At 69.0% G+C, this 227,016-nt stretch carries 195 protein-coding genes, 1 tRNA gene, 1 other RNA gene and 2 pseudogenes (2 of these 199 cut by a window edge); 118 read left to right on the top strand and 81 right to left on the bottom strand.

Going from position 1 to position 227,016, the window contains the following annotated elements; translation table 11 throughout:
* Together tal and pgi are read left to right on the top strand one after the other, a co-directional pair.
* Positions 1-121, top strand: the 3' portion of a protein-coding gene (tal, locus tag ACSQ2F_RS15615) for a transaldolase (RefSeq protein WP_436024402.1). The gene continues 830 nt to the left of window position 1, outside the view; only the last 121 of its 951 coding nucleotides appear in the window; its start codon lies beyond the left edge, outside the window; its stop codon occupies positions 119-121.
* Positions 121-1,713: a glucose-6-phosphate isomerase gene (gene pgi / locus ACSQ2F_RS15610; RefSeq protein WP_436024400.1), complete on the top strand. Its 1,593-nt coding sequence runs from the start codon at positions 121-123 to the stop codon at positions 1,711-1,713. Before tal ends, pgi begins: the two co-directional genes overlap by 1 nt.
* A gap of 45 nt (positions 1,714-1,758) precedes the next feature.
* On the opposite strand, the gene ACSQ2F_RS15605 is transcribed toward pgi, so the two are convergent.
* Complete coding sequence (locus ACSQ2F_RS15605; protein ID WP_436024398.1) at positions 1,759-2,316, bottom strand: HNH endonuclease; 558 nt, start codon at positions 2,314-2,316, stop codon at positions 1,759-1,761.
* Positions 2,317-2,611: 295 nt separating this feature from the next.
* On the opposite strand from ACSQ2F_RS15605, the gene ACSQ2F_RS15600 reads away from it, so the two are divergent.
* The 7 genes from ACSQ2F_RS15600 (at position 2,612) to ACSQ2F_RS15570 (ending at position 11,355) form a co-directional block, all read left to right on the top strand.
* Complete coding sequence (locus tag ACSQ2F_RS15600; protein ID WP_436024396.1) at positions 2,612-3,322, top strand: TetR/AcrR family transcriptional regulator; 711 nt, start codon at positions 2,612-2,614, stop codon at positions 3,320-3,322.
* 39 nt (positions 3,323-3,361) lie between these two features.
* Positions 3,362-5,152, top strand: a complete 1,791-nt coding sequence (locus tag ACSQ2F_RS15595) for an acyl-CoA dehydrogenase C-terminal domain-containing protein (RefSeq protein ID WP_436024394.1) — start codon at positions 3,362-3,364, stop codon at positions 5,150-5,152.
* 44 nt (positions 5,153-5,196) lie between these two features.
* Positions 5,197-5,643 (top strand): DUF2147 domain-containing protein, encoded by a 447-nt coding sequence (locus tag ACSQ2F_RS15590; RefSeq protein ID WP_436024392.1) that lies wholly within the window; start codon positions 5,197-5,199, stop codon positions 5,641-5,643.
* A gap of 37 nt (positions 5,644-5,680) precedes the next feature.
* Positions 5,681-8,065, top strand: a complete 2,385-nt coding sequence (locus ACSQ2F_RS15585) for a 3-hydroxyacyl-CoA dehydrogenase/enoyl-CoA hydratase family protein (RefSeq protein ID WP_436024390.1) — start codon at positions 5,681-5,683, stop codon at positions 8,063-8,065.
* Between the two features lie 13 nt (positions 8,066-8,078).
* On the top strand, positions 8,079-9,278 hold the full coding sequence (locus ACSQ2F_RS15580) for an acetyl-CoA C-acyltransferase (RefSeq protein WP_436024388.1): 1,200 nt from the start codon (positions 8,079-8,081) through the stop codon (positions 9,276-9,278).
* A 480-nt stretch (positions 9,279-9,758) separates the two neighbouring features.
* A complete protein-coding gene (locus ACSQ2F_RS15575) occupies positions 9,759-10,523 on the top strand; it encodes an enoyl-CoA hydratase (protein ID WP_436024386.1) in 765 nt (254 codons plus the stop codon).
* A gap of 31 nt (positions 10,524-10,554) precedes the next feature.
* Positions 10,555-11,355, top strand: a complete 801-nt coding sequence (locus tag ACSQ2F_RS15570; protein ID WP_436024384.1) for an SGNH/GDSL hydrolase family protein — start codon at positions 10,555-10,557, stop codon at positions 11,353-11,355.
* A 9-nt stretch (positions 11,356-11,364) separates the two neighbouring features.
* On the opposite strand, the gene ACSQ2F_RS15565 is transcribed toward ACSQ2F_RS15570, so the two are convergent.
* Together ACSQ2F_RS15565 and ACSQ2F_RS15560 are read right to left on the bottom strand one after the other, a co-directional pair.
* Positions 11,365-11,793: an acyl-CoA thioesterase gene (locus ACSQ2F_RS15565; RefSeq protein ID WP_436024382.1), complete on the bottom strand. Its 429-nt coding sequence runs from the start codon at positions 11,791-11,793 to the stop codon at positions 11,365-11,367.
* 87 nt (positions 11,794-11,880) lie between these two features.
* Positions 11,881-12,063 carry a hypothetical protein gene (locus tag ACSQ2F_RS15560; protein ID WP_436024380.1) on the bottom strand — a complete coding sequence of 61 codons (183 nt, stop codon included), beginning with the start codon at positions 12,061-12,063 and terminating at the stop codon, positions 11,881-11,883.
* Between the two features lie 211 nt (positions 12,064-12,274).
* On the opposite strand from ACSQ2F_RS15560, the gene ACSQ2F_RS15555 reads away from it, so the two are divergent.
* The 6 genes from ACSQ2F_RS15555 to ACSQ2F_RS15530 all read left to right on the top strand — a co-directional run bounded on the left by ACSQ2F_RS15555 (position 12,275) and on the right by ACSQ2F_RS15530 (position 18,384).
* Positions 12,275-14,146, top strand: a complete 1,872-nt coding sequence (locus ACSQ2F_RS15555; RefSeq protein WP_436024378.1) for an ABCB family ABC transporter ATP-binding protein/permease — start codon at positions 12,275-12,277, stop codon at positions 14,144-14,146.
* Positions 14,127-15,062 (top strand): LysR substrate-binding domain-containing protein, encoded by a 936-nt coding sequence (locus tag ACSQ2F_RS15550; RefSeq protein WP_436024376.1) that lies wholly within the window; start codon positions 14,127-14,129, stop codon positions 15,060-15,062. The genes ACSQ2F_RS15555 and ACSQ2F_RS15550 overlap by 20 nt, the downstream gene beginning before the upstream one ends.
* Positions 15,063-15,113: 51 nt before the next feature.
* Positions 15,114-16,013: an amino acid ABC transporter substrate-binding protein gene (locus ACSQ2F_RS15545; RefSeq protein WP_436024374.1), complete on the top strand. Its 900-nt coding sequence runs from the start codon at positions 15,114-15,116 to the stop codon at positions 16,011-16,013.
* Positions 16,014-16,232: 219 nt separating this feature from the next.
* On the top strand, positions 16,233-16,979 hold the full coding sequence (locus ACSQ2F_RS15540) for an amino acid ABC transporter permease (protein ID WP_436024371.1): 747 nt from the start codon (positions 16,233-16,235) through the stop codon (positions 16,977-16,979).
* The gene (locus tag ACSQ2F_RS15535) at positions 16,976-17,641 is read left to right on the top strand and encodes an amino acid ABC transporter permease (RefSeq protein ID WP_436024369.1); all 666 of its coding nucleotides are present in this window, start codon (positions 16,976-16,978) and stop codon (positions 17,639-17,641) included. Before ACSQ2F_RS15540 ends, ACSQ2F_RS15535 begins: the two co-directional genes overlap by 4 nt.
* Positions 17,642-17,649: 8 nt before the next feature.
* On the top strand, positions 17,650-18,384 hold the full coding sequence (locus tag ACSQ2F_RS15530; protein ID WP_436024367.1) for an amino acid ABC transporter ATP-binding protein: 735 nt from the start codon (positions 17,650-17,652) through the stop codon (positions 18,382-18,384).
* 193 nt (positions 18,385-18,577) lie between these two features.
* Here the strand turns inward: ACSQ2F_RS15530 and ACSQ2F_RS15525 are convergent, their stop codons facing one another.
* Together ACSQ2F_RS15525 and ACSQ2F_RS15520 are read right to left on the bottom strand one after the other, a co-directional pair.
* Positions 18,578-18,787 (bottom strand): cold-shock protein, encoded by a 210-nt coding sequence (locus tag ACSQ2F_RS15525; protein ID WP_436024365.1) that lies wholly within the window; start codon positions 18,785-18,787, stop codon positions 18,578-18,580.
* 194 nt (positions 18,788-18,981) lie between these two features.
* Positions 18,982-19,758, bottom strand: coding sequence for a DUF4394 domain-containing protein (locus tag ACSQ2F_RS15520; RefSeq protein WP_436024363.1), 777 nt, complete (start codon positions 19,756-19,758; stop codon positions 18,982-18,984).
* Between the two features lie 249 nt (positions 19,759-20,007).
* Between ACSQ2F_RS15520 and pyrC the strand changes: the two genes are divergently transcribed.
* The 5 genes from pyrC to ACSQ2F_RS15495 all read left to right on the top strand — a co-directional run bounded on the left by pyrC (position 20,008) and on the right by ACSQ2F_RS15495 (position 23,821).
* Positions 20,008-21,105, top strand: coding sequence for a dihydroorotase (gene pyrC, locus ACSQ2F_RS15515; protein ID WP_436024361.1), 1,098 nt, complete (start codon positions 20,008-20,010; stop codon positions 21,103-21,105).
* The gene (locus ACSQ2F_RS15510) at positions 21,102-22,025 is read left to right on the top strand and encodes an NYN domain-containing protein (RefSeq protein ID WP_436024359.1); all 924 of its coding nucleotides are present in this window, start codon (positions 21,102-21,104) and stop codon (positions 22,023-22,025) included. Before pyrC ends, ACSQ2F_RS15510 begins: the two co-directional genes overlap by 4 nt.
* Before the next feature lie 2 nt (positions 22,026-22,027).
* Positions 22,028-22,792, top strand: coding sequence for a DUF3025 domain-containing protein (locus tag ACSQ2F_RS15505; RefSeq protein WP_436024357.1), 765 nt, complete (start codon positions 22,028-22,030; stop codon positions 22,790-22,792).
* Between the two features lie 9 nt (positions 22,793-22,801).
* An RNA gene (gene rnpB, locus ACSQ2F_RS15500) (RNase P RNA component class A) lies at positions 22,802-23,142 on the top strand.
* Between the two features lie 85 nt (positions 23,143-23,227).
* Positions 23,228-23,821, top strand: coding sequence for a TetR/AcrR family transcriptional regulator (locus ACSQ2F_RS15495; RefSeq protein WP_436024355.1), 594 nt, complete (start codon positions 23,228-23,230; stop codon positions 23,819-23,821).
* Positions 23,822-23,833: 12 nt separating this feature from the next.
* Here ACSQ2F_RS15495 and ACSQ2F_RS15490 read toward each other — a convergent pair whose 3' ends face one another.
* Positions 23,834-24,970 (bottom strand): thiolase family protein, encoded by a 1,137-nt coding sequence (locus tag ACSQ2F_RS15490; RefSeq protein ID WP_436024353.1) that lies wholly within the window; start codon positions 24,968-24,970, stop codon positions 23,834-23,836.
* Between the two features lie 138 nt (positions 24,971-25,108).
* Here ACSQ2F_RS15490 and ACSQ2F_RS15485 point away from each other — a divergent pair, with 138 nt between their 5' ends.
* From ACSQ2F_RS15485 to ACSQ2F_RS15475, 3 genes are all read left to right on the top strand, one after another.
* Positions 25,109-26,314 (top strand): multidrug effflux MFS transporter, encoded by a 1,206-nt coding sequence (locus ACSQ2F_RS15485; RefSeq protein ID WP_436024351.1) that lies wholly within the window; start codon positions 25,109-25,111, stop codon positions 26,312-26,314.
* Between the two features lie 119 nt (positions 26,315-26,433).
* Entirely contained in the window at positions 26,434-27,480 is a 1,047-nt protein-coding gene (locus tag ACSQ2F_RS15480; protein ID WP_436024349.1) for a carbonic anhydrase, read from the top strand.
* Positions 27,481-27,689: 209 nt separating this feature from the next.
* On the top strand, positions 27,690-28,892 hold the full coding sequence (locus ACSQ2F_RS15475) for an ammonium transporter (protein WP_436024347.1): 1,203 nt from the start codon (positions 27,690-27,692) through the stop codon (positions 28,890-28,892).
* A gap of 24 nt (positions 28,893-28,916) precedes the next feature.
* On the opposite strand, the gene ACSQ2F_RS15470 is transcribed toward ACSQ2F_RS15475, so the two are convergent.
* Positions 28,917-30,038, bottom strand: a complete 1,122-nt coding sequence (locus ACSQ2F_RS15470) for a hypothetical protein (protein WP_436024345.1) — start codon at positions 30,036-30,038, stop codon at positions 28,917-28,919.
* Between the two features lie 69 nt (positions 30,039-30,107).
* Positions 30,108-30,554 carry a cache domain-containing protein gene (locus ACSQ2F_RS15465; RefSeq protein ID WP_436024343.1) on the bottom strand — a complete coding sequence of 149 codons (447 nt, stop codon included), beginning with the start codon at positions 30,552-30,554 and terminating at the stop codon, positions 30,108-30,110.
* A 325-nt stretch (positions 30,555-30,879) separates the two neighbouring features.
* On the opposite strand from ACSQ2F_RS15465, the gene ACSQ2F_RS15460 reads away from it, so the two are divergent.
* Complete coding sequence (locus tag ACSQ2F_RS15460) at positions 30,880-31,416, top strand: MgtC/SapB family protein (protein WP_436024341.1); 537 nt, start codon at positions 30,880-30,882, stop codon at positions 31,414-31,416.
* A 21-nt stretch (positions 31,417-31,437) separates the two neighbouring features.
* On the opposite strand, the gene ACSQ2F_RS15455 is transcribed toward ACSQ2F_RS15460, so the two are convergent.
* The 3 genes from ACSQ2F_RS15455 to ACSQ2F_RS15445 are packed head-to-tail and all read right to left on the bottom strand — an operon-like array spanning position 31,438 to position 34,684.
* Complete coding sequence (locus ACSQ2F_RS15455) at positions 31,438-32,868, bottom strand: serine/threonine-protein kinase (protein WP_436024339.1); 1,431 nt, start codon at positions 32,866-32,868, stop codon at positions 31,438-31,440.
* Positions 32,869-32,894: 26 nt separating this feature from the next.
* Positions 32,895-33,767: a c-type heme family protein gene (locus tag ACSQ2F_RS15450; protein ID WP_436024337.1), complete on the bottom strand. Its 873-nt coding sequence runs from the start codon at positions 33,765-33,767 to the stop codon at positions 32,895-32,897.
* Between the two features lie 29 nt (positions 33,768-33,796).
* Positions 33,797-34,684: a hypothetical protein gene (locus tag ACSQ2F_RS15445; protein ID WP_436024335.1), complete on the bottom strand. Its 888-nt coding sequence runs from the start codon at positions 34,682-34,684 to the stop codon at positions 33,797-33,799.
* Between the two features lie 303 nt (positions 34,685-34,987).
* Between ACSQ2F_RS15445 and ACSQ2F_RS15440 the strand changes: the two genes are divergently transcribed.
* Both ACSQ2F_RS15440 and ACSQ2F_RS15435 read left to right on the top strand, forming a co-directional pair.
* Positions 34,988-35,482 (top strand): hypothetical protein, encoded by a 495-nt coding sequence (locus ACSQ2F_RS15440; RefSeq protein ID WP_436024333.1) that lies wholly within the window; start codon positions 34,988-34,990, stop codon positions 35,480-35,482.
* Positions 35,483-35,553: 71 nt separating this feature from the next.
* Positions 35,554-35,889, top strand: coding sequence for a hypothetical protein (locus tag ACSQ2F_RS15435; RefSeq protein ID WP_436024331.1), 336 nt, complete (start codon positions 35,554-35,556; stop codon positions 35,887-35,889).
* On the opposite strand, the gene ACSQ2F_RS15430 is transcribed toward ACSQ2F_RS15435, so the two are convergent.
* Positions 35,814-36,761 carry a hypothetical protein gene (locus ACSQ2F_RS15430; RefSeq protein WP_436024329.1) on the bottom strand — a complete coding sequence of 316 codons (948 nt, stop codon included), beginning with the start codon at positions 36,759-36,761 and terminating at the stop codon, positions 35,814-35,816. The genes ACSQ2F_RS15435 and ACSQ2F_RS15430 overlap by 76 nt on opposite strands.
* 417 nt (positions 36,762-37,178) lie before the next feature.
* Here ACSQ2F_RS15430 and mraZ point away from each other — a divergent pair, with 417 nt between their 5' ends.
* From mraZ to ACSQ2F_RS15325, 21 genes are all read left to right on the top strand, one after another.
* Positions 37,179-37,619 (top strand): division/cell wall cluster transcriptional repressor MraZ, encoded by a 441-nt coding sequence (mraZ, locus tag ACSQ2F_RS15425; RefSeq protein WP_436024327.1) that lies wholly within the window; start codon positions 37,179-37,181, stop codon positions 37,617-37,619.
* A gap of 6 nt (positions 37,620-37,625) precedes the next feature.
* On the top strand, positions 37,626-38,588 hold the full coding sequence (rsmH, locus tag ACSQ2F_RS15420; RefSeq protein WP_436024325.1) for a 16S rRNA (cytosine(1402)-N(4))-methyltransferase RsmH: 963 nt from the start codon (positions 37,626-37,628) through the stop codon (positions 38,586-38,588).
* Positions 38,585-38,878, top strand: coding sequence for a cell division protein FtsL (gene ftsL, locus ACSQ2F_RS15415; RefSeq protein ID WP_436024323.1), 294 nt, complete (start codon positions 38,585-38,587; stop codon positions 38,876-38,878). The genes rsmH and ftsL overlap by 4 nt, the downstream gene beginning before the upstream one ends.
* A 50-nt stretch (positions 38,879-38,928) precedes the next feature.
* Complete coding sequence (locus tag ACSQ2F_RS15410) at positions 38,929-40,668, top strand: peptidoglycan D,D-transpeptidase FtsI family protein (protein ID WP_436026839.1); 1,740 nt, start codon at positions 38,929-38,931, stop codon at positions 40,666-40,668.
* A complete protein-coding gene (locus tag ACSQ2F_RS15405; RefSeq protein ID WP_436024321.1) occupies positions 40,668-42,182 on the top strand; it encodes a UDP-N-acetylmuramoyl-L-alanyl-D-glutamate--2,6-diaminopimelate ligase in 1,515 nt (504 codons plus the stop codon). The genes ACSQ2F_RS15410 and ACSQ2F_RS15405 overlap by 1 nt, the downstream gene beginning before the upstream one ends.
* Before the next feature lie 2 nt (positions 42,183-42,184).
* Entirely contained in the window at positions 42,185-43,588 is a 1,404-nt protein-coding gene (locus ACSQ2F_RS15400) for a UDP-N-acetylmuramoyl-tripeptide--D-alanyl-D-alanine ligase (protein ID WP_436026837.1), read from the top strand.
* Positions 43,578-44,759 carry a phospho-N-acetylmuramoyl-pentapeptide-transferase gene (gene mraY / locus ACSQ2F_RS15395; RefSeq protein ID WP_436024319.1) on the top strand — a complete coding sequence of 394 codons (1,182 nt, stop codon included), beginning with the start codon at positions 43,578-43,580 and terminating at the stop codon, positions 44,757-44,759. Before ACSQ2F_RS15400 ends, mraY begins: the two co-directional genes overlap by 11 nt.
* On the top strand, positions 44,759-46,738 hold the full coding sequence (murD, locus tag ACSQ2F_RS15390) for a UDP-N-acetylmuramoyl-L-alanine--D-glutamate ligase (RefSeq protein WP_436024317.1): 1,980 nt from the start codon (positions 44,759-44,761) through the stop codon (positions 46,736-46,738). Before mraY ends, murD begins: the two co-directional genes overlap by 1 nt.
* Entirely contained in the window at positions 46,735-47,991 is a 1,257-nt protein-coding gene (gene ftsW / locus ACSQ2F_RS15385) for a putative lipid II flippase FtsW (RefSeq protein ID WP_436024315.1), read from the top strand. The genes murD and ftsW overlap by 4 nt, the downstream gene beginning before the upstream one ends.
* On the top strand, positions 47,988-49,064 hold the full coding sequence (gene murG, locus ACSQ2F_RS15380; protein WP_436024313.1) for an undecaprenyldiphospho-muramoylpentapeptide beta-N-acetylglucosaminyltransferase: 1,077 nt from the start codon (positions 47,988-47,990) through the stop codon (positions 49,062-49,064). Before ftsW ends, murG begins: the two co-directional genes overlap by 4 nt.
* The gene (murC, locus tag ACSQ2F_RS15375; protein WP_436024311.1) at positions 49,061-50,470 is read left to right on the top strand and encodes a UDP-N-acetylmuramate--L-alanine ligase; all 1,410 of its coding nucleotides are present in this window, start codon (positions 49,061-49,063) and stop codon (positions 50,468-50,470) included. The genes murG and murC overlap by 4 nt, the downstream gene beginning before the upstream one ends.
* A complete protein-coding gene (locus tag ACSQ2F_RS15370; RefSeq protein ID WP_436024309.1) occupies positions 50,467-51,432 on the top strand; it encodes a D-alanine--D-alanine ligase in 966 nt (321 codons plus the stop codon). The genes murC and ACSQ2F_RS15370 overlap by 4 nt, the downstream gene beginning before the upstream one ends.
* 4 nt (positions 51,433-51,436) lie before the next feature.
* Positions 51,437-52,270: a cell division protein FtsQ/DivIB gene (locus ACSQ2F_RS15365; RefSeq protein ID WP_436024307.1), complete on the top strand. Its 834-nt coding sequence runs from the start codon at positions 51,437-51,439 to the stop codon at positions 52,268-52,270.
* A gap of 8 nt (positions 52,271-52,278) precedes the next feature.
* Positions 52,279-53,508, top strand: a complete 1,230-nt coding sequence (gene ftsA / locus ACSQ2F_RS15360; RefSeq protein WP_436024305.1) for a cell division protein FtsA — start codon at positions 52,279-52,281, stop codon at positions 53,506-53,508.
* Positions 53,509-53,716: 208 nt separating this feature from the next.
* Complete coding sequence (gene ftsZ / locus ACSQ2F_RS15355) at positions 53,717-54,919, top strand: cell division protein FtsZ (protein WP_436024303.1); 1,203 nt, start codon at positions 53,717-53,719, stop codon at positions 54,917-54,919.
* Between the two features lie 104 nt (positions 54,920-55,023).
* Positions 55,024-55,959, top strand: a complete 936-nt coding sequence (gene lpxC / locus ACSQ2F_RS15350; RefSeq protein WP_436024301.1) for a UDP-3-O-acyl-N-acetylglucosamine deacetylase — start codon at positions 55,024-55,026, stop codon at positions 55,957-55,959.
* 9 nt (positions 55,960-55,968) lie between these two features.
* Positions 55,969-56,154, top strand: coding sequence for a hypothetical protein (locus ACSQ2F_RS15345; protein WP_436024299.1), 186 nt, complete (start codon positions 55,969-55,971; stop codon positions 56,152-56,154).
* A 49-nt stretch (positions 56,155-56,203) separates the two neighbouring features.
* The gene (locus ACSQ2F_RS15340) at positions 56,204-56,407 is read left to right on the top strand and encodes a hypothetical protein (RefSeq protein ID WP_436024297.1); all 204 of its coding nucleotides are present in this window, start codon (positions 56,204-56,206) and stop codon (positions 56,405-56,407) included.
* Between the two features lie 72 nt (positions 56,408-56,479).
* Positions 56,480-57,367, top strand: coding sequence for a polysaccharide export protein EpsE (gene epsE, locus ACSQ2F_RS15335; protein WP_436024295.1), 888 nt, complete (start codon positions 56,480-56,482; stop codon positions 57,365-57,367).
* A gap of 129 nt (positions 57,368-57,496) precedes the next feature.
* Positions 57,497-58,942 (top strand): mannose-1-phosphate guanylyltransferase/mannose-6-phosphate isomerase, encoded by a 1,446-nt coding sequence (locus tag ACSQ2F_RS15330; protein WP_436024293.1) that lies wholly within the window; start codon positions 57,497-57,499, stop codon positions 58,940-58,942.
* Positions 58,943-59,033: 91 nt separating this feature from the next.
* The gene (locus ACSQ2F_RS15325; protein ID WP_436024291.1) at positions 59,034-60,137 is read left to right on the top strand and encodes a sugar phosphate nucleotidyltransferase; all 1,104 of its coding nucleotides are present in this window, start codon (positions 59,034-59,036) and stop codon (positions 60,135-60,137) included.
* Between the two features lie 208 nt (positions 60,138-60,345).
* Here the strand turns inward: ACSQ2F_RS15325 and ACSQ2F_RS15320 are convergent, their stop codons facing one another.
* From ACSQ2F_RS15320 to guaD, 8 genes are all read right to left on the bottom strand, one after another.
* A complete protein-coding gene (locus ACSQ2F_RS15320) occupies positions 60,346-61,608 on the bottom strand; it encodes a hypothetical protein (RefSeq protein WP_436024289.1) in 1,263 nt (420 codons plus the stop codon).
* A gap of 67 nt (positions 61,609-61,675) precedes the next feature.
* Positions 61,676-62,776, bottom strand: coding sequence for a BMP family ABC transporter substrate-binding protein (locus tag ACSQ2F_RS15315; protein WP_436024287.1), 1,101 nt, complete (start codon positions 62,774-62,776; stop codon positions 61,676-61,678).
* A gap of 120 nt (positions 62,777-62,896) precedes the next feature.
* The gene (locus ACSQ2F_RS15310; RefSeq protein WP_436024285.1) at positions 62,897-63,949 is read right to left on the bottom strand and encodes an adenosine deaminase; all 1,053 of its coding nucleotides are present in this window, start codon (positions 63,947-63,949) and stop codon (positions 62,897-62,899) included.
* A gap of 111 nt (positions 63,950-64,060) precedes the next feature.
* The gene (locus ACSQ2F_RS15305; protein WP_436024283.1) at positions 64,061-65,227 is read right to left on the bottom strand and encodes a BMP family ABC transporter substrate-binding protein; all 1,167 of its coding nucleotides are present in this window, start codon (positions 65,225-65,227) and stop codon (positions 64,061-64,063) included.
* Between the two features lie 75 nt (positions 65,228-65,302).
* Positions 65,303-66,223: an ABC transporter permease gene (locus ACSQ2F_RS15300; protein ID WP_436024281.1), complete on the bottom strand. Its 921-nt coding sequence runs from the start codon at positions 66,221-66,223 to the stop codon at positions 65,303-65,305.
* Complete coding sequence (locus ACSQ2F_RS15295) at positions 66,223-67,320, bottom strand: ABC transporter permease (protein ID WP_436024279.1); 1,098 nt, start codon at positions 67,318-67,320, stop codon at positions 66,223-66,225. Before ACSQ2F_RS15295 ends, ACSQ2F_RS15300 begins: the two co-directional genes overlap by 1 nt.
* Positions 67,307-68,845: an ABC transporter ATP-binding protein gene (locus ACSQ2F_RS15290; protein WP_436024277.1), complete on the bottom strand. Its 1,539-nt coding sequence runs from the start codon at positions 68,843-68,845 to the stop codon at positions 67,307-67,309. Before ACSQ2F_RS15290 ends, ACSQ2F_RS15295 begins: the two co-directional genes overlap by 14 nt.
* Positions 68,839-70,182 carry a guanine deaminase gene (gene guaD, locus ACSQ2F_RS15285; protein WP_436026835.1) on the bottom strand — a complete coding sequence of 448 codons (1,344 nt, stop codon included), beginning with the start codon at positions 70,180-70,182 and terminating at the stop codon, positions 68,839-68,841. Before guaD ends, ACSQ2F_RS15290 begins: the two co-directional genes overlap by 7 nt.
* A 223-nt stretch (positions 70,183-70,405) precedes the next feature.
* Between guaD and xdhA the strand changes: the two genes are divergently transcribed.
* The 3 genes from xdhA to xdhC are packed head-to-tail and all read left to right on the top strand — an operon-like array spanning position 70,406 to position 75,088.
* Positions 70,406-71,920 (top strand): xanthine dehydrogenase small subunit, encoded by a 1,515-nt coding sequence (gene xdhA, locus ACSQ2F_RS15280; protein WP_436024275.1) that lies wholly within the window; start codon positions 70,406-70,408, stop codon positions 71,918-71,920.
* Position 71,921: 1 nt separating this feature from the next.
* Positions 71,922-74,291: a xanthine dehydrogenase molybdopterin binding subunit gene (gene xdhB, locus ACSQ2F_RS15275; protein WP_436024273.1), complete on the top strand. Its 2,370-nt coding sequence runs from the start codon at positions 71,922-71,924 to the stop codon at positions 74,289-74,291.
* Complete coding sequence (gene xdhC / locus ACSQ2F_RS15270) at positions 74,285-75,088, top strand: xanthine dehydrogenase accessory protein XdhC (protein ID WP_436024271.1); 804 nt, start codon at positions 74,285-74,287, stop codon at positions 75,086-75,088. Before xdhB ends, xdhC begins: the two co-directional genes overlap by 7 nt.
* Positions 75,089-75,171: 83 nt before the next feature.
* On the opposite strand, the gene ppc is transcribed toward xdhC, so the two are convergent.
* Entirely contained in the window at positions 75,172-77,952 is a 2,781-nt protein-coding gene (ppc, locus tag ACSQ2F_RS15265; RefSeq protein ID WP_436024269.1) for a phosphoenolpyruvate carboxylase, read from the bottom strand.
* A gap of 96 nt (positions 77,953-78,048) precedes the next feature.
* Here ppc and hemC point away from each other — a divergent pair, with 96 nt between their 5' ends.
* The 8 genes from hemC to ACSQ2F_RS15225 all read left to right on the top strand — a co-directional run bounded on the left by hemC (position 78,049) and on the right by ACSQ2F_RS15225 (position 86,425).
* Positions 78,049-78,987, top strand: coding sequence for a hydroxymethylbilane synthase (gene hemC / locus ACSQ2F_RS15260; protein ID WP_436024267.1), 939 nt, complete (start codon positions 78,049-78,051; stop codon positions 78,985-78,987).
* A gap of 8 nt (positions 78,988-78,995) precedes the next feature.
* Positions 78,996-79,751: a uroporphyrinogen-III synthase gene (locus ACSQ2F_RS15255; protein WP_436024265.1), complete on the top strand. Its 756-nt coding sequence runs from the start codon at positions 78,996-78,998 to the stop codon at positions 79,749-79,751.
* The gene (locus ACSQ2F_RS15250) at positions 79,748-80,854 is read left to right on the top strand and encodes a uroporphyrinogen-III C-methyltransferase (RefSeq protein WP_436024263.1); all 1,107 of its coding nucleotides are present in this window, start codon (positions 79,748-79,750) and stop codon (positions 80,852-80,854) included. The genes ACSQ2F_RS15255 and ACSQ2F_RS15250 overlap by 4 nt, the downstream gene beginning before the upstream one ends.
* Before the next feature lie 19 nt (positions 80,855-80,873).
* Entirely contained in the window at positions 80,874-82,121 is a 1,248-nt protein-coding gene (locus ACSQ2F_RS15245; RefSeq protein ID WP_436024261.1) for a heme biosynthesis HemY N-terminal domain-containing protein, read from the top strand.
* A gap of 32 nt (positions 82,122-82,153) precedes the next feature.
* A tRNA-Arg gene (locus tag ACSQ2F_RS15240) sits at positions 82,154-82,230 on the top strand.
* Positions 82,231-82,479: 249 nt separating this feature from the next.
* The gene (locus tag ACSQ2F_RS15235) at positions 82,480-83,676 is read left to right on the top strand and encodes a galactose-1-epimerase (RefSeq protein WP_436026833.1); all 1,197 of its coding nucleotides are present in this window, start codon (positions 82,480-82,482) and stop codon (positions 83,674-83,676) included.
* Positions 83,677-83,977: 301 nt separating this feature from the next.
* Positions 83,978-85,057, top strand: a complete 1,080-nt coding sequence (locus ACSQ2F_RS15230; RefSeq protein ID WP_436024259.1) for a glycoside hydrolase family 26 protein — start codon at positions 83,978-83,980, stop codon at positions 85,055-85,057.
* A 216-nt stretch (positions 85,058-85,273) separates the two neighbouring features.
* On the top strand, positions 85,274-86,425 hold the full coding sequence (locus ACSQ2F_RS15225) for a GntR family transcriptional regulator (protein ID WP_436024257.1): 1,152 nt from the start codon (positions 85,274-85,276) through the stop codon (positions 86,423-86,425).
* A gap of 159 nt (positions 86,426-86,584) precedes the next feature.
* Here ACSQ2F_RS15225 and ACSQ2F_RS15220 read toward each other — a convergent pair whose 3' ends face one another.
* Positions 86,585-87,940 (bottom strand): class-II fumarase/aspartase family protein, encoded by a 1,356-nt coding sequence (locus tag ACSQ2F_RS15220; protein ID WP_436024255.1) that lies wholly within the window; start codon positions 87,938-87,940, stop codon positions 86,585-86,587.
* Positions 87,941-88,144: 204 nt separating this feature from the next.
* Between ACSQ2F_RS15220 and ACSQ2F_RS15215 the strand changes: the two genes are divergently transcribed.
* A complete protein-coding gene (locus tag ACSQ2F_RS15215) occupies positions 88,145-89,164 on the top strand; it encodes a porin (RefSeq protein ID WP_436024253.1) in 1,020 nt (339 codons plus the stop codon).
* 34 nt (positions 89,165-89,198) lie between these two features.
* Entirely contained in the window at positions 89,199-90,164 is a 966-nt protein-coding gene (locus ACSQ2F_RS15210; protein WP_436024251.1) for a Bug family tripartite tricarboxylate transporter substrate binding protein, read from the top strand.
* A 419-nt stretch (positions 90,165-90,583) separates the two neighbouring features.
* Here the strand turns inward: ACSQ2F_RS15210 and arsA are convergent, their stop codons facing one another.
* Positions 90,584-92,386, bottom strand: coding sequence for an arsenical pump-driving ATPase (gene arsA / locus ACSQ2F_RS15205; RefSeq protein WP_436024249.1), 1,803 nt, complete (start codon positions 92,384-92,386; stop codon positions 90,584-90,586).
* 587 nt (positions 92,387-92,973) lie between these two features.
* Positions 92,974-94,665 (bottom strand): carboxylesterase/lipase family protein, encoded by a 1,692-nt coding sequence (locus ACSQ2F_RS15200; protein WP_436024247.1) that lies wholly within the window; start codon positions 94,663-94,665, stop codon positions 92,974-92,976.
* A 369-nt stretch (positions 94,666-95,034) separates the two neighbouring features.
* Here ACSQ2F_RS15200 and ACSQ2F_RS15195 point away from each other — a divergent pair, with 369 nt between their 5' ends.
* Both ACSQ2F_RS15195 and ACSQ2F_RS15190 read left to right on the top strand, forming a co-directional pair.
* Entirely contained in the window at positions 95,035-95,427 is a 393-nt protein-coding gene (locus ACSQ2F_RS15195; protein ID WP_436024245.1) for a hypothetical protein, read from the top strand.
* Positions 95,428-95,452: 25 nt separating this feature from the next.
* Positions 95,453-96,229: a gamma-glutamyl-gamma-aminobutyrate hydrolase family protein gene (locus tag ACSQ2F_RS15190; protein WP_436024243.1), complete on the top strand. Its 777-nt coding sequence runs from the start codon at positions 95,453-95,455 to the stop codon at positions 96,227-96,229.
* A 24-nt stretch (positions 96,230-96,253) separates the two neighbouring features.
* Here ACSQ2F_RS15190 and ACSQ2F_RS15185 read toward each other — a convergent pair whose 3' ends face one another.
* Complete coding sequence (locus ACSQ2F_RS15185) at positions 96,254-97,225, bottom strand: TIGR03885 family FMN-dependent LLM class oxidoreductase (protein WP_436024241.1); 972 nt, start codon at positions 97,223-97,225, stop codon at positions 96,254-96,256.
* A gap of 176 nt (positions 97,226-97,401) precedes the next feature.
* On the opposite strand from ACSQ2F_RS15185, the gene ACSQ2F_RS15180 reads away from it, so the two are divergent.
* Positions 97,402-97,773, top strand: a complete 372-nt coding sequence (locus tag ACSQ2F_RS15180) for a cupin domain-containing protein (protein WP_436024239.1) — start codon at positions 97,402-97,404, stop codon at positions 97,771-97,773.
* A gap of 21 nt (positions 97,774-97,794) precedes the next feature.
* On the opposite strand, the gene ACSQ2F_RS15175 is transcribed toward ACSQ2F_RS15180, so the two are convergent.
* Positions 97,795-98,847, bottom strand: coding sequence for a patatin-like phospholipase family protein (locus ACSQ2F_RS15175; protein WP_436024237.1), 1,053 nt, complete (start codon positions 98,845-98,847; stop codon positions 97,795-97,797).
* Positions 98,848-98,955: 108 nt separating this feature from the next.
* On the opposite strand from ACSQ2F_RS15175, the gene ACSQ2F_RS15170 reads away from it, so the two are divergent.
* On the top strand, positions 98,956-99,690 hold the full coding sequence (locus ACSQ2F_RS15170) for an ATP-dependent DNA ligase (protein WP_436024234.1): 735 nt from the start codon (positions 98,956-98,958) through the stop codon (positions 99,688-99,690).
* 24 nt (positions 99,691-99,714) lie between these two features.
* Here ACSQ2F_RS15170 and glgA read toward each other — a convergent pair whose 3' ends face one another.
* The 14 genes and pseudogenes from glgA to ACSQ2F_RS15100 all read right to left on the bottom strand — a co-directional run bounded on the left by glgA (position 99,715) and on the right by ACSQ2F_RS15100 (position 124,303).
* A complete protein-coding gene (gene glgA, locus ACSQ2F_RS15165) occupies positions 99,715-101,175 on the bottom strand; it encodes a glycogen synthase GlgA (protein WP_436024232.1) in 1,461 nt (486 codons plus the stop codon).
* A gap of 32 nt (positions 101,176-101,207) precedes the next feature.
* A complete protein-coding gene (locus ACSQ2F_RS15160; RefSeq protein WP_436024230.1) occupies positions 101,208-106,292 on the bottom strand; it encodes a malto-oligosyltrehalose synthase in 5,085 nt (1,694 codons plus the stop codon).
* Between the two features lies 1 nt (position 106,293).
* On the bottom strand, positions 106,294-108,156 hold the full coding sequence (gene treZ / locus ACSQ2F_RS15155; RefSeq protein ID WP_436024229.1) for a malto-oligosyltrehalose trehalohydrolase: 1,863 nt from the start codon (positions 108,154-108,156) through the stop codon (positions 106,294-106,296).
* On the bottom strand, positions 108,153-110,279 hold the full coding sequence (gene glgX, locus ACSQ2F_RS15150; RefSeq protein ID WP_436024227.1) for a glycogen debranching protein GlgX: 2,127 nt from the start codon (positions 110,277-110,279) through the stop codon (positions 108,153-108,155). Before glgX ends, treZ begins: the two co-directional genes overlap by 4 nt.
* Positions 110,280-110,313: 34 nt before the next feature.
* A pseudogene (locus tag ACSQ2F_RS15145) lies at positions 110,314-111,519 on the bottom strand (glucose-1-phosphate adenylyltransferase); the annotation flags it as partial.
* A 79-nt stretch (positions 111,520-111,598) separates the two neighbouring features.
* Positions 111,599-112,840: an amylo-alpha-1,6-glucosidase gene (locus ACSQ2F_RS15140; RefSeq protein ID WP_436024226.1), complete on the bottom strand. Its 1,242-nt coding sequence runs from the start codon at positions 112,838-112,840 to the stop codon at positions 111,599-111,601.
* A gap of 1 nt (position 112,841) precedes the next feature.
* Positions 112,842-113,525, bottom strand: a complete 684-nt coding sequence (locus ACSQ2F_RS15135) for a mechanosensitive ion channel family protein (RefSeq protein ID WP_436024225.1) — start codon at positions 113,523-113,525, stop codon at positions 112,842-112,844.
* A gap of 20 nt (positions 113,526-113,545) precedes the next feature.
* Complete coding sequence (treS, locus tag ACSQ2F_RS15130) at positions 113,546-116,899, bottom strand: maltose alpha-D-glucosyltransferase (RefSeq protein ID WP_436024223.1); 3,354 nt, start codon at positions 116,897-116,899, stop codon at positions 113,546-113,548.
* Positions 116,900-116,912: 13 nt separating this feature from the next.
* Positions 116,913-118,946 (bottom strand): maltotransferase domain-containing protein, encoded by a 2,034-nt coding sequence (locus ACSQ2F_RS15125; RefSeq protein WP_436024221.1) that lies wholly within the window; start codon positions 118,944-118,946, stop codon positions 116,913-116,915.
* Positions 118,924-120,807 carry a 1,4-alpha-glucan branching protein GlgB gene (gene glgB / locus ACSQ2F_RS15120; protein WP_436024218.1) on the bottom strand — a complete coding sequence of 628 codons (1,884 nt, stop codon included), beginning with the start codon at positions 120,805-120,807 and terminating at the stop codon, positions 118,924-118,926. Before glgB ends, ACSQ2F_RS15125 begins: the two co-directional genes overlap by 23 nt.
* Before the next feature lie 136 nt (positions 120,808-120,943).
* A complete protein-coding gene (locus tag ACSQ2F_RS15115) occupies positions 120,944-121,561 on the bottom strand; it encodes a YitT family protein (RefSeq protein WP_436024216.1) in 618 nt (205 codons plus the stop codon).
* A gap of 209 nt (positions 121,562-121,770) precedes the next feature.
* A complete protein-coding gene (locus ACSQ2F_RS15110) occupies positions 121,771-123,246 on the bottom strand; it encodes a sensor histidine kinase (protein ID WP_436024214.1) in 1,476 nt (491 codons plus the stop codon).
* The gene (locus ACSQ2F_RS15105; RefSeq protein ID WP_436024212.1) at positions 123,243-123,905 is read right to left on the bottom strand and encodes a response regulator; all 663 of its coding nucleotides are present in this window, start codon (positions 123,903-123,905) and stop codon (positions 123,243-123,245) included. The genes ACSQ2F_RS15110 and ACSQ2F_RS15105 overlap by 4 nt, the downstream gene beginning before the upstream one ends.
* Complete coding sequence (locus ACSQ2F_RS15100; RefSeq protein WP_436024210.1) at positions 123,902-124,303, bottom strand: PepSY domain-containing protein; 402 nt, start codon at positions 124,301-124,303, stop codon at positions 123,902-123,904. Before ACSQ2F_RS15100 ends, ACSQ2F_RS15105 begins: the two co-directional genes overlap by 4 nt.
* A gap of 117 nt (positions 124,304-124,420) precedes the next feature.
* On the opposite strand from ACSQ2F_RS15100, the gene ACSQ2F_RS15095 reads away from it, so the two are divergent.
* From ACSQ2F_RS15095 to ACSQ2F_RS15070, 6 genes are all read left to right on the top strand, one after another.
* Positions 124,421-124,867, top strand: coding sequence for a DUF1924 domain-containing protein (locus ACSQ2F_RS15095; RefSeq protein ID WP_436024208.1), 447 nt, complete (start codon positions 124,421-124,423; stop codon positions 124,865-124,867).
* A 14-nt stretch (positions 124,868-124,881) separates the two neighbouring features.
* A complete protein-coding gene (locus ACSQ2F_RS15090; RefSeq protein ID WP_436024206.1) occupies positions 124,882-125,418 on the top strand; it encodes a diheme cytochrome c in 537 nt (178 codons plus the stop codon).
* 18 nt (positions 125,419-125,436) lie between these two features.
* A complete protein-coding gene (locus ACSQ2F_RS15085; protein ID WP_436024204.1) occupies positions 125,437-126,204 on the top strand; it encodes a cytochrome b/b6 domain-containing protein in 768 nt (255 codons plus the stop codon).
* Between the two features lie 55 nt (positions 126,205-126,259).
* The gene (locus ACSQ2F_RS15080) at positions 126,260-127,180 is read left to right on the top strand and encodes a 2-hydroxyacid dehydrogenase (protein ID WP_436024202.1); all 921 of its coding nucleotides are present in this window, start codon (positions 126,260-126,262) and stop codon (positions 127,178-127,180) included.
* 102 nt (positions 127,181-127,282) lie between these two features.
* Positions 127,283-127,510 (top strand): hypothetical protein, encoded by a 228-nt coding sequence (locus tag ACSQ2F_RS15075; protein ID WP_436024200.1) that lies wholly within the window; start codon positions 127,283-127,285, stop codon positions 127,508-127,510.
* Between the two features lie 101 nt (positions 127,511-127,611).
* Positions 127,612-128,724, top strand: coding sequence for a glycosyltransferase family 9 protein (locus tag ACSQ2F_RS15070; protein WP_436024198.1), 1,113 nt, complete (start codon positions 127,612-127,614; stop codon positions 128,722-128,724).
* On the opposite strand, the gene ACSQ2F_RS15065 is transcribed toward ACSQ2F_RS15070, so the two are convergent.
* On the bottom strand, positions 128,705-129,649 hold the full coding sequence (locus tag ACSQ2F_RS15065; RefSeq protein WP_436024196.1) for a DMT family transporter: 945 nt from the start codon (positions 129,647-129,649) through the stop codon (positions 128,705-128,707). The genes ACSQ2F_RS15070 and ACSQ2F_RS15065 overlap by 20 nt on opposite strands.
* 108 nt (positions 129,650-129,757) lie before the next feature.
* Between ACSQ2F_RS15065 and ACSQ2F_RS15060 the strand changes: the two genes are divergently transcribed.
* Positions 129,758-131,050 carry an alanine racemase gene (locus ACSQ2F_RS15060; RefSeq protein WP_436024194.1) on the top strand — a complete coding sequence of 431 codons (1,293 nt, stop codon included), beginning with the start codon at positions 129,758-129,760 and terminating at the stop codon, positions 131,048-131,050.
* 10 nt (positions 131,051-131,060) lie between these two features.
* Here the strand turns inward: ACSQ2F_RS15060 and ACSQ2F_RS15055 are convergent, their stop codons facing one another.
* A complete protein-coding gene (locus tag ACSQ2F_RS15055; RefSeq protein ID WP_436024192.1) occupies positions 131,061-131,927 on the bottom strand; it encodes a LysR family transcriptional regulator in 867 nt (288 codons plus the stop codon).
* A gap of 147 nt (positions 131,928-132,074) precedes the next feature.
* Here ACSQ2F_RS15055 and bla point away from each other — a divergent pair, with 147 nt between their 5' ends.
* The 3 genes from bla (at position 132,075) to ACSQ2F_RS15040 (ending at position 134,149) form a co-directional block, all read left to right on the top strand.
* The gene (gene bla, locus ACSQ2F_RS15050; RefSeq protein ID WP_436024190.1) at positions 132,075-132,932 is read left to right on the top strand and encodes a class A beta-lactamase; all 858 of its coding nucleotides are present in this window, start codon (positions 132,075-132,077) and stop codon (positions 132,930-132,932) included.
* 54 nt (positions 132,933-132,986) lie between these two features.
* On the top strand, positions 132,987-133,772 hold the full coding sequence (locus tag ACSQ2F_RS15045) for a hypothetical protein (RefSeq protein WP_436024188.1): 786 nt from the start codon (positions 132,987-132,989) through the stop codon (positions 133,770-133,772).
* Between the two features lie 122 nt (positions 133,773-133,894).
* Complete coding sequence (locus ACSQ2F_RS15040; protein ID WP_436024186.1) at positions 133,895-134,149, top strand: hypothetical protein; 255 nt, start codon at positions 133,895-133,897, stop codon at positions 134,147-134,149.
* Between the two features lie 33 nt (positions 134,150-134,182).
* Here ACSQ2F_RS15040 and ACSQ2F_RS15035 read toward each other — a convergent pair whose 3' ends face one another.
* From ACSQ2F_RS15035 to ACSQ2F_RS15025, 3 genes are all read right to left on the bottom strand, one after another.
* Positions 134,183-135,157 carry a universal stress protein gene (locus ACSQ2F_RS15035; protein WP_436024184.1) on the bottom strand — a complete coding sequence of 325 codons (975 nt, stop codon included), beginning with the start codon at positions 135,155-135,157 and terminating at the stop codon, positions 134,183-134,185.
* A 132-nt stretch (positions 135,158-135,289) separates the two neighbouring features.
* Complete coding sequence (locus ACSQ2F_RS15030) at positions 135,290-135,484, bottom strand: hypothetical protein (protein ID WP_436024182.1); 195 nt, start codon at positions 135,482-135,484, stop codon at positions 135,290-135,292.
* Between the two features lie 355 nt (positions 135,485-135,839).
* Entirely contained in the window at positions 135,840-137,792 is a 1,953-nt protein-coding gene (locus ACSQ2F_RS15025) for a hybrid sensor histidine kinase/response regulator (RefSeq protein WP_436024180.1), read from the bottom strand.
* 239 nt (positions 137,793-138,031) lie between these two features.
* Here ACSQ2F_RS15025 and ACSQ2F_RS15020 point away from each other — a divergent pair, with 239 nt between their 5' ends.
* On the top strand, positions 138,032-139,294 hold the full coding sequence (locus tag ACSQ2F_RS15020; RefSeq protein WP_436024178.1) for a response regulator: 1,263 nt from the start codon (positions 138,032-138,034) through the stop codon (positions 139,292-139,294).
* Positions 139,295-139,525: 231 nt separating this feature from the next.
* On the opposite strand, the gene ACSQ2F_RS15015 is transcribed toward ACSQ2F_RS15020, so the two are convergent.
* Positions 139,526-140,026, bottom strand: a complete 501-nt coding sequence (locus tag ACSQ2F_RS15015; protein WP_436024176.1) for a hypothetical protein — start codon at positions 140,024-140,026, stop codon at positions 139,526-139,528.
* Between the two features lie 320 nt (positions 140,027-140,346).
* Positions 140,347-140,454, bottom strand: a pseudogene (locus ACSQ2F_RS15010) (translation elongation factor Ts); the annotation flags it as partial.
* 348 nt (positions 140,455-140,802) lie between these two features.
* Here ACSQ2F_RS15010 and ACSQ2F_RS15005 point away from each other — a divergent pair.
* Complete coding sequence (locus ACSQ2F_RS15005; RefSeq protein ID WP_436024174.1) at positions 140,803-143,253, top strand: Lon protease family protein; 2,451 nt, start codon at positions 140,803-140,805, stop codon at positions 143,251-143,253.
* A gap of 28 nt (positions 143,254-143,281) precedes the next feature.
* Here ACSQ2F_RS15005 and ACSQ2F_RS15000 read toward each other — a convergent pair whose 3' ends face one another.
* Both ACSQ2F_RS15000 and ACSQ2F_RS14995 read right to left on the bottom strand, forming a co-directional pair.
* Positions 143,282-143,491: a dodecin gene (locus tag ACSQ2F_RS15000; RefSeq protein ID WP_436024172.1), complete on the bottom strand. Its 210-nt coding sequence runs from the start codon at positions 143,489-143,491 to the stop codon at positions 143,282-143,284.
* Positions 143,492-143,615: 124 nt separating this feature from the next.
* Complete coding sequence (locus ACSQ2F_RS14995; RefSeq protein ID WP_436024170.1) at positions 143,616-144,482, bottom strand: cupin domain-containing protein; 867 nt, start codon at positions 144,480-144,482, stop codon at positions 143,616-143,618.
* Between the two features lie 117 nt (positions 144,483-144,599).
* Between ACSQ2F_RS14995 and ACSQ2F_RS14990 the strand changes: the two genes are divergently transcribed.
* Entirely contained in the window at positions 144,600-145,430 is an 831-nt protein-coding gene (locus ACSQ2F_RS14990) for a hypothetical protein (protein WP_436024168.1), read from the top strand.
* A 73-nt stretch (positions 145,431-145,503) separates the two neighbouring features.
* Here ACSQ2F_RS14990 and ACSQ2F_RS14985 read toward each other — a convergent pair whose 3' ends face one another.
* The 8 genes from ACSQ2F_RS14985 to ssuE form a co-directional block, all read right to left on the bottom strand.
* Positions 145,504-146,094: an RBBP9/YdeN family alpha/beta hydrolase gene (locus tag ACSQ2F_RS14985; protein WP_436024166.1), complete on the bottom strand. Its 591-nt coding sequence runs from the start codon at positions 146,092-146,094 to the stop codon at positions 145,504-145,506.
* Positions 146,095-146,102: 8 nt separating this feature from the next.
* Positions 146,103-146,321 carry a TOBE domain-containing protein gene (locus ACSQ2F_RS14980; RefSeq protein ID WP_436024164.1) on the bottom strand — a complete coding sequence of 73 codons (219 nt, stop codon included), beginning with the start codon at positions 146,319-146,321 and terminating at the stop codon, positions 146,103-146,105.
* A 76-nt stretch (positions 146,322-146,397) separates the two neighbouring features.
* Positions 146,398-147,306, bottom strand: coding sequence for an ATP-binding cassette domain-containing protein (locus ACSQ2F_RS14975; RefSeq protein WP_436024162.1), 909 nt, complete (start codon positions 147,304-147,306; stop codon positions 146,398-146,400).
* A gap of 20 nt (positions 147,307-147,326) precedes the next feature.
* Positions 147,327-148,160, bottom strand: coding sequence for an aliphatic sulfonate ABC transporter permease SsuC (gene ssuC / locus ACSQ2F_RS14970; RefSeq protein ID WP_436024160.1), 834 nt, complete (start codon positions 148,158-148,160; stop codon positions 147,327-147,329).
* A gap of 10 nt (positions 148,161-148,170) precedes the next feature.
* The gene (ssuD, locus tag ACSQ2F_RS14965) at positions 148,171-149,340 is read right to left on the bottom strand and encodes an FMNH2-dependent alkanesulfonate monooxygenase (protein WP_436024158.1); all 1,170 of its coding nucleotides are present in this window, start codon (positions 149,338-149,340) and stop codon (positions 148,171-148,173) included.
* Between the two features lie 29 nt (positions 149,341-149,369).
* A complete protein-coding gene (locus ACSQ2F_RS14960) occupies positions 149,370-150,362 on the bottom strand; it encodes an aliphatic sulfonate ABC transporter substrate-binding protein (RefSeq protein WP_436024156.1) in 993 nt (330 codons plus the stop codon).
* Positions 150,359-151,369 (bottom strand): sulfonate ABC transporter substrate-binding protein, encoded by a 1,011-nt coding sequence (locus ACSQ2F_RS14955; protein WP_436024154.1) that lies wholly within the window; start codon positions 151,367-151,369, stop codon positions 150,359-150,361. Before ACSQ2F_RS14955 ends, ACSQ2F_RS14960 begins: the two co-directional genes overlap by 4 nt.
* Positions 151,370-151,502: 133 nt before the next feature.
* A complete protein-coding gene (gene ssuE, locus ACSQ2F_RS14950) occupies positions 151,503-152,126 on the bottom strand; it encodes an NADPH-dependent FMN reductase (RefSeq protein WP_436024152.1) in 624 nt (207 codons plus the stop codon).
* Positions 152,127-152,334: 208 nt separating this feature from the next.
* On the opposite strand from ssuE, the gene ACSQ2F_RS14945 reads away from it, so the two are divergent.
* From ACSQ2F_RS14945 to ACSQ2F_RS14920, 6 genes are all read left to right on the top strand, one after another.
* Positions 152,335-152,583: a DUF3297 family protein gene (locus ACSQ2F_RS14945; RefSeq protein WP_436024150.1), complete on the top strand. Its 249-nt coding sequence runs from the start codon at positions 152,335-152,337 to the stop codon at positions 152,581-152,583.
* Positions 152,584-152,650: 67 nt separating this feature from the next.
* The gene (locus tag ACSQ2F_RS14940) at positions 152,651-153,307 is read left to right on the top strand and encodes a hypothetical protein (RefSeq protein WP_436024148.1); all 657 of its coding nucleotides are present in this window, start codon (positions 152,651-152,653) and stop codon (positions 153,305-153,307) included.
* Positions 153,308-153,520: 213 nt separating this feature from the next.
* Positions 153,521-153,775 carry a hypothetical protein gene (locus ACSQ2F_RS14935; RefSeq protein ID WP_436024146.1) on the top strand — a complete coding sequence of 85 codons (255 nt, stop codon included), beginning with the start codon at positions 153,521-153,523 and terminating at the stop codon, positions 153,773-153,775.
* A 115-nt stretch (positions 153,776-153,890) separates the two neighbouring features.
* Complete coding sequence (locus ACSQ2F_RS14930; RefSeq protein WP_436024144.1) at positions 153,891-154,319, top strand: hypothetical protein; 429 nt, start codon at positions 153,891-153,893, stop codon at positions 154,317-154,319.
* 75 nt (positions 154,320-154,394) lie between these two features.
* Entirely contained in the window at positions 154,395-154,670 is a 276-nt protein-coding gene (locus tag ACSQ2F_RS14925; RefSeq protein WP_436024142.1) for a hypothetical protein, read from the top strand.
* A gap of 169 nt (positions 154,671-154,839) precedes the next feature.
* Positions 154,840-155,064: a hypothetical protein gene (locus tag ACSQ2F_RS14920; RefSeq protein ID WP_436024140.1), complete on the top strand. Its 225-nt coding sequence runs from the start codon at positions 154,840-154,842 to the stop codon at positions 155,062-155,064.
* Between the two features lie 27 nt (positions 155,065-155,091).
* On the opposite strand, the gene ACSQ2F_RS14915 is transcribed toward ACSQ2F_RS14920, so the two are convergent.
* Positions 155,092-156,368, bottom strand: a protein-coding gene (locus ACSQ2F_RS14915) for an IS3 family transposase (RefSeq protein ID WP_436024138.1) whose coding sequence is annotated in 2 segments (ribosomal slippage) — positions 155,092-156,038 and positions 156,038-156,368 — 1,278 coding nt in all. Because the reading frame shifts where the segments join, the coding sequence is not laid out codon by codon here.
* 239 nt (positions 156,369-156,607) lie between these two features.
* On the opposite strand from ACSQ2F_RS14915, the gene ACSQ2F_RS14910 reads away from it, so the two are divergent.
* Entirely contained in the window at positions 156,608-157,291 is a 684-nt protein-coding gene (locus tag ACSQ2F_RS14910) for an SDR family NAD(P)-dependent oxidoreductase (protein WP_436024136.1), read from the top strand.
* Positions 157,292-157,353: 62 nt separating this feature from the next.
* Here ACSQ2F_RS14910 and ACSQ2F_RS14905 read toward each other — a convergent pair whose 3' ends face one another.
* From ACSQ2F_RS14905 to ACSQ2F_RS14895, 3 genes are read right to left on the bottom strand one after another with little or no spacing between them, the layout of a single operon-like run.
* The gene (locus tag ACSQ2F_RS14905) at positions 157,354-158,391 is read right to left on the bottom strand and encodes a DctP family TRAP transporter solute-binding subunit (RefSeq protein WP_436024134.1); all 1,038 of its coding nucleotides are present in this window, start codon (positions 158,389-158,391) and stop codon (positions 157,354-157,356) included.
* A 53-nt stretch (positions 158,392-158,444) separates the two neighbouring features.
* Positions 158,445-159,743, bottom strand: coding sequence for a TRAP transporter large permease (locus tag ACSQ2F_RS14900; protein ID WP_436024132.1), 1,299 nt, complete (start codon positions 159,741-159,743; stop codon positions 158,445-158,447).
* Positions 159,740-160,261 carry a TRAP transporter small permease gene (locus tag ACSQ2F_RS14895; RefSeq protein WP_436024130.1) on the bottom strand — a complete coding sequence of 174 codons (522 nt, stop codon included), beginning with the start codon at positions 160,259-160,261 and terminating at the stop codon, positions 159,740-159,742. The genes ACSQ2F_RS14900 and ACSQ2F_RS14895 overlap by 4 nt, the downstream gene beginning before the upstream one ends.
* Before the next feature lie 242 nt (positions 160,262-160,503).
* On the opposite strand from ACSQ2F_RS14895, the gene ACSQ2F_RS14890 reads away from it, so the two are divergent.
* Positions 160,504-160,968, top strand: coding sequence for a RidA family protein (locus ACSQ2F_RS14890; protein WP_436024128.1), 465 nt, complete (start codon positions 160,504-160,506; stop codon positions 160,966-160,968).
* 129 nt (positions 160,969-161,097) lie between these two features.
* Positions 161,098-161,382: a hypothetical protein gene (locus tag ACSQ2F_RS14885; protein WP_436024126.1), complete on the top strand. Its 285-nt coding sequence runs from the start codon at positions 161,098-161,100 to the stop codon at positions 161,380-161,382.
* 154 nt (positions 161,383-161,536) lie between these two features.
* Here the strand turns inward: ACSQ2F_RS14885 and ACSQ2F_RS14880 are convergent, their stop codons facing one another.
* The 5 genes from ACSQ2F_RS14880 to prpB all read right to left on the bottom strand — a co-directional run bounded on the left by ACSQ2F_RS14880 (position 161,537) and on the right by prpB (position 167,954).
* Positions 161,537-161,908: a cupin domain-containing protein gene (locus tag ACSQ2F_RS14880; protein ID WP_436024124.1), complete on the bottom strand. Its 372-nt coding sequence runs from the start codon at positions 161,906-161,908 to the stop codon at positions 161,537-161,539.
* A 74-nt stretch (positions 161,909-161,982) separates the two neighbouring features.
* A complete protein-coding gene (gene prpF / locus ACSQ2F_RS14875; protein WP_436024122.1) occupies positions 161,983-163,179 on the bottom strand; it encodes a 2-methylaconitate cis-trans isomerase PrpF in 1,197 nt (398 codons plus the stop codon).
* A 12-nt stretch (positions 163,180-163,191) separates the two neighbouring features.
* On the bottom strand, positions 163,192-165,786 hold the full coding sequence (gene acnD, locus ACSQ2F_RS14870; protein WP_436024120.1) for a Fe/S-dependent 2-methylisocitrate dehydratase AcnD: 2,595 nt from the start codon (positions 165,784-165,786) through the stop codon (positions 163,192-163,194).
* Between the two features lie 82 nt (positions 165,787-165,868).
* The gene (gene prpC / locus ACSQ2F_RS14865) at positions 165,869-167,026 is read right to left on the bottom strand and encodes a bifunctional 2-methylcitrate synthase/citrate synthase (RefSeq protein ID WP_436024118.1); all 1,158 of its coding nucleotides are present in this window, start codon (positions 167,024-167,026) and stop codon (positions 165,869-165,871) included.
* Positions 167,027-167,051: 25 nt separating this feature from the next.
* Positions 167,052-167,954 (bottom strand): methylisocitrate lyase, encoded by a 903-nt coding sequence (gene prpB, locus ACSQ2F_RS14860; protein ID WP_436024116.1) that lies wholly within the window; start codon positions 167,952-167,954, stop codon positions 167,052-167,054.
* Positions 167,955-168,122: 168 nt separating this feature from the next.
* Here prpB and prpR point away from each other — a divergent pair, with 168 nt between their 5' ends.
* From prpR to ACSQ2F_RS14845, 3 genes are all read left to right on the top strand, one after another.
* Complete coding sequence (gene prpR / locus ACSQ2F_RS14855) at positions 168,123-170,006, top strand: propionate catabolism operon regulatory protein PrpR (protein WP_436024114.1); 1,884 nt, start codon at positions 168,123-168,125, stop codon at positions 170,004-170,006.
* A 40-nt stretch (positions 170,007-170,046) separates the two neighbouring features.
* Positions 170,047-170,865 (top strand): hypothetical protein, encoded by an 819-nt coding sequence (locus ACSQ2F_RS14850; RefSeq protein ID WP_436024112.1) that lies wholly within the window; start codon positions 170,047-170,049, stop codon positions 170,863-170,865.
* Between the two features lie 177 nt (positions 170,866-171,042).
* Positions 171,043-172,959, top strand: a complete 1,917-nt coding sequence (locus ACSQ2F_RS14845; RefSeq protein WP_436024110.1) for a carbohydrate-binding module family 20 domain-containing protein — start codon at positions 171,043-171,045, stop codon at positions 172,957-172,959.
* Positions 172,960-173,073: 114 nt separating this feature from the next.
* On the opposite strand, the gene ACSQ2F_RS14840 is transcribed toward ACSQ2F_RS14845, so the two are convergent.
* Complete coding sequence (locus ACSQ2F_RS14840) at positions 173,074-173,337, bottom strand: hypothetical protein (RefSeq protein WP_436024108.1); 264 nt, start codon at positions 173,335-173,337, stop codon at positions 173,074-173,076.
* Between the two features lie 7 nt (positions 173,338-173,344).
* Positions 173,345-174,832, bottom strand: coding sequence for a S8 family serine peptidase (locus ACSQ2F_RS14835; RefSeq protein ID WP_436024106.1), 1,488 nt, complete (start codon positions 174,830-174,832; stop codon positions 173,345-173,347).
* Between the two features lie 155 nt (positions 174,833-174,987).
* Between ACSQ2F_RS14835 and ACSQ2F_RS14830 the strand changes: the two genes are divergently transcribed.
* The 6 genes from ACSQ2F_RS14830 to ACSQ2F_RS14805 all read left to right on the top strand — a co-directional run bounded on the left by ACSQ2F_RS14830 (position 174,988) and on the right by ACSQ2F_RS14805 (position 183,320).
* On the top strand, positions 174,988-176,316 hold the full coding sequence (locus ACSQ2F_RS14830; protein ID WP_436024104.1) for an ABC transporter substrate-binding protein: 1,329 nt from the start codon (positions 174,988-174,990) through the stop codon (positions 176,314-176,316).
* Positions 176,317-176,416: 100 nt separating this feature from the next.
* On the top strand, positions 176,417-177,670 hold the full coding sequence (locus tag ACSQ2F_RS14825) for an ROK family protein (protein WP_436024102.1): 1,254 nt from the start codon (positions 176,417-176,419) through the stop codon (positions 177,668-177,670).
* 43 nt (positions 177,671-177,713) lie between these two features.
* Entirely contained in the window at positions 177,714-178,706 is a 993-nt protein-coding gene (locus ACSQ2F_RS14820; protein ID WP_436024100.1) for a Gfo/Idh/MocA family protein, read from the top strand.
* 125 nt (positions 178,707-178,831) lie between these two features.
* The gene (gene xylB, locus ACSQ2F_RS14815; RefSeq protein ID WP_436024098.1) at positions 178,832-180,304 is read left to right on the top strand and encodes a xylulokinase; all 1,473 of its coding nucleotides are present in this window, start codon (positions 178,832-178,834) and stop codon (positions 180,302-180,304) included.
* A 33-nt stretch (positions 180,305-180,337) separates the two neighbouring features.
* Positions 180,338-181,651 (top strand): xylose isomerase, encoded by a 1,314-nt coding sequence (gene xylA, locus ACSQ2F_RS14810; protein ID WP_436024096.1) that lies wholly within the window; start codon positions 180,338-180,340, stop codon positions 181,649-181,651.
* A gap of 16 nt (positions 181,652-181,667) precedes the next feature.
* The gene (locus tag ACSQ2F_RS14805) at positions 181,668-183,320 is read left to right on the top strand and encodes a glycoside hydrolase family 43 protein (RefSeq protein ID WP_436024094.1); all 1,653 of its coding nucleotides are present in this window, start codon (positions 181,668-181,670) and stop codon (positions 183,318-183,320) included.
* Here the strand turns inward: ACSQ2F_RS14805 and ACSQ2F_RS14800 are convergent.
* Together ACSQ2F_RS14800 and ACSQ2F_RS14795 are read right to left on the bottom strand one after the other, a co-directional pair.
* Positions 183,295-184,503 (bottom strand): MFS transporter, encoded by a 1,209-nt coding sequence (locus ACSQ2F_RS14800; protein WP_436024092.1) that lies wholly within the window; start codon positions 184,501-184,503, stop codon positions 183,295-183,297. The genes ACSQ2F_RS14805 and ACSQ2F_RS14800 overlap by 26 nt on opposite strands.
* A complete protein-coding gene (locus ACSQ2F_RS14795) occupies positions 184,503-186,542 on the bottom strand; it encodes a TonB-dependent receptor domain-containing protein (protein ID WP_436024090.1) in 2,040 nt (679 codons plus the stop codon). Before ACSQ2F_RS14795 ends, ACSQ2F_RS14800 begins: the two co-directional genes overlap by 1 nt.
* 124 nt (positions 186,543-186,666) lie before the next feature.
* Here ACSQ2F_RS14795 and ACSQ2F_RS14790 point away from each other — a divergent pair, with 124 nt between their 5' ends.
* Genes ACSQ2F_RS14790 through ACSQ2F_RS14745 form a run of 10 tightly spaced genes read left to right on the top strand, consistent with a single transcriptional unit; the run spans position 186,667 to position 199,668 of the window.
* The gene (locus ACSQ2F_RS14790) at positions 186,667-187,851 is read left to right on the top strand and encodes an isochorismate synthase (RefSeq protein ID WP_436024088.1); all 1,185 of its coding nucleotides are present in this window, start codon (positions 186,667-186,669) and stop codon (positions 187,849-187,851) included.
* Positions 187,848-189,458, top strand: a complete 1,611-nt coding sequence (locus ACSQ2F_RS14785) for a (2,3-dihydroxybenzoyl)adenylate synthase (RefSeq protein ID WP_436024086.1) — start codon at positions 187,848-187,850, stop codon at positions 189,456-189,458. Before ACSQ2F_RS14790 ends, ACSQ2F_RS14785 begins: the two co-directional genes overlap by 4 nt.
* Positions 189,455-190,342 carry an isochorismatase family protein gene (locus ACSQ2F_RS14780; protein ID WP_436024084.1) on the top strand — a complete coding sequence of 296 codons (888 nt, stop codon included), beginning with the start codon at positions 189,455-189,457 and terminating at the stop codon, positions 190,340-190,342. Before ACSQ2F_RS14785 ends, ACSQ2F_RS14780 begins: the two co-directional genes overlap by 4 nt.
* Position 190,343: 1 nt before the next feature.
* Positions 190,344-194,279, top strand: coding sequence for an amino acid adenylation domain-containing protein (locus ACSQ2F_RS14775; RefSeq protein ID WP_436024082.1), 3,936 nt, complete (start codon positions 190,344-190,346; stop codon positions 194,277-194,279).
* A complete protein-coding gene (locus tag ACSQ2F_RS14770; protein ID WP_436024080.1) occupies positions 194,276-195,139 on the top strand; it encodes a siderophore-interacting protein in 864 nt (287 codons plus the stop codon). Before ACSQ2F_RS14775 ends, ACSQ2F_RS14770 begins: the two co-directional genes overlap by 4 nt.
* On the top strand, positions 195,136-196,047 hold the full coding sequence (locus tag ACSQ2F_RS14765) for an ABC transporter substrate-binding protein (RefSeq protein WP_436024078.1): 912 nt from the start codon (positions 195,136-195,138) through the stop codon (positions 196,045-196,047). The genes ACSQ2F_RS14770 and ACSQ2F_RS14765 overlap by 4 nt, the downstream gene beginning before the upstream one ends.
* Before the next feature lie 29 nt (positions 196,048-196,076).
* The gene (locus tag ACSQ2F_RS14760) at positions 196,077-197,051 is read left to right on the top strand and encodes a FecCD family ABC transporter permease (protein WP_436024076.1); all 975 of its coding nucleotides are present in this window, start codon (positions 196,077-196,079) and stop codon (positions 197,049-197,051) included.
* The gene (locus tag ACSQ2F_RS14755; RefSeq protein WP_436024074.1) at positions 197,048-198,088 is read left to right on the top strand and encodes a FecCD family ABC transporter permease; all 1,041 of its coding nucleotides are present in this window, start codon (positions 197,048-197,050) and stop codon (positions 198,086-198,088) included. Before ACSQ2F_RS14760 ends, ACSQ2F_RS14755 begins: the two co-directional genes overlap by 4 nt.
* Positions 198,085-198,858 carry an ABC transporter ATP-binding protein gene (locus tag ACSQ2F_RS14750; RefSeq protein WP_436024072.1) on the top strand — a complete coding sequence of 258 codons (774 nt, stop codon included), beginning with the start codon at positions 198,085-198,087 and terminating at the stop codon, positions 198,856-198,858. The genes ACSQ2F_RS14755 and ACSQ2F_RS14750 overlap by 4 nt, the downstream gene beginning before the upstream one ends.
* Before the next feature lie 39 nt (positions 198,859-198,897).
* A complete protein-coding gene (locus tag ACSQ2F_RS14745; RefSeq protein ID WP_436024070.1) occupies positions 198,898-199,668 on the top strand; it encodes a 2,3-dihydro-2,3-dihydroxybenzoate dehydrogenase in 771 nt (256 codons plus the stop codon).
* 20 nt (positions 199,669-199,688) lie between these two features.
* Here ACSQ2F_RS14745 and ACSQ2F_RS14740 read toward each other — a convergent pair whose 3' ends face one another.
* On the bottom strand, positions 199,689-201,833 hold the full coding sequence (locus ACSQ2F_RS14740; RefSeq protein WP_436024068.1) for a putative bifunctional diguanylate cyclase/phosphodiesterase: 2,145 nt from the start codon (positions 201,831-201,833) through the stop codon (positions 199,689-199,691).
* 134 nt (positions 201,834-201,967) lie between these two features.
* Positions 201,968-203,107, bottom strand: coding sequence for a GGDEF domain-containing protein (locus ACSQ2F_RS14735; RefSeq protein ID WP_436024066.1), 1,140 nt, complete (start codon positions 203,105-203,107; stop codon positions 201,968-201,970).
* A gap of 99 nt (positions 203,108-203,206) precedes the next feature.
* Here ACSQ2F_RS14735 and greB point away from each other — a divergent pair, with 99 nt between their 5' ends.
* Positions 203,207-203,767: a transcription elongation factor GreB gene (gene greB, locus ACSQ2F_RS14730; RefSeq protein WP_436024064.1), complete on the top strand. Its 561-nt coding sequence runs from the start codon at positions 203,207-203,209 to the stop codon at positions 203,765-203,767.
* A gap of 233 nt (positions 203,768-204,000) precedes the next feature.
* On the opposite strand, the gene ACSQ2F_RS14725 is transcribed toward greB, so the two are convergent.
* Positions 204,001-204,753, bottom strand: a complete 753-nt coding sequence (locus ACSQ2F_RS14725; protein ID WP_436024062.1) for an SDR family oxidoreductase — start codon at positions 204,751-204,753, stop codon at positions 204,001-204,003.
* Positions 204,754-204,861: 108 nt separating this feature from the next.
* Between ACSQ2F_RS14725 and ACSQ2F_RS14720 the strand changes: the two genes are divergently transcribed.
* Positions 204,862-205,770, top strand: coding sequence for a LysR family transcriptional regulator (locus ACSQ2F_RS14720; RefSeq protein WP_436024060.1), 909 nt, complete (start codon positions 204,862-204,864; stop codon positions 205,768-205,770).
* Positions 205,767-206,021, top strand: coding sequence for a hypothetical protein (locus ACSQ2F_RS14715; protein WP_436024058.1), 255 nt, complete (start codon positions 205,767-205,769; stop codon positions 206,019-206,021). The genes ACSQ2F_RS14720 and ACSQ2F_RS14715 overlap by 4 nt, the downstream gene beginning before the upstream one ends.
* Here ACSQ2F_RS14715 and ACSQ2F_RS14710 read toward each other — a convergent pair.
* The 3 genes from ACSQ2F_RS14710 to gmk all read right to left on the bottom strand — a co-directional run bounded on the left by ACSQ2F_RS14710 (position 206,002) and on the right by gmk (position 209,232).
* A complete protein-coding gene (locus ACSQ2F_RS14710) occupies positions 206,002-208,284 on the bottom strand; it encodes a RelA/SpoT family protein (protein ID WP_436024056.1) in 2,283 nt (760 codons plus the stop codon). The two genes, ACSQ2F_RS14715 and ACSQ2F_RS14710, sit on opposite strands and share 20 nt — an antisense overlap.
* Before the next feature lie 102 nt (positions 208,285-208,386).
* Positions 208,387-208,590, bottom strand: a complete 204-nt coding sequence (rpoZ, locus tag ACSQ2F_RS14705; protein ID WP_056462407.1) for a DNA-directed RNA polymerase subunit omega — start codon at positions 208,588-208,590, stop codon at positions 208,387-208,389.
* Between the two features lie 21 nt (positions 208,591-208,611).
* Positions 208,612-209,232, bottom strand: a complete 621-nt coding sequence (gmk, locus tag ACSQ2F_RS14700; protein WP_436024054.1) for a guanylate kinase — start codon at positions 209,230-209,232, stop codon at positions 208,612-208,614.
* A 183-nt stretch (positions 209,233-209,415) separates the two neighbouring features.
* Between gmk and ACSQ2F_RS14695 the strand changes: the two genes are divergently transcribed.
* The 3 genes from ACSQ2F_RS14695 to ACSQ2F_RS14685 all read left to right on the top strand — a co-directional run bounded on the left by ACSQ2F_RS14695 (position 209,416) and on the right by ACSQ2F_RS14685 (position 213,324).
* Positions 209,416-209,769 (top strand): hypothetical protein, encoded by a 354-nt coding sequence (locus ACSQ2F_RS14695; protein ID WP_436024052.1) that lies wholly within the window; start codon positions 209,416-209,418, stop codon positions 209,767-209,769.
* Between the two features lie 111 nt (positions 209,770-209,880).
* Positions 209,881-210,891 (top strand): PfkB family carbohydrate kinase, encoded by a 1,011-nt coding sequence (locus tag ACSQ2F_RS14690; protein WP_436024050.1) that lies wholly within the window; start codon positions 209,881-209,883, stop codon positions 210,889-210,891.
* Between the two features lie 9 nt (positions 210,892-210,900).
* Positions 210,901-213,324 carry a hypothetical protein gene (locus ACSQ2F_RS14685; protein ID WP_436024048.1) on the top strand — a complete coding sequence of 808 codons (2,424 nt, stop codon included), beginning with the start codon at positions 210,901-210,903 and terminating at the stop codon, positions 213,322-213,324.
* 60 nt (positions 213,325-213,384) lie between these two features.
* Here the strand turns inward: ACSQ2F_RS14685 and ACSQ2F_RS14680 are convergent, their stop codons facing one another.
* The 3 genes from ACSQ2F_RS14680 to ACSQ2F_RS14670 form a co-directional block, all read right to left on the bottom strand.
* Positions 213,385-214,686 (bottom strand): PQQ-dependent sugar dehydrogenase, encoded by a 1,302-nt coding sequence (locus tag ACSQ2F_RS14680; protein WP_436026831.1) that lies wholly within the window; start codon positions 214,684-214,686, stop codon positions 213,385-213,387.
* A gap of 29 nt (positions 214,687-214,715) precedes the next feature.
* Positions 214,716-215,099 (bottom strand): DUF2231 domain-containing protein, encoded by a 384-nt coding sequence (locus ACSQ2F_RS14675; protein ID WP_436024046.1) that lies wholly within the window; start codon positions 215,097-215,099, stop codon positions 214,716-214,718.
* 130 nt (positions 215,100-215,229) lie between these two features.
* Positions 215,230-216,174 carry a YicC/YloC family endoribonuclease gene (locus tag ACSQ2F_RS14670; RefSeq protein ID WP_436024044.1) on the bottom strand — a complete coding sequence of 315 codons (945 nt, stop codon included), beginning with the start codon at positions 216,172-216,174 and terminating at the stop codon, positions 215,230-215,232.
* 28 nt (positions 216,175-216,202) lie between these two features.
* Between ACSQ2F_RS14670 and ACSQ2F_RS14665 the strand changes: the two genes are divergently transcribed.
* The 7 genes from ACSQ2F_RS14665 to ACSQ2F_RS14635 all read left to right on the top strand — a co-directional run bounded on the left by ACSQ2F_RS14665 (position 216,203) and on the right by ACSQ2F_RS14635 (position 225,499).
* Positions 216,203-217,165, top strand: a complete 963-nt coding sequence (locus ACSQ2F_RS14665) for a serine/threonine protein kinase (RefSeq protein WP_436024042.1) — start codon at positions 216,203-216,205, stop codon at positions 217,163-217,165.
* Positions 217,166-217,168: 3 nt separating this feature from the next.
* The gene (locus tag ACSQ2F_RS14660; protein WP_436024040.1) at positions 217,169-218,083 is read left to right on the top strand and encodes a PP2C family protein-serine/threonine phosphatase; all 915 of its coding nucleotides are present in this window, start codon (positions 217,169-217,171) and stop codon (positions 218,081-218,083) included.
* Between the two features lie 70 nt (positions 218,084-218,153).
* Complete coding sequence (gene rph, locus ACSQ2F_RS14655; protein WP_436024038.1) at positions 218,154-218,879, top strand: ribonuclease PH; 726 nt, start codon at positions 218,154-218,156, stop codon at positions 218,877-218,879.
* A gap of 16 nt (positions 218,880-218,895) precedes the next feature.
* Positions 218,896-219,501, top strand: a complete 606-nt coding sequence (gene rdgB, locus ACSQ2F_RS14650; RefSeq protein ID WP_436024036.1) for an RdgB/HAM1 family non-canonical purine NTP pyrophosphatase — start codon at positions 218,896-218,898, stop codon at positions 219,499-219,501.
* A gap of 49 nt (positions 219,502-219,550) precedes the next feature.
* Entirely contained in the window at positions 219,551-220,723 is a 1,173-nt protein-coding gene (gene hemW / locus ACSQ2F_RS14645; protein WP_436026829.1) for a radical SAM family heme chaperone HemW, read from the top strand.
* A 295-nt stretch (positions 220,724-221,018) separates the two neighbouring features.
* Positions 221,019-223,139, top strand: a complete 2,121-nt coding sequence (locus ACSQ2F_RS14640) for a DUF4832 domain-containing protein (protein ID WP_436024034.1) — start codon at positions 221,019-221,021, stop codon at positions 223,137-223,139.
* 287 nt (positions 223,140-223,426) lie between these two features.
* Positions 223,427-225,499, top strand: coding sequence for a hypothetical protein (locus ACSQ2F_RS14635; protein WP_436024032.1), 2,073 nt, complete (start codon positions 223,427-223,429; stop codon positions 225,497-225,499).
* 142 nt (positions 225,500-225,641) lie between these two features.
* On the opposite strand, the gene ACSQ2F_RS14630 is transcribed toward ACSQ2F_RS14635, so the two are convergent.
* Positions 225,642-226,730, bottom strand: a complete 1,089-nt coding sequence (locus tag ACSQ2F_RS14630; RefSeq protein WP_436024030.1) for a protein-glutamate methylesterase/protein-glutamine glutaminase — start codon at positions 226,728-226,730, stop codon at positions 225,642-225,644.
* Between the two features lie 50 nt (positions 226,731-226,780).
* Positions 226,781-227,016: the final stretch of a chemoreceptor glutamine deamidase CheD gene (gene cheD / locus ACSQ2F_RS14625; RefSeq protein WP_436024028.1), read on the bottom strand. It continues 406 nt past the right edge of the window; only the last 236 of its 642 coding nucleotides appear in the window; the start codon falls outside the window, past its right edge; it ends in the stop codon at positions 226,781-226,783.

The raw sequence follows: 227,016 nt of genomic DNA, 5'->3' as shown, positions 1-227,016 counted from the left end.
GCCGAGCTTTCGCTTCGCGCTCAACGAGGACGCCATGGCCACCGAAAAGCTCGCCGAGGGCATCCGCGCCTTCGCCGCCGACGCCGGCAAGCTCGACAAGATGATCGAGGGCCTCGCCTGATGAGCACCCGTTGCGACCGCACCGAAGCCTGGGCCGCCCTGGCCGGACACTACGAGGCCCACGGCCGCGAGTTCGACATCCGCGAAGCGTTCGCGCGCGACCCGGGGCGGTTCGAATCGCTGGCATTCGAGGCGCCGGGCATCTTCGCTGACCTTTCGAAGAACCGCATCGATACCGCGACGCTGCACTTCCTCGCCGACCTGGCGCGCGAGTGCGACGTGGAAGGGCGACGCGACGCCATGCTGCGCGGCGACCCGATCAACACCACCGAAGGCCGGGCGGTGCTGCACACCGCGTTGCGCGCGCCTCGCGACAAGGGGCCTCACAGCGACGAGGTGCACCGCGTGCTGGACGCGATGCTCGGCTTTGCCGAACAGGTCCGCGACACTGCGGCCAGCGGCATCCGGCATGTGGTGAACATCGGCATCGGCGGCAGTGATCTCGGCCCGCAGATGGTGATCCCGGCGCTCGATGCCTTCGCGCACCCCGGCATCACCTTCCATTTCGTCTCCAACGTCGACGGGCATGACATCACGCCCGTGCTCCGTCGGCTCAAGCCGGCGGAGACCTTGTTCGTCATCGCGAGCAAGACCTTCACCACCCAGGAGACCATGGCCAACGCCCAGGTGGCACGCGCCTGGTTCGAGGCGAATGGCGGCACCGATGTGGCCCGGCACTTCGTCGCGACCACGACCAATGTGCAAGCCGCCGCGGCGTTCGGCATCACCACCACCTTCGGCTTCTGGGACTGGGTGGGCGGGCGGTATTCGTTGTGGTCCTCGATCGGTCTGCCCATCGCCATCGCGATCGGTGGCGACAACTTCCGGCAACTGCTGGCTGGCGCCCACGCCATGGACCGGCATTTCGCCGAGACGCCGGTCGCGCGAAACCTGCCCATGGTGCTCGGCCTGCTCGACGTCTGGTATCGCAACTTCCACGGCTTCGGCAGCCGCAGCGTGGCGCCGTACCACCAGGGCCTGCGCCGCCTGCCGGCGTACCTCCAGCAGCTGGAAATGGAAAGCAACGGCAAGTCGGTCGATGCAAACGGCGAGGCCTTGCCATTCGGCACGAGCCCTGTGGTCTGGGGCGAGCCGGGAACGAACGGCCAGCACGCCTACTTCCAGATGCTGCACCAGGGGACGGACGTGATTCCGGTCGAGTTCATCCTCGTCAAGCATCCGACCCACGGGTTGAGCGACCTGCACGACAAGCTGCTGGCCAACGGGCTGGCGCAGAGCCAGGCGCTGATGCTGGGCAAGACGGCGGCGCAGGCTGCCGGCGAGAAGGCCCCTACGGCGTCGGCTGAGCTGGATGCCGGGACGCTCTCGCGCCACCGCAGCTTCCCGGGCAACCGCCCGAGTACCAGCCTGCTGCTGGATCACCTCAACCCGCACACGCTGGGTGCGCTCGTGGCGATGTACGAGCACCGCGTGTTCGTGAGCGGCGCGATCTGGGGCATCAACAGCTTCGACCAGTGGGGCGTGGAACTGGGCAAGGCCTTGTGCAACGACCTGCTGCCTCGCCTGACGTCGGGCCAGACGGAGGGTCTGGACGGTTCAACCGCCGGGTTGATGCGCCGCCTTCGGGGATGAAGACAGCCGGGGCGCCGAGCGCCCCGGTGGCCTGAGGCGAGCGCTTCAAGCCCGAAGCCGGCTGCTCCTGGGCACGCTCGCCAGCAGGAACTCCATCTGGTCGACGAGGATGCGCCGCCCGCGAAGGATCATGTCCTCGTGCAGGCTGGGCACATACGGCAGGTACAGCAAGGACATGCGCGCCTCCTCCGGCATGCGGTTGCCCTTGCGGCCATTGCAGTTGCGGCAGGCCGTGATGCAGTTCATCCAGCTGTCCTCGCCGCCGCGGGAGGTGGGGACGATGTGCTCCCGCGTGAGGTCGTCCGTGTGGAAGTGGCCGCCGCAGTAGGCGCACACATGACGGTCGCGTGCGAAGAGCTTGGGGTTCGACAGGGCAGGGGACTGCCGCCAGGCGCGGCTGGGCACCGCGCCGCGCACCGCGACGATCGGATGCACCTCGATGCGTGACTGCAGACCCGTCACGCGCTGCATGCCGCCGCGCAGCACGTAGAACGCGTCTCCCAACGTCCAGGCGATGCCATCGCTGGCGTACAACACCGCCGCTTCCTTGGCCGAGATCCAGGACTGCGGTCGGCCCGACACATCGAGTTGCAGCACTTCCACGGGATGATCTCCTTGTTGCGAGCGTAATCCAATCCGGCCGGTTGCAGCACCGCAGCACGGAGTTGTCGACTGTTTTGCCACGATCCCCGGCTTGTCATCACGGGCTCATCGAAGGAAGGCAAGCAGAAGCGATGGAAGGCGGCTGCTTGGCCTCCGGGTTAACCCTGGCGATATGGCGGCGTGTCCAAGCGAGGATGGGTTTTTGTGCGCATCCCGCAAAAAAAAACTGTCTCCCTGCAGACACGGCGGCGGATTTTCTGCAAAATAGAACGATCGTTCGTTTCTTTCCCGCCCTGTGACCGACCCCACCCCCATCACGCCCCGCGTTGCTCGAGAGCTCACCAAGCCCGTTCCGCGCGGCCAGCAGAAAGGCCAGCAGACCCGCGCCGTCATCCTCGACGCCGCGCTGAGCCTGGCTGCCCACATGGGACTCGAAGGTCTGTCCATCGGCGCCCTCGCCGACGTCACCGGCATGAGCAAGTCCGGCGTCTTCGCGCACTTCGGATCGCGCGAGGAGCTGCAGATCTCCGTGATCCGCGAGTACCACACCAAGTTCGAGGAAGAGGTCTTCCACCCGGCGATGCCGGTGCAGCGGGGCTTGCCCCGTCTGCGCGCGCTGTTCGAGCGCTGGGTGAAGCGCGTGTCCGTCGAACTGGATTCCGGCTGCATCTACATCAGCGGCGCGGTCGAGTTCGATGATCGCCCCGGGCCGGTGCGCGATGCCCTCGTCGAGATGGTCGCCTCGTGGCAGGCCGCACTCGGCAAGGCCATCGGCCTCGCCATCTCCGAAGGGCACCTGCGGGCCGACACCGACGGCCAGCAGATGATCTTCGAGGTCCACGGCCTCATCCTCGCCCTGCACCACGACGCCCGCTTCCTGCGCATTCCCGGTGCGCTGGACCGGGCACGCCGCTCGTTCGAGCGCGTCGTCAGCTACTACGCCACGCCCGAAGGCCTGGCGCTCACCACTTCCCCTCCCCAGCCTGCCCGCAAGGCGCGCGGCTGATCTCTCGTTTTCCTCTCACTTTCCTGCTAGGAGTTCATGATGGCCCAGTACACCCCGCCCCTGCGCGACATGCAGTTCGTGATGCACGAAGTGCTGAACGTGACCGATGAACTCAAGACGCTGCCGCCTTACGCTGACATCGACGCCGACACCATCAACGCGGTGATCGAGGAAGGCGGCAAGTTCGCCTCGCAAGTGATCTTCCCGATCAACCAGTCGGGCGACCAGGAAGGCTGCACGCTCAACAAGGACACGCACGAGGTCACGGCGCCCAAGGGCTTCAAGGAAGCCTACAAGACCTACGTCGAAGGTGGCTGGCCTGCGCTGAGCTGCGACCCGGCCTACGGCGGCCAGGGCCTGCCGCACCTGGTCAACCAGTGCATGTACGAGATGATGAACTCGGCCAACCAGGCCTGGACCATGTACCCCGGCCTGTCTCACGGCGCGTACGAGGCCCTGCACGCCCACGGCACCGACGAGCAGAAGAAGACCTACCTCCCGAAGCTCACGAGCGGCGAGTGGACGGGCACGATGTGCCTGACCGAGCCCCACTGCGGCACGGACCTCGGCCTGCTGCGCACCAAGGCCGAGCCGCAAGCTGACGGCACCTACAAGATCACCGGCGCCAAGATCTTCATCTCGGCCGGCGAGCACGACCTCGCCGAGAACATCATCCACCTGGTGCTGGCCCGCCTGCCTGACGCACCCGCCGGCTCCAAGGGCATCTCGCTCTTCGTCGTGCCCAAGTTCAACGTGAACGCCGACGGCAGCATCGGTTCGCGCAACGGCATCTTCTGCGCCGGCCTCGAGCACAAGATGGGCATCCATGGCAACGCCACGGCCCAGCTGGTGCTGGAGAACGCCAATGGCACGCTGGTGGGCCAGCCGCACAAGGGCCTGAACGCGATGTTCGTCATGATGAACGCCGCCCGCCTGGGCGTCGGCATGCAGTCGCTCGGCCTCACCGAAGTGGCGTACCAGAACGCCGTCGCCTACGCGAAGGATCGCCTGCAAATGCGCTCGCTGTCGGGCCCGAAGGCGCCCGAGAAGGCCGCTGACCCGATCATCGTGCACCCGGACGTGCGCAAGATGCTGCTCACCGCCCGCGCCTACGCCGAAGGCGGCCGCGCTCTCGGCATGTGGACCTCGCTGCAGCTCGACAAGGAACTTTCCTCCGACGACGCCGACGTGCGCAAGGAATCGGCCGAGATGGTCGCGCTGATCACGCCGATCATCAAGGCCTTCATCACCGACAACGCCTGGATCTCCACCTCGCACTGCATGCAGGTGTTCGGTGGCCACGGCTACATCGCCGAGTGGGGCATGGAGCAGTACGTGCGTGATGCCCGGATCAACATGATCTACGAAGGCACGAACACCATCCAGTCGCTCGACCTGCTGGGCCGCAAGGTGCTGGCCGACAACGGCGCCAAGCTGCGCAAGTTCGGCAAGATGGTGCAGGAGTTCGTCGAGGCCGAAGGCACGAACGAAGCCATGCAGGAGTTCATCAACCCGCTGGCCGACCTGGGCGAGAAGGTCGTCAAGCTGACGACCGAAGTCGGCATGAAGGCTTTCGGGAACCAGGACGAGGTGGGCGCGGCTGCTGTCGACTACCTGCGCGTCGTGGGCCACCTCGTGTTCGGCTACTTCTGGGCTCGCATGGCCAAGGTGGCGCTCGAGAAGGAGTCCAGCGGCGATCCGTTCTACAAGGCCAAGCTGGCCACGGCCCGCTTCTACTTCGCCAAGCTGCTGCCCGAGACGGCATCGCTGATCCGCACCGCGCGCGCCGGCCTGCCGACGCTCGTGGAAATGGAAGAGTCCTGGTTCTGAGTGGCAAGAACCTCCCGTTCCCCGGTGCTTGAAGGAGCCATCCGATGAAACGTGTGCTGTGCGGCCTCGCGGCCTCTCTCGTTGCCCTCGCGGCGTCGGCCCAGCCGACGCCCGTGGGCCTGTGGAAGACGATCGACGATTCCACCAAGAAGGAAAAGTCGTTCGTGCGAATCGCCGAGGCGGACGGTGTCATCACCGCCCGGCTCGAGAAGCTGATCGACACGCCTGACGCCGAGACCAGGGTGTGCGACAAGTGCACCGACGATCGCAAGGGCAAGCCGCTCGTCGGCCTGCAGTTGATCCGTGGCGTCAAGAAGAGCGAAGAGGCTGACAGCAACCGGTGGGAAGGGGGAACTATCCTCGACCCGGCCAATGGCAAGACGTACAAGGTGCGTCTGACCCCGATCGAAGGCGGCAAGAAGCTGGAGGTGCGCGGCTACGTCGGCTCCCCGATCTTCGGCCGCACGCAAACGTGGGTCCGCGCCGAGTGAGGCGCGGTCCGAACCCATCCATCCTCCAGGAGAAAACATGAGTCGATTCAATGTGCGCAAGGTAGCCGTGCTCGGCGCCGGCGTGATGGGGGCCCAGATCGCCGCCCATCTGGTCAACGTGAAAGTCCCGGTCGTGCTGTTCGACCTTCCGGCCAAGGAAGGCCCGAAGAACGGCATCGTGACCAAGGCCGTCGAAGGCCTGAAGAAGCTCAAGCCCGCGCCGCTCGGCGTGCCGGAAGACGCCGCGCTCATCGAGCAGGCCAACTACGAAGAGCACAGCGAACTGCTGCGCGGCTGCGACCTCATCATCGAGGCCATCGCCGAGCGCATGGACTGGAAGCTCGACCTGTACACCAAGATCGCCCCGTTCCTGTCGCCCGATGCCATCATCGCGAGCAACACCTCGGGCCTGTCGATCACGAAGCTGTCCGAAGTGCTGCCCGAGGCCATCAAGCCCCGCTTCTGCGGCATCCACTTCTTCAACCCGCCGCGCTACATGTCGCTGGTGGAGCTCATCGCCACGCCGACCACGCAGCCGGAGATCATCGACCAGCTCGAGACCTTGGTCACCACCGCGCTCGGCAAGAGCGTCGTGCGCGCCAAGGACACCCCGAACTTCATCGCCAACCGCGTCGGCATCGCCGGCATCCTGGCCACGTTCAAGGAAGCCGAGAACTACGGCCTGTCCTATGACGTCGTCGACGACCTGACCGGCAAGAAGCTCGGTCGCGCCAGCTCCGGCACGTTCCGCACCGCCGACGTGGTGGGGCTGGACACGATGTCGCACGTCATCAAGACGCTGCAGGACAACCTGAAGGACGACCCCTTCTACGAGAGCTACGCCACCCCGGCCGCGCTCGCCTCGCTGATCAGCAAGGGCGCGCTCGGCCAGAAGACGGGTGCGGGCTTCTACAAGAAGGTCGGCAAGGACATCCAGCGCTTCGATCCGGCGACGGGCGAGTACGTGGCCGGCGGCAAGAAGGCCGACGACATCGTGGCCCGCATCCTGAAGAAGGCCCCGGCCGAGCGCCTGAAGCTGCTGCGCGAATCGAGCAACCCGCAGGCGCAGTTCGTGTGGGCCATCCTGCGCAACAGCTTCCACTACGCTGCGGTGCACCTGGCCGACATCGCCGACACCGCGCGTGACGTCGACTTCGCCACCCGCTGGGGCTTCGGCGCCTCCAACGGACCGTTCGAGCTCTGGCAGCAAGCCGGCTGGAAGCAGGTAGCCGAGTGGGTCAAGGCCGACATCGACGCCGGCAAGGCATTGAGCCGTGCACCGCTGCCCGCCTGGGTGTTCGACGGCCGCGACGGCGTGCACACGGCCGAAGGCTCGTGGAGCCCGACCAAGAACGCATACGTCCCGCGCAGCAAGCTGCCGGTGTACGAGCGCCAGCACTTCCCCGAGGACGTGGCAGGCGCCGGCGCCACCGAGGCCCTGAAGGCCGGCACCGAAGTCTTCCGCAACGACGAAGTCCGCGTCTGGACCCTGGACGGTGACGTGCTGATCGCCAGCATCACCGCCAAGCTGCACCTGATCAGCCCGACGGTGACCGAAGGCCTCGTCAAGGCCGTCGAACTGGCCGAGTCGAAGTACAAGGGCCTCGTGATCTGGTCGCCAGACGACGTGTTCTCGGCCGGCGCCAACCTCGAAGCCCTGATGCCGGTCTTCATGAAGAGCGGTGCCAAGGGCATTGCTCCTGAAGAGAAGAAGCTGCAGGACGCCATGCTGCGCATCCGCTATGCGCAGGTGCCGGTGGTCTCGGCCGTGCGCGGCATCGCGCTCGGCGGTGGCTGCGAGCTGGCCGTTCACTCGGCACGCCGCGTCGCCGCGATGGAAAGCTACATGGGCCTGGTCGAAGTCGGCGTGGGCCTGATCCCGGGCGGCGGCGGCCTGACCTACATCGCCCGCCGTGCGGCCGAACTGGCGGCCACCAACGGGGCGAACGCCGACCTCTTCACCTTCCTGCGCGAGACCTTCACCTCGGCGGCCACCGCCAAGGTCGGCACGAGCGCGATCGAGAACCGCAAGCTCGGCTACCTGGTCGAGGGCGACGTGGTCGTGCCGAACAAGGACGAACTGCTGTACGTCGCCGTGCAACAGGCCAAGTCCATGTTCGAGAGCGGCTACCGTGCCCCGCTGCGCGCCAAGTTCCCGGTCGCCGGCCGTTCGGTCATCGCCACCATCAAGGCGTCGCTCGCGAACATGCGCGACGGCGGCTTCATCAGCGCGCACGACTTCCACATCGGCGCCCTGATCGCCGACGTGGTGTGCGGCGGCGAAGTGGAAGCCGGCTCGCTGGTCGATGAGGAATACCTGATGGGCCTCGAGCGAAAGCACTTCTGCGGCCTGCTGGAGCACCCGAAGACGCAAGAGCGGATCATGGGCATGTTGTCCACCGGCAAGCCGGTCCGCAACTGAACGGAGCAAGAACATGAGCAAACAAGTGCAAGACGCCTACATCGTTGCCGCCACGCGCACGCCCATCGGGCGCTCCGGCCGGGGGTACTTCAAGAACACGCGTCCCGACGCGCTGCTGGTCGCCGCCATTCATGGCGCGATGAAGCAGGTGCCGGGCCTCGACCCGAAGTCCATCGAGGACGCGATCGTCGGCTGCGCGATGCCTGAAGGCGAGCAGGGCATGAACATCGCCCGCATCGGCGCCATCCTCGCCGGCCTGCCGAACTCGGTGGGCGGCATCACCGTCAACCGCTTCTGCGCGTCCGGCATCTCGGCCGTGGCCCAGGCCGCCGACCGCATCCGCGTCGGTGAAGCCGAAGTCATGATCGCCGCCGGCGTCGAGAGCATGAGCATGGTGCCGATGGGCGGCAACAAGCCGTCGTTCAGCCCCGAGGTGTTCTCCCGCGACGAGAACATCGGCATCGCCTACGGCATGGGTCTGACCGCCGAGAACGTGGCCAAGCAGTGGAAGGTGTCCCGCGAAGCCCAGGACGCGTTTGCCCTGCAGTCGCACCAGCGCGCGCTGGCCGCCATCGCTGCCGGTGAGTTCAACGACGAGATCACGCCGGTCGAGATCACCGAGCGCTTCCCCGACCTCGCCACCGGTGGCATCACCACCAAGACGCGCACGGTCAACATCGACGAGGGCCCGCGTCCCGACACCTCGCTCGAGGGTCTGGCCAAGCTGCGGGCGGTGTTCGCCGCCAAGGGCAGCGTGACCGCCGGCAACAGCTCGCAGACCTCCGACGGCGCCGGCTGCCTGATCCTGGCCAGCGAGAAGGCGGTGAAGCAGTACGGCCTGACGCCGTTGGCGCGTTTCGTGAGCTTCGCCTCCAAGGGCGTGCCGGCCGAGATCATGGGCATCGGCCCCATCGAAGCCATCCCGGCCGCGCTGCGCTACGCCGGCCTGACCAAGGACCAGCTCGACTGGATCGAACTGAACGAGGCGTTCGCGGCCCAGTCCCTGGCCGTGCTCAACACGCTCGAGCTCGACCCGTCCAAGGTGAACCGCATGGGCGGCGCCATCGCGCTCGGCCACCCGCTGGGCGCCACGGGTGCCATTCGCGCGGCCACCGTCGTGCACGCGCTGCGCCGCCACAACCTGAAGTACGGCATGGTCACCATGTGCGTCGGCACGGGTCAAGGCGCTGCCGGCATCTTCGAGCGCGTCTGACGTGCCACTCAGCAGTCCGGTCGATTCGATCGGACTGCAGCGACGGCCGGCCTGCGGGCCGAATCGGAGGGCCGTGATGACAGGCTTCTTGTTCGTCCGCCACGGCCGGCGTTGTGCGTCGCGTCTTGGGAAGCGTGCGCCGCTGGTCGGGAGACCGGCAGCACGGCAACGCGGTCGCGCATTGCCGCATTCGAGGGCTGCTGCATCACTCGTCGGCCTGCGGTGCGGCGCGACACCGTGGCGCTTCGGCCTTCTCCGTTCCATGCCCGCGAGCCATCCACGTCGCTGCTCGATTCGTCATGTGCAACGCAATGGGCGCTCGGCCCATCGGCCACGCCCTCGCACCCCGGGGCCACGGCCTCGCGGCGCAGCGAACCGGCACATCACGACCTTGCTCACACCTCCGCGCTGCGGAACCCCGGCGGACGCGCACCCGCATGCGACCGCGTCCCGTAAGATCACCCCCTTCAGGAGTTCTCCATGACCATCAAGACTGCCGTTCTGCAAGGCGTTTGCACGATCGAGATCGCGCGCCCCGAGAAGAAGAATGCGATCACCGCCGAGATGTACGGTCAGATGGCCCAGGCGCTGGACGCAGCCCAGGCGGACGGCGCTGTCCGTGCCGTGCTGATCACCGGGCAACCTGGCATCTTCACCTCCGGCAACGACCTCGAGGACTTCATGAAGCGCGCCGGTTCGCTGACGGAGTCTCCGGTGTTCCAGTTCATGAAGGCGCTGGCCGGCTGCGACAAGCCGGTCGTGGCAGCCGTGACGGGCGGCGCCATCGGCATCGGCGTGACGATGCTGCTGCACTGCGACCTGGTGTATGTCTCCGATGAGGCGCGACTGGCCATGCCCTTCGTCAGCCTGGGCCTCGTGCCCGAGTTCGGTTCCAGCCTGCTGCTGCCGCGCTTGATGGGCCAGCGCCGCGCGGCCGAGAAGCTGCTGCTGGGCGATCCCTTCACCGGTCAGGACGCGGTGGACTGCGGCATCGCCAATGCGGTGCTGCCCGCCGGCGAGGTGGTGAACCATGCGCGCCGCATGGCCGAGCGCTTCAACGCGCTGCCGCCCTCGGCCATCCGCCAGAGCAAGCAGCTGATGCGCCGGGCCGACCCCGACGCGCTCTGGGAAGCGATCGCGGCGGAGAACGAGGTCTTCGCCTCCCGGCTGAGTTCGCCGGAAGCCCGCGAAGCCTTCAGCGCCTTCTTCCAGAAGCGCAAGCCCGACTTCAGCCAGTTCAGCTGACGGGCACGCGTTCGTTCCGCTCCTCGTTCACGTGCTCTTCAAGGTCGTTCGCGCCCTGCTGAGCCCGTGGGTTCGCCGGCAAGGCCAGGCGGTACAGCGGCGCGCCGCGAACCTGCCCGAGCCCGCCGGGAACCGAGAAGGCGTCTCGGGCACGGGCAGGGTGTGCCTTCGGGTGCTCATCGTCGGCGACTCGTCCGCGGCTGGCGTGGGCGCCGAGAGCCAGTCCCAGGCGCTCTCGGGTCGCTTGGGCGAGGCCCTCTCGCAGCGCCTGGGTGGCGCCGTGGTCTGGCAGGTCATCGCACGCCGAGGCGACAACACCGCCCAGTCCACCGAGGCGCTGCGGCGACTGCCGCTTCGACCGGCCGACGTGATGGTCACGACCTTGGGCCTGACCGAGATGATTGCGCAGGAGTCGACCCGTCGCTGGCTGGAGCAGCTCGACGAACTGGATCGCGCGGCGGCGCGGCTTGCCGGCGTGCAGCACATCGTCCACTGCGGCATGCCGCCGGTGCATTCGTTTGCGCTGCCCAACCCGCTGCGTTGGGTGCCGGTGCACGGGCAACGACGCTACAACCAGGCACTGGCCGAGTGGTGCGAGCGCTGGCCCGAGCGCTGGTGGCTTCCGCTGCCCTACGAGAACCTTCAGGCCACGGACAGCGTGTTGATGGCCGATGACGGCTTCCACCCGGGCCCTGCGGTGTACGCACTCTGGGCAGAACAGCTCGCCGCCATCATCAGCACGCAGATCGTGCCGCGGCTGACTGAAACGACGCCGACCCGACAGTTGCTCGCGCAGGCCGAGGCCCGCCGGCGAAGGCCCGCTGCGCCTTGAGTGGAGCGATCAGTCCTCGGACTTCGGAATCTCGCGCGGGCGCCCCTGCATGTCGATGGCGACATAGGTGAGATTGGCCTCGGTCACCTTGAACACCTGCACGTCTGCAGGATTGCGTTCGGCATAGACCTCCACGCGCACCGTGATGGAGGTGCGGCCGATGCGCTCCACATGCACGTAGAAGCTGAGCAGGTCACCCACGGAGACCGGCTGCTTGAACACGAACTGGTTGACCGCCACCGTGGCGATGCGGCCCTTGGCAATGCGGCCGGGGAGGGTGGAGCCGGCCAGGTCGACCTGGGCCATGATCCAGCCGCCGAAGATGTCGCCGTTGCCATTGGCGTCCGACGGCATCGGTGCCACACGCATGGCGAGGTAGCCGTCGGTGGGCAGGGAGATGCGTTCAGCAGTGGCGGGAGTGGGGGCAGGGACGCTCATCGGGGACATCGGTTCGGGCAATCCCCGATTGTCCCTGACCTCGCGGGTTCGTGCACTGATGCGTTCGACCGGCGAACGCGCAATGGGTCACACCCTGCCGCTCAGGACACTCGGCTTGCGCAGTCCACCGGACCGGCCCGGCGCCGCACCATTGCTGCGGAGCAGCCCGGGCACCAGCTGCCGCTTGAAGCGGCGCAACCGCAGGCCCTGGGGCGGCGTCTTGCGCAGCACGGCGCGGGCGGGGGCTTGGCGAATCTCGGTCGGGGACACGTCGATCTCCGGGCAGGGTGGGCGGGAACTCAGGCGGGCTTGCCGGAGTGGCGTGATGGTGCCGCAACGGGCCGCGCGCGGTGCGCTGGCCCGACAGTCGGCCGATCCGGCGGCATGAACGGCAGGCCATGAAAATGGCGGGGCTGGCGGCGCGCCGTCCCATGTTTGGGCACACTGTCGCCAGCTTCCTCAGACAGACTGACCTTTCACCATGCGTCCTGCTTCTCTTCCGGCGACACCCCATGAGGCCGGCGCGCCGGCCGCACCGGCGGGACCGCGTTCCGACTGGCGCACGCTGCGCAAGCTTTTCCCCTACCTGTGGCGCTATCGCTGGCGCGTCGGCATCGCCCTGGCCTTCATGATCGCGGCGAAGGTGGCGAACGTGAGCGTGCCCTTGCTGCTCAAGTCGCTGGTGGACAGCCTGTCCATTCCGGCAGGCGATGCCCGAGCCGCACTGGTCGTACCGGTGGGGCTGCTCGTGGCCTATGGCGCACTGCGCCTGTCCACCTCGCTCTTCGGCGAGCTGCGCGAACTGGTGTTTGCCAAGGCGACCGAAGGCACGGCGCGCAGCATCTCGCTCAGCACCTTCAGGCACCTGCACGACCTGAGCCTGCGCTTTCACCTCGAGCGCCAGACGGGCGGCATGACGCGGGACATCGAGCGGGGCACCCGGGCGGTGCACTCGCTGATCTCCTATTCGCTGTACAGCATCTTCCCGACCCTGATCGAAGTGAGCCTCGTGCTCGGCCTGCTGGCCGTGAAGTTCGATGCCGGCTTTGCATGGATCACCCTCACGGCGCTGGTCCTCTACATCGTCTTCACGGTCACGGTCACCAACTGGCGAACCCAGTTCCGCAAACAGATGAACGAGTTCGACTCCCACGCCCACACCCGGGCGGTGGACTCGCTGCTCAACTACGAGACGGTCAAGTACTTCAACAACGAGGACTTCGAGTCGCGTCGCTACGACGAGAGCCTGGAGCGCCTGCGCCGTGCCGCGCTCAAGTCGCAGACCACCTTGTCCATCCTCAACACCGGCCAGCAGCTCATCATCGCGACGGGCCTGGTGGCGATGCTGTGGCGCGCCACCACCGGCGTGGTCGAGGGCCGCATGACGCTCGGCGATCTGGTGATGATCAACGCCTTCATGATCCAGCTCTACATCCCGCTCAACTTCCTCGGCGTGATCTATCGGGAGATCAAGCAGAGCCTGACCGACCTGGACAAGATGTTCGCCCTGCTCGAGCGCGACCGGGAGATTGCCGACAAGCCCGATGCCCCTGAATTGCGAGTCACCGGTGCGGCCGTGCGCTTCGAGCACGTGTCCTTCGCCTATGAGCCCGACCGCACCATCCTCCACGACGTGAGCTTCGAGATTCCGGCGGGCCGGACGGTCGCTGTGGTCGGCCCGTCCGGGTCGGGCAAGAGCACGCTCGCGCGACTTCTCTATCGCTTCTACGACGTCAATGAGGGGCGCATCACCATCGATGGACAGGACCTGCGCGACGTCACCCAGGGGAGCCTGCGCCGGCAGATCGGCATCGTGCCGCAGGACACCGTGCTCTTCAACGACACCATCGCCTACAACATCGGCTACGGCCGGGCCGGGGCGACGCAAGCCGAGATCGAGCAGGCCGCCCGCGCGGCACGCATCCACGGTTTCATCGCCTCCACGCCCAAGGGATACGACACCATCGTCGGCGAGCGCGGCCTGAAGTTGAGTGGCGGGGAGAAGCAGCGCGTGGCCATCGCCCGCACGCTGCTCAAGAATCCACCCTTCCTCATCTTCGACGAGGCCACGTCGGCGCTCGACTCCGCAAACGAGCGGGCCATCCAGGCGGAGCTGCAGGGCGTTGCGCGCAACAAGACGGCCCTGGTGATCGCGCACCGTCTGTCGACGGTCGTCGATGCGCATGAGATCCTCGTCATGGAGCAGGGCCGCGTCATCGAGCGCGGCACGCACGCTCAGCTCCTCGTGGCCAATGGCCGCTATGCTGCGATGTGGCGGCTGCAGCAAAGCGGGTCGGACGACCAACCGCCAACCGGAGTTCGCGAGGGCGCTGATGGACACCAAATGGCTTGAGGACTTCGTCAGCCTGGCCGAGACGCGCAGCTTCTCGCGCTCGGCCCAGCTCCGCCACGTCACCCAGCCAGCCTTCTCCCGGCGCATCCAGTCGCTCGAGGCCTGGGCCGGTACCGACCTCGTCGACCGCTCCTCCTACCCGACGCGGCTGACCCCGGCAGGTGTCGCCTTCCGGGCGCAGGCGCTCGAGATCCTGGGCGCCTTGCAGGCCACGCGGAACATGATGCATGCCCACCAGGTGGCGGGGCAGGACATGATCGAGTTCGCCGTGCCGCATTCGCTGGCGGTGACCTTCTTTCCCCATTGGGTCATGGATGTGAGACAGCGCTTCGGTGCGCTCAAGAGCCGGCTCATCGCCCTCAACGTGCATGACGCCGTGCTGCACCTCACCGAGGGCAATTGCGACCTGCTCATCTCGTACCACCACCCGTCCCAGCCGCTCGCGCTGAACCCGGACCGCTACGAGATGCTGAGCCTCGGCCACGAAGTGCTGGCACCCTACGCGCGGGGGGATGAATCCGGGCGGCCGCTGTTCCGGCTACCTGCGCCCCACGACGAGCGCGTGCCGTTCCTGAGCTACGCCTCGGGGGCCTACCTGGGGCGGCTGGTCGAACTCATCATCAAGCAGTCGCCCGTGCCACTCAACCTGGATCCCATCTACGAGACCGACATGGCCGAAGGCCTGAAGGCCATGGCCCTCGAAGGCCACGGCGTGGCCTTCCTGCCTGGCAGTTCCGTGAAAAAGGAACTGCTCAACCAGCGTCTGGTGAGGGCAACCGGGCCCGGGGCTTGCGAGCTGTCCATGGAGGTGCGCATCTACCGGGAACGCCCGGAGGTCGCCCGCCACACCAAGCCTGGCGCGCAATCCCTGTGGGATTTCTTGCGGGATTCCAATGTGGTTAAAACGTATGAGTGATTCAATTTGTTTTTGGTACCCTGTCCCGTTAACCTTCCTGAAGGAGTTCGAATGAAGAAGATGGCTTGGATCACCCTGGCACTGCTGGCCTCCACCGCCACCGCGTCCTGGGCACAGTCGGACACGCTGGCCAAGGTCAAGCAGTCGGGCAAGTTCGTCATCGGCACGCGCGATTCCTCGGCGCCCCTGGCCTACACCACCGGCGACGGCAAGTACGTCGGCTACCACGTCGACGTCTGCAACCAGATCGCCGAGGCGGTCAAGAAGGCGGTCGGCAACCCCAAGCTGCCCGTCGAGTACCAGCTCGTGACCTCGCAGAACCGCGTGTCGCTCGTCACGAACGGCACGGTGGACGTCGAGTGCGGCTCCACGACCAACAACGCCACGCGCCAGAAGGACGTGGCTTTCGCACCGACCACCTACGTCACGAACGTGCGCATCGCCGTCAAGGCCGATTCGGGCATCAACTCGCTGGCCAACCTGGACGGCAAGACGGTGGCCACCACCACCGGCACCACCTCGGTGCTGCTGCTTCGCAAGCATGAGCGCGCCGCCAAGGTGAACTTCAACGACGTCCTGGGCAAGGACCACGCCGACAGCTTCCTGCTCGTCGAGTCGGGCCGCGCCGATGCCTTCGTCATGGATGACAACATCCTGGCCGGGCTGATCGTCAACTCCAAGAACCCGTCGGGCTTCAAGATCGTCGGCGAGACCATCAGCGAAGAGCCGATCGCCATCATGTACCGCAAGGACGACCCGGCCTTCAAGAAGGTCGTCGACGACACCGTCAAGGGCCTGATGAGCAGCGGTGAGCTGGCCAAGATGTACGCCAAGTGGTTCACCGGCCCGATCCCGCCGCGTGGCAACGTGGTCGGCATGCCGATGAGCGAGTCGCTGAAGAAGGCGATCGCCAACCCGAACGACAATCCGGCCGAGTCGTACAAGAAGTAAGGCCCCGCCTTTCTCCGGCTAGCGCACATGCGGGCTTCGGCCCGCATGTGCGTTTGGGGCGGCACTTCGTGGGTGCGGGAAAACGCGAAGTCTGCCTGTTGCCAGCAGCCGGTGGCGCGCGCCACAATCGGCGGCTTGCGCTGGCTGCCGGCGCTGGCACAGGTCCTGCTGGAGGGCGGGTTGGATCAACCGCAGTCCTGAACATTAGAAAGTTTGCACATGAGTTCCACATGGGACTGGCAGGTCTTCTGCAAGAGCACGATCGAAGACGCCGTCTATCCAAGTTGTTTCGGCCCCGAGGGTGACATCACCTATTTCGAGTGGCTTCTGTCGGCATGGGGCTGGACCCTGTCCGTGGCCGCCCTCGGATGGATCGTCGCCTTCGTCGTCGGTTCGTTGATGGGCATTGCCCGCACGACGCCGAGCCGGCCGCTCGTCTGGCTGGGCAACGCCTGGGCGGAGGTCTTCCGCAACGTGCCGTTGCTGGTGCAGATCTTCATCTGGTACCACGTGCTTCCGCAGCTGTTCACCAGCCTGCGTGGCGTGCCGAGCTTCATGCTGGTGGTGTTCGCGCTCGGCTTCTTCACCTCGGCCCGCGTGGCCGAGCAGGTGCGCGCCGGCATCATGGCGCTGCCCAAGGGTCAGCGCTACGCGGGCCTGGCGCTCGGCCTCACCACGGTGCAGACCTATCGCTACGTCGTCCTGCCGCGGGCCTTCCGCATCGTCATTCCGCCCTTGACCAGTGAGGCGATGAGCATCATCAAGAATTCTTCCGTCGCCTTTGCCGTCGGCATCTCCGAACTCACGCTGTTCGCCATGCAGTCGCAAGAGGAAACCTCGCGCGGCGTCGAGATGTACCTTGCCGTCACGGGCCTCTACTTCGTCTCCGCCTTCATCGTGAACCGGTTGGCCCTCTTCATCGAGCACCGCGCGGCCGTGCCCGGCATGGCAGGAGCCGGTCAATGAACCTCGACTTCTCCTTCCTGTCGTGGGAGTTCATCCGGGGGTTCATCCTCAACGGGCTGTACTTCTCGCTGCTGCTCACGCTGGTGGCCATGCTGGGCGGCATCCTGCTGGGCACCCTGCTGGCGCTGGCGCGCCTGTCGGGCAAGAAGTTCCTCGCGATCCCCGCGCAGATCTACGTCGACACCCTGCGCTCCATCCCGCTCGTGATGGTGATCCTGTGGTTCTTCCTGCTGATCCCGCTGCTGATCGGCAAGCCGCTCGGCACCGACGTGTCGGCCGTCATCACGTTCACGCTCTTCGAGGCGGCCTACTACTCGGAGATCATGCGGGCTGGCATCCAGTCGGTGCCGAAGGGCCAGGTGAATGCGGGCTACGCGGTGGGCATGAACTATCCGCAGGTCATGCGCTACATCGTGCTTCCGCAGGCGTTCCGCAACATGCTGCCGGTGCTGCTGATGCAGACCATCATCCTGTTCCAGGACACCTCCCTCGTCTACGCCATCGGTGCCTATGACCTGCTCAAGGGCTTCGAGGTCGCGGGCAAGAACTTCAACCGTCCGGTCGAGACCTATCTGCTCGCCGCCGTGGTCTATTTCGCCATCTGCTTCACCTTGTCGATGGGCGTCCGGGCCCTCCAGAAGCGCATCCAAATCATTCGATGAGTCTCGCCATGATTGACATCCAGAACGTCTCCAAGTGGTACGGCAGCTTCCAGGTGCTGACCGACTGCAGCACGAAGATCAACAAGAGCGAGGTGGTGGTGGTCTGCGGCCCGTCCGGCTCCGGCAAGTCCACGCTCATCAAGACCGTGAATGCGCTCGAGCCCTTCCAGAAGGGTGACATCGTCGTCGACGGCATCTCGCTGGCCGATCCGAAGACGAACCTGCCCAAGCTGCGCAGCCGCGTGGGCATGGTGTTCCAGCACTTCGAGCTGTTCCCCCACCTCAGCGTCACCGAGAACCTGACGCTGGCGCAGATCAAGGTGCTGGGCCGCAATCCCACCGACGCTCAGGCGCGCGGCCTGAAGATGCTCGACCGCGTGGGCCTGATGGCCCACAAGGACAAGTTCCCGGGTCAGTTGTCGGGTGGCCAGCAGCAGCGCGTGGCCATCGCCCGTGCGCTGAGCATGGACCCGATCGTGATGCTGTTCGACGAGCCCACCTCGGCGCTTGACCCCGAGATGGTGGGCGAGGTGCTCGACGTGATGGTCACCCTGGCTGGCGAAGGCATGACCATGATGGTCGTGACCCACGAGATGGGCTTTGCCCGCAAGGTCAGCCACCGGGTCATCTTCATGGACGCCGGCAAGATCGTCGAGGACTGCACGCGTGACGAATTCTTCGGCAACACCGAAGCCCGTTCACCGCGTGCCCGTGACTTCCTCTCGAAGATCCTGCAGCACTGAGCCGCACGACCTCGCAGGACGACGGCCCGCTTCGGCGGGCCGTTTGCTTTGTGCCCCGGAACGAGGGGCAGCCTGACGGACCGTCGGTTCCTCGGACCGAGGCGCCCGCTTGACGGCGCACCGTGTTGGAAGATGAGCGCCCCAAAAACGAACGCGGCCCCGAAGGGCCGCGTTTGATGTCACATGCGCGCGATTACAGCGGGCGGATGTTCGCAGCTTGCAGGCCTTTTTCGCCTTGCTTGACTTCGAACTCGACCTTCTGGTTTTCGGTCAGGGTCTTGAAGCCCGTGCCGACGATGTCGCGAAAGTGAGCGAAGAGGTCAGCGCCGCCTGCGTCCTGGGCAATGAAGCCGTAGCCCTTGGCGTCGTTGAACCATTTCACGGTACCGGTTTGAGTCGTCATGGAAATCCAATTGGTGGAAAAAAGAACCGTCGGAGCACACGCTCCGGCGTGCAGCAACACTCAAGAACGGGTCACGGACTTCCGGCACAGGCTGGCAGATCACATCGAACAACTGTCTTGCGTACAACTGTGCGCGGGAGCATACACGAACAGGAGCGGTTCGCAACACGGGAATGCGAGGTGCGTGAGTCGGCTCAGGGTTCGATGGCGATCCCGGTGATGACTTCGCCGCCGGCCACGGTGCCGATGAGGCGAGCCTGGCCCGTGGCGAGGTCGATCTGCACCCAGCGCGAACCGGTTCCATCGCCACCGCTCAGGCTGGCGAACGCTGCGCCGCTGACATCGGCGATGTCGAAGGCCGCGCGGTCGAAGGGACCGGCGCCCAGGGTCCCGACGCGGGTCAGGCGGCCTGTGTTGGGTGACACGACTGGTGCCATTCCTTCGCGGCTTCCCTGGACGGCCAGCGTGCCGGAGGCGGCGTCAAGCGCGAAGTTGGTCGTCAGTTTGTCGTCGGTCTTGTGGTACGTGTACGCGGCGGCCACCACGGCCGGCCGTTCCGCATCGCTGCCATCCGTGGAGACGTACGCCAGCGGAGCGTCCGGCTGCACGCCGGCCATGTCGGGATTGCCGTCCACCACCGCACCGGTGTCGGGGTGCACGCGCAGGTTCTGGCCGCTGTCGCTGACGATGCGCAGCCGGTCGACGGTGGGATTGAAATCCACGCCGAAGTGGGTGCCCGTCAGGGGCACGGCGAAGGGCTGCCCGACGCGGTCCATCACGCCTGTCGTGGGGTTCACGCGGAAGAGCCGGTTGCTGCTGCTGACCGCGTACAGCTCGCCCTTGGCCACCCGGTAGTCGATGCCCAGTACCGACTCGCCGGGCTGCAGGCCCTTGAGCGCCACCTTCGACAGCAGCCGACCGGGCTGTCCGGCATTGAAGCGGATCAGCTGGTGGGTCGACGTCACCGCCATGACGGTTTCCTTTCGAGGCGGTCCCTCCACAAGGGGCGACGCACAGGCGGAGATCGCGAGGATGAGCGGGAGGGCAAGCGGGAGGGCAAGCGAGCCGGCTGGCGAACCGGCGGTGCAGGGAGCAGGCGAGGGCAGGCGGCGCATGGAGGGCTTTCGACGGGCCATGGAGACGCTCACCGTAGCGCAAAACCGAGCCGATGGCGACCGGGCGACCCTGTCAGCCCTGGGGCGCGATGAGACAATCGCGGCATGAGCTCCAGCATCCATGCGGCCACTCAGGGTGCCGCCCCCTCCGCAGCAGCCCCCGCGGGGGCGCTGACCACCCTGACCATCACCCGTCCCGACGACTGGCACCTGCATGTGCGTGACGGCGCTGCCATGGCGTCCGTGGTTCCTGACACCGCACGGCAGTTTGCCCGCGCCATCATCATGCCCAACCTGCGGCCGCCGGTGACGACGGCGGCGCAGGCACTGGCCTATCGGGACCGCATCCTGGCCGCCGTGCCGCCTGGCGTGTCCTTCGAGCCCCTGATGACGCTCTACCTCACCGACGTGCTGCCTCCCGAAGAGATCGTGCGGGCCAAGGCAGCCGGTGTCGTGGCCGTGAAGCTCTACCCGGCCGGCGCCACGACGAACAGCGATGCCGGGGTGACCTCCTTGCACAAGACCTACCCGACTCTCGAAGCCATGCAGCGGGCCGGCCTTCCGCTGCTGGTGCATGGTGAAGTGACCGACAGCGAGATCGACCTGTTCGACCGCGAGAAGGTGTTCATCGACACCAAGCTCATTCCGCTGCGCCGCGACTTCCCTGAACTGAAGATCGTCTTCGAGCACATCACCACCCGGGAAGCCGCCGAGTACGTGAACCAGGCCGACGCCTTCACCGCGGCCACCATCACCGCGCACCACCTGCTGTACAACCGCAACGCCATCTTCACCGGCGGCATTCGCCCGCACTATTACTGCCTGCCGGTGCTCAAGCGTGAGGAGCACCGCCGTGCCCTGGTGGCCGCGGCCACCTCCGGCAGCGACCGCTTCTTCCTGGGAACCGACAGTGCGCCGCACGCGACGCACCTGAAGGAGCACGCGAGCGGATGCGCCGGCTGCTACACCGCGCTGTCGGCCCTCGAGCTGTATGCCGAGGCCTTCGATGCGGTCGGCCGCATGGATCGGCTGGAAGCCTTTGCAAGCTTCCATGGCCCGGCCTTCTATGGCCTGCCGCGCAACCAGGGAACGATCACGCTCAGCAAGCAACCCTGGACGCTGCCGGAATCCCTTCCGTTCGGCGACACCGAACTCAAGCCGTTGCGTGCCGGCGAAACGCTCACCTGGAAGGTCGTCGCATGAACTCGCAAACCCGCGTGATGCTCCTCATCGACGCCGACAACGTTTCCCCGGACGTCATGGAGCAGGCGGTCGAGAAGGTGATGGCCGACCGGGGTGCCATCCACGTGCGCCGCGCCTATTGCACGCCGGAGTCGGCCCTCAACAATCAGAAGCTCTTCAAGTCGCTGTCGATCCGCCCGATCGTCAACCTGTCCACCGGCAAGAACTCGACCGACATCTCGCTGGCCGTCGATGCGATGGACCTGGTGGTTGCCGAGCGGCCCGACGTGGTGGTCATCGTGTCGTCCGACTCCGACTTCGCCCCGCTGGTCATCCGGCTGCGCGAGAAGGGCTGCCGGGTCGAGGGCATCGGCCAGCTCGGCAAGACGGGCGACGAATCCAAGGGGGTGTACGACGGGTTCGTCGACATCGAGCACCGCAAGGCCAGGGCGGCGGCTCCGGCGACCGCCCGCAAGCGCACCACGTCGACCCGCGGTGGGGCGCGAAGCCGGTCCAGCGAAGCGCCTGTGATGCCGGCGCCCGCACCTGTCCCGGTTCCAGCACCGGCGCCGGTCCCTTTCCCGGTGGCCGCGCCCGAACCGGTGGCGGCGACGCCCGCAAAGCCCGCGCGTACGCGTCGCACCAAGGCCACGGCCGCGGCCGTCGCGCCGGCGCACGCTGCGACGCCCGCGCCAGCACCGGCACCTGCCCCGCGGCCGCCCATGCCGGACGACCTGCGCACCCTCCTGGCTGTGCTCCCTGAACTCGTGCGAGGCCACAAGATGGACCTCGGCATCGCCACCGAGCGCCTTCGCTCCGAGCAGTTGCTGGGAAGCCGAGCGCCCGCGACACGGCTGTTCCGCAAGTACCCGGACTGGTTTCTGCTGACCCCCGAGCAGCAGCCGAACAAGGTCGAGTACCTCGGCCTCCCCAAGGGCTGAACGTGCTCGAGGAGGCGTTCGCCTTCCTGGCGAACGAGGCGGCGGCGCCGCCCTGGTTCGCCGCGTGGGCGGCCACCGGCCGGCGTCTGGCGGTCTTGCGCCGGCCAGCCGACACCGTGGCAGACCTGCTCAACCGAGCCCTCGAGCCGGGGGTGGGCCTGTCTGCCGGGCCGCTCACCTTCGTGCCGCAGGCGACGCTGCCCGAAGGAGAAGCCTACGAGGCCTTCATTGCCCGAACGGCGTGCGTGCCTAGCCGGGAACACCCGCACGACCTCCTCAACGGCATGGTCTGGTGCCGATTTCCCGAACTGAAGCGGCACCTCAACGAGCGCCAGGCGGAGGAGATCAGCCGCCATGGCATCGGGCCACGACGCGGTGCCGTCCGGGACGCCTTGACCCTGCTGGATGAGAACGGCGCCTTCCTTCAGGCACCGGCTTGTCTGACCGAGGCCTTGCAGGCTCGTGCATGGCGACGGCTGTTCGTGGACCTGCGCCCGGCATGGAACGAAGCCCGTCTCGTGCTGGTCGGCCACGCCTTGATGGAAAAGCTGATGCTCTCACCGCACAAGTCCATCACGGCCCACGTGTGGCTGCTGCCGGAGGGGGATGATCCCGAACAGGCCCTGGTGAGGGCCCTCACGCCGGAGTACCTGGCGAGTCGGGCGCACTTGCCGCTACCGCTGGCCGGCGTGCCGGGCTGGTGGCCTGGCAACGATTCCGCCTCTTTTTACGACGACACCTCGGTGTTTCGCCCGTTGCGCCGATAATCATGCGGTGAAGCGGGCCAGACCGCCGCTGGTGCAAGGCTCGAAAGGGCGCACTGGAGGAAGGTCCGGACTGCACAGGGCGGCGTAGCAGCTAACGGCTGTCCACCGCGAGGTGAGGATCAGAGCAACAGAGACGAGTCGGCCAGCGAGCGCAAGCGCGGTGGCCGGGTGAAACGGGCAATCTCTACGCGCAGCAACACCAAATAGGCCAGCGATGATGTGGCTCCGCGGAGCTGGCGGGTAGGTGGCATCGAGCCGTGCAGTGATGCACGGCCCAGAGGAATGGCGGTCACGCCGGCGCCTGAAAGGGCGCCGGCGCACAGAATCCGGCCTATCGGCTCGCTTCACACTTTCACGTCGGGCACAACGCCCTGCGCGTGCCCGTTCGGGGTAGGATGACAGTCATCATCCCAATCCGCCAACTGGACACGCGTCATGCGCTACACCGCCGAACACAAGCAGAAGACCCGCGAACGCGTGCTCAAGGAAGCGGCTTCGGCGATCCGGATGGACGGCCCCGACCGCGTGGCCGTCGCCGGGATCATGGCGCGTGCCGGGCTCACCCACGGCGGCTTTTACGCCCACTTCGCCTCGAAGGACGAACTGCTCGTGGCCGCCATCGGCCAGATGTTCTCGGAAGCGCTTGCCAACGTCGAGCGCGTGCTGAAGGACCGTACGCCGGCCGAGGGCATCGCGGCCTACATCGACATGTACCTGTCCGAACTGCACCGCGACCGCCGCGACGTCGGATGCCCGCTTCCGGCCATGGCCGCCGACCTGCCGCGGCTCGGCGCGCCCGCGCGGGAAGCCTTCGAACGCGGCGCGGCCGCGCTCACCAGCCGCATCGCGGCCGTGCTGGCCGATGCGGGCGAGCCGGACGCCGGTGCGCTGGCGGTCTCGGTGCTGTCGGAGATGGTGGGCGCGGTGGTGTTGGCACGGTCCATCGCCGACGCAGCGCCATCGGCGGCGATCCTGGGAGCCTCCCGGGATTCGCTCAAGCGCCGTCTGCACCTCGGTCCTGTGCAGTGAGCCGGCGCTGACTCAGGCCGCTTCGAGCAGGGTGGCGATGCCCTGACCGCCGCCGATGCACTGGGTCGCCAACGCGTAGCGTCCGCCGCCGCGCGACAGCAGTTGGGCCGCCTTGGCGGTGATCCGGGCGCCGGTGGCGCCCAGCGGATGACCGATGGCGATGCCGCCGCCATCGAGGTTGACCCGTCGCCGGTCGATGCCCAGTTCGCGCAGGCAGGCCACGGCCTGGCTCCCGAAGGCCTCGTTGATCTCGACCACGGCGAGGTCGTCGACGGTGAGTCCGGCGCGCGCCAGCACCTTGCGCGTCGCCGGCACCGGACCCATGCCCATGATGTCCGGCGGGCAGCCCGCTACGGCCGTGGCCCGGATGCGCGCCATGATCTTCAGCCCGTGGCGGCGGGCGTAGTCCTCCGAACAGACCAGGGCGGCCGCGGCGCCGTCCGTGAGCGGGGACGACGTACCCGCGGTCACGACCCCGTCCGGACGGAAGGCCGGCTTCAGCCCGGCCAGGCCTTCCAGGCTGGTGGCGGGCCGGACACAGCCGTCCCGTTCAACCCATCCGTCCAGGGTGTGCACCGGTACGATCTCGTCCGACAAGCGACCTGCCGCCTGGGCGCTGGCCGCCTTCTGGTGCGACTCGACAGCGAGTCGTTCCTGGTCCACGCGGCTGACGGCGAAGCGCGCCGCCACGTTCTCCGCTGTTTCCCCCATGGTGCAATAGACCTGCGGCCAGTCGGCCTGGAGCCGCGGGTTGGGTGACGCGCGTGTTTCCGCCTGGGGCACCCGTGTCATGGACTCGACCCCGGCGCACACGAACACCTCGCCGGCCCCCATCGCGATCTGGCCTGCGGCGATGTGGATGGCCGTCATGGACGACCCGCAGAAGCGGTTGACGGTCGCGCCGGCGACCGCCTCCGGCAGTCCGGCCAGGAACACCACGCCGCGGGCCATGTTGCCGCCTTGCTCGAACTCGGGGTAGGCGCAGCCCAGGAGAAGGTCCTCGATGTCCGTGGCCACCACGCCGGTGCGCTCGATGAGGCCACGCACGGCAGCGGCGGCCAGATCGTCAGGGCGCACGCCGACGAGGGCGCCCTTGCGGGCGAAATGGAACGGCGTGCGGGCGTAGCCTGCAATCACGGCATGGGGCATGGCGGTCTCCTTTGAGTCGATGGAATGATGGGCATCATATCAAGCCATCCGGCCGGCTGAACAACCCGTCTCGTCCGTGGGGTCCGGTCGGGCCGGGGCTGCTGCCCGGGCCGCGTCCCGCTAAACTGCGTCGAGCCTATGAATCCCGATGCCGACTCCCTCTGGCGCGCCCCGCGTTGGGCCCTCGCCGTCCTCCTTGCATGCCTGGGCATGCTCGGCCCCTTCTCGATCGACACCTACCTCCCGGCCTTCAAGGGCATCGCGGACTCGGTCGGGGCCACGCCCGTCCAGATGCAGCAGACCTTGTCGGCCTACCTGTTCGGGTTCGCGGTGATGAACCTGTTTCACGGGGCGCTCTCCGACAGCTTCGGTCGACGCCCGGTCGTGCTCTGGGGGGTGGCCTTGTTCACCGTGGCATCGGCGGGCTGCGCGCTGGCCGACAGCATCGGCGCGCTGGTGTTCTGGCGCGCCGTGCAAGGCATCTCCGCCGGGGCAGGCATCGTCGTCTCGCGCGCCGTGATCCGCGACATGTTCCCGCCCGCCGACGCGCAACGGGTCATGGCGCAGGTGACCATCTACTTCGGCGTGGCGCCGGCGGTGGCGCCCATGGTGGGTGGTTTCCTCTTCGTGCATGCCAACTGGCATGCCATCTTCTGGTTCCTCACCGGCGTGGGGGCCTTGCTCTGGATCGCCAACTTCCGGCTGTTGCCAGAAACGCTGCATGTCGACCAGCGACAGCCCTTCAACGTCAGGCACCTGCTCAAGGGCTACTGGCAGCTCGGGTCCGACCCGCGGTTCCTGGCATTGGCCCTCGCGAGCGGCGTGCCGTTCAATGGCATGTTCCTGTACGTCCTGTCAGCGCCGGTCTTCCTGGGCGAGCACCTGGGCCTCGGTCCTGGCCAGTTCTTCTGGTTCTTCACGCTTTCCATCTCCGGCATCATGGCCGGGGCCTGGATTTCCGGTCGCCGGGCGGGCGTGATGAAGCCGAAGCATCAGATCCGCTACGGCTTCGTCATCATGTTCGTCGTCTCGGTGATCAACCTGCTGCTGAACCTGACCTTCGAACCGGCGGCGTGGTGGGCGATGTTCCCGGTGGCGATCTTCTCCTTTGGCTGGGCCATGATGGTGCCCGTGGTGACGCTGCTCGTGCTGGACCTGGTCCCGGAGCGGCGCGGCATGGCGTCTTCCCTGCAGGCGTTCATCGGCAGCACGGCCAACGGCATCGTGGCCGGGGTGATTGCGCCGTTGGTGATGCACTCGACGGTCGGACTGGCAGCCACCTCGCTGTCGATGCTGGGCATCGGGGCGGTGTCGTGGCTGTGGGTCAAGCGCAAGGTGACTTAGGTCTCGTTTCACCGGAGCACGTTCGGGTACAACCCGGCCAGCGGCTCAAGCGGCATGCCGGACCAGCCGATATCGGGGCGGGAGCCGGGTATCCAACTGGCTGCCCACTGGAGAACCCGATGCCCTTACCGATGCGCCCCCTGGCGGCCCTGTTGATCTCGGGCAGCCTGCTGTGCAGCGCTGCCGTGGCCCTCGCCGCGGACGTGCCCGCGTTGAAGACCTCGCCCGGCAAACCTGCCTCATTGAAAGACCCCCAGCCCGGGCGCGAGTCCACCCCTGGCGTCCTGTCGCGCCCCCGCGCGATCGACGATTCCCCCGAGGCGATGGAGCGGTTGCGGGAGCGGCTCGCGGAAAAGCTCGGTTCGCAGGTCCAGAACGACGAACTCACCGGCGTCGTGAAGGTGAGGGTGCCGGCGCGCGCGTCCGAAGCGTCGGCATCGCGCGGGGCATCCTCTGTGCGCAACGGGCGCTCCGAACGGCCGATGACATCGGGTCCGGGCTGGTCCTACGACGGGGCCACCGGGCCTGACCATTGGGCGCGGCTGCGACCGGACTACGCCATGTGCGCCGCGGGCCAGCGGCAGAGTCCCATCGACATCCGCGACGGCATCGGCGTGGTGCTCGACCCGATCGGATTCGACTACAAGGCCACCGGTTTCGGAGTGCTCGACACGGGCCGCACCGTCAGGGTCAACGTGTCGGCCGGCAGCACCATCGAGGTCATGGGACGGCGCTATGTGCTCGAGCACGTCGAGTTCCGCCGCCCGGCGGAGGAGCGCATCAACGGACGCCAGTTCGACATGGGTGCTCATCTGGTCCACCGTGACGCCGAAGGTCGAACCGCCGTGGTCGCCGTTCTGCTGGACCGCGGTGCGGACCAGCCCGTCATCCAGTCGGTGTGGAACAACCTCCCGCTGGAGAAAGGCGAGGAAGTGCCGGCCCGCGGCACGCTGGACTTCTCGGCGCTGCTGCCGTCCGATCGCCGGTACTTCACGTACATGGGTTCCATGACCACGCCGCCCTGCCGCGAGGGCGTGCTGTGGATGGTGATGAAAAGCCCGGTGGCCGTCTCCGCCGAGCAGCTCGGCATCTTCGCCCGGCTCTATCCGATGAACGCGCGCCCGGTCCAGCCACTCGGCGGACGCCTCATCAAGGGGCCGCAGTGAGTCGCTGACGTGCTGCGGTGTTCGCGGCGCGCTCATGTTTGGTGCGCTCGATCGCAGACCGTGCGCTAGAAGCGTGCGGCCAGAGGTCGCCAGCAGCGCCCCAAAGCGGCACAGAAGCTGCTTCCTGCCGGTGCCAATCCGGCCAGGATCACCATTCGAGTGCATGCGCGAGGGTGGAAGGGCCGTTCTCGACCCCTCAGGAACCCACGATGGAGCAACTCAAACAAGGCACCGACGCACTCTTCATCCTGCTCGGCGCCATCATGGTGCTGGCGATGCATGCGGGCTTCGCCTTTCTCGAACTGGGCACCGTTCGCAAGAAGAATCAGGTCAATGCGCTGGTGAAGATCCTGGTCGACTTCGCCGTCTCGACCCTGGCCTACTTCCTCGTCGGCTATGCGGTGGCCTATGGCGTGCACTTCTTCAGCGATGCCGAGACGCTCGCCCAGCGCAATGGCTACGACCTGGTGAAGTTCTTCTTCCTGGCCACTTTCGCGGCCGCCATCCCGGCCATCATCTCCGGCGGGATCGCCGAGCGGGCGCGCTTTCATCCGCAGTTGGTGGCCACGGCGGTGATCGTCGGGCTCGTCTACCCGTTCTTCGAAGGGCTTGTCTGGAACGGCAACCTGGGTCTGCAGGCCTGGCTCAAGTCGACGACGGGTGCCGAGTTCCACGACTTTGCCGGTTCCGTCGTCGTGCACGCGGTGGGTGGCTGGCTCGCGCTGCCGGCCGTGCTGCTGCTGGGCGCACGCAGCAACCGGTATCGCAAGGATGGCGCCATCTCGGCGCATCCGCCGTCCAGCATTCCCTTTCTCGCGCTGGGCGCCTGGGTGCTGGCCGTCGGCTGGTTCGGTTTCAACGTGATGAGCGCTCAGACGGTGGAGAAGATCTCCGGCCTGGTGGCTGTCAACTCGCTGATGGCCATGGTGGGCGGGACGCTGGTGGCCGTGCTGCTTGGCCGGAACGACCCGGGCTTCGCCTACAACGGGCCGTTGGCCGGACTGGTGGCCGTCTGCGCCGGGTCGGACGTGATGCACCCGGTGGGCGCCCTCGGTACGGGCGCCGTCGCCGGCGCGGTGTTCGTCCTGATGTTCACCTGGACCCAGAACAAGTGGAAGATCGACGACGTGCTCGGCGTGTGGCCGCTGCATGGGCTGTGCGGCGCCTGGGGCGGCATCGCCGCCGGCATCTTCGGTGCAACGGCGCTCGGAGGCCGAGGCGGTGTGAGTTTCGGGGCGCAACTCGTGGGCACGGCCCTTGGTGTTGCCTGGGCGCTGGCGGGCGGCTTCATCGTCTACGGCTTGCTCAAGGTGACCATGGGCCTGCGCCTGACGCAGGAAGAGGAGTTCGAGGGCGCCGACCTCACGGTGCACCGCATCACGGCCACGCCGGAGCGGGAAGCCAACTGGTGAGGCCGACCATGGCGTGACGGCGCGTCACGCCGCCTTCGCCGTCGTCTGGAAACCCTGCGCGGCCCGGCGCTTGGCCTCATAGACCGAGCGAAGCTCGGTGGCGCTGAGGCCTTGGTCACTGCCGAACAGGGCGCCGGCCTTCACCAACGCCATGTGCGAGGTATCGAGGGCGGACAGGAGCCAATCGGTGCGCCGAAGGGTGGCAGGCGTGCAGGTCTGGCCGTTCAGGTCGTCCTCCAGGTCGATGACGTGGGAGCGCCATCCCTCTTCGAGGTAGAGGGCGTTCAAGTCGCCCGCAAGGGCATGGTCCCACTTGTCGGCGATGCCGCCCAGCCACCGGCAGACCGCATCGCTCGCGCCGTCGTCGCGAAGTTCGGCCGCCAGCCTGCGGTAGGTGCGAAGGGCGATGCGCTTTTCCATCCGGAAGGCCTCGAGTGCGGCTTCGACGCCCCGGCTGGCCTCCAGCTCGAGGAAGGCGGCGAAGGCATGTCGGGTCTCGATGCGCTCTGCAAGGTGGCACTGCGGTGCGGCCAGGCCGTCGCCCGCGCTGTTGAAGTGGCGCAGCGGATCGAAGCGGTACATGTAGCCGAAGTCGAACAGGTGAACGCGGCGGCCGTCGTCCATCACGTTGCCAGGGCAGAAGTCCCACTCGAAGAAGCCGGCGCGCACCAGTTCGCGCCCGGTGTCGAACACCTGTTCGAGGCGGCGTTCGTCCCATTGAAGGACAGGCTCTCCCTCGATCCAGGGTGACACGATGATGCCTCGGCGCACCGATGCATAGACGGTGTCGATCACGCCGGCGAAACGCTCCCCGCCGCCGGGCGCATGGCGAAGCGCGGTCAGCTCGGCCCGGCGTTGCACTTCGTTGAGGAACGAGGTCTGTCCATCGACGTTGTTCACCAGGCAGCGGGGGCGTGCGCGCTTCACCGCCCAGTCGTGCCCTTTCGCGCGAACGCAGTAGACGACGGCCGTGAGGCCGCTGTCATGCACGGAGACCACGGCCGGATGACCTGCATGCAGCTGCAGCAGATCGGCCAGGGGCAGGGGACATGCGTCTGGAGTGCCGACCTCCACTTCATGACCACGGGCCACCAGGTCGAGCTGCGATTGCCGGCGGGCGGATTCGGTGAGGTACTGGACAGCCATGGGGCGCGATTGTGCAGCGCTCGCGCCCGTTACGGGCTGCCCTCGCAGAGCGCAAGGGCAGCCAGCGCCTTACTTGTAGTAGCCGACCGCACAGACCTGGTCGCCCACCTTCGTCACGAAGCTGATCTTCGGCGAAGGCTCCTTGGCTCCCGGCTTGGGCCAGGCGTATTCGACTTCGGTGATTTCGCCTTCCTTGGCGGAGTCGTACAACCGGGTGCCGACCGGCTCGCCGTCTGCGCCCTTCAGGTCCTTCATGCTCTTGCCCGTGAGGGTCGGATGAGCGGTGAAGGTGCCATCGGCGCCGCCACAGAAGGGGTACAGGTCTCGGTCGCGGAAACCAGCGTCGCCGCGGGACATCTGGCCGAGCGCACGCGCCTTGTCGGCCTTGATGGCGGCGACGGCCTTCTGCAGCATGGATTTCGCTTCGGCGGCGGAGCCTTGTGCCGCGGCAATGGCCGACTGCGAGCTCAGGGTCACGGTTGCGGCAAAGGCGCAGACCATCCAGGTGTTTTTCATGGGATATTCCTCGTCTCGGATTTCTGATAATGGGTACCGCCGTGCTGGCGATATTCGCAGGACCACGTGATGACAAATGCGATCGTCGATTTTGCCGAGACGCAATTCGCCTTTCAATTCATGGGCTTGGCGCGGATGGCGGCCCGTTGAAGGTCGGCTTGAATACTAGATTCAAAACCCCTGTGCGGCGGCTTTGCTTGCCGTGAGAAACACTTGAAACCCTGCGACACCAAACTGCTCGCCCTAGGGGTTGTCATGCAACGAGAGCGGTCATTCCCCGGATTGGGGCATCATTGAAGGTCAATGCACGAAGGAGCGCGCAGCAATGGCATCGAGCTGGGAAGTGGTCGCCGACACGATTGCAGTGGAGTTCTCGGACATCGCCGACCTGAGCGACTTCACCCGCGTGTCGGTGCGCCTGCTGCTGGCGGCGCTGCTCGGCGGACTGCTCGGTTACGAGCGGGGCCAGAAAGGCAAGGCGGCCGGCGTGCGCACGCACATGCTCGTCGCGACCGGCTCTGCCCTGTTCGTGCTCATCCCGTTCCAGAGCGGCGTCGAGCCGGCCGAGATGACACGGGTGATCCAGGGCGTGGTGGCCGGCATCGGCTTCCTCGGTGCCGGCACGATCTGGAAGGGCGACAGCGTCTCGCACGTGAAGGGGCTGACCACGGCGGCCGGCATCTGGTTCACGGCGGCCATTGGCATGGCGGCCGGCCTTGGGCGCGAAGTGACGGCCATCATGGCCACCGTGATGGCCTTGTTCATCCTCTTCCTGCTGCCCATCCTCGCGCCCAACCTGGAGCGATCTTCGCCCCTGCAGCAAGAAGACGAGGACGACGGCGAGGAGCGCGACAGCCGTTGAGCTCCGCCGCGCGCGCGGCGGTCAGCCGGACCGCAGCGAGCGCAGCGCCTTCAGCAGCCGCTCGCGTTCCTCGCCCTCGGTCGCATGCTGCGCCAACAGGTCGAAGAAGCGGTCCTTGGACGGCGTACCTGCGGACGCCTTCTTGACCACGATGGCCGCGATCGGGCCGATGTGGCTTGTCAGCACCTTGAGGCCGTGGGACACCACCTCGGGGGCGAGCGGCTCCGTCGCGCCGCCCGAAGGCGGGGCGGTCGGTGGCGTGGTGGGTCGAGTGCTCGCGCCCGGCCCGGTGCCGCGCGCGATGCCGCTTTCGGCGACCTTGGCAAGAAAACGGGCGCGGTCCTGCTCGTCGGGCAGGTGATCGGTCAGGGCCAAGGTGAGCGCCGGCAGGTCGCCGGCTTGCCGTGCTGCGAGTCGCACCAGCACCTTCGCCACGGGACCGACGAAGCTGGCCAGTGCCTGCTCGACCCGTGACAGCGACTGTGCGTCCCATCCGGGCGGGACGGTCGCCGATTGCAGCGCCGGAACCGGCGTCGTGGCGACATCGGCGGGCGACGGCGCCGGCAGGTCCTCGGGCGCGCCGCCCGGCCGGACGATCACGGTCGTCATGGCCTCTTCCGCCGGAATCGCGCGCGTGCGCTGCTCCAGCGCGGCGCGGAACTCGGCCGCATTCTCGAAGCGCGCCACCCGGTCCTTGGCCAGCGCCCGGGCCACCAGCGCGTCGTAAGACGCCGGCCGCATGGCGCCCGGCAGCTGGCTCGGGGGCGTCGGCTCGCGGTGCAGGATCTGGTACATCACCGCCTCGACCGAACCGCGGAACGGCTGCTCGCCGGTCAGCATGCGGTACAGCAGCACGCCCGCGGCGAACAGGTCCACCCGGTGATCGACCTCGTCGCCGCGGTACTGCTCCGGGGCCATGTAGCCGGGCGTGCCGATGGTCGAGGTGACCTGCGTGAGTGCAACCGACTCGATCCGTGCGATGCCGAAGTCGGTGATCTTGAGCTGCCCGGAGGCGGTGATCAGGATGTTGGCCGGCTTGATGTCGCGGTGCCAGACGCCGTGGTGGTGGGCCACTTCGAGTGCCGCCAGCAGCTGGTCCATGATGCGCAACACGTCGGCCTCGGGCAGGCGCGGGTTCGCCTCGAGCACCTGCGACAGCGTGCGGCCCTGCACGAGTTCCATCGCGATGTAGGCGGTCTCTTCATCCTCGCCGTACTCGTAGATGGCAACGATGCCCGGATGCAGCAGACGGCCCACGGCCTGCGCCTCGTTGCGAAAGCGGGCCGCTGCCGACGTGCCCGACGGATCCTCGACGCCGAGCTGTTTGCGAATGGTCTTGATGGCGACCGGCCGCTGGATGACCGGGTCGTGGCCCTTGTAGACGATGCCCATGGCACCCTCACCGAGCACGCCGGTGATCGGGTACTTGCCAAGCCTTTCGGGATGTTTCATCGCCATCGACCCACGGGCCCCGTCGTTCAGGAGTCGAGCATTCTCATGGCGTGCACCAGACTCTTGCGCATGCGGGTGAAGGATTCGGAGAGGACGCCAATTTCATCACGGGAGCGGGCCTTGAACTCCGGAGCGTCGAGCTCGCCCAGGCTCACCCGGTCGGCCAGCTTCGAGAGCTGGCTCACCGGCCGGATGACCAGTTGCCACAGCATCAGGTTCAGCGCGGCGCCGATCAGCAGGAACACGCCGGCCAGCAGCGCCATCACGACACCGAACGCCCGGTCAGCGCGTTGCAAAGGCACCGACATCGGCACCGACACGACTTGCGCGCCGAGCGGCTCGTTCATGGTCCAGCCGAAACCGTTGGCCGGGCCGTATTTCTCCACCAGCGGCGGCGGCGCGGCGTCGACGGTGCTGTGGCAGCGCAGGCAGTTCGGGTTGGTGATCTTGATGGGGCGGGCAATGTAGAGCGAGCGGCCGGCCGGCGTGTCACGTTGTCCGATGAATTCGGTCCGCTCCGGATCCTGCTTGAACTGCAGGATCACGTCCTCCTCCCAGTCCTGGGCCCGGTCCCGCGGGTTCGTCGGGTTGAGCATCGCGGCCTTGTACGCGTACTCCGGATGCGCCTTGCGCAGGGCGTGGAGCACCTCCGTGGACGAATAGGCCGGCACCGACTGCGGCAGGAAGGTGTACTTCATCTGCGTCTCGAGCAAAGGCGCGACCTGGTTCGCGGTGTAGGCACTGACGGCCAGGGCGTTCTCCATCAGAAGCCGGGCGCGGTCAAGCACCTCTTCGTGCGCGCCGTCCTGCAGCAGCTTGCGCGCGATGGTGCCGGAGGCCGCAAGGCCCAGCGCGAAGACGATCAGGAAGACGAGGTTGAACTTGAGGAGGAGCTTCATGGCGTTCGGCGGATCGACGGTGGACGGGGTCAGCGGCTGGCCGCCGGGACGGGGGCAGGGGGCACCTTGGGACGGTACTTTTCGGGGAAGAGCACGCGGTCCCACTCAGGATGCGCGTTCATGTCGGCCAGCAGGCCGGCGCGGAAATCGGGGTCCCGCGCCAGCCCTCGCCAGCGGCTGACGAAGGCGGTGCGCAGCGCCGGTTCGGCGTCCAGCCACGGTTGCGCATCGGCGAAGGCCAGCGCGCCGGTGCGCCGGGGCGTCGTTTCTCGCGCGGACCAGCGGCCCAGGCGCGAAGGCAGCGTATCGAGGAAGGGCCGGGGCAGGGCCTGAATGAACGCGGCTGCCGGCCTCCCGATCACCTGGGCGCGGCCGTCACCCACCCGCTGATAGAACTGCCCGTTCCTCAGCGTGAGGGGCGACTGCAGGCGGCCGTCCCGGCGTTCGGCCAGGGCCGCTTCGCCCGATTCGGCGAACACGGCAGCCTCGTTCGCCCCCACCTTGACCACGGCGCCACGGGCCACGCTGGAGAGTTCGAGGCGTGGCGACGCCAGCAACGTTTCGTCGGCCGCCTTGCTGCCTGGCAATCCGACCTTCACCAGTCCCTGGAGCAGGTAGCCACGTGCCATGGTCTTGCCGCGTGCGCGGGCAGGCGGTGCCAGCATCAGGCGCGTCTCCGGTCCCAGGTCGTAGATGACGCCGTCTGCGAATTCAACCCGCACCATGCGGGTCGCGGGACCCGTATGAATGATGTCCTCCCGCGACAGCCGCACGCCTTCCGACAGCGTGTGGCTCACGGCCTCGCGCACGAGCTGTGCGTCGCCATCGACGATGGTGGTGGTGGCCCAAGGCGTGGCAGCCATGACCCACAGCGGGACGACCGCCAGGGCTCCAGCCCACAGGGTAGAAATGCGCATCGGAGTCTCCGGCTACCTTGACAGGGCGGACCATCGCGCGGTCCGGACAGGACCGGCAAGCTTAGGTAAGCAGACGTTGCAGTTCGATGGCCGAAAGTCATGTCCGCGCCGGCTGAAGGCATGCAAAGCGTGATGGATATCACGTGACGACCGCGGGATCGTCGCGGCTCGACCTCATGGCCGCTTGTCCTACGCCGCCGTAGGTGGGTGCCCGACGAGCGCTTGAGGGCGCCACTGCTGCCGGGAAGCGATGCGTCCGCCTATCGTCAGCACAGCCCAACGCCCCTTCCGGAGCCGCTCACCATGCCGACCGCCATCCACGCCGACGCCACCGCCCGCCAACTGCCTGTCTCGCTGCGCCACCTCGTGCTGCAGGACAAGCCGGCGCCTGGTCTGCCGGGCGACGCCGGCCGAGATCGCTGCTTCGTCTCGATGCTGCGCGCCTTTCGGGAAACGGGCGGACTCGTGCGTGGTGATGAAGTGGCCGAATTGCTGGCGCAACGTGGTGCCGGTGACGTCTCGCGCCTGGCACGCTGGATCGTCTCGCGCGAAGTGATCGCCTTCGACTGGCGTGGCGAGCTGTGGGTACCGCTGTTCCAGTTCGACTTGGCCGACATGAGCCTGCGTGCCGAGGTGCGGCAGGTCGCCCGGGCCCTCGAATCCTCCCTGGACGGCTGGGGCATCGCCGTCTGGTTCAGCGCTGCCAATGCCCGGCTCGATGAACGGGCTCCCGTCGAAGTGGTCGTGGACGACCCGGCCGCGCTGCTCGCGTCGGTGGATATCGCATTGGCGAACTGAGTCGCAGGCTTCGTCGCCTGTTCCCCACCAAGCGCACGTTCGGGCGGGCGCATGGGGTACAAACGCGCACCATGTCCGACGAGTACCAGATCGATGTCCCGCCCTCCTTCTTTGCCCTGTATACCGATGCCCGCCATCGACTGACCGCGCCCCTGCGCACCGTGCGCGAGCGCTACGAGGCCTGCGAGGACCTGGCCTGTCACTTGGTTGACCACGCCCGCGGGCTGCTGTTCCAACTGGGCGTCGATGAATCGGACGTGCTCGAGCGGTGTCTTCGCGGCCTTCAGTCAGCCGACTCCGGCGTTTCGGGCGACGAAGCCCGCTGGGTGGTTCACCGCTTGGCGGAACTCCTGGGTTGGCCCTTCCTGCGTGATGCACCGGAAGCGGGCCCTTCTGACGAGGCGTGAGATCCCATGTACTGCCACGGCCCTGCATGAAGCCAGGGAAACGCAGCGCGGAAGAGCAGCACCGAGGCCAGAGCGCCGGCCACCAGGGCCAGAACGGTCCCGCCCACCAGCTGCCAGATCGGCGCCGGCCATGCCGCCTGCCACATCCATAGGCCGGCCGGCACGATCGCCATCACGTACAGCACACGGCGAGTCCGCCTCGGCCAGGGCATCGGCAACCAGGTCCGGGGATGCACTCCCAGGTGCACGAACACTTCGGAGTCGATGCGGAGCGCGGTCGTCGCGCTCGAGGCCAGCTGCAACAGCAGGGCGCGGCCCAGTTCGTGCCCATTGCCGAAGTGAAGGTGCGGCACGGTCAAGGCGGCGAGCGGAATGCGTTGCTCGACCGCGGCAGATTCGACGGATCCGGGGCCGGCCGTGAAGAAGCGAAGCTCATGGTGGGCGCTGTCTCCTCTGGCCATGACGAGCTCGACGTCGGTACGGGCCCCGGGCGCGGGATTCGGCCGAAGGGACGACCAGGCGAGGTGAACCGGCCAGCCGTCCAGGCCCGAGGTGATGAGGGCCAGGTCGGTCACGAGCATCTCTGCCATGCGGGCCGTCCTCGCGTGCCGCCACAACAGCCAGCAGCCACCTGCGCCGAGCGGCAGGAGTGCGAGCAGCGCCATCATCGCGACCGGCTCGTCCAAGCGGTCCCGCGTGTCGGGCGCAACGGCGAGGAGCAGGGGCATCGCCGCGACCAGGGCGAACGTCAGGCCGAGCAAGCCAAGCACCGCCACTCCGAGACTGCGGGACGCGCGCGACGCGACCGTGACGCGACGCTCCTGTTCGAGGGCGTCGTCGAGGCGCAGACGTTGGAGGGCCGGAGAAATCATCGGACGGCAGTCTAGCCAGCGTCGGTGCCATCCCTGAGGCTGAAAGTCACCGCGGCCGCCCACCAAAGGGGGCTTCCTGCGATGGTCGAAGCGAGTGGCCGTTGCCGACACGGATGTTCCGGCCGAAGCCGCACGCCGCTGGTGGTCGCCGTCGCGGCGGAAGGCCCCGCTTCGTGTGAAGAACTTGGCATCCCGGGGCGTACGGGACCGGCTTCTCCGGTCCGGTTCCGGCCGTCGGCTTCTAAGCCAACACTTTCATTGCCCGGTGCAAGTCCTTATTTCTACAGCGCTTTTGGCGACGACCTGTTTCACAGTCGTTCCTAAGTTCTTGATTTCATTGATTTTTTCTTACAAGTTGCGTTGACGGGGGGCAAGCCGTCAGATAAAGTGCCATAAAGTGCACTTTAGTGGGTCGTTGTGGCAGATTTTAGGTTTCAGGGACAGTCCGCGTTGACGCTGGACGCCAAAGGACGGGTAACCGTTCCGGCGCGCCAGCGCGATGTGCTGCTCGCTGAAGCCGGTCCGCAGCTCACCCTGACCAAGAGCCCGGCGGGTTGCCTCTTCGTCTTTCCTCGCCCGGTGTGGAACACCTTTCGCGACAAGCTCATCGCGCTGCCCATGTCGGCCGACGGCTGGAAGCGCATCTTTCTGGGCAGCGCCATGGACGTCGACATCGACGCATCCTCCCGCGTGCTCATTTCCCCGGAGCTGCGTGCCGCAGCCCGGCTCACCAAGGACGTCGTGCTCATTGGCATGGGCAGCCGGCTGGAGTTGTGGAACGCCGACGCCTACGCTGAACAGGAAGCGAAGGTCCTCGAATCTGAGATGCCTGATGCGCTGAAAGACTTCCAGGGCTGAACAGCCATGACGCCCCGCGAGACCTCATTCACCCACGACACCGTTCTTCTCGAGGAGGCGGTGGAGGCGCTCGTCACCCGCCCGGACGGCGTGTACGTCGACGGCACCTTCGGGCGCGGCGGGCATTCCCGCCTGTTGCTGGAACGGCTCGGTCCGGGAGGGCGGCTGCTGGCCATCGACCGCGACCCCGAAGCCGTGATCGCTGCGAGCGCAGGCAACACGCGGGTCGATGACCCGCGTTTTTCCATTCACCACGCGCCGTTTGCGCAGATGGCCCACGTGATCGCCGAAGCCGGCTTCGACCGGGTCGACGGCGTGCTGCTCGACATCGGCGTTTCATCGCCCCAGATCGACAACCCCGAGCGTGGCTTCAGCTTCCGTTTCGACGGCCCGCTGGACATGCGCATGGACACGACGCGGGGCGAAAGCGCCGCGGATTTCCTGGCCCGCGCCGACGAGCGCCAGATCGCGGAGGTCATCAAGAACCATGGGGAAGAACGGTTTGCTCTATCGATTGCAAAGGCGATTGTTGCTCGGCGCGCGGCCGGCCAACCCGTACGCACTACCGCCGAGCTTTCCAGTCTCGTGGCTGGTGCGGTCCGCACCCGCGAACCGGGCCAGAACCCTGCAACGCGGACCTTTCAAGCTCTTCGGATTTTCGTCAACGGCGAGCTTGAGGAACTCGAACAGGGGCTGAGCGCGGCCGTGGAGCTGCTTGCTCCGGGCGGCCGACTCGTGGTCATCAGCTTTCACTCGCTCGAAGACCGCATCGTCAAGACGCTCATCGCCCGCGAGAGTCGCTCGGTATTCGATCGCCGCGCCCCGTTCGCCGAGCCGACGCCCAGTCGCCTGGCATCGCTCGGGCGCGTCAAGCCGTCAGACGCCGAAGTGGCCCGCAATCCGCGCGCCCGCTCGGCGGTGATGCGCGTGGCCGAGCGGACCGATGTTGTCGGAGGGGCCGCGTCGTGACCCGCCTCAACCTCGCCCTGCTACTGGCCCTCATCCTGAGCAGCCTCTACCTGGTCCGCGTGTCGTACGACGCGCGGCGCCTCTACATCGCCCTCGACATCGCGCAGAACGACGCGCGCAAGCTCGACATCGAGCATGAGCGCCTGAAGTCGGAGAAGCAGTCGCAGGCCACGCCGCTGCGGGTGGAGCACGTCGCGCGCGACAAGCTCGCCATGCGCACGGCCACGCCGGCCGTCACCGAGTACGTGACCTACGCGCCCGCGCCGGGCGCATCGGGAGTCGCACCGTGAGCCGCCGCAGCGCCGCCTCCCGCCTGGCACCGCCGAGCGTGCGCAGCGTCATGTATTCGACCAGCCCGTTGCTGGCCTCGAAGACGCCGCCCTGGCGGTCGCGCTTCCTCGTCGGTCTCGTCGGCCTCGGATTCGTCGCGCTCGTGGGCCGGGCCGGGTATGTGCAGATCGCCAACAACGACTTCTTCCTGAAGCAGGGCGAGATGCGCTACGCCAGCACGCTGCCCCTGGCGGCGAGCCGCGGTCGCATCTTCGATCGCAACGGTCAGCTGCTCGCGGTGAGCGTGCCGTCCAAGTCGCTGGCCGTGCTGCCGAAGGACTTCTCGGCCGACCGTGCGCAGCGCCAGAAGCTGGCCCGCCTGCTCGGCATGAGCTTGTCCGAGCTCGATGGCCGCATCGACGACAACCCCAACTACGTCTGGCTGCGACGCAACCTCGACGAACAGGTCGCCCGCGATGTCATGGCGCTCGGCATCAAGGGCCTGACCGTCCAGTCGGAGTTCCGGCGCGACTATCCCTACAGCGAGGCCGCTGCCCACGTGGTGGGTTTCACCAATGCCGAGGAGCGCGGCCAGGAGGGCATCGAGCTCGCGTTCCAGAAGGAACTGCAAGGCCGCAAGGGCTCGCGTCGCGTGGTGCGCACGCGCCTGGGCGGCGTGGTCGAGGACATGGTCGAACCCGTCGCGCCGGTCGACGGTCGCGACATCGAGCTGTCCATCGATGCCACCTTCCAGTCCTTCGCCTACCAGCGCATTCGCGACGCGGTGCAGATGCACAAGGCCAAGGCGGGCAGCGTCGTCATGCTCGACGCCCAGACGGGCCAGGTGCTGGCGCTGGCCAACTACCCGAGCTATGTGCCCGGCGACCGTCGCAACCTCACCGGTGCGCAGCTGCGCAACCGCGCCGTCACCGACGTCTTCGAGCCGGGCTCCACGATGAAGCCCTTCACCGTGGCGCTCGCGATGGACAGCGGCCGGGTGAACCGCAACACCGTCATCCAGACGGCACCGGGTCGCATGACCATCCATGGCTCCACGATCTCCGATTCGCACCCCCACGGGCCGCTGACCGTCGCCGAAGTCATCCAGAAATCCAGCAACATCGGCACGGCCAAGATCGCGCTCCAGATGCAGCCGCGCGAGATGTGGGAGATCTTCACCCAGGCCGGCTTCGGGCAACGCCCGCACGTGCAGTTTCCGGGCGTGGTGACAGGCCGGCTGCGTCCCTACAAGACGTGGCGTCCGATCGAACAGGCCACCATGAGCTACGGGTACGGGCTGTCGGCGAGCCTGCTGCAGATCGCGCGCGCCTACACCGTCTTCGCGCATGACGGCGAGATGCTGCCGGTGTCCTTGTTGAAGAACCCCGAACTCGGTCCCGACGGCCGGGTGCCAGGCGTGCGCGTCATCTCGAAGGAGACGGCGGCGCAGATGCGCGAGATGCTGCAGATGGCCGCCGGCCCGGGCGGCACTGCGCCCAAGGCACAGGTGATGGGGTACTCGGTCGGCGGCAAGTCCGGCACCGCGCACAAGCAGGAAGGCAAGGGCTATGCCGAGCGCAAGTACCGCTCCTGGTTCGTGGGCCTCTCACCGATCCGCAATCCCCGCATCATCGTGGCGGTGATGGTGGACGAGCCCGGTGCGGGGAAGTACTTCGGTGGCGAGGTGGCGGCACCCGTGTTCAGCGAGGTGGTGCAGAAGACGCTGCGCTCGATGGGTGTTCAGCCTGACCTCGAGGTCCGTCCGCAGATCGTGGCCCAGAGTCTGCCGGCCGTGGAGGAGAGCTTCTGATGAGCACGACCCCTCTGACCTTGCTCCGCGACACGGATGCTGCCGTCGCCTGGTTGCGGGCGCACGGTGCCACGGGCCTGGCCACCGACAGCCGCCGCGTGCGCCCCGGCGACGCCTTCATCGCCTGGCCCGGCTACGGCGTGGATGCCCGCCAGTTCGTGCCCGCCGCGCTACGCGCCGGGGCCGTCGCCTGCCTGGTCGAATCCGACGGCGCGGAGGGCTTCCCGCTCGACGGCGCCACCTGCGCCGCGGTCCACGACCTCAAGGCGGCCACGGGCGCGCTGGCGGATGCCTTCCAGGGCCACCCGACCCGTCGCCTCAAGGTGGTGGCCGTGACCGGCACCAACGGCAAGACGTCCTGCACCTGGTGGGTGGCGCAGGCCATGAGCCTGCTGGGCCAGCGCTGCGGGCTGGTGGGCACGCTCGGCATCGGCGAGCCGCCTACGGCCACGGCGCCGGAGGCGCGCGTGGTCTCCACCGGCCTCACGACGCCCGACCCGGTCACCGTGCAGGCCGCCTTCCGGCGCTTCGCCGACGACGGCATGACGGCATGCGCCATCGAGGCTTCGTCCATCGGCATCGTGGAGCAGCGCCTCGCCGCCACGCGCATCGAGGTGGCCGTTTTCACGAACTTCACGCGCGACCACCTCGACTTCCATGGTGGCATGGCCGCCTACTGGGAAGCGAAGGCCCGGCTCTTCGACTGGCCCGGGCTGCGCGCCGCCGTGCTCAATGTGGACGACGAGCAGGGCGCCTCGCTGGCGCGCCGCCTCGACGGCTCCGCCATGGACGTGTGGACCTTCAGTGCCGAGGCGCACCATGCCGCCCGACTGCAAGCCCGCCACCTTCACTACCGCGACGGCGGACTGGCCTTCACGCTCAACGAAGGCGCACATGCCGTGGCAGTGCAGACGCGTCTCATCGGCGACTACAACGCGTCCAATGTGCTCGCCGTGATCGGCGCGCTGCGGGCGCTGGGCGTGTCGCTCGTCGATGCCGCAGCAGCGTGCGCGTCGCTCACGCCCGTGCCCGGACGCATGCAGCGCGTGGCCGGCGGGACCGACGGCCCGGAGGTGGTGGTCGACTACGCGCACACCCCCGATGCACTCGAGAAGGCGCTGGCCGCCCTGCGCCCGCTCGCGCACGAACGCGGCGGCCGCTTGTGGGCCGTGTTCGGCTGCGGCGGCAATCGCGACGCGACGAAGCGACCCCTGATGGGCGCCATCGCCGCCCGCGCCGCCGACCACGTGGTGGTCACGAGCGACAACCCCCGCCACGAGCCGCCAGCGGACATCCTGCGCCAGATTGCCGACGGCATGGACGCGGATGCACAAGCCGTGGTGATCGAGGACCGGCGCGCCGCCATCGTGCATGCGGTGCGCAACGCCGGTCACCGCGACGTGATCCTGCTCGCCGGCAAGGGACACGAACCGGAACAGGAAATCGCCGGCGTGAAGTACCCGTTCTCTGACCTGGATGAGGCCCGCACTGCGCTGGCCGGGAGGCCCGCATGACGATGATGACGCTGGCCCAGGCCCACCTGTGGGTGCCCGGCTCCACCCTGGTGGGCGATGGCAATGTGGCCATTGAACGGGTGCACACCGACACGCGGACCCTGCAGGCCGGTGACCTGTTCGTCGCGCTGCGCGGCGAGCGCTTCGATGCCAACGACTTTCTCGCGCAGGCCCGTGCGGCCGGTGCGGTTGCCGCCATTGCCGAGCGTGCGCTGGCCGAGGCGGGCATGCCGGGCGTGCTCGTGGCCGACAGCAAGCGGGCGCTCGGTGAACTGGCCCGCGCGTGGCGCGCCAGCATGACGCTGCCCCTCGTTGCCGTCACCGGCAGCAACGGCAAGACCACCGTCACCCAGATGCTGGCGAGCGTGCTCGCGGCCTGGGTCGGCACGGGCGCCTTCTCGACGCAAGGCAACTTCAACAACGACATCGGCGTGCCGCTCACCCTGCTTCGGCTGCGCCAGGACGCGACCCTCTGGCATCGGGCGGGCGTCGTCGAACTCGGCATGAACCACCCGGGCGAGATCGCGTGGCTGGCCGAGATGGCCGCGCCCACCGTGGCCCTGGTGAACAACGCCCAGCGCGAACACCAGGAGTTCATGGCGAGCGTGGAGGCGGTCGCCCGGGAGAACGGCGCGGTGATCTCGGCGCTCGGCCCTGCTGGCGTGGCGGTGTTTCCGGCCGACGACGACTTCACCTCGGTCTGGCGCGAACTCGCCGGCACGCGGCCTCAACTCACGTTCGCGCTGGAGGGCGATGCCGACGTCACCTCGGATGCGCACTGGATGGGCGACCACTGGGCCATGGTGTTGCGCACACCCGCGGGAACCAGCAACGTGCGCCTGCGCATCGCCGGGCAGCACAACGTCAAGAACGCCCTCGCCGTCACGGCATGCGCCCTGGCCGCCGGCGCGCCACTGGAAGCGGTCGTGCGCGGCCTGGAGGCCTTCGAGCCGGTCAAGGGCCGATCACAGCTCAAGACTGCCACCCTGCACGGCCAGACGGTCACGCTGGTGGACGATACCTACAACGCCAACCCCGATTCGGCACGTGCTGCGGTCGACGTGCTCAGCCAGATGCCCGGCCCGTGCTGGTTGGTGCTGGGCGACATGGGCGAGGTCGGCGATCAGGGGCCGGCGTTCCATGCCGAGGTCGGCGCCTATGCCCAGGCGCGTGGCGTCGAGCATTTCTGGACGGTCGGCGAGCTGTGCCGTCATGCTGCCGATGCCTTCGACGGCGCCCGTCACTTCGAGAGCGTGCCCGAACTGATCGCCGCGCTGGCGGCGGCTCCGGCCGCACGCGCCGTGCTCGTCAAAGGCTCCCGGTTCATGAAGATGGAGCAGGTCGTCGCCGCCCTCACGGCCTCGGTGCCGCCATCCAGCCATCAAGGAAACACTCATGCTGCTTAGCCTCGCCCAGTGGCTGCAGACCACCTATCCCGAGCAGCTCGGGTTCCTGCGCGTGTTCCAGTACCTCACGTTCCGTGCGGTGCTGGCGGCCATGACCTCGCTGCTCATCGGTCTGGCCATGGGGCCCTGGGTCATCCGGCGCCTGACCGCACTCAAGATCGGCCAGCCCATCCGTGAGTACGGCGTGGCCGAGCACATGGTCAAGAGCGGCACGCCCACGATGGGTGGCGTGCTCATCCTGCTCGGCATCGCCGTGAGCACGCTGTTGTGGTTCGACTGGAGCAACCGGTTCGTGTGGATCGTGATGCTCGTGACACTCGGGTTCGGCGCCATCGGATGGGTCGACGACTGGCGCAAGGTCGTCAACAAGAACCCCGAGGGCATGCGTTCGCGCGAAAAGTACTTCTGGCAATCGCTGATCGGTCTCATCGCGGCGCTCTACCTCGCCTTCAGCGTTTCCGAGACCTCGAACCTGCGCGTGCTGGAGCTCTTCCTGCGTTGGGTGCAAAGCGGGTTCTCGAACGACCTGCCGCCCAAGGCCGACCTGATGATCCCCTTCGTGAAGAGCATCAGCTACCCGCTGGGCGTCTTCGGCTTCATCATCCTCACGTACATCGTGATCGTCGGCAGCAGCAACGCCGTCAACCTCACCGACGGGCTGGATGGCCTGGCCATCATGCCGGTCGTCATGGTCGGCTCGGCGCTGGGCGTGTTCGCCTACGTGGTGGGCAGCTCCGTCTATTCCAAGTACCTGCTGTTCCCCTACATCCCGGGCGCCGGCGAGCTGCTCATCTTCTGCGCCGCCATGGCGGGCGCGGGCCTCGCCTTCCTGTGGTTCAACACCCATCCGGCCCAGGTCTTCATGGGAGACGTGGGCGCGCTTTCGCTCGGCGGCGCGCTGGGCACCATCGCCGTCATCACCCGCCAGGAGATCGTGCTGTCCGTCATGGGCGGCATCTTCGTGGTCGAGGCCCTGTCAGTGATGCTGCAGGTCTCCTGGTTCAAGTTCACCAAGAAGCGGTACGGCACGGGGCGGCGCATCTTCAAGATGGCGCCGCTGCACCACCACTTCGAGAAGTCCGGCTGGCGCGAGACCCAGGTGGTTGTGCGCTTCTGGATCATCACCATGCTGCTGTGCCTCGTGGGCCTGGCAAGTCTGAAGCTGCGCTGATGAAGTACTTGAAAGACGTCTCGGTGCTGGTGCTCGGGCTCGGGGATTCCGGGCTGGCGATGGCGCGTTGGTGCGCCCGCTTCGGGGCGGCCGTGACGGTCTGGGATTCGCGCGACAACCCGCCGCACGCGCAGGCGCTTGCCGAACAGGTGCCCGATGCCCGCCGCCTCTCCGGCGAGCTGGACCCGGCACTGCTCACCACGGTGCGGTTGGTCTTGAAGAGCCCCGGCCTGGCGCCCACGGACAACCGGCTGGCACCCTTGATCGAGCAAGCGCGCGCGACGGGCATTCCCGTGCAGGGCGAGCTGGACCTCTTCGCCGCCGCACTGGCCGAACTGAAGGCCGAGCGGGGCTACGCGCCGAAGGTCATCGCCATCACCGGCACCAACGGCAAGACGACGACCACGTCCATGACGGCGCAACTCGTGGAGCGCACCGGACTGCGGGTGGCAGTGGCCGGCAACATCGGCCCGACCATGCTCGACACCCTGGCGGCCGCCCTGGATCTGGAGCCCGCGCCCGAAATCGAGGCGGCCACGGTGGACGCCGACGACACACGGAAGGTCGACGACGACGTCGTCGAGCCCGCCGCCTCCGTTGCCGCGCAAGCCGCGTCCGGCGCGGCGCGGCTGGACGTGCCCGTGCCCGACACCGCCGACGTGACCGTCGACGAGGAAGATCGGCTGGGCGAAGTCAACGACCTCTCGGCCGACGCCGGGCAGGACGGGACATCCGATGTGGCGGCCGACGACTACGACGCTGAACCCGAAGCTTCGGGCGGCGCCGAGGCAGCGGATGCGCTGAACGACGAGTCGGCCCAGGTCGCGGCGGGCTTGCCGGTTGACGCCGCGGACCCCCTCTTGCCGGTCGTCACCGAGGAGGCCGAGGTCGAGATCTCCGGCGGTGGCCCGCCGCCCCACCTCATTCCGCCCCCACCCCCCGGCCCGGTCTTCGAGCACCTGCCCGAAGTGTGGGTCCTGGAGTTGTCGAGCTTCCAGCTCGACGGCGTGAAGGGATTCGAGCCGTCCGCCGCCGCGGTGCTCAATGTCACCCAGGACCACCTCGACTGGCACGGGACCATGGATGCCTATGCCGCGGCCAAGGCCCGCATTCACGGCCACACGGCCGTGATGGTGGTGAACCGTGACGACCCGGCGGTGATGGCCATGGTGCCCGCGCCGGTGGCTGGCAAGGGCCGCTTCGCCAAGCCGGTCGAGCGTCAGGTGGTCCGCTTCGGGCTCGAGGCGCCGCAGCGTCCTGGCGACTATGGCCTCCTGACGCAGAACGGCATCACCTGGCTGGTGCGCGCGCTGGTCAGCGACGAACCCGTCATGCGCCGCAAGCGCGGTGCCGCGGTGGAAGAAGAAGACCTGGTGATCCAGCGCCTGATGCCGGCGGATGCATTGCGCGTGCGGGGCCGCCACAACGCGGCGAACGCGATGGCGGCGCTGGCGCTCACCACGGCCATCGGCTGCCCCATTGCGCCCATGCTCCACGGTCTGCGCGAGTACACCGGCGAGCCGCACCGGGTCGAGTTCGTCGCGGCCGTCGACGGCATCGAGGCCTATGACGACAGCAAGGGCACCAACGTGGGCGCGACCGTGGCGGCGCTTGCCGGGCTGGGCGCCGACAAGGCCCCGTCGCGACTCGTCGTGATCCTGGGCGGTGACGGCAAGGGGCAGGACTTCTCTCCGCTGCGCGCGCCGGTCGAGCGCCATGCGCGCGCCGTGGCCACCATCGGCCGCGACGCCGCCGCCATCGAAGCCGTGCTGGTTGACTGCAGCGTCCCCGTGCAGCGGCACGACAGCCTCGAGTCCGCCACGCGTTGGGCCTTCGAGCGGGCCCAGTCCGGCGACGCCGTGCTGCTGAGCCCGGCGTGCGCCAGCCTCGACATGTTCCGCAACTACGCTCACCGTGCCGACGTGTTCATCGCCGAAGTGCACGCCATCGTGGCCGACCGGGGAGGGGCCGTCGCATGAGCGCACTGGCCGAACGCCTGGGCCTGGACGCGCTGAAGGAGCGGGCTCGCGCGCTGTTCCGTCGCGACACGAGCGTGCCCATCCGCGACTGGAGCGGGCCGACCGGTACGCCGGTGCGGCTGCAAGGCTTCGACCAGCCGCTGGTCTGGATGGTGGTGGCCCTGTTGGCGCTCGGCCTGGTGATGGTGTATTCGGCGTCGGTGGCGCTGCCGGACAACCCGAAATTCACGCTCTACGCATCCACCCATTTCCTGACCCGCCACGCGATGTCGATCGTCATCGGCTTCGTCGCCGCGATCGTCATCGTGCAGTTCCCGCTCAGTCTGTGGGAACGCTATGCGCCATGGATCTTCGTCGTCACCTTGCTGGCGCTGGTGGCCGTGCTCATTCCGCACGTGGGGCGCGAGGTCAATGGCGCGCGTCGCTGGATTCCGCTCGGCGTGATGAACTTCCAGCCGTCGGAGCTCGCCAAGCTGGCCATGGCGCTGTATGCCGCCGACTACATGGTCCGCAAGATGGAGGTGAAGGAGAACTTCTTCCGCGCCGTCTTCCCGATGGCCATCGCCGTCGGCGTGGTCGGTGTGCTGCTGCTGGCCGAACCGGACATGGGCGCCTTCCTCGTCATCGCCGCCATCGCCATGGGCATCCTCTTCCTCGGCGGCGTCAATGGCCGGATGTTCCTGCTGATCACGCTGGTGCTGGTGGCCGCGTTCGTCATCATGATCTCGACGAGCCCGTGGCGGCGCGAGCGCATCTTCGCCTACCTCGATCCGTGGGACGCCAAGTACACCCTCGGCAAGGCCTACCAGCTGTCCCACTCGCTGATTGCATTCGGACGGGGCGAGATCTTCGGGCAGGGGCTCGGCTCGAGCGTCGAGAAGCTGCACTACCTGCCCGAGGCCCACACCGACTTCCTGCTCGCCGTGATCGGCGAGGAGCTCGGCTTCATCGGCGTCGCCTGCGTCATCGTGGCCTTCTTCTGGCTGTCGCGCCGGCTCTTCCACATCGGTCGCCAGGCGATTGCGCTCGACCGCGTGTTCGCCGGGCTGTTCGCCCAGGGCATCGGCATCTGGATGGGCGGCCAGGCGTTCATCAACATGGGCGTGAACCTCGGCTTGCTGCCCACCAAGGGCCTCACCTTGCCGCTGATGAGCTTCGGCGGGTCCGCCATCCTGATGAACCTTGTGGCCTTGGCGATCGTGGTGCGGGTGGACATCGAGAACCGGCAGCTGATGCGGGGAGGGCGGGCATGAGCGCGCGCCACCTCGTCATCATGGCCGCGGGCACCGGCGGGCACGTGATTCCCGGCCTGGCCGTCGCGCGCGAGATGCAGCAACGCGGCTGGACCATCAGCTGGCTGGGCACCACCCACGGCATGGAAAACAAGCTCGTGCCGCCGGCGGGCATTCCGATGGACAACATCACCTTCAGCGGCCTGCGCGGCAAGGGCATGGTGCACACCCTGACCGGTGGCGTGCGCATGCTGGGCGCCTTCGGCAGCTGCCTGCGCATCCTGCGCGCGCGCCGCGCCTCGGCCGTGCTCGGCATGGGCGGCTACGTGTGTTTTCCCGGCGGCGTGATGGCCGCGCTGCTCGGCAAGCCGCTGATGCTCGTGAATGCCGATGCCGCCTTGCTGATGAGCAACAAGGCCCTGCTGCCGGTGGCGGACCGCATCGGCTTCGGCTTCGATGGCCGTGCGGCTGCGAGCACCCGCGGCGCCCTGGTCACCGGCAATCCGGTGCGGGCGGAGATCGAATCCTTGCCGGCGCCCGAGCAGCGCTTCGCGGGCCGCACCGGTCCCTTGCGCATGCTGGTCGTGGGCGGAAGCCTCGGCGCACGCGTGTTGAACGACACGGTGCCGCAGGCGCTCGCGCTGCTGCCGCCCGACCAGCGTCCGCGCATCACCCACCAGACGGGCCAGGCCAACCTCGCCGCCGTGCAAGCGGGATACGCCTCCATGAGCCTGGAAGCCGAAGTGCTTCCGTTCATCGACAACATGGCCGAGCGCCTGGCCGACTGCGACCTGATCCTCTGCCGGGCCGGTGCCGTCACGGTCAGCGAACTGTGCGCGGCCGGCGTGGCCGGCGTGCTGGTGCCGCTGATCGTGAGCACCACCAGCCACCAGCGCGACAACGCCGAATGGCTGGCCTCTCACGATGCCGGCCTGCACCTGCCCCAGGCCGACTTCAGCCCGCGTGCGCTGGCCGACCTGCTGGCTGGCCTGAACCGCGAACGGCTGCTGGCCATGGCCACACGGGCCCGCGGGCTGGCGCGCCCGCACGCCGCCGCTCGCGTGGCCGACGAACTCGAGAAGCTGACCGCATGAAGCACGCCGTCAAACACATCCACTTCGTGGGCATCGGGGGTGCCGGCATGAGCGGCATCGCCGAGATCCTGCACAACCTTGGCTACGCGGTCTCCGGCTCTGACCAGAGCGACAACGCCGTCACGCGACGCCTTGCCTCGCTGGGCATGAAGGTGCACGTCGGGCACGACGCCGCGCACATCGCCGGGGCCGAAGCCGTGGTCACCTCCACGGCCGTCAAGGGCGACAACCCGGAGGTCATCGCGGCACGCGCCCGGCGGGTGCCGGTGGTGCCGCGGGCCGTGATGCTCGCCGAGCTGATGCGCCTGAAGCAGGGCATCGCGATCGCCGGGACCCACGGCAAGACCACGACCACCTCGCTCGTGACCAGCGTGCTGGCCGAAGCGGGGCTCGACCCGACCTTCGTGATCGGCGGGCGTCTGAATGCGGCGGGGGCCAACTCCCGCCTGGGTTCCGGCGACTACATCGTCGTCGAGGCCGACGAGTCCGATGCGTCGTTCCTGAACCTGCTGCCCGTGCTGGCCGTCGTCACCAACATCGACGCAGACCACATGGACACCTACGGCCACGACCTGAGCCGCCTGAAGAGCGCGTTCGTCGAGTTCCTGCACCGCATGCCGTTCTACGGTGCCGCGGTCCTGTGCGGCGACGACCCCGGGGTCCGTTCCATCATTCCGATGGTGTCGCGGCCGGTGGTCACCTACGGTTTCGGAGAGGACGTGCAGGTGCGGGCGGTCAACGTGCAGGCCCTCGCCGGCGGGCAGATGCGCTTTACCGTGCAGCGCCGCAACGGTGTGGTCCTGCCCGACCTGGAGGTGACGCTCAACCTGCCGGGCGAGCACAACGTGCTCAATGCCCTCGCGGTGGTGGCAGTGGCCACGGAGCTGGAGTTGCCGGACGCCCCGATCGTCAAGGCCCTGGGTGAGTTCCATGGCGTCGGTCGCCGTTTCCAGCGCTATGGCGACCACCCGGCGCCCGCCGGCGGGCAGTTCACCCTCATCGACGACTACGGCCACCATCCAGTGGAGATGGCCGCTGTCATCGCCGCGGCGCGCGGGGCGTTCCCGGGTCGCCGGCTCGTGATCGCCTTCCAGCCGCACCGCTACACCCGCACGCGCGACTGCTTCGAGGACTTCGTGAAGGTGATGGGCCGTGCGGATGCGGTGCTGCTCGGCGAGGTGTACGCCGCCGGCGAGGCCCCGATCGTCGCGGCGGACGGCCGCTCCCTGGCCCGCGCCCTGCGCGTGGCCGGCAAGGTCGACCCCATCTTCGTCGACGACATCGCGCAGATGCCGTCGGCCATCCTCGAACACGCCCGCGACGGCGACGTCGTGATCTCCATGGGCGCCGGCACCATCGGCTCGGTGCCGGCCCAGGTCCTCGAACTTCTCAAGGAGGCTGCATGACTACCTCACCGGATGTGTTGGCCCTCGGCCGCGTGGCCGTGCTCATGGGTGGCAGTTCGGCGGAGCGGGACATCTCGCTCATGTCGGGCAACGGCGTGCTGGCCGCATTGCAGTCGCAAGGCGTCGACGCGCACGCCTTCGATCCGTCGTTGCAGGACCTGTCCGAGCTGAAGCGCCAGGGCTTCGACCGCTGCTTCATCGCGCTGCACGGCCGCCACGGCGAAGACGGCACGGTGCAGGGCGCCCTGGAACTGATGGGCATTCCGTACACCGGCTCCGGCGTAATGGCTTCCGCCATCGCCATGGACAAGGTGATGACCAAGCGGGTGTGGGTGGCCGAAGGCCTGCCGACTCCCCGCTACGTTCGCCTGGCGCCAGAGGAGCAGGATGCCGCGCGCGTGAACGCGGTGCCGGGCGAGCTCGGGTTGCCGCTCATCGTGAAGCCGCCGCGCGAGGGATCCTCCATCGGCGTCACGAAGGTCACGAAGGACTCGGAGATGCTCGGCGCCGTGACGCTGTCGGCCAAGTACGACCCCGACGTGCTGTGCGAGGAGTTCATCGACGGCGAAGAGGTGACCTGCCCGGTGCTGGGCACCGGACCGCAGGCGCGGGCACTGCCGGTGATCCGGATCGCGGCCCCCGATGGGTCCTACGACTACCAGAACAAGTACTTCACCGACGTCGTCCAGTACCACTGCCCGAGCGGCTTGCCGGACGCCGAGGAGCGGGAGATCCAGCGCATCGTCGTCGCCGCCTACCGCACCCTGGGCTGCCGCGGCTGGGGACGTGCGGACCTGATGATCCGCAAGAGCGACCGCAAGCCTTTCCTGCTCGAGATCAACACCTCGCCCGGCATGACCTCGCACTCGCTCGTCCCGATGTCGGCCAAGGCCGCCGGCATCAGCTACGAGCAGTTGTGCGTGCAGCTGCTGGCCACCGCCGCCCTGGACTCCACCACCTGACGTCATGGTCCGCCGCGCCAACTTCGCCAACCCCGCCGCGCAGGACGACGCGCGCGAGCGCCCGTTCGACGTGCGCCTGCTGAACATCACCGCCTCGGTGCTGTTCGGCGCGGCCGCGCTGATCGGTGCGGTGGGTGTGGTGACGTGGCTGGTGCGGCAACCGGTGTTCGATGTGCGCGCGATCCGGGTGGAGGGGGACGTGACGCGCAACAGCGTGTCCACCATCCGCACCAACGCCCTGCCGCACCTCATCGGCAACTACTTCTCGCTCGACCTGGCCGAAGGCCAGCGGGCCTTCCAGAACGTGCCCTGGGTGCGGCAGGCCGTGGTGCGCCGCGTGTGGCCGAACCGGTTGAGCGTCGCCCTCGAAGAGCACCGTGCGGCCGCGCTGTGGAGCATGGAGGAGGGCAGTGATCGCCTGGTCAACACCTTCGGCGAGGTCTTCCAGGCCAACATCGGCGACGTCGAGGACGAAGGGCTGCCCACCTTGCAGGGGCCCGAGGGCACGGCCCCGCTCGTGCTGTCAGCCTACCACCGCCTGAGCCCCGTCTTCCAGCGGCTGGAGCTGCGCATCCAGACGCTGGCGATGAGCGGGCGGGGCTCCTGGCGCGCCGGTTTCGACAACGGGGCCGAGGTCGAGCTGGGCCGGGGAACGGAAGACGAGCTCGTGGCCCGAACCGAGCGCTTCGTGGGCACGGTGGGCCAGGTGATCGCGCGCTACCAGCGTCCGCTCGTCTTCGCCGACCTGCGCCACAACCAGGGCTATGCCCTGCGGCTCAAGGGCATCACCACGACGACGCAGGCCGCCGCAGCCGGCGCGCCCGCAGCAAGAAACTGAGAGAGAACATGGCCAAAGAATACAAAGACCTCGTGGTGGGACTCGACATCGGCACGGCCAAGGTCATGGCCGTGGTGGCCGAGGTGCTGCCCGACGGCGAGCTCCGCGTCGCCGGTCTCGGCATCGCGGCGGCACACGGTCTCAAGCGGGGCGTGGTGGTCAACATCGACGCGACCGTGCAGTCCATCCAGCAGGCGCTGAAGGAGGCCGAGATGATGGCCGACTGCAAGATCACGCGCGTCTACACCGGCATCACCGGCAGCCACATCCGCGGCCAGAACAGTACCGGCATGGTCATCGTGCGCGACAAGGAAGTGACGCCGGTCGACGTGGCGCGGGTGGTGGAGACGGCCAAGGCCATCAACATCCCGAACGACCAGCGGCTGCTGCTGGTGGAACCGCAGGAGTTCGTGATCGACGGCCACGAGGTGAAGGAGCCGATCGGCATGAGCGGTGGACGCCTGGAGGTCAAGGTGCACATCGTGACCGGCGCGCAGAGCGCTGCCGAGAACATCATCAAATGCGTGCGGCGCTGCGGCCTGGAAGTCGACCAGCTCGTGCTGAACCCGAGCGCGTCGAGCCACGCCGTGCTGACGGACGACGAAAAGGACCTGGGCGTGGCGCTGGTCGACATCGGTGCAGGCACGACGGACGTCGCCATCTTCACCGACGGCGCCATCCGCCACACCGCGGTGATTCCGATCGCGGGCGACCTCATCACGAGCGACATCGCCATGGCGCTGCGCACGCCGACGAAGGACGCCGAGGAGATCAAGGTCGAGTACGGCGTGGCCAAGCAGCTGCTGGCCGACCCCTCCGAGCAGCTCGAAGTGCCGGGCCTCGGTGACCGGGCACCCCGCATGCTGAGCCGGCAGGCGCTGGCCGGCGTGATCGAGCCGCGGGTCGAGGAGATCTTCTCGCTCGTGCACCAGGTGATCCGCGAAAGCGGGTACGAGGAGCTGCTGTCGAGCGGCATCGTGCTCACCGGTGGCGCCGCCGTCATGCCGGGCATGGTGGAACTCGCCGAGGACATCTTCCTCAAGCCGGTGCGCAAGGGCATCCCGACCTACCACGGCGCGCTGCACGACATGGTGGCGAGCCCGCGCTCGGCCACCGTCATGGGCCTGCTTGACGAAGCCCGCCTCGGCCGCACCCGCGGCATGAAGGCGGCTCAGCAGGCGGGCTCCGTGAAAACGCTTTTTGGTCGCCTCAAGGACTGGTTCCTGGGCAACTTCTAGAACACAACCCCGACGGACGCGGACATGAGCACCAACATCTGTGAAAGCCTGGGTTGTCACCTGCTGGAGAGCCGGGGGCCGCCAGCAAGACGACGGGAGAAGACCGCGGGGTCCGGCTAGACGCGAACCCCACCACAGCGGCACGAAGAAGTTTCAAAGATCGACTTTCCAGTCAACGGCAACTGCAACCCCGAATGGAGTGAACAACATGGCAATCGAAATGATCGAAGAATTCGACCTGGGCACCAAGATCAAGGTCATCGGCGTGGGTGGCGGCGGCGGCAACGCGGTCGACCACATGATTGCGCAAGGCGTTCAAGGCGTCGAATTCATCTGCGCGAACACCGATGCGCAGGCCCTCAACCGCTCGACGGCTCACCACCTGATCCAGCTGGGCTCCACCGGCCTCGGCGCCGGCGCCAAGCCGGAGGCCGGCCGCGCCGCTGGCGAAGAGGCCGTGGACCGCATCCGCGAGGCCATTGCCGGCTCGAACATGCTCTTCATCACCGCCGGCATGGGCGGCGGCACCGGCACGGGCGCCGCACCCGTGATCGCCCGCGTGGCCAAGGAGATGGGCATCCTGACCGTCGGCGTGGTCACCAAGCCTTTCGACTTCGAAGGCAACCGGCGCATGAAGGCGGCCGACACGGGTCTGGCCGAACTCGAAGCGAACGTCGACTCGCTGATCGTCATCCTGAACGACAAGCTGCTCGACGTGCTGGGCGACGACGTGACCCAGGACCAGGCGTTCGCGCACGCCAACGACGTGCTGCGCAACGCCGTGGGCGGCATCAGCGACATCATCCACATCCCCGGCCTCGTGAACGTCGACTTCGAGGACGTGAAGACGGTGATGAGCGAGCCGGGCAAGGCGATGATGGGCACGGCCGTGGCGAGCGGTCCGGACCGCGCGGCCAAGGCAGCCGAAGGCGCCGTGGCCTGCCCGCTGCTCGAGGGCATCGACCTCTCCGGCGCGCGTGGCGTGCTGGTGCTGATCGCCGCCGGCCGCAGCACGTTCAAGTTGAGCGAGTCGCGCAACGCGATGAACTGCATCCGCCGCTACGCCGCTGACGACGCCCATGTGATCTATGGCACCGCCTACGACGAAAGCCTGGGCGACCAGCTGCGCGTCACGGTGATTGCCACGGGCCTGAGCCCGGCCCGCCGCCAGCAGGCTCCGATCAGCGTCGTGCACACCCAAGCCGTGCAACGCACCGGGACCGACAACCTGCCGGTGCTGAACCAGCCGGTGCATGCCGCGAGCGGCGGCGTGTCGCACGACTACAGCAGCCTGTCGGTGCCAAGCGTGTGGCGCAACGGTCGCACGGCCGCGGCCAAGGTCGACGCGCTCGCCAGCCACGGCATGGACGAGATCGAGATCCCGGCCTTCCTGCGCAAGCAGGCTGACTGACGCGGCGGGCTTCCGGCTTCGGCCGGGAGCCCATCGCTTCACCCTATGGTGACGATCGTCACCGGCATCCGCCGGTTGGCGCTCGCTCGCTTAAAATCATGGTCATGCTTGCACAACGCACCCTCAAAGCCATCACCCGCGCCGTCGGGGTCGGGGTGCATGGCGGCCAGCGCGTCGAACTGACGCTGCGTCCCGCTGCCCCTGATACCGGCATCGTGTTCCGGCGCATCGACCTGCCCGTGCCGGTCGACATTCCGGTGCGTGCCGAGACGGTGTGCGACACCCGCATGGCCACCACCATCTCGCCCGGGGGCGACCCAGGCGCCCCGAAGGTGAACACCATCGAGCACCTGCTGTCGGCTTGTGCCGGGCTCGGGCTCGACAACCTCATCGTCGACATCACGGCCGAGGAAGTGCCCATCCTCGACGGTTCGGCAGCCTCCTTTGTCTTCCTGCTCCAGAGCGCCGGCATCGAACTGCAGAACGCGCCGAAGCGCTTCCTGCGGGTGCTGAAGCCGGTCGAGATCCGGGAAGGGGAGGGGCGCGGCCTCAAGTGGGCCCGCCTCGAGCCCCACAACGGCTACACCCTCACCTTCGAAATCGACTTCGACCATCCGGCAGTCAACCAGACTGGCCAGCAGTTCACCTTCGACATGGGCTCGGGCTTCTACAAGCGCGACATCGCCCGCGCCCGCACTTTCGGCTTCACGAAGGATGTCGAACTGATGCGCTCGCGCGGCCTCGGGCTCGGCGGCAGCATGGACAACGCCATCGTGGTCGACGACTACCGGGTGCTCAATGCGGGCGGACTGCGCTACGACGACGAGTTCGTGAAGCACAAGATCCTGGACGCCATCGGCGATCTGCACGTGGCCGGGCACCCGCTCATGGCCGCCTACACCGCGTTCAAGTCGGGCCATGCGCTCAACAACAAGCTGATCCGCGCCCTCCTGGCCGACCAGACCGCCTTCGAGATCGTCAGCTTCGAAGACGAGCGGGACGCGCCGGCCGGCCTGGCCGCACTGGCTCCCGCCTGGTGATCGGCCGGCATGCTGATCGCACGCTGGATCTTTCTTCTTCTGGGCGTGGCGGCCATCGTCAGCTTCGCCCTGTACATTGGCACGGGACAGGCGCGGTACCGCCGCTTCGGACTCGTGATCCTCAAGTGGTCCGTGATCGCGGGCCTGGCCTTCTTCGCGGTGCTGATCCTCGAGCGGCTGGCGCTGCTCGTGTGAAGGCGCGCGACCTGAATCAAGAACCACTACACACCGAACGCGCGAACGAATGGTCATCTTCAGCTGGGTCGTCCTGGGTCTGGCAGGCTTGCTGCTGCTGTGCAGCGGCATCAGCTGGGCCGTCTACGTCGCCAACGAGGACTCCGACTGGCGTCGCCTGGCGCTGAAGCTGTTCCGCTTCTCGATGGTTCTGGTGCTGTTGTTCGTCAACGTCATGATCTACGCCCACATCGTCGACGGGCTCACCGGCTGAGGGACGACGCGTTCGGGCCCGGTGCTTGCTAGAAAGTGACACTTTCCCGTGTTCCAGGTAACCAGAACGTCCATGAACCTCAGAGCCCTCTCGCCCTCGATCTCTCGCCGCCCGTGGGTCGCGCTGACCCTGTGCCTTCTGTCCTTCAGCACCGCCGCGCAGACCCCGCCCCCGCCGCCGGCCACGCCCGCGCCCACCGCGGCGCCGGCCGCCAGCGCGCCGGTTCAGGTGCCGCGTGAATACGTGCTCGGCCCGGGAGACTTGGTCAAGGTCACGGTCTACCAGAACCCTGATCTCTCCCTTGAAGCGCGCGTGGCCGAGGACGGCACGGTGCGCTATCCCCTGCTGGGCCCGGTCAAGCTCGGCGGCATGAGTGTGACGGCGGCCGAGAAGACGATCGCCGATGGGTTGCGCAACGGCAATTTTCTGAAGTCCCCGCAAGTGAACGTGGTGGTGGCCCAGGTACGCGGCCACCAGGTCTCGGTGCTCGGGCAGGTGAACCGCCCGGGGCGCTATCCCATTGAAACGGCCGGCCTCAAATTGAGCGACCTCGTCGCCCTGGCCGGAGGCGTGACCGCCGCCGGCAGTGAAACGGTCACCTTGTCCGGCACACGCGACGGTAAAGCTTTCCGGCAGGAGGTCGATCTGCCCTCACTCTTCAGCGGTCGACCCGGTACGGAAGACCCGGTCGTGATGAACGGCGACTCGATCTTCATCGACCGCATGCCGACCTTCTACATCTATGGCGAAGTGCAGCGCGGTGGCCAACTGCGCCTCGAGCGCGGCATGACCATCATGCAAGCCCTGGCAGCCGGCGGCGGTCTCACCCAGCGCGGCACCAAGCGCGGCCTGCAGTTGCACCGGCGCGATGCCGCGGGCAAGGTCAACATCTCGGAGCCGTCCATGGACACGCCGCTGCTTCCCGGCGACATCATCTACGTGCGCGAAAGCATCTTCTGATGAGCGCGATCCGGGCTGCTGCGCGGTGGCCCGGATCTTGCCATTGGCTGCTCGGGAAAAACCCTGAGACACCCGCCGGCCCATGAGGCCAGGCGGGTCCATGAAATCCAACGTAAGGCGAGGTCGTTGATGTCCCCATCCATTTCCGTGTTGCCCGTCGTGATGGCCGGCGGCAGCGGCACACGGCTCTGGCCGCTGTCCCGTGCCGGCTTTCCGAAGCAGTTTCTCGTGCTGTCGGGCAACCGGAGCCTGTTCCAGCAAGCCGTGGCGCGTCTGGCCGCACTCGGCGACAACGACATCGCCATCGGGGATCCCCTGGTGGTCGGCAATGAGGAGCATCGCTTCCTCGTGCTCGATCAGTTGCGTGAAGCCCGTGTCAGTCCCCGCGCCTTGCTGCTCGAGCCGGTAGGACGCAACACGGCGCCTGCCCTCACGCTGGCCGCGCTGCAAGCCCTCGAAGACGGCCAGGATCCCGTGCTGGTGGTGAGCCCGGCCGACCAGACCGTCACCGACCCGGAAGCCTTCACCCGCTCCCTGCAGAAGGCCATTCGCCTGGCCGCCCAAGGCTCGATCGCCATCCTGGGCGTCACCCCCGACCGCCCGGAGACCGGCTACGGCTACATCCGCAGCACGCCCGGTGAAGGCGCCGACCGTGTCGCCCAGTTCGTCGAGAAACCGGACGAGGCCACGGCGCAGCGCTACATCGCCGAGGGCGACTACAGCTGGAACAGCGGCATGTTCGTGTTGAAGGCGTCGGTGTGGCTCGAAGCGCTGCGCCACTTCCAGCCGGCCATGGTCGAGGCCACCGAGAAGGCGTGGGCTGCCCGCGCTGTCGACGCGCAGTTCGTGCGCCCCGGCAAGGCGGAATTTGCCGCCGTGCCGTCGGATTCCGTCGACTATGCCGTGATGGAGCGCTGCCCCGGCAGTAAATTTGACATTTGCATGGTCAGCCTTGCGGCAGGCTGGAACGATCTCGGCGCCTGGGACGCGGTATGGCAAGTCGCCGAGAAGGACGCCGACGGCAATGCCAAGGTGGGTGACGTCATGATGCACGACTCGCAGAACACCCTGGTCCATGCCAGCAGTCGTCTCGTCAGCGTCGTTGGCCTGAAGGACGTGGTCGTCGTCGAGACCGCAGATGCGGTGATGGTGGCCGACCGCGCGCACAGCCAGGAAGTCAAGAAGATCGTCGGGCAGCTCGGCGCAGCCGAACGGCACGAGCACACGCTGCACCGCAAGGTGTACCGCCCGTGGGGCTGGTACGACAGCATCGACGCCGGCCCTCGCTTTCAGGTCAAGCGCATCATGGTCAAGCCGGGTGCGACCCTGAGCCTGCAGATGCACCACCACCGCGCCGAGCACTGGATCGTCGTCACCGGCACGGCCGAGGTGACCTGCGGCGACAAGAAGATCCTGCTCAGCGAGAACCAGAGCACCTACATCCCGCTCGGCCAGACACACCGTCTGGCCAACCCCGGCAAGGTGGACCTCGAGATCATCGAAGTCCAGTCGGGCAGCTACCTCGGGGAGGACGACATCGTCCGCTTCGAAGACACGTACGGCCGAACCGGCTGACCCTCAACGTCCCCGCTGCGAGCTTCAGGCACTCGGCCCCCGGCGATGTGCCTGGCTGCGGCATTCGCGAAATCCAAGGAGAACTTCTCTCATGACCAAAGCGATGATTCTGGCCGCCGGCCAGGGAACGCGGGTACGACCGCTGACAAAGCAACTGCCGAAGCCGATGATTCCCATCCTCGGCAAGCCCGTGCTCGAGTACCTGATCGAGCACCTGGCGCGCTACGGCGTGCGCGACATCATGATCAACGTCGCCCACTACCACTGGAAGATCGAGAACTACTTCGGCAACGGCCATCGCTGGAACGTGAACATCGGCTACTCGTTCGAAGGCGTTCGCGAGCACGGCGACATCATTCCGAAGCCGATGGGCTCGGCCGGCGGCATGCGCCGCATCCAGGACCACAGCGGCTTCTTCGACGAGACCACGATCGTCGTCTGCGGCGACGCCATCATCGACCTGGACATCCAGGCCGCCGTCTTCGAGCACAAGACGAAGAAGGCGATGGCCAGCGTCGTGGCGCTCGACGTGCCGCGCGAGCAAGTGAAGAACTACGGCATCGTGGTCGCCGACAAGGAAGGCCGCATCACCCAGTTCCAGGAAAAGCCGTCGCCGGAGGAGGCCCTGTCCACCCTCGCGAGCACGGGCATCTACCTGTTCGAGCCGCAGGTGCTCGAACTCGTGCCGAAGGACAAGGTCTTCGACATCGGCAGTGAACTCTTCCCGCTGATGGCCGAGCAGGGCCTGCCGTTCTACGCCCAGAAGCGCCACTTCAACTGGATCGACATCGGCCGCGTGACCGACTACTGGGCGGTGTGCCAGCGCGTGCTTCGCGGCGAAGTCGCCCAGATGGACATGCCCGGCACCGAGGTGCGCCCGGGCGTGTGGGTCGGGCTCAACACCCGCGTGAACTGGGACAAGGTGAACGTCACCGGCCCGGTGTACATCGGTTCCGGCGTGAGCGTCGAGGACGGCGCGACCATCGAGGGCCCGGCCTGGCTGGGTCACGGCTGCGTCATCCGCAAGAACAGCCGCCTCGTCCGAAGCATCCTGTTCGACTACACCCGCCTCTCCGAAGGCGCGGTGTTCGAGGACCTGATCGCCTCGCCGCAGTATGTGGTGGACCGCACCGGCCACACCACCTATCCGGGCGAAGAGACCAGCACCCTGCGCTGGGGCGACGCCCGGGCCTGACCGGCAGCAGTGGCGGCGGCCCGGTCGGGCCGCCGATGGCCCGGTGCCCTCAGGGGCCGAGAGCCGTTCCGGCCGCTCGGTCGCGGAGGCCGGAGTGACCCGCCATGGGCCTACCGGTCGCCGGACGGATTCAACGGCATGGCAGCAGTGCTGCGCGACATGAAAAAGGCCGCCCTCGGGCGGCCTTCTCATTGGCGCAGCGGGTGGCTCAGCGCAAGGTCCACTGCAGGTTGCAGGTGGCCGCCGTGGCGTCGAACGGGTAGGTGGTGCTCACGTCGTCGCCCTGCACCGAGCGCTCCTCGTGCATCACCCTGCACCCGACCGCCAGGCCGCGGAGCGGCTTGTAGTTGACGCCGAGCGAGATGGCCGTCAGCCGGTCGCGCGCGGTGCGAGCGTCGGTGGTAGAGGTGGTGCCGTCGCTCAGGGTGAAGGCGTTGTCGAGCTTGCGCCGGCTGTGGTTCACGCCGGCGTTGACGGAGATCTTCGAGGTCGCGTCCCAGAAGGCGCGCAGGCCCACGCTGTCGCGCACCTGGGTGTCGCTCGATTCGGTGAGGAGGCCGAGGTCGGTGTCGCTGCGCCCGGCGCTGCTGTCGCGCGAGTAGTGCATGCGAAGCCGCGTCTTGCCGGTCAGCGTCCAGTCGTAACCCACCAGGCCGGTGACATAGCGCCGGTCGCGCTGGCCCTGCACCGAGTGTTCCTCACGGGTCGAGCTGATGCGCCCATCGAACTTGCTGTTGCTGGTGGGCACCCACGTCATGGAGAGGTCCACGTCGTCACGGTTGAACTCGTCAGCCTGGCGAACCCCGCCTGCTCCCAGGAAATTGGGGTACTCGCCATCGGTGCGGCGCACGCCGATGCGGGCGCTCCACAGGTCGCTCGGAGCAACGCTCAGGCCGACGTGGGCAGCACCCTGCTGCACGTCCCGGTTCGACAGCGACTCGAGGGAATGCGAGGCGCGCTCGTACGAGTAGCCACCGTCGAGGGTGAGCAGCGTCACCACGCCGACCCGGGCCCGCACCGCGGCTCCGGTCACGTGGAGCAAGTCCTTGCTTTGCTGCGTGCCTTCCGGCGTGCTCAGGTCGTAGCGGTTGAGGCTGCGTCGGTCGTAGGCCACGACGTCGCCCGAGAGCCGCTCGACCGACGCCCAATCCAGCTGCAGCCGGGTGTTGTGGTCGGTGTTGTTGAGCTGCTTGTTGTTCTTGAACCGGTTGGCGTTCACGGCAGCCGAGGCATTCAGCCGCATGCGGCCGAAGGGCTGGTCGATGCCGGCGAGCAGACCCGTGGACGAAATGATGTCCCGCGAGGCCGGCTGCGAGTCGGGAGACCGGAAGACGTTCCAGTCACCCGTCACGGCCTGGTTGACACCGAAGTAGTAGGGGCTCGGGTCGTCCTGGGCGAAGGCGGGCAGGCAGCACAGCACGGCGGCGAGGCCGCCGACCGAACGGAGGAGGGAGGAGGTTGTCTGTGTCATGTCTTCTTCTGGAACACCAACGGAGCCGTCCCAAAAGCAAGCCCCATGCCGTGAAGTGCGCAACCTGTCACGGTTTGGGCAGTGTACCCACGACCCCCGAGACGAACCAGTTCATCGTGGCCAGGGCGCCATCGCTGATGGTGCCGCCGGTCTGGCGCTCGCGGCCCGACTGATCGATCAGTCGTCCGGAAAAAGGGTGGAAGCGACCGGCAATGATGTCGGCCTCGCGTGCACGCACCGCCTTCGCCACCGGTGCCGGGACGTCCGGATGGAATGGCGCCAGCACCACGAAGCCGTCCTTCATGCCGCCCCAGACGGGCACCGGCTGCCAGCGGCCGTCCAGGACAGCGCGTGCCACGCGCGTGTAGTACGGACCCCACTGGTGGGTGACCGCGGTGAGTTGAGCGTCGGGCGCGAAACGGCGCATGTCGCTCTGGTAGCCCACCATGCGCACCCCCTTCTCCTGCGCCGTCTGGGCGACGGCGGCCGAGCCACTGTGGTTGGTCAGCACGTCGGCCCCCTGGGCGACGAGGGCCAGCGCGGCTTCGCGTTCGCGGGGCGGGTCGAACCAGGTCTGCAGCCAGAGCACCCGGACCTGGGCATCGGCCCGTGCGGCCCGCATGCCGAGGGTGAAGGCGTTGATGCCCTGGATCACCTCGGGTACCGGAAACCCGGCCACATAGCCGGCGACACCGCTCTTGCTCATCTTGCCGGCGAGGTAGCCCGCGAGGTAGCGACCCTCGTAGTAGCGGGCGTTGTAGGTGTTGACGTTTGGCGCCGTGCGGTACCCGCCTGCGTGCTCGAAGCGCACGTCCGGGTGGTCGGCGGCGACGCGAAGCGTGGGCTCCAGGTAGCCGAAGCTGGTCGCGAAGACCAGCTTGTGGCCCTGGCTGGCGAGGTCGCGCAGCACGCGCTCGGACTCCGCGCCTTCGGGCACCGACTCGACCGCGGTGGTGGTCACCAGGCCGCCCAGCGCCTTCTCCATGGCGCGCCGGCCAAGCTCATGCTGGTGGGTCCATCCGGCCTCGCCGACGGGGCTGACATAGACGAACGCCACGGGGAGGGGAGGCTTCACGGCAGGGCTCTGTGCCTGGGCCGCCAGGGAAAGCGTCGCCGCAGCGACAAGCGCGACCAGCCCATGGCTGGCGCGAGCGAGGTTTTTGAACATGGTGTTCCTCTACATGGCCCCGGGATGAATGGAAACAGAAACGCCTGCGGGGGCACGCAGGCGCTCGGGACGGGCATTGTCGCAGACGGCGGCCCTCAGGGCCCGCCGGAACCTGGCAGATCAGCTGGCGGCGCGCTCGAACACCGCATCGAGCCGGTCACGCCAACGGCCCTTGGTGTCGCCGTCGACGAAGCTTGCGTCGAAGCTGTTGCGCGCCAGCGTGTGGGCATGGCGGGCGTTCAATTGCGGCAGCGCCGCGAAGGCTTCGAGGAAGTTCTGGTTGATGTAGCCGCCGAAGTAGGCCGGGTCGTCCGAGTTCACCGTGGCGCAGAGGCCCGCGTCCAGCAAGGTCGCGAGGTTGTGGTCGGCCATGGTGCCGACCACGCACAGCTTCACGTTGGACAAGGGGCAGACCGTGAGCGGAATCCGCTGCGCGGCCAGGCGCGCCACCAGCGCAGGGTCTTCGACGCAGCGCACGCCATGGTCGATGCGCTCGACGTTCAGCACGTCGAGCGCCGCACGGATGTACTCGGCCGGGCCTTCTTCCCCGGCGTGCGCCACGAGGCGCAGGCCCAGTTCACGGCAGCGTGCGAAGACACGGGCGAACTTCTCCGGCGGGTTGCCTCGTTCGCCGCTGTCCAGGCCCACCCCGGTGATCCGGTCCAGGTACGGCGTCGCCTGCGCCAAGGTGTCGAACGCCGCTTCCTCGCTCAGGTGGCGCAGGAAGCACATGATCAGCAGGGCGCTCACGCCGAGCTCCTCGCGGGCCGTCTGGCAGGCGCGCGTCAGGCCGTTGATGACCGTCTCGAATGGAACGCCGCGGTCGGTGTGCGTCTGCGGGTCGAAGAACAACTCGGCATGCACGACGTTGTCGGCGGCCGCGCGGCGGAAGTACGCCATCGCCATGTCGAAGAAGTCGTCCTCCTTCAGCAGCACGCTGGCACCGGCGTAGTAGATGTCGAGGAAGCTCTGCAGGTCGGTGAAGGCGTAGGCCGCGCGCAGCGCCTCCACGCCGGGATAGGGCAGCGTCACGCCATTGCGTTCGGCCAGCGCGAAGATCAGTTCCGGCTCGAGCGAACCCTCGATGTGGATGTGCAGTTCGGCCTTGGGCATGGCCTGCAGCAGCGCGGGCAGGCGATCGCGGGGGAGGGTGTCGAGGAGGGTCGGGTTCATGGCGTGCTCCGCAGCAGGGTGGCCGGTCGGGTGGCCAGGACAGAAATTCGGCCCCGAAGGGCCGCAGGCCGCACGAGGCGGCCTGCGGCAGGGGGTGCAACGGCGAGAAGCTTACTTGCCCGGCACCTTGCCTTCCACGCCCTTGACGTAGAAGGTGATGCCGCTCAGGAACTTGTCGTCGGCGATCTGGTCGGCCTTCAGCACTTCCTTGCCGTCGGAGCCCATGATCGGGCCCTTCCAGATGGAGAAGGAGCCGTCCTTCAGACCCGCTTTCACGGTTTCGACCTTCGCCTTGATCTCCGCCGGCACCTTGTCGGAGATGGACACGATGTCGATGGCGCCTTCCTTCACGCCCCACCACGCGCTCCCCGTCTTCCAGCTGCCGTCGAGCGCTTCGCCCGTGGCCTTGATGTAGTACGGTGCCCAGTTGATGATCGCCGAGGCCAGGTGCGCCTGCGGGCCGTACGACGTCATGTCGCTGTCCCAGCCGAAGGCGTACTTGCCCTTGCTCTCGGCCGCCTTGAGCACGGCGTTGGAGTCGGTGTTCTGCATCAGCACGTCAGCGCCACCATTGATGAGCGAGGTGGCCGCTTCCGATTCCTTCGGCGGGTTCAGCCATTCGTTCACCCACACCACCTTGGTCTTCACCTTCGGGTTCACGCTCTGCGCGCCCAGGGTGAAGGAGTTGATGTTGCGGATGACCTCGGGAATGGGCACCGAGCCGACCACGCCCAGCGTGTTCGACTTGGTCATCGCGCCGGCGATGATCCCGGCCATGTATGCGCCTTCATACGTGCGGCTGTCGTAGGTGCGCACGTTCTCGGCGGTCTTGAAACCGGTGGCGTGCTCGAAGCGCACGTCCTTCAGGTCGGGGGCCGCCTTGAGGATGGGCTCCATGTAGCCGAAGGTGGTCCCGAAGATCAGCTTGGCACCCTGCTGGGCCTGGTCGCGGAAGACGCGCTCCGCATCGGCACCTTCCGGCACGCTTTCGACATAGCTCGTCGTGATGCGGTCGCCGAATTCCTTCTCCAGTTCCTTGCGTGCGTTGTCGTGGGCGAAGGTCCAGCCGCCGTCGCCGATGTTGCCCACGTAGACGAACGCCACCTTGAGGGGTTCCGGCTTCGCGGGCGCCGCGGCGGCTGCGGACGCCGGTTCGGCCGGGGCCGGGGCGGCCGCACTGTCGTCGGCCTTCTTGCCACAGCCCACCAGGGCGGCCGTGGCCGCGATGGTGGACCATCCTGCGATCGACAGCAGGGCACGTTTCGAGAGGTGGGTCATGTGTACTCCAGGAAAGATTCGGATCAAGGCGAAGGCAGGCGTTGGAACAAGTGATGGAACCACTGCAGGTCGGTGTCAGCCCCCGGGCGAGAAGGGCTTGCCCAGCGACGCCGGCATGTTGACGCGGATCCACGCGGCATTGCGGGAGATCAGCACCAGCACGACGATGGTCGCCAGGTAGGGCAGCATGCTGAGCACCTGACTGGGCACGTCCACCCCTTCGCCCTGCAGGTGGAACTGCAGCATTGTCACCCCGCCGAACAGGTAGGCGCCGAGCAATACCCGTGCCGGACGCCACGTCGCGAACGTGGTCAGGGCCAATGCGATCCAGCCCTTACCGGCCACCATGCCCTCCACCCACAGCGGCGTGTACACCACCGAGATGTAGGCGCCCGACAGGCCGCACAGCGCGCCGCCCGCCACCACCGCGGCCAGGCGGATGCGCCGCACCGGATAGCCCAGCGCATGTGCCGATTCGGGGGACTCCCCGACGGCCCGCAGCACCAGTCCGGCGCGTGACCGGTAGAGGAACCAGGCCAGCGCGAGCGTCAGCATGATGGCCACGTAGACAAGCGGATGCTGGCGCAGCAGGGCCGTGCCGACGAAGGGCAGGTCGCCCAGGCCGAACAGGTCGTGCTGTGTGCGCGCCGGCAGCGTTTCCTTGGTGTAGCCGATGCCGAGAAAGGCCGAGAAGCCGCCGCCGAAGAGGCTCAGCGCAAGGCCGGTGGCGTACTGGTTGGTGTTGAGCCAGATGACCAGCAGGCCGAAAGCGGCGGCCATGATTGCGCCGGCGCCCATGCCGGCCGCGAAGCCGAGCCAGTCATTGCCGGTCTGCACGGCGGTGGCGAAGCCGGCGAGCGCCGCGACGAGCATCATGCCTTCGGCGCCGAGGTTCACGACGCCGGCGCGCTCGTTCAGCAGCAGGCCGAGGGCGGCGAACGCGAGCACCGTGCCGGCGCTCAGGGTGGTCGCGAGGAGCAGGGGCAGCGCGTCCATCACGCCGCCTCCACCACAGGGGCCGATGGGCTTGCCGCACGCCGGCCTCGCCAGCGCAGGCGGTGGTGCACCAGCGTGTCGCAGGCGAGCAGCGAGAACAGGAGCAGGCCCTGGAACACGCCGGTGAGCGACTTGGGCAGCCCCATGCGCGTCTGTGCGAGTTCACCACCGATGTAGAACATGCTCATCAGGATGGCCGAGAACACGATGCCCACCGGATGCAGCCGGCCGACGAAAGCCACGATGATGGCCGCGAAGCCGTACCCGGCTGGCACATAGGGGGTGAGCTGGCCTTGCGGGCCGGCCACCTCCAGTGCACCCGCCAGACCCGCCATGCCGCCCGACAGCAGCAGCGCCGTCCACAGTGCGCGCCGCGAGGAGAAACCGGCGTAGCGGGCTGCGGCCGGCGCCAGCCCGCCCACCTGCAGCTGGAAGCCCGCATAGGTTCGAAAGAGGAACACCCAGAAGATGCCCACGGCCACCAGCGCGCCCAGCACGCCGACGTTCATGCGCAACCCGGTGAAGAGCTTGGGCACTTGCGTGTCGGCAGCGAAGCGGATGGTCTGCGGGAAGTTGTAGCCGTCCGGGTCTTTCCAGGGACCGTAGACCAGGTAGCCGAGCACCAGGGTGGCCACGTAGACGAGCATGAGGCTCACGAGGATCTCGCTCGCGTTGGCCTTGTCCCGCAGAAAGGCGACCACGGCGGCCCAGGCCATGCCGCCGAGCACGCCGGCCGCCAGCACCGGCACCACGAACCAGCCGCCGATGCCCGGCTCGGCCAGCATCGCCACGCCACCGGCCGCCACGGCGCCCATGATGAACTGGCCCTCGGCACCGATGTTCCAGACGTTGGAGCGAAAGCACACGGCCAGGCCCAGCGCGATGAGCATCAGCGGCGTGGCCTTCAGGGCCAGCTCGGACAGCGCGTACCCGTTCTTCACCGGCTCGACGAAGAAGATCTGCAGGGCGCGCACCGGGTCCTTGTCGAGGAGCACGAAGAGCGCGATGCCGATCAGCGTCGTGATGACGAGCGCCAGCAGCGGTGAGGCGATGGACATCACACGGCTCGGGGCCGGGCGGGCTTCAAGTTGCAGCATGCAGGGAATTCCGTGTAATGGCGTCGGTCGAGGGCGCGTCCCAGAGTCCGGACATCCATTCGCCGATCTGCGGGCGCGTGGCCTCGCGCGTGGGAATGGCGGGGGACAGTCGACCCTTGGCGATCACGTGCAGCCGGTCGGCGACCTCGAAGAGCTCGTCGAGCTCCTCGCTCACCACCAGCACCGCACAGCCGTTGTCGCGCAGCGCCACCAGGTTGGCGCGGATCTGCGCCGCCGCCCCCACGTCGACGCCCCAGGTAGGCTGCGACACGATGAGCAGCTTGGGGCCGGCCTCGATCTCCCGGCCGACGATGAACTTCTGGAGGTTGCCGCCCGACAGGCTGCTGGCTGGCACGCCGGGGCCGCCCGCCTTCACGTTGAAGGCCTGGATCAGCTGGCGGGCGAGCGTGGTGACACTGCCGGTGTCGATCCAGCCGCTCGGCCGCACCGCCCCGGTTCGTGTGAGCAAGGTGTTCTGCGCGAGCGACAGGCCCGGTACCGCGCCGCGGCCCAGGCGCTCCTCCGGCACGAAGTGCAGCCCGGCGGCGCGCCGCTCTCGCGGCGAGCGCTGGCCGATGGAGGTGTCGAACAGCCGGATGCTGTCGGCCGCCGCGCGCGGGTCCTCGCCCGACAACGCCGCCATCAGTTCCTGTTGCCCGTTGCCCGAAACGCCCGCGATGCCGACGATCTCACCGGCGCGAACCTGCAGCGACACACCCTCGAGGGACATGCCGAACTGGTCCTGCCGCGGCAAGCTGAGCGACCGCACGTCGAGCACCAGCCGGCCGGGCGTTGCCGCCCGCTGGCGCAGCGCCGGCGGCTCCGCGCCGATCATCAGGCGCGACAGGCTGGCGTTGGTCTCGAGCGTGGGGTCCACCTCGCCCGTCACCCGCCCGCCACGCAGCACCGTGCAGTGGTGGCACAGCGAGCGGATCTCGTCGAGCTTGTGGCTGATGTAGAGGATGCTGCAGCCCTCGTTGGCCAACTGGCGCAGGGTGACGAACAAGCGCTCGACCGCCTGCGGGGTCAGCACCGACGTGGGCTCGTCCAGGATGAGCAGCCTGGGCTGGGTCATCAGCGCGCGGACGATTTCCACGCGCTGGCGCTCGCCGACCGACAGCGTGTGGACCGGCCTGGAGGCGTCGACGTCGAGGCCGTAGACACCGGCCACTTCGCCGATGCGGCGCGTCACCTGGCGCAGCGACGGCCCGCGGTCGAGCCCCAGCCACACGTTCTCGGCCACGGTCAGGGCGTCGAAGAGGCTGAAGTGCTGGAACACCATGCTGATCCCGAGCGCGCGCGCCTCCTGGGGGTTGCGGATGTTCACCACCTCGCCATTCCAGCGAATCGTGCCGCCGTCAGGCCGGACGGCGCCGTAGATCATCTTCATCAGCGTCGACTTGCCGGCGCCGTTCTCGCCCAGCACGGCGTGGATCTCGCCCGGCTTGACGCGCAGCGAGACACGGTCGTTGGCCTTCACGGCCGGGTACTGCTTGCTGATGTCCTGCAGTTCGAGTCTCAGCATGGGGTCGGGAGGTTGGTCACGGACAGGTGGCGCTCGCGGCGCGGTACGCCGGCCACATAGGCCGCCACCAGGTTGCGTTCGTCGGAGAGGGTCATCCAGGCAAAGACCTTCTCATGGAGTGCGCGGCACATGTCGAGCCGTCGCTCGGCCACCGCGCCGCTGGCCCAGTCCCAGACGCACACGTCGGCCATGCAGCCTTCGTTGAACGAGCCGATCTCGTCGGCAAGGCCCAGGCCGACGGCCGCGCCGCGCGTGGCGGCATGCAAGGCTTTCCATGCGGTGAGCCGCTCGCCCGCCATGGCCTGCACCTTGTAGGCATCGGCCAGGTTGCGCTGGATCGACAGGCTGGTGCCGCCGCCCACATCGGAGGCCACCGCCACCGCCACGCCGGCGGCTTCGGCGGCCCGCCAGTCGAAGAGGCCGCTGCCGAGGAACAGGTTGGACGACGGGCTGTGAGCGATCAGCGCGCCGGCGGCATGCAACGCGGCGCGGTCGGCCGCATCGAGCCAGATGCCGTGGGCAAAGACGCCCCGTGCATCCAGCAGGCCGGCCCGTGCGTAGACGTCGAGGTAGCTGCGCGCTTCCGGGAACAGTTCGCCGACCCAGCGCACCTCGTCGCGGTTTTCTGCGACGTGCGTCTGCATGTAGATGCCGGGGTGAGTGGCGCACAGGCGCCCGGCCATGGCCAACTGTGCCGGGGTGCTGGTCGGGGCGAAGCGCACGGTGACCGCATAGGCGAGGCGATCGGTGCCGTGCCAGCGCTCGATGAGGTCGGTGCAGTCGCGTTCGGCCTGGACCACGTCGTCGCACAGGGCGGGCGGCGCATGCCGGTCCATCAGCACCTTGCCTGTGATGAGCCGCATGCCGCGCTCACAGGCTGCGCTGAAGAGGGCGTCGGCACTGCCCTTGTGCACCGTGGCGAAGACGACCGCGCTCGTGGTGCCGTGGGCGAGCAGCGCGTCGAGGAAGCGGCTGGCGCCGGCATCGGCTTCGCTGGCCTCGGCATAGCGCTGCTCGGCCGGGAAGGTGTAGGTGTCCAGCCAGTCGAGCAAGGCCGTGCCATAGCTGGCGATCACGTCGAGCTGCGGGCTGTGCACATGGGTGTCGATGAAGCCGGGCAGGATCAGTTTGCCGCGATGGTCCACGCGCGACCAGCTGTCATCGGGTGCCTCCGCGCCAGGACGCGCTCCGACGATGCGGCCGGCTTCGATGAGCAGCCAGTGGTCGGCGCGAAAGCGCACGGCGCCGGCCGCGTCCACGTCGCCCCAGGCGGGGGCGGACGTGAAGTCGAGCAGGTCGCCGCGCAGCGCCAGGCGTCGGGGATGAGGGGCAGCCATGGTCAGGCGAAAGCGGGCAGCTGGCAGTGGGTCAAGGTCGGCATGGCGCATGCTTGTTCCATGCCAACCCGGCGGGTGACCGTGTTGAATTCCACGGACGGTGTCATAAGATTTGCGGAGGGCCCCTGTTTCGACGCGCGCATCCGCACATCGTATCGGCACCGTGCCTGCACGGGGATGCCGCCGTTCCCACATTATCCCGCTCCGCAACGCACCGCCCCCGATGACCACTGCTCCCATCCGCTTCTTCCACCGTGGCCAGGTCGTCGAGGTGAGCGGCATCGCCACCACCCGGTCCGTGCTCGACTGGCTGCGCGAGGATGCGCGCTGCACCGGCACCAAGGAAGGCTGCAACGAAGGCGACTGCGGCGCCTGCACGGTGGTGGTCGGCGAACTGCAGGGCGATCGGCTGGCCCTGTCGACGGTCAACGCCTGCATCCAGTTCATGCCCACGCTCGACGGCAAGGCCCTCTTCACGGTGGAAGACCTGAAGCCGATGGCCGGCGGGTCACTGCATCCGGTGCAGCAGGCCATGGTCGAGTGCCACGCCTCGCAGTGCGGCTTCTGCACGCCCGGCTTCATCATGTCCCTGTGGTCGGCCTATGAACGGCACACCGCCGCGGGCAGCAGACCGACGCGACAGGACCTGGCCGATGAACTCGCCGGCAACCTCTGCCGGTGCACCGGCTACCGGCCCATCCTCGATGCCGGCGAACGCATGTTCGACCTGCCGCCGGTGCAGCTGGCACCGGGTGCGGTCGAGGCGACGCTGCGCGCGCTGCATCGGGGGGAGGACGGCCTTGCCTACGAAGCGGTCAACCCGGCCGCGGGCGGGCGTGTCGATCGTTTCCACGCGCCGACAAGCCTCGCCGAACTGTGGCGGGTGCTCACCGAGCTGCCCCGTGCCCGGCTCCTCGCCGGCGGCACGGACGTGGGGCTCTGGGTCAACAAGCAGTTCCGCGACCTGGGCGACATCATCCACCTCGGCCGCGTCGCCGAGCTCCAGCGCCTGGAGGACACCGCACAGCACCTCTACATCGGGGCCGGCGTGTCGCTCGAGCGGGCCTGGGCAGCGCTCGCCGCGCGGCACCCCGCACTGACCGAGGTGTGGCTGCGCTTCGCGTCGCCACCCATCCGCCATGCCGGCACGATGGGGGGCAACGTCGCCAACGGCTCGCCCATCGGCGACGCCGCCCCGGTGCTGATGGCGCTCGATGCCGAGATCGAACTGGCCCGCGAGGGCAGGGTGCGCCGCATGCCGCTCTCGGAGTTCTACACCGGCTACCTGAAGAACCGGCTGGAGCCCGGCGAGATCGTCCTCGGCCTGAGCGTGCCGACGACGCGCGCGACGGTGCGGGCCTACAAGGTCAGCAAGCGCTTCGACTCCGACATCTCCGCCCTGTGCGCCGGCCTCTCGCTCTCGGTGTCCGCGGGCCGGGTGGCGCAGGTCCGCATCGCCTTCGGCGGCATGGCCGCCACCGTCCAGCGTGCCCGGGCGGCTGAAGCGGCGCTGCAAGGCCAGCCGTGGACGCAGGCGGCCGTCGATGCGGCCCGGGCGGCCCTTGCGGCGGACTTCTCGCCCCTCTCGGACCTTCGCGCCAGTCGAGACTATCGCCTGCAGGTGGCCGGCAACCTGCTGACCCGCTTCTGGCTCGAGACCCGGGAAGTCGACCCGCTGCCCGCGGCGGCCACCAGCGTGTTCTCGGGCATGGGTCGTGTGTTGCCGCAGGGGAGTTGACATGAACCAGCCGATCGATTCCTTCCTCATGGCCGAACCGGCGACCGCGGCGCGTGCGGGCGCCAGCCGCCCGCACGAATCGGCCCACCTTCACGTGGCGGGCGCAGCGCCGTACACGGACGACATCCCCGAGCTGGCCGGTACGCTGCATGCCGCGCTCGGCCTGTCGCCCGTCGCCCGAGGGCGCATCACGGGCATGTCGCTCGACACCTTGCGTGCACTGCCGGGCGTGGTTGCCGTGCTGAGTGCCGCGGACCTGCCCGGCCCCAACGACTGCGGCGCCATCGAGCACGACGACCCCATCCTGGCCGAGGGTGAAGTGCGCTACGCCGGGCAGCCGGTGTTCGCCGTCATCGCCACCAGTCGCGATGCCGCGCGTCGCGCCGCGGCCCGTGCCCGCGAGGTGCTGGCCATCGACCCGCTGCCGCCGGTGCTCACGCCGGCCGAAGCCCATGCCGCGGGGGACTACGTCGTCCCGCCGCAGCACCTGGTGCGCACATCGCATCCGGGCGGCATCAAAGGCGCACTGGCCGATGCGCCGCACCGCCTGCAGGGCCGCTGGTTCGTGGGCGGCCAGGAGCAGTTCTACCTGGAAGGGCAGATCAGCTATGCGCTGCCCCAGGAAGACGGCGGCGTGCGCGTCTACTGCTCCACCCAACATCCGAGCGAGATGCAGCACCTCGTGGCGCGCGTGCTGCAGCGGGCGTCGAGCCAGGTGCAGGTGATCTGCCGGCGCATGGGTGGGGGCTTCGGTGGCAAGGAGTCGCAGTCCGCCGTCTTCGCCTGCCTGGCAGCCATCGCGGCCGTGCGGCTGGGGCGGCCGGTGAAGCTGCGGCCCGACCGCGACGACGACTTCATGATCACCGGTCGTCGCCACTGCTTCGAGCACACGCATGACGTGGCCCATGACGACGAAGGACGCATCCTCGCGGCCGAGGTCACCATGGTGTCACGGGCCGGCCATTCGGCCGACCTCTCCGCGCCGGTGATGACGCGGGCGCTCTGCCACTTCGACAACGCCTACTGGTTGCCCAACGTGGCCGTGCACGGCTTCTCCGGCCGCACCAACACGCAGTCGAACACCGCCTTCCGCGGCTTCGGTGGCCCGCAGGGAGCGATCGCCATCGAGTACATCATCGACTCGGTGGCGCGCCGGCTCGGCCGCGACCCGCTCGACGTCCGGCGGGCCAACTTCTACGGTGTCGGTGACTGCAACGTCACGCCCTACGGGCAGACAGTGGAAGACAACCTGCTGATGCCGCTCACGGCGGAGCTGGAAGTCCGCAGCGACTACCGCGCCCGCCGCGCCGCCATCGCGGCCTTCAATGCCACGAGCCCCGTCCTCAAGCGGGGGCTTGCGCTCACGCCGGTCAAGTTCGGCATCTCGTTCAACGTCGTCCACCTGAACCAGGCCGGTGCCCTCGTGCACATCTATGCGGACGGCTCCATCCTCGTCAACCACGGCGGTACCGAGATGGGCCAGGGGCTCAACACCAAGGTGGCCCAGGTGGTGGCCCACGAGCTCGGCGTCGGGTTCGAGCGCGTCCGGTGCAGCGCCACGGACACCGACAAGGTGGCGAACACTTCGGCCACCGCGGCCTCGACCGGCGCCGATCTCAACGGCAAGGCGGCGCAGGATGCGGCGCGGCAGCTCCGCCAGCGCCTGGCCGAGTTCCTGGCGGCGCGCGAGGGCGTCGCGTCGGACGAGGTTGACTTCGCGAACGATCGGCTGCTGGCGGGGGGGCGCAGCTTCCCGTTCGACGACGTGGTGCGCGATGCCTACTTCGCGCGCGTCCAGCTGTGGTCGGACGGCTTCTATGCCACCCCGGGCCTGCACTGGGATCGCGAGGCGATGCGGGGCCGACCGTTCTTCTACTTCGCCTACGGTGCGGCCGTGAGTGAGGTGATGGTGGACACCCTGACCGGCGAGTGGCGCCTGCTGCAGGCCGACGTGCAGCACGATGTGGGGCGCTCGCTCAACCCGGCGATCGACATCGGCCAGATCGAGGGCGCCTTCATCCAGGGCATGGGCTGGCTCACCACCGAGGAGCTGGTGTGGCACCCGGCCGACGGCTCGGCCCTGGCGGGCCATCTGCGAACCCACGCCCCGAGCACCTACAAGATCCCGACGGCCAACGACTGCCCCGCCCGTTTCGACGTGCGGCTTCACGATGCCGAGAACCCGGCGGACACCGTGCACCGCAGCAAGGCCGTGGGCGAGCCGCCGCTGCTGCTGCCGTTCTCGGTGTTCTTCGCCATCCGGGACGCCATCTCGGCCGTGGGCGAGCATCGCGTCGATCCGCCGCTGGATGCCCCGGCCACGCCGGAAGCCATCCTGCGGGCCGTCGACGCGGTGCGCGCCGGATGCTGAACGACGCCGCATCGGCGTGGCTGGCCGAAGGTCGGCCGGCGGTGGTCGTCACGGTCAGCGAAGCGTCGGGGTCGGTGCCGCGGGATGCCGGCACGCGCATGCTGGTGTCGGCCGAGGCCTGCGTCGGCACCATTGGCGGCGGTCACCTCGAGTTGCAGGCGATCGCCACGGCGCGCGCCATGCTGAAGGACGCGCACCTGCAGCCGCGCGAGCAGCGCCAGGCGCTCGGGCCGGCACTCGGTCAGTGTTGCGGTGGCGTGGTCCTGCTGCGCTTCGAGCCCCTGGGCGCTGAAGCCATGGCGGGCTGGGTCCGCCGGCCGCGTTTTCACCTGCAGCTGTACGGCGCCGGCCACGTGGGCCGGGCCATCGCGCGGCTGCTGGCGCCACTGGACGTCACGGTGGACTGGATCGACGAGCGCGAGGACGAGTTTCCGGCGCTCATCGACGGCCAGCCATGGCCACGCCACATCCGCCGCGTGGCGGTGGATGGGGTGGAAGCCGAGGTGGCCCATGCCCCGACCGGTGCGCACTACCTCGTGCTGACCCACCGGCACGACCTCGACGAGCGCATCGCCGAGGCCATCCTGCAGCGCGGCGACTTCGGCTACTTCGGCCTCATCGGCTCGCTCACCAAGCGGGCGAGGTTCCGCCATCGCTTCGAGCAGCGCGGGTTTGCGGCCTCGGTGATCGACCGCATGACGTGTCCCATCGGCGTGCCGGGCATTGCCGGCAAGGAGCCGGAGGTGATCGCCATCGGCGTGGTCGCGCAGTTGCTGCAACAACCGTCGGCGAACTGACGCTGCAGACACACCCGACGCACGCTCCGAGGCGCGCGCCGCCGGCCCCGGTCGTCCCGAAGGACGTGCCGGGGCCTTTGGCCTCAGCCGGTGTTGCGCAGTCCGGCCGCCACCCCGTTGATGGAGATGTGGATGCCGCGCTGCACCCGCTCGTTCTGCGGATCGCCTTCGACGCGCTGCCGGTGCCGGCGCATCAGTTCGACCTGCAGGTGGTTGAGCGGGTCCAGGTAGGGGAAGCGGTGCTCGATGGAGCGCGCGAGCGACGGGTTCGACGCCAGGCGGCGGGTCTCGCCCGTGATGAGCGACAAGGCCTCGCTCGTGCGCCCCCACTCGGCCTCGATGGCCGAGAAGATGCGGCGCCCGAGCTTCTTGTCCTCCACCAGCTCCGCATAGCGGGCGGCGATGGCCAGGTCGCTCTTGGCGAGCACCATGTCGAGGTTGGACATGAGCGTGCGGAAGAACGGCCACTGCTTGTGCATGCGGCGCAAGACGGTCAGGCGCTCCTTGCGCTCGGCCGGATCCTTGCCGAGGAACTTCTCGATGGCCGTGCCGAAGCCGCACCAGCCGGGCAGGGCGACGCGGCACTGGCCCCAGCTGAAGCTCCAGGGAATGGCGCGCAGGTCCTCGATGGCGCGCGTGGCCTTGCGCGAGGCCGGGCGCGAGCCGATGTTCAACTCGGCGATCTCACGGATCGGGGTGGCCGAGAAGAAGTAGTCGGTGAAGCCCGGGGTCTCGTACACCAGCTTGCGGTAGGCCGCCATGCTGGCATCGCTCAGTTGCGCGGCGACTTCGAGGAAGCGTTTGGGCGCCGCCTGGGTCGGGTGCAGCAGCGTGGCTTCGAGCGTGGCCGCCACCAGCGTCTCGAGGTTGCGCCGGCCGATCTCCGGGTTGGCGTACTTCGAGTTGATGACCTCGCCCTGTTCGGTCAGGCGGATCTGGCCGTTCACCGTGCCGGGGGGCTGGGCCAGGATGGCCTGGTAGCTCGGGCCGCCGCCGCGACCCACGGTGCCGCCGCGGCCATGGAAGAGGCGCAGGGTGATGCCATGCGCATCACGCAGGCCGGCGAACAGCTCGACGAGCGCGATCTCGGCGCGGTAGAGCTCCCAGTTGCTGGTGAAGAAGCCGCCGTCCTTGTTGCTGTCGCTGTAGCCCAGCATGATGTCCTGCTCGCGGCCCGATCGCTTGATCATGGCCGCGATGCCGGGCAGCGCGTAGTACGCCTCCATGATGGGCGCGGCGTTGCGCAGGTCGCCGATGGTCTCGAAGAGCGGCGACACGATGAGGTCGGCCTCCGCGCTGTCATCCAGGGTGCCACGCAGCAGGCCCACTTCCTTCTGCAGCACCAGCACTTCGAGCAGGTCGCTCACGTCCTCGGTGTGCGAGATGATGTAGTGGCGCAGCGATTCGCGACCGTACAGCTGGCGCATCTGCAGCGCGGCTTCGAAGATGGCGAGCTCGTCGCGCGTGTGGTCGCTGTAGGCCGCGGCCGGCACGCGCAGCGGACGAGCGTCATGCAGCACGGCGACGAGCAGGTTGCGGCGGGCCGCCTCGTCCAGCGCGCTGTAGTCGTCCTCGAAGCGTGCCACCTTCAGCAGCTCGGCCACCACGGCCTCGTGCTTGTCGGAGCTCTGGCGCAGGTCCACGGTGGCGAGGTGGAAGCCGAACACCTGCACGGCACGGATCAGCGGGCGCAGGCGCGGGCCCACGAGGGCCTGTCCGTGATGGGCCGTGAGCGAGGCCTCGACCGTCTGCAGGTCGGCCAGGAACTCGTCGCTGGAGGCGTACGGGTTCTGCGGGGCCACCGCGTGGCGTAGCGCTTCCGTGCCGGTGAGGGCATGCAGGGTGGCCGCGAGGCGTGCGTACACGCCGATGAGCGCACGCCGGTAGGGTTCGTCCTGGCGATGGTCGCTCTGGTCGGGCGAGCGCTCGGCGAGCGCCTGCAGGGCGGGGCTGATCGGGTTGAGCATCAGCGACAGCGACAGCTCGGCGCCCAGCTCGTGCACCTCCGTCAGGTAGAAGCGCAGCGCGGTCTCGCTCTGGCGGCGCAGCGCCATCTTGAGCGTCTCGGCGCTGACGTTCGGGTTGCCGTCGCGGTCGCCACCGATCCAGTTGCCCATGCGGAAGAAGTTGCCCAGCTCCTGGCCGGGCAGGGCCTCCTCGATGTCGCCGTACAGCCGCGGGATCTGCCGCAGGAAGGTCGACTGGTAGTAGCTCAGCGCGTTCTCGATCTCGTCGGCCACGGTCAGCTTGGTGTAGCGCAGCATGCGCGTCTGCCACAGCTGCGTCACGCGGGCGCGCAACAGCAGTTCGTTCTGGGCGAGGTCGCGCTCGGAGTGCACGCTGTCGCGGGCCTGCAGCAGCTCGGCAATGGCCCGCTCGGCGTCGAGGATGCTCTTGCGCTGCACCTCGGTCGGGTGCGCGGTCAGCACGGGGGAGATGAACGCCTGGCGCAAGGTGCGGGCGATGTCGTTGGCGCGGATGTCGGCCTGGGCCAGGCGTTCGAAGGCCATGGCCACCGAGCCTTCCTGCAGGTGACCTTGCTGCTCGTGGTGCTCGCGGCGGCGCACGTGGTGCCGGTCCTCGGCGATGTTGGCCAGGTGCGAGAAGTAGCTGAAGGCCCGGATCACGCTCACCGTCTGGTCGCTGCTCAGGTTCTTCAGCAGCCGGTCCAGGGCCCGGCCGGCCTGCACGTCGCTCTTCAAGCGGTAGGCCACCGATAGCTGGCGCACCCGCTCGACCAGGTCGAAGGCGGCCCGGCCTTCCTGTTCCCGGATCACTTCACCGAGGATGCGGCCCAGGAGCCGAATGTCCTCGATCAGAGGACCGTTCTTGTCAGGGGTATCGACTTTCGAGCGGGATGCCATGGCTTTCCTTGTGAGAGAGGGCGCAATGTTAATGGGCGTCAAGGAAGGCGCATCCGGCGCCGCGCCGCCGGGCCGTGCGCCTGATAGCATTTCGCGATGCCTGAGACCTCCACCTCCCTCCTGATCGCCACCCGCGAGAGCCGGCTCGCCCTGTGGCAGGCCGAACATGTCCGCGACCTGCTCCAGGCCCGCCTGGGCTGCACGGTCGACCTGCTCGGCATGACGACCCGCGGCGACCAGATCCTCGATCGCACCTTGTCGAAGGTCGGCGGCAAGGGCCTGTTCGTGAAGGAGCTGGAAACGGCGCTCGAGGAGGGCCGGGCCCACCTCGCCGTGCACTCGCTGAAGGACGTGCCGATGGAGCTGCCCGAGGGTTTCGAACTCGCCTGCGTGCTCGACCGCGAGGATCCGCGCGACGCGCTGGTGTCCAACAACTTCGCCACCTTGGCCGATCTGCCGCAGGGCGCCCGCGTGGGCACCTCCAGCCTGCGCCGCGTCGTGCAGCTGCGCGCACTCCGCCCGGACCTGCAGATCGAACCGGTGCGCGGCAACCTCGACACCCGTCTGCGCAAGCTCGACGAAGGTCAGTTCGACGCCATCGTGCTGGCGGCCGCCGGCCTGAAGCGCCTCGGCATGGGCGACCGCATCCGCAGCGTGTTCTCGGCCGAGGAGATGATCCCCTGCGCGGGGCAAGGCGCGCTCGGCATCGAGGTCCGCTCGGATGCCACGGCATTGCGTGCCCAGCTCGGTCAATTGACGCATCGGCCGACCTGGCTGGCGGTGCACGCCGAGCGCGCCGTCTCCCGCTCGCTGGGCGGCAGCTGCAGCATGCCGCTGGCCGCGCATGCGGTCTGGCAAGGCGCCAATTTGCAGGTGTCCGTGGCCCTGGGCGATCCTGAATCCACGACGCGGCCCCTGCTTCGCGCCGAGACCTCCGGCTCTGCGGCCGACGAATCGGCGGCCACGGCCCTCGGGGTGAAGGCGGCCGACCTCCTTCGAGCGCAGGGCGCCGCCAGCTACCTGCCGGTCGCCTGAGGCGCGCCGTGCGGGTGCTCGTCACGCGGCCGGCCGGGCAGGCCGGTGAATGGGTCGAGGCCCTGAGAGCGGCCGGCATCGAGGCCGAGGCGCTGCCGCTGATCGGCATCGAGCCGCCCGCCGACGGCGCACCCGTGCGCGAGGCCTGGGCGGCCCTCGCCACGTTCAAGCTCGTCATGTTCGTGAGCCCGAACGCCGCGGCCCACTTCTTCGCCCTGCAGCCGCCGGACCGTGCGTGGCCCGCGGGGGTGCTGGCGGGCTCTCCCGGTCCCGGCACCACGGCGGCCCTGAAGCGCCTGGGCGTGCCGGCCGCAGCCATCGTGGAGCCGCCCTCGGATGCCGCCCAGTTCGACTCGGAGTCGCTCTGGCAGGTGATCGGTGACCTGCCATGGGAAGGCAGCCGCGTGCTCGTCGTGCGCGGCACGAGCGGCCGTGACTGGCTGGCCGCCCGGCTCGCCGAGCGGGGCGCCACCCTGAGCTTCGTGGCCGCCTACCAGCGGGCCGCCCCGCGGCTCGACGAGTCGGGCGCCGCCATCCTCGCGCGCGCCCTGGCCGAGCCGGCGCAGCACCTGTGGTTCTTCAGCAGTTCCGAGGCCATCGACCACCTCGATGCGCTCGCACCGGGCACCGATTGGTCCGACGCCCATGCGCTCGCCACGCACCCCCGCATCGCCGAGCGGGCGCGCCAGGCCGGCTTCGGCCGTGTGGTCGAGGCCAGGCCCGCCCTGCCGGCCGTGGTGGGATGCATACAATCCCAGGCGTGAACGACACCCCACTGCCCCTCGACCCTCCGCTGGCCGGACCGGCCCTGCCTCCCGTCGTGCCCGCGTCGCCGCCCCGGCCACGCCGAGTGTGGGCGACGGTGCTGGGCATCATCTTCACGTTGGCGCTGCTGGCCAGCCTGGCCATTGCCCTGGCGGCCCAGAAGCGGGTTCGCACGATCGAGCAGGAACTCGCCCGCCGCCAGCAGGACACCCAGGGCCAGGCCACCGAGGCGCGCCTGCTGGCCAAGCAGTCCCAGGACACCGCCCGCGAGAGCGCGGCCAAGGTGGCGCTGCTCGAGGCGCGCCTTGCCGAGGTGGCGCTGCAGCGCACGCAGCTCGAGGAGCTGATCCACTCGCTGTCCCGCTCGCGCGACGAGAACCTCGTCGTGGACATCGAGGCCGGCCTGCGAGTCGCGCAGCACCAATCCATCATCACCGGCAGTGCCGAGCCGCTGGTGTCGGCCCTCAAGCAGGCAGACGAGCGCCTTGCCCGCCACAGCCAGCCGCGGCTCGACGGCGTTCGACGCGCCCTGGCCCGCGACATGGACCGGGTGAAGGCCGTGGGCGTGCCCGACATCTCCACCCTCACGATCAAGCTCGACGAGGTCGTGCGGCTGGTCGACGAACTGCCCCTGCTGGCCCAGGCCTCGCGCAAGGAGCCTTCCCGGCCCACGCCGCAGCAGCCGACGCCGGCTGCCCCCGCGGCGAGCGGGCCGGCGTCCTGGTGGGGCTCAGTGCGCTCCGGCTGGGACGGGGCGATCGAACGGGTGTGGTCCGAGGTTCGCTCGCTGGTGCGGGTCACCCACATCGAGCATCCCGAGGCGGCCCTGCTCACGCCCGACCAGGCCTTCTTCCTCCGCGAGAACCTGAAGCTGCGTCTGCTCAACGCCCGCTTGGCGCTGCTGAGCCGCCAGTTCGACACCACGCAGACCGACCTCAAGGCGGTGCAGGCCATGCTCGACCGCTACTTCGATCGCAGCTCGCGCCGCACCACCGTGGCCGCCGAACTGGTCAAGCAGGTGACGGCGAGCGCCCGCAACGTGAGCCTGCCGCGGCCCGACGAGACCCTCGCTGCGCTCGCCGCTGCGGCGGCCGGGCGCTGAAGCGGTGAGGCTGCGACCGATGCGCGCCGTCATCTGGTTCATCCTGTTGTTCGCGGTGGCCGTCGTGGCGGCGTCGAGCCTCGGCGCCAACGACGGGCTCGTGTCCTTCTACTGGGGACACCAACGCACCGACGTGTCGCTGAACCTCTTCCTGCTGGCGCTGGTCGGCACCTGCTTCGTGCTCGTGAGCGCCATCCAGGCCATCAACGCACTGGTCGGCCTGCCGCGGCGGGCCCATGAATGGCGCGTCGCCCGTCGCGATCGCACCGCCCAGGCGGCCTTGCGCGAAGCCCTTGCCCAGTACTTCGGGGGGCGTTACAGCCGGGCCCACAAGGCGGCGCAGCGAGCCCTCGTCATTCAGGCCGAGACACCCGACCTGGTCCAGGACAACGAGTTCACCGTGCTCGGCCACCTGCTCGCCGCCGGCAGCCTGCACAAGCTGCAGGACCGTGCGCGTCGCGACGACGCGCTGAGCGCCGCGCTCGACCTGTCGAGCCGCAGCTCGCTGGCGCGGCCCGCGGAGGAAGGCGCCCGACTGCTGGCTGCCGAGTGGGCCCTCGACGACCGCGACGCGGGCAGGGCGCTGGAACTCCTCGCCGAACTGCCGCCCGGCGTCGCGCGCCGCACGCATGCGCTGCGCCTGAAGCTGCAGGCCACGCGCCTGGCCCACCAGCCGCATGAAGCACTCAAGACGGCGCGCCTGCTCGCCAAGCACCAGGGCTTCTCCAAGGGCGCTGCGCTGGGCCTCTTGCGTGCACTCGCCTTCGAGTCGCTCGACGGCGCGCGCGATGCCGACCAGGTCCGCCGCGTCTGGTTCGCCCTGGAGCCGGCCGACCGCCGCGACCCGCTGGTGGCCGCCCGCGCGGCGAGCCGCCTCGCGCTTTACGGTGGCGCCACCGAAGCGCGTGCGTGGCTGCGCCCCTTCTGGGACCGCCTGCCCGAACTGCTGCCCGATGAACGCGCCGGTGTGGCCGAGGCCCTGGTGCAATGCGTGGCCGGCATCGGCCCCGACTGGCTGCCCCGATTCGAAACGGCCGTCACGGCACTGCCGCGCGATGCCGCGGTGGCGTATGCCGTGGGCTGCGCGTGGACCGAGCGCGAACTGTGGGGCAAGGCCCGCGTGCTGCTCGAGCAGGCCACGTCCTCACGCGAGCTGCCACTGAACGCGCGCCGCCATGCCTGGCTGCTGCTGGCACGCCTGGCGGAAGTGCAGTCCGATGAGAAGCGTGCAGCGGATTGCTATAAAAACGCGGCAGCACTTGCGTGACTCACAAAACATCGTGTATAGTTCAAGGCTTCGCGGCTGTAGCTCAGCTGGATAGAGTACTTGGCTACGAACCAAGGGGTCGTGGGTTCGATTCCTGCCAGCCGCACCAGAACTTCTAGTTCTAGAGAAACGGGTCAGTCCGAAAGGACTGACCCGTTTTTCTTTGTGCGGCGACTTTTGAGGGACTGGCATTTCCCATCTGCCGCTGTTCCTCCTTCGCGTCGCCGGGCTCCAGTTCCAACGGCCCGTGTCTTCGCTGATCTTCTCCAGCGCCGTGTGCAGCTCCACCCGCCATGCTGCAGTGGCGCTGTGCCGCAGGTCCCGCCGCTCAGCCTGCGCTTCCGGCGTGCCGACTGCCATGCGGTGTGCGTCGATGAATGCAGAGTGCGCCGCTGCAGATCGATCTGGTCCGCGGTCTCGTGGGCCAGCAAACGGTTATCGACCGATGAAAGTTTGGCGGCGGCGATGCGCGTCCGATCACCGAGGCTCACGCACGGTATCCTGCTCGCCGCAGCAACCGAAGCGTCTTGCACGCAACCTGATGAGCAGCGCAGAACCCACAGTCGTCACGCTCCGTGCGGGAGGCCTCGAACTCTCGCTGTCCAGCCTGGGGGCGACCTGGTTGAGTTGCCGCGTGCCGCTCGGGCGCCAGTGGCAGCGAGAGGTCCTGCTGGGTCGCCACACCATGACGGAGCCCCAGGCGCGGAACGCGTACATCGGGGCCACCGTCGGTCGCTATGCCAATCGCATCGGCGGTGCCCGCTATGTGCACGAGCGCCAGGTTCGAACCCTCGTCCCCAACGTCGGTTCGCCCCATCAGCTTCACGGCGGGCCCGAGGGCTTTCACACGCGACTCTGGGACATCCGGAAGCGTTCGTCCGACGAGGTGACTTTGTCGCTCACGTCGCCCGCGGGCGACCAGGGGTTTCCCGGGGAGGCCAAGGTCGTCGTGACCTACCGGTTGATCGACGAGTCGACCATCGAGATGAACGCACATGCGGAGCTCAGCGAAGAGAGTCCCGTCTGCTTGACGAACCATGCGTACTACAACTTGGGCGGCGAACCCTCGGATGTGCGCGAGCATCGCCTTTCCGTGAACGCCGAGCACTATCTGCCGGTGGATGGGGGCTTGATTCCCGTGGGTGACCTGGTGTCGGTCGCGGGGACCTCCTTCGACTTTCGAAAATCGAAGCGCCTCGCGGACGACTGGCTCAAGGATGCGCAGCAGCAGGTTGCCGGTGGCTACGATCATGCGTTCCTGATCGATCCGACGTGCTCCGGCATGCAGAACCCGCTCTGTACCCTCGCTGCCCCGGACGGCACGCTCGGCATGGAGCTGTACTCGACGCTGCCGTCGTTGCAACTCTACGCAGGGCAGTATCTGGAAGGGATCCCGTCGCGCCATGGCGTGCCGCTTCCGGCCTGCGCAGGCGTCGCGCTCGAACCCCAATTCCTGCCGGACAGCCCGAATCATCCGGAGTGGCCGCAGCCGTCGTGCTTCTTCGGTCCGTCTCGTCCGTATCGACACGTCATCCGGTGGAAGTTTCTTCGATGACTGCGGGGGTCGACGCAATGATCTGGCGGGGTGCTCCGGTCAAGCGCGTGAGCGGGCTTAGACAGAGGCCGTTAGCAAGGCACCGCTCGCTTCAGTCGTAGCCGTCGCCAGCGCGCCCGGGTGAGCCTTCGGTGTTGTCGGGGACGGTCGCCGGACAGCGCTGCGTCGCAGTCGCCAAGGCCGGTGTCACCCGGAGTCCGATCGTTCTCCCCCTCCCGCGAGCGAGCACTTGCCGCTAGCATGTCGGCGCGCTGGTATCGGTTCCAGACGCGCGCACCACACGCTTGCTCAGGACCCCGGCATGACCTTTCCGCATTCACCTTCTCCCGACCTGACACGACGCCGCCTGCTCGCGGCAGGTGGCGCCACGGCGCTCGGCACGGCGGCCTGGCCGCTGGCCGGCTGCAGCACGGCAACGACCACGGCGTCGACACCGGGCAACCCGTCCGAGCCGCTGCCCATCCGCATCGACACCGACCCCGGCGCCTCCCGCGGTGTGTTCTTCGGCGTGTTCCGCGAAGCCGGCGTCATGGACGTCGTGGACGCCGCGCAGGAGAACTACCGCTTCAAGCCGGCCGCCGCGATGTGGTTCACCCGCTTCGGCGCGCCCTTTCCCGAGTCGGCCATCCGCTACCTCGCTGAACAAGGCATGGCCGCGCAGGTGACCTGGGAGCCGTGGGGCGCGCGCGACGAAGCGATTCCCCTTGCCGACATCGTCGCCGGCAAGTGGGACGCCTATCTCGCCGACTACGGGGCGGCCGCGGCGCGGCTGAACCTGCCGTTCATGCTGCGCTGGGGCCACGAGTTCAACGGTGACTGGTATCCCTGGGGCATGGCCCGCAACGGCCAGTCCGCTGACCTCTACGTCAAGGCCTATCGCCGCGTGGTCGAGCGGGTGCGGGCGGCGGGGGCCACGCAAGTGCAATGGGTCTGGTGCTTCAACAACCAGAGCACCCCGCAAGCCCGGTGGAACGACCCGGCCCTCGCATGGCCGGGCGCCGATGTGGTCGACTGGGTCGGCATCGACGGCTACAACTTCGGTGTCAGCCAGCCGTGGTCGCGTTGGACACCTTTCCGCGACGTCTTCGAGAACGCCCTCGCCATCGCCGCCCGCATCGCGCCCGACAAGCCCGTGCTCCTGGCCGAGATGGCCAGTTCCGAGGCCGGCGGCGACAAGGCGGCGTGGATCCAGGCCATGTTCGCGCAGTTGCCGCACTGGCCGCAGGTCCGCGCCTTCACCTGGTTCGACATCATCAAGGAAACCAGCTGGGCGATCACCTCGAGCGAGGCCGCGTGGGATGCGATGGTGGCCGGCTTGAGGTCGGACTACGTGCGTGGCAACGGCAGGGCATTGCTGTCGGTGGCCCGGGCCACAGCCTGACCGGCGCGGCCATTGAGGACCTCTTCTTTCGTTCCGCGCCCGACCTCGCGCCCCTTCGCACACGCCGCATCAATCCCGGCCAGCCAGCCTCCCCTTCAAGTGCCCGGTTCAGGGCGCTCGGGTGTAGTGTGTAGGGCCCTACGCCTACAAGCTCGCAGCTCACCGAGCAGGGAGAACCGAGGACTTTATCGGTTGGATGTGTTGTATCGTTAATGTATGCGTAAGAGCTCCCAGGCCGATCTCGAGCGGTTCCTCGAAGAATTGGCCGCTACGGCCCAACCCGGAGACCGGGTGCCCCCGATCCGCGACCTCATGCGTCGCTTTGGCCTGTCGCAGGTGTTGGTGCAACGGTGCTTTCAGCACTTGAAGGACCGCGGGCTGATTGCTTCGGAAAGCGGGAGGGGGACGTACTTCCTTGCCAATGCCGGTTCAGGCTCTGAAGGAAGAGCGGCCGGGAGCGCATCTGCCCATACCGGTCGCGCGCGCCAGCAGACTGCACGCTCGATCCTGTTGCTGAGGCGCTCCATCAGCATCATGCGTGGGCGCGTCCTTGTGGAGGCGCTTCACCGGCGCTTTACATCCGAAGGCCATCGGGTGCTCGAGGTTTCGTATACCGATCCGGAGCATGCGCGGACGGTGTTGAGAAGCTTGCCCAGACTTGACGCGTGCGTCTTGCAGTCCTCGTACAAGACCGTCACCATCGACCTGCTGGCTGCGATCAAGGAGCGCACCGACGTTCTCGCCATTGACGGTGCAGCCCTCATGGGGGCTGATGTCGAGGTGGTCGGCACCGAATGGGGCGAGCCGGTCGCGCGCAGCGTCGCGCGCCTGATTGAAGGTGGACACACGAAGATCGGCTATGCGACGGTGTCCACGCCCTTTCTCGCGAACGAACTGGGTAAACGACGCTTCGACAGTCTCAAGGAGAGTCGTGCTGATCTGGAGCTGTACAGCGTGTCGGTGCCCCACGGGCCCGACTCCGACTATGCCGAGGCGCTCGTGGAGGAGTTGACAAGCAAGTTGGACGGCGAAGGCCGCTTACCGTTCACCGCCGTTGTGGTTTGGGGCATTGAGGACGGCTCTCGTTTTCGGTCCCTTCTTTCGGCGCGCGGGATCGATGTACCGGGCGCTCTCAGCGTGGTACTCCTTGGCCGGACTGACATGTCGAACGAGCACGGCGACTTCTTCGAAGTCTTTGGCTGCAGTGTTGCCGACCAGGTCGACCAACTCCACGCCGCGATAGCGCGCCGTTGGGCAAAACCGAGCGCGCCTTTTGGCATAGCTTTCACGCCGGTGACCCACCGGGCCGGCCGGTCGGTCGGCTCACCTGGTTTCGCACCGATCAAGGGTGTGCCGCCGGACGCCTGACGTTTCGTTCCCCATTCAAGCCAGGGGCGGCGGTAGGCATACCGCCATACGCGTGAACGCGCCCCCTTCGGCGGATCCCGTGGATCGTTCGCTTCCGTGCCGCCAAGGCAGCATGGCTGCGGCCGGGATGGCGGCCATCCGTGTTGCGGTGCGTATGCCTCATCCTGGCGATTGGCCCCCGGCGCGGACTCTTTCCACCGTCGTGATCGTCAACTCGGCCGACGAGCCGACGTACTTGGTGGGCACGAGCGACTCCGCCAGACCTGCGGGGATGCTGTGTGTGGTGAAGTGTGGATGGGAGAGGATGGCCTCAATGAAAGGCATGCCAGAACTTTGCGCCCTTTGGGCGGCCTCATACAGAAGATGATGCGCCTGGTGGCGGCCCATCAATTGAGTGAGCTGCATCATGGCGGACTCTGATGCGATCAATCCGTTGGTGAGTTCCAGGTTCTGGTGCATCTTGTCCGGAAACACAACCAGTCCTTGCGCCAAGCTTGCGAAGGTTTCGCACACAGACGCAGCAAGGATGCCGATCTCCGGGAGAAGGATGTCGGTGACGTTCGTCGATGAAGAGTCGCCCTCATCCATTCGAACCATGGCCTCGAGGGCAACGGGTCCACGGGAGCGAAGCATGCGCGCCAGACTGATCAGCAACAGCGCGGTCGACGGGTTGCGCTTCTGCGCCATGGTGGAACTCCCGACCTTGCCCATGTGAAACGCTTCGGCGACTTCACCGATCTCTGTCCGTTGCATGAACACGATGTCTTGAGCAATCTTCTGGAGGGTTGCCGCCAGCATCGCAAGTGCAGACACGTAGTCACTGACTCGGTCGTATGCGCTTCGGATGGGCAGCCCGGTCGGGGGCGTGAGGCCCAACTGGGTGGCAACGGCTGCCTCGACAGCCGGCCCGATGCTGCCGACAGCGGCAAATGTGCCGATGGCGCCGCCCATGCTGGCGGTGAACGATTCATTCAGCCGCCCATGGAGACGGTCCTTCGCGCGCCCCAGCTCATCGAGCCACGCAGCGACCTTGAAGCCGAACGTCATTGGCAGCGCATGCTGTCCGTGGGTTCGACCCGCCATCGGGGCGTCCTTGTGTTCCAGGGCGAGCTTCTCAAGCGCCACCATGCCCGCCGACAGGCCTCCCATGGTCAATGCATGGGATCGATGCATCTGCACCGCGCTCGCGGTGTCGAAGATGTTCTGCGTGGTCGCTCCCCAGTGGATGTAGCCCGCGGCCGGCTCCCCGCAAAGTTGCTCCAAGCGTCGAAGGACCGGCACCAGGGGGTGCTGCGCGAACGCGATGTCCTGCGATAGCTGCGCGCAGTCGAAATGTCGAACGTGGGCCATCTTCCCGATCACAGCGGCGGCCTCCGAGGGAATGATCCCCAGATGCGCTTGCGCTTGGGCAAGTGCTGCCTCCACATCCAGCCACGCCTGAAGTGTTGCCTCGTCGCTCCAGATGGCCTTGGCTTGCGCCGAGAACCAATGCTGGGTGATGAACGACTCGAACATGCCTACACGCATTCCATACTCCAGTTCTTGAATGTACGAAGTGTATTGTACTCGTGCAGTTTTCGGTCGACGCACTGGTGCTCAGTGAAACCGTGATTCCTAGGGAAAATACCGCCGTTGTATGTGTCGCGCCTGCCAAACGCATGGCGTACACTGCGTACGCACCATGCAATACGCAGTACACGTCTAGCTTCGGAGAACCAAGTGCTCACCACTTTCATTCGTGCCAGCCGGCATCAATCTGCAACCGTCGCCTTCGGTTGCCTCGCCGCCGTTGCTGCACCTTCCTGGGCGCAACAAGGCGCGCTGACGATCTACGGCATCGTTGACATGGGCATCGCCAAGTCGAACGACGGCACGACGCCTGGCTCGCGATTGAATGGCGCCGGCCCCGCGGACGACTGGGTCGTGAAGGCCGGCAACACTTCCCGGATCGGGTTCCGCGCGAGCGAAGACCTTGGAGACGGCAAATACGCCCGCTTCCAGATCGAACATCGTTTCGCCATGGACACCGGGACGTCGAGCAACGCCAATGTCTTCTGGCTGGGTCGCTCGGTCGTCGCACTCGGAAGCAAATCGCTGGGCGAGGTCTATGCGGGCCGGGAATATTCTCCGGCGTACTGGGTTGCACTGAATGTCGACCCGACGGCATGGAGCTACGTGAGCCAGACTGGCGCTGCTTACACCTATGCCAACTACACGCCGGTGGCGACCAGCGTGGAAGCCTCGAACATCCGCTGGGCGAACAGCGTCGGGTACAAGTCCCCGCAGCTCGGTCCAGTTACCTTCGAAGCATCGACGGGTCTCGGCGAAGGCAGGCGCAAGCGCAGTGAAGCTGCCAACGTCCAGGTCAAGCTGGGCAAGCTCTGGGGCGGTCTGGCCTATGACGGGCTCGATGGCGACACCAACATGGCGCTCGTGGGTGCGACCTACGACCTGGGTTTCGTCCGTCCCTCTGCCAGCTTCACGACGGTCAAGGGCGGGGTGAACGGCGCGGCCAAATCGCTCACCTTTTCCGCGCTGGTTCCGACGGGGTTCGGCCGCGTCTACGGTTCGTTTGCTGAACTGCGGCCGGCCAATGGCAGCGACTCGAGGTTCATGTCGGGCGGCGCGCAGTATGACCTCAGCAAGCGCACGCTCATCTACGGCAACGTCGGCTCGGCCAAGCAGGTGGCGCAGACGCGGCTCACGGCGTTCGACTTCGGCATGAAGCACACCTTCTGATTGCAAGCCCTTCTCTCCACAACCGAGGATACGTATGAAGCACAAGATCAGGACGTTGTTGGCCGGCGCTTTCTTGACGGCGCTGTGCGCCAGCGCCCAAGCAGAGTCAGACAAGCCAATCACGTTGGTCGTGGGCTACTCGGCAGGCGGTAGCGCGGACTTCATCGCCCGAGTTGTCGCCGCCGAGATGGGCAAGCGCCTCGACCGCCAAGTCATCATCGAAAACGTCGTCGGCGCGAGCGGCGTGCTTGCCATCCAGAAGACTCTCAATGGGCCGGCCGACGGCAGCATCCTTTACATGGGCGGGACGGACACTGTCGTCGTTCCCATGGTCAACCCGAAAGTGAAGCACGACTGGGACCGCGACTTCGCTCCGGTCGGTCGGCTCACCACCGTCCCCATGATCTTCGCCGTTCCGGCCTCGTCTCCGTACAACACGCTCTCCGAGCTCGTGAGTGGCCTTCGCAAGGCGAACCGCGACATGAGCTATGCGACGCCTGGAATCGGGACGATGCAGCACTTCTACGGGTCCCTCATCACGACCAAGACCAAAGTGCCGATGCTGCACATCCCGTACCGAGGCGGCGCGCAGATCGTCAATGACCTGGTGGGAAGTCAGGTCGACAGCGCGATCCTGGTCCTCTCGACCGCGATGCCCTTCCTGAAGAACAAGAAGATCAAAGCGCTCTCGGTGTCAGACGACGCTCGAGTTCCGCTGTTGCCCAACGTCAGGAGGATCGGCGAGGAAGAGGGGTTCACCGGCGTCGCGCTGCCTCTTTGGCAGGGCCTGTTCGTCAAGGCCGGGACACCGGCTGCCACGATCGCCACTTACGAGAAGGCGCTACTGGAAGCCCTGGAACAGGCGGAGGTCAAGACCAAGCTTCAAGAGTCTGGCATCAGTACTGCCCCGATGAAGGGCCAGGAGATGCGAGCCTTCATCAAGCCTCAAGCAGCCCTCTACAAGGACATCGTCGCGGCAGCGAGGATCAGTCTCGATTGAAACTACCACTTGGGCCCCCGTTCGACGACTTAAGGCGCCAGCGCAGTGAACGACCGCAGGTCCCGAGCAGACTCAGCGCTCTGAGAGGATGGAGCCAGGAGCGCGTGGAGCAGGTTCTGGCCTCACGTGCTTGAGCGCGCCGTCAGGCGGTGAAGGAACACCCGGCACCGTGCCCATTCCTGGGGACGGGCTGGCCCATGGCTCGAGGCCTCGTTCTGAAGGGCTTCACGGCGAGCGGTCCGTGACTTTGGTGGAAGCGGCGAAGCTGAGTCGTTCACCGGCGGGAGCGGGCGAAGCAGGTGCTGCCACGCAAGGTCACACGGAGCCGGCGTGGCGCCCTTCAGGCGCGATCGGCCGCCTTCCAGGGCGCCGGGCTTGAGCAGCTTGTCGGACAAGCAACGGCTCTCCGCCGCGACGGTTCAGCGTGCCTGTGGCGCCGCGGGAAGGCACGTGTCGGTGATCCTGCACAGCGCGGCGACGCCGACCGGTGGCTCGGCCTGCCAGGGCAGCACATAGGTCCGCCGAGCCAGCCCGCCGGTCACACGGGCGATCTGTGCGGCTTCGCCGGCGATGCGTGTGGCCAGCAGCGGGTCCCGCGTGCCCGACGCAGTCAGGCTGCGGTTCACGACCCAGGCGAAGGGTTCGATGCGTGCGCGGCGCAGGTCCTCTTGCAGGCCGGCGGCCTCGGAGACTGGCGTCACTTCGGGCAGGGTGACGATGACGATGCGGGTGTACGTCGGATCCTGCAGCCGCATCAGCGGCGTGATGACGCGCGCGGACGCCGTGCCCTCGAACTCGCGCGTCATCTGGCGGTGGTAGGCGCCGGTCGCGTCCATCAGCAGCAGCGTGTGGCCGGTGGGCGCGGTGTCGAGCACGACGAAGGCGCTGCGCGCCTCGCTGACGATGCGGGAGAAGGCGTGGAACACGGCGACCTCCTCGGTGCAGGGCGAGCGCAGGTCTTCCAGCAGGAGGGCGCGGCCGGCTTCGTCGAGGTCCCGGCCGCGGCTGGCCATGATTCGATCGATGTAGTGCTGCGTCTCGATCGCCGGGTCGATGCGGTCGACCTGCATGCCCGGCACACCGCCTTCGAGCGTCGAGGCGAGGTGGGCCGCCGGATCGGTGGTGGACAGGTGCACGCTCTTGCCCCGTCCGGCGAGGGCGACCGCCAGCGCGGCGGCGACGGTCGTCTTGCCGACGCCGCCCTTGCCCATGACCATGATCAGGCCCCGTTCCTCGCGCGCGAGCTCATCGACCAATGCGTGCAGTGAGGGCAACTCGGGAGCAGGAGCCGTCTGCAGGGGCGGCGCGGCCGGCGGCGTCACCTTCGGGTCGAGCAAGGCGCGCAGCGCGGTCAGGCTGACCATGTCGAAGGATCGGAGTGGCACGCGGTCCTGGGGCAAGCGTGCCAACGAAGCGGGCAGGGCGCGGAGTGCGTCCTCGCCGAGCCGCTGCAGGGCGGCGGCCACGGCATCGTCCGGCGACGTGGCCTGGAACCAGGCATTGACCACCAGCCGCTGGTTCTGCAGGCCGAGCGCCAGCAGCTCACCGTGCGTGCGCGCGGCTTCACGCAGCGCCGCCGCGTCTGCGCGCGTGACGAGGACGATGGCCGTCTGCACGGGATCGGCGAGCGCCTGCAGGCCAGCACGAAAGCGCTGCTCCTGCATCTTGAGTCCGGAATGGGGGCCGAGGCAGGACGCACCGCGGTCGTTCCCTTCCAGAAACCCCGTCCATGCCTTGGGCAGGCTGAGCAGCCGCAAGGTGTGGCCGGTGGGAGCGGTATCGAAGATGACGTGGTCGTGGTCGGGCAGGTCGCCGGCCAGCAGCCCGATGAACTCATCGAAGGCCGCGATCTCCGTGGTGCAGGCGCCGGACAACTGCTCGCGCACCGTTCCGCGCTCTACGTCCGAGCTGGCTTCCGGCATCTGGGCGATCACGCGCGCACGGTAGCCGTCGGCGGCGACCTCCGGATCGATGTTCATGGCCGCCAGCCCGGGCGCCCCGGGGACGGGCGTCGGCTGACCCGACAACGGAACGCCCAACATTTCGTCCAGGTTGGACGCGGGGTCTGTGCTTACCAGCAGCACGTGGCGACCGGCGTCTGCCAGAGCCAGGGCGCAGGCGCAGGCGAGCGAGGTCTTGCCCACCCCGCCCTTGCCGGTGAAGAAGAGAAATCGAGGCGGCAGGTGGAGCAGAGAGAGCGGGGCAGCGCTGGCGTCGGTCATGTTGGAAGCCTGTTGGGGTGTGCGTCAGCGGTCACGCGTCGCGGGAGCAAGTGCCGGGGTGGACTTGGGGCGGTCTTTCAAAGTCGTCGGCCTTGGGCAGCCGTGCCGCCGCCTGCCATGGAGGCGCTGCCGGAGGATATGCAGGGCCGCAACGCGGTTTCCCCTTGGGGACGCGGTGCTGATGTGAGATCCGGTGAGCTGCCGACAGCCCGGGCAAGGGCTGGCACGCTCGCATTGGCCGCTCTACAGCGCTTGACACACCACCTGGATGCGGATTGCGTGGCGCCGGCATCGGCCAGCAAGGGCGGGCATGACGAGAGATGGCGAACTCCTGGCGCATGGGGAGATGGGGTGCGGCTCTGGACCGCTGCCCCATGGTGACTCCCATGACGGCGTCTTCCGCTGACTGGGATCAATCCGCGCTCAGGCAGGTGCCCGTTTGGACGTCCGGCTTCGTAGCCTGGTGGACGCCGGTCGAAACCGCGGCGCTCGGAGCGTCTCGTCCTTCCCTTGGCAACCGGGCTCGCGGCGCCGGTTGCTCGGAGAGGTCTGGTCGGGGCCGCCTGCACGGTGGCCCCGACAGGGCGTCAGAACGTCAGCCCGGTCCAGAAGGTGGCGCACTTGTGCTGCGTCTCGAACGCCGCCGCGGTGGACGCCGTGATGCCGCCGCCGCTTTGCACATCGAGATGCTGCACCACGGGTGCGCCGGCGGTGAACGCCGACCAGGCCGGCACGGTGCCGCCGGTGGACGGATTGCCGGTGCGCGCGAAGTTCGTCCAGTACTGCGTCAGCGAGTTCTTCAAGGCCTGCCGCTCGTCGTTCGCGAGGTCGGTCGTGTTGAAGAGGTACTGCAGCTCGTACGAATGGGCGGCACCTTGCGGGAAGCTCAAGGCGTAGCTGCCGTTCACGTTGCCGACGACGGCGGGCGCGGTCTGGTCGCGGAACTCGTACATCCAGATCGGAGCGGCCTGCGTCACACCGACGCGACGGCTGAGCTGGAGCGCGTTGCAGGCGAAGACCAGGTCCGTGCCGACGGCGCTCAGGGCGAGGCTCGGCTGGGTGAGCGGGTCGCTGCCGTAGCTGGCGAGCGGGTAGGCCATCTCGACCAGGGGCGCGGTCTGCGCACCGATCAAACCCTGCACGCTGGCGCTGAACTCGGCGGGCGTCAGGGCAGGGGTGGCGTCGCCGGTCGCGCGGCGACCCAGTTCGCCGATCGCGACGAACAGGCGGTACTCGTCCTCGTTGCTGCCGTTGATCATCGGCACCGGATGGTTGCGGCCAGCCTGGAAAGCGGATTTCACCGTTTCGGTCAGCACCTTGCCGTCGACCGAAGGCACCGGGCTCGACATGTACTTGTTGAACGCGGTGGCCAGTTGCGTGCTCACGACGGCGGCCGGAAGGGCGCGCAGGCAAGCAGCATCCACCGTGGCGCAGGTGACGTTGGCCGCGGCGAGCGCTTCGGTGACCACGGTGGTGCTGGTGGCCTGCAACTGCGCGGCGGTCAGTTGCGTGTTGGCACCGTAGGCGCCGCTCTGCACGATGGCCTTGGCGAAGAGCCCCTTGGAGCCTGGCGAGGCCAGGTGGGTCATGACGCTCATGCCACCGGCCGACTCGCCGAAGATGGTGACGTTGGCCTTGTCGCCCCCGAAGGCTGCGATGTTGGCCTGCACCCAGGCGAGCGCGGCCTGCTGGTCCATCATCCCGTAGTTGCCGGCCGCGCCAGCGGCATCGGCCAGCGCGGGGTGGCCGAGAAAGCCCATCGCTCCCAGGCGGTACGCGATGTTGACCACGATCACGCCCTTGCTCACCAACGGCGACGGGTCGGAGTAGGTGGCCGTGCCGCCGGTGTTGAAGGCGCCACCGTGGATCCAGACCATGACGGGCAGCGGGCCCGTCACGCCGGTGGGCACATGCACGTCGAGGTACAGGCAGTCTTCGCTGGCGTCGGAAAGTCGGAACGGGCTGGCGCTGGTCTGCAGGCAGGCCGCGGCCGACTTCGTGGCCTCGCGCGGGGCCGTCCAGTTGTCCGGCGCCTGGGGAGCGGTCCAGCGCAGCGCGGCGACGGGGGGCTTGGCGAACGGGATGGCGAAGAAGCTGCGCATGCCGGTGCGCTCGGCACCTTTCACCGGGCCGTTGGCCGTGGCCACCGTGTTGGGATCGGCCGGCGCCGGTGCCGGCGTGTCGTCGTCACCGCCACAGGCGCCCAGCCCGAGGGCCAGCGAGAGCACGGCGAGCGCCGCGGTGGTGCGGCGCGGAAGGCCGGCAAGGGTCGAGGTCATGGTTGTCTCCGTTGTGGGAACCGCGATTCGCGGGCCGATGAATTCTGGACGGCTGTGCAGAAAATCGCATGGGGGCAGACACCGAGAAAAAACCGCCACGGACCTGTCCCCGTGATGACAGACCGGTGCCCCGGAAGGCGCGATGAGCGCCGACGGCGGCGTGGTGAAGGCATCGGCCTACAAGGGGACAAGAAGCGGGATGACGTCGCCTTGGCGCAGCGACCGATAAGGTGGAGGCCATTCCTCGGGCTCGACGTCATGGTCTCCGGTCTCATTTCCTTCGCCCTGCCGCACTCCCCGGCCGTGTCTGGCGCCACCGTGCCGGCACTTCCTTCCTCCTCACTCCTTCCCTGCGCAGCACCGCCTCACGTGGGATGGCGTGGGTGCGTCGCACTGCTGGTGGCGCTGGTCGTGCTGGCCGGTTGTGAGTCGCCCGCGCCGCGTCGTCACCCGTCCCCGCCCACCCCCACCCCTGCGGCTCCTGCTCCCCCGCCGCCGGCGCCGGTGCCAGTGCCCGTGCCGGAAACGCCGCCGGTGCGGGTGTCGTCGGCGACGGAGGTCAGGGGCTGCAGCCTGCTCGGCAACCTGGGCAGCCTCGGACCCCGGCTCGGCGAGTCGAACGAAGCCAGCATCGCCCGAACCCGGGCGGAATTGCTCGCCAAGGCGCGCCGGGATGGCGCGACGCACCTCGTCTGGGGCGACGCCAACTTCCCGTACGCCCCGGCCTCGTCGGTGGCACGCAGTTATCGCTGTGCCCGCTGAGCGCGCCGCACGCATGACTGCCCCGATGCCAGCCAACAAGCCGCTCGTCTGGCTGCCGGCCTGCCACCGCAACCTCGACCTCTCCGATCCGGGGGGCTATACCGTCCTGGCGGACCGTTATGCGCTCGCGGTCTGCCAGCTCGGCATGCAACCGGTGCTCTTTCCCATGGCCGGCGAGAGCGAGGTGGCCGGGCTGCTGCCCCTGGTCGATGGCGTGCTGCTGACGGGGTCGCCCTCCAACGTCGAGGCCACCCGTTTTGGCGGCGCGGTGCTGGACTCGGACCTCATCGACCCCCGCCGGGACCGACTGACCATGGCGCTTGTGCGTGCGGCGGTGGCCGCGGGCATCCCGCTGCTGGGCGTGTGCCGCGGCCTGCAGGAGATGAACGTGGCCCTCGGTGGCAGCCTGTGCCAGCGACTGCATGCTGAACCGGGCTTCGACGATCATCGAGAACCGGAAGGTGTCTCGGCTGAGCTGCAATTCGCTCCGCGGCATGAAGTGCTTCTCGAGCCCGGCAGCGCCTTCGCAGGCTGGGCCGGTGGCACGCGGGCCCGGGTGAACTCCTTGCATGGCCAGGGCATCAGCCGCCTGGGCCAAGGGCTTGTCGCCCAGGCGCGCGCGCCGGACGGCCTCGTCGAGGGCGTGCAGGTGGCCGACGCCAAGGCCTTTGCCTTTGGCGTGCAGTGGCACCCTGAATGGCACTTCGCCGAGATGCCGTTCTATCGCCGGATGCTGGAGGCCTTTGCCCACGCGTGCCGCGTCCACCAGCACGCGCGTGCCGCTGACGGCGCAACCCCGTAACGTGGCAGGGCAGGGCCGTGGCGGTCAGTCGCGGCAATGCGGCAACACGCGCGCCGCGTAGGCTTCGATGAAGCCGTGCTGGTCCAGGCCGACCTGGTGCACATCGATCGACTCGACGCCGAGGGCGCGGCAGGCGTCGATGTGCGCGATGTGGCGGCCGGGATCGTTCGAGACCAGCACGTGGGCGTGCAGGTCGGCCGGCCGCAAGCCGGCGGTTGCAGCCACGAAGTCGGCCGGCTGTCGCAGCGTGGTATTCGTGTCGCTGTCGAGCGCATTGAAGCGCCAGTGCTGCCACGCCTCCTGAAGCGCAAGCTCGTCGTTGACGCCCCAGTTCACATCAAGCTTCACGTGCACCGGCTTCCCCTCGCCACCACCCTCCCGGAAGGCGGCGATGATGCGCTCGAGCCGCGGCAGGTCGCGCCCGATCGTGAGCAGCCCATCGGCCCAGGCTCCGAGCGCACGTGCGGTCGCCTCGCTCATGGCGGCTCCGAACAACCGCGGCGGATCGGGGGGCAGGTCCCACAGGCGCGCGCCTTCGGCGCGCACCGCGCCGCTGCAGTCGACCGTCTGGCCGGCAAGCAGCCGCCGAACGATGTCCACGCCTTCGCGCAGCCGCTCGTTGCGTTCCGCCTTGTCGGGCCAGCCGGCGCCGACCGTTGCTTCGTTCACCGCCTCGCCGCTGCCGAAGGCCAGCCAGGGCAGACGGCCGGGGAACATCTCGCCCAGCGTGGCGATGGCATGCGCCAGCGGCACGGGATGGTAGCGCCAGCCGCCGGGCACGGTGATGGTGCCGAAGCTCACGCGACGCGTGGCCTGCATCGCGGCACCGAGCCAGGTCCAGGTGTGCCCGGCATGCCCCTGCTCGGGCGCCCAGGGCTGAAGGTGGTCGGAGCAGAAGACGGCGTCGAACCCCGCCGACTCCGCGGCCACCGCCAGCGGCACCAGCCGGGACGGAGCAAACTGTTCATGCGAGGCGTGGTAACTGATGCGGACCATGGTCTGATTCGGTAGGGCGATGCGCTCACTTGGCAACCCCCGTACCCGCGCCGCGCAAGAACGACGCGCGGGCGAACCGCAGCCGACCCCGAGCTGGGCATCCCACATGCCTCCAGGAAGAACCGGAACGGCAGCCCGTTCCGAGGTTCTACCGACTTTCATTCACAGGAGATCCCATGGCCTTGCCCCATGCCCAACTGCTCGACGTCATCGGCGTTCGCCCGCTCGGCGACGGATTGAAGGACAGTGTCAGCACCGCGCTCATCAAGACCGACCGCATCGAACTGCTTCACCTGGTCCTGCGCAACCATGCCGACATGCCGGAACACCACGTGGACGACGAGTGCACGATCCACTGCATCGAAGGCGATGTGGAGGTGGTGATGCCGGGCGGCACCCGCCGGCTCAGGGCGGGTGATCTCGTCGTGCTGCCGGCAGCGCAGCGGCACTCCGTGCGGGCGCGCGCCGACTCGGCATTGCTCGTCACGCTGCTGCTGCGTGGCGGTGATGCGGGAAACGGTACGGGGGCAAGCGAAGCAACGTCATGAAGGGCGGCCGGCCTGGCCGGCTCAGCCCGGAAGTGCAGCGTGGTGGTCTGGTTCCGCACCCGCTAGCCGAAGCGATTTCGCCACGGCATCGGAAGCGCCACCGAGAGCCGCCTTCGCGTCCGCTGCACCCTGTGCGATGAGCTCATCGATGCGCTGCGGCGAGTAGTCGAACTGGCCGGCGATGCCGTCCCAGGGAAGCGGTTCTCTCGCGATGCGAACCCACCGCACACCTTCGGACGCCACCAGTTCGGCCGATGGAACCAGCTTGTCGACCTGGCCCAGGTTGAGGGCTCGATAGGCCATCTCCGGGCCCGAGACGGGCAAGCGTTCCATGGGGCGAGGCAACTGCTCGATGGTGATCAGCTGCAGCGGTTCTCCCGGAGCGACACGGCCGCTGTCGCGCACCTTGTGCACGAGGGGGCCGATGGGGGACCGCCGCACGATCTCGCCGTCCCATTGCAGTTCGCCGTCGATCTCCACCGGGTCGAAGAGCAAGGGCAAGGCCGCGCTCGCGGCCACCTCGCGCGGTCCCACGTCGGCACTGTCGCTGTCGCTCAAGCGCAGGCTGCCATCGCGGATCTGGGAGCTGCCGGCGGCCAGCAGCACGTCTTGGGGCGCGTGGCTTCGGTAGGGCGGGGCGACTTCTTCCAGCAAGGCCCACATGCGCGAGCGATCGTACAGGGGCTGCTGGAGCCGCTGCAGCATGGACCAGGGGTTCCAGGTGCTGAACCGGGGCACGAAGAGGCCGCGGTTGCCGGCGAGCATGCCGGTGAGGAAGCCGTTCCAGCTTCGCAGGCAGGCGGCGGCCTCCGAGTCTCCCCAGGCCATGCCGGCGAAGGGAATCGACGGCGTGGCGATTCGCTCGCGCCACAGTGCCGTCAGCGCCTCCACGCCGCTGTCCGGGGCGTCGAGGTGGGTGCGCACCACCGCGGCATTCAGCGCACCGATCGATGAGCCGGCCAGGGCCACGATCCGATCGCCCCGGCGCGCAAGCCAGGGCGCGAGCACCTCCCACGCCCCGCATCCGAAAGCGCCCAAGGCACCGCCGCCCTGGAACAACACCACAGTCTTCATGTCGAATCCTCGTCATCGGCGAAGCCATCCACCGCGCAGCTTCACCGGTGGCCGATGGGCAAGGGACATGCCGTCCAACCTGCCGTGGCAGCCGCCCGGGAACGGGACTTGCCTTTCGGGGCCATGGTCACCTTCGAGAAGTCCTTCAGGCGGGTCGATCCGCCCCTCGCCTCGCCGCCACGCACCTTGTTGCAGCCGGTGCCCCGCTTGCGGGCCGGCACCCATCCGGTGGATGGATTCGAGCCCATGCTCGTCGACGAAGCCACGGCGGCCTTCGATGATCCCGCGTGGTCGTTCGAGGTGAAGCACGACGGCTACCGCCTGCTCGCGGGCGTTCGCGCGCAGAACGTGAAGCTCAAGACGCGCAACAGTGCCGACGCCACGCTCTGGTTCCCGGAAGTCGTCGCCGCGTTGCGGTGCCTTGCGGGCCCCGGCCTGGTGCTCGACGGGGAGGTGTGCATCCTCGATGAGCACGGGCGTTCCGACTTCGAGCGACTGCGGCGCCGCGTGCACGGCCCGCTCACCTTTGCCGCCGAGCCGGTGGTCTACCTCGTCTTCGATGTGCTCATGGCGGGCGGGCGCCGGCTGGTCGACCGGCCACTCGCGGAGCGGCGCCTGCACCTGGAAGCGCTGCGTGACCTGCCGGGCATCAAGGTGGTGGATGCGATCGACGGGGATGGCGAAGCGCTGTTCGCCCATGCGCTGCGGCTTGGCCTTGAGGGCATCGTGGCCAAGCGGCTCGCGTCGCCGTACCAGCCGGGCCTGCGCAGCGACGACTGGCTCAAGATCAAGTGCCCGGGTCCCGCCTTGGCCGAGCGGTTCAAGCGGTTCCCTGGCGGTTGAGCCGCCGGTTGGCGTTTTCGATGGTCAGGCCGACGGACGCTGCCTCATCTGCAGCTTGCGGTAGAGTGCCTCGTAGCGCTTCGCGCTCAACGCCCAGTCGAAGCGGCGGGCCATGCCCCGCCGCTGCAGGGCGCGCCAGGCGTCGCCATCCTGACGCAGCGTGAGGGCGCGCTGCAGGGCCTCGCGCAGTGCCATCGCCGTCGGCTCCTGGAAGACGAAGCCGGTGCCCTTGTCGGTGCCTGGCTGCGCGTCGTCCACCGAGTCGGCCAGGCCGCCTGTCGCGCGGACGATCGGCGCCGTGCCGTAGGCCTGGCTGTACATCTGGTTGAGCCCGCAGGGCTCGAAGCGCGAGGGCATCAGGAACACATCGCTGCCAGCCTCGATCAGGTGGGCGAGGCCTTCGTCGAACCCGGCGATGGCCGACACCTGCCCGGGGTGCCGCGCGGCCGCCTGGGCCAGCGCCTGTTCGAAGCGCGCTTCGCCCTTGCCGAGCACCACCACCTGATGGCCCTGCTCGGTCAGCCAGTCGATGTTGTCGAGGACCAGGTCGACACCCTTCTGCTCGGTCAGGCGGCTCACCATGCCGAAGAGCACCGGCTCATTCGATTCGGCCAGGCCGAGCCGATGCTGCAGCGCCAGCTTGTTGACCGTCTTGCCCTCCAGCGAGTTGGCATCGAAGTGCTGCACGATGAGAGGGTCGCGGGTCGGGTTCCAGGACTCGGGGTCGATGCCGTTGAGGATGCCGTGCAGGTCGGCGGCGCGGGCCCGCATCATGCCGTCCATGCCGAAGCCCATCTCCGGCTCCTGGATCTCGCGGGCATAGGTCGGGCTCACGGTGGTCACGGCGTCGGCGTAACGCACCCCGGCCTTGAGCAGGCACAGCTGGCCCCAGTGCAGGGCGCCGTCCACCGACATCCAGCTCTGCGGCAAGCCGATCGACAGGCCGCGTTCCACCGGGAACATGCCCTGGAATGCGAGGTTGTGAATGGTGAAGACGCTGACCGCCTGCCGGTGGCGATCCAGTCCCAGGTAGGCCGGGGCCAGGCCGGTGGGCCAGTCGTTGGCGTGCAGCACGTCCGCCCGCCAACGCCAGCCGCGCCGGGGAGAGGGATCGATCGACAGGCGGGCGGCCACGGCGCTGAGGAAGCCGAAGCGGCGGGCGCCGTCCTCGAAATCGGGACCGCCCGGGTCGCCGTAGGGGCTGCCGTGGCGATCGTAGAAGCCCGGGCAGTCCAGCAGCAGCAGGGACAGGCCGCCCGCCTCCACTTCGGCGAGTTGGGCCTCGGGCCAGGGCCCTTCGGCCGGCCAGGTGTGGCGGCGCTTCGCCTGCGCCAGCAGCGGGCGCATGGAGCGGTAGGCGGGCATCAGCACGCGCACGTCGTGCCCCAGGCGCATCAGTGCCTGGGGCAGGGCGGCGCTGACGTCGCCGAGACCGCCGGTCTTGGCCCAGGGGGCGCACTCCGGCGTGACAAACAAGATCTTCAACGGGACGGCCGAGGGCACGAATGGGCTCCGGTTCAGGACACGAGGGGGTCGTGCAAGGTGGCGGGCACCAGCACGGCGAAGGGAAAGTCGGCCAGCAGCTGGTCGAGGGACAGCAGGTCCGTCCCGCCTGGAGACCCGCCGTCGATGCGGCGGCCGGTGAGCCAGTCGCGCCAGCCGCTGGGCGGTGCGGGCGGGCAGCTCACCTGCGTGCCGGCCCAGCACTGCGGCGAGAGGGCGGCCGGATCGTGCGAGCTCAGCGTGCTGAGCAGCCGCGACGCCACCACGATCACCGTGCCGCTGTCATGCTGGCGCGCATAGGCGATGGCGTGGGATGCCGCCGGCCCGTCGATGTCGAGGGCGTGGTACGCGCCGCCAGTGAACACCTGCGGCAGGGTGCGGCGCAGGGCGAGCAGCCGGGCGGTCATGAGCAGCTTCAAGCGGCCGTCGTCGAGGCCCGCCGCGAGGCGGTCGATCGCCTCGGGCGGCAGGCGGTCGCCCTGGTACAACGCCAGCACCGCGCGCAGCTGCGCTCGAAGCGCGTCGAAATCGACCGGCCGCCGATTGTCCGGATCGACGAGGCTGAAGTTCCACACCTCGCAGCCCTGGTACACATCGGGCACGCCGGGCGAGGTCAGCTTGAGCGCCACCTGGCTCAGGCCGTTCCAGCACCCGAAGCGGCTGACCGGTGCCATCCAGGCCTCGAAGTCGGTGAGGAACGGGTTCGGATCGCGGGTCCCGAGCAGGTGGTCGATGAAGCGGGCCAGGGCCGACTCGGACGCCTCGTTCGGGTTGATCCAGCTGGTGTGGACCTTGGCCTCGCGCACCGCCTTCTGCATGTATGCCTGCACCCGGCTGCGCACGTCGCCCAGTACCTCGGGGGTGATCTCGCCCAGCGGCCAGACGCCCACGAGCGTCTGGTACAGCAGGTATTCGTCGGCCGGCGAGATGGCGGAGTCGCTGCGCTCCGCACGGGGCCGGTTCATCGCGGACCACCGTTGCACCGCCGCCTCCCAGGCATCTGGAATTTCGGAGAGCACGTCGATGCGCGCCCGGACATCTTCCGAGCGCTTGCTGTCGTGCGTCGAGGTGCCGAGCATCGTGTGATGCAGGAAGCGCGAGCGTGCCACGTTGGCCGCATGGAAGGCCGACACCGACATGCCGAAGCGTCGCGGGTCGCCGCCCACGTCGTTGAGGGAGATGAGCCGGTGGTAACGGTAGAAGGCCGTGTCCTCCATCGACTTGGCCATGACCGGGGCGGTGAACTGCTGCCAGCGCGACACGAAGGCGAGCGCCTCGGCGCGCCGCGTCGCATCGGCCAGGCTCGGGGCCCCCAGCAGCACGTCCTGCAGGAAGTCGATGGCGCTCACATCCGAGGCCGGGCTGTGGCGCTTGGCTTCGGCCACGGCCCAGGCCGTGTGCTGGCGGTCACGGTCTTCCACGCCGGCCGGTCCGATGTAGGTGCGGTACACGGGGAAGCCGGCTGCGGTTTCGACGAGCGCTGCCCGCAGGCGGTTGCGGGTGAAGTCGCGGCTCGTGCGCTCACGCTGCGCGATGCGGAACAGCGCCTCCGTGAGCCACTGCAGGTCGCTGGCGAGCGCGGTCGACATCACCAGCAGCTTCGCCTCGCGAAGGATCTCGTCGAACGAGTCGGACGAACCGATGAAGCGGGCGTGGATCTCGTCGAAGCGCTGCTCATGGCGGCCATCGACGAAGACGCCGTTCACCTGGTTGGAGAACCGGTAGCCCGTGCCACCGTGCACCGGCCAGTCCGAGGGCACGTGTTCATGCTCGGCAAGGATCTTCTCGACCGACACGTACAAGGCCCGCGGCGCGCGGCCGGCGTCGATCAGCACGCGCTGGTGGCGTTGCTGCAGGCGCTCGAAATAGCCGCGTGGGTCGGCAAGGCCGTCCGGGTGATCGATGCGCAAGCCGGAGAGCCGCCCTTCGCCCAGCCAGCGCAGCACCGTGCGGTGGGTGTCCTCGAACACCTCGGGACGCTCCATGCGCAGCGCGGCCAGCGTGCTGATGTCGAAGAAGCGCCGGTAGTTGACGTCGTCCCCGGCCACCCGCCAGAAGGCGAGGCGATACGCCTGCCGCTCGATGAGATGGTCCAGGCCATCGAAGGAGGACGGTGTGCCCGAGGTGCCGTTGAGCCGCGCGACGCAGCTGTCGATCCAGTCGCGCAGCCAGGCGTGGCGCGCGCAGGCGTCGGCCAGCTGCTGCTTGTGCAGCACCTTGTCTCGCCGTCGCATCGCGAGAAGGGCGGTGTCGCGGCTGTCCCGCTCGGGCAGGTGGGCGAAGGCATCGATCAGCGATTGAACCACCGCGAGCGCCTGGCCCGACTCACCGTCGTCCGGTGGTGCCACGGCGGCAAAGACATCCGGGAAGCTGCGGGGATCCAGCGGAAACCGATGGTCGTAGTAGGCGATGTGGAAGGCACCGGCCGCGGCGTCGAAGGCCAGCTTCAGTTCGCCGGCTTCGAGCACCCGGCCGTAGTGGTCGCCGAGCACCGGCAGCAGCACCTTGCCGCGCAGTTCAGGGGCCGCCGGATTCCATTCGATGTCGAAGGTGGCCGCATGGGCCGAAGCCTCGCCGCACTCCAGCACGTCGAGCCACCAGGCGTTGTCGGCCTCCAGCACGCCCATGTGGTTGGGCACGATGTCGAGCAGTTGGTGCATGCCGTGGGCGGTCAGCGCCTGGCACAGGGCATCGTGGTCCTCGGGTGTGCCCACCTCCGGGTTGAGCGCGTTGTGGTCGACGATGTCATAGCCATGGGTGCTGCCGCGCCGCGCGGCGAGGTAGGGCGAGGCGTAGAGGTGGCTCACGCCGAGCGCATCCAGGTACGGCACGAGGCGGGTGGCCGCCTCGAAGCGCATGCCGGCGTGGAACTGGATGCGATAGGTCGCGCGCGGGATGCAGGCGGTGTCGAGCGACGGCAGGGCGGTGCCCCGGCCTGTCGGCGCGAAGCGGGAGCGCCCTTCGCGCAGCCGGGCCGTCACCGCGCGCCAGCGTGCATCGAGCCCGATCTGCTCGAGCGGCAGCTTCAGCTTCACCCGCCAGTTCGGATAGGTCTCTTCGGTGGTGCTGGGAACGTTGACCTGTTCGAGCTGCTGGATCACGTCCTCGAACTGCACGCCCACGAGGCGGGACTGGCCGCGGCCGAGGAAGGCGTACACCGCTTCCGTCAACCGTGTGTCGTTGTCGTCGACGGTGGCCGGGTTCAGGCTTCCCCCTGCCGGCATGAGTCCCTCGCTCTCGAGCGACAGCAGCAGCCGGACGCGCTCTTCGGCCCGGGAGATGATCTGGTCGTGCCGCTGCTGCTCGTCGGGGTAGAGGCCGAAGGCGGAGCGGGTCTCGATGTCGTCGCCACGCCACCAGGCGCGCAGGGTCGGCAGGTCGTGGGTGCCCACGACCGCCAGTGCGTTGGCCCGCCACTCGCCGGGGGCGGGGAAGCGGCCCTGGGAGTTCCGCTCGAAGTACAGCGGGCAGTACGACAGCACGCCGCGCGACGCGACCGTCTCGCGAAAGCCTTCCGGCACGTTGCCCAGGTCTTCGCCGATCACCAGGCACTGGTTGCGCACGCTCTCCAGGGCCAGCACGTTGAGCAGGTCCTCGAAGGGGTAGCTCACGTACGTGCCCTCGCGGGCGTCAGCGCCGGAGGGAACCCAGAACAGCCGCTGCAGGGCCATGGCATGGTCCAGGCGCAGAGCGCCGGCGTGACGCATGTTCTCGCGCAACAGTTCGCTGAAGGGTGCGTAGGCCTGCTCGCGCAGTCGCGACGGCACCATGGGCGGCAGGCCCCAGGACTGGCCCGCCGGGTTGTAGGCCTCGGGCGGCGCACCGGCGCTCATGCCAAGGCCGTAGAGCCCGGGCCGGCCCCAGGTCTCGGAGCCACCCTCGTTCACGCCCACGGCAACGTCGCGGTACAGGCCGAGCGGCATGCCGAGCGCGCGCGCGTGGGATGCGACGGCGGCGAGCTGGGCGTCGCACTGCCATTGCAGGTACTCGAAGAACTCCACGCGTTCGATCTGCTCCCGCTCGAAGGCGACGACCTCCGGGCTGCCGGCTTCGCGGTAGGCGGGCGGCCAGCAGACCCAGCCCCAGATGGCGGGGTCATTGGCGTGCAGGTGCGCCTGGATCGCGTCGAAGAGCGCGTGGGCGCGCAGCCAGGCACCGCCCTGCTGCTGGAAGCGCCGGAAGGCCTGCGCACGCGGTGTGTCCCGTGCCAGTTCGACATCGCGGAAATGGCGATAGAGCAGCTCCAGCACCTGCCGCTTGGCGGAAGCGACGCCGCTGTAGTCGACGTGCGGCGCATCGCGCAGGCGCTGCAGCTGGCACTGGAAATCCCCGCTGCGGACCCGGTTGCGTGCGGCCGTGCAACCGAGGAACTCGCTGATGGCTTCGACGTCGAGGTAGAGCGCGTTGAGCGCGATGCGGCTCGACGGGCTGTAGGGGCTGGCCCGTTCGGGGTCATGCGGGAACAGGGCATGCAAGGGATTGATGCCCACGAAGGCCGCGCCCTCGGCCGCAGCCATGTCGAGCGTGGCCTGCAGGTCGGTGAAGTCGCCGATCCCCCAGTTGCGTGCCGAACGGACGGCATACAGCTGCACCGTGGGTCCCCACCAGCGCTCGCCGTGAGCGAGGCCGGGCGGCTCATGACAGCGGTCCGGGCAAACGATCACGGTGCAGGCATCGGCCACGCCTGCGACCTGCAGGCGGTGATAGCCGAGGGGCAGGGGCTCGGGCAGGGTGATCGAGCGGCGGCCCGGCGCGCTGTTGTCGACGCGGCCCTGCCATGTCTCGCCGCTTTCGGTGATGAGCGTGCACATGGCACCGGGCTGCACTGCTTCGCCCACGGCCAGGGGCTTGGGTGCCGAGGCGCGCATCACGTGCACGGCGGGCAGCGGGTGCGCCGTTGCGTCGTCTTCCAGGCGATGCAACGCCCGTTCGGCCGAGGCATCGTCCTGTGCGTCCACGCCCATGGCGGTGACGAAGCGGCTGAGCTGGGCGGTGTCGAGCTGCTTGGGATGACCCCAGAAGTCGTGGTACGCAGCGGCGACGCCGAGGCGTTCGCTCAGTTGGCGAAGGGGGCGGTGGGAGGCTTCGGGTGAGGTCATGTCAGGTGGGAAGGAGCCAGCGCCAGCGGGCGGACCAGGCGCCGACCCGGAACGGCGACACGTCGCCGACCATGTGCCAGAGGGTGGCGTTGGGCCGGGCGGAATCGGCCCAGTCGACCGGGCTGCCGCCCAGGTTGGCGATCAGCTCGAGCGTGGCGCCGTCGGTGAAGCGCCATTGCACGGCCAGAATCTCGCCGTCCAGCAACTGGGACTCGTGCCGGCCGGTGGCCAGCAAGGGAAGGCGAGGGACGAGGTCCCGCGTGCGGAGGGAGATCAGGTCGCGGTGGTAGGCGAACCACGCCTGGTGCGCAGCGTCGGCCGACCAGGTGTCGACGTCGAGCTTGCAGCGCTCGAAGGTGTCGATGCTGCAGGGATCGGGAATGCGCTCGCGGGCCGCTTCGTCCGCGAAGGCCGCGAAGTGGGCGAATTCCCGGCGCCGGCCTTGCGTGACCGCGTCCCGCAGCGGCCCTTGCCAGTCGGCAAAGTAGAGGAAAGGGGTTTCCGCGCCCCACTCCTCGCCCATGAACAAGAGGGGCGTGGGCGGGCTCAGCAGCAGCAGGCTCGCAGCCAGGCGGGCGGGCGCATCCCCGGTGAGTGACAGCAGGCGTTCGCCCATCGCGCGATTGCCCACCTGGTCATGGTTCTGCAGGAAGTTGACGGTGGCCGGCAGGTGAACCGTGCTGGTCGCTGCTCTTCGCGGGTTGGCGGCATGCCGGTCGGCGGCATTCAGGTGGGGCTCGCCCTCGCGGGCAAAGCCGTGGGTGAGGCAGCGCGCCAACTGAGGCAGCGGCGTGCGCACGTACTCTGCGTAGTAGCCCTCGCCCTCACCCGTGAGGGCCACGTGCACGGTGTGGTGGAAGTCGCCGCTCCACTGCCCGTCGTAGGTGCCCGGTCGCGGGCTGCCAGGGAGGCGGCGGGCATCGTTGGTGTCGTTCTCCAGCACGAGGTGCACATGGCGATCGCCTGCCGCGGCGCGCACGCGCGTCGACAGCTCTTCGAGGATGTCCGGCGAACTGTCGTCACGCATGGCGTGCACCGCGTCCAGGCGCAGGCCGTCGATGCGGTACTCCTCGACCCAGTAGAGGGCGTTGTGGATGAAGAACTCGCGCACCGGACCGCTGTCCGGGCCGTCGAAGTTCAGGGCGGCGCCCCAGGCGTTGTGGTGCCGCTCGGTGAAGAAGGCGGGCGCGTAGAGACCCAGGAAATTGCCGTCCGGGCCGAAGTGGTTGTAGACCACGTCCAGCATGACCATCAAGCCCAGCCGGTGCGCCGCCTGCACGAAACGCTTGAGCGCATCCGGTTCCCCATAGGTGGCCTGCGGCGCGAACGGCAGCACGCCGTCATAGCCCCAGCCGAAGCGTCCCGGGAAGCTGGCCAGCGGCATCAGTTCGACGCAGGTGACACCCAGCTCGGCCAGCACCGGCAACTGACGAGCCGCCGCGTCGAAGGTTCCTTCACGGGTGAACGTGCCCACGTGCAGCTCGTAGGTCACCGACTCATGCCAGGGTCGGCCCTTCCAGCCGGCCTCCCACGCAAAGGCGGCGGGGTCGTGGAGGCGCGACGGCTGGAAGACCCCGTCGGGGTTGTCCCGCGCGGCCGGGTCGGGCACCGCGATGTCGCCGTCGGGTGTGGTGAGGATCCAGCGGTAGCGGTCACCCGCGCGCGCCTGGGGCACAACCACCGTTCGCCAGCCTTGTGCATCGGCCGGGGCCGGGATGCGCAGATCGCCCGTGGCACCGCGGAACTCGAGACTGATGTTCATGGGCGCAGGCGCCCACAACGAAAAGTGCGCGCCACCGCCGGGATGCAGCTCGGCGCCGAACGGCATGCGGTGGACGTGGCGTTCGGTGGGGGACCCGCTCATTCAGCCTCCGGGGGCTGCGTCATCAGCACGAGTGAGCGGCCGGTCATGGTGTAGACCTCGCCGGCCTGCCATTCGGTCCGCTCAGGCGCCTGCTCGGGCTCGAACGTGGTGTCGAGTCGCAGCGTCCAGCGGGTGTCCCGGTGCGGTGGAATGACGAACGGAAGGTCATCGTGGTAGGCGTTGAACAGCAGGAGCACCGAAGCACTCCGGACGGGCCGGCCTTCGTCGTCGATCTCGCCCGTCATGTGACCGCACAGCACCGCGCCGGCGCTGCGGGCAATGGGTTTCATCCATTCCGCCTCGTCCATTTCCAGCCCGTCGGCATTGATCCAGGCGATGTCGCGCTTGCCATCGGTTTCGTCGGCCCACCCGTTGAGGAAAGTGGTCCGCCGCAACGCGGGCAGTTCCCGGCGCAGTGCGGTCAACCGCTGGACGAACGCGAACATTTCCGGTGCGCCCGGGTCGTTCCAGTCGATCCAGCTGATCGGGCTGTCCTGACAATAGGCGTTGTTGTTGCCGCGCTGCGTGCGATTGAGTTCATCGCCGGCCAGCAGGAGGGGCGTGCCTTGCGAGAAGAAGAGCGTCGCCAGCAGATTGCGTTGCTGACGGCCCCGCAACTCGAGGATTTCGGGATCGTCCGTCTCGCCCTCGACACCGCAGTTCCAGCTGTTGTTGTGTGACTCGCCGTCGCGGTTGTCCTCCTGGTTGGCTTCGTTGTGCTTGTGGTTGTAGCTGACGAGGTCACGCAGGGTGAAACCGTCGTGGACGGTGATGAAGTTGATGCTGTCGGTCGGGCCCCGGCCGTTGTGGGCGAAGAGGTCGGCCGAACCGCACAGGCGTTGGGCGAACTCCGGCAACGCCCCTTCGTCGCCGCGCCAGAACGAGCGCATGGTGTCGCGGTAGCGACCGTTCCACTCGGCCCAGCCGACCGGGAATCCGCCGACGCGGTAGCCGCCTTCGCCCACGTCCCACGGCTCGGCGATGAGCTTCACGCGGCTCAGCACGGGGTCCTGCGCCACGGCGGCGAAGAAGCTGCTGCAGGTGTCGAAGTGGTAGGCGCCGCGGCCGAGGGCCACGGCCAGGTCGAAGCGAAAGCCGTCGACGTGCATCTCGGTCACCCAGTAGCGCAGGCTGTCCATCACCAGGGTGAGGACCTCGGGCGCGAAGGTGTTGAGCGTGTTCCCGGTACCGGTGACGTCGTGGTAGTGACGAGCCTCCTCGGCGCTCAGCCGGTAGTAGGTGGTGTTGTCGATGCCCTTGAAGCTGAGGGTGGGGCCGAGGTGGTTGCCTTCGCCCGTGTGGTTGTAGACCACGTCGAGGATCACCTCCAGGCCGGCCGCGTGCAGCAGCTTCACCATGCCCTTGAACTCGGCGATGGTCCCCGTCATGCTGTAGCGCAGGTCGGGAGCGAAGAAGCCGATGGTGTTGTAGCCCCAGTAGTTGCGCAGGCCGGACTCGATCAGCCGCTGGTCGTCCACGAAGGCGTGGATGGGCAGCAGCTCGATCGACGTGACGCCCAGCGCCTTGAAGTGCGCGATGGCCACGTCCGACGCGAGCGCGCCATACGTGCCGCGCAGCTCTTCCGGTAGCGACTCGAGCTGCTTCGAGAACCCCTTGACGTGAACTTCGTAGAAGACTGTCTCGGACCAGGGCACTTCCGGTCGTCGGTCACTGCCCCAGTCGAAGGACTCGTCGACGACCTCGCACTTGGGCATGTAGGGCGCGCTGTCCTCGGGATTGAAGGCGAAGTCCTCCTCCTCGCTGTCGAGGTCGTAGGCGTACATGGCGGAGCACCAGTCGATGGTCCCGACGATCTTGCGCGCATAGGGGTCGAGCAACAGCTTGGCCGGGTTGCAGCGCAAGCCCTCTTCCGGCCGGTAGGGGCCGAGGACCCGCCAGCCGTAGCGGGTGCCCGGGTCGATGCCGCGGAGGTAGGCGTGCCACACGTTGCCCGTGCGACGGTGCAGGGTGAGGCAGTGGGTCTGGTGGGTGCCGGTTTCGTCGAACAGGCACAGTTCAACGCCCTCGGCGACGCTGGAGTACAGCGCGAAGTTGGTTCCCTGGCCGTCCCAGGTGGAGCCGAGGGGATAGGGGCGGCCAGTCTCGAGGCGGGGGGCGGTCAAGATCGGCGCCCCGTCAGCTTGCTCGGCGGGCCGGGAAGTGCCCGCGCGGAATGACGACGATGCCGCCCTCGCTCACATGGAAACGGGCGCGGTCGGCCGCCAGGTCGTGACCGATGCGCTCGCCCGCCGGGATGACGTTGTCCTGGTCGACGATGGTGTTGCGAAGCTGGGCGCCGGCGCCGATCACGGTGCGGTCCATCACGATGCAGTGATCGACTCGTGCGTCCGCCTGGACCCGCACCGCCCGTCGCAGCATGGCATGGTCGAGGTGGGCACCGGTGATGACGCAGCCGGAGCCGACCACCGAACGACGGATCTCCCCCGACTCGATCTGGGCGGACTCCGATGGGTCCTGGCTCGCGTAGATGGGCCACTGCGCATTGGTCATGCGAAAGCGCGGCTCGGCGCCGAGCGTGTCCATGTGGGCCGCGAAGTAGGCATCGATGGTGCCGACGTCCCGCCAGTAGGCCGGCTCCTCGAAGGAGGCGGTCCCGGGGATCACGTTCTCGGTGAAGTCGTAGGCCATCAGGCGGTGCGTGCGCACCATGCGGGGCAGCAAGTCGCGGCCGAAGTCGCGCTCGCCGGCATCGCGGGCGCGGCGGAGTTCGTTGAGCAGCACGTCGGTGGAGAAGATGTAATTGCCCATCGAGGCCAGGGCGTGCCCCGGCTTGCCGGGCATGCCCGGCGTGGTGTCCGGCTTCTCCTTGAAGTCGACGATGCGCAGGTCGGCGTCGGTTTCCACGATGCCGAACGAGCGGCATTGCGAGCGCGGCACGGGCAACGTCGCGACCGTCACGTCCGCACGCTCGCGCACGTGCTGGTCGATCATCTGCCGCACGTCCATCCGGTAGATGTGGTCCGCCCCGAACACGGCGACATAGTCGGCATTCGAGGTTTCAATGAGGTGAAGGTTCTGTGACACGGCGTCGGCCGTGCCCTGGAACCACTCGGGACCATTGCGCATCTGCGGTGGCACCACCGTGACGAAGTGGTCGGGAATCACGCGTGCCAGCGTCCAGCTCTGGCGCACGTGTTCGATCAGCGCTTGCGACTTGTACTGAACAAGCAGGTACACCGAGTAAATCTCGGAGTTCACGAGGTTGCTCAGCACGAAATCCACGAGGCGGTGCTTGCCGTTGAACGGCACCGACGGCTTGCACCGCTCGAGTGTCAAAGGATGGAGTCGGGTGCCTTCGCCACCCGCCATCACGAACGCCAGTACCTTGTGTCTTGCCGTCATCATTGCTCCTTGCCTGGCGACCAATTGGGGTATCCAGCAGTTACAAGGGCAAGGGGCGTTCCCACCCGCCGACGGGGTTTCAGGCCGAGGCCGGCTCCGCTTGGGCCGCCTGAAGCGCGTCGCGCGCAAGCAGGAAAGTCGCCGCGTTCCAGGTCTGGCCCAGCATGCCGACCGGTGCCAGCGTCTGGCCGTGGAACCACTCGGTGAACCGCCAGCCGTCGGCCTGGTTGGCCCGCGCCACCTTCACCAGTTCGGCGTGTGCCAGGTCGAGCCGGCCCATGTTGGCCAGGGCCATGACCCAGAACCCACCAACGAACGGCCAGATGCCTCCGTTGTGGTACTGGTGGGGGTGGTTCTGCATGTGGCGGCCCATGTACGCGCGCCACAGGGCGTGGTTGTCATCGATGGGCGTCACGACGGTGCGCACCGGATAGGGGTCGCCCACGCCCGCTTCGCAGAGGGTCTTGACGACCTGCTTGGCCATGGACCGGTTGGCCAGCCCGTACAGCACCGCCAGCACGTTGCCGAAGACGTCGCCCTCGTCACCCGCGAAGGAGAGGTTCACGAAGCTCAGGTAGAGGTCGTCGTTGCGCCGCTCGCGGCGGGCGTAGTGGCTCAGCAGGCGGCTGCGGCGGTACTCGGGCAGGTCGCTCTGGTCGGGGTGGAAGAGGTGGTTGAAGTGGTAGCAGGTCTCGTCACGGTGCGGGAGGGCGTACAGGCCCTTGACGTGGTACCAGAGCGCGTTGGTGTACAGCACGAAGCCTGAGCGCGGCATGATGTCGGCCCAGTCGCTGGCCTCGTTCTGCTGCAACAGGAAGAAGCGCTGGTGCTCCTGCGCCAGCAGCCACTGGATGGCGCGGCTCACCTGGGGACCCCAGCGCGACACCTCTTCGGTGAGCGGGCTCGTGCGGCGCACGTGGTCGACCGCGATCAGCCACCACAGCGTGGCATCGATGCAGCCCAGGTACCAGAAGTCGGCGTCGCGGCCTTCCGGGTCGACGTACTTCGGGATCTGCCCGTTGGGGGCCTGGAATTCGGCGAGGGCGGCCAGGCTGTCGATGGCGCCGCGCTCCAGCGACGGCACGCCACTGCCGCTCATGGCCAGCACGCAGATGGCGGCATCGCGGCCGAAGATGCGGGTGTAGCTGCGCGCCTCGGCCGCCGCGGTGCGGCTGGCCGCAAGCACCCCTTGCGGCGAGAGGTTTCGTTCCAGCAGCGCGAGCGACTGCACGGCGCACTCGTCCAGCAGCGCGGCGTCCGCCGTGGCCCCGGGCGGTGGGGCTGCGCCGGAGATCGGCAGGGCGGGGGTCGGGTCGTCCATGTCAGCGGTCAGGGTCGGAAGGGCGGGAAGGCCACCATTGTTCGAGTCGTTCGGCGGCCCATTTGGTTCCGCCGAGCCCGAAGGCCAGCGCCAGGGCGAGCACCACGCCGCCCAGCACGATGAGGAAGGCCTGGCGGATGAGGGTGCCACCGATGTCCATCTGGTCGAGCGCCATCATGATGACAAAAGCCAGGATGGCATAGCGGGCCAGGCGAGCGAGGGAATCGGCGTCGCGGATGCCGATGCCTCGACAGTAGGTGCGCACCGCATTGGCCACGAAGCGGGCGAAGTAGGTGCCGAACGCGATGATGAGCAGCGCCACGATGACCTTGGGCACGAACAACATCACCCGGCCGAGCAGCTCGGTCACGTAGGTGAGGCCCAGGCCGTTGAAGGCGACGATCATGGCCGCCAGGATGACCACCCAGTAGGCCAGCGCGCCGAACACGCCGATGGTGTCGACTTCGGTGCCGCCCTTGTGCAGGAAGCCGTCCAGCCCAGAACGCTGGGTCACGATGTGGAAGTTCACCGAGCGCAGGCCCTTCTCGATGGCGAAGCGGGCGGCCTTGGCAATGAGGAAGCCGGCCAGCAGCACCAGCACGGCCACGCCGAGCCGGGGCAGGAATGCGCCGATCTCGAGCAGGAAGGCCCGTAGCGGTTCGAGGAAGACATCCACTCTTTCCATTGCGTTTTCTCCTCGTGGCCTCAGGCAGCACCGATGACGCCCAGGATGCCCTGGAGCGGAATGCACACCCAGTCAGGGCGGTTGTCGAGTTCGTACTGCAGTTCGTAGACGGCCTTCTCCAGCTCGAAGAGGCCGAGGAGCCCGTGCCCGGGAGCCAGCTGCTCGTACAGTCCGGCGCCCTGCGCGGTGGCATCGTACGCCGCGAGGAAGGCTTGCCGAACCTCGGTTTCCCACTGTTGCGATAGGGGCGAGAGCAGCGCCCACTGGTCCGCCGTGGTCGCTGCGGCACGCAAGGCGGTCAGGCGGGCATAGCTGAAGGAGCGCAGCATGCCGGCCACGTCGCGCAGGGGGGAGTCCTTGCGTCGGCGTTCCTCCACCGAGCGGCTGGGTTCGCCTTCGAGGTCGGTGATGATGAAGTCGTTCTTCGTGAGCAGCACCTGGGCCAGGTGGTAGTCGCCGTGGAAGCGGGTCTTGAGGGCCGCCGGAACGCGGGAGGTCAGCGCGTTGACCCGGCCCAGCAGCCGGTCACGGGCGGCCAGCACCGCCTTGGCGTCCTCGGCGCAGTCTCCACCGAGGTCTTGCTGCCGTGCCTGAAGCCGCGCCAGGGCGGCGGCGACATCGGATGCCAGACGGGTGCCGTGCGCCGCCATGTCGGCGTTGTTCAGCGGTTCCGGTTCGAATGCCGGGTCGCCGCTGCGCGTGGCGAGCGCGAGGTGCAGTTCCGCCGTGCGCTGGCCGAGCGTGCGCACCAGTTCCAGGTAGCCGCCGTGGACATCGGCCGGGACGGCTTCCATGCTGGTGCGGCACAGCTCCAGGTGGCGCTGCAGGTAGTTCGTCGTGTAGGCCCAGCCGTCCCCCTGGTTGGCCACGTAGGCCTGCAGGCTCGCGAGCACCGTGGGTTCGCCGGCGCGGGTCACGTGGGTGAGGGTGCCGGCGATGGGCACGCAATTGGGGAACTTGGCCACCTCGGTGAGGAAGCGCCCCATCTCCACTTCGGGATTGATGCCGGGGCGCGCCCGGCGGTAGCCCTTGAGGAACAGGCGCTCGCCGATGGTGACGATGGTGTTGCTGGTCTGGGCCTGCGCGCGGCTGAACGGCAGCTCGGCGATGTCGTCGGCGCCGAGCTTGCGGAATGCACTGGTCGCCCGGAACTCGAAGGTGCCAGCGGTGCCGGCCACGTCCGTGCCCCGGCCCATCGCACCGATGAGCGCGCGGCAGAAGGGCTCGTCGGCATAGGCGTCGGCCATCACCCCGACTTCGGCCTGCTGGCGGATGCGGGCGACGCCTGCGGGGGCGAGCAGGCGCAGCCGCTCCTCGCTGTCGCGCTCCCAGGCCAGGGCGAGCGGCACGAAATAGCGCCCGTTCTCGCTGCCGCCTTCCACCTCGATCAGCGGCAGCAGCCAGCCCCCGCCCGTGCTGCTGCCGTCACCCGACGGATCCCACACGGCCCGCTCGGTGATGCGGGCGGCCTTGATGGCGTCTCCCTTGGCACCGTACCAACGCTGGCCTTCCATGTAGCGGGGCAGGGTGTCGGTCTCGAAGGTGTTGCGGGTCTTGACCGCCAGCCCGATGCGCCAGGGCACCACCTCCTCGCGGAACAGGCTGAACCAGCCGTCGAAGAGGACGAACACCGGCCGCTCCTCGGTGGGCAGCACCTCGGTGTGCCAGCTCGGCACCTCGGCGTTCTCGGACAGCCGGAACCAGTAGAAGCCGTAGGCCTGCAAGGTGAGCAGGTAGGGCAGGTCGCCGACCGGCGGGAAGGCCGTGCGCCCGAGCATCTCGACGGGCACGCGACCGCGGTAGCGGGAGAGATCGAGCTCCACCGGTTGCGCGGTGCGGGCGAGGTTGGCCACGCACAGGATGGCTTCGCCGTCGTGCTCGCGCAGATAGGCGAGCACCTTGCGGTTGCCGGGCTTGAGGAACACCAGTTGTCCGCGGCCGAAGGCCCGGCTGGTCTGCCGCATGGCGAGCAGGCGACGCATCCAGTTGAGCAGCGAAGACGGGTCGCGGATCTGCGACTCGACGTTCACCGCCTGGTGCCCGTAGATGGCGTCCATGATGGGCGGCAGGTACAGGCGCTGGGGGTCGGCCCGCGAGAACCCGGCGTTGCGGTCGGGCGACCACTGCATCGGGGTTCGCACGCCGTTGCGGTCGCCGATGAAGACGTTGTCGCCCATGCCGAGCTCGTCGCCGTAGTAGATGATCGGCGAACCGCGCATGGACAGCAGCAGGCTGTTCATCAGCTTGACCCGCTCGATGTCGTTGTCCATCAGCGGTGCCAGCCGCCGCCGGATGCCGAGGTTGATGCGGGCCCGCGGGTCGGCCGCGTAGGTGTTGTACATGTAGTCCCGCTCCTTGCTCGTCACCATCTCGAGCGTCAGCTCGTCGTGGTTGCGCAGGAAGATGGCCCACTGGCAGGCGTCCGGGATGTCCGGCGTCTGCTGCATGATCTCCACCACCGGGAAGCGATCCTCCTGGGCGATGGCCATGTACATGCGCGGCATCAGCGGGAAGTGGTACGCCGCGTGGCATTCGTCCCCATCGCCGAAGTACTCCCGCACGTCCTCGGGCCACTGGTTGGCCTCGGCCAGCAGGAAGCGGTTCGGGTAGTCGGCGTCGATGGCCGCGCGCAGCTGCTTGATGACGGCGTGGGTCTCGGGCAGGTTCTCGTTGTTCGTGCCGTCCCGCTCGACGAGGTACGGGATGGCGTCCAGGCGGAAGCCATCGACGCCCATGTCCAGCCAGAAGCGCATCGTCTTGAAGATGGCTTCCAGCACGGCCGGGTTGTCGAAGTTGAGGTCGGGCTGGTGGCTGAAGAAGCGGTGCCAGAAGTAGGCCTTGGCCACCGGGTCCCAGGTCCAGTTGGACGTCTCGGTGTCGGTGAAGATGATGCGCGTGCCCTGGTACTTCTGGTCGGTGTCGCTCCAGACGTAGAACTCGCGTTCCGGCGAACCGGGCGGCGCGCGGCGGGCGGCCTGGAACCAGGGGTGGGCGTCCGAGGTGTGGTTGATGACGAGCTCGGTGATCACCTTGAGGTCGCGCCGATGGGCCTCGTCGAGCATCGTGCGGAAGTCGTCGAGCGTGCCGTACTGCGGGTGCACGTCGTGGTAGTCGGCGATGTCGTAGCCATCGTCCTTCAGGGGCGACGGATAGAAGGGCATCAGCCAGAGCGTGTTGACGCCCAGCTCCTTGATGTAGTCCAGCTTGCTGGCCAGGCCGCGGAAGTCACCCACGCCGTCGTCGTTCGAATCGAAGAAGGCCTTGACGTTGACTTGGTAGATGACCGCGTCCTTGTACCAGAGCGCCTCGTCGGTGACCGGTATCGTGGCGCCTTGCTCGGCGTCTTCCAGGCGTGGCGTGTACGGTGCGTTCATCGGCTCCCCGCTTTCAGACGAAGTCCTTGAAGTCCTGCTCGCTGCGTGCATGCGGCGTGACATGGAAGACGTGGGCCGGCGTGCGCGCCGGGTCCAGGATCACGAAGTTGCGAGCGCCGCGCCAGGTGTAGCTGTCGCCGTTGAGCACATCGCGCACCTGGTACGCCGCATCCTGTGGAATGCCGAGCGCATCCAGATCCAGGTCCACCCAGCCCGACTGGACGTTGTGCGGGTCGAGGTTGGCGATGACCAGCACGGTGTCGTCCGCGTCGGCGGTCTGCTTCGACCAGACCAGGAACTCGCCGTTGTCGGCGGGGTGGAACTGGAGGCCTGCGTTGTCGTGCAGGGCCGGGTGGGCGCGCCGGATCTGGTTCACCCGCGTGATGAGCGGGCGCAGACTGTCGGGCCGGTCCAGGTCCCAGTGGCGCAGCTGGTACTTTTCGGAGTCGAGGTACTCCTCGCTGCCCGCCTCGCGTGGCCGGTTCTCCAGCAGTTCGTAGGCCGGCCCGTAGATGCCGTAGCTGCTGCACAGCAGCCCGGCGAGCACGAATCGCATGGCGAAGGTGGCGCGGTTGGCGCCGTGCAGGTGTTCGTTGAGGATGTCCGGCGTGTTCGGCCAGACGTTGGGCCGGAAATAGCTGCGCCCCGGGCCGTGGGCGAGTTCGGTGAAGTACTCCGTGAGTTCCTCGCGCGTGTTGCGCCAGGTGAAGTAGGTGTACGACTGCGAGAAACCGAGCTTGGCCAGCCGGTGCATCACCTTGGGACGGGTGAAGGCCTCGGCCAGGAACAGCACCTCCGGATGCGCGCGGTTGATCTCCCCGATGACCCACTCCCAGAAAGGAAAGGCCTTGGTGTGCGGGTTGTCGACCCGGAACACGGTAACGCCCTCGCCGATCCAGTGTTCGAACACACCCTTCAAGGCCTGCCACAGGCCTTGCCAGTCGTCGCATTCGAAGTCGAACGGGTAGATGTCCTGGTACTTCTTGGGCGGGTTCTCGGCGTACTGCACGCTGCCGTCGGGGCGGTGCCGGAACCAGCCCGGGTGCTCCTTCACCCAGGGGTGGTCCGGTGCGCACTGGAAGGCGATGTCCATCGCCAGGTCGATGTCGAGCTTGCGGGCCGAGGCGACGAGACGACGGAAATCCTCGGCCGTGCCGAGTTCGGGGAGGATGGCGACGTGGCCGCCTTCGCGTGCGCCGATGGCCCAGGGGCTTCCCACGTCGCCTTCGAGCGCCACCAGCGTGTTGTTGCGACCCTTGCGCCGCTCACGCCCGATCGGGTGGATGGGCGGCAGGTAGAGCACGTCGAATCCCATGTCGGCCACGTAAGGCAGCCGCGCTTCGACGTCGCGCAAGGTGCCGTGGCGGCCCGGCTGCGATGACGCCGAGCGCGGAAAGAGCTCGTACCAGGCGCTGAAACGCGCCCGCGGCCGGTCGGCCACGAGCGGCAGCGCGACCGGGTGAACGGTCTGCAGGCTGCGGTCGGGGTAGCGGTCGGCCACAGCGGCCAGGTTTTCGTCGAGCGCGAGCGCCTTCAACGCCACGGGGTCGCTGGCGCGGGCGGCGGCCTGCGTGCGCAGGCGGGTCACCCAGGCGTCGAGTTGCTCGGCGTCCTCGCGCCGCGTCGCCCGCCGAGCGGTGGCAGCCAGCAGCGAGGCGCCGGTGAGGGCGGCCACCCGGATGTCCTCCGGATCGACCCGGCGGACGAGTTCGTGGCGCCAGCTGCGCACGCTGTCGACCCAGGCCGCCACGCGGTAGTGGTAGCGCCCCGGCGCGAGCGGCACGAAGCAACCGCGCCATTCGTCGTTGCCGGTGGCCACCATCTCCACCTCGGTCGGCTGCTCGTCGCCGTCGGCACCCCATTGCAATCGCACACGCACGAGGTCATGGCCGTCGGTGAAGCAGTGCGCCGTCACCTCGAAGGGTTCGCCGGCCACGCACTTCACGGCGAAGCGCCCGCCGTCCACGACGGGCAGCACGGCATCGATGACGGCACGAATGCGGCCGTGCTCGGGGAGACGGGGTTCAGCGGTCGGATTGCGGTTCATGCTTGAGCACCACGGTGGACAGCGGCGGCAGCGTCAGCTCCACGCTGTGCTCCCGGCCGTGACAAGGCGCCGGCTTCGAGCTGACGCCGCCCAGGTTGCCCCAGCCGCTGCCGCCGTAGTCCTGCGCGTCGGAGTTGAAGATCTCCCGCCAGTGCCCCGCGCGGGGCACGCCCAGGCGGTAGGCGGAACGGGGCATGGGCGTGAGGTTGATCGCCACGAGCACGGGCTCCGCGCCGCCGCGGCCGTAGCGAATGAAGGCGATCACGGTAGCTTCCGCGTCGTGGGCCTCGACCCACTCGAAGCCTTCCGGAGAAAAGTCCATCTCGTGAAGCGCCGGCTCGCGTCGCATCAGCGCATTGAGCTGGGCCACCATGCGCTGCACACCGCGGTGCTCCTGCAGGTCGGTCAGCTGCCACTCGAGCTGCCCCTCGTGCGTCCACTCGCGCCCCTGGCCGAATTCGCCGCCCATGAAGAGCAGCTTCTTGCCCGGGTGGGTCCACATCAGCGAGAGCAGGGTACGCAGGTTGGCGAACTTGCGCCAGGGGTCGCCGGGCATCTTGTCGAGCAGCGAGCCCTTGCCGTGCACCACCTCGTCGTGCGACAACGGCAGCACGAAGTTCTCGTTGAAGGCGTAGATCAGCGAGAAGGTCAGGCGCCCCAGGTGGTACTTGCGGTGGATGGGATCGTCGCGCATGAAGGCGAGCGTGTCGTGCATCCAGCCCATGTTCCATTTCATGCCGAAGCCGAGCCCGCCCGAGGAGGTGGGGCGCGACACCTGCGGCCAGGCGGTCGACTCCTCGGCCACGGTCATGACGTCGGGGTGCTCGCGGTAGACCGCCTCGTTGAGCGCCCGCAGGAACTGGATGGCGTCCAGGTTCTCCTTGCCGCCGTGGCGGTTCGGAATCCACTCGTCGTGCTTGCGCCCGTAGTCGAGGTACAGCATGGACGCCACGGCGTCGACGCGGAGGCCGTCGAGGTGGTAGGTTTCCAGCCAGAACAGGGCCGAGGAAATCAAGAAGCTGCGCACCTCGCCGCGACCGTAGTTGAAGATGCTGGAGTTCCAGTCGGGGTGGAAGCCCTGCCGCGGGTCGGCGTGCTCGTAGAGATGGGTGCCGTCGAAGTACTGCAGGCCGTGTTCGTCGGTCGGGAAGTGGGACGGCACCCAGTCGAGGAGCACGCCGATGCCCCGCTGGTGCAGGTGGTCCACGAAGTACATGAAGTCCTGCGGCGTGCCATAGCGGGCGGTCGGCGCGAAGTAGCCGGTGGTCTGGTAGCCCCATGAGCCGTAGAACGGGTGCTCCGTGATCGGCATGAGCTCCACGTGGGTGAAGCCCATCTCGGTCACGTAGTCGGCCAGTGCGTGGGCGAGTTCCCGGTAGCCGAGCATGCGTCCGTCCTCGCGCCGCCAGGAGCCGGGGTGCACCTCGTAGATGGACACCGGCGCGCCCAGCGCGTTGCGTGCCTTGCGGTCACGCATCCACTCGGCATCGTTCCAGTCGTATTCGAGCGTCCAGGCGCGCGAGCCGGTGGCCGGCGGCAGCTCCGTCGCGAAGGCATGCGGGTCGGCCTTGTCGACCGTGTAATGCCGCCCGGGTCCGATGACCCGGTACTTGTAGACCTGACCGCGCTGGACGCCGGCCACCCGGCCATGCCACAGGCCGCTGCGGTTGTCGTGGCGAACGAGCCGGTCGGCCGACGGATCCCATCCGTTCCACTCACCGATGACCGACACGGCCTCCGCATTGGGTGCCCACACGGCGAAGTCCGCACCGCCCTGCGGCAGCAGGTGGCAGCCGAGGCGGTCGTGGAGCCGGGCATGGGTGCCTTCGGCAAAGAGGTACAGGTCCTGGTCGGTGATCACGCGTTCGCTCTCCTGAAGGCCGGAGGAGTGCGCGTGCACCCCACCGGTGGCCCCCTTCAGGCAAGCGACGTACCCGTCCTCGGTCGACGGGTCATGTTGCGTGGCAGCAAGGACCGCCGCCAGGCATGGGAACGACCTACATGGCCACGTAGCGGCCCGGCTTGTGGTTCACCGCCAGGGTGAGGTTGAGCGCCAGCGCGCCGACCAGGGATGCTGCAATGCGCCCGGGTTCCACCACGAAGAGGGCGGCCAGCACGATGACCGCATCGACGCCCATCTGGATGCGCCCGGCGCTCCAGCCGCGCTCCTGCTGGAGCATCAGGGCGACGACGCCCACGCCGCCCAGGCTGGCCTGGTGACGGAACAGGATCAGGAAGCCGGCCCCCATCAGCAAGCCACCCATCACGGCGGCATACAGGGGATGCAGCGACTCGAAGCGAAGCACCAGCGGCTGCAGCTCCGTGAAGGTCGAGACCAGCGCCACGGCGGCGAAGGTCTTGAAGGTGAACACCCGGCCCATGCGCCGCCAGGCGATCCAGTAGAACGGCAGGTTGATGACGAAGAAGACGGCGCCGAAGCGCAGGTCGGTGGCGTAGTGCACCAGGAAGGCCAGGCCCGCGGTGCCGCCGGTCAGGAGGCCGGCGTGCCGGAACATCGCGACGCCGAGGGCGATCAGCAGCGTGCCGGTGACGAGGGCCTGGGCGTCGTCGAACAGGGTGTGCCGCACGGCGGGCGCGTTCACGGGCTTATCCATGGGCAGGCACGCTGCGTCGGCGGACAGCGGAAGGCGAAAGAAGCGGGTTCAAGGGATGGGAGGCGTTGTGCCGTGCGGAGTGGGCGTGATGGTAAGCCAAGCCGGCACGGCATCCCGCCGACCTTCCGGCTAGACGCCTGGCGCATCGACACGGCGGGCAGCCGGGCCCGGCCCGGTCCGCGCCGGCGTGGCCATGCCGATGCGCCGCATCAGTCGGCCCGGGGCAGCGTCAGGCTGACCCGCAGCCCCCCGAGCGGCGACGTACCGAGCGCCACCGCGCCGCCCTGCAGCTCGGCCAGTTCGCGCACGATGGCAAGGCCCAGTCCGCTGCCGGGCACGGTCTCATCCAGCCGGGTGCCGCGCTGCATGACGAGCTCACGCCGCTCCGGGGCGATGCCGGGCCCATCGTCGTCGACGTGAACCTCCAGCAGCGGGGCGCCGGTCTTCGCTTCCGCATCGCCCGGCCCGGCAGTGCCGGTCCGGGCGTGCACGGCGATTCGCACCTCATGGCGCGCCCACTTGCAGGCGTTGTCCAGCAGGTTGCCCAGCATCTCCTGCAGCGCCTGCCCGTCCCCGCTGAACGAGAGCGCCGGGTCGATGGGATGGGCGGCCAGGTTCAACGCCCGGTCGGCGTGCACCTTGTCCAGCACGCGCAGCAGGCCGGCCACGAGCGGGGCCACCGGCACCCGCTGGCTCGGCCCGCCCTGCGCCGCAGCCGCCCGGACGCGCGCCAGCTGCCAATCGACATGGCGACGGGCCAGCGCCACCTGCTCCATCACCAGGTCGGGCAGTTCGGCGGCGGCGCCGCTGTCCTTGCGGGCGGCGGCCGCGCCCTGGGCCATGGCCGCCAGCGGCGTCTTGATGGCATGGGCGAGGTTGCCGGCCTGCGTGCGGGCGCGGGCGACCAGCTCGGCATTGCGGTCGAGCACCTGGTTGAAGTCATCGGTCAGCGGCCGGACCTCGGCAGGGAAGTGCCCCGCCAGCCGCGGCTCGCGGCCGGCCTGCACGTCCGAGAGCGCGCGCTGCAGGGCCCGCAGCGGGGCCAGCCCCACCGCGACCTGGGCGAGCGCTGCCACGCACAACAGGAGCAGCAGCACGGCGAGCGACCAGGCCAGCACGCCGTTGAAGCGATCCACCGCCGCCTCGGTGCCCGCGAGGTCTGCGGCGACCAGGAGGCGCAGCGTGGGCGCCGGAGGGTCGCGCGGCCGAACGGTTCGCTCGGCCAGCAACAGGTGCGTGCCGCCCGGGCCGGGCACGGTGTGCACATGCACCGCGCCGTCGGGTACCTGGTCGGCGGGCGCGGCGAGCTCGGTGTCCCACAGCGAGCGCGATCGCAGCACCGCACGCCGCGGCGCCTCGGCCCGGAGGTCGTCGACTTGCCAGTACAGCCCGGAGTAGGGCCGGGACCAGCGCGGATCACTCAGCGAGGCGGGATCGATCCGGGGCTGTCCGGTGGTGTCGAACTCGAGCCGCGCGGTGACCTGATCGAGCTGAGCCACCAGGCCGTCCTCGAACTGCCGCATCACATGGTCGCGAAAGAGGCTGGCGAGCAGCAGGCCGGCCAGCACCAGGGCGACCAACAAGGCCACGAGCGTGGCCGCGAGCAGGCGCACGCGCAGCGAACGCCACCTCGGCGCCGCGCCCGGTCGCTCCCGCGCCGCGGACCGGGGTGCGGCGCCGTTCATTCGACGGGCACCAACCGATAGCCCAGCCCGCGCACGGTCTCGATCGCGTCGGCCGGAAGCTTCTTGCGCAGGCGACCGACGAACACCTCGATGGTGTTGGAGTCGCGGTCGAAGTCCTGCGCATACAGGTGTTCGTTGAGTTCGGTGCGCGACACCACCTGGCCGGGGCGGTGCATCAGGTAGGCGAGCAGCCGGTACTCATGGCTCGTCAAGGTGACCGGGTTGCCGTGCAGGGTGACGCGGCTGCTGCGCGTGTCGAGGGCCAGGGCGCCGCACTGCAGTCGGGCCGAGGCCAGTCCCTGCGCGCGACGAATGAGCGCGCGCAGCCGTGCCAGCAGCTCCTCCATGTGGAACGGCTTGGCGAGGTAGTCGTCCGCGCCGGCGTCGATGCCGGCCACCTTCTCGTGCCAGGTGTCGCGGGCCGTCAGGATGAGCACCGGCAGGGCGTGGCCGTTATCGCGCCAGTGGCGCAGCACGCTGAGGCCGTCGAGCACGGGCAGGCCGAGGTCGAGCACGGCGGCATCGAAGGACTCGGTCTCGCCCAGGTGCTGGGCGTCGCGGCCGTTGTCGGCCTCGTCCACCACGTAACCGGCCTCCTGCATGCCGGTGCGCAGCTGCGCCCTCAGCGTGGGGTCGTCCTCGACCAGCAGGATCCTCATGGCCGGCCCGACTCCGGTCGGCGCCGGTCGTGCCGGTCCTTGTGCCTGACCTGGATGATGTCGGCGGTGCGGGCATCCACCTCCAGCTTCAGCAGCCGGCCGTCCGCCTGCAGCAGCCGGACCTCGTAGATCCACCGGCCGTCCTCGCGCTCCAGTTCCAGGTCGAGCACCTGCCCCGGGTGCGTGCGCTGCAGGCGGTCGAACACGGTCGGCCAGGGCAGCACCTCGCCGGCCTGCACCGCCGCACGCGCCCGGTCGTGGTCCCGGTCGTCGTGGCTAGCCGCCCGGCGGTCGTCGGCATGGGCGCCGAACGTGGCGGCGAGCAGCACGAAGGCGATGCCGCGCCACCGCACGCCGGCCAGGCGGCGCACGCGTTCGGCAGGGCGGTGTTCGAGCATGGCCGAATTGTGCGCCGGCTGGCTGAACGCCAGATGAACGGCGGCTTCAGGCTGCCTTCAAGCGGCGCGCCGAAGAATCCCTCATCCCTTGTCGATGACGATCCTGGAGGACTCCCGATGAACCACCCCGACCGCGCTGGCAGCGCACCCGTCCCGCGCTTGCGCCACGCCGCCGCGGCCTTGAGCCTAGCGTCACTGGCCGTGGCGGCCGCCACCGCGGCACTGGCCGCCGACACCTCCGCGGCACGCCAGCTCGAGCGCTTCAGCACGCTGGCCGGCACGCCCGCCAGCGCCGAGCGCGGACGGAGTTTCTTCGTCTCCCGCCAAGGGGGCGAATGGGCCTGCGCTTCATGCCACGGCAACCCGCCCACCGCACCCGGCCGCCACGAGAGCACCGGCAAGTCGATCGCGCCGCTCGCCCCGGCCTTCAATCCCAAGGCCTTCACCGACACGGCCAAGGTGGACAAGTGGTTCCGACGGAACTGCAAGGACGTGGCGCGACGGGAGTGCACTCCGGCCGAGAAGGCCGATGTGCTGGCCTACCTGACCAGCCTGTCTCGATGAACGAGAGGAACGACATGCGATACCCCACCCTCAGCCCGCTGTTGCGCCGACGCCGGGCCGGTGCCGCGTTCCTCGTGCTTGCTTCGCTCGTGCAGGGCGGTTCCGCCCTCGCCGGTGACCATCGGCGCATGCCGGTCGATCCGCTGCCCGAGTACGTGCAGGAATGCGGTGCCTGCCACGTGGCCTACCCGCCCGCGCTGCTGCCGGCGGCCTCCTGGCGGCGGCAGATGGAGGGACTGGACAAGCACTACCGCAGCGACGCCTCCCTCGAGCCGGCGCTCGTGGCCCGCATCGACCGCTGGCTCGCACAGAACGCGGGCGAGGGTCGGCGTGCCGCTGAAGCACCGCCCGCCGACCGCATCACCCGGTCGGCCCGGTTCGAGCGCAAGCACCGTGGCATCGAGCCTGCGGTCTGGCGCCTGCCCAGCGTGAAAAGCCCCGCCCAGTGCGCGGCCTGCCACGCCGGCGCCGAACGGGGCGAGTTCGACGACGAGGACCTTCGGCTGCCGGCCGGGCTGAATGCCCGCCAGCGCCGTGCCTGGAATGACTGAACTCCGGAGAACGACGACATGACCCACACGACCTCCCACGCCGCCGCGGGCCCCGCCCCGGACTCTTCGGCGGCCGCCGCAACGCGCCCGGCCGGTCGGCGCGTGATCGACGCGCCCATCCGGATGTTTCACTGGTTGTTCGCGCTCGCCTTCGTGGGCGCCTACCTCACCGGTGACGGTGAACGCTGGCGGGCGCTGCACGTGGCCCTCGGCTACACGCTTGGCGGCCTGCTCGCATTCCGGGTGGTCTACGGGCTGACGGGGCCGCGCCAGGCGCGCCTGGGCGCGCTGTGGCGCAAGCTCACGGCCGCACCCGCCTGGTGGAAGACCCTGCGGCGGACCGAGGGCGCTGCGTCCGTCAACTGGCGGCAGGGCCAGAACCTGCTGATGGCCGCCGCCATGGCCCTGCTCATGGCGCTCATCCTGCCGCTGGTGCTGAGCGGTGTCGTCACCTTCCATGAGTGGGGCGACGCCCTGGGTCTCGTGGAAGCATTCGAGGAAGTGCACGAGTTCTTCGGCAACGCCATGCTGATGGTGGTGCTCGGCCACCTGGCCCTCATCGCGGGACTGAGCCTGCTGCGGCGCCGCAACGAGGCGGCCCCGATGCTCACCGGCCGCAGCGCAGGGCCCGGACCGGACCTGGTGCGCAACAATCGTGGCTGGCTCGCCGCCTTGCTCCTGGCATCCGTGCTGGGCTACATCGCCTGGGAGTGGCAGCAGGCCCCGAGCGGCCTGCTGCCGACGACGGGCGCCGAGTCGCTGGATCATCACGACGACGACGACTGAACGTGCCGCCGTTCGCCAAGGCAGGTAGCATGCGGCCCCCAACTGGAGGATCGCCGTGAAGATTGCTTGCTGCTTCGGGACCGAGCCCGCGCAGGCCGCGCCGTGGGTGTCCGACCTGCGCGCCGCGCTGCCTGGCGCCGACGTGCAAGCGGGCGACTGCGGCGACGCCGACTATGCCGTCGTGTGGCGCGCGCCGCAGGCCTTCTTCGACGGTGCCTCCCGCTTGCGGGCCATCTTTGCCGCTGGCGCGGGCGTCGATGCCCTGCTGGCCCTGCACCTGCCCGCCGGCGTGCCGGTGGTCCGGCTCGAGGACGCCGGCATGGGTGCGCAGATGGCGGAGTATGTGGTGCAGGCCGTCCTGCACCGGTTCCGTGGCTTCGACCGGTACGCACGGCAACAGTCGGCGGCGCGCTGGCAGGCCCACCCAGCCGAGTCGCACGCCGACTGGCCGGTCGGCATCCTGGGAATGGGCACGCTCGGCACGCCGGTCGCGCAGGCCCTGCGACGACTCGGATTCCCGGTCGCCGGGTGGACACGCACGCCTCGCACGCTCCCCGACATCAGGTGCCATCACGGGCCCGACGGCCTGCAGCGACTGTTGGCCGACACGCGCGTGCTGGTCGACATGCTGCCGCTCACGGCCGATACCCGTGACCTCATCGACGGCGCCGTCCTCGGCGCGCTGCGCCCTGGGGCGTACTTCATCAACGTGGCCCGTGGCGAGCACGTGGTGGAAGCCGACCTGCTCGCGGCGCTGGACAGCGGCCGGCTGGCGGGCGCCACGCTCGACGTCTGCCGCAACGAACCCGCGGAGGAAGGCCATCCCTTCTGGGCTCACCCCGGCATCGTCCTCACGCCGCACATCGCCGCGGCCACCTTGCGGCCAGAGGCGGTGCGCCAGATCGCCGCGGGCATCACGGCGCTGGAGCGCGGCGACGCGGTGACGGGCCGGGTTCGGCCGGAGCGGGGCTACTGAGTCACCGTCGATGCCAAGCGGCGCGTTGGCGGCCGGACGCATCACGTCACCGTGGCGTCGAACGGAGGTGGTATCGTGAGGCGACACCGAGGAGGGTCCGCCATGCTGACACTGCATTCCCGTTCGTTGCCTGCACCGCGCCGTGAGGCGCTTCGCAGTTCCCTGCTGGCCACGGTCACGCTGCTCAAGAACCGGCGCGCCGCCGACATCGCGCCTTCGGACATCGAGGACTACGTCACCCTCGAGTGGTTCGAATGGAATGGCGGCAACCTCCGCCTGACCGACGTGGGCGTCAATGTCTGCAAACAGATGACGGCCGGCATTTCCTGACGCTGCCTACCGCTCGCCCGTGTTCCCTGCCGCGCGAAACGGCGTGCCGTTTCGCGCAGAATGGCGCCTTCCATGGAGGGCCCGAGGCCGGGCACAGCGTGATGACAGCATCCCCCGGGCGCGCCGCCCGTCGACAGAAGTTCGACCGCATCGTGGTGATCTGCACCCGCCAGATCGGCGACGTGCTGGTCACCACACCGCTCATCCATGCGGCGCGCGAGCGCTGGCCCGAGGCCCGCATCGACGTGCTGGGCTTTGCCGGCACACTGGGCATGCTCGACGGCAACCCGGACGTCCATGAACGGGTGGAGGTGCAGGCGGGCAGCACCTGGCGCCAGTCGCTGTCGCTCATCCGCCGCCTCTGGCGCCGCTATGACCTGGCCCTGGTCGCCCAGTACAACGACCGGGCGCACCTCTACGGCTTCGTGGCAGGCCGCTATCGCGCGGGGCTCGTGCCGCCGGAGCCCAAGGCGTGGTGGAAGCGGGCCCTGCTGCAACACCCGATTCCACTCACCGGCTCCCATGTGCTGATCGACAAGCTGCGCCTGCTCGATCCCTGGGGCGGCGCGAGGACTGCGGAGGTGGTTCCACCGCCCGGCAGGTCCTTGCCCGCCCCGTACACCGATGTCAGCCGGCCGGTGGTGTTGCAGGTGCCGTCCATCGTCACCTACAAGCAGTGGCCGCTCGCGTACTTCGCCGACGTGGCCGGCGCGCTGGCGCGCGAGGGCTGGACGGTGGTGCTGACCGGCGGGCCCTCCGCAGGAGACCGCGCCGCCGTCACCGAGGTGGCCGCTGCCGTCTCGCATCCATCGGTGCTGCCCGCCGCCGGCGACTTCGACTTCCGCCAGCTCTCCACGCTGCTGAAGGGCGCGGCGCTCTATATCGGACCAGACACCTCCGTCACCCATCTGGCCGCCGCCTGCGGCGTGCCGGTCATCGCGCTCTTCGGGCCCATCGACCCCCGCCTGTGGGGGCCGTGGGCCGCCGGGCCGTCCGAACCGGTCATCCCGTACCAGTCGCGCGGCCCGCTGCAGCGCAACGGCAACGTCATCCTGCTGCAGGGCGAGCAGTCGTGCGTGCCCTGCAACCGTGCGGGATGCGACCGCCACAACGGCAGTCGCAGTGCCTGCCTGGACAGCATCACGCCGGCGCGCGTGCTGGCGCAGGCGCGTGCGATCCTGGCCCATGCGCCCGTTACGCCGCTTCCGGCCTGACCGGCTCCGACGCGCCCGAGGTGGCGGGTGACACCTTGGCGGTGTCCGCCTCGGCCGGACCGTCGGCCTGGCGCCGCGAACCCACCACCAGTCCGAGGACAATCAGCGCCCCGCCGAACAAGCCGAGCGGCCCGAGCTGTTCCCCGGCCAGCCGGCCGACCAGACCTGCCCACACGGGCTCGAGCGAGTAGATCAAGGTGGCCCGGGTGGCCGACACCTGCTGCTGGGCCCAGACCATGGCGAACTGGATCAGCGCCGTGGCTACCCCGAGCACGGCGATCGTCAGCAGGAACGGCGGCGTCGGCTGCGGCAGGGCTTCGCCCCGGGCCGCTGCCACGCCCGTGCAGGCGATCGCCACGAAAGCCATCTGCACGAACGCCAGGCGCAGCGGGTCGCAGCCGCGCGACAGGTGGCTGAGCAGCAGGATCTCGAAGGCCACGGCAAGCGCCGCCGCGACCGTCAACGCTTCACCGATGCCGAAGATGCCGTTCAGGCGGCTCGGGTCGGACAGGCAGACGGCGCCCGCGAACGCGAGGCCGATGCCGAGCCAGGCGGCTGCGCCCGGCGCCCTCCGGAACCAGGCCCATTGCAGCAGCGGCACCATGGGCACGTACAAGGCGGTGAGAAAGGCCGACTTGCTGCTCGAGATGGTTTCCAGGCCGACGCACTGCAGCGAGTAGCCGAAGAAGAGGGCGGTGCCCGTCACTGCGCCGGCACTCAGCTCCTGTCGGGTGAGCCCACCCAATCGACGGCGCAGGAGCAGCGCCAGCAGCAGCGCGGCAAGGCCGAAGCGCACCGCCACCAGGCCGAAGGGGCCGCTCCACTGCAGCGCGCTCTGCACCGCGAGGAAGCTGCCACCCCACAGCATGGTGATGAACACGAGCAAGAGCTCGCGGCGACGGAGGGAGGAAGCGAGAGCGGGCATCGGAACCACGGACGAGCGGGAGCAGGGGAAGCGAGTGTAGGGGCCTCGGTTTGCTTTCCTGGCGGGTTTCGCGATGATGCGGCCTTGTTGCAGCTTCCGACGCCGCCCATGAATCCCGACGACCTGCTCGATCCGCTGCTGCAACCCGGCCTCAAGGGGTTTCCGCATGGCCACCGGCCGCTGCGGTGCAGCGAGGTCGACGAGCTCGGCTGGCATGTGCTGGCGGGCGACCTGCCGTTGCCGCTGGCGGTCCTGCATCGGGAGGCCCTGGAACACAACCTCGACTGGCTGCAGCGGCAGGCCCGACGCTGGGGCGTCGACCTGGCGCCGCACGGCAAGACCACCATGTCGCCCCAGCTGTTCGCCCGCCAACTCGACGCCGGGGCCTGGGGCCTGACCTTCGCCAACGTCACGCAGCTCGCCATCGGTGTGGCGGCAGGCGCGCGCAACACGCTTATCGCCAACCAGGTCTTCGACGCGGTCGACCTGGCCGGCATCCAGCACCTGCTGCAGGCACACGCCGGCCTGCGGGTCGTGTTCCTCGTCGATTCGGCGGCGCAGCTGTCACGGGTGGAAGACTGGTTTGCCAGCCAGCCCGGCGCTGCCCCGTTCGAGGTGCTGCTGGAGATGGGCTTTGCGGGTGGGCGTACGGGCTGCCGCAGCCCGGGCGAGGCGCTGGCATTGGCGACGCGGCTGAAGAGCAGCCCGGCGGTGCGGCTGGTCGGCGTGGAAGCCTATGAGGGCCTGCTGGCCCAGGGTGACGACGCAGCCGACGCGGCGAGCGCGGGCGCGCTGATGGGCGATGTGGCGTCGGTCGTGCAGCAGGCGCATGCCGCGGGCTGCTTCTCGGGCACGGAGGTGCTGGTGTCGGCCGGTGGTTCAGCACTCTTCGACCTGGTGGCGACGCGGCTCGTCCCGTCGATCGGCGTGCCGGTGCGCGGCTTGCTTCGCTCGGGCTGCTACCTGGCGCACGACCACGGCTTCTACCGGCGCATGGTGCATCGGGTCGAGGGCCGCCTCGGTTGCGCGTGCGACGCCAGCCTGCGCCCGGCGCTCGAGGTGTGGGCGCTGGTGCAGTCCTGCCCGGAGCCGGGCCTGGCCATCCTCAATGCCGGCAAGCGGGACGTCTCCTTCGACCTCGGCCTGCCGGTGCCGGTGTGGCGGGCGCCGCACGGCGCCCTGCGTCCGACGGCGGCCCCGGAAGGATGGTCCATCACCGCCCTGAACGACCAGCACGCCTACCTGCGCTTCGACCCCGCAGGTGACGCCGCCCCGCCCGTGGTGGGCGAGCGCATCGCGCTCGGCATCTCGCATCCCTGCACCACCTTCGACAAATGGCACTGGATGCCCATCGTGGAAGCGGACTACCGCGTGAGCGGTGCGGTGACCCTGCACTTCTAAAAAAGGCTGGTCAGGGGCTGTCGGCCACCGCGTCGAGGAGCCAGGTGCGAAAGCCGCGCATGGCAGGGGTCATGCGGCGTGACTTGAGGCGGGTGAGCCAGTAGCGTCCGGTGCTCACCGACACGTCGAACGGCTGCACCAGTCGGCCGCCGCGCAGCTCCCCGGCGAACAGGCCGGCGGGCAGCAGGGCCACGCCGGCGCCCTGCAGCGCGGCCTCGGCCATGGTGAGCGAGGAGTCGAACACCGGCCCGCGCAGCAGCGGGCAGGGCTGGCCGGCGGCCGCAAACCACCGTGGCCATTCGTCCGCCCGATAGGAGCGCAGCAAGGTCTCGCGCGCAAGGTCTGCCGGCCGGCGGAGTCGTCTCGCCGTGGCCGGGGTGCAGACGGCGGACAGCGGCGAGTCGAGCAGGGCCTCCGCCTCGGTGCCGTGCCAGGCGCCGTCGCCGAAGCGGATCGCGAAGTCGAGGCCCTCGCCGGCGATGTCGACACGGTTGTTGTTCGTGAAGAGCCGCAGGTCCACGAAGGGGTGGTCCTGCCGGAAGGCCTCGAGGCGCGGGATCAACCATCCGACCGCGAAGGTGCCGACTGCGGCCACCGTGAGCACCTCGCGGAAATGCCCTTCCTGGAATTGGGTCAGCACCGCGCCGATCCGCTCGAACGAGTCGGCCAGGACCGGCAGCAGCGCCTGGCCTTCGTCGGTGAGGGCCAGGCCGCGCGGCAGGCGCCGGAAGAGGGGCACGCCCAGGCGCTCCTCCAGGTTCTTGACCTGCTGGCTGACGGCCGCCTGGGTGACGCTGAGTTCGATGGCGGCCCGGGTGAAGCTGAGGTGGCGCGCCGACACCTCGAAGGCGCGCAAGGCGTTGAGCGGCAGTTGCATGGCGGCCATTCTGCCCGCGGCCGCCCCAGTTTTTCTTGGGGCTCGGCCTCGATATCGTCGTTTGTCCGCGCCGGGGCGGGTGGCTATCGTGCGGGCTCCCAACAGCACATCAACGGCCGGCACCCCGGCCAGGAAAAGGACAAGACGATGGACAGGCGAACATTCAATGCGGCGGCCGGACTGCTGGCGACCGGCTGGGCCGATGGCTCATGGGCCCGGAATTCCTGGGGAATCGAGCAGATCGAGCGTGAAGCGGGCGGGCGCCTCGGCGTGGCCGTCCTCGACACCCGGACGGGCCGCTCGGGCGGGCACCGGCTCGACGAGCGCTTTCCGATGTGCAGCACCTTCAAGTGGCTCGCCGCCGCGCTGGTGCTGCACCGTGTCGACCAGGGCGTCGAGCGGCTGGACCGTGAGCTGCCGGTCTCGTCGACCGACCTGGTGCCCCATTCCCCCGTGACCGCCGAGCATGTGGCCGCCGGTCGCATCACGCTCGCCGCCCTGTGCGAAGCGACGATCACCGTCAGCGACAACGCGGCGGCCAACCTCATCCTCGGCACCTTTGGCGGACCGGCCGCCCTGACTCGGCACGTTCGAACCCTGGGCGACACGGTCACGCGGCTTGACCGCACGGAGCCGGCGCTGAACGAGGCGCGGCCGGGCGATCCGCGCGATACCACGTCGCCCGCGGCGATGGCTGCCACGCTGAAGCGCGTGCTCCTTGGCGATGCCTTGTCCGCGCGTTCGAAGGCGCAGCTCACGCAATGGATGCGCGACACCCGCACCAGTGGCGACCGCATGCGCGCCCGCCTGCCGGCCGGCTGGACCGCAGCCGACAAGACCGGGGGCGGCGAGAACGGCACGACCAATGACGTCGGACTGCTGTGGCCACCGTCCGGCGAGCCCATCGTGCTGGCCGTCTACTACACCGGCAGCACGGCGCCCGCCGCCACCCGCAATGCCGTGATTGCCGAGGTGACGGCCCGCGTGGTGCAGCGCCTCAGATGAGGGCGTGCGCGGCGGTCCGGTCACAATGACGGTTGCTTTCCGGCTCTGTCGCTCATGCTGCTCCTGAAACTGACGCTCGTTCCCCTCCTGCTGTTGATCAACTCCTTGGCCGGGCGTCGTTGGGGACCGGCAGTGGCCGGCCGGCTCACCGGTCTGCCGGTGGTCGCAGGGCCGATCCTGTGGTTCCTCACGGTGGAGCAGGGCGCCGCGTTCGGTGCACAGGCGGCGTCGGCCTCGCTGGCCGCGGTCGCGGCCGTCCTGTGCTTCTCCGTCACCTACGCCCGCTGCTGTGGGCAGCGGCACTGGGGCGTCTCGCTCATGGCGGCCGCGGGGGCGTGGGGCCTTGCGGTCCTGCTGTTGTCCTTGCTGCCGCTGGGCAATTCGGCCGTCACCGCCGTGGTGGCCGTCGGGGCCCTGCTGGCGGCGCCTCGTGCCTTTCCGGCAGTGCACGCCGTGCCGGTGTCACGGCCGCTGACCGCCCTCGACCTCGGTGTGCGCATGGTCGTCGGGGCCTTGCTTACTCTGCTCATCACCGGCGTGGCCGCCGCGCTCGGCGCCGGCTGGAGCGGTCTCGTGACCACCTACCCGGTGCTCACCAGCGTGATGGCAGTGTCCTCGCACCGCAGCCAGGGTGCTGCCTTCACCGCGGCGCTGCTGCGCGCCATGGTGCCGGGCCTCTATGCCTTTGCCGGTTTCTGCGCCGGGCTGGCGTGGCTGCTGCCGCGCGCCGGCACGTCGGCGTCGCTGATCGGTGCGATCGTCATCGCCCTGGCCACGCAGGCCGCCGTGCGAGGCACCGTGGGAGGCTTGCTGCGCGGTGCCGGCGCTCGCCCGGGTTGACGGCTCCCACCGCCTGAGCTGATCGGGCGCTGCGGGCACGTCCGCGGCCGAGGGGCGCGCATGTCCTACAGCGGCCCCTCGAACCGGCGCCTACGATGGTGTGCTGGCAAGCGGAGAGCGCGATGAAGAATCCCTGGCTGAAGAAGAACCCCTGGCTCAGCATGTGGCTGAGCGGCGCCAATGCGGTGGCCTCTCAGGCGCGCGCCCAGGCGAGCGCCGAGGCCTCCCGCCAGACGCGGCGCACCATCGACCAGGGCACGAAGGACATGACGCGGCTGTGGACCGAGCTTTGGTGGCCGGCAGCGTCGGCGCCCGTCGCGCCGAAGACCACCCGTCGGCCCAAGGCGTCAGGCACCCAGCGAGCCCGCCGCCGCTGATCGGCGCGGTCCGTGCAGGACCGCGCTGCTTCATCAACGGTCCGCTGCGGCCAGTGACCGCCCGCTGCGCTCCGGAGCCGAGCGGGCGTGAATCGGCACGGAGCCGGCCCGGACGCGCGGCCACGCGAGGGCACCGGGTGCAAGCCGCGCAGCGCCCCGGACTGCCGAGGGCAGTTCCATGTCGTGCGGCACCACAAGCACATCCGTCAATGGGCGGCGAAGCAGGCGTCCGGCGACGCTGCCGAACAGCAGGTCCGACAGCCGGGAGGCCGGGTGCTTTCCCACCACGACGAGGTCGGTTCCGCCTTGCGCCAGTCGTGCGCGGATCAGCTGCGCCGGTTCGCCGTGCCCCAGCGCGCATCGCGGGGCCCGCTCGGAGAGCCCGGCCGACTCGGTCAGCCGGCGCAACTGGCCCTGGGCGAAGCGGCGACAGTCCTGGCGATAGGTCTCGATCGCTCGCTGCGACACCTCGGCATAGCGGAGCTTGCCTTCGTTCGCCGTGTCGAGCGCATGGAAGAGTTCGATGGCGGCTCGCGGGCCGAGCGCCGCAGCCAGACGTGCCAAGAGGCTGCCCGTGCCGCTGAAGTCGACCGCCACGAGGACGTTGGCATGAGCCCGCGGTGCCGAGGGGCCGACCACCAGCACGGGTCGACGGCTGCGACGCAGCATCACGTCGAGCGGGCGGCCGGCAAGGAAGGCCTGCAGCCCGGTGATCGGCGCGCAGCCCCAGACGACGAGGTCTGCCCGGCCCGCCTCGTCGATCACCTGGTCGAGCGCGAGGCCGGCGCGGCCCGGGCCGCGGACCGTCACGGCATGGCGGCGCGACAGCTGACGAGCGTGCTGGGCGAGCCGGCATGCCGCATCGTGTGGCACAGCGTCGCCCGGGGAGGCCAGGTGCACGAGGCGGAGGGATGCGCCATGGGCGGCGCAGAGCATCGCGGCGCGGGTCAGGGCGCGATCGCCAGCGATGGAGAAGTCGGTGACGGCGAGGACGGATTGAAAAACCATGGATTGCCTTTCAGGAGGGGCGCGGCGAGGCGCTGCCCGCGGCGGGCCTGCGGGCGGCGTGCGACCAGCGCGGTGCGCGGGAGCCGCGCAAGCGGTACCGGAGTGCGAGCCGGCTGAACAGGACGGCGAGCGTCAGCCCGCAAGGCGCGGTGTGACACCGCGACGCAGCCCTTGATGGACCGGTGGCGTCACCGTGACGCGAACCGATGCCGCGCTTGGCGCGCGGTCATGGACGCGCAGGCGTTTCAGGAAGCCCGTGACGTTCCGGCCCTCGAAGTCGAGGCGCAGGTCGGCGAGCGTGCGCTCGGCGCTGAAGCGTGCAGGCATGGAAGCACTCCATCGTGGGCGAACGACGCCCCGGTGGGACGGCATTCGCTACTGCGCGAAGGGTGGCCCGGCGGTGGAGGTTTGCGCTTTGGGGGGAGAGAAGCGGACCGCCGGGCTCAGGAATGTGCGGGTGTCAACCGGCGACGCGCATGCCGTGCCCAGGCCGCGGCATGCGGCGCTGCGCAGCGCGGCAAGGCCGGCGCGCCGTGGGGGCAGAGGGTCATCGTGAGCATGGTTGGATTGTAGGCAACCGGGCCCATTCGTGGTCCCATGGCCTCACGGTCCTTGCCAGATTGCCCATTCGTCGCGTCGACGTGCATCGCGGCGACCGCGCGCCTGCCGGCCCTGCACGTGCTCACGCGTGCGCCATGGTGGCGCGCACGATCCATGCGCCCAACTCCTCGAAACTGTTCTGCTTGCTCATGGGTCCGATGGCACCGAGTTGCCGGACCAGCGCGTGTTGTTCGTCGGTGAGGTAGCCCGAGGTGATGATCACCGGCATGTCGGGCCGGATGCGTTTGACGGCGCGCGTGACGTCGGCCCCCGACATCTCCGGCATGTTGAAGTCGGTGACGACGACGTCAAATCCGCTTGGATCCTTGGCGACCGCGGCCACGCCGTCGCGCGGACGGCTGACGCAGGTCGGGTGGAAGCCCTGCCTCAACAGTAACTGCTCGGCCATGAGCACGACGACCTCGTCGTCGTCGATGTAGAGCACGCGCTGGCCGTGCCCGTGCACCGGCGCGTCGCTCGCCAGAAGATCCGGTTCCCCTTCGGCCTCGGCACCGAGATGAGACGGCAGGTAGACGTGGAAGGTCGTGCCTCGACCCGGCGCGCTTTCGACCGCCATGGAACCGCCATGGGCGGCCACGATGCCGTGGGCGACGGGCAAGCCGAGGCCCGTGCCCTGTCCGACCGGCTTGGTGGTGAAGAACGGTTCGAAGACCCGCGCTCGCGTGGCCTCGTCCATGCCGCAGCCGGTGTCCCGGATCCAGAGGTGCGCCCATGCACCTGGCGGCTCGGCGGCTTGCCCTTCGAGGTTGGACGACCGTGGCGGCGCTTCATCGAGTCCGACTTCGATGACCCCGGGTCGGCCGTCGAGCGCATGCCAGGCATTGGTGCAGATGTTCAGCACCACCTGCTCCAACTGATTGGGATCGGCCGTGACGGCGAGCCGCGCGCGCGTGAGGCGCATGTCCAGACGGACGCTGGCGGGAAGGGTCGACCGCAGCAGGTTGACGGCGCCTTCGATGATCGGTGCGAGCGGCAGGTCGACGAGCTGCTGCACCTGTCGCCGGCCGAAGGCAAGGATCTGCTGGACGAGCGCGCGTGCACGCACGCTGGCGTGCCGGATCTGCCCGAGCGGCGCAAGCGCGGGACTGTCAGGCGGCAGGTCGGCGCGTGCGAACTCGACGTTGGCCAGCACGGCGCTGAGGATGTTGTTGAAGTCGTGGGCGATGCCCCCGGCGAGGGTGCCGATCGACTCCATTTTCTGTGCCTGGCGCAACTGCGCTTCCAGCTCACGCCGCGTCGATTCGTTTTGCTTGCGCTCGGTGATGTCGCGTTGCACCGCGACGAAGTGACTGCGCCGCCCGGACGAGTCGGTGACGGGCGAGATGGTCATCTCGACCCAGAACTGGCTGCCGTCCTTGCGGTAGTTCAGCAGGTCGGCCCGGACCCGTTCGCCAGCGTCGAGGCCTTTGCGCAACGCATGCAGGGCGGCCGGGTCGGTGTCGGGACCTTGCAGCATCCGCGGGCTCCTGCCGATGAGCTCGTCCATCCGATACCCGGTGATCTCCTCGGCGGCGGCATTGATGTAGATGATGGTCGGTCCGGGGCGGTCGAGATCGGCATCGGTGATCATGACGACGTCGCTCAGGTTCTGCGCGCACATGTCGAGCAGGTGGAGCCGCTGCAGCGTACGGCGCTCAGCCGTCACGTCGCGCACGAACACGGCGATGCCGTCGGCATCCGGGAACGCGCGCACCTCGACGTGGATCCCCAGCGGTTCGTGGTATTCCTCGAAGGCCACCGGCACGTGTTCGTCCATGGCGCGCCGATATTCGCGCTCCGAGATGCCGCCGGCCGAGGCGGGGAACAGGTCCCAGGCCACCTGTCCGATGAGGCGTTCGCGCGGAACGCCCAGCAACTGCTCGGTGATGCGGTTGACGAACGTGAAGCGGAATGCCCGATCCATCATGAAGAACGCGTCGGGCAGGCCATCGAGCATGGCCTGCAGCCCCTCGGGCGCACCGGGCAGCGGTGCGGCCTTCGGGTCGTTGGCGGCGTCGTTCGGTGGGGGTTCCATGATCGGCTGGCTCGAGACCCGCATGGTGACACGTGCAGAGCCGATGGCAAGCGGTGTGCGCACCGGTGTGCAAGCTGGGCGAGAACCGGCCTTTCGGAGGCGCCTCGGTGGCATGCGGACGGACGGCCGACGAACGGTCGCCGCCCCCGGGCAGGTGGCTGCCCGACCCCCGCGCGGGAGAGTACATTCGTGGGTTTCCACCGCACGCGCTTGCCAGCCGTACCGCAATTCCGATTTCCATGGACGCCCCCGCAGCCACCTTCGACTTTGGCGAGCTCGTCACCCTGGCGGCGCGGCCCGTGCTCGCTCAGGCCATCTCGAAGCACTACATGGTGTACTTCGACCACCTGGGGGCACCGTCCGAGATGTTCGGCAATGTCGAGGCGCACCTGCGCAGCATGCACCGGGCCATGTATGCCGGCATGGACCTGCTCGCGCGCGGCACGATGGTGATGCTGGCGAAGACCGAGGCGTCCATCGACGGGTTGGGCGTGCGTTTCACGCTGAACGTCATCGCCTCGGGGGAACTGGTCTCACGCGCCGCCGTGGCGGCGGTCCTGGACCGCCTGGACTGCAAGCCCGGGGCCTCGGCCGACGAAAGCGTGAGCGCCTGTCCCTTCACCGGCGCCACGCTGCGGGTGGCGCGAGAGTCCGCGTCGGCGGCGCTCGTGCAACTGACCTTCGAGGGACCGGGGCGCCTGCGCGAGGCGCCGGCACCCTATGTCGACGGCGAACCGGTGTTCCTCGTGCACTCGCTCCCCCAGGCGGCCGAGGGGCCTGCCGGACGCTTCCGGCGCTTCGGCTGGGACGTCTCCATCTTCAAGCGGTGCAGCGACGTTCTGAACGTGGTGCAGACGGGCCTCGTGCATCCGCCGTCCCTCATCGTCCTCTTCGAGTCCGACCAACTCTCGGAAATGGATGCGCTGCGCTTGCGGCAGTCCTGCCCGGGCAGCCCGAAGGTGATCTTTGCCGTGCCGGCCGGCTCGGCGGCCATCGGCGGACACCTGGGCGACGAGGAAGTCCGGGTCATCCCGATGCTGCCCTCGGAGCTCTGGGACCTGTCGCACCAGTTCGCGCCCGCCGACCCGGGCGCCTCGCGCCCCTTGCCGCTCAAGCAGCCCGAAGCGCCGCTGGTGCTCGTCGTCGACGACAACGAGGTGAACCTGCTGGTGGCCGAAGGCCTGCTGCGCATCCTCGGCTATCGCACCGTCACAGCGGCTTCCGGCGAGGAGGCGCTCGACCGCTGCGCTCGCGAGAAACCTGCGCTGGTCCTGATGGACATCGAGATGCCGGGGTGGGACGGCTACGAAACCACCCGGCGCATCAAGGCTGCCCAGCGGGTCGGCGGCCTGACCCCCTTCCCGGTGGTGGCCGTCACCGCCAGTGGCAGCGCGGCCGAGGCGGCCCAGCATGGCCTGGATGCCTACCTGCCCAAGCCGCTTCACGTGGGCAAGCTCAAGACCGCGGTCGAGCGGGCCCTCAAGGGCGTGGCCCTGGGCTGAGGTCAGCACGCACGTCCTCGTGAGGGTCGTTCACCGCAGCGTTGCCGACAGGCGGCCGCTTCGGGCGGAGGACGTATGGAACCTGGTTCGGTCACTTCGCTATCGGGGCTGCGACAGGCCGCCCGCCGGGTTGGTCGATGCTGGACCGACACTGAGTGAACAACTTCATACCGACCCGTCGTCTACCTTAGGAACTCCGGTTCCCCACGCGTGACGCCGGCGCCGCCCAGCCTACTTTTCGGGTGCGGACCCGCGACGCGCGAACCCGTCCTCGAACGGGAGTAGCGCTGCATAGCCTGGATAGCGAGCCTCGTACTTTGGCTTGTCCTCCGCGACCTCGTAGCTTTCGGCGAACGAGTAGCCTCGCAATGTCATGCGCTCGATACGGACCCGGCCGATGTAGTTGGCGGCGCCCGCTTTCACGGTCACCGTTCGACCGTTGAAGTTCACGTACGCGTCACCCAGTTTTAATCTGTGGGCGCGGTACTCCCCTGCCTTTGCCGGAAACACTACCAGCTGGGGCGCTTGCGTTCTACGGACGTCTACCCACATCTTCTTGCCAATGAACATCGCTGCGCTCTCCAGGGCCGACAGCGAGGCTTCCTCATAGTGGAGCCCGCCAGGCTGGTTGGACACGACGCTCAGGATGACCAGGCCCTCGTCTTGGGCGAGGGCTTTTCCGTCAATGGCTTTGGGCGCGGCACAGCCCGCGAGCAAGGCTGCGAATGTCAAGAAAATTGCGTGGCTGGCAAGACGCATGAGTTTCCCCAAGGGCAGCAGTTTGGCGAAGTCTGAGCCCTCCGTGCACGGCGTTCCATCGGTGCTGCACCATGACGTGGGTAGGCCGAATCCCACACTGGCTGGACCGCAACGCCGCGAGTTTAGGCGGTGCTCGCGCTCCACATTCGGAGCGCGGCGGTCAGCAAAAGTAGCGATAGTTCTGATCCTTCAGTCGGGCGCCGGCCGGCGCCATGTGCCGTTAACGCCTGGGTCATTCCACCCGACCTGCCGAATCGGGCGTCGCTGAAACAGTGTCAGCTGCCGGCCGTGCCCTTCAGATGCTGCTCGACGGTCTGCTTGCCATCGGCGGCCTTGACGAAGACCTGGTTGAAGAGGCTGACTTCCTTCAGGAAATTCTGCACCGAGCATTCGATCCGCTTGGGGAGACACCTCGTTGCGAGAGCCGCCAGACCGGTCACGGCCCTGCGGAGCCAAGCATGGGGCCTGCCAGGTGGGGCTTCGAGTGCTCATGCCTAAGTCGGCTCCAGATGCTCCCTTTGAGTTCAGCAATTGAGAATCTTCCAAACGACCAGGTCCCACCCTGGACATCGGCACGCCCAGGCGTGTCTTCGAGTGACTTCGCCGGCCGCAGGCGGCGCGATTGACGCACGCAGCGGCGTAGTCGGGCCCGATGGCGCGGGAGGCCTGCGGCGTGAGACCGAGCAGAGACAGAGACCTGAGACATGAGGCCGGATGCACAATGGTCCGGACCTCTTCCAGACCCGCCCATGCCCCTTGCCACCGTGACCCCTGCCGAGTTGCGCCTGTGCGTCGACCCCGCCGCGCTCGGGTTCAAAGACACCCGTGAGCTGGTCGACCTGCCCCTGCCCTGGATCGGCCAGCAACGCGCCGAGCAGGCGGCCCGCTTCGGCTTGCAGATGGATGCGCCCGGCTACAACCTGTTCGTGCTCGGCGACGTCGGCAGCGGCCGCAGCTCCTTGATGGCGCGAATGATGCGCGACCAGGCCGCCCGGCGGGCCGTCCCGCCCGACCTGTGCTACCTGCACAACTTCGAGGAACCCGAGCGTCCGCGCGCGTTGCGACTGCCGGCCGGCGAGGGCCGCCTGCTGCGCCAGCTCATGGCCGATCTGGCGCGCCGCCTGCAGGCCGAGGTGCCCAAGCGCCTGCTGGCCAGCGAGGCGGTGGTCGATCGCGAGCGCATCGAGACCCTGGCGCGTACCGAGGAAGACCGTGCCTATGCGGAACTCAGCGCCTACGCCGCCGCCCGCAACTTCGGCCTGGCCCGCGAAGAGGGGCGCATGGTCTTCGTGCAGCACGACGCCGCGGGGCAACCCCTCACGGCCGAGGCGGCCCAGGCGCTCGCGCCGGAACAGCGACAGGCCATCGAGGCGGCCGAGGCGGCGCTGCGCGGCGAGGTGAGTCGCTTCCTCGAACGCAGTCATGCACGCGAACTCGCGGTGAACGAACAACTGGCCGCGCTTCGCCGACAGCTGATCCGGCCGCTGCTGGAGCAGGAGCTGGCGACGATCCGCAACGGGCTGCGCAAGCAGATCAAGGACTGGGTGAAACTCAGCCGCCATCTGGAGCAACTGCGCGACGCCGTGCTCGACAACCTGGAACTCTTCCAGCCCGCGGGCGAAGCCGACGAGCTGCGGCTGCCGGCCCTGGCCGCGCTCATCGCCCGGTTGGGCGTGAACATCGTCGTCGATCACCACGGGCAGACGGGCGCGCCGGTCATCACCGAAGACAACCCGCTCTTCCGGAATCTCTTCGGCAGCGTCGAGTACGCCTCCGAGAACGATGTGTTGGTGACCGACTACTCGCGCGTGCGCGCCGGCAGCCTCCTGAAGGCCCACGGCGGCTACCTGCTGCTGCACCTGCGCGACCTGCTCGCCGACCCGCAGGTGTGGGAGAAGCTGCGCCGCTTCCTGCGCAGCGGGCGCTTGCAGATCGAGGAGCCGGGCATGGTGCTGGCGCCCATTGCGGCGGTGTCCCTGCAGCCCGAGCCGGTGGACGTGGACGTGAAGATCGTGCTCGTCGCCTCGGTCGAGGACTACTACGTCGTGCAGGAAGGCGACCCGGAGTTCACCCGGCACTTCCGCTGCAAGGTGGACTTCGCCGACCGCTTCACCGCCACGCCGCAGACGCACCATGCCACGGCCATCTTCGTGGCGCACGCGTGCCACCGCCTCGGCTTGCCGCACTTCACGGCCGGGGCAGTCGCCCGGATCATCGAACAGACCCACCGCGACGCCGAGGACCAGTCACGACAGAGTGCGCACTTCGGCCGCTCGGAGGCGCTGGTGCTGGAGAGCGCCGCCCATGCCCGGGGTCGGGGCGCGACGAGCGTCGACGTCGAGGACGTGCAGGCCGCGCTCGACGCCCGCCGCCACCGCAACGACTACCCTGAGCAGCGCCTTCAGCAGGCCATCGTCGACGGCGACCGCCTGATCGAGGTCGGCGGCGAGACGGTCGGGCAGGTCAACGGCCTCTCGGTCGTCGACCTCGGCGACCATGAGTTCGGCCTCCCTGTGCGTGTCACCGCCACGACCTACGCCGGCGAGGAGGGCCTTCTGAACATCGAGCGGGAGGTGGAGTTGTCGGGGCCCATCCATGACAAAGGGGTGCTCATCCTGCAGGGGCACCTGGCCAGCCTCTTTGCCCACGTCGCACCGCTGGCGCTGGACGCCTCGGTGGTGTTCGAGCAGGAGTACAACGGCGTGGAGGGCGACTCGGCCTCGTGCGCCGAGCTCTATGCGCTGCTGTCGGCCCTGTCCGGCCTTCCGTTGCGCCAGGGCATCGCCGTCACCGGGGCCCTCAACCAGCATGGCGAGATGCTGCCGGTGGGCGGCATCAACGAGAAGATCGAAGGCTACTTCCGGACCTGTGAGCTGCTCGGGCTCGACGGGCAGCAGGGCGTGCTGATCCCGAGGCGCAACCGCCGCAACCTGATGCTGTCAGGCGAGGTCGTGCAGGCCGTGGCGCAAGGGCGCTTCCATGTGCATACCGCCGAGACGGTCGGCGAGGGCATGGCGCTGCTGACCGGCCATGCCTATGGCGAACGTCAGGAGCACGGCTATCCGGCCGACAGCGTGCTGGGACGTGCCCAGTCGGCGCTGCTGGCGTATCGGCGCGCTTGTGAATCGACGGACTGGCGGCGCAGCTCGCACTCGCAGCGCATGCAGTCGCGCTTTCTCGACGAGACGCGGCGGCGCTGAGCACCCGGCTCGGCGCCGTTCACCGTGCTCAGGGTTCGAGGCGAAAGCCCACTTTCACCGTAACCTGGAAGTGAGCGACCTGGCCGTCCTGCACATGGCCGCGCGTCTCCACCACCTCGAACCAGTCGATGTTCCGCACCGTCTTGGCCGCGGCGGCAATCGCGTTGCGAATGGCGTCGTCCGTGCCCGAGGTGGACGATCCGACGACTTCGATGAGCTTGTAGACGTGGTTGGCCATGGCAGCTTCCTGCGGAGTGGGGGGACGGGGATGGACCAGCCTCGAGACGTCGGTCCCGAGCCGGAGCCAGCCTACGCCGCTTCCCCGGCCGTGCCAAGCGCCGGGCGCTTGCCCATGAGGAACGTCAGGCCTGCACTTGCCGCCACGCCGTGGGGGGCTGGCCGGCCTGCTGCGTGAAGGCGCGCGAGAACGAGGCGGCGCTCGCATAGCCCAGCTCATCGGCGGCCTCCTTCACGCTGCGTCCCTGCCGCAACATCGACTGGGCGAGGGCCACGCGCCACTGCAGCAGGTAGGTCGCCGGCGGGCAACCCACCTGGGCCTTGAAGGCCTCGGCGAAGGCGCTGCGCGACATGCCGGCCACTTGCGCCATGGCCGCGAGCGACCAGTTGGCACCCGGGTGTTCGTGCAGGGCGGTCAACGCCCTGGCCAACCGCGGGTGCCCGAGACCGAGCAGCAGGCCCGGCGGCACCTCGGCCTGCTCCGGGTGGTCGACCAGCCAGCGCAGCAGCTGCAGCACGAGCACCTCGAACAGCCGGTCGGCCAGCAGCCGCTGGCCACAACGCACCCGCACCGTTTCGGCAAAGAGCAGGCCCAGGGTGGCCTCCAGGCCGTCGACCGCCCGCAACGGCAGGACGATGACGGCGGGCAATGCCTGGACGAGCGGATGGGCCGCCCCGCCTTCGAAGTCGAGCGTGGCGCACACGAAATCGGCTCCCTCCCGCGGCGGGTTGTGGAAGTCGTGCTCCAGCGGGCGTGGGTAGAAGAGCAGGGTAGGTTCGGTGACGACGAGGCGCCGCGGTGCGCCGCTGCGCGCCTTGTGGCGAACCTCCAGCTGCCCGTCGCGCAGCACATGCAGGAAAGCGCGTCCCGGGCGCGCGTCGAAGTGGGTGACGCCACACAGCGCACCGGCATGGAAAAGGCTGGCCCGCACGCGGAAGCGGTCGAGGACGGCGGACAGGCGGTCCAGTGGCGCGGGGTCGAGGGGCGGCATCTTGGACGATCAGGTAAGCAATGTGGACGAATGGATGCAGATCATACGGCAGCCGCCGCGACACTGGCATCCAGGCCGACGCGATCGGCTTCCACCCTCAACCTTCGAAAGACGCTCATGTCCGCAGCCCTCCGTGACCCTTGCCCCTGCAACGCGACCCTCGACCCGGTTCGACCCATGCGTCCGCGGCGTTCGCGCCATGGCGTGGCCTTGAAGGCTGCGCTGGTCGGCGGGGCGATGCTGGCCGGTGTGTCGGCGCAGGCCCACGACGGTGCGCATACCGGCGGCATCGCCTCTGAGCCCGCGGCGGCGGTCAAGGCGCCGTTCGACATCGTCCACACCCGCATTCGCACTGAAGGCAACACGGCCGTGTTCCACATGGCCGTGTCCGGCCGCGCGGGCGCCCAACGCCCCGGTCGGCACGGGCAGCTGGCCGGCAGCACCGTGTTCTCGTACGTGTGGCCGACGACCTTGGACCCGGCCGTGGTCGGGTTCGAACCGGGCGCCGGCACGCTGGCGTTCGCGGTGACCTCCCACCCCGACTTCGACGACACGCCGCTCTTCGACGAGGACGGTGACGGCGACACGGGCAATGACGGCAAGCGTTGGCATTCGCACTGGGTGGTGCTGCAACCCGATGCGCAGTGCGGTCCCGGCGCCCTGAAGGTGGGCGACATTCCCGAGGGCACGCGTCCGCGCCTGCCCAAGACGTGGCCGGGCCTGCCGCTGCTGATCGACAGCCCCGGGTGGAGCCCCGTCTTCAAGGCCGGCCAAGTCGAGGTGCGGGTGCCCTTCGACGACCTCGGTGCGGTGAAGGGCGCGCGCTTCGATGGCGTGACCGCCGCACTGCGGGTCAACGCCAGCGTGCATGCGCCGCTGCTGTGCGTGGTCGACGTGTTCAAGGTGGCGTCGGGCAACCTGTCCCTGCCAGGGCAGGTGGATCGCTGACCTGCAGTGCCCGGCCACGGCGCTGGAGCGACGGTCGCGGCGGCGCGCCATCGCGCCGTCGCGGCGCAGCGAATCAGACCGCGAAGGCGAACTCCCGGACGTCGGCACGGGTGACGCGGGCGTCGCGTTCGAGCCGGCGCACCAGCGCGTCGATCCATTGGCGTGCCGGTGGCAAGGGGCCGAAGCCGGCTTCGGTGTTGATGTGGCCGGCGTCGCCAAGGTGGCGATAGGTCAGGCCCCATTCCCGCGCCCGCGTCCGGGCCTCGCCGGCGCTCATCCAGGGATCGGTGTCGCTGCCGACGACCATGCCGGGCCGTGCGAGCCGGGTGCGCGGCGTGATCGCCTCGACCCCCAGCCGCGCCGGCGCCGCGGGGGCGACCAGCAACGCGGCCGCCACCGCGCTGGCGGGATGGGTGACGAGGTGGTGCGCGAGGGCCAGGCAGCCGAAGCTGTGGGCGGCGGCCACCCAACGCACGCCGGGGGCCGCGTCCAGCGTTTCGGCGATGCGTGCGGACCACGCGGGCAGGTCCGGCACGCTCCAATCGGCTTGCTCCACCCGCCGGGCGCCGCGGTACCGGGCCTCAAGCCAGGTCTGCCAGTGCGCCTCGCCGCTGCCATGCAGCCCGGGCACGATGAGCAGTCGCACCCCCTCACGCTGCCTCATGGCACCTCCTACAGCGTGGCGATGGAGACTTCGGTCGACTTCACCAGCGCGATCACCGGCTTGCCCACGGCCAGGCCGAGGTCCTTGACCGAGCGCGTGGTGATGACCGAGGTGACGATCAGCCCGCCGGCCGTCTCGACGTCGATCTCGGAGACCACCGGCCCCTCGATGATCTCCCGAACGGTGCCTCGGAACTGGTTGCGAACGTTGATGGCGGCGATGGTCATGGAATGCTCCTGTGGGGTCGAAAGGTGCCGATGAAGGCGAGATGAGAAATGGGTTCGGCGCGTGAGGCGGGCGGGTTCATACCGCCCAGCGCCATGCGTGCGGCGCAGGCCAGTCGGGCGCGGCAGGCGGCGGTTCGTCGCCGGCCGGGTTGTGCAGCACCCGTTGCAGGATCTGCTCCTCCACCGCTGCGAGTGCCGCCTGGCCGCGGGCGCGTGGCCGGGGCAGCGTGACCGCCTGGTCGAGTGCCACCTCCTGGCCTTCGATCAGCAACACGCGGTCGGCCAGGGCGACCGCTTCGCCGACGTCGTGGGTGACCAGCAGGGCGGTGAACCCGTGTTCGCGCCACAGTGATTCGATCAGTTGCTGCATCTCGATGCGGGTCAGGGCGTCCAGTGCGCCGAGCGGCTCGTCGAGCAGCAGCAGCCGTGGCCGGTGCACCAGGGCGCGGGCCAGGGCGACGCGCTGGCGCTGGCCGCCCGACAGCACCGCGGGCCACTCGTCCGCCCGTTCGGCTAAGCCCACCTGGGCCAGTGCCTCGCGCGCCCGCCCGAGCACGTCCGGACCGGTAAGCCCCAGCGCCACGTTGTCCAGCACCCGTTTCCAGGGCAGCAGCCGCGCATCCTGGAACATGATGCGGATGGCGTCACCGGCCGCCGCGCGCGGCCGGCCGTCGAGCAGGATCTGGCCGCCGTCGGCCTGCTCGAGGCCGGCGACGAGCCGCAGCAGCGTGCTCTTGCCGCAGCCACTGCGGCCCACCACGGCGATGAACTCGCCCGGGGTCACGTCGAGGTGGATGTCGTCCAGCACCGGCCGCGCGCCGTAGCGCTTGGCAACGCCCGACAGGTGAAGTGCGACGCCGCGGGTTGCCGAAGCCGGGGCCGCGCGGCGGTCGGCATCGGCCGGCGAGGCGGCAGGTGCGCGAGGGGACGGTGTCTCCGGTTGGCGCAGGGCGGCGGGTCCGAGGGCGCGGGGAACAGTCAGCATGGAAGCTTCCTTCAACGTCGTCATGCAGCACCCCGATAGCCGGGGTGCCAGGGAAGCCAGCGCCGCTCGAGGCCGCGAGCCAGGGTGTCGGCGAGCTTGCCGAGCAGGGCATAGAGCACGATGCCCACGAGCACCACGTCGGTCTGCAGGAACTCTCTGGCGTTCATCGTGAGGTAGCCGATGCCCGCCTGTGCCGAGATGGTCTCCGCCACGATGAGCAGCACCCACATCAGGCCGAGCGAGAAGCGAAGGCCCACGAGCACGGAGGGCAGGGCGCCCGGCAGGATCACGTGCCGGTAGAGCGCGGCGCCTTCGAGCCCGTAGCTGCGCGCCATCTCGATCAGGCCGCGGTCCACGGACCGGATGCCGTGGAAGGTGTTGAGGTAGATCGGGAAGAACACCCCCACGGCCACCAGAAACAGCTTGGCCGTCTCGTCGATGCCGAACCACAGGATCACGAGGGGGATCAGGGCGAGGGCCGGGATGTTGCGCACCATCTGCAGCGTGGTGTCGAGCACCGTCTCGGCGGTTCGGAAGCTGCCGGTGAGCAGCCCCAGCACGAGGCCCAGGCCCCCGCCGATGGCCAGGCCCGCGAGCGCGCGGCCGGTGCTCACGGCCACATGCTGGCCGAGTTCGCCGGAGCGCAGCAGGTTCCAGAACGCCGTGACGACGGCCCACGGTTCCGGCAGGATGCGGGGCGACAGCCAGCCGGCGCGGGAGGCGAGCTCCCAGGCCGCGACGATGAGCACCGGCAAGGCCCACGGCAACGCCCGCTGGCGCAAGCCGTGGAGTCGTCGGGCGGCGACCGGTGGTGGCGCCGTGAGGGCGGCGTCGGAGGCGGTCAATGCGGTCATGTTCGGCTCCTCAGCTTTGTGAAACGCGGGGCACGTCGCCGTTGGCCACCACTTCACCGAAGGGGCCGGTCAGCAGCTGGCCCGGCAGCTTCTCGCGCAGCGAGATCGGCAGCAGCGGGAAGACGAGTTCGGCGAAGCGATGGGCCTCTTCGAGGTGCGGGTAGCCGGACAGCACGAAATGATCGAGGCCCAGTGCCGCGTATTCCTTGATGCGATCCGCCACCTGCTGCGGGTTGCCGACGAGCGCGGTGCCTGCGCCGCCGCGGACGAGGCCGACGCCCGCCCAGAGGTTCGGTGCGATCTCCAGCCCTTCGCGCACATTGGCCCGGTTGAAGCGGCCCTGGTGCAACTCGGCCATGCGGCGCTGGCCGACGGAGTCCATCTGGCTGAACTTCGCCTGCGCGGCCGCGACCGTGGCCTCGTCGAGGTGCGAGACCAGCTCGCGGGCGGCGTCCCAGGCCTCGTCCTCGGTTTCGCGGACGATCACATGCAGGCGGATGCCGAAGCTCAGGCTGCGGCCGCGCGCCTCGGCGCGCCGGCGGACGTCCGCCACCTTCGCAGCGACGGCCTCGGGCGGCTCGCCCCAGGTGAGGTAGGTGTCGACCTGCTCGGCCGCCAGCTCGTGTGCCGCCTCCGACGAGCCGCCGAAGAACACCGGCGGATGCGGTCGCTGCACGGGCGGGTAGAGCAGCTTGGCGCGGTCGACGGACAGGTGCTTGCCCTTGAAGTCCAGCGTCTCGCCGTCGTGGGAACGCGCAAGGATCTCGCGCCAGATGCGAATGAACTCCGACGACTGCTCGTAGCGTTCGGCGTGCGGCAGGTACTGGCCGTCACCGGCGAGCTCATCGGCATCACCGCCGGTGACGAGGTTGACCAGCAGGCGGCCGCCCGAGAGGCGGTCGAGCGTGGCGGCCATGCGGGCCGATTGCGCCGGCGCCACGAGGCCCGGGCGCAGCGCGACGAGAAACTTGAGGCGCCGCGTGGCATCGATCAGACTGGAGGCAATCACCCAGGAGTCCTCGCAGGAGCGGCCGGTGGGGATGAGCACGCCTTCGTAGCCCAGGCTGTCGGCGGCGATCGCGATCTGCTTGAAGTAGTCGAAGCTGGCGGCGCGGGCCCCGCGCGTGGTGCCCAGGTAGCGGGAGTCGCCGTGGGTGGGGATGAACCAGAGAATCTTCATGGTGGGTCTCGCTCAGGCAATGCAGTGATTCAGGAACGGGACGCGATGGCGCGGGATGGCGACCACACGGCGTCGGCGATGCGGATCGGGCGGGGAATGAGGCCGAGCTGGGTGAAGGCGTCGGCCACGCGCTGCTGTTCTTCGAGCAGTGCGGGCGTCAGCGGGCCGACGGGCGATGCCGGCCGCCGCTCGAGCATGCGCTCCACGGCCGGCAGCCCCAGGCCCGACAGTTCGCTGTAGAGCCGCGCGGCCTGGTCGCGCCGGGCCTGCACCAAGGCGTCGGCCTCGGTGAGCGCGACGAACAGCGCCTGCAAGGCGGCCGGTTGCTCCACCAGCCGGCGGGATGCCAGGTAGAAGCTGTTGTTGCCGGTGAGACCCCGGCTGGTTGTCAGCACCCGCACCGTGCTGCTCACCTCCACGGCCGCGTAGTAGGGGTCCCAGATGGCCCAGGCATCGACGGCGCCGCGCTCGAAGGCGGCGCGCGCATCGGAGGGCGGCAGGTACACCGGCTCGATGTCCTGCCAGGCGAGGCCGGCACGGCGCACCGCCTGCAGCACCAGGAAGTGGGCGCTCGACCCCTTCTGCAATGCGATGCGGCGGCCCTTGAGGTCGGCCACCGTGCGCAGCGGCGAGTCGGGCTTGACGAGAATGGCCGAACTGTCCGGCTTGGAGGGCTCGGCCCCCACGTAGTGCAGGACCTTGCCGGCCGCTTGCGCGAAGACCGGCGGCGAGTCCCCTGTGGCGCCGAAATCGATGCTGCCCACGGCCAGGGCCTCTAGCAGTTGCGGTCCGGCCGGAAACTCGATCCACTGCACGCGCGTGGCGGGCAGGCGCGTTTCCAGCCAGCCCTGGCGCTTGAGCACCACCAGGTTCACCGACCCCTTCTGGAAGCCGATGCGCAACTCGGGCAGGGCGGGGGTCGCTGGGGACGCGGCGCGCGCCGGGGCCAGTTGCCAGCTGGCCGCGGTGAGCGACAGGATGCGCAGGGCGGCGCGGCGGGTCATGACGGATGGCGCGCTCATCGCGCGGCTCCGGTAGCCGGTGCGGCGGCCGTGGTGCGGGCGCGCGGCAGGGCGTCCGCGATGCGGATCGGCTTCGGGATGAGCCGCAAGGCATGGAAGGCGTCCGCAATCTTCTGCTGCTCGGCGGCCACTTCGGGCGTGATGGCGCGCACGCCGTAGGCAAATCGGCGCGCCGCCTGCTCGGTGATGGCGACGTCGAGCCCGATCTGCGGCGCGAGCAGCGCCGCGACCGCAGCCGGATTCGATTCGGCCCAGCCGTCCAGGCGGGCCAGTTCCTCGACGATGGCTGCGATCACCTGCGGATGTTGTTCGGCGTACGGACGGGCTGCGAGGTAGAACTGGTGGTTCGACACGAGGCCCGTGCCGTCGGCGAGCTGGCGCGCGCCGATCTGCCGTTCGGCCGCGGCGAGGAACGGGTCCCAGATCACCCACGCATCGACGCTGCCCCGCTCGAACGCCGCCCGGGCGTCGGCGGGCGGCAGGAAGACCGTCTGCACATCGGTGTAGCGCAGGCCGGCCTTCTCCAGCGCCTTGACCAGCAGGTAGTGGACGTTGGATCCCTTGTTGAGCGCGACCTTGCGCCCCTTCAGGTCCGCCACGCTGCGCAGCGCCGAGTCCTTCGGCACGATGATCGCCTCGCCGGCCGGCCCGGGCGGCTGGTTGGCCACATAGACGAGGTCGGCCCCGGCGGCCTGCGCGAAGATGGGCGGCGCCTCCCCGACGGTGCCGAAATCCACCGAGCCGACATTCAGCCCTTCGAGCAACTGCGGGCCGGCGGGAAACTCGGTCCACCGCACGCTGATGCCCTGCGCGGCCAGGCGGCGGTCGAGGTCCCCGCGGGCTTTCAGGAGCGTGAGGGTGCCGTACTTCTGGAAGCCGATGCGCAGCGTGGTGGGGCGGGTCTGGGCATGGGCCGTGGGCGCCGAGCCGAAGCCCAGTCCGGCAACGGCCAGGGCGGCGGCCAACGCGCCAAGCGCATGGCGGCGGGGCAAGGTCGAAGCGTTCATCGTGGTGTCTTTCCTGTCGAAGGGTTCGGGTCCGGCGCCGTTCGGCGTTCGAAGGGCGAGCCGGTCCCACCGGCCGCCAGTCAGGCGGTCGGGCGAGGTCAATGGCGTTGGATTGCTGACGCTGTGTCGCCGATCAGGCGGGACAGCGCAGGCCCTCGGGGGGCGCGAGGATCACGGCCGGCGGTGTCAGGCTGCGCAGGTCGGCCCGCGAGGCCTCGGGCACCTGTGCTCGCGTTTGCGCGCGCGTCTGCAGTGGCGCGAGGGCCCGCTCGAGCCGCGTCGCGAGCGCCGCGTCGGCCGTGTAGTTGCCCTTGCCGTCGGAGACCAACTGGGCATCCGTCGCGAACACCCCGTCGAGGATGTCGCGTGCTCCGAGCGCCGACAGCACCGGCTTGAGTGCGTAGTCGAGTGCCAGCAGGTGGGCCAGACTGCCGCCGGTCGCCAGTGGCAGCACGGTCTTGCCGCGCAGCCCGTCTTGCGGCAGCAGGTCGAGGAACACTTTCAGCAGACCGCTGTAGGCCGCCTTGTAGATGGGGGTGGCGACGATGAGCACCTCGGCCTCGGCGACGGCCGACAGGGCCGCGCTGACGGCGGGGTCACGGGTGTCGGCGGTGACGAGGGCCTGCGGGGGCAGGTCCCGCAGTGCCACGTGCCGGCTGCGTTGGGTCTGCGGATCCAGGTGCTGTTGTGCGAAGTGCAGCATCCATGCCGAACGCGAGGGAGTCGATGGGCTGCCGGAGAGGCTCAGGATCTGCATGGTGGTGGTCGCTGCGGTGGTGAGGTGGGCTCACGATAGGACGGCGCACGTCGCCAGCCAACGAAGCGATTCGCAGATGCATATCGGGTGATCGACGGGTGGGCGAAGGATGGAGCGAGCGACCGGTTCCCGGCGCGGCGCGTTCGCGTCGCGGGCGGCTGGATCAAAATGGCGGTTTCACGCATTTCCGGTTTCCCGCCGAACCACCATGAACGACACGACGCAGGCTCCGCCGCTCCCCGACCGCCTCTCCATCGATCCGCGCAGCCCGCACCACGTGGCCGCCGTGTTCGCCCACGACATCGGCATCCGCCTGAACGACAAGGAGCGCTTCGACGTGGAGGAGTACTGCATCAGCGAAGGCTGGGTGCGCGTGCCCGCCGGCCGCACGGTCGACCGCAAGGGCCAACCGGTGATGATCAAGCTCAAGGGCAAGGTCGAAGCGTTCTACCGCTGAGCCCGTCAACGGCCGCTTCGCTGCCATGGCGTCGGCATTCCGTCCCTGCCACGCATGCAGGGTCCTCGTGCCTCAGTTGGTCGTCGGCCCCGTGCTTTTCGAACGGGTCGTCCAGGCCTTGTCCGGTGGCTCGCCCACCCTCGCGGCACAGGAACTCCTGCAGGCCGTGCCTTGCGCCGCCAAGGAAGCCGCTGCATGGCTCGCGCACCTCCACGCCTGCGCCGCGGCGTGGCCCGGCAGCCCGGCGGACGAAGCGGCGCTTCGCGAGGTGACCGAGGCCTTCGCCCCCATCGGCAAGCCGGAGCACTTCACCGACTTCACGCATTGCGAGGAGTGCCGGGAGCATGACGACACGCTCAGGGCGCGCACCCGCGAGACCATTCGACGCGAGGACCTCGGCCATGCCGGCTGGGACCCGCTCAACTTCTGTGACGGCGAGGGCATCGGCTACCTGTTCCCGACGCTCGCGCGCTTCGCCCTGATGCCCGCGGCGTGGCATGACCAGGGCTGGTATGGCGACCAGTTGCTGTTCCATCTCACCTACGCGGGCGCCGACAACAAGTTCCTCCGGTGGTGCTCACCGGCGCAGCGCCGCGCCGTGTCGCTGCTGCTGTCGCATCTGCTCGCCACGCGCGCGGCTGCCATCTCGGACCATGGCTGTGATGACGAGATGGTTCAGGCGATCGAGGTCTGGGGCGCGATGGACCAGACCGGGGCGCTTTGATGCCCGCGGTTGCCGTTCATCGTTGACGACATGCTGATGATCTCGCGCGCATCCGTCTGCGCAGCAGCGGTGAGGTCCTGTCGGGACGTGCGGTTCCTGGTTCCTGATCTTGCGACCAGGCAGGTTCCTAGTCGCTGATCCGAGTGGCTGTTTTGCAGCGGAAGCGGACATGATCCGAGTGACAATGTGCGCCTCACCCGCCCTATAGACCGCATGGAACTGCCCGCAGCCGACGATCAAGAAGCCATCTTTCGCTTCGCGATGTCGTTCAACGCGTACGAGGTGTACGGGTCCTTTGAGGCGGCCGCCGGGTTCGCGCGGGCAGCGAAACGCTCCACGCTTGAAGAAACTCGGGCAGAGCTTTTCTTCAAGGCACGGGCCGCTCGCCACTCAGGTTCCGATGCTCATGTCGCCGCGTATCGCGAGCTGCTGCCGCTGCTGCAGTCGTATGCGAACCGGCTCGGCTGAGAGCCGCTGAGTTCGAACGCCTGCTTCCAGCCTGAGGCGGCCGGCCGCAGGTCGGCGGCGGCGTACATCGCCTCCGGGTCGCAGGTACGATCGGAGACCATCCCCGAGCCGCGTCATGAACAGCTACGTTCTCGAGTACAAGACCTCCGCCCCGTTCGAGCGGCCAGACCAGTGGTGCGTTTACGTGATGGTAGAGATTCACGAACAGACGGCTGGCGCTCGCGCCCGGCTCTGGAGCCGCAGATTTCAAGGAACGGACTGGATGCAGTCCCCCTCGCTTGAGGACACGCGACAGGGACCAGATATTGAACTGGCGTCCACGGATGCCTGCAACGTGCTTGGGTTGCTGCGAACAGCACAGGTGGGTATGGTCCCACAGGAATATCCAGCGTTCCACCCGACTACCCACACCCTCAAGGTTTCGTCCTTCTTTAGCAATTTGACCCTGGTCTGGCTCGATGAACTGCCTGCGCAGTGGGCTGGCCTCGAAGAGTTGGTCAGAACGCTCGACGGCCTCGCGGCGAGGTACTCAACTTGCGCTTGAGCGGCCGCTTTCAGGCTGAACCTGCCGGCCGCAAGGCAGCGGAAGAGGTCGTTGGCACCGGGCTGCAATCGGCCCATGAACGTTCGTTCCGCATTCGAAGTGCCGGCGTCTCGCGAAGAGCTCATGCGTCGCTACGACCTAGCGGAACGCCAGTTCCCCGGCGTGGACCTTTCTGGTGAAGACCTTTCAGGCGTGACCGTTGATGGAGCCAACTTCGGGGCAGGTTACGAGAAGACCGAAACCGTGGGGCTGCAGCAATCGCTGGAACGCTTGCGAGCACAGGCCCATTTCATCGAACTCTCTCTCGACGGCCTCGGCGTCGCCGACTCAGCGCGAACTTGCAATCTGTGATTTTCTCACCGCGTTAGGCAGGAACCCTCTCTCCTCCCGCCGTCGTCAAAAGCCGCGCTCTATGCGTCTGGTATCTTTCGGCACAAATGCCGCGTGTCGCACTAAGTGGCGGTACGTCTTAAGACCACAAGAGCCAGGGAGGCTCGCCTTGCCCACAGATTCGGATCGCTTGCGCGAGGAACTGCGCGCCTGCCTACCCAGCCTTGTCCTAGAGCGCGCGCTCGCGCCGTCTGGGCAACGCGTTGTTTACCTCGCCTGTTTCGATGACTCGCTCATCCCGGAGGAGGTGCACCGTGCTGAAACGCAGCGCCTACAGGAACGGGACGCGGATGAACCTGATTACCAGTCGTTCTTGCTGGGATGGGAAACGTGGGGTCAGGTGGTGGTGAAGTGATCTTGCCCCTGCATTCCCGGACGCAGCCTATGCGCAATGTCGCGCCGGTTGTTCGAGCTGAGGGCGGCGGGATTGCTCAGCAAGGTGCCGCCTGAACTCGCGCGGCGATTTCATCTTGAGGCTCGAGTGCGGGTGTATCTCGTTGAAGTGTTCGAACGCGGCCGGAAGCTGCGCCAGCACGACGACGGCATCGCTCAGGTCCATCCGGCTGACGTAGTCGCGCTTGAACGTGTTCACGAAGCTCTCGGCCATGCCGTTGCTCTGAGGGCTGCAGACCGGCGTGTTGATCGGCTTGAGTCCCAGCGACCTGGCCACGTTCCTCGTAGCGTGAGCGATGTACGCGCTGCCGTTGTCGCTGAGGAACTCCAGCGTGTGCGTGGCAGGGATCGCCTCAACGCTGCCGAAGCGCTTCTCCACGGCCTCGATGAGCATTTCGCAGACCGGCTCGCCAGGCAGGCCCTTGCCGTTCCACGCGCGGAAGGCAAGGATCTCTCGATCACAGCAGTCCTTCGCGAAGGTCGCCGTCACCGTCTCGCCGGAGTCGCACTTGATCTCGAACCCGTCGGAACACCAGCGCAGATCGCTCGCCGGCACCGCGACCTTGCCCTCATGAGGCCTGCTGGACTGGCGACGCCTTGGGGCTCTGGGCAGCAGCAGCCCGCTGCCGGACATCACGCGGTACGCGCGCTTTGGATTCACGCGCGCTCCGCCGACCCTCGCGCGTTGGCGGTTCACCAGCGCGCAAGCGCGCCGATAGCCGTAGCTGGGCAACGCAGCGATCTGCTCGCGGATGTCCGTCAGCAACTGCTCGTCGGTGTCGGGCGTTCGCTGCGTGCGGCCATCGGCCCACGACTCGGATCGGTTCGCGCGTGCATGAACGTTTGATCGCGCCAAACCGAGTGCCTCGCACACGCGCGTCATTCCTCGTCCCCGGGCAACAAGGGCGAGCGCGCAATCCACTTTTTTTCGGCGGCGTACTCCACTGCTTCCTTGAGGATCTCGTTCTCCAAGGTCTTCTTGCCGAGCACGCGCTGCAGCTTCGCGATCTCCACCCGCGCCGCGGCCAGCTCCGACGCCGGGACCACGGCCTCGCCGGCGGAGACGGCCGTCAGAGCACCTTGCCGTTCGAGCTTGCGCCACTGGAACAGCAGGCTGGCCGACACGCCTTCCTGTCGGGCCACGAGCGACACGCTCATGCCGGGCTCGTACGTGCGCTTCACCAGCGCGGCCTTCTCGACCAGGGACCAACGCCTGCGGCGCTGGTCCCTCGTGATGACCTCGATGGTCTCCGTATGCCTAGTCATACTCACAGTCCTATTCCTATCCGTAAGATAAGCGATAGGCTGCGTCCCGTCATTCAGGGGGCCAGCTCAGTCGGGAGATTCACGACGTGGAGATCTAACCGCTTCCAGAAGCGGTCCCTCGCGATCCTCGGAGCGAGCCATCAACTCCGCAGGAGGCGCATCAACCTTGACCGACAACACCTGCATCGCCGTCAGCCGCTGCGTTGTGCCACGATACGGCCCTCGTTCCGGAGTGCCGCATGAACCCTTCCTCGACTCAGCGTGTCATCGTCATCACCGGCGCGGCCGGCGCGCTCGGCGCGGCGGTCTGTGAGGCGCTCGCCGCGCCGGGTGTCGCACTCGTCCGCATCGACCGCACAGTGCCGGTCGGGCGTGACGAAGACGTGTGTCTCGCTGCCGACGTGACGGATGCGGCGGCCATGGCCGAGGCGGCCGCCGCCGTGGCTCGCCGCTTCGCCTGTGTGAACGCGCTGGTGCATGTGGCCGGAGGCTTCGAGATGGGTGAGCCGGTGCATGGGCTGTCACGCGACATGTGGGACCGCCTGATGGACCTGAACGCGTGGTCGTTCGTCAATGTGGCAACGCACTTTGCCCCGCTCCTTCGAGCAGCGGGTGGCGGGCGGGTGGTCGCGGTGTCAGCGGCTGCGGCGGCCCGGGGCGATGCCCTCAAGGGAGCCTACTCCGCGTCGAAGGCGGCCTTGCAGCGCCTGGTGGAATCGCTGGATGCCGAACTGGCCGATGAGGGCATCGCCGTCAACAGCCTTGCGCCCTCGGTGCTCGACACACCGGCGAATCGGGCGGCCATGCCGGGCGCCGACACGCGCGCGTGGACGCCGCTCGCCGAGGCGGCCGAGGCGGTGCGCTTCCTGTTGGGAGACGGCGGGACGGCGCTGCATGGGCGCCATCTGGTGCTCGGCCGCTGAGCCCATCGGAGCCCAGTGGACTCGCCGGCGACCGGCAGGCCGCCGACGGGTTCGGCCGCACCTTACTTCTTGCGCGCGGCGATCGCCTTCTCGGCCTCGCTCACCAGGTCGGCGCCGATCTGGCCCTTCCATTTGGCGTACACGCTTTGCGTGGCCTTCACGAAGGCCTCGCGCTCGGCGGGGCTGAGCTGGGTCACGGTGACACCGTGGGAGGCAATCTCCTTGAGCACCGGCTTGTCGGCTTCGACGAGGCCGCGCCGGGCGATCGCGATCTCTTCCTTGCCGGCGTCGATGGCGGCCTGGCGGACGATCTCGCGGTCGGCCGGCGTCCAGCTGTTCCAGACTTCCTTGTTGACGACGAAGATCAAGGGGTCGTTGACGTAGCCCCAGATGGTGATGTGCTTCTGCGCCACGTTGTGCAGCTTGGCCGCCTGGTACACGGCCAGCGGGTTCTCCTGGCCGTCGACGGCGCCGCTGGCGAAGGCCGGCTGCGCGTCGGCCCAGCTCATCTGCGTCGGGTTGGCGCCCAGCGCCGTGAAGGTGTCGAGGAAAAGGGGTGAGCCGACCACGCGGATCTTCAGTCCCTTGAGGTCGGCCGGCGACTTGATCGCGAGCTTGGAGTTGGACACCTCGCGGTAGCCGTTCTCGCCCCAGGCGAGTGGCACCACGCCGGATTTCTCGAGCAGGCCGAAGATCTTCTTGCCCACGCTGCCCTGCGTCACGGCGTCGACCGCGGCGTAGTCCGGGAACAGGAAGGGCAGGGAGAAGAGGTTGAGCTGCTTGACCTGCGGCGACCAGTTGATGGTCGAGCCGACCGCCATGTCGATCACGCCTTGGCGAAGCGCGGAGAACTCGCGCGTCTGGTCACCCTGGATGAGCGACACCCCGGGGTAGAGCTTGATGTTGATGCGGCCCTGGGTGCGTTCGCGCACCTTGGCCGCCCACAGTTCACCGCCCTTGCCCCAGGGGAAGGCGGGGCCCAGCACCAGCGACATGCGGTACTCGCTCTTGTACGCCGCCTGGGCATGGACGGCCGGCGAGGTGAAGGCGAGGGCGGCTGCCGCAGCGACGGCAGAGGCGAGGAAGGTACGCAGTTTCATGGTTGGCCACCGGTTGAAGGAAAGGGGATCGGACGAGCAGGGACGTGGACCTTTCAATAGCCGAGCTTGGCGGGCAGCCAGAGCGCGAGCTGCGGGAAGGCCACGACGAGCAGCATGGCCAGTGTCATGGCGAAGACGAACCACAGCACCCAGCGCGTGGTCTGCTCGATGCGCACACCGGCGATCTTGCTCGACACCATGAGGTTCACCGCCATGGGCGGCGTGAACTGCCCGATGGCCACCGTGAGCGTGAGCACCACGCCGAACCACACCACGTCCCACTGGTAGTGCTGCATGATCGGCATCAGCAGCGGCACGAAGATCAGGAAGATGGAGATGCCGTCGAGGAACATGCCGGCGACGAGCAGCAGCCCGATCAGCAGCGCCATCACGCCGCGCTCGCCCAGGCCCGACTCGACGATGGCCCGGGTGATGGGGTCGATCACGCCGAGCGTGGACAGCGAAAAGGCGAAGACCCCGGCGAGCGACACCACGATGAGGATCACCGCCGACAACTCGCCGGCCTCGCGCAGCACGACGAACAGGTCGCGTACGCCCATGGTGCGGTGAACGCACATGCCGACGAAGAGCCCATAGAACACCGCGACCACGGCCGCCTCGGTGGGCGTGAACCAGCCCGCACGCATGCCACCCAGGATCACGACCGGTGCAGCCAGCCCCCACGAGGCCTCGCGCAGGCTGCGCCAGAAGGGCGGACGCGGCAACTCGGCCTCGGCGCCACCCATCTTGTGGCGCCGCGCCAACCAGACGGCGGGGATGATCAGCGCGACGCCTGCCAGCACGCCGGGGATCATGCCGGCCGAGAACAGGGCCGGCACGGAAGCGCCCGGAACCAGCACCGAATAGATGATGAACGCGACGGATGGAGGGATGAGGATGTCGGTGGCTGCAGCGCTGGCCACGACGCTTGCCGAAAACGCCGCCGGGTAGCCGGCGCGGGCCATGGCCGCGATCATCACGCCCCCCACGGCCGCTGCGGTGGCCGGACCGGAACCGGAGATGCCGCCAAGGAACATGGCCACGGCGATGGCGACCAACGGCAGCATCCCGGGACCCCGCCCGACGATGGCGACGGCGAAGTTGACGAGCCGGAGTGCCACCCCGGAGCGATCGAAGATCGAGCCGACCAGCACGAACATGGGAATGGCCAGCAGCGGGTACTTGCCGAGGCCGGCGTAGAAGTTCTGCGGCACGGCCAGCAAGCCGAACCAGGGCACCTCGGCGTTGGCCAGCGCGATGGTTGCCGCCCCGGCGAGTCCCAGTGCGGCCGCGATGGGCACGCCCAGGAACATCATGCCGAGGAAGGCGATGAACAACAGGGCGACGATCACAGCGGCGCCCTCGGCGACGAAGGCCGGCCCCGCAGTCGGGCCAGCACCTGCAGGGCGCGCACGGTGGTCAGGGCGCACAGCACCGGCAGCCAGATCGAGTACCACCATTGGGGCACTCCGATGCCGGGGGACGTCTCCTCGAAGCGGTAGTCGTCCCACACGACCCGCACGCTGAGCACCGTGATGAGGCCGAACAGCAGCGCCACCATCGCCGCACCGAACCGGGCCAGCGTGCGGCGCCGCCGCTCCGAGCCGCCGTCGGCGAAGAACTCGATGCGGATGTGCAACTGGCGCGCGACGGCCGCCGAGCCGCCGACCAGCGCGAGCACGATCATCAGGAAAACGGAGATCTCCTCGGTCCAGGCGAAGGAGGCGCTGGTGAAGTAGCGCACCAGCACGTTGGCGAAGGTGACCAGCGCCAGGGCCGCCATCGTTCCGACGATGAGGCAGTCTTCGAGGCGCAGGGAGCGGGGTTCGGGGGCGGGGGACGCTTCGGCGTCGGGCGCGGAGGTGGACATGGACTACGCAATGGTCGGAGGAGCGAACGGCGCGGGCCACCGCGCGCCCGGCGGATGACCGCGGGCCCGTCGGATCCGCGCGACGTTCAATTATCGCCCGGTGGTCGGCCCGTCCCTTCAGGACATGCCCTAGGAGTACGGGTGCTGCCTCGTCGGGCGGGCCCTGGCTTCGCCCCTTCGCCTGCAGCCTTTGCCCGGATGCCGGACACTCCCCGCCTTGCCAACGACCTCGAAGGAACACGATGACCGTGGATGAACGACTGGCCTCGCTCGGCCTGCAGCTGCCCGAACTGCCCAAGCCCCGCGGGAACTTCAGGCCCTACGTCATGGCCGGCTCGATGCTCTACCTGTCGGGCAAGGGGTGGCCTTTGCGCGAGCCCGCGACGAAGGTGCCCAAGGTCGGCGCGGAGGTCTCGGTCGAAGAGGCGCAGCAGCATGCGCGACAGGTCGGGTTGCTGCTGCTGGCGCAGATCAAGGAGGCGCTCGGTTCGCTCGATCGGGTCACGCAGGTGGTCAAGCTGCTGGGCATGGTCAACGCGACGCCCGACTTCACCGGGCACACCGAGGTCATCAACGGCTGCTCGGACCTCTTCGTGGCCGTGCTGGGCGAACGCGGCGAGCACGCCCGATCCGCGGTTGGTGTCGGCTCGTTGCCCCGGGGGTTCGCGGTGGAAATTGAGGCGGTGGTAGCGTTCGAGCCGGCGTAAGCCCGCCAGCGGTGCCGAGCCATCGACGAGCCGGAAGTGGCATTGGGGTCTGGCACCGGGGCGCGCGTGAGCTGCCGACTCGGCCCGGACTGCACGCTGGCGGCGCATGCAATCAAGGACGGAGCCGGAATGAAGGTCGTTGCTGAAGCACCGTGGTCCTGGTTCCTCTTCGAGGACGGCGCCGAGCGGTTCCTCGACGTGCTGATCGAGCACGGGGCCGTCTCGTTCAGCGCCACGGTAAGGCTCAACGAGGACCAGGTTGCAGCCTACGCACTCGAGGGCGAGCGCTTCCTGAATGCGCTGGCTTCGGACGTGCGCAATGCCGCCCTGATGCGGCAGTGGAAGCAAGCGCCGCTGCCATCGGGCTGGTCCGAGCGTTCGGTCGACGCTGTTCGTGAATGGAAGGAGCGGTGACTTCCGATCATGCTCCGGACCGTCCCGGCTGGTCGCCCGTGCCCTCCGCATTGCGGGTGGCGGGCGGAGGTCTGATAGGTTCCCGGAGCGGTGGTCTCACCCGCTGATGGAGCGACCAACTCCGACCGCGTCGAAGTCCCCGTGCGAAAGGCGCTCAGACCGGGCGCAGCTGCTCCGCCAGACTGCGGGTCCGGGCAGTCACCTCGCGGCCGGTGTGCAGCGTCGACTTCTTCTCGATGAGCATGATGTGGCACTCCTGCTCGGCGATCGGGTTGTGGCGCACGCCCTTCGGCACGACGAAGGCTTCGCCCTCGCGGAGCACCACCGTGCGGTCTTCCATCTCGATGGTGAGGGATCCCTTGAGGATGAAGAAGAGTTCGTCTTCATCGTCATGGCTGTGCCAGGCCAGGGAGCCCTGGACCTTGGCCACCTTCACGAACGAATCGTCCAGTTCGGCGACGACCCGGGGCGACCAGTGCTCCGACAGGCCGGCGGCCACGGACGCGGGTGAAACGACTTCATGCACGGCAGGCACCTCGAAAGCGCACAGTCTGCCATGGCCTGGCATGAACGCGCTTGACGCGAGAGTGTTGCGGCGCTTCAGGCGGTAAGCCCGTCGCTCGGCACCCGCACGAAGCCTTCCATCAGCACCCGCGCGCTGCGGCTCATCAAGGCCTTGGTGACCTGCCACTGGCCGTTCACCTGCGTGGCCTTGGCGCCCACGCGCAGGGTGCCGGAGGGATGGCCGAAGCGGACCGCCTCACGCTTGCCGCCGCCGGCCGCCAGGTTGACGAGCGTGCCGGGGATGGCCGCGGCGGTGCCGATCGCGACGGCGCAGGTCCCCATCATGGCGTGGTGGAGCTTGCCCATGGACATGGCCCGCACCAGCAGGTCGATGTCCTCGGCGGCGACCGTGCGGCCGCTGGATGCGGTGTAGCTGGCCGGGGGCGCAACGAACGCGACCTTGGGCGTGTGCTGGCGACGCGCCGCTTCCGACACGTCCTTGATCAGGCCCATGCGCACCGCGCCGTGGGCGCGCAGCACCTCGAACTGCTGCAGCGCATTCAGGTCGCCGTTGATGGCGTCCTGCAGTTCGGTGCCGGTGTAGCCGATGGCAGCGGCGTCTACGAAGATGGTCGGGATGCCGGCGTTGATTAGCGTCGCGCGCACCCGGCCGATGCCCGGCACATCCAGTTCATCGACGAGGTTGCCGGTCGGGAACATGGAGCCGCCGGCCCCTTCCTCGTCGGCGGCCGGGTCCATGAACTCCAGCTGCACTTCGGCGGCGGGAAAGGTCACGCCGTCGAGTTCGAAGTCGCCGGTCTCCTGCACCGCGCCGCCCGTCATCGGCACGTGGGCGATGATCGTCTTGCCGATGTTGGCCTGCCAGATGCGGACGGTGGCGACGCCGTCACGCGGAATGCGCGAGGCGTCGATCAGGCCGCTCGCGATCGCAAACGGGCCGACCGCCGCCGACAGGTTGCCGCAGTTGCCGCTCCAGTCGACGAAGGGGCCATCGATGGAGACCTGGCCGAACAGGTAGTCCACGTCGTGGCCCGAGCGCTCGCTGCGCGAGACGATCACCGTCTTGCTGGTGCTGGAGGTCGCCCCGCCCATGCCGTCGATCTGCTTGCCGTAGGGGTCGGGGCTGCCGATCACCCGCAGCAGCAGGGCGTCGCGTGCGGCGCCCGGCACCTGGGCGGCGGCCGGCAGGTCCTGCAGGCGAAAGAAGACGCCCTTGCTGGTGCCACCGCGCAGGTAGGTGGCGGGGATGCGGATCTGGGGTGCGTGGGCCATGGGCGGTCTCGTTCAGGCGGCTTGGGTGGCGGCGAGGAAGTCCTGCGCGAAGCGCTGCAGCACGCCGCCGGCCTCGTAGATGGACACTTCCTCGGCGGTGTCCAGACGGCAGGTGACGGGTACTTCGACCCGCTCGCCGCTGCGGCGGTGGATCACCAGGGTGAGCGTGGCGCGCGGGTGGCGGTCACCCACCACGTCGAAGGTTTCGCTGCCGTCGATCTGCAGGGTCAGGCGGTTGGTGCCGGGCAGGAATTCCAGCGGCAGCACGCCCATGCCCACGAGGTTGGTGCGGTGGATGCGCTCGAAGCCCTCGGCGACGATGGCCTCCACGCCGGCCAGGCGAACGCCCTTGGCCGCCCAGTCGCGCGAGGAGCCCTGGCCGTAGTCGGCGCCGGCGATGACGATCAGCGGCTGCTTGCGGGCCATGTAGGTCTCGATGGCTTCCCACATGCGGGTCACCCGGCCTTCGGGCTCGATGCGCGCCAGCGACCCGGCCTTCACCCGGCCGTTCTCGCGCACCATCTCGTTCTGCAAGGTGGGGTTGGCGAAGGTGGCGCGCTGGGCGGTGAGGTGGTCGCCACGGTGGGTGGCGTAGGAGTTGAAGTCCTCCTCCGGCAGGCCCATGTGGGCGAGGTACTCGCCGGCCGCGCTGTCGGCCAGGATGGCGTTCGACGGCGACAGGTGATCGGTCGTGATGTTGTCTCCCAGCACCGCCAGGGGCCGCATGCCGCGCAGGCTGCGCTCGCCGGCAAGCGCGCCTTCCCAGTACGGCGGGCGGCGGATGTAGGTGCTCTGCGGGCGCCAGTCGTAGAGGGGGCTGACCTGCAGGCCGTCGTCCGCCTGTTTGGCGAACATCGGGATGTAGACCTGCCGAAACTGCTCGGGCTTGACGCTCGAGGCCACGACGGCGTCGATCTCCTCGTCGGTCGGCCAGAGGTCTTCGAGGCGCACGGGGCGACCCTGGGCGTCGGTGCCGAGCACGTCGCGCTCGATGTCGAAGCGGATGGTGCCGGCGATGGCATAGGCCACCACCAGCGGCGGCGAGGCCAGGAAGGCCTGCTTGGCGTAGGGGTGGATGCGGCCGTCGAAGTTGCGGTTGCCCGACAGCACGGCCGTGGCGTAAAGGTCACGGGCGATCACTTCCTGCTGGATGACGGGGTCGAGTGCGCCCGACATGCCGTTGCAGGACGTGCAGGCGTAGGCCACCACACCGAAGCCGAGCTTTTCCAGCTCGGGCATCAGGCCGGCGGCCTGCAGGTACAGCGTCACCGCCTTCGAGCCCGGGGCGAGCGAGCTCTTGACCCAGGGCTTGCGGGTGAGCCCTGCGCGGTTGGCGTTGCGCGCCAGCAGGCCGGCCGCGATCATGTTGCGCGGGTTGTTGGTGTTGGTGCAGCTCGTGATGGCCGCGATGATGACGGCACCATCGGGCATCTGGCCCGGCACGTCCTGCCAGTGGCCGGCGATGCCGCGGTTCGTGAGCTCGGAGGTCGGCAGGCGCTTGTGCGGGTTGCTGGGCCCGGCCATGTTGCGCACCACGCTCGACAGGTCGAAGCGCAGCACGCGCTCGTATTCCGCGGTCTTCAGGTTGTCCGACCAGAGGCCGGCCTGCCTGGCGTACGTCTCGACCAGCGCGACCTGGGCGTCCTCCCGGCCGGTCAGCCGCAGGTACTTGAGCGTCTGCTCATCGATGGAGAACATCGCCGCGGTGGCGCCGAACTCCGGGGCCATGTTGGAGATGGTGGCGCGGTCGCCCAGGGTGAGGGCGGCTGCGCCCTCGCCGAAGAACTCGAGCCATGCGGAGACGACCTTCTCCCGGCGCAGGAATTCGGTCAGCGCGAGCACGATGTCAGTCGCGGTGATGCCCGGCTGGGCGCGGCCGGTGAGCTCCACGCCGACGATGTCCGGCAGTCGCATCCAGGAGGCACGGCCGAGCATCACCGTCTCGGCCTCCAGGCCGCCGACGCCGATGGCGATCACGCCGAGCGCGTCCACCATGGGCGTGTGGCTGTCCGTGCCGACGAGGGTGTCCGGGTAAGCCACGCCGTCCTTGACCTGCACGACCGGCGACATGTGCTCCAGGTTGATCTGGTGCAGGATGCCGTTGCCCGGCGGGATGACGTCGACGTTCTTGAAGGCCTTCTTCGTCCAGTTGATGAAGTCGAAGCGGTCCTCGTTGCGGCGGTCCTCGATGGCGCGGTTCTTGGCGAAGGCGTCGGGGTCGAAGCCGCCGCACTCGACGGCCAGCGAATGGTCGACCACCAGCTGCGTCGGCACCACCGGGTTCACGAGCGAGGCGTCGCCACCCTGGGCGGTGATGGCGTCACGCAGGCCCGCCAGGTCGACGAGGGCCGTCTGGCCGAGGATGTCGTGGCAGACGACCCGCGCCGGGAACCAGGGGAAGTCGAGGTCCCGGCGGCGCTCGATCAGCTGGCGCAGCGAAGGCACCAGCGCGGCGGGCTCGCAGCGCCGCACCAGGTTCTCGGCCAGCACGCGGGAGGTGTACGGCAGGCGGTCGTAGGCGCCGGGCTCGATCGCATCGACAGCCTCGCGCGCATCGAAGTACGCGACCGAGGTGCCGGGCAGGGTTTTGCGGTGGGCGGTGTTCATGGTGGGCTCGCGACGGATGAAGGGACGGCGGTGGGGCGGCTGTGAGCCGTCCCGGGTCCGGGTGTGATCTACCGCCTCGCGGTCAGGGGCGGTCCTTGAGGGGGACGAAGGGCTGGTCTTCCGGGCCCACGTAGTTGGCGCTCGGGCGGATGATCTTGCCGTCGATGCGCTGCTCGATGATGTGGGCGCTCCAGCCGCTGGTGCGCGAGATCACGAACAGCGGCGTGAACATCGCGGTGGGCACGCCCATCATGCGGTAGCTGACGGCGCTGAACCAGTCGAGGTTGGGGAACATCTTCTTCGCGTCGGCCATCACCGACTCCAGCCGCTCGGCGATGTCGAAGAGCTTGGTGCTGCCGGCGGCCTGCGACAGCTCGCGCGCGACTTCCTTGATGACCTTGTTGCGCGGGTCGCTCACGGTGTAGACCGGATGGCCGAAGCCGATGACGACTTCCTTGCGCTCGACGCGGGCGCGGATGTCGGCCTCGGCCTCATCCGGCGTGTCGTAGCGCATCTGGATGTCGAGCGCCACCTCGTTGGCCCCACCGTGCTTGGGGCCGCGCAGCGCGCCGATGCCGCCGGCGATCGCCGAATAGAAGTCGCTGCCCGTGCCGGCCACCACGCGGCAGGCGAACGTCGAGGCATTGAACTCATGCTCGGCATAGAGGTTGAGCGAGATGTTCATCGCCCGCACCCATTCGGCCGAGGGCGCCTTGCCGTGCAAGAGGTGGAGGAAGTGACCGCCGATGGAGTCGTCGTCCGTCTCGACGTCGATGCGCCGGCCGTTGTGGCTGAAGTGGTACCAGTAGAGCAGGGCGGAGCCCAGGCTGGCCATCAGGCGGTCGGCGATGTCTCGGGCGCCGGCGTGGGCGTGGTCGTCCTTCTCGGGGAGCACGCAGCCGAGGGTGGAGACGGCGGTGCGCAGCACGTCCATCGGGTGAGTGGCCGCGGGCAGCTGCTCCAGCACCGCACGCAAGGCGGAGGGCAGGCCGCGCATTGCCTTCAGGCGTGCCTTGTAGGCGGCAAGCTCCGCGATGTTCGGCAGCTTGCCGTGCACCAGCAGGTGGGCCACCTCCTCGAACTCGCAGGCAGTGGCCAGGTCGAGGATGTCATAGCCGCGGTAGTGCAGGTCGTTGCCGGTGCGGCCCACAGTGCACAGCGCGGTGTTGCCCGCAGCGGTGCCGGACAGGGCGACGGACTTCTTGGGCTTGAAACCGGTGGTCGGGGTGTCCTGGGACATGGTTGTCTCCTCGAAGGTGCTGGAATCAGGTGGACTTGCGGCTGGCGAAGAGCTGGTCGAGGTGCGCTTCGTACTCGTGGTAGCCGATGCGCTCGTACAGCTCCTGGCGCGTCTGCATCAGGTCGATGACGTTCTTCTGGTGGCCGTCGCGACGGATGGCGGTATAGACGGCTTCGGCGGCCTTGTTCATCGCCCGGAACGCGCTCAGCGGGTAGAGCACCATGCCACACCCGGCGGAGCGCAGTTCCTCGACGCTGAAGAGCGGGGTCTGGCCGAACTCGGTGATGTTGGCCAGCACCGGCACCTTCACCGCGTCGACGAAACGGCGGTAGGTCGGCAGGTCGTAGGCGGCCTCGGCAAAGATGCCGTCGGCCCCGGCCTCGACGCAGCGCACCGCGCGCTCGATGGCGGCGTCCACCCCTTGCACGGCGATGGCGTCGGTGCGGGCGATCAGGAAGAAGCTTGCATCGGTGCGGGCGTCGGCGGCAGCACGTACCCGGTCAACCATCTCGTCGGTCGACACGATCTCCTTGCCCGGGCGGTGGCCGCAGCGCTTGGCGCCCACCTGGTCCTCGATGTGGCAGGCGGCCGCGCCGAACTTGATCAGGCTCTTGACGGTGCGCGCGATGTTGAAGGCGCTCGGGCCGAAGCCGGTATCGATGTCCACCATCAGCGGCAGGTCACAGACGTCGGTGATGCGGCGCACGTCGGTGAGCACGTCGTCGAGCGTGTTGATGCCGAGGTCCGGCAGGCCGAGCGATCCGGCCGCGACGCCGCCGCCGGAGAGGTAGATGGCCCGGTAGCCGGCGCGCTTGGCCAGCAGGGCATGGTTGGCGTTGATGGCGCCGATGACCTGCAGGGGGGATTCGTCCTTCAGTGCTTCGCGGAAGCGGGCGCCGGCGCTGGCGGGCTGGGGAATGCTGGACATGGGCTGACTCCTGAGGGGGTGCCCTTGCAGCGCAAGGGGCGTGCCGACGGGCCGAGCGTTGAGGTGGACCGGCCCAAGCGATTGATTTCAAAGGAAAACCCCCTGCACAGCAAGCGGTTGAAACGCGAGCTTGTTTCAACGATGAAACGCCTGTGTTCCAATCATGAAATGAGTGGAACCAGGATCGTGGCCGTCGGCTTTCACCGCCTGAAGGGCCTGCTGCAGGCGGTGGCGCCGGCGTACAAGGCGGTGGCCGACGTCGACGTGCTGGACCGCGGCTTCGGCGACGCCGTCGCGGAACTGCGCCGACGCGAGGTCGATGTGGTGGTGGCGGCCGGCTCGAATGGCGCCTACCTGCGCCAGCACCTCGACGTGCCGGTGGTGCTGGTCAAGGTGGGCGGCTTCGATGTGATGCGAGCCCTCGGGCGCGCCCGAAGCGTGGCGCAGCGCATTGCCCTCGTCACCTATGGCGACACACCGGATGAAGTCCAGCAGTTCGACCGCCTGTTCGGGCTCGGCATCGTGCAGCGCAGCTATGCCACCGAGGAAGACGCCCGCGGCCTGGTGCTCGAACTGAAAGCCCAGGGCATCGAGGCCGTGGTGGCACCGGGCCTTGTCGCCGACCTCGCCGACGAGGCCGGCATGGTGGGGGTGTTCCTCTACTCGCAGGACGCGGTGCGGGAGGCCATCGACGACGCGGTCGAAATGGCCCGCATCGCCCGCATCGAAGCGGCCAAGCGCGAACGCATCAACACCGTGCTGGACCGGCTCACCGATGGCGTGGTGGCCGTCGACCTGCAGGAGCGCATCGAGAACGTGAACCCGGCGATGGCGCGCCTGCTGGGCGCCCCGGCCGCCGAGCTGCTCGGTCGCAAGCTGAGCGAGGTGGCGCCGGAGCTGAGCCTTTCGACAACGCTGCGCGATGCCAGCGATGAGGCGGAACAGATCCACCGGCACGGCAACCGCACGCTGGTCGCCAGCCGCATGCCCATCCTGGAGCAAGGCCGGCTGACCGGGGCGGTGCTGACCTGCCAGGATGCCGTCTCCATCCACCGGGTGGACCGCCACCTGCGGGCGCGCCAGTCACCCCGCCATCCGACGGCACGCTACGAACTGGAACATCTCATCGGCAGCGGCGCTTCCATCACCTCGGCCAAGGCCCGGGCAGCGCATTGCGCGCGCAGCCAGGCGACCGTGCTCATCGTCGGCGAGAGCGGCACCGGCAAGGAACTGCTGGCCCAGGGCATCCACAACGCCAGCAGCCGCCGTCGCCAGCCCTTCGTGGCCATCAACTGCGCCGCGTTCCCTGAGGCCCTGCTAGAGGGTGAGCTGTTCGGCCACGACGAGGGCGCCTTCACCGGAGCCCGGCGAGGCGGGCGCGCCGGCCTGTTCGAGGCGGCCCACACCGGCACCATCTTTCTCGATGAAGTGGGCGAGATGCCGGTCTCGCTGCAGACGCGCTTGCTGCGGGTGCTGCAGGAACGCGAGATCCTGCGGATCGGGGCGACCGAGCCCGTTCCCATCGACGTGCGGGTCATCGCCGCCACGCACCGCGACCTGAAGGCAATGGTCGCGGCGGGCGAATTCCGCAGTGATCTCTACTACCGCTTGAACATTCTTTCGGTCACCTTGCCTCCCTTGCGTGAGCGCCGGGAGGACCTGCCACAGCTCTGGGGCCATCTGCTCGAGAAGGTGTCCTCGCGCGTGGGCATGCCGGCGGCGCCGCTCGAGCCGGTCTGGCAGGAGCTGCTGGCCCAGTCGGCGGCATACGCCTGGCCCGGCAACGTGCGTGAGCTGGAGAACATCGTCGAGCGGCTGGTCGTGCATGGCGATGAGCTGGCCTCGGGCGCGCCACAGGCCTTGCGCGAACTGGTGCCCGAGTGGTTCCAGGCGACGCCGCCCGTGCTGCCGCTGATCGAACGCCGCCGCAGCCATGAAGCGCGCCACACTCGGGATGTGCTGGCTGCATGCGGCGGCGACCGCACGCTCGCCTGCGAGAAGCTCGGCATCAGCCGCACCACCTTGTGGCGGCGCTTGCAGGAGGCGGTGTGAACGACCCTCGCGTGGCCTCGGGCCTTCGGAGGCTCACGCCATGAGCCTCGTCACCCGCGACCGCGAGACCACCTTCGTGCTCGGCGCACAGGACCCCGAGATGCGGGAGATCGAGCGCGTCGTGCGCGAAGCGGGATTCGCCCGCGTGCATGCGGCCCGCGACGGCAGGCGGTGCACGCCCATGACGGCCTATGCCGCCGACGGCGTGGTGGAGGTGGGGCCGGACGGCATGGCAAGAGCGCAAGTGCTTCGCCCCGGTGTGCCTGCCGTCTGGGTGGAGTGCCGGATGACCGGCCGCGAGCCGCTCGTTCGGGTGGACCACCATCACCCCGGAGACCCCGGCTACACCTCGGCGCCGGAAGACTACCTGCTGGGCTCCTCGCTCGGGCAGGTGCTGTCGCTGCTCGAACGCGAGCCGACCGAAACACAGCGCCTGCTGGCCGCAAGCGACCATTGCCTCACGGCGGGGTACCAGGGGCGATGCCCTGGCGTCGATCCGCACGAACTGCTGTTCCTGCGGGCCTCCTGGAAGGCCCGCATCACCGGCCGCAGCCTCACCGATGTGATGGACGGCATCCTCGACGCCGCTACCCGCGTGCGGCGTCACATCGACAGCGAATTCGCGGAAAGCCGCTTCCTCGACCCGACGACCGTGCCCGTCGATCTGCCCGAAGGCGCTGCCTATGCCGGGGTGCCCGTGCGCTATCGCGCCTGGCTTCCGGAAGGGCGGATCAAGGAGATGTTCAAGGGCGGCTCACCCGAGGCGGTCGCGGCCTTCATGGCGGCGCATCGCGACGCGGGGAGGGAGGTCTACGGCAATCCTCACCGCGGTTACGCCGGGGCCTATTGGCCCGCGTGAGGTCGCACGGGCGAGCCTGACGGCTTGACACGTCTCCAGGGAAAGTCCCTACGCGAACGCACTAGGCGCTGATTCTTAACCGATTCAGAATTTCGTCACGCACGGCGGTCCGGAACGTGGTGCGATCCGATGAACCCCATCAGAAGGCGCTGACCGCGCCTCGTTCGAGGAGATCCCATGTCACCCGTTGATCATTCGGCCGGCGCGCACGCGCCTGCCTGGATTCGTTCGTCCCTGCGCCGCGGCCTTCAAGGCGCGCTTGCCGCGACCTTGCTGGCGGCGGCGTCCGCTGCGCAGGCGCAGGCCACCCCCCGGACCGCCTTCGTGCACCTGCTCGAATGGAAGTGGACCGATGTGGCCCGAGAGTGCGAGGCGCACCTCGGCCCCAAGGGCTTCGCCGCCGTGCAGGTCTCGCCGCCCAACGAGCACAACTGGATCGCCAGTGGCGACGGTGCGCCGTATCCCTGGTGGATGCGCTACCAGCCGGTCAGCTACAGCCTGGACCGCAGTCGCAGCGGCACGCGCAGCGAGTTCGTCAACATGGTGAACCGCTGCCAGGCGGTGGGCGTCAGCGTCTACGTCGATGCGGTGATCAACCACATGTCCGGCGGCACGGGTGGCAGCTCGAGTGCGGGCAATGCGTGGAGCCACCATCACTATCCCCGTGTGCCCTACGACACGAATGACTTCCACAAGCCGGTCTGCGGCATCAACGGCAGCGACTACACCACCGACGCCTGGCGGGTGTTCAACTGCGAACTCTCCGGCCTTCAGGACCTGAACACCGGCAGCGGCAAGGTGCGCGGCAAGATCGCGGACTACCTGGTCGACCTCGTCAACATCGGCGTGCGAGGCTTCCGGGTCGATGCCGCCAAGCACATCGACCCGGCGGACCTGGGCGCCATCATCGACACCGTCAACAGTCGCGTGGCGACGCGCCCCTTCTGGTACCTGGAGGTGATCCAGGCCGATGGCGAGAAGGTGCAGCCCAGCCAGTACTTCGGGCTCGATGGCAACCGGGCCAACGTGCTGGAGTTCAAGTACGGCGCGCAGGTGTCGGCCAAGTTCAACGGCCGGCTCGCGGACCTGAGGACCTTCGGCGAGAGCTGGGGCCTGTCACCCAGCGCCAAGGGCGTGCCGTTCATCGACAACCACGACAAGCAGCGCGGCCACGGTGGCGGCGGCAACTACCTCACTTACCACGCAGGGGCGACGTACGACCTGGCCAACGTGTTCATGCTGGCCTGGCCCTATGGCTACCCGCAGGTGATGTCGAGCTACGCCTTCGTCAACAGCGGCAGTTCCTACGACGCGAGCTACGGCCCGCCGCACAACGGCGACGGCTCCACGCGGGGTCCGTGGGACGGCGGCGTGAGCGCACCGGCCTGCTTCAGCCAGACCCGCGGCGGATGGGTGTGCGAGCACCGCTTCCGTCCGATCGCCAACATGGTTGCCTTCCGCAATGCCACACAGGCCAGCTGGCGGGTGGACAACTGGTGGGACAACGGCAACAACCAGATTGCCTTCGGTCGTGGTGACAAGGGATTCGTGGTCATCAACAAGGAGGGCTCGGCGCTGTCGCGCAGCTTCACGACCGGGCTGCCGGCGGGCCAGTACTGCGATGTGATCAGCGGCGACCTGGTGAACGGAGGCTGCACGGGCGCGGTGGTCACCGTCAACGCGAGCGGAGCGGCCAACATCGCGGCGGCAGCGTACAGCGCCGTCGCCTTGCATGTCGGCGCCAAGGTGGGGGACGGCGGCGGCGGTGACCCGGGGGCCGGTGCGGCCTCCGTGACGTTCAAGGCGACGGCCAGCACGGTGATGGGTCAGAACGTCTACGTGGTCGGCAACCACGCGGCCCTGGGCTCATGGTCCCCGGCCAGCGCCAAGGCCATGACGGTGGTGCCGGGCACCGGCTCCGGCCAGTCGAACCAGTGGCAGGCCACCTTCTCCCTGCCCGCGGGCACCGCGCTCGAGTACAAGTACATCAAGCGCGACGGCGGTGGCAACACGGTCTGGGAAAGCGGTTCGAACCGCGCCTTCACGACGCCGGCCGCGGGCGGTTCCGCCACGCGAACCGACACCTGGCAGTAAGGGCCGCTGGCCTGCTTCCGAGTCGTTCGGAGCAGGCCGTGCTCGGAGGAGGCGGTGCTGGGGGAGACGGCGCGCAGGGGAGCGCGCGACGGGGAGGGGAGGAATCCCCGCCCGTCAGCGGGCGGGTGCCGCCGCGGCGCGGCGCACCCGCTCGGCCACCGGGCGCTCGGGAATGCGGGTGGCGCGGCGCTCGACACTGTAGCGCCACTGGGGCAGGGCGCGGGCCACCTTGCGAACGTCTTCCGGTGCGGCTTCCAGCAGCATGGTGCCCACGCCGGACTGAAGCACCGTCACGCCCATGGCGCTGGCGGTGTCTCGGGCCGAACGCAGCGTTCGGGGGTCCAGGGATTCCTTGGCGTAGAAGACATAGCGGTCCATGCCGCGATTATCGCGCCAGACCGTCTCCCTGCATATCTCGCGGCAGTCCCACGTCCTGGGCATGGGCTCGTGCCAGGCCCAGGATGGCCTCCGAACGCCGGGCGTCGCGAGGCAGGTCACGGACTGCCGGGGTGGCAGCCAGGCGCCGGGCCAATACCCCTGTCGCGACCGGCGTGGCCATGGACGTGCCATCCATCACACCCCAGCGGTCGTTGAAGATCGTCGAGACGATGCCGACCCCAGGGGAGGTGAGCGCCACCTTCGATCCGCGGTTCGAGAACGTGGCGAAGAAGACGGTCTTGCCCCCGATCTGCATGCCTCGATGCCGCCCGACGTGTGCGACCTGCGCCGCACCCTCCGGCCAGCTGCCCTCGAGGCCGATGGCCGAGACGGCCAGGGTGCGGGGGTAGCGGGCCGGGTAGTCCACCTGGCCACGTCCATCATTGCCGGAGGCCGCCACGCAGACGCTGCCCATGGCCCAGGCCTGGTCCACCGCGTCACGGATGGCGCCGTCGGCCGGGCCGCCGCCGATGCTGAGGTTGATGAGGTCACAGCCGTCGACCGCGGCCTGCTTGATGGCAGTGCTGATGGCGAAGGACGAGGCGGCCTCGGCATCTTCCTCGAACACCCGGTAGGCGTGCAGCGCGGCCGCCGGGGCCTCGCCCCGCCGCCAGCCGTTGGCCCGCGCGGCAATCACGCCAGCCACGTGCGTCCCGTGCCCGTGCCAGTCGCTGCTGCGGCGGGGCGATTCGCCGGTGGTGTTGCGCCCACCGGCCAGGTGCAGCGCGGCATGGCGCCCGACGCCGGTGTCCACGACCCCGACGGCGACGCCCTTGCCGGCGCCCGCGCGCGGCTTGCCATGGATGAGGCCACGTGCATCCGCAACGGTCTCGATGATGGGCGGCAGCGCCACCACCATGCCGTCGCCGCCGACGCCCTGGTCGGCCAGCACGACGGGCCAGGCACCGTGCAGCGGGCTCAGGTGCAAGGCCTCGACCCGGTTCACCTTCGCGCCCAGGCGCAGCCGGGCGCGCCCGTAGCGGTCGGTGGTGGCTTCGGTCACCACGCCGGTGGCCGAATCGACCACGGCAGTGACGACCACGTCCTTCAGCGCCGCGCCCGCGCTTTGCACCGTCACGGTGAAGGCACGCTCGGCCCCGGCCCCTGCCTTGGCGGTGGAGCGGGCAAGACGAGGCAGGCGCAGGTGAAAGCCCTCGAGCGTGTACCAGTGCTCCTCGTAGACCTTCATGCCCGGCGCGGCGGCCTTGACCTCGGCGGCCGTCATGCCGCCCGGCTCCACGAGTACCGCGCCGTCGAGGCGCGATGAATTGACGACATGAAGCCCTGGCAGCTGGGGACGCGAGGCGTTCACCGTGCGGACCGCCGACGCCACGGCGCGCAGCGTGTGCGGCACGGCGCGCGCTTCAGCCAGCGGCACGTCCCGGGGAATCAGGATCAGGCGGGGCAGCGAGGAAGGGGTGTTGGAGGTGTCCATGGGGTCGATTGTGCGGCGGGGCTGGGTCATGGCGTGAGCCATCGAAGCCGCGGTTTTCGGCCACCATCCCTTAATTAGTTTCCCTAATGCACGAATTAAGTTCTGGGCCGGACACTGCCGTCGCCCCTGGATCTCTCACCTGTGAGGACGCCCCGATGAACACCTTCACCCACCCGACCGCCACGCCTGTCGGCACCCGTGCCGTTCGCTCCATCGCCCGCCTCGGGCAGCACTTGCCGGGGCGCCGCGCGCTGCTCGTGGCGGGAGCCAGCCTCGCCTTCGGCCCGCTTGCATCCGCCGCGCCGGCGGTGACGCTCACCGTGGCGTCGTTCCCGAGCTTCGACGAATCGGTGAAGCTCGCCATTCCTCTCTACAAGAAGCTCCACCCGGAGGTCGAGATCAAGCTCGTGAGCCTTGGCTATCCGGACCACCACAACGCGATGACGGCCGCCCTCGCAACCGGGTCCAACCTGCCGGACGTGATGGGGCTGGAGATCAACTACATCGGCAAGTTCGCCGAATCGAAAGGGCTGGAGAACCTGGGCGCCGCGCCTTACAACGCGAAGTCGATGCAGCAGCTGTTCCATCCCTTCGCCTTCCCCCAGGGCATGGACGGCAGCGGGGCGGTGGCGGCGTTGCCGGCCGACATCGGCCCCGGCACGCTCTTCTACCGCAAGGACCTGCTCGACAAGGCGGGCGTGACGCCCGAGCAGCTGACCGGTACGTGGGAGTCCTTCATTTCGGCGAGCAAGACCGTGCGGGAGAAGACCGGCGCCTACACCCTGACCAGCGCAGCCGACCTGTACACCATCTACATCCGCTCCACGGTCCAGCCGGGCGAGGGCCTCTACTTCGACAAGGCGGGGCGCCCGCAGCTCGACTCCCCGCGCTTCCAGAAGGCTTTCGAACTCGCTGCGGCCGCACGCAAGGCCGACATCGACGCCCGCATTGCCCCCTGGAGCACCGAGTGGCGCGAGGCCTTCCGCCGGGGCAGCCTGGCGTCGCAGATGATGGGCGCCTGGCTCGCCGGCCACCTGACGGACTGGCTCAATCCGGAGGCCGCCGGCCAGTGGCGCGCGGCGCCCTTGCCCAACGGCGCGTTCGCGTCCTGGGGTGGCTCGTTCTACGCGATTCCCAAGACCGGCAAGCAGAAGCAGGCGGCGTGGGAATTCGTCAAGTTCATGACCACGAACAAGGAGATCCAGACGCTGTCCTTCCGCAAGATGGGCGCGTACCCGGCCATCGTCGAAGCACAGGACAAGGCCTTCCTCAACGAGCCCATTCCCTACCTTGGCGGCCAGCAGGCCCGCCTGCTGTGGTCCGATGCAGCGGCCCGGATTCCGGCGCTGAAACCCGACCGCTACGACGGCGTGGCCGCAGAGATCACCGCGGCCGCGCTCGACGATGTGCTGGAGCGCAACAAGCCGGTGGCTGCCGCGCTGGCCGATGCCAACGCCCAGTTGAAGCGGCGCGTGCGGCGCTGACGCGGCGGCACCTCGCGCGGCCGCCCGGCGCCGCGCGATGTGCAATGATTCGGAACCCGGCCGAATGGGCTCGGCCGGGCTTATTCCGTGAAGGCGTGCCATGTCCAGTGCCCCGATGACGGGTGACCAGCGTTTCGTCAAGAACCTCAACCGCATGGCGCTGCTGCGGCTGCTGCGCGACGAATCCGGCCTGTCCCGGGCCGACCTGGCCATGCGCAGCGGCCTGACCAAGTCCACCGTCAGCCTGCTCATCAAGGAACTCATCGACGAAGGCTGGCTCGCGGAAGACGATGCGCTCGTCACGGGTGCGCTCGGTCGGCGGCCCACCCCGCTGCGGCTGGACGGTCGGCAGCTGGTGCTGATCGGTGCCGAACTGGACACCGACACGATCCGCGTGGTCGCCACGTCCATCCGGGGTGAAGTCCTCGAGGTGAACCAGGCCGCCCTGCGTTCGAGCGAACCCGATGCGGCCTGCCATCAGCTGGTGCAGATGGTGACCAGCCAATCGGCCAAGGTGAAGGCCGGCGGCGCCCAGTTGCTCGGCATCGGCGTCGGGCTGCCCGGAGCGGTGGACACCGTCTCCGGCGTGCTGCAGCTCGCGCCCAACATCGGCTGGCGCGGCGTGGAAGTGGGCCGCCGATTGCGGGCCGAGCTCGCCGCCGCCGGCCTGGGCGGCCTGCCGGTCTACTACCAGAACGAAGCCGACCTGGCCGCCGTGGGCGAGGCCGAGTTCGGCACCCGGCCGAGCGAGGATCCCCTCGTCTACGTCAGCTGCGGCGTGGGCGTCGGGTCCGGCATCATCCTCAACGATTCGCTCTTCACCGGCGCCACCGGCTCGGCGGGCGAGATCGGCCACACCACCTTGTTCGTCGACGGTCGGCCATGCTCCTGCGGCCGCCTGGGTTGCGCGGAGGCGTACGTCGGGTTGCGTGCCGTGGCCGCCGCCGCCGGCTGTCTCACCGGCGACGGTCGGATCGATCGTCCGGCGCTCAAGACCTTGCTCGGCAAGCGCGCCGCCAAGGCGCGCGACGCCTTCGGCGCGGCAGGTGACATGCTCGGCGTGCTGCTGCAGAACGTCTGGACGACGTTCAACCCCCAGGTCATCGTGCTGGGCGGCGAAGCCGTCGCGCTCGGCGGAGACCAGTTCCTCGACGCGGCCATCAGCCGCCTCGGCCAATTCGCTTCGCAGGCCGGCTTGCCCGGACCCGAAGTGCGCGTCGCCCGCCATGCCGAACTGGCCACGGCCGTCGGCGGCGCCGCCTTCGTGCTGCACTCCCTGCTGCGTCCCTATTCGCAAGCGCCTACCGCGCGGGCGGGCATCCCGCCGGCGTCAACCACGCCGGTTCCGGCCTGAGCGGCGACCCGCCGCTCGGGCCTTTCATCTCCTCGGAGTCTTCATGTCAGACACCCTCGTCCGCTGGGGCGTGATCGGCCCCGGCCGCATCGCGAACCGCTTTGCCGAAAGCCTGTCGGCCGTGCCTGGTGCGCGGCTCGTTGCTGCTGCCAGCCGCGACGCTTCGCGGGCACGTGATTTCGCCAGCCGCCATGGCGCGGAGCGTCACTATGGCGACTACGCCTCCCTGTTCGGCGACGCGGAGGTCGACGCGATCTACGTGGCCACGCCCCACACCCAGCATGCCGACCTCAGCATCCTTGCGTTGCAGGCCGGCAAGGCGGTGCTCTGCGAGAAGCCGCTCACCGTGAATGTCCCCCAGGCGCAGCGCGTCTTCGCCGCCGCGACCGAACACCAGCGCTTCGTGATGGAGGCGTTCTGGACGCGCTTCCTTCCGGTGTACGCCCAGGTGCGCCAATGGCTGGACGAGGAACGCATCGGGCGTGTCACCGACATCGAAACCTACTTCGGCTACGCGCAGACCCGCAACCCGGACGACCGCCTGTTCCGCGCCGACCTGGCCGGTGGGGCGCTGCTCGATGTCGGGGTGTACTGCATTTCCATGTCGCAGCACCTCTTCCCTGGGCCGCTGCGCCTGCTGGAGGCGTCCGCCACCGTGGGCGAAACCGGCGTCGATGAAGACCTGAAGGCGCGCGTGGCCGTGGGCACGCAGGGCGTCGAGCTGCGCATGCACGCCAGCATGACCTCGCGGCTGTACAACTGCTTCACCATCAAGGGCGAGCAGGGTGACATCCTCATCACCGAGCCCTTCTGGGACACGGGCCAGGCCATCCTGCTCCGTCATGGCGAAGCGCCGGTGGCCTCCTTCTCGCCTTACCTCGTGAACGGCTTCGAGTACCAGGTTCAGGAGGTGCAACGCTGCATGGCGCGCGGGGCGCTGGAGAGCACCGTGATGCCGTGGGCCGACTCGCTGGCGGTGCTGGGCTGCATGGATGAGATCCGCGCGCGCGTGGGCGTGCGCTACCCCTTCGAGTAAGGCCGTTCGACAAGGCGCCCGACGACGGGTCGATCGGGCGACCAAACCCGGGCTTCCACGCGATTTCCCTATTTACTTCGACGGTCGAACGAATATACATTCGAACGACTGAAAGGGTGAATCGCATGTACCTGGGCCTCGATCTCGGAACTTCTGAAGTCAAGCTGCTGCTGATGGACGACGCAGGCAAGGTCTGCGCGACCGCTGGCGAGGCCTTGTCGGTGTCGCGCCCGCGCCCCGGCTGGAGCGAGCAGGATCCGGTGGATTGGTGGCACGCGGCGGAACGTGCGGCCGCGCGCCTGCGGGAGCGGGCGCCGGCGGAGTGGGCGAAGGTGAGGGCGATCGGCCTGTCCGGCCAGATGCACGGCGCGGTCCTGCTCGACACCGCCGGCCAGGTGCTTCGTCCCGCCATCCTCTGGAACGACACCCGTTCCGCGGCCGAGTGCGCCACGATGATGGCGACGCTGCCCGGCTTCACCGGCCTGGCCGGCAATCTCGCGATGCCGGGCTTCACCGCACCGAAGCTTGCGTGGTTGAAGCAACACGAGCCCGCCGTGTTCGACCGCATCGGCATCGTGCTGTTGCCGAAGGACTACCTGCGCTTCCGGCTTTGCGGTGTGCGCGCCACCGACATGTCGGACGCCTCGGGCACCTTGTGGCTCGACATCGCGGAGCGCCGCTGGTCAGCGCCCTTGCTGCGGCTCACGGGGCTGGACGAAGCCCAGATGCCGCGCCTGCTGGAAGGCACGGACCCGAGTGGGACCCTGCTGCCCGATGTGGCCTCCGCCTGGGGCCTGCCGCCCGGCGTGGTGGTGGCCGGCGGGGCAGGCGACAACGCCGCGAGCGCCGTCGGCATCGGTGCGACGCAGCCGGGCGAGGGCTTCGTGTCGCTCGGGACCAGCGGCGTCGTGTTCGTCGTCAACGAGCGCTTCCGACCCAACCCGGCTTCCGCGGTGCACGCCTTCTGCCACGCCTTGCCCGGCCGATGGCACCAGATGTCGGTCATGTTGTCGGCCGCCGCCAGCCTCGCCTGGGTCACGCGACTCACCGGCGCGAGCAGCGAGGCCGAGCTCATCGGCCGCATGGTCGAACTGCCCGACGAGCGGCTGCTGGCCGCGCCCCTCTTCCTGCCCTACCTGTCGGGCGAACGCACCCCCCACAACGACGCCCAGGCGCGCGGCGTGCTGTTCGGCCTGTCGCACGACACCGACGCCGCGTCCACCTGCTACAGCGTGCTCGAAGGCGTGGCGTTCGGCATGCTCGATGGACTTGACGCCTTGCGTGCGGCGGGCGCCTCGCCTCGCCGCCTGGCCGTGGTCGGCGGCGGCGCACGGAGCGACTACTGGGTGCAGCTGCACGCCGATCTGTTCGGCACCGAACTCGTCACCCTCGAGGGTGCGGAAGCGGGTGCTGCGCTCGGTGCCGCGCGCCTCGCCTGGCTGGCGGACGGCGCGACGGAGGCCGATGCCTGCCGCCCGCCCGCGCTGCGCCGCATCTTCAGCCCCGACGCGGCCCGGGCCGACCGGCTGCTGGCCCGCCACGACCGATTCAAGCGCCTGTACCCCACGCTGCGCGAGAGCTTTCCGGCACTCGCCTGATCCACCACCCTGTTCCGTCTGCACGGAGATCCGATGACCTACTTCGCCCACATCGAACCGATTCGCCACGCCGGCCCCGACAGCACCGAGCCGCTCGCCTTCCGCTGGTACGACCGCGACCGCATCGTCCTGGGCCGCCGCATGGAGGAGCACCTGCGCTTCGCCGCCTGCTACTGGCACACCTTCTGCTGGAATGGCTTCGACCCGTTCGCCCATGACGGCAGCTTCGAGCGGCCGTGGCAGCGCATTGCCGATCCCATGGAAGCGGCGCGCGCGAAGGCGGCCGCGGCCTTCGACTTCTTCTCGAAGCTCGGGGTGCCTTACTACTGCTTCCACGACCGGGACGTGGCACCCGAGGGCGCCACGCCGCGCGAGAGCGTCGAGAACCTGCGCCGCATGGTCGATGTGCTCGGCGAGCACCAGGTGCGGACCGGCCTCAAGGTGCTCTGGGGAACGGCGAACGTGTTCAGCCACCGCCGCTTCATGAGCGGTGCGGCGACCAACCCCGATCCCGAGATCTTCGCGCTCGCGGCGCTGCAGGTGCGCGAGGCGATGAACGCCACGCAGCGACTGGGGGGTGAGAACTACGTGATCTGGGGCGGCCGGGAAGGCTACGAGACGCTGCTCAACACCGACATGAAGCTCGAGCTCGACAACCTCGGCCGTTTCCTCGCGATGGCGGTCGAGCACAAGCACAAGATCGGGCTGAAGGGGCCGATCCTCATCGAGCCCAAGCCGCGCGAGCCGACGAAGCACCAGTACGACTTCGACGTCGCCACGGTCTACGGCTTCCTCAAGGCCCGCGGCCTGGAGCAGGACGTGAAGGTCAACATCGAGGCCAATCACGCCACGCTGGCCGGCCACAGCTTCGAGCACGAGATCGCCACCGCCGTGGCCCTCGGCATCTTCGGCTCGCTCGACATGAACCGCGGCGACATGCAATGCGGCTGGGACACGGACCAGTTTCCCAACAACGTGTCCGACACGGCGCTCGCGCTGTACCACGTGCTGCTCGGCGGCGGTTTCACCAGCGGCGGACTGAACTTCGATGCCAAGGTTCGGCGCCAGTCGCTCGATCCGGAGGATCTGTTCCATGGTCACATTGGCGGCATGGATGTGTGCGCGCGGGCCCTGCTCGTGGCCGAGCAGATGATCCAGGACGGCGGGCTGGCCCGCGCGGTCCAGGCGCGCTATGCCGGTTGGGAGGGCCCGCTCGGTCAATCGATCCGCAACGGCGCGATCGACCTCGACGGCCTGGCCGACCGCGCGCTCGAGCGCAACACCGACACGCGCCCCGTGTCCGGCCGCCAGGAGGCGCTGGAGAACTGGGTCAATCGTTTCGTCTGACCGCCGGAGCGCCCGCATGACGCCCAACGCCCTGATCAACCCGGTGCTGCCGGGTTTCCATCCCGACCCGTCCATCCTGCGGGTGGGCAGCGACTTCTACCTCGCCACCTCCACCTTCGAGTGGTGGCCCGGCGTGCGCATCCACCATTCGCGCGACCTGCGGCACTGGCGCCACCTCGGCTATGCCTGCACCCGCACGAGCCAGCTCGACTTGCGCGGCAACCCGGACAGCGCGGGCATCTGGGCCCCGTGCCTGAGCTACCACGACGGCGTGTTCTACATGGTCTACACGAACGTGCGCAGCACCATCGGGGCCCACAAGGACACGCACAACTACATCGTTACCGCCCGCTTGCCCGAAGGGCCCTGGTCGGAGCCGGTGCACGTCAACAGCAGCGGCTTCGATCCTTCGCTGTTCCATGACGACGACGGTCGCAGCTGGTTCCTTAACATGCAATGGGACCACCGTCCGGGCCACGACCCGTTCTGCGGCATCCTCCTGCAGGAATGGGACCGGGAGACCCAGCGGCTCAAGGGGCCGGTGCACCGCATCTTCACCGGCACCTCGCTCGGCGTCGTGGAAGGGCCGCACCTCTACAAGCGCGATGGCTGGTATGTGCTGCTCACGGCGGAAGGCGGCACGTTCTACGAGCATGCGGTGACGATCGCGCGGTCGCGGCGGATCGAGGGGCCGTACGAACTGAGCCCGCACCATCCGCTGCTGACCGCCTGGGAGTCCGATCCCGCAGGGCTGCAGCGCGCCGGGCATGGCAGCCTGGTGGATGCCGGCAACGGCGAGTGGTACCTCGCCCACCTGTGCGGGCGTCCGGTGGAATGGCGGCAGGCGCCGCCGGCCGCACCGCCCAGCCGCTACGAGAACCTCCACTGTCCACTCGGGCGGGAGACCGCGCTGCAGCGAGTGACGTGGACGGAGGACGGCTGGCCGCGGCTCGCCCACGGCAGCAACGCGCCCGCGAGCGAACTCGCCGCGCCGGCGCTCCCGCCCGCGCCCTTCGAGGCGGAACCAGAGCGCGACGACTTCAACGGGCCGACGCTGTCGGGGCACTGGAATGCCTTGCGCGTGCCTTTCAGCGAGGACTGGGTGTCACTCGGCGCCCGTCCGGGGCACCTGCGCCTGATTGGTCGCGAGTCACTGATGTCTCTGTTCGACCAGAGCCTCGTCGCTCGCCGGCAGCAGCACTTTCGCTGTGAGGCCGAAACCCTGGTGGACTTCGAGCCCACCAGTTTCCAGCAGACGGCCGGCCTCGTCGCCTACTACAACACCCAGAACCACGCCTACCTGCACGTCACCCATGACGAACGCAACGGCGGACGGGTGCTGCGCCTGATGGTGAACGACCGCGGCATCCCGTCCGAGCCGGCATTGCCCGTGCCGATCGGCGAACGCGGGCCGGTGCGGCTGCGGGTCCGCTTTGACGGCGCCTTGTTCTCGTTCGAGTACGCGCTCGACGCGGGGCCGTGGCGCCACATCGGCCACGCCCTGCAGACCGCGATGCTGTCGGACGAGCACGCCACGCGCTTCGAGGGCAGCGTGGCGCGGAGCTTCGGCTTCACCGGCAACTTCATCGGGCTGGCGTGCCAGGACCTCGGCGGGCAGCGCCTGCACGCCGACTTCGACCACTTCAGCTACCGGCCGTTGCCGGACTGACGCGCCGTCCGAAGACGGTGGCGACGCCGATCGGCAGCGCAACGACCAGGGCGAGCGCGAGTCCAGCGACCGCCGGCATGTTCTCCAATCGGCCGTCGGCCGCCTCGGTGAGGAGGCTGGTGGCCACCACCGCAGCGAGCGCGATGGCGAGGTCTTGCGAGATGCTTTGCAGGGCCATGAAGGCGGCGCGCTCCTGCGGCGCCGGCACGCCGCTCGTGGCGGCGCCCAAGGCCACGTTGCGGCCGGCATTGCCGGCCATGAACGCGACGAAGGCCAGCAACACGCCGGGGATCGCCGCACCGACCGCAACGCCGAGCAGGGGCGCCAGGCCCATGCCGAGGGCCACCGAGGCCACCGCCACGGCCGTGACCGGACCGCGGCGATCGGCGAGCCGACCGAGCGCTTGCAGGGCCACGAGGGCGGCGAGACCGCCGACGAGGTAGAAGGCGCCCAGCTGGGACCGCGGCACGCCGAGATTGAGCACCAGGAAGGCACTGAAGCTTGGAATGACGAGGAAGGCGGAGAAGGCGCACACCGCCTGCAGGGCGCACGCCTGCCGCACGGCCGGCCGCGACAGCAACTGCCGGAAGGAGATGGGAGCGCTCGCGGCGCGTACGGGCAGGGCCGGCATCAGGCGCGCGACTGCTACGGCCAGCACAAGCGCCAGGCCGCCCGTCACCAGGAAGGGCGCCGCCCAGCCGCCGACACGGGCGAGCTCGAGCGATGCCGGGATCCCGGCGACGGCCGCGGCCGAGAAGCCGATCATCACCTTGCCGATGGCCGCGCCCCGCGCCTCGGGCGCGCAGCTGTCGATCACCGCCGCCATGCCCACGGCCACCAGCGGCCCGCCGACGAAGCCGGTGACGGCGCGCGCCACCATGAGGCCGGGCAGCCCATCGGCCCACGCGGTGGCCGCCGTGGCAGCCGCGAAGAGGCCGAGCAGCACCACGAGCGCACTGCGGCGGTCGAAGCGGTCCAGCCACCGGCCGGCGAGCAGCCCCGCGGCCACCGCCGAGACGGTGTACGCCGCCGAGAGCCAGCCCAGGCGGTCGGCGGGAAACCGCAAGGCGCGGGCGAGGTCGGGACCGAGCGGCAAGGGCAGCAGGAAGTCCACGAGGTAGACGAACTGCAGCAAGGCCACCAGCCCGATGATGCGGCCGGCCCCAGCGGCGGCGCCCGCCATCAGAAGCGCAACGCGACCGTGGCGCGGATGTCGCGGCCGGCTTCCGGGAAGCCCGCGACCGTGCCCCAGCGCGGGTGGTAGCCGAAGCTGCCCTGCTCGTAGTAGTGGCGGTCGAAGACGTTCTTGACGGTGAGGGTGAGCGTGAGGTCGTCGCGGCCGAGCGGCAGCCACTGCGCATAGACGTCATGCACGTTGTAGCCCGGCTTGTCCGGTGCGCCTTCGGGCACGTGGGTGAGCTTCTCGATCAGGCGGCCGGTCCAGCCCACGCTCAGGTTGCTGTTCGGGAATTGCTGGTCGAACTGGGCCACCCAGGTGCGCCCCGTCGAATTGCCGAGCAGCAGCGAGTCGCCGTCCGTGAGCGGCGCGCCGTTGAGCTTCGGCTTGGTCTCCGACACGCCCAGGCTCGCGCCCCAGCGCTCGGCCTTGTAGCCGGCACTTGCGCTGTAGCCGTTGGCTTTGACGTCGCCCATGTTGTCGCGCACGGCGTCGTAGCCAATGTAGTTCTTGATGACCTGGCGGTAGACGGTCACGGCGGCCTGCCATGGGCCGCTTTGCCATGCGGCGCCGATCTCGGAGGTGCGGGCCTTCTCGGCCTCGATGCTCGTGTCGTTGGTCTGGAACTGCTTGAGGAACGGCTCGATGATGCCGACGCCGCGCAGCGCATGGGCGTGCCCCACCCGCAGGGTGAGGTTGTCGGTGACGAAGAAGCTGAGGCCCGCGCTCGGCGACACGCCATCGGACTTGAAGACCTGGCCCACCATGTCGGTGTAGCGGTAGTCGTCGTAGCGGGCACCCAGTTCGAGCTGCCACCGGTCCGACAGGGCGATGTCGTCCTGCAGGTAAACGCCGTGAACCTGGGCCTCTTCGTTCGCCTGCTGCGTGCCGGCTGTCAGGGCCGAGCCGACGTCGCGCCGGTGGTCATAGCCGTAGGTCAGCGTGTGGCTGCCGAGCTTGGAGACGTTCGACAGGTTCAGACCTTGCGTCTTGCTGCCGATGTCCTGTCCGGTGGCTGCATCGGGGTCGAGCGCGATGGTGTTCTTGTTGATGTAGGCGGTCGCGTGCAGGGCGAGCAGGGGGTTGTCCGGTGCGTGCTCGAAATTGAAGGTGGCCGACTCCCGTTCGGCGCGCTGGCGCTGGCTCGGGTTGAAGGCGGCAGGGAGGAGGTTGGTCTTGTTGCTGCGCAGGCCTTCGTCATCGCGCTTCTCGTAGGTGAATTCAAGTCGTGAATCCTCGCCGACGCGGGCGCCGCCCTTGAGGAAGGCGTTCGAGCCCTCGCTGCTGCTGTTGGGCACCGGGTTGCCGTTGCCGTCGTCGTAGACGTCGGTCCGCAGTTCGGTGGCGTTCACGAGCACGTCGACCTGGTCATTGAGCCGGCCGAACACCGTGGCGCTGGCCTTCTTGCCGTCGTTCACCGATTGGTAGCTGCCCTTGAGCAGGGCACCGGCCCGCTCGCCGGGCCGCAACAGGTCGAGGGCGCTCTTGGTCTTGAACCGCAGAGCGCCTGCGAGGGCGCCCGGGCCGGCCGTCGCGGCACCAGTGCCGGCTTCGATCTCGACCCGCTTGAGCAATTCGGGTTCGATCATCACCTGGCTCGCGTGGTGGTAGGCCGCCTCCGCCTGGGCGGCGCCATCGATCGTGATGGTCAGCATGCGCTCGCCGAGCCCGCGCACGTAGAGCTTCTGCGCGGCGGGCACGCCACCGCTGGCCGTCACTTCGGGCGTCTGCTTGAAGAGATCCTGCAGGTTCACCGCCTGTTCCACCTCGATGCGCTTGGCGCGCACGACGGTGTTGGTGTCACGGCCGCGCTGCGTGGTCACGACCACCGGGTCCAGTTGCGTGCCGCTCGCCGGCGGTACCTCGTCGGCCGCGACGGCATGGCCGCTTGCCACCAGCAGCGCCAGGGTGAGGGGATGAAGGGCGAGGCCGACGGGCTGGCGGCGGGCGAGGGGCGTGCGGAAGGTCATGGTCAGCGCGGGAGTGGAGAAGCGGGAACGGCCGGAGGCCGGAAGGTGGCAAGGCACGTCATGCAAGCCCTGCATGACGTAATTTGGTTATTGCGAATCGTTCGCATTAAGCTTTACTATAGCGTGAGACATCGCACACCACAACGCCGCCACGCCGCCATGCGGCCCGCGCGCAACGTCCCCCTCCAAGGAGCTCTTCATGAACGATCGCGTCGCCGACCCGTCGCTGCTCGCGCCCACGGCAGGCGAACTGCTGCGTCTGTACCGTCCGGGCGCCGGCGTGTTCGCCTCACCCGAGCGCAGCGTGCTCAGCCAGGGCGTGCATGCCGTGCTGCCCGACGGGCCGGCGGACACGCTCGTCAGCCGTGCCCGCCGACTGCTCGACGACGTGGCGCGCAGCGGCGCCGCCCGGCCGCTTCTCCTCGGCGCGGTGCCATTCCGCACCGATCGGCCCGCGCGGCTCTTCGTGCCGGACGGCGTGGTGTTCGGCCATGGCGTGGAGCGCATGGCGTCGCCGCGTGCGGCGGCTTCGCCGCAAGCCGCCCGGGCCGCGCGCGCACAGCCGTCCCCCGAGGGCTACTGCGAACATGTGCGCCTCGCGCTGGAGCGCATCCGGGCGGGCGAGCTGGACAAGGTCGTGCTCTCCCGCTCGCTCGACGTCGATGCCTGCATCGACCGGCCTGCCCTCATCCGCAAGCTGATGGCCCGCAACCCGTTGGGCTACACGTTCGCCGTCGACCTCGACGATGCACCGGGCGGCCGCACGTTGATGGGCGCAAGCCCCGAGCTGCTGCTCGCGCGCAAGGGCGTGGCGGTTCGTTCCCATCCACTGGCCGGCTCGGTGCCCCGTGCACAGGACCCGGCAGAAGACCAGGCCCGAGGCGAGGCGTTGCTGGCCTCGGCCAAGGACCTGCACGAGCACGCCATCGTGGTCGACGCCGTGGCTCGCCGCCTCGCCCCACGTTGTCGCGCGCTCGACGTGCCGGCGCGGCCGTCGCTGGTCTCCACGCCCACCATGTGGCACTTGGGAACGCGCATCACGGGCGAGCTTCGCGACCCCGCCGAATCGTCCCTCGCACTCGCGCTCGACCTGCATCCGACGCCGGCCGTCTGCGGTCACCCGGCTCGGCACGCCCACGACTTCATCAACCGAACGGAGGGCTTTGACCGGCGCTTCTTTGCGGGCCTGGTGGGCTGGTGCGATGCCGATGGCGACGGGGAGTGGGCCGTCACGATCCGCTGCGCCGAGATCGACGCCACGTCGGCCACGCTCTACGCCGGCGCAGGCATCGTCGAAGGATCCGACCCGGCGCTGGAGCTCCGCGAAACCACGGCGAAGCTGCGCACCATGCTCAACGCGATGAACCTGGAGCTGGCGGCATGACCGGCCGCTACCTGGACGGCTTCACGCCCTGGCCGGACGCCCTCGCCGCGCACTACCGGCGCCAAGGCTACTGGCGAGGCGAAACCCTGGACCGCATGCTGACCGTGGGTGCCGCGGCACACGGTGACCGCGTCGCCCTGGTGTGCGGCGCGCGGCGCTGGACCTACCGCGACCTCGACGATCGCGCGTCACGCCTCGCGGCGGGCCTGTTGAAGCTGGGCATCCGCCCGCGCGACCGCGTGATCGTGCAGCTGCCCAACATCGCCGAGTTCTTCAGCACGGTGTTCGCGCTGTTTCGCATGGGCGCCGTGCCGATCTTCGCCCTGCCTGCGCACCGTCGTGCCGAATTGAGCTACTTCGCCCGGCACGCCGACGCGGTGGCGTGCTTCATCCCGGATCGCGAGGCCGGCTTCGACCATCGCCAGCTGCTGCAATCGGTCCAGGCCGAGGCGCCGACGCTGCGCCACGTCATCGTCGCCGGTGAACCGGGGCCTTTCATCGCCCTCGACACGCTGGACATCGACCCTGTGCCGCTGCCAGCCGTCGATCCAGCCGACGTGGCCTTTCTCCAGCTTTCGGGCGGCAGCACCGGCCTGCCCAAGCTCATTCCCCGCACGCACGACGACTACGGCTACAGCGTGCGCGAGAGCGCTGCCATCTGCGGCCTCGGGCCCGACACCGTGTACCTGTGCGCCCTGCCGGCGGCGCACAACTTTCCGCTCAGCTCGCCCGGCACGCTCGGCGTGTTCCATGCGGGCGGGCAGGTGGTGATGGCGCGCCGGGCTGCCCCTGACGAGGCCTTTCCCCTGATCGCCCAAGAGGGCGTGACCGACACGGCCCTCGTGCCGCCGCTGGCCATGGTTTGGTTGGAGGCCGCGGCTGCCACGCCTCACGATCTTTCCAGCCTGCGAGTGCTTCAGGTGGGTGGCGCCAAGCTGGCGCCGGAAGTGGCAGCCCGCATCGGCACCGAACTCGGCTGCCGCTTGCAGCAGGTCTTCGGCATGGCCGAAGGCCTGGTCAACTACACCCGCGCCGACGACCCGCCGGAGCGGGTGCTGACCACGCAGGGCCGGGCCATCTCGCCGGCCGATGAGGTCCGCGTGGTGGACGACGAGGATCGCGACGTTCCCGCCGGCGAGGTGGGCCACCTGCTGACCCGCGGGCCCTACACCATCCGCGGCTACTACCGCGCGCCCGAACACAACCAGCGCGCCTTCACCGCCGACGGCTTCTACCGCACCGGCGACCTCGTGCGTCGCCTGCCGACCGGTCACCTGGTGGTGGAAGGGCGCGCCAAGGACCAGATCAACCGCGGCGGCGACAAGGTGGCCGCCGAGGAGGTGGAGAACCACTTGCTGGCTCACCCGGCGGTGCACGACGCCGCCCTCGTCGCCATGCCCGACGTCTTCCTCGGCGAGAAGACCTGCGCCTTCGTGGTCCCGCGCGGCGAAGCGCCCCGCAGTCAGGACCTCGCCCGCTTCCTGCGCGAGCGCGGCCTGGCCGCCTTCAAGATTCCCGACCGCATCGAGTTCGTCACCCAGTTCCCGAAGACCGGTGTCGGCAAGGTCAACAAGCGCGCGCTGCGCGAAACCTTCATCACGCCATGACCATCCCCCGCATTGCCTCCTACCCCATGCCGGCCGCCGATTCACTGCCGGCCAATCGCGTCGACTGGCGCCTCGACCCCGCCCGCGCGGTGCTCCTGGTGCACGACATGCAGGAGTACTTCGTCGACTTCTTCGACCGCAGTGCCGCGCCGGTTCCGGAACTGATCGACCACATCGCGCGGCTGCGCGAGGCGTGCCACCGGGTGGGCGTTCCGGTCGTCTACACCGCCCAGCCGGCCGAGCAGTCGGCCGCCGAGCGCGGCCTGCTGCAGGACTGGTGGGGCCCCGGCATCACCCGCCTTCCTGAACAAGCGCCCGTGGTCGCCGCACTGTCGCCTCGGCCGGACGACACCGTGCTGGTGAAGTGGCGCTACAGCGCCTTCGAGCGCAGCGACCTGCGCGAGCGCATGCGTGCCCAGGGCCGGGACCAGCTCATCATCACCGGCGTCTACGCCCACATCGGCTGCATGATGACCGCCGGCGCCGCCTTCATGAACGACATCCAGCCCTTCTTCGTGGGCGATGCCGTGGCCGACTTCTCGCTCGACGAGCACCGGATGGCACTCGACTACGTGGTGGGCCGCTGCGGCGTGGTGACGTCCACCGAATCGGTGCTGCAGGCGCTCCGACCCGCGGCCGCCACGCTGGCGCCGCCTGTGAGCCTGGAGGCCATGCGCGCCGAGGTGGCCGTCCTGCTCGACATGCCCGCGCACGACCTGCGTGTCGACGACAACCTCCTCGACTGCGGGCTCGACTCCATCCGGCTCATGACGCTCGTGGAGCGCTGGCGCCGGGCCGGTACGCCGCTCACATTCGTCGACCTGGCCGAGGAGCCGACGCTCGAGCGCTGGTGGGCGCGCCTCACCGCGACCGAGGCCGCCTGAGGTGGGCGCGTCCGACCTCGGCCTGCACGAAGGCGCCGTGCCGCTGCCGCTCACGCAGGCACAGCACGGCATCTGGCTCGGCCAGCAGACCGACCTGCACAGCCCCGCCTACCTCACTGCCGAAAGCGTGTGCCTCGACGGGCCCCTGGATGCCACCGCGTTCGTGGAGGCCGTGCGCGTCGAACTCGACCGCTGCGATGCCCTCTTCATGCGCTACCGGCAAGAGGGCGACTCGGTGCTGCAGTCGGTTCATCGTCCGGCACGATGGCAGGTGGAACAGGTGGACCTGAGCGACCAGGCCGACCCCGAGACGGCGGCACAGGTCTGGATGGACAAGGTCCTCGCCCGACCGATCGACCTGGCGCACGGCCCGCTGTTCGCGACGGCCTTGCTCCGGCTCGGGCCGCAACGCCACCGCTGGTTCCTGATGGCGCACCACATCGCGCTCGATGGCTTCGGCCATGCGCTGGTGGCGAGCCAGGTCGCCCAACGCTACCGCCTTCGCAGCGGGGAGGCCGGCGCCGTGTCGTTGGCACGCGCGGTGGACGAAGACCTCCGCTACGAGAGCTCGGATGCCGCCGAGCGGGACCGTGCCTTCTGGTTGCAGACACTCGCAGGGGCCGCCGAGCCCGCGGCGCTGGCGCCGCCGGCCCCGCCGTCGCGCACGGTGCGGCGCTGTCGGGGCGTCGTTCCGGGCGCCCGCTGGGGGGCGTGGAAGGACGCCGCCGCGGCAGGGGGTGTCGACATCGGTGCCTGGTTGCTGGCCGGCGTGAGCGCATGGCTGCACCACCGCACGGGCGCCCGGTCGCTGCGGCTCGGCTTGCCGGTGATGAACCGGCTCGGATCCGTCGCACTGCGGGTGCCGTGCATGGCGATGAACATCGTGCCGCTGGCGGTGGAGGTCGATCCCGCGGCGGATGTGCTGGCCTTGGCACAAGCGGTGGCTGCGCGCGTTCGCCTGCAGCGCCCGCACCAGCGCTACCGCTACGAACGCCTGCGTCGCGACCTGGCAACGCACGGCGGACCGGCGCGACTGTTCGGCCCGGTGGTGAACCTCATGCCGTTCGAGCGACCGTTGGACTTCGGCCCCGGCATCACGGCCCGCTCCGAGCCGGTATCGGCCGGGCCGGTGGAGGACCTCTCCATCACCATCGCTCCGCGCAGCGACACCTGGCAGTTCGACCTCGATGCGAACCCGCTCACCTATGGCGCCGAGGCGGTCGCCGCGTGGCGCGACGACCTGCTGGTGCTGCTCGACCGCCTCGCCGCCGCGCCCCGTCGTCCGCTGGCCGACGTGATGGCCACCACGGCATCCTGCCGCTTGCAGGGCGAGCCGCTGGCGGCGCCGGCGCAGGACGTGCTCCAGGCACTGGTCGAGCAGGCGCGCCTGCAGCCCGCCAAGCCCGCGATCGAACACGACGGGCGCAGCATGAGCTACCAGCAGCTGCTGTTCGCCGTGCAGGCGCTGGCCGGTCACCTGGCGGCGCAGGGCGCCGGCGAAGGGACGCGGGTGGCGGTGTTGCTGCCGCGCTCGATGCAGGCCGTCACCGTGCTGCTGGCCGTGATGTGGGTGGGGGCCAGCCATGTCCCCATCGATCCCGAGGGGCCGCCGGCGCGACTGGCCCTGGTGATCGACGACGCCCGTCCGGCGCTCGTCGTCACCACGTCGCGCTGGTCGGCCGCCGTGCCAGCCGGCCCGCGTTGCCTGAACCTCGACGACGACGCGGGCTACGAGCCGCGCCAGGGCGAGCCCCTGCACGTGGCGGGCGATGCGCTCGCCTACGTGCTCTACACCTCCGGTTCGACGGGCCGACCCAACGGCGTGGCCATCGGGCGCGCGGCCCTGGCGCACTTCGTCGCCGCGGCCCGGGTGCGATATCGCATCACCGCCGACGACCGGGTTCTGCAGTTCGCTCCCCTGCATTTCGATGCCAGCGTGGAGGAGATCTTCGTCAGCCTGTGCAGCGGTGCCACGCTGGTGCTGCGCACCGACGCCATGGTGGAGTCGATGGGCCGCTTCGCGAGCGCCTGTGCCCAATGGCGTTTGACGGTGCTGGACCTGCCCACCGCCTTCTGGCATGAGCTGGCCCACGCCGTGGGCGAAGGGCTCGCCTTGCCCGACAGCCTCCGGCTCGTGATCATCGGCGGCGAGGCGGCACTGGCCGAACCTCTGGCCCGCTGGCGGTCACGGGCGGGTGGGGTGGTCCTGCTCAACACCTACGGACCCACCGAGACCACCGTCATCTGTACCACGGCCGCGCTCGCCGGCGAGGGCGCCGTTGCAACGGACAACGGCCCGGTGCCCATCGGCACGCCGCTTCCCGGTGTGGACCTCGTCGTCGTCGACGAGCGCTTGCAGCCCGTGCCGGCGGGCGTGGCGGGCGAACTCTGCGTCATCGGGCCCACGCTGGCCCAGGGCTACCTCAACCAGCCGGAGCGGTGTGCCGAGCGCTTCGTGGCACTGCGCGGACTGCCCGATTCGCCGCGTGCCTACCGCACCGGCGACCAGGTGGTGCTGGGCGGCGACGGCCAGCTGCGCTTCCTCGGTCGGCGTGACGACGAACTCAAAATCAGCGGCCACCGCATCGACCCGGCCGAGATCGAAACGGCGCTGCTGGCCGTTCCGGGCGTCCGCGCGGCGGCCGTCGTGCCGCACCGTGCGACGCACGGTCTGCGCCTCGTGGCCTTCATCGCTGGCGAGGACGGGGTGACCGACGCCGCACTGCGCTCGCACGCGGCGGCGCGTGTCGCCTCGGTGGCCGTCCCGTCCCGCTTCGTGCGCATCGAGCGCCTGCCCCGCAACCTCAACGGCAAGGTCGATCGGTCCCGGCTGCGTTCCCTGGCCATGGCCGGGGCGACGGCCCCGACCGCCGACAGGCAGGATTGCGCGGACGCCCAAGCTTCGACACCCACCGAGTCCACCGTCATGGCGGTCTGGCGGGATGTGCTGGGTGCTGCGTCCCTCACGTCGGCGTCGGACTTCTTCGCACTGGGCGGCAAGTCCCTTCAGGCGATCCAGGTGGCCAACCGCCTGGGCCTCGCCCTCGGACGGGACGTGCCGGTGTCCCTGCTGTTCCGGCATCCTGCCGTGCAGGACCTGGCGGCAGCGCTCGATGCGCCGGTCGCCCATGCGCCACCGCCCGCCGCGGCAGGCAGTGAACTGCAGCCGCTGATGTCCATCCAGCCGGGCGACGGCCCCGCGCTCTTTTGCGTGCACCCGGCCGAGGGCCTGTCGTGGTGCTACTTCGGTCTCGCGCGGGCGCTGCCTCGCGTGGCCTTGTGCGGCATCCAGGCCGAGGGCATCACGGGTCAGGCCCCCGAGAGCTTCGACGCCATGGCGGACGCCGCCACGGCGAGGGTGCGCGAGCGCCAGCCGGCCGGTCCGTATCGCCTGCTCGGCTGGTCGTCCGGCGGCGGGCTCGCGCATGCCATCGCCGCGCGCCTGCAGGCGCAAGGCGAGACGGTGTCCCTGCTCGCGATGATGGACTCCTATCCCAGCGAAGCGTTTGCTGCCCGGCCGGCACCTTCGCTTGCCGACGCGCTCGAAGCCGTGCTCGACGTCATCGGGGCCTCGCCCCACGACCCTGGCGGCGCGCGGCTCGGTGCCGACCAGATGCGCCAACGTCTGCGCGCGCCGGGCAGCACCCTCGCGGCGTACGACGAAGCGCTCGTCGATCGCCTGGTTGACACCGCCTTGCACACCATGCGCCTGTACCGCGGCGTGCGCCACGCGCGCTTCGACGGCGACGTGATCTACCTGCGCGCCGCTCGCCGCCCCGAGGACGCGCCGGATTGCCGCACCTGGCGGCCCCATGTCAGCGGCCAGCTGCACGTGACCGACATCGACAGCACCCACGCCGGCATGAGCCAGCCTGCGCCCCTGGCACACGTCGGTCGCGTGCTGGCCCATCACCTTCTTTCCGATTTGTCCTCATGAGTGAAACGCCCCGCACCCCGCCCCGCCTGCTTCGCGTGCGCCGAACCCGCGACCTGACGCCGCACCTGCGGCGTGTGACCCTGTCCGGGCCGGCGCTGGCCGGCTTCCCGACCGGCAGCGACGGCGCCCACATCAAGCTGCTGCTGGCACGCGAGGGCCAGGCCGAACCGGTGCTGCCGACCCTGGGGCCCCAGGGGCCGGTCTGGCCCCCTGACGATGTGCGTCCGATCTCGCGCACCTACACGGTGGCCCGCTTCGATGCTCATGCGGGCGAGCTGGACGTGGACTTCGTGCTGCATGGCGACAACGGCCCGGCATCGCGCTGGGCGTCGCATGCCGTGCCCGGCGACGCCATCGGCGTTGCGGGCCCCGGCGGTCCACCGCGCTGCCGGCCGTCGGCCGACTGGCACCTCATCGTCGGCGACCCGAGCGCGTTGCCCATGATCGCCAGCGTGTTCGCCGAGTTGCCCGCCACGGCGCGCGGGCACGCCTTCGTCGAGGTGGCTGATGCGGCAGAGGTGCTGCCGCTGGTCCATCCGGCCGGGATACAGCTGCAATGGCTGGTGCGTGGCGAAGGGCCGGCGGGCAGCAGCACGCGCCTGCTCGATGCCGTGCGGTCGCTGCGCTGGGCGGATGGCGAGCTGTCGGTCAGCCTGGCCGGCGAAAGCCGGCAGGTCGTGGCCATCCGGAACCACCTGCTCAACGAGCGAGGCGTGCCGCGCAGCGCCCTCTATGCCGTGCCCTACTGGAAGGACCGCTTCACCGAAGAGGCGTACCACGCCGAGCGTCACCGCATCATGGATGAGCTGGAGGTAGCGCCCGCCGTCCCGGAGTCGGCGACCGAAGGGGCCGCACGATGAGGGCGGCACTGCGATGGCTCGCGTTGGCGTTCGGCCTTCTCGCCGCTTGCGCACAGGCCCGGCCCGTCACGGATGCGCACGGCACGGTCGTCGAGGTGCCGGTCCGCCCGCAACGCGTGGTCGTGCTGTCCGAGTTCGACCTCGACGCGCTGCTGGCCCTGGGCTTGCGTCCGGTCGCCACGACCAGCGGGCGAGGGCAGGTGGGCGTGCCGCGCTACCTGGAGAAGGCCGCCGCCGGCATTCCGGTCATCGGCAGCTTCGGCTCGCCGGTGCTCGACCAGTTGCTGTCGGCCCAACCCGACCTCATCCTTGCGGGCGGCGTGCCCGACCCCGGCCTGCTCGCGCAGCTGCGCAAGGTGGCCCCGACGGTGGTCAGCTTCAAGCCGGGGGAAGACTGGAAGCTCGCGCTGCGTCGTGTGGCCACCGTGATCGACCGCCAGCCCGTGGCTGACGCGGTGCTCGCCCGTGCGGCCGAGCGCAGTGCAGCCGCACGCACGCGGCTCGGCCCGCAGGCGGAGTCCACGGTCAGCGTGGTGCGCTGGAACCCGCAGGGGCCGGCCTACATGCTGGCCGATTCCTTTGCCAGCCGGGTGCTGGCCGACCTGCGCCTGGCGCGGCCGTCCGCGCAGCGGGAGCCGGGCGCCGGGCATTCACCGCCGCTCAGCCTCGAGGCGCTGGACCGCATCGATGGCGACTGGCTCTTCATCGGCACGCTGTCTGCCACCGGCCAGGCCCGCAGTGCACTCGATGCGGCCCGGCGCAGCGCGGCCTTCGGCCAGTTGCAAGCGGTGCGTCGCAACCACGCCGTGATCGTGGACGGTTCGTTGTGGACCGGACTCGGCGGCCCACTGGCCGCGATGGCGGTGATCGACGACATCGAGCGCGCGATGGCGCCCGTGCCCCAGTGACGCGCCGGCGTCGGCGCACGCCATTGGGCGTGGGCCTTGCCCTGCCTTTGCTTGCGCTGGCCTCCATGCTGATCGGCGCCGGTCAGGTGGAGCTTCGTGATGGCCTGGCCTTCCTGTGGGGTGACGGTGCGGCCCGCGCCGATGAGCGCCTGCAGACGGTGATGTGGTCGCTCCGCCTGCCTCGCCTGCTCGCGGCGGTGCTGGTGGGTGGCGCACTCGGGGCCGCTGGCGTGCTGATGCAGGCGGTGACCCGCAATCCGCTGGCCGAACCGGGGCTGCTCGGTGTGAACGCCGGCGCCGCGCTCGGCGTGGTGGTGGGCATCGCCTGGATGGGGGCCGAGACCGGGCTCGGCTACCTTGCCTGGGCCGCCGCGGGCGCGGCGCTCGGCAACGTAGGTGTGCTGCTGGCCGCCCGGGCCACGCGCGGCGCGGACGGCCCCCTGCGTCTCGTGCTGGCTGGCGCTGCGCTCGGCGCGAGCTTTCACGGGGTGACGTCGGCCATCCTGTTGGCACAGCAATCCGGCTTCGACCAGTACCGGTTCTGGGAGCAGGGTTCGCTGGCCGGCGTCACGCTGGAGATGGTGGCCTGGGTGGCGCCGGCCATCGCGCTGGGCTGGCTCGCCGCTGCGCTGTGCGCTCGTCCGTTGGCCGCGTTGCAGCTGGGTGACGACGTGGCGAGCGGCCTGGGCCACCGGCCGGCGCGCTTGCGCCTGGCCGTCGCCTGCACGACCACCGTGCTCACCGCCGGGGCCGTCGCGCTGGCCGGGCCGGTGGCCTTCCTCGGGCTGCTGGCCCCGTTCCTCGCGCGCGCGGCGGTCGGTGCGACGCTCCCGTTGCAGCTGGCCATGGCCACGGCACTGGGCGCGGCGCTGATGCTGGTGGCGGACCTGGGCGCCCGCACGGTGGCCCTGCCGTTCGAGACCCCGGTCAGCGTGCTCACGGCCTTCGTCGGCGCGCCCCTGCTCGTCTGGATGGCTCGGCGCGCCGGGCGGCATGCGGCATGAGCCCCTCGGTGCTTGAACCCGGCGTTCGGGTGCTGCGATGGGGCCCGGTGTCGCTGTTGCTGGCCGGTCGGCCGATGCGTGCCGCGGCGCTGTTCGGCGCCGTGCTGCTGATCCTGTGCGGGCTTGCCATGGCAGCCGGATCCACCTGGCTCGGCCCGGCCGACCTGCTGGCGCTGCTGCGCGGTGAGGCGCCACCCGCCACGTCCTTGCTGGTGTGGGAGTTCCGTTGGCCTCGCATCGTGGTCGCCATGTTGTGCGGTGCGTTGCTCGGCCTTGGCGGCTTGCTGCTGCAGACGCTGATGCACAACCGGTTGGCAGCGCCCGACCTGATGGGCGTGTCCGACGGCGCCACGCTCGCCATGCTCGCCGCCCTGATCGCCGGGGGCAACGGCTTGCTCGGCCCCTGGTGGATTGCCGTGGCCGGTGCCGTGGCCGCCACTGCCCTGCTGCTCGGCCTGTCCGGCGGCATGGGCACGCGCGGTCAGCGCGTTCTGGTCGTCGGCCTGGCGGTGGCGGCGCTGCTGCACGCGGTGACCGAGTTGCTGCTGTCGCGCCAGACCTTGCAGCATGCGGCGGCCTTGTACGCCTGGTCCATCGGCAGCCTGCAAGGCCGCGGCGACGAGTCGGTGCCGCCGCTGGCCCTGGCGCTGGCCGTGGTCGCACCCGGCTGCTGGTGGCTGGGCCGCCGACTGGCCCTGCTTCAGTTCGACCCCGACCTGGCCGCATCGCTCGGCCTGTCGCTGCGCCCCACCCAATGGCAGGCCCTCGGCTTGGCCACGCTGGCCGCCGGCCTTGCGGTGGCGGTGTGCGGGCCGGTCGCCTTTGTCGCCCTGGCCGCGCCCCTCATCGCGGTCCGGTTGGCTGGCGGCGGCGTGCCCTGCATCGGCGCCGCGCTTGCCGGCGCTGCGCTGGTGCTCGCCGCCGACACGGTCGGGCGCATCCTGCTGCCGACGGCCGAGTTGCCGGTCGGCGTGATCTGCAACCTGCTGGGCGGCCCGTTCCTGCTCTGGCTGCTGCACCGGAAGACCACCGCATGAGCCTGCTCGACATCCAGACCCTCTTCGCCGCGCACGGCACGCGCCCGGTGCTGCAAGGCATCGACCTTCAGTTGCGAGTGGGGGAAGTCAGTGTGATCGTGGGGCCCAACGGGTGCGGCAAGTCGACGCTGCTGCGTTGCATCGCACGGCTGCATCGCCCGTCGCGCGGCCGGGTGCTGCTGGCCGGAGACGACGTCCATGCGCGCACGCCGAAGGAGGCCGCGCGCCACGTGGCGCTCCTGCCGCAGTCGCCCACTGCGCCGGAGGGCATCACGGTGGCCGCGCTGGTCCGATTCGGACGTCATCCGCACCAGGGCCTCTGGCGGCAGTGGTCGGCGGCGGACGAACAGGCGGTGCGCACGGCAATGCAGGCGACGGGGGTGCTGCCCTTTGCCGACCGGCTGCTGGAGCAGCTGTCGGGCGGCCAGCGGCAGCGCTGCTGGCTGGCCATGGCGCTGGCCCAGGAGACGCCGTGGCTGCTGCTCGACGAGCCCACCAGCATGCTCGACCTCGGGCACCAGGCCGAGGTGTTCTCACGCGTGCGGGCGCTCGCCCAGGCCGGTCGCGGGGTGGTGATGGTGGTGCACGACCTGGTCGCCGCCGCCCGCCATGCGGACCGGCTCGTGGCCATGAAGGACGGCCGCGTGGTGGCTGTCGGCCGTCCCTCGGCCATCGTCACGCCGGCGCTCGTGCGCGAGCTGTACGGTGTCGACGTGCATGTGCTGCAGCGGCCGGGCGACGGCGCCCCGGTGGTCGTGCCCGCGGATTGAACAGTTGGCGCTGGCTGGGCGCCGCCCAAGGAGAAGCAGATGACGACCCCTGAATTCGATGGACGACTCGTGCTCGTGACTGGCGCGGCGCAGGGCATCGGCCTGGCCGTGGCCGAGGCCTTCGCCGCGCGTGGCGCCCGCCTGGCCCTGCTCGACCGCGATGCCCCGCGACTGGAGGCCGAGGCGCGGCGACTGGGCGCGCTCGCGCTCGTGGCTGACCTGGCAAGGCCCGACGACATCGACGCCGCGCTGGACGACCTCACCCGCGCGGCCGGCGTGCCCGACGTGCTGGCCCAGGTGGCCGGCGTGCTCCGACCGGGCAGCGCGCTGGAATCCAGCCCGGCCGACTGGCAGGCCACGTTCGCGGTCAACACCTGGGCCGTGGTCCGGCTGTGTCAGGCCGTTGGCGCCGGCATGGCGGCCCGGCGCCGTGGTGCGATCGTGACCGTCGGGTCGAACGCGGCGGGCACCCCCCGCACGGGCATGGCGGCCTACGCCGCGTCGAAGGCGGCCACCGCGCAGTACATGCGCTGCCTGGCGCTGGAGCTGGCGCCGCACGGCGTGCGCTGCAACCTCGTCTCCCCGGGTTCGACCGACACCGCGATGCAGCGGGCGCTGTGGCACGGTGAAGACCGTGCGGCGGCCGTCATTGCCGGCTCGCCGGAGGCATACCGCCTCGGCATTCCGCTGCAGCGCCTGGCCACGCCGGCCGACATTGCGGAGTCGGTGTGCTTCCTCGCCTCGGACCGCGCGCGCCACATCACCATGCACGACCTGCGGGTCGACGGCGGCGCCACGTTCGACGCCTGAGGCCGTCCGTCGGGCTGCCGTCAGGCCGAGGCGGCGGCCACGAGGGCGTCGAACGCCTCCAGCGGCATGGGGCGGCCGAGCAGGTAGCCCTGCGCGAGCTGGCAGCCGAGGGCGGCCAGCACCTGCGCCTGCTCTTCCGTCTCCACCCCTTCCGCCACCAGTTCCATGTTCAGGCTGCGGCCGAGCGACACGATGGCCTTGGCGAGTTCGCCGCTCTGCCGGTTGTCCGGCAGGTCCTTCACGAAGGACCGATCGATCTTGAGGGTGTGGACCGGGAAGTGCGTGAGGTAGCTGAGCGCCGAATAGCCGGTGCCGAAGTCGTCGAGCGCGATCGTGATGCCGGCCGCGGCCAGCGTCTCCAGGTCTTCCCGGACCGAGCTGCGCTTGTCGATGAGCAGGCTCTCGGTGATCTCGAGTTCGAGCCATTGGGGCGCGCAACCGGCGCTGGCCAGGGCCTCCATCACGGTGGCGACGAGCTGCCCGCCGGCAAACTGGCGCGCCGACAGGTTGACCGCGACCTTCACCGGATGCGTGGCACCGCGGTTCCACGCCACGACGGCACGGCACGCCGCCTGCAGCGCCCAGGCGCCCATGGGCACGATGAGCCCCGTCTCTTCGGCGATCGGAATGAAGTCCAGTGGCGACACCATGCCGCGTTCGGGGTGCTGCCAGCGCATCAGCGCTTCCGCGCCCACCAGCCGCCTGCCGTTCAGCTCGAACTTCGGCTGGTAGTGCAATTGCAGCGCGCCACTGCCGATGGCTTGGCGCAGCGCCGTCTGCAGGGCGAGTCGCGCCGAGGCCTGGACCGTGAGCTGCGGCGAATAGAAGCTGACGTTGTTGCGGCCCTGGGCCTTGGCCTGCGAAAGCGCGGCATCGGCGTGCTGCAGCAAGGTGTCGGCCTCGCTGGCGTCGGCCGGGAAGATGGCGGCTCCGACGCTCACCGTCACGAACACCTCCTGGCCGTCCAGGCGGAAGGGGGGCTCGAACGCGCGCAGCAGCTTGTCCGCGATCGCACCCAGGTCCGCTGCGGCCCGCACCGTGGGCAGCAGCACGGCGAACTCGTCGCCGCCCAAGCGCGCCACGATGTCGTGCTCGCGCAGGTTGCGGCTCAGCCGCTTGGCGGCCTGCTGCAGCAGGGCGTCGCCGCTGGCATGGCCGAGCGAGTCGTTCACATGCTTGAACTGGTCCAGGTCCAGCACCAGCACGGCGAACATGCGCCCGTCGCGCAGCGCGTCGCCCATGGCGATGCGCGTGCGCTCCATGAGCTGCGTGCGGTTGGGCAGCTTGGTGAGCGAGTCGAAGTTGGCGAGGGTGTGCAGGCGCTCGCGGTAGGCGCTGAGTTCGGTGACGTCCTGGATGGTGCCGAGCAGGCGGCGCGGTGCGCCGTCACGCCCGTACACCAGCCGCACGACGCCGTGGAAGTCATGGCGCGCATCCTGTGCATCCAGCACGTGGTACGAGTAGCGCATGCTGGGCTGCCGGCTGCGAATGGCAGTGCCGAAGGCCTCGACGATGCCGTCGCGCTGGTCTGCCGGGATGATGGCCGCGAACTCGCGCAGGTCCGGCTGGCTGTCCGGCGCCATGCCGAGAATGCGCCGGGCCTGATCGGAGAACTGCGCCTGGTTGCGCAGGAAGTCCCATTCCCAATGGCCCACATGAGCCAGTTCCTGAGCTTCGTCGAGCCGGCGCTCGGCCTCGGTCAGGCGATAGGACAGCCGGTGGGTCTCGGTCACGTCCTGGATGGCGGCATCGCACGCTTCGGGCCGGCCGTCGGCGCCATAGGCCAGCACCGCCACCACGGACACCTGGCGCCAGGCGCCGTCCTCCAGCAGCAGGGGCAGCTCGAGGCGGATTTCCGGCGTCAGGGCTCGCACCGCGTCGAGCCAGCCGTCCCGCAGCACGCCCAGCCGACCGCGGCGCAGGCGTGACATGAGGGTGCGCATGTCGAAGCTGGCGCCGGGGGCGACGTCGAAGATCGCATGGGCGACCGGGCACAGGCTCAGTCGATCGGTGTCGGGATGCCATCGCACCCGGCCCACCGGCGCCATGCCTTCCAGGGCGCGCGCCCAACGTGCGGCCGACGCCGGGCTGTCCGGCACGCCGGTGTCCGGAAGTGGGGTTGACGGCAGTGTCAGGGGAGCCGCGAGGGCCGGTCGGATGCTCATCGTGTGCGCAGTGCCCTCGATGGCGGAGGGACGGGTTTGGACGGCGGATGTGCCAGTCGTCGCAGTGGCTATCGGCCTGCACCTGGCCGGGTTGAGGGCCGTGCAGCCCGCGCGCGGGGCCGGTGTGCACTACATCACGCGATGTCCGCGTGCTTCGTCCTGCCCCGGCCGGCCGCCTTGGCGTGGTACAGCGCCGCATCCGCCCGCCGCAGCAGCGCGTCCACGGATTCGTCGGGCTGCAGCTCTGCCAGCCCGCCGCTGAAGTCGAGGGCATGCGGCAGCTTCTCGACTTCGGAGCGAAGCCAAGCGCGCAGGCGGTCGTCGAACCGGTCCCCATCGGCCAGGCCGGCGCGGTTGAGCAGGACGCAGAACTCCTCGCCCCCGTGCCGCGAGATCAGGTCGCCGCCACGCACGCAGGCACTCAGCGCGGCGGCCATGGTGCGCAAGGCGTCGTCGCCGGTGGCATGGCCGAAGCCGTCGTTGATGCGCTTGAAGTGGTCGACGTCCAGCATCAGCAGCGAGAGCGGATCGCCGTAGCGGTGGGCAGTGGCGACGATCTTCTCCGCCCGTTCGCCGAAGCTCTGACGATTCAACAGGCCCGTGAGCCCGTCGGTCTGCGCCTGTTGCTTCAAGCTGCGCTCCGCCTCCTCGCGCCAGGCGACAAGCAGGCCGATGGTGCACATGGCCAGTGCCACGTGATACAGCAACGCGGCTGCCATGTTCACCGGGTGCGTGGCCCGGTAGAAGGGATACTCCGCGGTGAAGAAGGCGCCGAGGACGCCTCGCCACGCGGTAACGGCAGCCAGGGTCAGCATGCACAGCAGCACCAGCCCGCGCCATCGGCGGCTGGCCTGGGGTGCAGGTGCCACCAGCGCTGCGCACAGGATCAGCATTTGCAGCGTGAGCCCGGCGTTGGACCATCCGACGCGCAGCGCATAGTGGTCGAAGCTGAGGAAGTAGCCCGCCGGTGTCAATACGGCCAAGACCATCAGGGGAACCCGCCCGGGCCGTGCCGAAAGCCACCCGTTCAGGGCCACCCACAGGAGGACAAAGCTCCCGCTCAGGCAGGCCATCGACAACGACGACATCAAGCGGTCGTCGATGCGGGTGGCCACGAGGAACGCGAGCCAGCCCAGGGCCTGGGCGACCGATGCCCCCTGGAACGCCCGAGCCGCCAGACTCACCCGCCACCCCATGATGACCGGCAGCGCGATGGCCGTGGCCACGGCGTTGGCGAGCAGCACGATGAGAACGGTCTGGATGTCGAGAGTCATCGAAGCTGGTGGCGAGGAGAAGTGAACGTCCCCTTGCCATCATGCCCAAAAAGCCCCTGGGCGTGCGGGGCAGAGTGTGAAAGGTGAGAGGATTCGAGGATGAGCAAGGCTTTCACGAAAGAGACCGACGGCGACGACGATGACGACATCGCCCTCCCGCAGATCCCGGCGGGCAGCAAGAACTACGTGACGCCCGAGGGCTACAAGCGGCTGCGCAAGGAACTGATCCAGCTGCTCGACGTCGAGCGACCGAAGGTGGTGGACGTCGTCTCCTGGGCCGCCAAGAACGGTGACCGGTCCGAGAACGGCGACTACCTCTACGGCAAGAAGCGGCTGCGCGAGATCGACCGCCGCATCCGCTTCCTCACCCGGCGGCTCGACATCGCCGAGGTGACCGATCCCTCGCTGCACCACGGCCGCGAGCAGGTGTTCTTCGGCGCCACCGTGACCTACGAGACGCAGCGCGGGGAACAGAACACCATCACCATCAAGGGCATCGACGAGGCCGACAGCAGCCAGGGCGAGGTCAGCTGGATCGCCCCCATCGCCCGGGCCTTGCTCAAGGCGAATGTGGGCGACGAGGTGCAGCTGATGACGCCCGGCGGGCTCGAGCGCCTAGAGGTGCTGGCCGTGAGCTACCCCGCGCCTCGCAACGACTGAGTGAACGGCGCGGACCGGTGACCGCGCGGCACGTCCGGCAGCCATCTTCGATTCACAGGGCTGGCGGACGAAGCCTCGTGCGTGGCGACAGTGGCAACCCGCTGCACGACGGGGCGCCGACCCTTCTGGCCTGCGGACGGCGGACGATGCGGCCATCTGGCCCTGGCAGTGCTGCCCGGTGCGACGTGCGCACCGCCAGGGAGATTCTGCGGATCACCGCGATGACGCTGGCGTCACACCTGCGTCATCCCGCCGTCGGCGAACAGCTCCACGCCATTGACGAAACTGCTGTCGTCCGAGGCGAGGAAGACCGCGGCCCGGGCGATCTCGTCGGTGGCGCCCACGCGGCCCAGCGGGATCGTGCGCGCCTGCATCTCGATGAAGCCCGCCAGCTGATCGCCCTTCAGTCCCAGCAACTCGTAGGCCGGCGTGGGCACGACGCCGGGGCTGAGCACGTTCACGCGGATGCCGGCCTCCTTCAGGTCCAGCACCCAGCTTCGTGCCAGGTTGCGCACCGCCGCCTTGCTCGCGCTGTAGACACTGAAGCCGGGCGTGCCCTTGATGGACGTGGTCGAAGCGTTCAGCACGATGGTGGCGCCGCGGGACATCAGCGGCAATGCCTTCTGGACGGTGAACACGACGCCCCGGACGTTCGTTGCGAAGATGCTGTCGAAGTGCGCCTCGGTGATCTCGCCGAGGGCCGCCACCTGGCCGCCGCCGGCATTGGCGAAGAGCACGTCCAGCCGGCCCTTCTCCGTGCGGATGGTGTCGTAGAGGCGGTCCAGGTCGGCCAGGTCGGACACATCGCTGCGCACGCCCGTGACGTTGGAGCCGATCTCGCTTACGGCGGCATCGAGCTGGGCCTGGCGACGGCCGGTGATGAAGACATGGGCGCCTTCGGCCACGAAACGCTTGGCGGTGGCGAGACCGATGCCACTGGTGCCGCCGGTGACGAGGGCGATCTTGTCGGTGAGTCGGGAAGTCATGGAGAAGCTCTTTCGGAGTGGGAGAGAGCGTGCAGTGTTGAGGGGAAGCTCTGCCCGACAAAGCCGCTGAACGGCACATGTCTGTTTCCGATCCGCGAATAATGGGCGATGGACCAGATCACCGCCATGCGCGTCTTCGCCCGCGTCGTCGAGGCCGGCACCTTCACCCGCGCCGCCGACCAGTTGCAGATGCCCAAGCCTTCCGTCACGAAGCTCATCCAGCAGCTGGAGGCGCATCTCCAGGTGAAGCTCCTGCACCGCACCACGCGGCGCGTGACGGTCACGCCGGAAGGTGCGGCCTACCACGAGCGCACGTCGCGCTTGCTGGCGGAGCTCGACGAGATCGAGTCCGACCTGGCCGGCACGCAGGCGCAGCCGAGGGGCTGCGTGCGCGTGGACATCGGGTCGGTGGTGGCCAATCTGATCGTCATGCCGCAGCTGCCCGCGTTCTTCGAGCGCCATCCGCGCGTGCACCTGGCCCTGGGCGTGAGCGACCGCCCGGTGGACCTCGTGGGTGAAGCGGTGGACTGCGTGATCCGAGGGGGTGCGATCTCCGACCAGACGCTGGTGGCGCGCCGCATCGCACAGATGGCCTTCGTGACCGTGGCCGCTCCGGCGTATCTGGCGCGCCACGGGGCACCCGCCACGCCCCACGACCTGATGAACGGGCGCCATGCGATGGCCAGCTACTTCTCCGCGCAGTCCGGCCGGCAGGTGCCCGCCACGTTCGTGCGCGGCACCGAGCGCGTCGAGGTCCAGGGCCAGGGCCGCATCTCGGTCAACGAGAGCACCGCCCACGTGAACGCCGCGCTGACCGGACTCGGCCTCGTGCAGACCTTCGGGCCCATCGTGCAGGCGCACCTCGACAGCGGTGCCCTGGTGGAGGTGCTGGCGGACTGGGCCCCGCCGCCCATGCCGTTCCACGTCGCCTATCCCAACCGGCACCTCAGCGCCAAGCTGCGCGTGTTCGTGGACTGGGTGGTGGAGGTGTTTGCGCCGTACAACGCGGGTCGGTGAAGGTGCTGCCGCGTCGGACCGATGCGGCAAGAGGGCGCCATTGCCGTCAGGGCCGCAGCGGCGCGCAGCGCTACCGCTGGGAATTCCGGAAGCGGCGCGAGCACGTCGCCATCGACGTGCCCGGCCCGTTGACTTTCGACAACAGCCTGCTCATGCTGCAGGCCCCGAAGGCGGGCTGGGCATCGCCGACGTGCCCGACGGCCTCGCTCGCCAACACCGCGGGCAGGCAGCTCAGGGGCGGACGCGAGTGACCCGCAGCACGGCGCTGGCGCGGCGCAAGGTGCGCATGACGTCGGCCAGGTGCAGGCGGTCGCGCACGCTGATGAGCAGCTGCAGTTCGGCGGTTTCCGAGGCCGGCTCGTTGCCCATCTCGATGTGGGTGATGTCGGCTTCAGCAGCGCTCACGGCCGCGGCGACCTGAGCCAGCACCCCCTTGCCGTTCTTGAGCAGAATGCTGACGCGCGTCTCGAAGGCGCGGGTCGGTTCCTCCGCCCAGTCGACGTCCATCCAGCGCTCGCTGTCGCGCTCGAAGAGGCGCTTGCCGACGCCGCACTCGGCGGTGTGCACCATCAAGCCCTCGCCGCGACCGAGGTAGCCCACGATCGCGTCGCCGGGGATGGGCCGGCAGCAGGTGGCCAGCTGGACCGAAGCCCCTTCGGCCCCGTCGATGACCACGAGGCCCTGGGTCGGGGTGGCGTCGTCCGCCGCGTACCGTCCCATGGTCAGGGTCAGCGCGTCCGGCTTCACGCCATGCTCTGCCATCAGCTGGGCCAGGCGCTTGGCCACGATGGTGGCGATCTTGCGACCGAGTCCCACGTCGATCAGCAGATCCTCGCGAGTGCGGTTGCCGCTCCAGCGGGTGAGCTGCTGCCACAGGCCGCCGGCCGGGGCATCGGGCGCGTCGGGCGGCGGCAGCGCGAGGCCCTCGGCACGCAGTGCCTGCGCCAGCAACTTCTCGCCGAGCAGTTCCGACTCCTCCTGCTCCATGTTCTTCAGGTAGTGGCGGATCTTGGAACGCGCGCGGCCGGTGCGAACGAAATTGAGCCAGCCGGGGTTTGGCCGGGCCCCGGGCGCCGTGATGACTTCCACCACGTCGCCGCTGCGAAGCTCGGTGCGCAGGGCCACGGGGTCGCCGTTCACCTTGGCGGCCACGCAGTGGTCGCCGATGTCGGAGTGGATGGCATAGGCGAAGTCGACGGGCGTCGCGCCACGCGGCAGCGCCATGATCTTCGACTTGGGCGTGAACACGTAGACGGCATCGGGGAAGAGGTCGATCTTGACGTGTTCGAGGAACTCGCTCGCATCCCGCGTTTCGTCCTGGATGTCGACCAGCGACTGCAGCCACATGGACCCGAGCCGCTGGGCGTCCTGCACCTGGCCGCCGCCGGCCTTGTAGACCCAGTGCGCGGCAATGCCCTTCTCGGCCACGGCGTGCATGGCCTCCGTGCGGATCTGGAACTCCACCGCCGTGCCGAGCGGGCTGACCAGCGTGGTGTGCAGCGACTGGTAGCCGTTGGCCTTCGGGATGGCGATGTAGTCCTTGAAGCGGCCGGGCAAAGGCTTGTAGAGCTGGTGCAGCACGCCGAGCGCCAGATAGCATTCCGGCAAGGTCTCGACCACGATGCGGAACCCGAAGATGTCGTTGACCTGCGCGAAGCTCAGGTGCTTCTCTCGCATCTTGGTGTAGATGGAATACAGCGTCTTCTCGCGGCCGTACACCTGCGCCTGCGCGCCCTGGTCCTGGAAGGCCTTTTCCACTTCGCGCTGGATGCGCTCGACGATGTCACGGCGGTAGCCGCGCGCGCGCAGCACCGCCTTCGACAGCGCGGCATGCCGCCAGCGCCGCAGGTACTGGAACGACAGCTCCTGCAGCTCGCGGTAGGTCTGGTTCAGGCCCAGGCGGTGCGCGATGGGGGCGTAGATGTCGAGCGTCTCGCGGGCGATGCGCACCCGCTTGGACTCGGCCATCGACGACATCGTGCGCATGTTGTGCAGCCGGTCGGCGAGCTTGATGAGGATGACGCGCACGTCGCGCGCCATCGCGAGCAGCATCTTGCGGAACGACTCGGCCTGCGATTCCTCCTTGGTGGAGAACTGCAGCTTGTCGAGCTTGGTGAGCCCGTCGACCAGGTCGGCGGTGGCCGCCCCGAAGCGCTCGATCAGCTCGGCCTTGGTGACCCCGCAGTCCTCCATCGCGTCGTGCATGAGCGCGGCCATGATGGCCTGCGCATCGAGCTTCCAGTCGGCGCACAGGCCGGCCACCGCGATCGGATGGGTGATGTAGGGCTCGCCACTGGCGCGGAACTGGCCCAGGTGCGCCTCGTCCGCGAAGCGGTAGGCGTCGCGCACGCGCTTGATGTCATGCGGCTCGAGGTAGTCGAGCTTGTGGGTGAGGGCGGCAAACGAGGCTGCGGCCGCGTCGGTGGCGGCCGCAGGCATGGGTTCGGGCGGACTGCGGCGGCCGGAGCCGGCGGCGTCGGGTTTTCGCAGCGATGAGGAAGTCGGGGCACCCATGGTGCTAATTTAGCCCGGAATGCCGGCCGGCACGACGCAAAGGGTTGTCGCACCAATGAAAAACGGCCCCGAAGGGCCGCTTTGACGGTGCCGATCCGGCGCTCAGACCGGAACCTTGCGCAGCATCTCGATGCCGATCTCGCCGGCGGCGATCTCACGCAGCGCGGTGACGCCGGGCTTGTTCTTGGTTTCGATCTTCGGGGCATGGCCCTGGCTCAGCATGCGGGCGCGGTAGGTCGCGGCAAGCACCAGCTGGAAGCGGTTCGGGATCTTGGTCAGGCAGTCTTCAACGGTGATGCGGGCCATGGGTCACTCCGGGTAAGGCGATCAGTTCAGGCCGAGCGCGGCAAACACCGAAGGCTTGGCCTTCTTCTGCACCGCGTACTTGAGCCGTTGCGCGTGAACGATCGCTTTGAGATCGAACAGCGCTGTTTCGAACAGGGCGTTGATTATAACGAAATCGAAGTGCCGGGCCTGGTCGACCTCGATGCGGGCGTTCACCAACCGCTGGGCGATCACCTCGGGGGCGTCTTCGCCGCGGCGGGTCAGCCGCTGCTTCAATTCGTCCCAGCTCGGCGGCAGGATGAAGATCAGGATGGCGTTCGGGAACAGCTTCTTGATCTGGAGCGCTCCCTGGTAATCGATCTCGAGCACGACGTCCTGGCCCACGGCCACGCGCTCCTGGATGGCGGCGCGCGAGGTGCCGTAGCGATTGCCGTGCACCTCGGCCCATTCGAAGAACTCGCCGTCGTCGATCATCTTCTGGAACGTGGCGGTGTCCACGAAGAGGTACTCGCGGCCGTTCTGCTCCTGGCCGCGCGGCGCCCGGGTGGTGTGGGAGATCGACACCACGAGGTGCGAGTCGAGCTCGAGCAGGGCCTTCACGAGGCTCGATTTGCCGGCGCCGCTCGGGGCGGCGACGACGAAGAGGTTGCCGGGGTAGTCCATCGTCGATGCGGGGAGTGGGGCGGTGCGAAACCGCGACCGGCAGTCTATCAGTCGGCCCGGCGTCGGCGCGTGCACGGGGAGGGCGGCAGCGGCAAGAGTCGACGTTCCGGTGACACTGCCGACCGTGCCGACCGGCAGCGGGCAGCCCGATTGCTCGCTGACCGCACCTTGGCCACCCGAAAGATGCCCCTGAACCGCATGCCCACCGACAACGGCACCGATGACCGCCGGCCCGACGAACTCGACCGGGCTGTCGAAGGCCTGAAAAGGGAAGTTCCGAACCCCGTCTGCCGCGCCATCCGTTGGGTGACCGCGCCGGAGTCACGCTGGATCCGCATTCCGCTCGGTCTGCTCTGCATCGCGGCCAGCGTGCTGTGGTTTCTGCCGGTGGTGGGCATCGAATTCCTGCCCCTGGGTCTGTTGCTCATCGCGCAGGACGTGCCCTTTCTGCGCCGTCCCGTGGGCCGCATGACGCTCAAGCTGGAAGCCGTCTGGCGGTTGTTCAAGCTGAAGCGCCTCAAGCGACGCCGCATCTGAGCGCGGTCAGGCACTTCGTTTGGCCGAAAGCGGGGCCAAGCGCACGCAGGCGAGCGGCACGATGCCCGGGATCGCCTGCCGTGTGGTTCAACCAGGCAGGAGTGAGCGTCGATGGACAAGCCGCTGGACGAGCGGGACCCCGTGCTGCTGTCGCTGGGCAGCATCAATGCCGACTTCGAGATGCGCACGGACGAAGCGCCGGGTGCGAAGGAGACGCTGGCAGCACACGACCTCGTGCGCCTGTCGGGCGGGAAGGCGGCGAACCGGGCGGCGCTCGCCCGCCGGCTGGGATGTGCCGCCTGGCTGCTCGGGCGCGTGGGCACGGACGACCTCGCCGCACAGGCCTTGCAGCCGCTACGGGACGCCGGCGTCGATCTCGACGGCGTCCTGCACGGGGCCCCGGGCACGGCCGTGTCCATCATCACGGTGCCCCCGGACGGGAAGAAGCGCATCGTGCTCGCCGGCCGATCCAACCTGGCCTTTTCTGCAGCAGAGGCGGAGGAGGTCGCCAGCCGTGTGGCGGCCGCGCCATCCGGCTCGGTGCTGACCGTCGACTTCGAGGTGAGCCCGGACGCGGCCTCCAAGGCCATCACGCGAGCCCGGCAAGGCGGCATTCGAGTCGTCGTCGATCCTTCGTTCCCGAACGACGTCCCTCTGGAGATCTTGCGCGAAGTCGACGTGCTCACCCCGAACGTCGAAGAGGCCTTCGCGCTGGCAGGCCTCTCCGAGCGGCCCGATTCATCCGATCCCCATGCGATTCAGGAGGCCGCTCGTCGACTGGCCGACCTCGGCCCCGGGTGCGTGTGCGTCAAGCTGGAGGATGGTGGGTGTCTCGTGCTGCATGACGGTCGTTGCTGGTACCAGGGAGCGGCCGCGCCGGACAAAGTCGTCGACACCTCCGGCGCGGGTGATGCGTTCACCGGTGCCTTTGCCGTCGCCCTGCTGTCGGGGTGCGATGTCGCAACGGCCGCCGTGCACGGTGTGGCCGCCGGCGAGATGGCCGTGGCCGGCTACGGTTCCCAGCCGGCCTACCCTGACCGCCAGGCGCTGGATGCCCGGATGGCGCTGGCGCGCGAGCGTGAACCCTGGCCCGGCAGCTTCGGCCGGGCCAAGGGCCGCTGACGAGGGCGCATGGCTCACGACGACCCGTGGCGACTCGTTTTCGACCCGCCTGACCCGGCAACCCAGCCGCAGCGCGAGTCCTTGCTGGGGCTTGGCAACGGGTTGCTGTTCGTGCGGGCCGCCCCGCCGGAAGCGGCGTTCGGCGGCACGCACGAGCATGGCGAGGCCGCCGCCCCGCCGCCCCGGCAGGCACCCGGTTACTACCCGGGCCTGTATGTCGCGGGCTTCTACAACCATGCCGTGCGGCGCATCGAAGGGCGCGACTTGCCCATCACCGCGCTCGCCCGCTTGCCCGATCCGTTCGGGCTGAGCTTTCGGCACGAAGGCGAGGCGACATGGTTCGGCGGTGGCCACGTCGAATCGCGCCGGGACACCTTGCACATGGCCGAAGGCGTGGCGCGCCGCGAATGGACGTCGGCCGACGCTGCCGGCCGGCGCACGCAAGTGGTCGAGACGCGCGCGGTCAGCATGGCCGAAGCGGGCCTGGCGTGGGTGCATTGGTGCGTGACGCCGCTGGACTGGTCCGGGGCGGTCGTCGCCGGGGCGCGCCTGCAGACCGCAGTGCGCAATGCCAAGCTCTCCCGCACCGCCGCCTACGAGGGCGTGCACCTGCGGGTGACGCCCATGCCCGGTGTGGCGAGCGCACCTGCCGCGATGGCGGTGCGGGCGGACACCCTCGACGGCCGGCGCCATGTGCACATCGCCAACGGGCTCGTCACCGTGCCGCCCGGCGAGGCGATGAGCCCCCCGGAACGCCTTGCCGCGGACGCACCGCTCGAGTCGACGCAGCGGCTTCACGCTGCCTGCGGGCAGGCCTTCGAGCTGCTGTTGTGGGTCCGCGTCTCACCCACCGATGGCAGCGGACCCGCGCCCGCCGACGCGATGGCATGGTCGGCCTCCCACGCCACACCCCTCGACGCGCATCGCGAGGCGTGGAAGGCGTTGTGGGAACGGGTCGTGGCCGCGTGCGGCGACGCGGCGCTCGAGCGCGCCCTGCGATTCGCAGCCTTTCACCTGCTTCAAGCCGGCTCGCCGCAGGCGGCCACGCGCGACGTCGGACTGCCGTCGCGCGGCTGGCAGGAGGGCTACTTCGGCCACGTGTTCTGGGACGCCGGCTTCGTCCTTCCGTTCACCTGCGTCCGGCTGCCCGAGGTCTCTGCCGGCTGGCTGGAATACCGATCGGCCCGCCTGGGTGCGGCCCGCCGTGCGGCACAAGCGGCCGGGCACACCGGAGCCATGTTTCCCTGGCGCAGTGCCGTGACCGGCGACGAGGAGACACCGCAGGCGCAGTGGATCCCGCCTGCCCGCCGGTGGAAGTCCGACCACACCTTCCTGCAGCGCCACATCGGGGCCACCATCGCACATGATGCGTGGCTGCAGTACCTGGCGACCGGAGACGCCGAGCACTTCGTCCACTGCGGCGGCCTGCTCATCGTGGAGATCGCCCGCTACTGGGCCTCGTGCGCGACCGAGGGCAGCGACGGCCGCCTCGAGTACCACGGCGTCATGGGGCCCGACGAGTACCACGAGCGCCCTCCGGGCGCCACACGCCCGGGCCTGTCGAACAACGCCTGGACCAACGCGATGGCGGCGTGGACGCTCCGGTGCGCCGCCGAACTGCCCGCGCACCTCGACGTGCGCCATTGGCAGGCGTTGCAGCGCCATGCCGCCCTCCCTGAGGCGGAGATCGAGACGTGGCACGACGCCAGCCGCCGCATCGCCTTGCCGCGGCTCGCGGGCGACGTGCTGTCGCAGTTCGACGGGTTTGATCGCCTCATCCCTCCGCAAGATGCCAACCTGCCGCCGCCCGAGTCCCGTCAACGCGAGGACTGGTGGCTGATGGCCCGGGGCGATGACGTCAATCGCTACCAGGTCATCAAGCAGCCCGACGTGCCGATGCTGTTTCACCTGCTCGGCGCGCATGGCGTGGACGACCTGGTGCGTCACCTGGGACTGCAGTTGGACGAAGGTTGGCAGGCCCGCACCCTCGCGCACTACCTGCCGCTCGTGAGCCACGAGTCGAGTCTGTCGCGGGTGGTTCTGGCAGGGGCGCTGTGTGCGCACGACCCGGTGGCCTCGTGGCGGCATTTCCGCAAGGCGCTCGACACCGATCTCGCGGCCGGCCCGGGCAGCAGCACCCATGAAGGGCTGCACCTCGGCGCCATGGGCGGTTGCTGGGACGTGCTGCAGCGCTGTTACCTCGGCCTGTGGCTTGGCCCCCAGGGCATCGAACTGCGGCCGCAACCGCCTGATGAACTGGACGACGTGACGACGGTGGTGCACGTGCGCGGCCACCGCCTGCGGCTACGGCTACGGGGCCGGCGCCTGCAGTTGGCGTGCGAAGCCCAGGGGCCGCGTTCGCTCGGGTGGCGGCACGGGGAACGGAGCGGGGTGCTGGCGGCAGGTCGCAGCGTAGAGCTCGACATCCGTTAGCCCGGCGCGACGCGCACGACGTTCGAAAGAGAGGTGCGACCGGGTCGCTGCGGCCCCGCTTCAGTCGCGCCGACGTGCCACGCGCCACACGACATTCGACAGGTCGTCGGCGACGAACAGCTCGCCGCGGGGCGAGACCGTCACCCCGACCGGCCGGCCCATCGTCTTGCCGTCGGCCTGGAAGCCGGTGACGAAGTCGATGGCCTCGCCGCTGGGCCTCCCGTTCTGGAACGGCACGAAGACCACCTTGTAGCCGACCGGTGCTTCGCGGTTCCAGCTGCCATGCATGCCGACGAAGGCGCCCTCCGCGAAGCGCGGGTTGCCCATCTCCGCATTCGAGAAGGCAACGCCCAGTGGCGCCGAGTGCGACAGCAGCGCATAGTCCGGACGGACAGCCGCCTGGACCTTGTCCGGCCGAGGGGGGCGCACTCGCGTGTCGACGTTGGGTCCCCAGTAGGCATAGGGCCAACCGTAGAACGCGCCTGCCCGCACCGAGGTGAGGTAGTCGGGCACCAGGTCCGCGCCCAGTTCGTCCCGCTCGTTGACCACCGCCCACAACTGGCGCTGCGTGGGCTCGATGGCTAGAGCCGTCGGGTTGCGCAGCCCGGTGGCATGGACGCGGGAGGCGCCCGTTTGTGCGTCGACCTCCCACACCTGGGCGCGGCTCTCCTCCACCTCCATGCCACGCTCGCCGATGTTGCTGTTGGAGCCGATGCCGACGTAGAGGAAGCGCCCGTCCGCACTCGCCGTCAGGGCCTTGGTCCAGTGGTGGTTGATCTCCGAGGGCAGGCGGGTCAAGGTCACGGGGGGCGCCGAGGCTCGCGTCTGGCCGGGCTGGTACGCGAAGCGCACCAAGGCGTCCTGGTTGGCGACGAAGAGGCTGTTGCCCACCAGCGCGAGGCCGTAGGGCGCGTTCAGGTTCTCGGCATACACCCAGCGACCCTCGTAGCGGCCGTCGCCGTCGGCATCGCGCAGCAGCGTCAGGCGGTTGCCGCCCTTTACCGAACTCGTGCCCCGTGACTTGATCACGCTCGCCACCAGGTCCTTGGGGGTGAGGGCGGGCGCGCCGCCACCCTTGCCTTCGGCCACCAGCAGGTCGCCATTGGGCAGCACGAGCATCTGGCGGGGGATCTTCAGGTCCTCGGCGACGGCCGAGACGGTGAAACCCTCCGGCACCTTCGGCTGACGGTCACCCCACGGGGACGGTTCGGCGATCGTCATGTCCGGCAGCAGGCCGCGGTGGGGCGCCGGCAGTTGTGGGTTCGGCCCGATCTGCGGGGTGCCGACCGACGCATCGCCGCAGGCGGCAACGAGGAAGAGCGCGGCGAGCGTCGGCGCGCCACTGCCGATGTGGCGCCGCATCAGGTGCCGGGGCGTGGCGAGGAAGCGGCTCATGCGGCACCTCCGCGACGCAGGGCCGCCAGCCCGAGGGCACTGGCGAGGATGGCCACCAGCAGCACCACTGCCGACAACACGAGCCCCGTCGGCATGGCCGCCCAGGCATCACGTGCATGCACCAGAGCGTTGACGAAGCCCAGCACCAGGGTGGTCACCAACAATGCAAGGTACGGCCACGGGCGCGAAGCGCGCAGGCGACCGGCGGCAACCGCCACAAGGGCCCAGAGCAGGGCGATGCCTGCGACCATCATGCCGCCGGCGATGAGCCAGGCAGCGAAGTTGGTCCATTGCACCTGGTCGGTTCGGGCGTAGGCCCAGTCGCTGAGAACAGCGCCCAGCCACAGCGGCAGTGATGAGAAGGTGATGACGGCATGCATGCCGCCCGCAGGGCAATTGCGGTGCCTGCCCTCGATGAGGCAACAGGGTTGCCGTGTGTGGAGAGGCGCGACGAGCGGGCCATGTCGGCGGGCGACCTCGGCCGCCGCCGCCCCGCTCGCTGCGGCGCCATCACTCCAGGTTCTGCACCTGCTCCCGCAACTGCTCGATCGCCACCTTCATTTCCACGGAGATGTTGGTGAGCTCGATGGACGACGCCTTCGAGCCCAGCGTGTTCGCCTCGCGCAGCAGCTCCTGGATGAGGAAGTCGAGGCGCTTGCCCACCTCGCCGCCCTTCTTCAGCAGGCGGGCGATCTCGTCCAGGTGCGAGCGCAGGCGCGCCAGCTCCTCGGCGACATCGATGCGAATGGAGAAGGCGGCGGCCTCGTTGATGGCACGCTCCTGGAGCGCCTCCTGGGAGATCGTCTGCGTGGCGTTGGCCGCGGCCAGGGCCTCCTGCCACCGTTCGAGGAAGCGCTCCCGCTGGCGCTCGATCGCGGCCGGCACCAGCGGCTCCGCCTCGACGGCCAGCTCACGCAGGCGCTTCACGCGCTCCATCAGCACCGTGACGGTCTTGGCGCCCTCGCGTTCGCGCGCTTCGAGGAGGCCGGCCACGCAGCGGCGGGCCGCGTCGAGGGCGGCGTCGTCGAGCTTCTCGCTCGGCGCGCTGCCCTTGCACCACTGCAGCACCTCGTGCACCGACAGCGGCTGCGCCTTGGGCAGCCAGCTCTGCACCGTGCTCTCCAGCCGGCTCAGGCGATTGAGCTGGTCATGCTGGGGTTGCGGCCAGCTGCCTTCGTTTTCGCGATGGGTGTTGAGCCGCAGTTCGATCTTGCCGCGCCGGAAGGTGCTGGTGATCAGGTCGCGCAGGGCGGGCTCGAGGGACCGGAACTCGTCGGGGAGGCGGAAGCCGAGATCGAGGAAGCGCCCGTTGACAGAGCGCAGTTCGACCATCACGCTTGAGGTCGCGCCAGGGGAGGGGCGGGCCGCGGCCCCGTCACCAGCCGCTGTGGCATCCGTCGCGGATTGCGCCCCGGCGGTGGCGCTGGCATACCCGGTCATGCTGTAGACTGGCATTCAATTTATCGCATTGCAAAATTCGATTATGTCAAAGCCGAAGCCCGCTCCACTGCCATCCGGCACCGTGGTCGGCGGCTACCAGATCATCAAGAAGTTGGCGGCCGGTGGCTTTGGCGTGGTGTACCTCGCCGAAGACGCCGATCGCCACCTCGTGGCCGTCAAGGAGTACCTCCCCTCCTCGCTGGCGGAGCGTGCGCCGGGCGAACTCACTCCCCGGGTCAAGCCCGAGAAGCAGCCACTGTACCGCCTCGGCCTGAAGAGCTTCTTCGAGGAAGGCCGGTCGCTCGCGCAGATCAGCCACCCGAGCGTGGTGAGCGTGCTGAACTTCTTCCGCGAGAATGAAACCGTCTACATGGTGATGAACTACCTGCAGGGTGACACCCTGCAGGATTTCATCGTCACGGCGCGCGACCTGAAGCGCGACAAGGTCTTCCGCGAGTCCACCATCCGCTCGCTGTTCGACGAGATCCTGCGCGGCTTGCGCATCGTGCACCAGCACAAGATGCTCCACCTGGACATCAAGCCGGCCAACATCTTCATCACCAACGAGAACAAGGCGGTGCTGCTCGACTTCGGCGCGGCGCGCGAGGTGCTGAGCAAGGAAGGCAACTTCATCCGTCCGATGTACACGCCGGGCTTCGCCGCCCCAGAGATGTACCGCCGCGACGGCACGCTCGGGCCCTGGACCGACATCTACGCCATCGGCGCCTGCATCTACGCGTGCATGCAGGGCTACCCGCCCAACGATTCGCCGCAACGCATCGAGAAAGACCGCCTGGCGCTGAGTCTCTCGCGCCTGCGCAACGTGTATTCCGACAACCTGATCGAAGTGACCGAGTGGTGCATGTCCCTCGATCCGCTGTCGCGTCCGCAAAGCGTGTTCTCGCTGCAAAAAGAACTGGCGCGCGAGACCGAACGGCGCTATACCAAACTCAGCTTCAGCGAACGACTGAAGCTCCAGCTTGAAAACCTGACCGCCAAGAGTTGAACCATGCGATTTTCCGTTTACCAGGTCAGTCGCAAGGGCGGGCGCGAGAAGAACGAAGACCGCATGGGCTATTGCTACACGCGGGATTCCGGTCTCTTCGCGCTGGCCGACGGCATGGGCGGCCACCCGGAAGGGGAGGTCGCGTCCCAATTGGCGCTGCAGACGCTGGCGGCCATGTTCCAGCGCGATGCCAAGCCCACGCTCAAGGAGCCGATGCGCTTCCTTCACGAAGCCATCATCGCCGGCCACCACCAGCTGCTGCGCTACGCCACCCAGAAGGCGCTGATCGACACCCCTCGCACCACCGTGGTCGCCTGCGTCCTGCAGGGCAACTCGGCCTACTGGGCGCACTGCGGTGACTCCCGCCTGTACCTCGTGCGCGGCGACAAGCTCATTGCCCGCACCCGCGACCATTCGTACTCCGAACTCCAGGAGACGATGAGCCACGTGGTGCCCATGCCGGAGCGCTTCAACCGCAACGTGCTGTTCACCTGCCTCGGCAGCCCCGGCAAGCCGGTGGTCGACACCGTCGGCCCGCTGCTGCTGCAGAGCGGCGACCGGCTGCTGCTGTGCTCCGACGGCCTGTGGGGCACGGTGAGCGATGCGGTGATCACCGAGCAGCTGGCGCGCAACGGCATTGCCGATGCCGTACCGGAACTCGTCGAGCAGGCCCTGCGCAATGGCGGTGCCAAGAGTGACAACGTCACCGTGCTGGCCATGGAGTGGGAATCGGCCGAAGACAACGACAGCAGCGGTGGCATTTCCACCCAGTCGCTGGGCGAGGAGGTGTTTGCCTCCACGATCCAGGCCAGCGTGATGGGTGAGGCGCCCGCCGACGAACTCGACGACGCCGAGATCGAGCGCTCCATCCGCGAGATCAACGAAGCCATCAAGCGCTCGTCCCAGAAGAAGTCCTGAGCGCCGCCCGCCCCATCCGCGCCCCGCGACAATCGCGGGGCGTTTTTGCTTTCAAACCGAGCCGACCTCCATGTCCTTCACCCGCCCCCTGAACCGCGCCGCCGACGCGCTGCGCCCGGTCACCATCACCCGCCACTACACCAAGCACGCGGAAGGTTCGGTGCTCATCGCCTTCGGCGACACCAAGGTGCTGTGCACCGCCTCGGTGGAAGAGAAGGTGCCGCCGCACAAGAAGGGCTCGGGCGAGGGCTGGGTGACGGCCGAGTACGGCATGCTGCCGCGAGCTACCCACACCCGCAGCGACCGCGAAGCCGCGCGCGGCAAGCAAAGCGGCCGCACGCAGGAAATCCAGCGCTTGATCGGCCGCTCGCTGCGCTGCGTGTTCGACCTCAAGGCGCTGGGCGAGCGCACCATCCACCTCGATTGCGACGTCATCCAGGCCGATGGCGGCACCCGCACCGCGGCCATCACCGGCGCCTACGTGGCGGCCGTCGACGCCGTGCGCACCCTGCAGCAAGCCGGCAAGCTCGTCGAGTCGCCCATTCGCCAAGGCGTGGCCGCCATTTCCGTCGGCATCGTCGAGGGAACGCCGCTGCTCGACCTCGAATACATCGAGGACTCGGTGTGCGACACCGACATGAACGTCGTCATGACGGCCGGTGGCGGCTTCGTGGAGGTGCAGGGCACGGCCGAGGGCGTGCCCTTCAGCGACACCGAGATGTCGCAATTGCTGGCGCTGGCGCACAAGGGCGTGCGCGAACTCATCGAAGCCCAACGCCAGGCACTGGCCGGCTGACGGGGGGCGGCGCGCCATGCAGCTCGTGCTCGCATCCAACAACGGCAAGAAGCTGGCGGAACTGCAGGCGCTGTTCTCCCCGCTCGGTGTCGACCTGGTGACCCAGGGCTCGCTCGGGATCGGCGAGGCCGAGGAACCGCACGGCACGTTTGTGGAGAACGCGCTCGAGAAAGCCCGCCATGCGGCCCGTGCGTCGGGACGCGCCGCCATTGCCGACGACTCCGGCTTGTGCGTCGATGCGCTGGGTGGCGCACCGGGCGTGCTGTCGGCCCGCTACGCGACGCTCTTCGGCGGGCCCCGCACCGATGCGGACAACAACCGCGTGCTGCTGGCCAACATGCTGGCCCACACCGACCGGCGGGCGCGCTTCGTGTGCGCCCTCGTCGCCGTGCGCAGCGCCGACGATCCGGAGCCGCTGATCGCCTTCGGCCGCTGGGACGGGGAGTTGCTCGAAGCGCCGCGCGGCAGCGCGGGCTTCGGCTACGACCCGCTGCTGTTCATTCGTGAACTCTCGGCGAGCGTGGCCGAACTGCCGGCCGAGGTGAAGAACACCGTGAGCCACCGTGCGATCGCCGCACGCCAGATGCTCGGCCTGATGCGCGAGGTCTGGCACCTTGGCTGACATCCCCATCCTGCCGGCGGCCGCTGAGGAGCCGGGCGTGGCAGCCGACATGGTGGCGCGCTACATGCGCCCGGGCACCCTGTCGCTGAGCGCCTTGCCGCCGCTCGCGCTCTATGTGCACCTGCCCTGGTGCATCCGCAAGTGCCCGTACTGCGATTTCAACTCCCACGAGTCGCGGGAGACGGTGCCGGAGGCGGATTACCTGGCGGCGTTGCGGGCCGACCTCGAAGCGGCACTGCCGCTCATCTGGGGCCGCCGCATCCACAGCATCTTCATCGGCGGCGGCACGCCGAGCCTGTTCTCTCCGGCCGCCATCGAGCAGCTCATCACTGACCTGCGCGCGCGGTTGCCGCTCGAGCCCGCGCTCGAGATCACGCTGGAGGCGAACCCCGGCACCTTCGAGCGCGACCGCTTCAAGGCCTTCCGTGCCGCAGGCGTCACCCGCCTGTCCATCGGCGTGCAGAGCTTCGACGACGCGCTGCTGCGGTCGCTGGGCCGGGTGCACGATGCAGCCCAGGCGCTGGCCGCGGTGCAGGAGGCCCGCGCGCATTTCGAGACCTTCAACATCGACCTGATGTATGCGCTGCCGGGGCAGGACCTCGAGCGCTTCGAAGCCGACCTGTCGCAGGCGCTCGCGCATGCGCCGCCGCACCTGTCGGTGTACCACCTGACCATCGAGCCGAACACGATGTTCGCCAAGTTCCCGCCGGCGGTGCCCGACGACGACACGGCATCGGACATGCTCGACCTGATCACCGCACGCACGGCCGCGTCAGGCCTCGAACGCTACGAGGTGTCAGCCTTCGCCCGTCCGGGTCACCGCTCCCAGCACAACCTCAACTACTGGCATTACGGCGACTACCTCGGCATCGGCGCCGGCGCCCACAGCAAGCTGTCGTTGCCGCACCGGGTGGTGCGGCAGATCCGCTTCAGGGACCCTGCGCGCTACATGGCCCAGGCCACGGCCGGCCAGGCGGTGGCGCGCGACGAGGAGGTCGAGCGCAGCCAGCTGCCCTTCGAATTCATGCTGAACGCGCTGCGGCTGCGCGAAGGCTTCGAACTCGCTCGCTTCACGGAGCGCACCGGCCTGCCGCTCACCGCGCTGCAAAAGCCCTTGGCCGAGGCAGAGGCGCGGGGGTGGATCACGCGGGACTTCGTTCGCGTCGAGCCCACTGAACGAGGTTTCGACTTCCTGAACGACTTGCAGGCTCTGTTCCTGTAGCGCGCGGCGTCATCGACGCACGTACAGCGACGCCGACACGGACGGGTCTTTACCGGTAACGATCTGCTGCAGCCGGCAACCGGGCGTGTTCAGGGCGAGCACGCTGACCGCAGCGCCCTGGAGCGGGCAACCCGGGGCGTGCCGGCGGGCCGCCCTCGACCTCAGCGTCGCCGCAATGGAACCGTGCCCAACACAAGGTCACATTTGCCTCGTCCTTCTCAGTGACACTGCGGGCCCGCGAGCCCTGCGCTGCCCACCGGCCGCACGGCATCCCATCCGTGCACGAGGCCGACCCATGATCCCCGCCACCACCCACCACGCCCGCGCCCACAAGGTGCGCCGGCTCGCCGCCCTTGTCGCAACCCTGGCCGGCACCAGCCTCCTCACGGCCTGTGGTGGCGCGAGCGAAGGCGCCACCGCCCAGCGCACCGATGTCGATGCCACGCCCGCCGAGCAAGGCGCCGCCCCGGTGACGGACGCAGGCGGCCTGGCCGGGGCGGCAGCCGTCCGCATGGGCACCACGGCCACCCCCATCGTGGCGAACGCGACCGGAGCCTGCGTCGAAGCCGTTGCAGCGAGCTGGGACGTTCGGCTCGCCGCATGCAGCACCGCCAGCGCCGCACAGCAGTTCAGTTTCACGCCGGTTGCCGCCGGCACGTCGACCTATGCCTTGCGCAATGCGCAGACCGGGCTGTGTGTGACCGCGACCGGCACCGGGGCAGGCGCCTTCGTCGAGCTCGGCGACTGCCGGACCACGCTCACGCGCCAGCACTTCGAGGTGGAACCGCGCGCAGGCAGCACGTCGCTCGTGCAGTTCAGGAACCCCTCGAGCCGCTTGTGCCTCACGGCGCCCTCCGGCCTGGGCACCCTCGGGTTTTCGATGCGCGCGTGTTCGACGTCCGACGGCAAGCAGGCGTTCCGGATGCCGGCCGCTGCTGCACCGGCACCTGCACCTGCACCTGCACCGGCACCGGCACCGGCACCGGCACCTGCACCTGCACCTGCACCTGCACCGGCACCTGCGCCCGCACCGGCTCCTGCTCCCGCCCCGGCGCCCACCCCCGCACCCGCGCCCGCTCCCGCCCCCGCCCCCGCCACGTCCACCGAAACCAGTTTCATCGCCAGCACCGCCGAATTCGGCAACCCCGAGCGCGGCATGTACACCTGGGCGGCCGACAACCTGCTCCAGTGGACGCAGGCGGATGCCGATGCGCAGTTCCGCGCCGGCTACCGGGTGGTGTATGCACCGGTGCGTCTCGATGCCTATGCGGCCAGCGCCTTGCCGGACAGCGTGCTGGCCCAGCTCACCGAGCGCTTCGCCATCGCCCGGCGTGCAGGCCTGAAGCTCGTGCCCCGCTTCCTCTACAACTACCCGGAGAGCGAAACCGAGTACCGCAACGTCAAGGATGCGCCGCTCACGCGGGTGCTCGGCCACATCGCCCAGCTCAAGCCGGTGCTGACCGCCAATGCCGACGTCATCGCCTACCTCCAGGCCGGCTTCATCGGGGCGTGGGGCGAATGGCATACCTCTTCCAACGGCCTCACGGCCGCGAGCCCTCGCACCGCCATCCGTGATGCGCTGCTCGACGCGCTGCCGGCTGACCGCTTCCTGCAGCTGCGCTACCCGGCGTACCTGATGCAGTGGGCGCCGCAGGTGCCGGCATGGCGCGACGGCTCGGCGGCAAGCCGCATCGGCGTGCACAACGACTGCTTCCTGGCCTCGACGACGGACGTCGGCACCTACAGCGAGAACGCGAGCACCCGCGCGCGCGAACGGGACTACGTCGCCGCCGTGTCAGCCGTGACGCCCTTCGGCGGGGAGACCTGCAATCCGGCCGATGAACCGAACCCGGCGCCGCGCACCACCTGCGAAGACATCCTTCGCGAAGGCAAGCAGTTCTCGCTCAGCTACCTGAACAACGACTACTACCGCGACACGTTCCATGCCCGCTGGGAAACGCAGGGCTGCATGGCCGAGGTCAAGCGCCGGCTGGGCTACCGCTTCGAGCTCGACACCTTGCGCCACAGCGCCGAGGTGGCGGCCGGCCAGGCCGGCCAGCTGCTGCTGACCGTGCGCAACGTCGGTTGGGCGCGTGCCTACAACCCGCGAGCCGTCGTGCTGGTGCTTCGCCATCGCACGGGTGGAGGCGTGGTGCGGGTGCCGGTGCCGGCGGTGGATCCGAGGGCCTGGTTGCCGGGGACCACGAGCACCGCATCGGCCGCCTTCACGTTGCCTGCCGGTACGCCCGCTGGTACGTACGACGTGCTGCTGGCGCTGCCCGACGCAGCCGAAAAACTGCGCACCGACGTTCGCTACAGCGTGCGGCCGGCGAACGCGGACAACGCCTCACGCTCGCAGGCGTGGGAGTCGTCGCTGGGCGCCTTCCGCACCGGTACGCTCCTGACGGTCCGCTGACGCAGCTCGGGCGACCGTGGACGCTCGACGTCCACCGGTCCGCCCGGCCTTTCATCGCTGCCTGCATCGCTGCCGACAACCCCCGTTCGAGGGGAGCCCCAATCGCAATGGTTGCCGGCCGTAAGGCCGCTCGACAGTGCGTGAGCCCGTCCGCATGATGGCCGCCGAATCGACTTCAACGGGCGGACATGACGACTTCACGGCGCGGACTTCGGACGGGCGCGAGCGCGAGCAGGCACGAGAGACGGTGGCAAGGCGCGCTCGCTTCGGCGAGCGCGATGCTGGCCATGGTCACCAGCGCCTCGGCCGCAGGCCTGGAAGGCTTCGAGGCACCGGTGCTCCCGGCGGCCACCCACACCTACAAGCCGGTCGGCTCCAGCTGGGCCTTTGCCGGGGTCACCGGCAGCGGCATCCAGCGCAATGGCAGTGCCTTCACCGCGGGCACCGCGCCCGAGGGGCAGCAGACCGCATTCCTCAAGAGCGCCGACGCACGGGTGTCGCGCACCGTCACCCTCACGCCGGGGGTCTACCGGGTGTCGTTCATGGCGGCGCGCCGCGCCGGCAACGCCGTCAACCCGGTGCAGGTGTGGCTGGACGATCGTCCGGTGGGCGGACCTCTTTCGCCCCCCTCCACCGCATTCACCCGCCTGGTCAGTGCCAACGTCACCGTCCCGGCCGCGGGGTCGTACACCCTGAAGCTGGGCACGACCTTCGCGGGCAACCACGCCACGTTCATCGACGCGGTGTCGATCGACACGATCAACCCCTTCGACAGCCTGTACACGAGCACCTTCTCGCTCAAGCCGCTCGGCAAGGAGGCGCAACCCGCGGTGGCGAAACCGCAGGCCAAGGCCACGAGCCTGGCCGCGCCCAGCTACGTCGACCCCGTGTTCGGCACCCGGGTCTACCGCGCCACCATCGCCTCCGACCGTGGCAGCCCGTCACGCTACGTGCGCCACGACTACAGCCGTCGCCAGGCCTTCAATGCGGACAACACGCGCTACCTCGCTCACTCCGAGGATTCCTTCTGGCTGCTGTACGACGCCAACACCTTCAAGGTCCTGCCGCGCAAGGGCACTGGCGGCGCGCTGCGCGACATGGCGGGCCAGTGCGAACCCATCTGGCACCCGACCGACCCGTCCAGGCTCTGGTACACCGGTCGCGAAGGCGGACTCGTCTGGTACGAGAAGAACGTGGAGACCGATGCGGACGACAAGGTCATCGGCGACTTCCGGGCGCGCATCAAGGCCCGCTGGCCGGGTGCCACGCAGGTGTGGACCAAGGGGGAGGGCACGTCGTCGGCTGACGGGCGCTACTTCGCCTTCATGGCCAGCCACTACGACGAGGCCACCCAGGTCAAGACCATCCACGGCCTGTTCACCTGGGACCGCGAGACGGACACCATCCTCGGCATGCTGGACGCATCCCAGTTCGGCAACGCCTACCCGGACCACATCAGCATGTCGCCGAGCGGCAAGTACGCGGTGCCCTCGTGGGACAACCGACCGGAACTCGGCACCCGGGCCTACGTGCGTGATTTCTCGAGCCACCGCAAGCTGCTCGACAAGAGCGAGCACAGCGACCTGGCCTTCGGTCCGGCCGGCCAGGACTACTACGTGGTGACGGACTACAGCAGCAAGCAGATCCGAGCCATCGACCTGGCCACCGGCGGCAGCTTCGACATCATGTCCCTGTACCCGCGAGTCGGCTCCGCGTATGCGGCCCACATCTCCGGACAAGCCTTCGGTCGCCCCGGGTGGGCATTGATCAGCACCTACGACGACTACCGTGACTACGGGGTGCGCCCTGACACCACGCTCGAGGCGCCGTACCGCAAGCTGATGCTCGTGGAACTCAAGCCGGGCGGCAAGCAGTACGCCGTCGCCCACACGCGCGTGGTGGACCGCTGGCAACTCGGCACCGACGGGTATTTCGGCGAACACCAGGCCACCATCAGCCGGGATGGTTCACGCATCCTGTTCGCCACCAACTTCAACGACCAGGGCCCGGCGTCGAGCTACATGGTCGGCCTGCCGTCGTGGGTCTTCATCGGCAGCACGGGGACGCCGGAGGTGCCCGACCCGGGCTCGGCGCCGCTCGCCTTGACGCTTGGCACCGTCACGCGGTCAGGCTACGCCGCGAGCTTCTCGCTCACGTCGAACGTGGCCGCGAAATGCCGCATGGGCACCCAGGCGGGAACGCCGTATGGCGCCATGTACGACAACCTGACGGCTTCCTCGGACGGACGCTTGCACACGAAGACAACCAGCTTCGGAACGCCGGGCGCGCAGACCGTCTACATCGCTTGTCGCGCCGATGGAGCCGGCGACGAGAAGTCACTGGTGGTCGCGATTCCCTGAGGCGACGCCGTCGACGTGCGCCGAGCGGCTCGCCAGGCGGACTTCCGGGCGGAAATGAAAGAAGGGCGGCCGAGAGGCCGCCCTTTTGCTGCGACGCGCTGAAAGGCGCAGGCGCTTCGCCCGCCGTCCAGCGGCTGACCGCTCAGACCCGGTTCATCGACAGGCCAGAGGTCGAGCGCAGTCGCTCGATGAGCTTGGGCGCGATCTGCGTGAGCGGCAGCACCTCGTGCGCCGCGCCTGCATTGATCGCTTCACGCGGCATGCCGAAGACCACGCAGCTGGCCTCGTCCTGAACGTAGTTGTAGCTGCCGGCATCCCGCAGCTCTTTCATGGCGCGCGCACCATCGGCGCCCATGCCGGTCAGCATGATGCCCACCGCGTTGGGGCCCACCACGCGGGCGGCCGACTTGAACAGCACCTCCACGGAGGGCTTGTGGCGGTTCACCGGTTCGCCGTCCTGCACACGGGCAATGTAGTTGGCGCCGCTGCGCTCGACGCTCAGGTGAAAGCCTCCCGGCGCGATGTAGGCATGGCCCGGAAGAATGCGCTCGCCGTCCTGCGCTTCCTTCACGCTGATGCGGCACAGGCCGTCCAGGCGCGCGGCATAGCTGCGGGTGAAACCGGGCGGCATGTGCTGGGTGATGACCACGGCCGGGCTGTCCGGCGGCAGGTTCACCAGCACCTCCTTGGTGGCTTCGGTGCCACCGGTGGAGGCGCCGATGAAGATGATCTTCTCGGTCGAGAGTCGCCCGATCGCGGCGACCGGCACGGGGCGGGCCGCAGCGGGTGCTCCGGGGGCCGCCGGCGTCGGCGCGTGGTGCTTGCGGATGTGGGCCTTCGAGGCGATGCGCACCTTGTCGGTGATGTCCTCGGCCAGCAGCCGCAGGCCGTCGGCGATCCCGATCTTCGGCTTGGCGACGAAGTCCACCGCGCCCAGCTCGAGCGCGCGCATGGTTACCTCGGCACCGCGTTCGGTCAGGGTCGAGACCATGACGACCGGCATCGGGCGCAGGCGCATCAGCTTGCTGAGGAAGTCGATGCCATCCATGCGCGGCATCTCCACGTCCAGCGTGATCACGTCCGGATTGGTTTCGCGGATCATCTCGCGCGCCACGAGCGGGTCGGCCGCGGCACCCACGCAGACCATGTCGGGCTGGCGATTGATGATCTCGGTAAGCAGGCTGCGGACGAGGGCCGAATCGTCCACCACCACCACGCGGGTTTTTTCCATGTTGGGTTCTCCTTGCCCGAGGGCGCTCGCTCGAGGAGTTTGAAGTGTTGTCAGAAGAGGTCGACCGAGCCGCCGCCGGTGGCCGCGGGCACGGCGCGCTGGGCGGCCGCACGGTCCTGCGCCACGAGGGAATCCACGTTCGTGGGCGCCAGGCGCTTGACCATGGCCTTGCCGCTGCCGGGCAGGAAGCACACCTTGCGCGGGTACACGTCGAGCACGTCCTTGGAGACGACGGGGATGCGTTCGGTCTTCAGGTAGTCGAGCACGAAGCTGGTGTTGCGCTCGC

It is taken from the genome of Rhizobacter sp. LjRoot28, from assembly GCF_964253025.1.
Taxonomy (GTDB): Bacteria; Pseudomonadota; Gammaproteobacteria; order Burkholderiales; family Burkholderiaceae_C; genus Rhizobacter.
This window is presented reverse-complemented; position numbering and strand designations above follow the sequence as displayed.

Coding starts and splice junctions, on each gene's coding strand:
- pgi (WP_436024400.1), top strand. CDS start 121: ATGAGCACCCGTTGCGACCGCACCGAAGCCTGGGCCGCCCTGGCCGGA.
- ACSQ2F_RS15595 (WP_436024394.1), top strand. CDS start 3,362: ATGGCCCAGTACACCCCGCCCCTGCGCGACATGCAGTTCGTGATGCAC.
- ACSQ2F_RS15590 (WP_436024392.1), top strand. CDS start 5,197: ATGAAACGTGTGCTGTGCGGCCTCGCGGCCTCTCTCGTTGCCCTCGCG.
- ACSQ2F_RS15585 (WP_436024390.1), top strand. CDS start 5,681: ATGAGTCGATTCAATGTGCGCAAGGTAGCCGTGCTCGGCGCCGGCGTG.
- ACSQ2F_RS15580 (WP_436024388.1), top strand. CDS start 8,079: ATGAGCAAACAAGTGCAAGACGCCTACATCGTTGCCGCCACGCGCACG.
- ACSQ2F_RS15575 (WP_436024386.1), top strand. CDS start 9,759: ATGACCATCAAGACTGCCGTTCTGCAAGGCGTTTGCACGATCGAGATC.
- ACSQ2F_RS15565 (WP_436024382.1), bottom strand. CDS start 11,793: ATGAGCGTCCCTGCCCCCACTCCCGCCACTGCTGAACGCATCTCCCTG.
- ACSQ2F_RS15555 (WP_436024378.1), top strand. CDS start 12,275: ATGCGTCCTGCTTCTCTTCCGGCGACACCCCATGAGGCCGGCGCGCCG.
- ACSQ2F_RS15550 (WP_436024376.1), top strand. CDS start 14,127: ATGGACACCAAATGGCTTGAGGACTTCGTCAGCCTGGCCGAGACGCGC.
- ACSQ2F_RS15545 (WP_436024374.1), top strand. CDS start 15,114: ATGAAGAAGATGGCTTGGATCACCCTGGCACTGCTGGCCTCCACCGCC.
- ACSQ2F_RS15540 (WP_436024371.1), top strand. CDS start 16,233: ATGAGTTCCACATGGGACTGGCAGGTCTTCTGCAAGAGCACGATCGAA.
- ACSQ2F_RS15535 (WP_436024369.1), top strand. CDS start 16,976: ATGAACCTCGACTTCTCCTTCCTGTCGTGGGAGTTCATCCGGGGGTTC.
- ACSQ2F_RS15530 (WP_436024367.1), top strand. CDS start 17,650: ATGATTGACATCCAGAACGTCTCCAAGTGGTACGGCAGCTTCCAGGTG.
- ACSQ2F_RS15525 (WP_436024365.1), bottom strand. CDS start 18,787: ATGACGACTCAAACCGGTACCGTGAAATGGTTCAACGACGCCAAGGGC.
- ACSQ2F_RS15520 (WP_436024363.1), bottom strand. CDS start 19,758: ATGGCGGTGACGTCGACCCACCAGCTGATCCGCTTCAATGCCGGACAG.
- pyrC (WP_436024361.1), top strand. CDS start 20,008: ATGAGCTCCAGCATCCATGCGGCCACTCAGGGTGCCGCCCCCTCCGCA.
- ACSQ2F_RS15510 (WP_436024359.1), top strand. CDS start 21,102: ATGAACTCGCAAACCCGCGTGATGCTCCTCATCGACGCCGACAACGTT.
- ACSQ2F_RS15495 (WP_436024355.1), top strand. CDS start 23,228: ATGCGCTACACCGCCGAACACAAGCAGAAGACCCGCGAACGCGTGCTC.
- ACSQ2F_RS15490 (WP_436024353.1), bottom strand. CDS start 24,970: ATGCCCCATGCCGTGATTGCAGGCTACGCCCGCACGCCGTTCCATTTC.
- ACSQ2F_RS15485 (WP_436024351.1), top strand. CDS start 25,109: ATGAATCCCGATGCCGACTCCCTCTGGCGCGCCCCGCGTTGGGCCCTC.
- ACSQ2F_RS15480 (WP_436024349.1), top strand. CDS start 26,434: ATGCCCTTACCGATGCGCCCCCTGGCGGCCCTGTTGATCTCGGGCAGC.
- ACSQ2F_RS15475 (WP_436024347.1), top strand. CDS start 27,690: ATGGAGCAACTCAAACAAGGCACCGACGCACTCTTCATCCTGCTCGGC.
- ACSQ2F_RS15470 (WP_436024345.1), bottom strand. CDS start 30,038: ATGGCTGTCCAGTACCTCACCGAATCCGCCCGCCGGCAATCGCAGCTC.
- ACSQ2F_RS15465 (WP_436024343.1), bottom strand. CDS start 30,554: ATGAAAAACACCTGGATGGTCTGCGCCTTTGCCGCAACCGTGACCCTG.
- ACSQ2F_RS15460 (WP_436024341.1), top strand. CDS start 30,880: ATGGCATCGAGCTGGGAAGTGGTCGCCGACACGATTGCAGTGGAGTTC.
- ACSQ2F_RS15455 (WP_436024339.1), bottom strand. CDS start 32,868: ATGAAACATCCCGAAAGGCTTGGCAAGTACCCGATCACCGGCGTGCTC.
- ACSQ2F_RS15450 (WP_436024337.1), bottom strand. CDS start 33,767: ATGAAGCTCCTCCTCAAGTTCAACCTCGTCTTCCTGATCGTCTTCGCG.
- ACSQ2F_RS15445 (WP_436024335.1), bottom strand. CDS start 34,684: ATGCGCATTTCTACCCTGTGGGCTGGAGCCCTGGCGGTCGTCCCGCTG.
- ACSQ2F_RS15440 (WP_436024333.1), top strand. CDS start 34,988: ATGCCGACCGCCATCCACGCCGACGCCACCGCCCGCCAACTGCCTGTC.
- ACSQ2F_RS15435 (WP_436024331.1), top strand. CDS start 35,554: ATGTCCGACGAGTACCAGATCGATGTCCCGCCCTCCTTCTTTGCCCTG.
- ACSQ2F_RS15430 (WP_436024329.1), bottom strand. CDS start 36,761: ATGATTTCTCCGGCCCTCCAACGTCTGCGCCTCGACGACGCCCTCGAA.
- rsmH (WP_436024325.1), top strand. CDS start 37,626: ATGACGCCCCGCGAGACCTCATTCACCCACGACACCGTTCTTCTCGAG.
- ACSQ2F_RS15410 (WP_436026839.1), top strand. CDS start 38,929: ATGTATTCGACCAGCCCGTTGCTGGCCTCGAAGACGCCGCCCTGGCGG.
- ACSQ2F_RS15405 (WP_436024321.1), top strand. CDS start 40,668: ATGAGCACGACCCCTCTGACCTTGCTCCGCGACACGGATGCTGCCGTC.
- ACSQ2F_RS15400 (WP_436026837.1), top strand. CDS start 42,185: ATGATGACGCTGGCCCAGGCCCACCTGTGGGTGCCCGGCTCCACCCTG.
- mraY (WP_436024319.1), top strand. CDS start 43,578: ATGCTGCTTAGCCTCGCCCAGTGGCTGCAGACCACCTATCCCGAGCAG.
- murD (WP_436024317.1), top strand. CDS start 44,759: ATGAAGTACTTGAAAGACGTCTCGGTGCTGGTGCTCGGGCTCGGGGAT.
- ftsW (WP_436024315.1), top strand. CDS start 46,735: ATGAGCGCACTGGCCGAACGCCTGGGCCTGGACGCGCTGAAGGAGCGG.
- murG (WP_436024313.1), top strand. CDS start 47,988: ATGAGCGCGCGCCACCTCGTCATCATGGCCGCGGGCACCGGCGGGCAC.
- murC (WP_436024311.1), top strand. CDS start 49,061: ATGAAGCACGCCGTCAAACACATCCACTTCGTGGGCATCGGGGGTGCC.
- ACSQ2F_RS15370 (WP_436024309.1), top strand. CDS start 50,467: ATGACTACCTCACCGGATGTGTTGGCCCTCGGCCGCGTGGCCGTGCTC.
- ACSQ2F_RS15365 (WP_436024307.1), top strand. CDS start 51,437: ATGGTCCGCCGCGCCAACTTCGCCAACCCCGCCGCGCAGGACGACGCG.
- ftsA (WP_436024305.1), top strand. CDS start 52,279: ATGGCCAAAGAATACAAAGACCTCGTGGTGGGACTCGACATCGGCACG.
- ftsZ (WP_436024303.1), top strand. CDS start 53,717: ATGGCAATCGAAATGATCGAAGAATTCGACCTGGGCACCAAGATCAAG.
- lpxC (WP_436024301.1), top strand. CDS start 55,024: ATGCTTGCACAACGCACCCTCAAAGCCATCACCCGCGCCGTCGGGGTC.
- ACSQ2F_RS15345 (WP_436024299.1), top strand. CDS start 55,969: ATGCTGATCGCACGCTGGATCTTTCTTCTTCTGGGCGTGGCGGCCATC.
- ACSQ2F_RS15340 (WP_436024297.1), top strand. CDS start 56,204: ATGGTCATCTTCAGCTGGGTCGTCCTGGGTCTGGCAGGCTTGCTGCTG.
- epsE (WP_436024295.1), top strand. CDS start 56,480: ATGAACCTCAGAGCCCTCTCGCCCTCGATCTCTCGCCGCCCGTGGGTC.
- ACSQ2F_RS15330 (WP_436024293.1), top strand. CDS start 57,497: ATGTCCCCATCCATTTCCGTGTTGCCCGTCGTGATGGCCGGCGGCAGC.
- ACSQ2F_RS15325 (WP_436024291.1), top strand. CDS start 59,034: ATGACCAAAGCGATGATTCTGGCCGCCGGCCAGGGAACGCGGGTACGA.
- ACSQ2F_RS15320 (WP_436024289.1), bottom strand. CDS start 61,608: ATGACACAGACAACCTCCTCCCTCCTCCGTTCGGTCGGCGGCCTCGCC.
- ACSQ2F_RS15315 (WP_436024287.1), bottom strand. CDS start 62,776: ATGTTCAAAAACCTCGCTCGCGCCAGCCATGGGCTGGTCGCGCTTGTC.
- ACSQ2F_RS15310 (WP_436024285.1), bottom strand. CDS start 63,949: ATGAACCCGACCCTCCTCGACACCCTCCCCCGCGATCGCCTGCCCGCG.
- ACSQ2F_RS15305 (WP_436024283.1), bottom strand. CDS start 65,227: ATGACCCACCTCTCGAAACGTGCCCTGCTGTCGATCGCAGGATGGTCC.
- ACSQ2F_RS15300 (WP_436024281.1), bottom strand. CDS start 66,223: ATGGACGCGCTGCCCCTGCTCCTCGCGACCACCCTGAGCGCCGGCACG.
- ACSQ2F_RS15295 (WP_436024279.1), bottom strand. CDS start 67,320: ATGCTGCAACTTGAAGCCCGCCCGGCCCCGAGCCGTGTGATGTCCATC.
- ACSQ2F_RS15290 (WP_436024277.1), bottom strand. CDS start 68,845: ATGCTGAGACTCGAACTGCAGGACATCAGCAAGCAGTACCCGGCCGTG.
- guaD (WP_436026835.1), bottom strand. CDS start 70,182: ATGGCTGCCCCTCATCCCCGACGCCTGGCGCTGCGCGGCGACCTGCTC.
- xdhA (WP_436024275.1), top strand. CDS start 70,406: ATGACCACTGCTCCCATCCGCTTCTTCCACCGTGGCCAGGTCGTCGAG.
- xdhB (WP_436024273.1), top strand. CDS start 71,922: ATGAACCAGCCGATCGATTCCTTCCTCATGGCCGAACCGGCGACCGCG.
- xdhC (WP_436024271.1), top strand. CDS start 74,285: ATGCTGAACGACGCCGCATCGGCGTGGCTGGCCGAAGGTCGGCCGGCG.
- ppc (WP_436024269.1), bottom strand. CDS start 77,952: ATGGCATCCCGCTCGAAAGTCGATACCCCTGACAAGAACGGTCCTCTG.
- hemC (WP_436024267.1), top strand. CDS start 78,049: ATGCCTGAGACCTCCACCTCCCTCCTGATCGCCACCCGCGAGAGCCGG.
- ACSQ2F_RS15245 (WP_436024261.1), top strand. CDS start 80,874: ATGCGCGCCGTCATCTGGTTCATCCTGTTGTTCGCGGTGGCCGTCGTG.
- ACSQ2F_RS15235 (WP_436026833.1), top strand. CDS start 82,480: ATGCGGTGTGCGTCGATGAATGCAGAGTGCGCCGCTGCAGATCGATCT.
- ACSQ2F_RS15230 (WP_436024259.1), top strand. CDS start 83,978: ATGACCTTTCCGCATTCACCTTCTCCCGACCTGACACGACGCCGCCTG.
- ACSQ2F_RS15225 (WP_436024257.1), top strand. CDS start 85,274: ATGCGTAAGAGCTCCCAGGCCGATCTCGAGCGGTTCCTCGAAGAATTG.
- ACSQ2F_RS15220 (WP_436024255.1), bottom strand. CDS start 87,940: ATGTTCGAGTCGTTCATCACCCAGCATTGGTTCTCGGCGCAAGCCAAG.
- ACSQ2F_RS15210 (WP_436024251.1), top strand. CDS start 89,199: ATGAAGCACAAGATCAGGACGTTGTTGGCCGGCGCTTTCTTGACGGCG.
- arsA (WP_436024249.1), bottom strand. CDS start 92,386: ATGACCGACGCCAGCGCTGCCCCGCTCTCTCTGCTCCACCTGCCGCCT.
- ACSQ2F_RS15200 (WP_436024247.1), bottom strand. CDS start 94,665: ATGACCTCGACCCTTGCCGGCCTTCCGCGCCGCACCACCGCGGCGCTC.
- ACSQ2F_RS15190 (WP_436024243.1), top strand. CDS start 95,453: ATGCCAGCCAACAAGCCGCTCGTCTGGCTGCCGGCCTGCCACCGCAAC.
- ACSQ2F_RS15185 (WP_436024241.1), bottom strand. CDS start 97,225: ATGGTCCGCATCAGTTACCACGCCTCGCATGAACAGTTTGCTCCGTCC.
- ACSQ2F_RS15180 (WP_436024239.1), top strand. CDS start 97,402: ATGGCCTTGCCCCATGCCCAACTGCTCGACGTCATCGGCGTTCGCCCG.
- ACSQ2F_RS15175 (WP_436024237.1), bottom strand. CDS start 98,847: ATGAAGACTGTGGTGTTGTTCCAGGGCGGCGGTGCCTTGGGCGCTTTC.
- ACSQ2F_RS15160 (WP_436024230.1), bottom strand. CDS start 106,292: ATGACCTCACCCGAAGCCTCCCACCGCCCCCTTCGCCAACTGAGCGAA.
- treZ (WP_436024229.1), bottom strand. CDS start 108,156: ATGAGCGGGTCCCCCACCGAACGCCACGTCCACCGCATGCCGTTCGGC.
- ACSQ2F_RS15140 (WP_436024226.1), bottom strand. CDS start 112,840: ATGGACGACCCGACCCCCGCCCTGCCGATCTCCGGCGCAGCCCCACCG.
- ACSQ2F_RS15135 (WP_436024225.1), bottom strand. CDS start 113,525: ATGGAAAGAGTGGATGTCTTCCTCGAACCGCTACGGGCCTTCCTGCTC.
- treS (WP_436024223.1), bottom strand. CDS start 116,899: ATGAACGCACCGTACACGCCACGCCTGGAAGACGCCGAGCAAGGCGCC.
- ACSQ2F_RS15125 (WP_436024221.1), bottom strand. CDS start 118,946: ATGAACCGCAATCCGACCGCTGAACCCCGTCTCCCCGAGCACGGCCGC.
- ACSQ2F_RS15115 (WP_436024216.1), bottom strand. CDS start 121,561: ATGGATAAGCCCGTGAACGCGCCCGCCGTGCGGCACACCCTGTTCGAC.
- ACSQ2F_RS15110 (WP_436024214.1), bottom strand. CDS start 123,246: ATGAACGGCGCCGCACCCCGGTCCGCGGCGCGGGAGCGACCGGGCGCG.
- ACSQ2F_RS15105 (WP_436024212.1), bottom strand. CDS start 123,905: ATGAGGATCCTGCTGGTCGAGGACGACCCCACGCTGAGGGCGCAGCTG.
- ACSQ2F_RS15100 (WP_436024210.1), bottom strand. CDS start 124,303: ATGCTCGAACACCGCCCTGCCGAACGCGTGCGCCGCCTGGCCGGCGTG.
- ACSQ2F_RS15095 (WP_436024208.1), top strand. CDS start 124,421: ATGAACCACCCCGACCGCGCTGGCAGCGCACCCGTCCCGCGCTTGCGC.
- ACSQ2F_RS15090 (WP_436024206.1), top strand. CDS start 124,882: ATGCGATACCCCACCCTCAGCCCGCTGTTGCGCCGACGCCGGGCCGGT.
- ACSQ2F_RS15085 (WP_436024204.1), top strand. CDS start 125,437: ATGACCCACACGACCTCCCACGCCGCCGCGGGCCCCGCCCCGGACTCT.
- ACSQ2F_RS15075 (WP_436024200.1), top strand. CDS start 127,283: ATGCTGACACTGCATTCCCGTTCGTTGCCTGCACCGCGCCGTGAGGCG.
- ACSQ2F_RS15070 (WP_436024198.1), top strand. CDS start 127,612: ATGACAGCATCCCCCGGGCGCGCCGCCCGTCGACAGAAGTTCGACCGC.
- ACSQ2F_RS15065 (WP_436024196.1), bottom strand. CDS start 129,649: ATGCCCGCTCTCGCTTCCTCCCTCCGTCGCCGCGAGCTCTTGCTCGTG.
- ACSQ2F_RS15060 (WP_436024194.1), top strand. CDS start 129,758: ATGAATCCCGACGACCTGCTCGATCCGCTGCTGCAACCCGGCCTCAAG.
- ACSQ2F_RS15055 (WP_436024192.1), bottom strand. CDS start 131,927: ATGCAACTGCCGCTCAACGCCTTGCGCGCCTTCGAGGTGTCGGCGCGC.
- bla (WP_436024190.1), top strand. CDS start 132,075: ATGGACAGGCGAACATTCAATGCGGCGGCCGGACTGCTGGCGACCGGC.
- ACSQ2F_RS15045 (WP_436024188.1), top strand. CDS start 132,987: ATGCTGCTCCTGAAACTGACGCTCGTTCCCCTCCTGCTGTTGATCAAC.
- ACSQ2F_RS15040 (WP_436024186.1), top strand. CDS start 133,895: ATGAAGAATCCCTGGCTGAAGAAGAACCCCTGGCTCAGCATGTGGCTG.
- ACSQ2F_RS15035 (WP_436024184.1), bottom strand. CDS start 135,157: ATGGTTTTTCAATCCGTCCTCGCCGTCACCGACTTCTCCATCGCTGGC.
- ACSQ2F_RS15030 (WP_436024182.1), bottom strand. CDS start 135,484: ATGCCTGCACGCTTCAGCGCCGAGCGCACGCTCGCCGACCTGCGCCTC.
- ACSQ2F_RS15025 (WP_436024180.1), bottom strand. CDS start 137,792: ATGGAACCCCCACCGAACGACGCCGCCAACGACCCGAAGGCCGCACCG.
- ACSQ2F_RS15020 (WP_436024178.1), top strand. CDS start 138,032: ATGGACGCCCCCGCAGCCACCTTCGACTTTGGCGAGCTCGTCACCCTG.
- ACSQ2F_RS15005 (WP_436024174.1), top strand. CDS start 140,803: ATGCCCCTTGCCACCGTGACCCCTGCCGAGTTGCGCCTGTGCGTCGAC.
- ACSQ2F_RS15000 (WP_436024172.1), bottom strand. CDS start 143,491: ATGGCCAACCACGTCTACAAGCTCATCGAAGTCGTCGGATCGTCCACC.
- ACSQ2F_RS14995 (WP_436024170.1), bottom strand. CDS start 144,482: ATGCCGCCCCTCGACCCCGCGCCACTGGACCGCCTGTCCGCCGTCCTC.
- ACSQ2F_RS14990 (WP_436024168.1), top strand. CDS start 144,600: ATGTCCGCAGCCCTCCGTGACCCTTGCCCCTGCAACGCGACCCTCGAC.
- ACSQ2F_RS14985 (WP_436024166.1), bottom strand. CDS start 146,094: ATGAGGCAGCGTGAGGGGGTGCGACTGCTCATCGTGCCCGGGCTGCAT.
- ACSQ2F_RS14980 (WP_436024164.1), bottom strand. CDS start 146,321: ATGACCATCGCCGCCATCAACGTTCGCAACCAGTTCCGAGGCACCGTT.
- ACSQ2F_RS14975 (WP_436024162.1), bottom strand. CDS start 147,306: ATGCTGACTGTTCCCCGCGCCCTCGGACCCGCCGCCCTGCGCCAACCG.
- ssuC (WP_436024160.1), bottom strand. CDS start 148,160: ATGACCGCATTGACCGCCTCCGACGCCGCCCTCACGGCGCCACCACCG.
- ssuD (WP_436024158.1), bottom strand. CDS start 149,340: ATGAAGATTCTCTGGTTCATCCCCACCCACGGCGACTCCCGCTACCTG.
- ACSQ2F_RS14960 (WP_436024156.1), bottom strand. CDS start 150,362: ATGAGCGCGCCATCCGTCATGACCCGCCGCGCCGCCCTGCGCATCCTG.
- ACSQ2F_RS14955 (WP_436024154.1), bottom strand. CDS start 151,369: ATGAACGCTTCGACCTTGCCCCGCCGCCATGCGCTTGGCGCGTTGGCC.
- ssuE (WP_436024152.1), bottom strand. CDS start 152,126: ATGCAGATCCTGAGCCTCTCCGGCAGCCCATCGACTCCCTCGCGTTCG.
- ACSQ2F_RS14945 (WP_436024150.1), top strand. CDS start 152,335: ATGAACGACACGACGCAGGCTCCGCCGCTCCCCGACCGCCTCTCCATC.
- ACSQ2F_RS14935 (WP_436024146.1), top strand. CDS start 153,521: ATGGAACTGCCCGCAGCCGACGATCAAGAAGCCATCTTTCGCTTCGCG.
- ACSQ2F_RS14930 (WP_436024144.1), top strand. CDS start 153,891: ATGAACAGCTACGTTCTCGAGTACAAGACCTCCGCCCCGTTCGAGCGG.
- ACSQ2F_RS14925 (WP_436024142.1), top strand. CDS start 154,395: ATGAACGTTCGTTCCGCATTCGAAGTGCCGGCGTCTCGCGAAGAGCTC.
- ACSQ2F_RS14910 (WP_436024136.1), top strand. CDS start 156,608: ATGAACCCTTCCTCGACTCAGCGTGTCATCGTCATCACCGGCGCGGCC.
- ACSQ2F_RS14905 (WP_436024134.1), bottom strand. CDS start 158,391: ATGAAACTGCGTACCTTCCTCGCCTCTGCCGTCGCTGCGGCAGCCGCC.
- ACSQ2F_RS14895 (WP_436024130.1), bottom strand. CDS start 160,261: ATGTCCACCTCCGCGCCCGACGCCGAAGCGTCCCCCGCCCCCGAACCC.
- ACSQ2F_RS14890 (WP_436024128.1), top strand. CDS start 160,504: ATGACCGTGGATGAACGACTGGCCTCGCTCGGCCTGCAGCTGCCCGAA.
- ACSQ2F_RS14885 (WP_436024126.1), top strand. CDS start 161,098: ATGAAGGTCGTTGCTGAAGCACCGTGGTCCTGGTTCCTCTTCGAGGAC.
- prpF (WP_436024122.1), bottom strand. CDS start 163,179: ATGGCCCACGCACCCCAGATCCGCATCCCCGCCACCTACCTGCGCGGT.
- acnD (WP_436024120.1), bottom strand. CDS start 165,786: ATGAACACCGCCCACCGCAAAACCCTGCCCGGCACCTCGGTCGCGTAC.
- prpC (WP_436024118.1), bottom strand. CDS start 167,026: ATGTCCCAGGACACCCCGACCACCGGTTTCAAGCCCAAGAAGTCCGTC.
- prpB (WP_436024116.1), bottom strand. CDS start 167,954: ATGTCCAGCATTCCCCAGCCCGCCAGCGCCGGCGCCCGCTTCCGCGAA.
- prpR (WP_436024114.1), top strand. CDS start 168,123: ATGAGTGGAACCAGGATCGTGGCCGTCGGCTTTCACCGCCTGAAGGGC.
- ACSQ2F_RS14850 (WP_436024112.1), top strand. CDS start 170,047: ATGAGCCTCGTCACCCGCGACCGCGAGACCACCTTCGTGCTCGGCGCA.
- ACSQ2F_RS14845 (WP_436024110.1), top strand. CDS start 171,043: ATGTCACCCGTTGATCATTCGGCCGGCGCGCACGCGCCTGCCTGGATT.
- ACSQ2F_RS14840 (WP_436024108.1), bottom strand. CDS start 173,337: ATGGACCGCTATGTCTTCTACGCCAAGGAATCCCTGGACCCCCGAACG.
- ACSQ2F_RS14835 (WP_436024106.1), bottom strand. CDS start 174,832: ATGGACACCTCCAACACCCCTTCCTCGCTGCCCCGCCTGATCCTGATT.
- ACSQ2F_RS14830 (WP_436024104.1), top strand. CDS start 174,988: ATGAACACCTTCACCCACCCGACCGCCACGCCTGTCGGCACCCGTGCC.
- ACSQ2F_RS14825 (WP_436024102.1), top strand. CDS start 176,417: ATGTCCAGTGCCCCGATGACGGGTGACCAGCGTTTCGTCAAGAACCTC.
- ACSQ2F_RS14820 (WP_436024100.1), top strand. CDS start 177,714: ATGTCAGACACCCTCGTCCGCTGGGGCGTGATCGGCCCCGGCCGCATC.
- xylB (WP_436024098.1), top strand. CDS start 178,832: ATGTACCTGGGCCTCGATCTCGGAACTTCTGAAGTCAAGCTGCTGCTG.
- xylA (WP_436024096.1), top strand. CDS start 180,338: ATGACCTACTTCGCCCACATCGAACCGATTCGCCACGCCGGCCCCGAC.
- ACSQ2F_RS14805 (WP_436024094.1), top strand. CDS start 181,668: ATGACGCCCAACGCCCTGATCAACCCGGTGCTGCCGGGTTTCCATCCC.
- ACSQ2F_RS14800 (WP_436024092.1), bottom strand. CDS start 184,503: ATGGCGGGCGCCGCCGCTGGGGCCGGCCGCATCATCGGGCTGGTGGCC.
- ACSQ2F_RS14795 (WP_436024090.1), bottom strand. CDS start 186,542: ATGCAGGGCTTGCATGACGTGCCTTGCCACCTTCCGGCCTCCGGCCGT.
- ACSQ2F_RS14790 (WP_436024088.1), top strand. CDS start 186,667: ATGAACGATCGCGTCGCCGACCCGTCGCTGCTCGCGCCCACGGCAGGC.
- ACSQ2F_RS14785 (WP_436024086.1), top strand. CDS start 187,848: ATGACCGGCCGCTACCTGGACGGCTTCACGCCCTGGCCGGACGCCCTC.
- ACSQ2F_RS14780 (WP_436024084.1), top strand. CDS start 189,455: ATGACCATCCCCCGCATTGCCTCCTACCCCATGCCGGCCGCCGATTCA.
- ACSQ2F_RS14770 (WP_436024080.1), top strand. CDS start 194,276: ATGAGTGAAACGCCCCGCACCCCGCCCCGCCTGCTTCGCGTGCGCCGA.
- ACSQ2F_RS14765 (WP_436024078.1), top strand. CDS start 195,136: ATGAGGGCGGCACTGCGATGGCTCGCGTTGGCGTTCGGCCTTCTCGCC.
- ACSQ2F_RS14755 (WP_436024074.1), top strand. CDS start 197,048: ATGAGCCCCTCGGTGCTTGAACCCGGCGTTCGGGTGCTGCGATGGGGC.
- ACSQ2F_RS14750 (WP_436024072.1), top strand. CDS start 198,085: ATGAGCCTGCTCGACATCCAGACCCTCTTCGCCGCGCACGGCACGCGC.
- ACSQ2F_RS14745 (WP_436024070.1), top strand. CDS start 198,898: ATGACGACCCCTGAATTCGATGGACGACTCGTGCTCGTGACTGGCGCG.
- ACSQ2F_RS14740 (WP_436024068.1), bottom strand. CDS start 201,833: ATGAGCATCCGACCGGCCCTCGCGGCTCCCCTGACACTGCCGTCAACC.
- ACSQ2F_RS14735 (WP_436024066.1), bottom strand. CDS start 203,107: ATGACTCTCGACATCCAGACCGTTCTCATCGTGCTGCTCGCCAACGCC.
- greB (WP_436024064.1), top strand. CDS start 203,207: ATGAGCAAGGCTTTCACGAAAGAGACCGACGGCGACGACGATGACGAC.
- ACSQ2F_RS14725 (WP_436024062.1), bottom strand. CDS start 204,753: ATGACTTCCCGACTCACCGACAAGATCGCCCTCGTCACCGGCGGCACC.
- ACSQ2F_RS14720 (WP_436024060.1), top strand. CDS start 204,862: ATGGACCAGATCACCGCCATGCGCGTCTTCGCCCGCGTCGTCGAGGCC.
- ACSQ2F_RS14710 (WP_436024056.1), bottom strand. CDS start 208,284: ATGGGTGCCCCGACTTCCTCATCGCTGCGAAAACCCGACGCCGCCGGC.
- rpoZ (WP_056462407.1), bottom strand. CDS start 208,590: ATGGCCCGCATCACCGTTGAAGACTGCCTGACCAAGATCCCGAACCGC.
- gmk (WP_436024054.1), bottom strand. CDS start 209,232: ATGGACTACCCCGGCAACCTCTTCGTCGTCGCCGCCCCGAGCGGCGCC.
- ACSQ2F_RS14695 (WP_436024052.1), top strand. CDS start 209,416: ATGCCCCTGAACCGCATGCCCACCGACAACGGCACCGATGACCGCCGG.
- ACSQ2F_RS14690 (WP_436024050.1), top strand. CDS start 209,881: ATGGACAAGCCGCTGGACGAGCGGGACCCCGTGCTGCTGTCGCTGGGC.
- ACSQ2F_RS14685 (WP_436024048.1), top strand. CDS start 210,901: ATGGCTCACGACGACCCGTGGCGACTCGTTTTCGACCCGCCTGACCCG.
- ACSQ2F_RS14680 (WP_436026831.1), bottom strand. CDS start 214,686: ATGCGGCGCCACATCGGCAGTGGCGCGCCGACGCTCGCCGCGCTCTTC.
- ACSQ2F_RS14675 (WP_436024046.1), bottom strand. CDS start 215,099: ATGCATGCCGTCATCACCTTCTCATCACTGCCGCTGTGGCTGGGCGCT.
- ACSQ2F_RS14670 (WP_436024044.1), bottom strand. CDS start 216,174: ATGCCAGTCTACAGCATGACCGGGTATGCCAGCGCCACCGCCGGGGCG.
- ACSQ2F_RS14665 (WP_436024042.1), top strand. CDS start 216,203: ATGTCAAAGCCGAAGCCCGCTCCACTGCCATCCGGCACCGTGGTCGGC.
- ACSQ2F_RS14660 (WP_436024040.1), top strand. CDS start 217,169: ATGCGATTTTCCGTTTACCAGGTCAGTCGCAAGGGCGGGCGCGAGAAG.
- rph (WP_436024038.1), top strand. CDS start 218,154: ATGTCCTTCACCCGCCCCCTGAACCGCGCCGCCGACGCGCTGCGCCCG.
- rdgB (WP_436024036.1), top strand. CDS start 218,896: ATGCAGCTCGTGCTCGCATCCAACAACGGCAAGAAGCTGGCGGAACTG.
- hemW (WP_436026829.1), top strand. CDS start 219,551: ATGGTGGCGCGCTACATGCGCCCGGGCACCCTGTCGCTGAGCGCCTTG.
- ACSQ2F_RS14640 (WP_436024034.1), top strand. CDS start 221,019: ATGATCCCCGCCACCACCCACCACGCCCGCGCCCACAAGGTGCGCCGG.
- ACSQ2F_RS14635 (WP_436024032.1), top strand. CDS start 223,427: ATGGTCACCAGCGCCTCGGCCGCAGGCCTGGAAGGCTTCGAGGCACCG.
- ACSQ2F_RS14630 (WP_436024030.1), bottom strand. CDS start 226,730: ATGGAAAAAACCCGCGTGGTGGTGGTGGACGATTCGGCCCTCGTCCGC.